The sequence below is a fragment of the Pedobacter sp. SG908 genome, assembly GCF_011759615.1.
Classification (GTDB): domain Bacteria; phylum Bacteroidota; class Bacteroidia; order Sphingobacteriales; family Sphingobacteriaceae; genus Pedobacter; species Pedobacter riviphilus.
Map to the genome: position 1 here is coordinate 230,686 of NZ_JAAOYY010000001.1, position 230,686 is coordinate 461,371.

General features: G+C 39.7%; 156 protein-coding genes, 1 tRNA gene, 1 other RNA gene and 1 riboswitch (2 of these 159 running past the window's edge). Of the genes, 106 read left to right on the forward strand and 52 right to left on the reverse strand.

Features of this window, described 5'->3' with window-relative positions; genetic code table 11:
* The 11 genes from FHT21_RS00930 to FHT21_RS00980 all read left to right on the forward strand — a co-directional run.
* Positions 1-396, forward strand: partial view of a TonB-dependent receptor gene (locus FHT21_RS00930; protein ID WP_167292930.1) — the 3' portion only. Its footprint begins 2,925 nt before the window's first position; 396 of the gene's 3,321 nt are visible here — the last part of the coding sequence; its start codon lies beyond the left edge, outside the window; it ends in the stop codon at positions 394-396.
* A gap of 21 nt (positions 397-417) precedes the next feature.
* On the forward strand, positions 418-2,061 hold the full coding sequence (locus FHT21_RS00935) for a RagB/SusD family nutrient uptake outer membrane protein (RefSeq protein ID WP_167292931.1): 1,644 nt from the start codon (positions 418-420) through the stop codon (positions 2,059-2,061).
* Between the two features lie 49 nt (positions 2,062-2,110).
* Complete coding sequence (locus FHT21_RS00940) at positions 2,111-3,748, forward strand: discoidin domain-containing protein (protein WP_167292932.1); 1,638 nt, start codon at positions 2,111-2,113, stop codon at positions 3,746-3,748.
* Positions 3,749-4,068: 320 nt separating this feature from the next.
* Positions 4,069-4,674, forward strand: coding sequence for a sigma-70 family RNA polymerase sigma factor (locus FHT21_RS00945; protein WP_167292933.1), 606 nt, complete (start codon positions 4,069-4,071; stop codon positions 4,672-4,674).
* 260 nt (positions 4,675-4,934) lie between these two features.
* Positions 4,935-7,082, forward strand: coding sequence for an alpha-N-acetylglucosaminidase (locus tag FHT21_RS00950; RefSeq protein WP_167292934.1), 2,148 nt, complete (start codon positions 4,935-4,937; stop codon positions 7,080-7,082).
* Between the two features lie 65 nt (positions 7,083-7,147).
* Complete coding sequence (locus FHT21_RS00955) at positions 7,148-9,010, forward strand: beta-galactosidase family protein (protein WP_167292935.1); 1,863 nt, start codon at positions 7,148-7,150, stop codon at positions 9,008-9,010.
* 498 nt (positions 9,011-9,508) lie between these two features.
* A riboswitch (SAM riboswitch) is annotated at positions 9,509-9,606 on the forward strand.
* 49 nt (positions 9,607-9,655) lie between these two features.
* Entirely contained in the window at positions 9,656-10,810 is a 1,155-nt protein-coding gene (locus FHT21_RS00960) for a cysteine desulfurase family protein (RefSeq protein ID WP_167292936.1), read from the forward strand.
* Between the two features lie 38 nt (positions 10,811-10,848).
* Positions 10,849-11,976, forward strand: coding sequence for a TlpA disulfide reductase family protein (locus tag FHT21_RS00965; RefSeq protein ID WP_167292937.1), 1,128 nt, complete (start codon positions 10,849-10,851; stop codon positions 11,974-11,976).
* 396 nt (positions 11,977-12,372) lie between these two features.
* Positions 12,373-15,363 (forward strand): TonB-dependent receptor, encoded by a 2,991-nt coding sequence (locus tag FHT21_RS00970; RefSeq protein ID WP_167292938.1) that lies wholly within the window; start codon positions 12,373-12,375, stop codon positions 15,361-15,363.
* 11 nt (positions 15,364-15,374) lie between these two features.
* Complete coding sequence (locus tag FHT21_RS00975) at positions 15,375-16,823, forward strand: RagB/SusD family nutrient uptake outer membrane protein (RefSeq protein ID WP_167292939.1); 1,449 nt, start codon at positions 15,375-15,377, stop codon at positions 16,821-16,823.
* Between the two features lie 14 nt (positions 16,824-16,837).
* A complete protein-coding gene (locus tag FHT21_RS00980) occupies positions 16,838-17,269 on the forward strand; it encodes a hypothetical protein (RefSeq protein ID WP_167292940.1) in 432 nt (143 codons plus the stop codon).
* Positions 17,270-17,358: 89 nt separating this feature from the next.
* Here FHT21_RS00980 and FHT21_RS00985 read toward each other — a convergent pair whose 3' ends face one another.
* A complete protein-coding gene (locus FHT21_RS00985; RefSeq protein WP_167292941.1) occupies positions 17,359-18,732 on the reverse strand; it encodes a glycoside hydrolase family 43 protein in 1,374 nt (457 codons plus the stop codon).
* Between the two features lie 9 nt (positions 18,733-18,741).
* Positions 18,742-19,599, reverse strand: a complete 858-nt coding sequence (locus FHT21_RS00990) for a sialate O-acetylesterase (RefSeq protein ID WP_167292942.1) — start codon at positions 19,597-19,599, stop codon at positions 18,742-18,744.
* 426 nt (positions 19,600-20,025) lie between these two features.
* Here FHT21_RS00990 and FHT21_RS00995 point away from each other — a divergent pair, with 426 nt between their 5' ends.
* Positions 20,026-21,126 (forward strand): glycoside hydrolase family 43 protein, encoded by a 1,101-nt coding sequence (locus FHT21_RS00995; RefSeq protein ID WP_167292943.1) that lies wholly within the window; start codon positions 20,026-20,028, stop codon positions 21,124-21,126.
* A 191-nt stretch (positions 21,127-21,317) separates the two neighbouring features.
* Here the strand turns inward: FHT21_RS00995 and FHT21_RS01000 are convergent, their stop codons facing one another.
* A complete protein-coding gene (locus tag FHT21_RS01000; RefSeq protein WP_167292944.1) occupies positions 21,318-22,982 on the reverse strand; it encodes a glycoside hydrolase family 43 protein in 1,665 nt (554 codons plus the stop codon).
* Between the two features lie 86 nt (positions 22,983-23,068).
* Positions 23,069-24,253, reverse strand: coding sequence for a mannonate dehydratase (uxuA, locus tag FHT21_RS01005; RefSeq protein WP_167292945.1), 1,185 nt, complete (start codon positions 24,251-24,253; stop codon positions 23,069-23,071).
* Between the two features lie 474 nt (positions 24,254-24,727).
* Here uxuA and FHT21_RS01010 point away from each other — a divergent pair, with 474 nt between their 5' ends.
* From FHT21_RS01010 to FHT21_RS01020, 3 genes are read left to right on the forward strand one after another with little or no spacing between them, the layout of a single operon-like run.
* The gene (locus tag FHT21_RS01010; RefSeq protein WP_167292946.1) at positions 24,728-25,603 is read left to right on the forward strand and encodes an alpha/beta hydrolase-fold protein; all 876 of its coding nucleotides are present in this window, start codon (positions 24,728-24,730) and stop codon (positions 25,601-25,603) included.
* A 19-nt stretch (positions 25,604-25,622) separates the two neighbouring features.
* Positions 25,623-28,085: a glycoside hydrolase family 95 protein gene (locus FHT21_RS01015; protein ID WP_167292947.1), complete on the forward strand. Its 2,463-nt coding sequence runs from the start codon at positions 25,623-25,625 to the stop codon at positions 28,083-28,085.
* Between the two features lie 42 nt (positions 28,086-28,127).
* Complete coding sequence (locus FHT21_RS01020; RefSeq protein ID WP_167292948.1) at positions 28,128-30,059, forward strand: glycoside hydrolase family 97 protein; 1,932 nt, start codon at positions 28,128-28,130, stop codon at positions 30,057-30,059.
* Between the two features lie 156 nt (positions 30,060-30,215).
* Here the strand turns inward: FHT21_RS01020 and FHT21_RS01025 are convergent, their stop codons facing one another.
* The 3 genes from FHT21_RS01025 to FHT21_RS01035 form a co-directional block, all read right to left on the reverse strand.
* Entirely contained in the window at positions 30,216-32,270 is a 2,055-nt protein-coding gene (locus FHT21_RS01025; RefSeq protein WP_167292949.1) for an alpha-glucuronidase, read from the reverse strand.
* Positions 32,271-32,371: 101 nt separating this feature from the next.
* Positions 32,372-33,751 carry a glycoside hydrolase family 43 protein gene (locus FHT21_RS01030; protein ID WP_167292950.1) on the reverse strand — a complete coding sequence of 460 codons (1,380 nt, stop codon included), beginning with the start codon at positions 33,749-33,751 and terminating at the stop codon, positions 32,372-32,374.
* Positions 33,752-33,882: 131 nt separating this feature from the next.
* Positions 33,883-34,971 (reverse strand): endo-1,4-beta-xylanase, encoded by a 1,089-nt coding sequence (locus FHT21_RS01035; protein ID WP_167292951.1) that lies wholly within the window; start codon positions 34,969-34,971, stop codon positions 33,883-33,885.
* A 296-nt stretch (positions 34,972-35,267) separates the two neighbouring features.
* On the opposite strand from FHT21_RS01035, the gene FHT21_RS01040 reads away from it, so the two are divergent.
* The 14 genes from FHT21_RS01040 to FHT21_RS01105 all read left to right on the forward strand — a co-directional run bounded on the left by FHT21_RS01040 (position 35,268) and on the right by FHT21_RS01105 (position 67,018).
* Positions 35,268-36,368 (forward strand): endo-1,4-beta-xylanase, encoded by a 1,101-nt coding sequence (locus tag FHT21_RS01040; RefSeq protein ID WP_167292952.1) that lies wholly within the window; start codon positions 35,268-35,270, stop codon positions 36,366-36,368.
* A gap of 207 nt (positions 36,369-36,575) precedes the next feature.
* A complete protein-coding gene (locus tag FHT21_RS01045; protein WP_167292953.1) occupies positions 36,576-40,751 on the forward strand; it encodes a hybrid sensor histidine kinase/response regulator transcription factor in 4,176 nt (1,391 codons plus the stop codon).
* Between the two features lie 537 nt (positions 40,752-41,288).
* Positions 41,289-41,459, forward strand: a complete 171-nt coding sequence (locus FHT21_RS01050) for a hypothetical protein (protein ID WP_167292954.1) — start codon at positions 41,289-41,291, stop codon at positions 41,457-41,459.
* A gap of 340 nt (positions 41,460-41,799) precedes the next feature.
* Complete coding sequence (locus tag FHT21_RS01055; protein WP_243853816.1) at positions 41,800-44,874, forward strand: TonB-dependent receptor; 3,075 nt, start codon at positions 41,800-41,802, stop codon at positions 44,872-44,874.
* Between the two features lie 10 nt (positions 44,875-44,884).
* Entirely contained in the window at positions 44,885-46,768 is a 1,884-nt protein-coding gene (locus tag FHT21_RS01060) for a RagB/SusD family nutrient uptake outer membrane protein (protein WP_167292956.1), read from the forward strand.
* 27 nt (positions 46,769-46,795) lie between these two features.
* A complete protein-coding gene (locus FHT21_RS01065; RefSeq protein ID WP_167292957.1) occupies positions 46,796-49,672 on the forward strand; it encodes a SusC/RagA family TonB-linked outer membrane protein in 2,877 nt (958 codons plus the stop codon).
* A gap of 22 nt (positions 49,673-49,694) precedes the next feature.
* Positions 49,695-51,455, forward strand: coding sequence for a RagB/SusD family nutrient uptake outer membrane protein (locus FHT21_RS01070; RefSeq protein ID WP_167292958.1), 1,761 nt, complete (start codon positions 49,695-49,697; stop codon positions 51,453-51,455).
* 41 nt (positions 51,456-51,496) lie between these two features.
* Complete coding sequence (locus FHT21_RS01075) at positions 51,497-52,465, forward strand: DUF5627 domain-containing protein (protein WP_167292959.1); 969 nt, start codon at positions 51,497-51,499, stop codon at positions 52,463-52,465.
* Positions 52,466-52,478: 13 nt separating this feature from the next.
* Complete coding sequence (locus tag FHT21_RS01080; protein ID WP_167292960.1) at positions 52,479-54,161, forward strand: endo-1,4-beta-xylanase; 1,683 nt, start codon at positions 52,479-52,481, stop codon at positions 54,159-54,161.
* 269 nt (positions 54,162-54,430) lie between these two features.
* Positions 54,431-55,987, forward strand: coding sequence for a glycoside hydrolase 43 family protein (locus tag FHT21_RS01085; RefSeq protein WP_167292961.1), 1,557 nt, complete (start codon positions 54,431-54,433; stop codon positions 55,985-55,987).
* 158 nt (positions 55,988-56,145) lie between these two features.
* A complete protein-coding gene (locus FHT21_RS01090; RefSeq protein WP_167292962.1) occupies positions 56,146-58,113 on the forward strand; it encodes a sialate O-acetylesterase in 1,968 nt (655 codons plus the stop codon).
* Positions 58,114-58,791: 678 nt separating this feature from the next.
* Positions 58,792-61,896, forward strand: coding sequence for a TonB-dependent receptor (locus FHT21_RS01095; RefSeq protein WP_167292963.1), 3,105 nt, complete (start codon positions 58,792-58,794; stop codon positions 61,894-61,896).
* A gap of 12 nt (positions 61,897-61,908) precedes the next feature.
* A complete protein-coding gene (locus FHT21_RS01100; RefSeq protein WP_167292964.1) occupies positions 61,909-63,843 on the forward strand; it encodes a RagB/SusD family nutrient uptake outer membrane protein in 1,935 nt (644 codons plus the stop codon).
* A 256-nt stretch (positions 63,844-64,099) separates the two neighbouring features.
* Positions 64,100-67,018: a glycosyl hydrolase 115 family protein gene (locus FHT21_RS01105; protein ID WP_167292965.1), complete on the forward strand. Its 2,919-nt coding sequence runs from the start codon at positions 64,100-64,102 to the stop codon at positions 67,016-67,018.
* A gap of 320 nt (positions 67,019-67,338) precedes the next feature.
* On the opposite strand, the gene FHT21_RS01110 is transcribed toward FHT21_RS01105, so the two are convergent.
* Together FHT21_RS01110 and FHT21_RS01115 are read right to left on the reverse strand one after the other, a co-directional pair.
* On the reverse strand, positions 67,339-68,454 hold the full coding sequence (locus tag FHT21_RS01110) for an alpha/beta hydrolase-fold protein (RefSeq protein ID WP_167292966.1): 1,116 nt from the start codon (positions 68,452-68,454) through the stop codon (positions 67,339-67,341).
* Between the two features lie 268 nt (positions 68,455-68,722).
* Positions 68,723-69,313, reverse strand: coding sequence for a DUF2807 domain-containing protein (locus FHT21_RS01115; RefSeq protein ID WP_167292967.1), 591 nt, complete (start codon positions 69,311-69,313; stop codon positions 68,723-68,725).
* Positions 69,314-69,761: 448 nt separating this feature from the next.
* On the opposite strand from FHT21_RS01115, the gene FHT21_RS01120 reads away from it, so the two are divergent.
* Both FHT21_RS01120 and FHT21_RS01125 read left to right on the forward strand, forming a co-directional pair.
* A complete protein-coding gene (locus FHT21_RS01120) occupies positions 69,762-70,652 on the forward strand; it encodes an ROK family protein (protein ID WP_167292968.1) in 891 nt (296 codons plus the stop codon).
* 131 nt (positions 70,653-70,783) lie between these two features.
* Complete coding sequence (locus tag FHT21_RS01125) at positions 70,784-71,992, forward strand: glycoside hydrolase family 88 protein (RefSeq protein WP_167292969.1); 1,209 nt, start codon at positions 70,784-70,786, stop codon at positions 71,990-71,992.
* Between the two features lie 139 nt (positions 71,993-72,131).
* Here the strand turns inward: FHT21_RS01125 and FHT21_RS01130 are convergent, their stop codons facing one another.
* Positions 72,132-72,293 (reverse strand): hypothetical protein, encoded by a 162-nt coding sequence (locus FHT21_RS01130; RefSeq protein ID WP_167292970.1) that lies wholly within the window; start codon positions 72,291-72,293, stop codon positions 72,132-72,134.
* 291 nt (positions 72,294-72,584) lie between these two features.
* Here FHT21_RS01130 and FHT21_RS01135 point away from each other — a divergent pair, with 291 nt between their 5' ends.
* The 17 genes from FHT21_RS01135 (at position 72,585) to ssrA (ending at position 101,117) form a co-directional block, all read left to right on the forward strand.
* Positions 72,585-75,746 carry a SusC/RagA family TonB-linked outer membrane protein gene (locus FHT21_RS01135; RefSeq protein WP_167292971.1) on the forward strand — a complete coding sequence of 1,054 codons (3,162 nt, stop codon included), beginning with the start codon at positions 72,585-72,587 and terminating at the stop codon, positions 75,744-75,746.
* 11 nt (positions 75,747-75,757) lie between these two features.
* The gene (locus FHT21_RS01140) at positions 75,758-77,509 is read left to right on the forward strand and encodes a RagB/SusD family nutrient uptake outer membrane protein (RefSeq protein WP_167292972.1); all 1,752 of its coding nucleotides are present in this window, start codon (positions 75,758-75,760) and stop codon (positions 77,507-77,509) included.
* A 22-nt stretch (positions 77,510-77,531) separates the two neighbouring features.
* Positions 77,532-80,615: a TonB-dependent receptor gene (locus tag FHT21_RS01145; RefSeq protein WP_167292973.1), complete on the forward strand. Its 3,084-nt coding sequence runs from the start codon at positions 77,532-77,534 to the stop codon at positions 80,613-80,615.
* 17 nt (positions 80,616-80,632) lie between these two features.
* The gene (locus FHT21_RS01150; RefSeq protein ID WP_167292974.1) at positions 80,633-82,486 is read left to right on the forward strand and encodes a RagB/SusD family nutrient uptake outer membrane protein; all 1,854 of its coding nucleotides are present in this window, start codon (positions 80,633-80,635) and stop codon (positions 82,484-82,486) included.
* A gap of 25 nt (positions 82,487-82,511) precedes the next feature.
* Entirely contained in the window at positions 82,512-83,009 is a 498-nt protein-coding gene (locus tag FHT21_RS01155; protein ID WP_167292975.1) for a CHRD domain-containing protein, read from the forward strand.
* A 267-nt stretch (positions 83,010-83,276) separates the two neighbouring features.
* A complete protein-coding gene (locus FHT21_RS01160) occupies positions 83,277-83,450 on the forward strand; it encodes a hypothetical protein (protein ID WP_167292976.1) in 174 nt (57 codons plus the stop codon).
* A gap of 119 nt (positions 83,451-83,569) precedes the next feature.
* A complete protein-coding gene (locus FHT21_RS01165; RefSeq protein ID WP_167292977.1) occupies positions 83,570-85,468 on the forward strand; it encodes a glycoside hydrolase family 97 protein in 1,899 nt (632 codons plus the stop codon).
* 28 nt (positions 85,469-85,496) lie between these two features.
* On the forward strand, positions 85,497-86,729 hold the full coding sequence (gene fucP, locus FHT21_RS01170; RefSeq protein ID WP_167292978.1) for an L-fucose:H+ symporter permease: 1,233 nt from the start codon (positions 85,497-85,499) through the stop codon (positions 86,727-86,729).
* 271 nt (positions 86,730-87,000) lie between these two features.
* The gene (locus tag FHT21_RS01175; RefSeq protein ID WP_167292979.1) at positions 87,001-91,152 is read left to right on the forward strand and encodes a two-component regulator propeller domain-containing protein; all 4,152 of its coding nucleotides are present in this window, start codon (positions 87,001-87,003) and stop codon (positions 91,150-91,152) included.
* A gap of 145 nt (positions 91,153-91,297) precedes the next feature.
* The gene (locus FHT21_RS01180) at positions 91,298-91,861 is read left to right on the forward strand and encodes a sigma-70 family RNA polymerase sigma factor (protein ID WP_167292980.1); all 564 of its coding nucleotides are present in this window, start codon (positions 91,298-91,300) and stop codon (positions 91,859-91,861) included.
* A gap of 181 nt (positions 91,862-92,042) precedes the next feature.
* Positions 92,043-93,086 (forward strand): family 43 glycosylhydrolase, encoded by a 1,044-nt coding sequence (locus tag FHT21_RS01185; RefSeq protein WP_208398848.1) that lies wholly within the window; start codon positions 92,043-92,045, stop codon positions 93,084-93,086.
* A gap of 339 nt (positions 93,087-93,425) precedes the next feature.
* A complete protein-coding gene (locus FHT21_RS01190) occupies positions 93,426-94,556 on the forward strand; it encodes an alginate lyase family protein (RefSeq protein WP_167292981.1) in 1,131 nt (376 codons plus the stop codon).
* Between the two features lie 335 nt (positions 94,557-94,891).
* The gene (locus FHT21_RS01195) at positions 94,892-96,661 is read left to right on the forward strand and encodes a right-handed parallel beta-helix repeat-containing protein (RefSeq protein WP_167292982.1); all 1,770 of its coding nucleotides are present in this window, start codon (positions 94,892-94,894) and stop codon (positions 96,659-96,661) included.
* 10 nt (positions 96,662-96,671) lie between these two features.
* Complete coding sequence (locus FHT21_RS01200; protein ID WP_167292983.1) at positions 96,672-97,874, forward strand: alginate lyase family protein; 1,203 nt, start codon at positions 96,672-96,674, stop codon at positions 97,872-97,874.
* A 68-nt stretch (positions 97,875-97,942) separates the two neighbouring features.
* Entirely contained in the window at positions 97,943-99,547 is a 1,605-nt protein-coding gene (locus FHT21_RS01205; RefSeq protein ID WP_167292984.1) for a hypothetical protein, read from the forward strand.
* Between the two features lie 26 nt (positions 99,548-99,573).
* Entirely contained in the window at positions 99,574-100,590 is a 1,017-nt protein-coding gene (locus FHT21_RS01210; protein WP_167292985.1) for a substrate-binding domain-containing protein, read from the forward strand.
* A gap of 160 nt (positions 100,591-100,750) precedes the next feature.
* Positions 100,751-101,117, forward strand: a transfer-messenger RNA (tmRNA) gene (gene ssrA / locus FHT21_RS01215).
* A gap of 90 nt (positions 101,118-101,207) precedes the next feature.
* Here ssrA and FHT21_RS01220 read toward each other — a convergent pair.
* From FHT21_RS01220 to FHT21_RS01230, 3 genes are read right to left on the reverse strand one after another with little or no spacing between them, the layout of a single operon-like run.
* Complete coding sequence (locus FHT21_RS01220; protein ID WP_167292986.1) at positions 101,208-101,744, reverse strand: hypothetical protein; 537 nt, start codon at positions 101,742-101,744, stop codon at positions 101,208-101,210.
* Between the two features lie 2 nt (positions 101,745-101,746).
* Positions 101,747-103,012: a DUF6161 domain-containing protein gene (locus tag FHT21_RS01225; protein ID WP_167292987.1), complete on the reverse strand. Its 1,266-nt coding sequence runs from the start codon at positions 103,010-103,012 to the stop codon at positions 101,747-101,749.
* 19 nt (positions 103,013-103,031) lie between these two features.
* Positions 103,032-103,829 (reverse strand): short-chain dehydrogenase, encoded by a 798-nt coding sequence (locus FHT21_RS01230; RefSeq protein WP_167292988.1) that lies wholly within the window; start codon positions 103,827-103,829, stop codon positions 103,032-103,034.
* Positions 103,830-104,185: 356 nt separating this feature from the next.
* Here FHT21_RS01230 and FHT21_RS01235 point away from each other — a divergent pair, with 356 nt between their 5' ends.
* Entirely contained in the window at positions 104,186-104,476 is a 291-nt protein-coding gene (locus FHT21_RS01235; protein ID WP_167292989.1) for a helix-turn-helix domain-containing protein, read from the forward strand.
* Complete coding sequence (locus FHT21_RS01240) at positions 104,469-105,419, forward strand: AAA family ATPase (RefSeq protein WP_167292990.1); 951 nt, start codon at positions 104,469-104,471, stop codon at positions 105,417-105,419. Before FHT21_RS01235 ends, FHT21_RS01240 begins: the two co-directional genes overlap by 8 nt.
* Before the next feature lie 217 nt (positions 105,420-105,636).
* On the opposite strand, the gene FHT21_RS01245 is transcribed toward FHT21_RS01240, so the two are convergent.
* The gene (locus FHT21_RS01245) at positions 105,637-105,978 is read right to left on the reverse strand and encodes a hypothetical protein (RefSeq protein ID WP_167292991.1); all 342 of its coding nucleotides are present in this window, start codon (positions 105,976-105,978) and stop codon (positions 105,637-105,639) included.
* A 418-nt stretch (positions 105,979-106,396) separates the two neighbouring features.
* Between FHT21_RS01245 and FHT21_RS01250 the strand changes: the two genes are divergently transcribed.
* Positions 106,397-106,540 carry a hypothetical protein gene (locus tag FHT21_RS01250; protein ID WP_167292992.1) on the forward strand — a complete coding sequence of 48 codons (144 nt, stop codon included), beginning with the start codon at positions 106,397-106,399 and terminating at the stop codon, positions 106,538-106,540.
* A 25-nt stretch (positions 106,541-106,565) separates the two neighbouring features.
* Here FHT21_RS01250 and FHT21_RS01255 read toward each other — a convergent pair whose 3' ends face one another.
* From FHT21_RS01255 to FHT21_RS01270, 4 genes are all read right to left on the reverse strand, one after another.
* Positions 106,566-107,435 carry a hypothetical protein gene (locus FHT21_RS01255; protein WP_167292993.1) on the reverse strand — a complete coding sequence of 290 codons (870 nt, stop codon included), beginning with the start codon at positions 107,433-107,435 and terminating at the stop codon, positions 106,566-106,568.
* A gap of 2 nt (positions 107,436-107,437) precedes the next feature.
* Positions 107,438-108,877, reverse strand: coding sequence for an AAA family ATPase (locus tag FHT21_RS01260; protein ID WP_167292994.1), 1,440 nt, complete (start codon positions 108,875-108,877; stop codon positions 107,438-107,440).
* 550 nt (positions 108,878-109,427) lie between these two features.
* On the reverse strand, positions 109,428-110,714 hold the full coding sequence (locus FHT21_RS01265) for a site-specific integrase (RefSeq protein WP_167292995.1): 1,287 nt from the start codon (positions 110,712-110,714) through the stop codon (positions 109,428-109,430).
* Between the two features lie 506 nt (positions 110,715-111,220).
* Positions 111,221-114,082: an NACHT domain-containing protein gene (locus FHT21_RS01270; protein WP_167292996.1), complete on the reverse strand. Its 2,862-nt coding sequence runs from the start codon at positions 114,080-114,082 to the stop codon at positions 111,221-111,223.
* A 415-nt stretch (positions 114,083-114,497) separates the two neighbouring features.
* Between FHT21_RS01270 and katG the strand changes: the two genes are divergently transcribed.
* From katG to FHT21_RS01335, 13 genes are all read left to right on the forward strand, one after another.
* Positions 114,498-116,774, forward strand: a complete 2,277-nt coding sequence (gene katG / locus FHT21_RS01275; RefSeq protein ID WP_167292997.1) for a catalase/peroxidase HPI — start codon at positions 114,498-114,500, stop codon at positions 116,772-116,774.
* 952 nt (positions 116,775-117,726) lie between these two features.
* Positions 117,727-120,927, forward strand: a complete 3,201-nt coding sequence (locus tag FHT21_RS01280; protein WP_208398849.1) for a TonB-dependent receptor — start codon at positions 117,727-117,729, stop codon at positions 120,925-120,927.
* 26 nt (positions 120,928-120,953) lie between these two features.
* A complete protein-coding gene (locus FHT21_RS01285; protein ID WP_167292998.1) occupies positions 120,954-122,510 on the forward strand; it encodes a RagB/SusD family nutrient uptake outer membrane protein in 1,557 nt (518 codons plus the stop codon).
* Positions 122,511-122,882: 372 nt separating this feature from the next.
* On the forward strand, positions 122,883-123,380 hold the full coding sequence (locus FHT21_RS01290) for a phosphoheptose isomerase (protein WP_167292999.1): 498 nt from the start codon (positions 122,883-122,885) through the stop codon (positions 123,378-123,380).
* 142 nt (positions 123,381-123,522) lie between these two features.
* Positions 123,523-124,251, forward strand: coding sequence for an acyl-CoA desaturase (locus tag FHT21_RS01295; protein ID WP_167293000.1), 729 nt, complete (start codon positions 123,523-123,525; stop codon positions 124,249-124,251).
* 419 nt (positions 124,252-124,670) lie between these two features.
* Positions 124,671-125,012 (forward strand): DUF1475 family protein, encoded by a 342-nt coding sequence (locus FHT21_RS01300; RefSeq protein ID WP_167293001.1) that lies wholly within the window; start codon positions 124,671-124,673, stop codon positions 125,010-125,012.
* 82 nt (positions 125,013-125,094) lie between these two features.
* Positions 125,095-125,895 (forward strand): DUF1295 domain-containing protein, encoded by an 801-nt coding sequence (locus tag FHT21_RS01305; RefSeq protein WP_167293002.1) that lies wholly within the window; start codon positions 125,095-125,097, stop codon positions 125,893-125,895.
* 146 nt (positions 125,896-126,041) lie between these two features.
* A complete protein-coding gene (locus tag FHT21_RS01310) occupies positions 126,042-127,070 on the forward strand; it encodes a class I SAM-dependent methyltransferase (RefSeq protein ID WP_167293003.1) in 1,029 nt (342 codons plus the stop codon).
* A 150-nt stretch (positions 127,071-127,220) separates the two neighbouring features.
* Positions 127,221-128,507, forward strand: coding sequence for an FAD-dependent oxidoreductase (locus FHT21_RS01315; RefSeq protein WP_167293004.1), 1,287 nt, complete (start codon positions 127,221-127,223; stop codon positions 128,505-128,507).
* Between the two features lie 122 nt (positions 128,508-128,629).
* Positions 128,630-128,803, forward strand: a complete 174-nt coding sequence (locus FHT21_RS01320) for a hypothetical protein (RefSeq protein ID WP_167293005.1) — start codon at positions 128,630-128,632, stop codon at positions 128,801-128,803.
* A 217-nt stretch (positions 128,804-129,020) separates the two neighbouring features.
* A complete protein-coding gene (locus FHT21_RS01325) occupies positions 129,021-129,854 on the forward strand; it encodes a DUF1365 domain-containing protein (RefSeq protein ID WP_167293006.1) in 834 nt (277 codons plus the stop codon).
* Positions 129,855-129,863: 9 nt separating this feature from the next.
* Entirely contained in the window at positions 129,864-131,102 is a 1,239-nt protein-coding gene (locus FHT21_RS01330) for a cyclopropane-fatty-acyl-phospholipid synthase family protein (RefSeq protein WP_167293007.1), read from the forward strand.
* Positions 131,103-131,271: 169 nt separating this feature from the next.
* Positions 131,272-133,731, forward strand: coding sequence for an outer membrane beta-barrel family protein (locus tag FHT21_RS01335; protein WP_167293008.1), 2,460 nt, complete (start codon positions 131,272-131,274; stop codon positions 133,729-133,731).
* Between the two features lie 389 nt (positions 133,732-134,120).
* On the opposite strand, the gene FHT21_RS01340 is transcribed toward FHT21_RS01335, so the two are convergent.
* A complete protein-coding gene (locus FHT21_RS01340) occupies positions 134,121-135,755 on the reverse strand; it encodes an ABC transporter substrate-binding protein (RefSeq protein ID WP_167293009.1) in 1,635 nt (544 codons plus the stop codon).
* 46 nt (positions 135,756-135,801) lie between these two features.
* Here FHT21_RS01340 and FHT21_RS01345 point away from each other — a divergent pair, with 46 nt between their 5' ends.
* Entirely contained in the window at positions 135,802-136,254 is a 453-nt protein-coding gene (locus FHT21_RS01345; protein ID WP_167293010.1) for a hypothetical protein, read from the forward strand.
* Positions 136,255-136,516: 262 nt separating this feature from the next.
* Here FHT21_RS01345 and FHT21_RS01350 read toward each other — a convergent pair whose 3' ends face one another.
* Positions 136,517-137,854 carry a sigma-54 dependent transcriptional regulator gene (locus tag FHT21_RS01350; protein WP_167293011.1) on the reverse strand — a complete coding sequence of 446 codons (1,338 nt, stop codon included), beginning with the start codon at positions 137,852-137,854 and terminating at the stop codon, positions 136,517-136,519.
* Positions 137,855-138,138: 284 nt separating this feature from the next.
* Here FHT21_RS01350 and FHT21_RS01355 point away from each other — a divergent pair, with 284 nt between their 5' ends.
* The 8 genes from FHT21_RS01355 to FHT21_RS01390 all read left to right on the forward strand — a co-directional run bounded on the left by FHT21_RS01355 (position 138,139) and on the right by FHT21_RS01390 (position 146,949).
* Positions 138,139-138,750 (forward strand): N-acetyltransferase, encoded by a 612-nt coding sequence (locus FHT21_RS01355; RefSeq protein ID WP_190327713.1) that lies wholly within the window; start codon positions 138,139-138,141, stop codon positions 138,748-138,750.
* A 9-nt stretch (positions 138,751-138,759) separates the two neighbouring features.
* Complete coding sequence (locus FHT21_RS01360; RefSeq protein WP_167293012.1) at positions 138,760-139,863, forward strand: M20/M25/M40 family metallo-hydrolase; 1,104 nt, start codon at positions 138,760-138,762, stop codon at positions 139,861-139,863.
* A gap of 93 nt (positions 139,864-139,956) precedes the next feature.
* Positions 139,957-142,425: a PIG-L family deacetylase gene (locus FHT21_RS01365; protein WP_167293013.1), complete on the forward strand. Its 2,469-nt coding sequence runs from the start codon at positions 139,957-139,959 to the stop codon at positions 142,423-142,425.
* Positions 142,426-142,525: 100 nt separating this feature from the next.
* Positions 142,526-144,220, forward strand: a complete 1,695-nt coding sequence (locus FHT21_RS01370) for a sodium:solute symporter (RefSeq protein ID WP_167293014.1) — start codon at positions 142,526-142,528, stop codon at positions 144,218-144,220.
* A gap of 91 nt (positions 144,221-144,311) precedes the next feature.
* On the forward strand, positions 144,312-144,935 hold the full coding sequence (locus FHT21_RS01375; RefSeq protein ID WP_167293015.1) for a class I SAM-dependent methyltransferase: 624 nt from the start codon (positions 144,312-144,314) through the stop codon (positions 144,933-144,935).
* A 146-nt stretch (positions 144,936-145,081) separates the two neighbouring features.
* On the forward strand, positions 145,082-145,600 hold the full coding sequence (locus tag FHT21_RS01380; RefSeq protein ID WP_167293016.1) for a DUF2911 domain-containing protein: 519 nt from the start codon (positions 145,082-145,084) through the stop codon (positions 145,598-145,600).
* 379 nt (positions 145,601-145,979) lie between these two features.
* Positions 145,980-146,171, forward strand: a complete 192-nt coding sequence (locus FHT21_RS01385; protein WP_167293017.1) for a hypothetical protein — start codon at positions 145,980-145,982, stop codon at positions 146,169-146,171.
* A 319-nt stretch (positions 146,172-146,490) separates the two neighbouring features.
* Positions 146,491-146,949 (forward strand): NUDIX domain-containing protein, encoded by a 459-nt coding sequence (locus FHT21_RS01390; protein ID WP_167293018.1) that lies wholly within the window; start codon positions 146,491-146,493, stop codon positions 146,947-146,949.
* On the opposite strand, the gene FHT21_RS01395 is transcribed toward FHT21_RS01390, so the two are convergent.
* Positions 146,938-148,041, reverse strand: a complete 1,104-nt coding sequence (locus tag FHT21_RS01395) for a DNA alkylation repair protein (RefSeq protein WP_167293019.1) — start codon at positions 148,039-148,041, stop codon at positions 146,938-146,940. The two genes, FHT21_RS01390 and FHT21_RS01395, sit on opposite strands and share 12 nt — an antisense overlap.
* Before the next feature lie 153 nt (positions 148,042-148,194).
* Here FHT21_RS01395 and FHT21_RS01400 point away from each other — a divergent pair, with 153 nt between their 5' ends.
* Positions 148,195-149,049: an NAD(P)-dependent oxidoreductase gene (locus FHT21_RS01400; protein ID WP_167293020.1), complete on the forward strand. Its 855-nt coding sequence runs from the start codon at positions 148,195-148,197 to the stop codon at positions 149,047-149,049.
* A gap of 117 nt (positions 149,050-149,166) precedes the next feature.
* On the opposite strand, the gene FHT21_RS01405 is transcribed toward FHT21_RS01400, so the two are convergent.
* The 5 genes from FHT21_RS01405 to FHT21_RS01420 all read right to left on the reverse strand — a co-directional run bounded on the left by FHT21_RS01405 (position 149,167) and on the right by FHT21_RS01420 (position 153,051).
* Positions 149,167-149,460: a DUF1634 domain-containing protein gene (locus FHT21_RS01405; protein WP_243853819.1), complete on the reverse strand. Its 294-nt coding sequence runs from the start codon at positions 149,458-149,460 to the stop codon at positions 149,167-149,169.
* 219 nt (positions 149,461-149,679) lie between these two features.
* Complete coding sequence (locus FHT21_RS01410) at positions 149,680-150,306, reverse strand: hypothetical protein (protein WP_167293021.1); 627 nt, start codon at positions 150,304-150,306, stop codon at positions 149,680-149,682.
* Between the two features lie 126 nt (positions 150,307-150,432).
* Entirely contained in the window at positions 150,433-150,555 is a 123-nt protein-coding gene (locus FHT21_RS25020) for a hypothetical protein (protein WP_279590016.1), read from the reverse strand.
* 208 nt (positions 150,556-150,763) lie between these two features.
* Positions 150,764-151,828 (reverse strand): response regulator, encoded by a 1,065-nt coding sequence (locus tag FHT21_RS01415; RefSeq protein WP_167293022.1) that lies wholly within the window; start codon positions 151,826-151,828, stop codon positions 150,764-150,766.
* 545 nt (positions 151,829-152,373) lie between these two features.
* Positions 152,374-153,051, reverse strand: coding sequence for a hypothetical protein (locus tag FHT21_RS01420; protein WP_167293023.1), 678 nt, complete (start codon positions 153,049-153,051; stop codon positions 152,374-152,376).
* 345 nt (positions 153,052-153,396) lie between these two features.
* Between FHT21_RS01420 and FHT21_RS01425 the strand changes: the two genes are divergently transcribed.
* From FHT21_RS01425 to FHT21_RS01435, 3 genes are read left to right on the forward strand one after another with little or no spacing between them, the layout of a single operon-like run.
* Positions 153,397-153,786 carry a BlaI/MecI/CopY family transcriptional regulator gene (locus FHT21_RS01425; RefSeq protein ID WP_167293024.1) on the forward strand — a complete coding sequence of 130 codons (390 nt, stop codon included), beginning with the start codon at positions 153,397-153,399 and terminating at the stop codon, positions 153,784-153,786.
* 29 nt (positions 153,787-153,815) lie between these two features.
* A complete protein-coding gene (locus FHT21_RS01430; RefSeq protein WP_167293025.1) occupies positions 153,816-155,720 on the forward strand; it encodes a M56 family metallopeptidase in 1,905 nt (634 codons plus the stop codon).
* Between the two features lie 29 nt (positions 155,721-155,749).
* Positions 155,750-158,197, forward strand: a complete 2,448-nt coding sequence (locus tag FHT21_RS01435) for an outer membrane beta-barrel family protein (RefSeq protein ID WP_167293026.1) — start codon at positions 155,750-155,752, stop codon at positions 158,195-158,197.
* Positions 158,198-158,699: 502 nt separating this feature from the next.
* On the opposite strand, the gene FHT21_RS01440 is transcribed toward FHT21_RS01435, so the two are convergent.
* The 4 genes from FHT21_RS01440 to FHT21_RS01455 all read right to left on the reverse strand — a co-directional run bounded on the left by FHT21_RS01440 (position 158,700) and on the right by FHT21_RS01455 (position 163,527).
* Entirely contained in the window at positions 158,700-159,989 is a 1,290-nt protein-coding gene (locus FHT21_RS01440; RefSeq protein ID WP_167293027.1) for a gluconate:H+ symporter, read from the reverse strand.
* A 21-nt stretch (positions 159,990-160,010) separates the two neighbouring features.
* Positions 160,011-160,193, reverse strand: coding sequence for a hypothetical protein (locus FHT21_RS01445; RefSeq protein ID WP_167293028.1), 183 nt, complete (start codon positions 160,191-160,193; stop codon positions 160,011-160,013).
* Positions 160,194-160,310: 117 nt separating this feature from the next.
* Positions 160,311-162,845, reverse strand: coding sequence for an FtsX-like permease family protein (locus FHT21_RS01450; protein ID WP_167293029.1), 2,535 nt, complete (start codon positions 162,843-162,845; stop codon positions 160,311-160,313).
* Positions 162,838-163,527 carry an ABC transporter ATP-binding protein gene (locus tag FHT21_RS01455; protein ID WP_167293030.1) on the reverse strand — a complete coding sequence of 230 codons (690 nt, stop codon included), beginning with the start codon at positions 163,525-163,527 and terminating at the stop codon, positions 162,838-162,840. The genes FHT21_RS01450 and FHT21_RS01455 overlap by 8 nt, the downstream gene beginning before the upstream one ends.
* A 105-nt stretch (positions 163,528-163,632) precedes the next feature.
* Between FHT21_RS01455 and FHT21_RS01460 the strand changes: the two genes are divergently transcribed.
* Complete coding sequence (locus FHT21_RS01460; protein ID WP_167293031.1) at positions 163,633-164,316, forward strand: arylesterase; 684 nt, start codon at positions 163,633-163,635, stop codon at positions 164,314-164,316.
* A gap of 111 nt (positions 164,317-164,427) precedes the next feature.
* Here the strand turns inward: FHT21_RS01460 and FHT21_RS01465 are convergent, their stop codons facing one another.
* Together FHT21_RS01465 and FHT21_RS01470 are read right to left on the reverse strand one after the other, a co-directional pair.
* Positions 164,428-166,221 carry a cytochrome c peroxidase gene (locus tag FHT21_RS01465; protein WP_167293032.1) on the reverse strand — a complete coding sequence of 598 codons (1,794 nt, stop codon included), beginning with the start codon at positions 166,219-166,221 and terminating at the stop codon, positions 164,428-164,430.
* A gap of 75 nt (positions 166,222-166,296) precedes the next feature.
* Positions 166,297-167,784, reverse strand: a complete 1,488-nt coding sequence (locus FHT21_RS01470; protein ID WP_208398850.1) for a hypothetical protein — start codon at positions 167,782-167,784, stop codon at positions 166,297-166,299.
* Between the two features lie 185 nt (positions 167,785-167,969).
* Here FHT21_RS01470 and FHT21_RS01475 point away from each other — a divergent pair, with 185 nt between their 5' ends.
* Entirely contained in the window at positions 167,970-168,212 is a 243-nt protein-coding gene (locus FHT21_RS01475; protein ID WP_167293033.1) for a hypothetical protein, read from the forward strand.
* 211 nt (positions 168,213-168,423) lie between these two features.
* On the opposite strand, the gene FHT21_RS01480 is transcribed toward FHT21_RS01475, so the two are convergent.
* The 7 genes from FHT21_RS01480 to FHT21_RS01510 all read right to left on the reverse strand — a co-directional run bounded on the left by FHT21_RS01480 (position 168,424) and on the right by FHT21_RS01510 (position 172,884).
* Positions 168,424-169,311 (reverse strand): hypothetical protein, encoded by an 888-nt coding sequence (locus FHT21_RS01480; protein ID WP_167293034.1) that lies wholly within the window; start codon positions 169,309-169,311, stop codon positions 168,424-168,426.
* Entirely contained in the window at positions 169,311-170,297 is a 987-nt protein-coding gene (locus tag FHT21_RS01485; protein WP_167293035.1) for a hypothetical protein, read from the reverse strand. Before FHT21_RS01485 ends, FHT21_RS01480 begins: the two co-directional genes overlap by 1 nt.
* 64 nt (positions 170,298-170,361) lie before the next feature.
* Positions 170,362-170,856 carry a hypothetical protein gene (locus FHT21_RS01490; RefSeq protein ID WP_167293036.1) on the reverse strand — a complete coding sequence of 165 codons (495 nt, stop codon included), beginning with the start codon at positions 170,854-170,856 and terminating at the stop codon, positions 170,362-170,364.
* Between the two features lie 91 nt (positions 170,857-170,947).
* Entirely contained in the window at positions 170,948-171,415 is a 468-nt protein-coding gene (locus FHT21_RS01495) for a hypothetical protein (protein ID WP_167293037.1), read from the reverse strand.
* Between the two features lie 170 nt (positions 171,416-171,585).
* A complete protein-coding gene (locus tag FHT21_RS01500) occupies positions 171,586-171,969 on the reverse strand; it encodes a hypothetical protein (RefSeq protein WP_167293038.1) in 384 nt (127 codons plus the stop codon).
* Between the two features lie 47 nt (positions 171,970-172,016).
* The gene (locus tag FHT21_RS01505; RefSeq protein ID WP_167293039.1) at positions 172,017-172,544 is read right to left on the reverse strand and encodes a hypothetical protein; all 528 of its coding nucleotides are present in this window, start codon (positions 172,542-172,544) and stop codon (positions 172,017-172,019) included.
* A 10-nt stretch (positions 172,545-172,554) separates the two neighbouring features.
* Positions 172,555-172,884 (reverse strand): DUF4870 domain-containing protein, encoded by a 330-nt coding sequence (locus tag FHT21_RS01510; RefSeq protein WP_167293040.1) that lies wholly within the window; start codon positions 172,882-172,884, stop codon positions 172,555-172,557.
* A 228-nt stretch (positions 172,885-173,112) separates the two neighbouring features.
* On the opposite strand from FHT21_RS01510, the gene FHT21_RS01515 reads away from it, so the two are divergent.
* Positions 173,113-174,957: a hypothetical protein gene (locus FHT21_RS01515; RefSeq protein WP_167293041.1), complete on the forward strand. Its 1,845-nt coding sequence runs from the start codon at positions 173,113-173,115 to the stop codon at positions 174,955-174,957.
* Positions 174,958-175,101: 144 nt separating this feature from the next.
* On the opposite strand, the gene FHT21_RS01520 is transcribed toward FHT21_RS01515, so the two are convergent.
* The 5 genes from FHT21_RS01520 to FHT21_RS01540 are packed head-to-tail and all read right to left on the reverse strand — an operon-like array spanning position 175,102 to position 181,077.
* Positions 175,102-176,073, reverse strand: a complete 972-nt coding sequence (locus tag FHT21_RS01520; RefSeq protein WP_208398851.1) for a sterol desaturase family protein — start codon at positions 176,071-176,073, stop codon at positions 175,102-175,104.
* Complete coding sequence (locus FHT21_RS01525) at positions 176,057-176,257, reverse strand: hypothetical protein (protein WP_167293042.1); 201 nt, start codon at positions 176,255-176,257, stop codon at positions 176,057-176,059. Before FHT21_RS01525 ends, FHT21_RS01520 begins: the two co-directional genes overlap by 17 nt.
* Before the next feature lie 10 nt (positions 176,258-176,267).
* Entirely contained in the window at positions 176,268-176,420 is a 153-nt protein-coding gene (locus FHT21_RS01530; protein WP_167293043.1) for a hypothetical protein, read from the reverse strand.
* 27 nt (positions 176,421-176,447) lie between these two features.
* Positions 176,448-177,929 (reverse strand): RagB/SusD family nutrient uptake outer membrane protein, encoded by a 1,482-nt coding sequence (locus FHT21_RS01535; protein WP_167293044.1) that lies wholly within the window; start codon positions 177,927-177,929, stop codon positions 176,448-176,450.
* A 13-nt stretch (positions 177,930-177,942) separates the two neighbouring features.
* A complete protein-coding gene (locus FHT21_RS01540; protein ID WP_167293045.1) occupies positions 177,943-181,077 on the reverse strand; it encodes a TonB-dependent receptor in 3,135 nt (1,044 codons plus the stop codon).
* A 1,539-nt stretch (positions 181,078-182,616) separates the two neighbouring features.
* Here FHT21_RS01540 and FHT21_RS01545 point away from each other — a divergent pair.
* The 3 genes from FHT21_RS01545 to FHT21_RS01555 are packed head-to-tail and all read left to right on the forward strand — an operon-like array spanning position 182,617 to position 188,900.
* Entirely contained in the window at positions 182,617-185,976 is a 3,360-nt protein-coding gene (locus tag FHT21_RS01545) for a TonB-dependent receptor (RefSeq protein WP_243853822.1), read from the forward strand.
* Between the two features lie 12 nt (positions 185,977-185,988).
* A complete protein-coding gene (locus tag FHT21_RS01550; protein WP_167293046.1) occupies positions 185,989-187,479 on the forward strand; it encodes a RagB/SusD family nutrient uptake outer membrane protein in 1,491 nt (496 codons plus the stop codon).
* A 38-nt stretch (positions 187,480-187,517) separates the two neighbouring features.
* Positions 187,518-188,900, forward strand: a complete 1,383-nt coding sequence (locus FHT21_RS01555; RefSeq protein WP_167293047.1) for an arylsulfatase — start codon at positions 187,518-187,520, stop codon at positions 188,898-188,900.
* A 14-nt stretch (positions 188,901-188,914) separates the two neighbouring features.
* Here the strand turns inward: FHT21_RS01555 and FHT21_RS01560 are convergent, their stop codons facing one another.
* Positions 188,915-190,150, reverse strand: coding sequence for an alpha/beta hydrolase-fold protein (locus tag FHT21_RS01560; RefSeq protein ID WP_167293048.1), 1,236 nt, complete (start codon positions 190,148-190,150; stop codon positions 188,915-188,917).
* Positions 190,151-190,481: 331 nt separating this feature from the next.
* Between FHT21_RS01560 and FHT21_RS01565 the strand changes: the two genes are divergently transcribed.
* From FHT21_RS01565 to FHT21_RS01590, 6 genes are all read left to right on the forward strand, one after another.
* Entirely contained in the window at positions 190,482-191,357 is an 876-nt protein-coding gene (locus FHT21_RS01565; protein ID WP_167293049.1) for a universal stress protein, read from the forward strand.
* A 69-nt stretch (positions 191,358-191,426) separates the two neighbouring features.
* Positions 191,427-192,446 carry an alcohol dehydrogenase AdhP gene (gene adhP, locus FHT21_RS01570; protein ID WP_243853824.1) on the forward strand — a complete coding sequence of 340 codons (1,020 nt, stop codon included), beginning with the start codon at positions 191,427-191,429 and terminating at the stop codon, positions 192,444-192,446.
* 34 nt (positions 192,447-192,480) lie between these two features.
* Positions 192,481-192,936 (forward strand): pyridoxamine 5'-phosphate oxidase family protein, encoded by a 456-nt coding sequence (locus tag FHT21_RS01575; RefSeq protein WP_167293051.1) that lies wholly within the window; start codon positions 192,481-192,483, stop codon positions 192,934-192,936.
* 182 nt (positions 192,937-193,118) lie between these two features.
* Positions 193,119-194,900, forward strand: a complete 1,782-nt coding sequence (locus tag FHT21_RS01580; protein ID WP_167293052.1) for a hypothetical protein — start codon at positions 193,119-193,121, stop codon at positions 194,898-194,900.
* A 56-nt stretch (positions 194,901-194,956) separates the two neighbouring features.
* Entirely contained in the window at positions 194,957-196,147 is a 1,191-nt protein-coding gene (locus tag FHT21_RS01585; protein WP_167293053.1) for a PAS domain-containing sensor histidine kinase, read from the forward strand.
* A gap of 24 nt (positions 196,148-196,171) precedes the next feature.
* Positions 196,172-197,203 carry a response regulator gene (locus tag FHT21_RS01590; protein WP_167293054.1) on the forward strand — a complete coding sequence of 344 codons (1,032 nt, stop codon included), beginning with the start codon at positions 196,172-196,174 and terminating at the stop codon, positions 197,201-197,203.
* Positions 197,204-197,359: 156 nt separating this feature from the next.
* On the opposite strand, the gene FHT21_RS01595 is transcribed toward FHT21_RS01590, so the two are convergent.
* Complete coding sequence (locus FHT21_RS01595) at positions 197,360-198,664, reverse strand: DUF5077 domain-containing protein (RefSeq protein WP_167293055.1); 1,305 nt, start codon at positions 198,662-198,664, stop codon at positions 197,360-197,362.
* Positions 198,665-199,380: 716 nt separating this feature from the next.
* Here FHT21_RS01595 and FHT21_RS01600 point away from each other — a divergent pair.
* From FHT21_RS01600 to FHT21_RS01650, 11 genes are all read left to right on the forward strand, one after another.
* Positions 199,381-199,809, forward strand: coding sequence for a lactate dehydrogenase (locus tag FHT21_RS01600; protein ID WP_167293056.1), 429 nt, complete (start codon positions 199,381-199,383; stop codon positions 199,807-199,809).
* Positions 199,809-201,155 carry an oxygen-independent coproporphyrinogen III oxidase gene (hemN, locus tag FHT21_RS01605; protein ID WP_167293057.1) on the forward strand — a complete coding sequence of 449 codons (1,347 nt, stop codon included), beginning with the start codon at positions 199,809-199,811 and terminating at the stop codon, positions 201,153-201,155. The genes FHT21_RS01600 and hemN overlap by 1 nt, the downstream gene beginning before the upstream one ends.
* Positions 201,156-201,168: 13 nt before the next feature.
* Complete coding sequence (locus tag FHT21_RS01610; protein ID WP_167293058.1) at positions 201,169-203,553, forward strand: heavy metal translocating P-type ATPase metal-binding domain-containing protein; 2,385 nt, start codon at positions 201,169-201,171, stop codon at positions 203,551-203,553.
* Positions 203,550-203,729, forward strand: coding sequence for a cbb3-type cytochrome oxidase assembly protein CcoS (gene ccoS / locus FHT21_RS01615; protein ID WP_167293059.1), 180 nt, complete (start codon positions 203,550-203,552; stop codon positions 203,727-203,729). Before FHT21_RS01610 ends, ccoS begins: the two co-directional genes overlap by 4 nt.
* 72 nt (positions 203,730-203,801) lie before the next feature.
* Positions 203,802-205,943 carry a cytochrome-c oxidase, cbb3-type subunit I gene (ccoN, locus tag FHT21_RS01620; protein WP_167293060.1) on the forward strand — a complete coding sequence of 714 codons (2,142 nt, stop codon included), beginning with the start codon at positions 203,802-203,804 and terminating at the stop codon, positions 205,941-205,943.
* Between the two features lie 3 nt (positions 205,944-205,946).
* Entirely contained in the window at positions 205,947-206,129 is a 183-nt protein-coding gene (locus FHT21_RS01625; protein WP_167293061.1) for a hypothetical protein, read from the forward strand.
* Positions 206,116-207,084, forward strand: a complete 969-nt coding sequence (locus tag FHT21_RS01630; protein WP_243853825.1) for a cbb3-type cytochrome c oxidase N-terminal domain-containing protein — start codon at positions 206,116-206,118, stop codon at positions 207,082-207,084. The genes FHT21_RS01625 and FHT21_RS01630 overlap by 14 nt, the downstream gene beginning before the upstream one ends.
* A complete protein-coding gene (ccoG, locus tag FHT21_RS01635; protein WP_167293062.1) occupies positions 207,068-208,459 on the forward strand; it encodes a cytochrome c oxidase accessory protein CcoG in 1,392 nt (463 codons plus the stop codon). Before FHT21_RS01630 ends, ccoG begins: the two co-directional genes overlap by 17 nt.
* 59 nt (positions 208,460-208,518) lie before the next feature.
* On the forward strand, positions 208,519-208,947 hold the full coding sequence (locus tag FHT21_RS01640; RefSeq protein ID WP_167293063.1) for a FixH family protein: 429 nt from the start codon (positions 208,519-208,521) through the stop codon (positions 208,945-208,947).
* Positions 208,944-209,645 (forward strand): sulfite exporter TauE/SafE family protein, encoded by a 702-nt coding sequence (locus FHT21_RS01645; protein WP_167293064.1) that lies wholly within the window; start codon positions 208,944-208,946, stop codon positions 209,643-209,645. Before FHT21_RS01640 ends, FHT21_RS01645 begins: the two co-directional genes overlap by 4 nt.
* Before the next feature lie 285 nt (positions 209,646-209,930).
* A complete protein-coding gene (locus FHT21_RS01650) occupies positions 209,931-211,406 on the forward strand; it encodes a L,D-transpeptidase family protein (protein ID WP_167293065.1) in 1,476 nt (491 codons plus the stop codon).
* Between the two features lie 1,061 nt (positions 211,407-212,467).
* Here FHT21_RS01650 and FHT21_RS01660 read toward each other — a convergent pair.
* Positions 212,468-213,907 (reverse strand): S41 family peptidase, encoded by a 1,440-nt coding sequence (locus FHT21_RS01660; protein WP_167293067.1) that lies wholly within the window; start codon positions 213,905-213,907, stop codon positions 212,468-212,470.
* A gap of 669 nt (positions 213,908-214,576) precedes the next feature.
* Here FHT21_RS01660 and FHT21_RS01670 point away from each other — a divergent pair.
* On the forward strand, positions 214,577-214,999 hold the full coding sequence (locus FHT21_RS01670) for a hypothetical protein (protein ID WP_167293068.1): 423 nt from the start codon (positions 214,577-214,579) through the stop codon (positions 214,997-214,999).
* A gap of 8 nt (positions 215,000-215,007) precedes the next feature.
* Here FHT21_RS01670 and FHT21_RS01675 read toward each other — a convergent pair whose 3' ends face one another.
* The 5 genes from FHT21_RS01675 to FHT21_RS01695 all read right to left on the reverse strand — a co-directional run bounded on the left by FHT21_RS01675 (position 215,008) and on the right by FHT21_RS01695 (position 221,368).
* Positions 215,008-216,324 carry an AAA family ATPase gene (locus FHT21_RS01675; protein ID WP_167293069.1) on the reverse strand — a complete coding sequence of 439 codons (1,317 nt, stop codon included), beginning with the start codon at positions 216,322-216,324 and terminating at the stop codon, positions 215,008-215,010.
* Positions 216,325-216,615: 291 nt separating this feature from the next.
* Positions 216,616-216,700: transfer RNA gene (locus tag FHT21_RS01680), tRNA-Ser, on the reverse strand.
* A gap of 172 nt (positions 216,701-216,872) precedes the next feature.
* A complete protein-coding gene (locus FHT21_RS01685) occupies positions 216,873-217,319 on the reverse strand; it encodes a DoxX family protein (protein WP_167293070.1) in 447 nt (148 codons plus the stop codon).
* Positions 217,320-217,388: 69 nt separating this feature from the next.
* On the reverse strand, positions 217,389-218,213 hold the full coding sequence (locus tag FHT21_RS01690) for a response regulator (protein WP_167293071.1): 825 nt from the start codon (positions 218,211-218,213) through the stop codon (positions 217,389-217,391).
* Positions 218,198-221,368, reverse strand: coding sequence for a sensor histidine kinase (locus FHT21_RS01695; protein WP_167293072.1), 3,171 nt, complete (start codon positions 221,366-221,368; stop codon positions 218,198-218,200). The genes FHT21_RS01690 and FHT21_RS01695 overlap by 16 nt, the downstream gene beginning before the upstream one ends.
* 1,142 nt (positions 221,369-222,510) lie before the next feature.
* On the opposite strand from FHT21_RS01695, the gene FHT21_RS01700 reads away from it, so the two are divergent.
* The 5 genes from FHT21_RS01700 to FHT21_RS01720 all read left to right on the forward strand — a co-directional run.
* Positions 222,511-225,714 (forward strand): TonB-dependent receptor, encoded by a 3,204-nt coding sequence (locus FHT21_RS01700; protein ID WP_243853827.1) that lies wholly within the window; start codon positions 222,511-222,513, stop codon positions 225,712-225,714.
* A gap of 19 nt (positions 225,715-225,733) precedes the next feature.
* Entirely contained in the window at positions 225,734-227,638 is a 1,905-nt protein-coding gene (locus FHT21_RS01705; RefSeq protein ID WP_167293073.1) for a RagB/SusD family nutrient uptake outer membrane protein, read from the forward strand.
* A 12-nt stretch (positions 227,639-227,650) separates the two neighbouring features.
* Positions 227,651-228,352, forward strand: coding sequence for a DUF3823 domain-containing protein (locus FHT21_RS01710; protein ID WP_167293074.1), 702 nt, complete (start codon positions 227,651-227,653; stop codon positions 228,350-228,352).
* 366 nt (positions 228,353-228,718) lie between these two features.
* Positions 228,719-229,690, forward strand: a complete 972-nt coding sequence (locus tag FHT21_RS01715) for a glycoside hydrolase family 43 protein (RefSeq protein WP_167293075.1) — start codon at positions 228,719-228,721, stop codon at positions 229,688-229,690.
* A 114-nt stretch (positions 229,691-229,804) separates the two neighbouring features.
* Positions 229,805-230,686, forward strand: partial view of a glycoside hydrolase family 43 protein gene (locus FHT21_RS01720; RefSeq protein ID WP_167293076.1) — the 5' portion only. The gene runs 159 nt beyond the window's last position; the window shows 882 of its 1,041 coding nt (coding positions 1-882); it begins with the start codon at positions 229,805-229,807; its stop codon lies beyond the right edge, outside the window.

Consider the following 230,686-nt stretch of genomic DNA (forward strand, 5'->3'; position numbering starts at 1 on the left):
CTGGTACAGGGAGCCCTAAGTGGTAAAACAAATGTACCTTACCTTGGCCCCGACAGGCTACAGGATGTTTGGACGCCTGCAACGGCAAGCACCGCAACCTATCCAAGTGTGCATTACAGTTCAGCTGGGGGGCAGAACAATGCTCAATTGAGTACTTTTTTTATCTACAGTTCGGACTACATCAAAATTAAAAATCTGGAGCTGGGCTATACATTCCCAGCGAGTACACTAGCTAAAGTGAAAATAAATTCGCTCAGGATATTTGCCAACGGGCTGAATCTGGCTACCTGGGATAAACTTCCTTACAAAGATTATGATCCTGAGCAAACAGCTAACGGAACTGCCCTTTACCCAACAATGAAAGTATATAATGTTGGTGTATCGATGAATTTTTAACAGACTTAAATTTTTAAAGTAATGAAAAAATATAGTTATGCTTTATTGGTTGTGTTATTGATCTCGGTCGTAACATCATGTAAAAAAAGCTTTTTAGATAGGGTGCCGAGTGATTATATCGGTGAAACAGAGGTGTTTGGCAATATAGATAATGCAGAAGGTTTTTTAAATAACATCTACTCCGCTATTCCATCCTGGAATTATGGTACTGGTAATTCTTATGTCACATCGGCCATGACAGATGAATCGAAACAGCGCTGGGCAAACGGGGCGGTTTTGTTTAACACCGGTGCCTGGAATCCAAGTAATTTTTCTCCATTAGGAGATGATTGGACAAATGCATACGCCAAAATCAGGGCTTGTAACCTTTTTCTCGCCAATTTTGAAAAGATTCCTGAAGATCCAAATGTTCCAAACAGAAAAGCCAGGTTAAGGGGCGAAGCTTTGATGCTCCGTGCTTTTTATCACTTTGTACTTTTCAGGGGCTGGGGTAAAATTCCAATTATGGACAAGCCGCTTTCGCCTGCAACAGATGGAGACGCCGTATTCCTAAAAAGGAGTGAATATGCCGAAGTGGTGGCTTTTATTGAAAGAGACTTAAACGTGGCCATGCAAAACCTGCCAGCTAAACACGATCCCGGTTTATGGGGCAGGGCTACCAAAACCATCTGTCAGGCAATAAAATCCAGATTAGACCTTTATTATGCCAGCACTTTTTTTAATCCAAACAGCGATGCTTCCAAATGGCAGAAGGCAGCGGCAGCTTCCAAGGAGGCCCTGGATGCAGCTTTGGCAGAGGGTTATAGTTTAGAGCCCAAATTTCCTGATGCCTTTCTAAAATATGCAAACACCGAATGTATATGGGGGCGCAATATTGGAACAGGTACAGTGTCAGGAATAGATCAGGTAATGCAGCCTTTAGGTTATAGCGGATGGAACAACTGTGGGCCGATCCAGGATTTTGTTGATGATTTTGAAATGAAAAATGGTATTCCTATTAAGTCTGCAGGCTCTGGTTGGGATCCCAAACATCCTTATAAAAACCGCGATCCAAGGTTTTACGCAACGGTGTTATACCCTGGTGCAACCTGGAAAAACCGGAAGATTAATATTTACGCCAATGATAAGGATAATGCGGAGCAACCAGGAACCAACTATTGGTGGAGGAAATACATGACCGAAGGCCTGAACTTATCTAACAATTCTGGAGGGGTAACCAAGTCTTTCGCAATCTTCAGGACTGCCGAGCTGATGCTGAACTATGCAGAGGCACAAAATGAAGTAGCCGGTGCAGATGCAAATGTATACAATGCTATCAACCCAATCCGCAGGAGAGCAGGGATGCCAGACATACCTGCAGGATTGACTAAAGAAGAGATGCGGGAGGTAATTAGGCACGAACGGAGGATTGAGCTGGCCTTTGAAGGACACCGCTTCTGGGACGTAAGGAGATGGAAGATTGCAGAGGTGGTTGATAACCGGCCTGTTTACGGGGTAAATTATACTATTTCGGCAAGCAATGCTACGGATACCACATTTACTTATTTCGAAGCCCAAAAACGTGTTTTTGATAAAACAAAGCATTATTTAATGCCTATTCCCCAATCGGAAATAGATAAGCTAAACGGCAAAAACCCAGACTTTAAACAGACTGAGGGCTGGTAACCAGCTCAAGAAGTAATTTTTTTATTCTTCAACTTAAAATATAAAATTTATGAAAACAATATTAATTTATGTTTCTCTAGCGATGTTTTTTTTTAGCTCTTGTAAAAAAAACGATGGTGAAGAGCCTGTTTTGAGGCCATCCACTACTCAATCCGTTATTCAACAGGATAGTCTTGTTACTTACACTTCTGATCGAAAATACAATCTAAATGTGATTTATTTTATACCGTCAGATGTTATTCCTCCGGCTAATTATCAAAAAAGACTGAGCGAATTGCTCTTATGGGGCCAAAACTGGTATAAAGAACAAATGGCGCTTAATGGCTATCCCAATAAGACTTTTGGTCTTTATACCAATGCGGCTAAAACTGATGTTAGGCTAATTGTGATTAATGGAACAAAAGGTAAAGCCAATTATCAGTATAATGGTGGAGCGGGTAACGTAATGAGTGAGATTAATAGCTATTTTTCAGCCAATCCATCACTTAAATCAGGTGATCACAACCTCATTATTATTCCTAGTTACTTTATGAAAGCCGATGGAACTCCGGGCGGAGGTAGTTTTGGCCCACCATTTTATGGCAATGGTAAAAGCTGTTTTGCCTTAGACTATCTGGATTTGGATATTAAACATCTCGGAAAATCAGATGTGCTGGGCAACGCATTCAGCGTCTGGTTTGGTGGCTTGATACATGAATTGGGACACGGGTTAAACTTAGCTCATAACTGTCAAAAGGTTTCGGAAAACAACGACCCTTTAAAAGGAATGTCACTCATGTATGCAGGGAATGGAACATTAGGGAAAAGCCCAACATTTTTGACCGCTGCAGACTGTGCCATTCTTAATGCAAATCAAATATTTAACACCGATACCAAGGTATACTATGGTAGCGTGAATACTACGCTGAGGAAAATTTATGCAAGATATGACGCAGCCAAACAAAGTATAATTGTTTCTGGTAAATTTAGTACAAACGGGAAAGTAACAAGTATCCTCTATTATAATGATCCAAATGTTGATAATGAAGGGACTGGAGTAAATAGAGATTATAACGCAACAACCTGGGAGTCTAAGGCAATCGGGGTTGATAGTTTTTACGTTGAGATGCCTATTGCCGAATTACAGTACAAAACAGATGGAATACCCTATGAATTAAAGATTAAATTCGTAAACGATAATGGAAATATAACGGAGAATGTCTTTTTATATACGTTCAACGCCGGTATCCCGGTGATTGAATTTGGACCTAAAGCCAGCCAGTATAACAACAGCACTTGGTCGGTAATAGGTTTCAGTTCTAACCAAACAAGCGGCGACGATGGTAAGGCAATCAATATTATCGACGATAACTTTCAAAGCTCATGGATTTCCAGATGGAGTGACCCCGTAGCAGTTCCTCCACATTTTGTTGCAATCGATATGAAATCGCCTCTACCGTTTACTGGGTTTACAATAGCGATGGAATCACAGTATGGTGCGAAATGCAAGGATATTGAAATACAGACTAGCATGGATGGATTGACCTGGCAGAGCGCGGGAAATTTTACATTGAAAGCAATGGCCGGTCTACAACATGTATATCTTTCGTCTCAAAAAACGGCAAGATATTTTAAGATTATTGTTCTTTCATCATACAATGGCGGAAATGCCGCAAATATTGCAGAAATAACAGCTTTTAATGAATAATAACATTTATGGAGGAGATTAAATGCCTGAAAATTTCATGCTAAATAGATCTCTGAGAAATTATGAATAGATCTAAGATTGCTGATTGATCAAAAGTTTTTTATAAATGAGCAATCTTGGTTAAGATTAGTTAGTTAGAAAAACCGGTTAGCTGGATAGCACCGGTTTTTTCATTAATCTTAAGTTGCCATTTCTTTGTTGAACTCATCCAAATTTAACCAGTACTTTTTAATCAATACTTTAAAAAAAGGGCAATAATATATTATATTTTAACTTATATTTATACGGGGTAAGTCCTAATCAACTATTCGAATAAATAAATGCCTGTCGGATCATCAAATAATGAAAAAGCGCTTTCGGATGCACTTAGGGAAGGTGATGTCAACGCTTTTAATCTGCTCTATTTGAAGTACGACAGGAAAATCTATTATAACCTTAAAAAACTCGTTCATCTGGAGGATGTAGCTCTCGAATTACATCAGGATGTATTTTTGAAGGTTTGGCTAAACCGCGATAAAATAAATTCAGATTTCCCTTTTGAATCATTTTTGGTTACAATAGCTAAAAATATCGCTATTGATTTTTATAGGAGGGTACTGCGCGAAAAAAAGCTAATGGACCGGCTGATAAACATGACAACCGAAATTTATGATCCTGTGACTGATTTCATGGAGAATAAAGCACTTGGCGAAATTATTGAAGAAAGCATTAATAAGTTACCGCCAAAACGACAGATCGTATTTCGTTTGATCAAGTTAGAAAATAAGAGTTACGAATTCGTTGCTAATGAGTTAGGCGTTTCTGTAGGCACAATTAAAGATCATATGGCGAAAGCCTCAGCATTCCTAAAAGCTGAAATAAGCAAATACGATTCAGAACTGTTGGTACTTTCTTTCATAAGCCTGATTCGGATTTTTCAAAAATAGCACAACATGATTAATCGTGTTTCAGATGAGCCCCTTTGGATGAAAGGATTTTCTAGGGCAATGAAAGACGGGGCATTAACAAAATCCCCTCCCTCCAAAAAAAACAATAAATAAGGTATAATACTATAGCTAGCATAGATTTTTTCCTTTATAAGCGTATAGTAATAAAAAGGTGCATAAAATGAGTCGAAAAAAGGCTTAATATTTAAATTTAATGGGCCTTCAATCAAATATAATCGCAATAACTTTTTGAAATCAGTATGAAACTTGTAAAACTAAATTTATCAATTTTATTTATTGTTATCTCTTTTTCTGTATACGGAGAGGCATATACCGCAGTCAGGGAAATTGCGCAGCGCCGGGTTCCATGGCTTGTTTCATCCCTATCTTTCAGTGTTATACCAACAGAAACAGGCGAAGATATTTTTGAACTGTCCTCAGTTGGAAATATGGTGAATATCGCTGCTTCGAATTCAAATAGTGCGGCCTATGGTTTGGGCTATTATCTCAAGTATTACTGTAACAGAAGCATGTCTCATTTAGGAGATAATCTATCTCCGCTTCTTAATATCCCAAAAATCAATAAAAAGGTTAGGATATCTTCGCCATTTCGCTTTAGGTATGCCTTAAATTATTGTACCATTAGCTATTCAATGGCGTATTACAAATGGGCTGAATGGGAACGTGAACTAGATTGGATGGCACTGAATGGGGTGAACCTGATGCTTGCACCTGTTGGAATGGAGGCGGTTTGGCAGAATACATTAAAAAAATTAGGCTATAATAACAAGGATATCGGCGATTTCATAGCTGATCCTGCTTTTAGTGCGTGGTGGTTAATGGGAAACCTGGAAGGCTGGGGAGGCCCGATTACTCAGAGTGTAATTAATCAACAGGCCAAATTAGAACAACAGATCATTAAGCGTATGAGAGACTTAAAGATTGAGCCCGTAATGCAAGGGTTTTATGGCATGGTTCCAACAAGCCTTAAAAACAAGATGAAAGCGGGCGTGATAGACCAGGGTAAGTGGGCTGGAGGTTTTACACGCCCTGATTTTCTAATTCCTACTGATACAGCCTTTAGTCAGGTAGCTGATATCTATTACACAGAAATGAAGAAGCTTTATGGAGCTGATCTTCACTTTTTTGGCGGAGATCCTTTTCATGAGGGTGGAAACTCCAAAGGGGTTGATGTGAGTACGGCAGCTACCATTATACAACGAAAAATGGATCAGCACTTCTCAGGCAGTAGCTGGGTACTGCAGGGGTGGCAATCGAATCCTTCTGAAGCGCTACTTAATGGTTTAGATAAAAAGAAAACGTTAGTGATTGAACTATTTGGAGAAAACACCAATAACTGGGAAAAAAGAAAAGGCTATAATGGAACTCCATTTGTTTGGAGTAACGTAAGTAATTTCGGGGAAAAGAATGGTTTATATGGTAAGCTTCAACGCTTTTCAGATGAAGTGAACAGAGCTAAAGGGAGCGAGTATGGACAGTATTTAGCGGGTATTGGTATTATTCCAGAGGGGATAAACAATAACCCGGTAGCTTTCGATTTTATGCTTGAGCTTGGCTGGCATCAAAATCCTGTATCAGTAAAGAGTTGGATTAAGACCTATCAGGACTACCGCTATGGAAAAAGCAGTTCAAAAATGGACCAGGCCTGGCAGTTATTGTTGCAAACAGCCTATAGCAGTCCAGAAATTTATCAGGAAGGGCCTTCGGAATCTATTTTTTGTGCAAGGCCTGGTGTTGCTATTAAAACGGTTTCAACATGGGGAACCCGCAAAAGAAATTATAATCCGGAACTTTTTTTGGAAGCGGTAAAACTTTTTGTAGCGGCTGGTGATGATTATGCAAATGTTGAAACATATCAAACAGATAAGATTGATCTCGTGAGGCAGGTATTGGCCAATAAAGGAGATAAAAGTTATCAGAATATGATTGAGGCCATACAGGCAAAAGATGCGGTTGCATTTAAAAAAGAAAGTGCTGTATTCCAGAAACTGATACTCCAGCAGGACTCATTGTTGAGCTCAAGCAGGTACTTTTCTTTAAACCGCTGGTTGGAACAGGCTATTAATTTTGCGAAAACACCAGCGGATAGAGAGAGGGCTTTAAGAAATGCAAAAATTCAGATAACCTATTGGGGACCCGAAAATAATCCAAAGACAGATCTACATGATTATGCGCATAAGGAATGGAGCGGTTTGCTAGGCTCTTTATATCTGTCCCGCTGGCAGCGCTTTATTAAGGAGCAATTAGCTAAGATGGAAGGTAAGGAAAGCAATAGCCCCGATTATTTTGCCATGGAAGTGGCCTGGACAAAGTCGGCTGATACCTATAGGCTAAAGCCTATAAATGTTTCTCAGCTAAATAAATTGATTGATAATATATTAAAATAACTGGTTTTTATTCCAAGTAGTTCGCATATAATTAACTAAGAACAACCATTACTGACGAAAAAAATATGAAAATTAAATTTTTACCATTGCTTATATTTATCTGTTTAATAAATAATCTGTTGGCGCAAACTAAATCACAAGATCCAAAACACACTTTCGCTATTGAGGGCGGTAATTTTCTGTTAGACGATAAGCCGATTCAAATTTATAGTGGAGAAATGCATTATGCACGCATTCCAAAACCTTATTGGCGCCACCGCTTGAGAATGATGAAAGCAATGGGTTTAAATGCTGTGGCTACTTATGTTTTTTGGAATTACCATGAAACTGCTCCCGGGGTTTGGGATTTTAAGACTGGTAATCGAGATATCGCCGAATACATCAAAACTGCTCAAGAAGAGGGTTTACTTGTGATCCTTAGACCAGGCCCATATGTTTGTGCCGAATGGGAATTTGGCGGCTATCCATGGTTTTTGCAAAAGGTGCCAGGCATGATTATTCGTGGCAATAATCCACAATATTTAGCTGCAACAAAAGCTTATTTTACTGCACTGTACGGACAGCTTAAAAATCTTTTAATAACCAATGGAGGTCCAATCATAATGGTGCAGGGCGAAAATGAATTTGGGTCTTATGTGGCTCAACGTAAGGATGTTCCATTAGAAGATCATAAAAGGTATAGCGCAGCTGTATTTCAACAGTTAAAAGATATTGGCTTTAATGTGCCATTTTTTACTTCAGACGGAAGCTGGCTTTTTGAGGGTGGCGCATTACCAGGAGCTTTACCAACTGCAAATGGTGAAGATGATGTAACCAAGCTTAAGGAATTGGTGAATAAATACAATGGTAGTAAAGGACCTTATATGGTAGCAGAATTTTATCCTGGCTGGTTAGCCCATTGGGCAGAGCCTTTTCCTAAAGTTTCTACGCAAGCAGTGGTTAAGCAAACGCAAAAATATTTAGATGGTGGCGTATCTTTTAATTATTATATGGTACATGGAGGTACAAATTTCGGTTTTACATCTGGCGCAAATTATGATAACAAACATGATATTCAGCCAGATTTAACCAGTTATGATTATGATGCGCCAATTAGTGAGGCTGGTTGGGCTACCGAAAAGTACAATGCTTTAAGAGATTTACTGAAAAAGCCAGAAACTCCAGCTGTTCCGGCAAAAATTCCTGTAATTGCTATTCCGGATATTATTTTAACAAAAGCAGTTGATTTGGAAGATATTAAAAGTAAAATTACACCAGTAAATGACGATAATCCTTTAACTTTTGAAGCTTTAAATCAAGGACATGGCTACGTTTGGTACAGCAAAAAATTTAATCAGCCTATTAGTGGTAAACTAGAGTTGGCTGGTTTGCGTGATTATGCCATTGTGTATGTCAACGGAACTAAGGTTGCTGAATTAAACAGCTATTATAAAAAATATGATTGTGATATTGACATTCCTTTTAATGCCGTTTTAGATATTGTAGTTGAAAATATGGGACGAATTAACTACGGGGCAAAAATCATTAACAGTACAAAAGGTATCATTTCTCCGGTAATTATTAATGGACAAACTATTAGCGGAAACTGGAATATGTATAAGTTGCCTATGGAGGTTGTGCCTAATTTAGCCTTGGCAAAAAATACGGCAACAGTTGGAAGACCAGCTTTTTACGAAGGAAGTTTTTCTCTAACAAAAACTGGTGATACTTTTCTTGATATGCGTGATTGGGGTAAAGGTATCGTGTTTATTAACGGAATAAATATAGGACGTTACTGGAGCGTTGGTCCCCAACAAACGCTGTACCTACCAGGTTGTTGGCTAAAAAAGGGCAAGAATGAAATTGTAATTTTCGAGCAGAATAATGACACGCTACACAAAGTAATTAAATCTGTAGAAGTACCTGTATTAGAATTACTGAAGCCTTAAAGTATTAACCTAGATGATCTTCGATCATTCCTTTAAGAAGTTATTCCATCGTTTTGGGTGATTTTTTATGAAGTTGGATTACACTGCCTTAATGGGAGGCAGTGTAGATCACTATGCGCTGTAACAATTATTTAGCTGTGGCTTAATAAATTATCGGGTATAAAACGAAACAATATCTAAATTCCGTTAAAAGGAAATAATGCAGTATTACATTACTCAGCTGACTTTTTTCTAGTAAATGTTTTTCGGTTCAGTCAAACTTTTTTACAGCTTAAAACAATGGTTAGATAAAATCTGGCAGTGTTTTAATGTGTTCGGTTCTAAGGTAATGTTTTTCATCAACTGTTTTGAAAAACAGTGATTGCAGAGTTCAAATCTTGTCTATTAATGTCACAACGCTGTAATTATATACATAATATTAGCTTGGCACAAAAAAATCAAATTAAAAACTATAAAATCTATAGAAATTATATACATTTGTGCCGTTAATATATTTTTGACTTATCCAGAAAGACGGAGGGAAAAGGCCCTATGATGTCTTAGCAACCTGTTGCCAAATAAGGTGCTAAATCCTTCCCGTAAGGGAAAGATAAGAATAACTTTCTCCGGAAATCTGAATAAGCAGTGATGATTTAAAATTGAAAGATGAGTATTTATTTAGATAATGCAGCGACCACCCCACTTGCCAGTGAGGTTTTTACAGCCATGAAGCCCTTTATTTTTGAATCATTTGCAAACCCGTCTTCGGCACACGCTTTAGGCAGGTATGCCAGAGAAGCCGTAGAGCGATCGAGGGAAATTATTGCGGATACTTTATATACAGAACCAGGAAATATTTTCTTTACTTCTGGCGGAACCGAAGGCGATAATACAGCTTTACTTTCAGCAGTTTATAACCATAATATCCGGGTTGTTATTACTTCCAGATTAGAGCATTATGCTGTTTTAAATACGCTTAAAGCTTTGGCAGACAGTGGAATAATCAGATTGGTATATCTTGAAAATGACAGTAAGGGAAAATTATCGCTCACTGAACTGGATACTTTGCTCAAAAATGAAGAACCTGCGCTGATATCCTTGATGCATGGTAACAATGAAATAGGAAATTTGAATCCCATTTTAGAAATTGCCGATCTTGCTGAGCATCATGGTGCCATATTCCATTCAGATACGGTGCAAACTATTGGCCATATCGATATTAATACCCGCCGGCTGGCGCCCGATTTTCTGGTGGGCTCGGCGCATAAGTTTCATGGGCCGAAAGGTGTTGGTTTTCTATATGCAAAAGAACCGGCTAATCTGCGTGCTTTTATTAAGGGAGGAGGGCAGGAATCGGGAAAGCGGGCAGGTACCGAGAACGTAGCAGGTATTGTAGGGATGGCAGCGGCACTTCAGCATGCCTATGATAACCAAAACCTTTACGAAACATATATCCATTCACTTAAAAAAAGATTGCTTAACGGGCTTACAAGCCTTTCTGAAATAAACTTTAACGGTTATTCAGATCATCCTGATAAAAGCTTATCTACGGTATTAAGTGTTTCATTACCCGCATTGCCCAATGGTGCAGATTTGTTACGAACTTTAGACAGGGCAGGCATATTTGTTTCGGGAGGAAGCGCCTGTTCTTCCAATCATTCATCGCATGTTATTGAAGCATTGGGAACTGGTAAAAATGAAGAAACAATCAGGTTTTCTTTCAGCAGGTTTAATACCGAGGCTGAAATCGATGAAGTGGTTGCGCAATTGAACAACCTTTACCACAATCGCCAGGAACGGCCAAATCTTCTTTACGCTTAAAAATAATTCCTAATCATACACCCATAAATTAAACTGAAATGAAAAAAACACTACTCGTTGCAGTTGCTGTACTACCACTAGCTGCACTGGCACAAAAACCATTCTCGTTAAACGGAACCCTAAAAAATGATAAGGGGAATGAGAAAATTTACTTGAGCTATTCGAAAGATGGTAAATCGTTTTTAGACTCCACTGAATTAAAAAACGGCACTTTTGCTTTTAAAGGTGAGATCGCCGATCCGCTAAGGGCTTCGGTATATAAAAAGCCCGCTGAAAAGAATGGAAAACGCGATTTCTTGTCCATTTACCTTGAACCTGCCAATATTCAGCTGGTATCTGCCGATTCTTTAAAAAATGCATCGATCAGCGGGTCGAAAGTAAATGCCGATAATGAAAAACTTAAGGCTTTAACCAAGCCGGTTCAGGATAAACTGGCTGCAATAAATGGCGAATTTGGCAAATTAACCGCCGAACAAAAGAAAGACAAAGCCTTAACTGAGGCCATTTATAAGCGCTACGAAGCTGCAAGTAAAGAACTGGAGCCCATTTATATCGATTTTGCCCGTTCAAATCCGCAGTCTTACGTAAGTTTAACAGCTATCTCCCAGATTGCAACCAGCGAATCTGCTCAACCTGAGGCAGAAAAGGTTTATGCTGCATTGGGTCAGAACCTTAAAGACAGCAAATCGGGCAAAGACATCTCAACCTATTTTAATGCGGTAAAAAACACCAAAATAGGCCTTCAGGCTATAGATTTTACACAAAATGATGTGAACGACAAGCCAGTAAAATTATCTGATTTTAAAGGTAAATATGTTCTGGTCGATTTCTGGGCATCGTGGTGCGGTCCTTGCAGACAAGAAAATCCGAACGTAGTAGCTGCCTATAATCAATATAAAGACAAAGGCTTTACCGTTTTAGGGGTTTCTTTAGATCAGCCTGGTAAAAAAGAGGCCTGGTTAAAAGCCATTGCTGATGATCAGTTAACCTGGACACACGTTTCTGATTTAAAATTCTGGGATAATGCCGTAGCCAAACAATATGGAATCCGTTCCATTCCGGCAAATTTCCTTATCGATCCAAACGGAAAAATAGTTGCTAAAGGACTTCGTGGCGAGGCTTTAAAAGAAAAATTAGCTTCGTTACTTGATGCTAAAACCAAATAATCACTTTTAATTAAAATTTATAAAAAACAGAACCGAAAATGATAAAACCTGCTTTTACGCAAAGTGTGTAAAAGTTTACCGGATAAAAAAACAGGGGCGATTGAGGCCGCCCCTGAATAAGTGATTTATCACGGTATGTGACAACTAATGCTGAATTAATATTTAATCACTTAAAATCGAATATAATGAAAATATCCTAACTGTTTAGTTGTTTCTGCAACTTATTAGCGAAAATATATTCTAAGCCATTAGAAATATACGCTATATACACGTTTACGCCAGCACATTTTTTTGACACTTTAATATTAAAGGTTTAACAGCCCGTGTTAAAATCGGCTCTGGCGAATAAATAAATGCCGTTTGGCATCACTAATTATTATTAATCTTCATAAAGAAATGAAACGAAAATTACTTTCGCTTATTATACTATGCCTTGTCGTAACCTTTCCTGTATTTTCACAAAGTAAGGTGATTACTGGACAAGTTATTGCAGCCGAAGATGGTCTTCCTATCCCGGCTGCATCTATCCGGATTCCGGGAACAAAAGCAGGCTCGCAAACTGATGCAAACGGTAAATATTCCATCGTCGTTCCGGCATCTGCCAAAACCATAGAATTCAGCTTTCTGGGTTTCGCTACTATCCGCGAAAATATCAATGCCAGAACGGTAATCAATATCTCTTTAAAGTCAGACGCAACTGGTTTGGATGAAGTGGTGGTAACTGGATTTGGGCAAACCATTAAAAAAAGAGATATTACCGGGGCCGTATCCAGTATTTCTTCTAAGGAAATAGAAAAAGTGCCCTTGGTAAGTTTCGATAGAGCTATGCAAGGTACATTGCCTGGCGTACGCGTAAATACCAACTCGGGCACACCCGGCTCGTCGGTAAGTGTTCTAATCCGTGGTACGGGTTCATTTAATGCAAGTACTGCTCCATTATACATTGTTGACGGTATCCAGGTCAACTCAGGCGATTTATCCCGAAGCTTATCAACATCCAACATCCTCAGTAACATTAATCCCGATGATATTGAAACCATAGATGTTTTAAAAGATGCTTCATCGGCTTCCATTTATGGTTCACAAGCTGCAAACGGTGTGGTAATTATTACTACCAAACGTGGTAAAGCCGGTAAAACCGAATTCGATTTCAGCAGCTATTTTGGTTATGCCGAAGAGGTAGATCGTTTAGATATACTTAATGGACCGCAATGGTTATCGACTTACACCGAAGAATATGTTAACCGCTATGGCGCCAACAGTTCGCAGGTTATTGGCCCATCAGGCGTTAAGACCATTTTTGGTGCAGATCCGGCTGCAGCCCCAACTTATAGCTGGTACGATGCTGCTTACCGTAAGGGACACACTCAAAATTATCAGCTTACTGCCAGGGGAGGTGATGCTAAAACCAAGTTTTATATCTCGGCGGGTTTATTTGACCAAAAAGGTCAGCAAATACAACAGGACTTTAAACGGGGCACATTTAAAAGTAACCTCGAGCATAATGTAAATAACAGGCTTTCGCTCGAAGCCAATATCAACTTAAGTACCTTTACCCAAAATGGTACGCTTAGCGGTTCTACATTTGCAAATCCTTCATTTGGTTCTAACTTCCTCATTCCCACACAAGCAGTGTATACTGCAAGTGGTGATTATAACGAACCGCTGCTGGGCGCTGTGGCCACCAATCCTATAAAATCGGCTAATTACGATATCAATAAAGGTACCACCAACCAGTTGCAAGGGATTTTTGCTTTAAATTATAAGATTATAGATGATCTTAAATTCAGGGTTACCGGATCGATTGATTATGGCGATATCAAAGAAGACCGCTTTCAGGATCCTAGAACCAGGGATGGGGCTTCTGTCAATGGCCGTTATACTTTCCTGGATACCGAGTTTAAAAATTATCAAACCAATGCCACGTTAAACTACAGCCATTTGTTCGGTACCAAACATAAAGTTTCCGGATTGGCAGGTTTCGAGTATCGCCATCAGGTTAACAATACCATTACTACTCAAAAAACCGGATTCCCGAACTATTTATTCAGAACCCTGAACGGGGGTACTGTTCTGGCATCTATATCATCAAGTTTTACCGAGTTTAAAAATCTGGGTTACTTTGCAAGAGGCGAATATGCCTTTGATGATAAGTATATTGTGAATGGAACCATCCGTTATGATGGAAACTCACGCTTTGGCGAAAATCAAAAATTCGGGCTCTTTGGTTCGGGCTCATTAACCTGGAGACTGTCTAGAGAAAATTTCCTTAAAGATGTGAGATGGCTTAGCGACTGGAAAATCAGAACCAGTTATGGAAAAGTAGGCAACTCGGGTATTGGTAATTTTGCTTCTCTTTCTACCTTTGGTTCTAACCCAGGTTATAACGGGGTAGGAGGTATTTCACCTGGTGGTTTACCTAATGTAGAGCTTACCTGGGAAGATAGCTATACGCTCAATTTAGGAACTGATGTTTCGTTATTTAACAATAGGTTGAGTTTTACGGCCGAATTCTATAACAAGCTGAATAAAAACCTGCTCTTAACCCGCACATTGCCTAGTACAAGCGGTTATAGTGGCGTAAGTGATAATGCCGGCAAAATGCAGAATCGGGGTTTCGAATTTCAGATCAACTCCGAAAATTTAACCGGAAAATTTAAATGGAATACCTCATTTAATATTTCGTACAATAAAAACAAAGTCCTTCAACTGATTACAGACGATCTCGATCCGAGGTTTCAATTGGTTGGCAATTCGGTAAGCAGGATTTTATCTTATCAGTATGCCGGGGTGAATCCGGCTGATGGAAGGCCGCTTTGGTTAGATGCCAATAACAACCTTACCTATAACCTTACTACCAACGACAGGAAGATTATCGGAGATAGCCAGCAAAAATATTTTGGTGGTTTTACCAATAACTTTTCTTATGATGGTATTGGCCTTGATATTTTCTTCCAGTATGCTACTGGTTTCTTATTATTCGATCAAAACAAAAACTTTCTCGATAGTTATGCCAATGCGTCAAACAGAAGTACAGATGTATTAAGAAGATGGACAGCACCCGGGCAGATTACAGATGTTCCGCTGGCTTATACAGGAGGTAATTATGTGAGCGGTGGTGTGGCTTCGAGCGCTTATAGTACATCATCAACACAGTGGTATAAACCTGGCGATTACCTCAGGTTAAAAGAGGTAAGATTATCTTATAAACTGCCTAAAGATTTAATTTCTAAAGTCAGGTTAAATAATGTATTACTATATGCGACAGGAACAAATCTGTTAACCTGGACCAAGTATACTGGTATTGATCCTGAAACTGTATTATCTGATAATGGAGGGGTGCCACAGGCAAGAACCTATACCCTTGGTTTTCAAATTGGACTGTAAAAAATATCAAAATGAAAAAATACACATATATATTTATCTTCTTAATACTTTTGGGGCTTTCGGGTTGTAAAAAAACACTCGAAACTAGCCCGAAAGATTCCATAGCCTCATCACAGGCACTAACCAATATAACTGGTGTAAGCAGTTTGCTTAATACTGTTTACAGTAACCTAAGGGGAACTGGTTATTATGGACAGTCGTTTAAGATTAATCCGGATATCATGGCCGATAACATTTATCCGATTCCGGGGCTTAATTCCAATCGCTTGATCACTAATTCTATTAATGCACCGGGTGCGCACATGAGTCTTTGGGGGTTATACACCTCGGGTATCAACCAGGCAAATTTGGTGATTCAGGCAGTGGGCAATGTCGCTGGAAGTCAGGCAGACAAGAATAAAATTTTAGGTCAGGCTTATGGTCTCCGGGCCTTGTTTTATTGGGATCTGGTAAAACTTTACGGTTATAACCCCCAATTTATTGTTAACGGATTTAACCAAGGGGTACCGTTGGTTTTAAAACCTACGGCAACACTGGCAGATGTAGTTTTTCCGGCCAGAAACACAGTTGAAGAAGTTTATAAACAGGTTGAAACCGATCTTCTGGCAGCAGAAAGCCTGCTCGATAACTCGGCAGGAAACCGTTATGTAACCAAAACTGTGGCTCAGGCCATTTTATCGAAAGTTTATTTGTATTGGGGTAAATATACCGAATCTGCAACTTATGCTGATAAGGCAATTGCCACGGCAGGCTCTACTTTTGTGACGGGGCCAGCTTATACTTCGAGCTTTTATGCCGACAATAATCCAGAAGCCATATTCAATATTGTAATCACTTCAGAGCAATCGAATGGTAATGAATCTTTGCAGTCGTACTATGCCCAGTTTCCGGCCGATTACGGTAAACGCCAGGACCAGACAGCTTTTGATAACAATAGCGAACCGAAAGTGGGTTACGGTGATTTTACGCCAACGCCAGAGTTGCTGGCTTTATACGAAACAAACGATGTAAGAAGGGGAACAATTACTACCGGCAAGAAAAGTAATGTAACCGTTAATTATGTTCGTAAGTGGGTACCCACCAATGGGGTTAATTTTTTACAAAACATTCCATTACTACGGGTTTCTGAGCTATACCTGATCAGGGCTGAAGCCAATTTCAGGGCAGGCACAGCTATAGGTGCAACTGCACAAAGCGATTTGGATAAAATCCGCATCAGGGCAGGCTTAACCAGTGTACCTGTTTCGATAGCTGCAATTTTAAAAGAACGCAGAATTGAACTTGCTTTTGAAGGCGACCGGTGGTTTGATTTGGTGCGCCTAGGTCTTGATGTGCCCAAATCGAGCGCATTGGGTTCTATTGCACCCATTGCCTACAATACCGATTATAGAATCCTTGCGCCTATACCGCAATCAGACTTGAGCGTAAATCCAAATCTTATTAAAAATCCAGGTTATTAAAAATGATTAACAATATGAAAAGAATACAATTTCCGGCCATTTTAATACTGCTGCTTTTTCTTTTTAGCTGCAAGAAATACCGGGTAGAATACGATCAACCTTCGCAGGTAGAATTTAAACCCATTACCGCCAACTTGGCAAAAGGAACTTCGGCTGCCCCAGGTAGTGTAACCATTCTGGTGCAGTTAGTTGGGCCACAAAGAGATGCCGATGTAAATGTAGAGTACGTAGTAGATCCGGCTAGTACTGCTGTTTCTGGTACACATTATACCATATTGGGTACGATAGGGAAAATTACCATACCAGCCCATAGCAGTTCGGCTCAAATTGTACTCACGGCAATTCCAGCTAACTTGGATGCGGCTAAAAAGTTAATATTAACACTTAAAAACGGCGCTTTGCCAGTGAGTTCAAATTATAAAACTTCTACCATAACGCTTCAGTAATATGCCGGCAGCTTAATTGCTGCCGGCTTTATATGCAATTCAAATTGCCTTTAATTGTTGATAAAGGAACCGTATTTAAACACCAACTATTATCGTATAAAACGCCAGGAATCAAAATTAAAGAGGTTGTTACCCTCACCTTTAAATACCAAATACAGGTCGTGTATGCCGGTGATCTGGTTTGTTTTACAAAGCTGGGCTTTCCAGTTTTGAGCATTTTTGGTTGATTTTACCTCTAAGATTCCCAGCAGCTTACCGTTTAAACTGTCTGCCCGAAGTTCTATATTTCCTTTTGAAGATAGTGAGGCAACAGTTGCTTCGAACTTAGTTGCGCCTTTGCCAAAATCTACGCTGCGGATTTTGATATAATCTCCATGATCAATATTGGATACAAAAATAGTCCCAGTTAAGCTATCCTGATCGGTTTTTACACCTTCTGACCATGCGATGGTTTCAGCTTCAACAGGGCTAAACGGATCTAAGTTTGACACACTTTTTAGCACACCTGATTGGGTATGGTTAATTCTGGGAATCGATCCATCAGGGTTAAAACTGAATGGTTCGATACAAACCGAACGTTTGAAGCCTCCGCCTCCTGGTAAACTTCCGTCGTGATAAAATAAATAAGACTGGCCTTTGAAATCGATGTAGCCAGGATGATTGGTGAACGCGCCGCGATCTTCGATCACTTTCATGATCGTATCCCCATATATCCAAGGCCCTGTTGGTCCATTGCTGGTAGAATAAGCTAAATGTTCAGGTACGCCGCCAGCCGGATATATCAGGTAATATTTACTTTTTCGTTTAAAGAACCATGGTCCTTCCTCATATTCTGATGGTCTTTTTTCCGGATCTTTTTTCCGCGCACTAAAGCCTTGCCTGGTTAACGGCACTTTCACAATACCTACTTTTTCATCATAAGAGATCATATCCTTATTAAGTTTTACATAATATAATTGGGGATTACCCCAATACAGGTAGGCATGTCCGTCATCATCAATAAAAACACTCGGATCAATGTAGCCAAAGCCTGAAAGCAATGGCTTGCCTATTGCATCTTTAAAGCCTGCTGTGGGGCTGTCAGATACGGCAACACCAATGGCGTTTCCGCCATTTTTTTGGTTTACAGGTAAGTAATAGTAGAATTTTCCATTTCTGAATATGCATTGGCCTGCCCATGCATCACCGCGCGACCAGTTAAAAGCTTTGTAAGATAAAATAGCTCCGTGATCCGTCCAGTTAACCATATCCTTTGAAGAATAACACCGCCAATCGTTCATGGTGAAAAAGTTTTTTACGGTAACATCTTCATCATGAGAGGTGTACAGATAAACGGTTCCATTGTGTACCATTGGCGCCGGATCAGCAGTATAATAGGTCTGAACGATCGGATTCTGGGCGAAACCTGCCAATACTGACAGTAGGCCGATGAAAAGTGATATTCCAAATATTTTTTTCTGCATTTTTCGATATTATTTTAATAGGGAAAGCATCGTTTTAGCATAACGCTCGCCAAGCATGCGATAGCCTTGTGCATTAAAATGTAAATGATCTGCCACAGCGGTACAGCCAGCTGATGATATGATGTGTGCGCTAGGAATTGTTGTTGGCAAGGTTGCAATAATTTTATTCATCGAAGCGCATATCCCGCCCTGATCTGCATTAACTACCTCGCCAGCAAGGAGCGGCGTAGATGCTGGATTTAAATTCAAATCCCTGATGAGCTGCCCATAAACTGCCTTCACTTTTTTGGGCCATTCCTGATCTCCGGTATTAGATTCGCCTTGGTGCATCAGAATACCTTTTATAATTCCAGATTGCTGGGCAATCTTGGCTAACTCTACCAAACGGCCGTACGGATTTCCGCCATATTCGTTTAAGGCCGACTTCATCCATTCTGGGGCAGTAGCCGTATAGGTTTGATAATTATCTTTATCAAATAATTCAATTTTGCAACCACCAATTGCTACATTAATAATTCCGATGCGCACATCTTTGGGAAGTGAATCCAGGAGGGTTCGTCCGAAATAGTCCATTGGAGTTAAGCCAGTTTTGCATCGGCACAAAGGTGGTTTAGCAGTATACCAATTTCCCTTTTTTCTGCCTAACTCCGGGCAGTCAACAGCCTGAAGAACGCTGAATCTATTGCTTACTGTTGTATCCTGAGGTTCGAATGGCGCATTTCCTTCCATGTTAGATTGACCGAAGCTCAGAAAAACATATAATTTAGGGTCCTGAGCATATGATTTTTCATTATTGCACAGCAGAGATGCAAGCAACAAGACAATTCCCAATAGTTTGCTGTAGGCTTTAGGTTTGATAAATTCCATAGCAGTGTTATTTAGATGAGTGCCTATCGTTTTTATCGAATATCGCACGCTGTTTATAATGTTTTGTTTCATATTAGTTTAACTTCTATCGTTTAGCCGGGAGCTAAAGTATTAAACACCTCAGATTTGAAGTAGCATTTTTCATCATAAAAAAGGCTCATATGAGTAAAATTTATAGGTCAGCCTGATGCCTTGCGATAAAGTGATTTAGCCAATTGAATAACGGATTATATTACGAAGCACTAAAAAAATTGGGTTCTAAATGGATTTTTTAAGTTTATAATCAACATTTCTGCTATCATATTATTCAAAGTTTCCATACTAAATTCTTCTTTTAATATAGTTTTATCTTTTGCCTAAACTATAGTTTTCGGATCCGTTTTATCCAAAAAAAAGCGGCAAAATTTTAACCAAAAATAAATAAAAATGAATCTAAAAATTAAGAGCCAATCTGCTTTGGCAATTGCCCTAATTGTTGCATTAGGAAGTTCTTGCCAGGAAAAAAACAAACGTTCAGCGGAGAATGAAACGGCGAAGGCCGGAGAAAAACACTACCTTTCTGAGCCATTGGTGAAGGAAATTTATACTGCAGACCCTTCTGCACATGTTTTCAATGGTAAAATTTACATCTACCCATCGCATGATATAGAATCGGGTGTAAAGGAAAATGATAATGGTGACCATTTTGATATGAAGGATTACCGGATTCTTAGCATGGACAGTATAGGTGGCAAAGTTACCATTCATGAGCCTGCTCTATCTGTAAGTGATATTCCATGGGCAGGCAGGCAGCTATGGGCACCAGATGCGGCTTATAAAAATGGCACGTATTATCTTTATTTTCCTGTGAAAGATAAAAATGATGTTTTCAGGATAGGGGTGGCAACAGCTAAAGATCCGGTTGGCCCATTTAAAGCAGCTAAAGCGCCAATTGATGGAAGTTTTAGTATTGATCCTGCGGTTTTTACCGATACTGACAGCAGTAGCTACATGTATTTTGGTGGGATCTGGGGCGGACAGCTTCAACGTTGGAAAGACGGAAAATATGATCCGAATGGTTCTAAAACCGATTCTGAAAAAGAAAATGAACCTGCATTAAGTGCAAAGGTTGTAAAACTAAGCAAGGATATGACAGCTTTTGATGGGAAAGTTAAAGATGTTGTGATTTTAGATCAGCAAGGCAAACCGCTTCTTACAAAAGATCATGATCGCAGGTTTTTTGAAGGCGCCTGGATGCACAAATATAATGGGAAGTATTATTTTACCTATTCAACCGGCGACACTCATTTTCTGGCCTCAGCAATATCGGATAGCCCTTGGGGACCTTTTAAATATCAGGGTACTTTCATGACCCCTGTTGAGGGCTGGACTACGCATCATTCAATTGTTGAAATCAAAGGTAAGTGGTACATCTTTTATCATGATACCCAACTCTCTGGAAAAACACATTTAAGAAACGTGAAAGTAACCGAACTTAATCACCTTAAGGATGGCACAATTGAGCTCATAAAACCCAATAAAAATTAGTTCATTACCAAATTACTAAGCCTTTACAATTGCGAGGAGGTTTTTTTAACCCGACGAAGCCTGCCTGCTGCGGGCAGGCAAGCTTTATAGTAGGACCACTATCATGAAAGATTGCTTCGTCGTTCCTCCTTGCAATGACGACTTTTCTACAGTAACCTGCAATGATAGGCGGCGCCAGAGATCATCATTCGTTATTTTGAGTTATAGATTTTATCCTTTCCACTATAATCAATCCATTTAAAGCTGGCTTTATTGTCGCTTTGTTGGCCAGATGATGTAGCATACAACGCGAAAAGAGAGCCGATAAATCCGCCTGCCGCCTGTGTGCTTAAATATTTGCCATCAACATCCTTTTTTAAAGTAAGCCAGTCACCATTTCCTTCGCGGTATTTAAAATCGTACAGACCGCCTTTAGCTTCAATCTCCAGCTGAAGATCGGCTGATGAGTTTAACAGAGGCAATTCAGTAAGTAATGCCATTTGGCTTGTAGCCTTATCGCCTTTAAAAAGCTGAATTACGTTTTTGTTTTCTTTAATGGATTTGCACATGAAGTAAAAATTAAACTCCCCCTGGAAAATCATTAACCCCGCTTTCTCATTTTCAGATTTCGGTAGGAAATGAAGTGCTGTACTGGCTGAACAGAACATGTGTTGCTGTCTTTTTCCCACAAAAGCCGGATTTGTTTTTTCCATGCAGGTTTCGGGTTTAAGTTTCATCGTTAATCCATTTTTCTTATCCAGATTATACCATGAACTGTCGTTTTTTCTTAAAAATAAAAGAGAGGGATCTAAGCCTTTATCAAATGTGGTGCGATAAGAAAAGTTGCCACTCTGTGGTCGGATCCCCTTTTGTTTAACTTCTTTAAAATTCGCCTGATATTCGTATTGTACTTCTTTGAAATCTGGATTGATTACTGGCCACCCATTTGCCCATTTTACTGGGGCGATAAAGGTTTCTCGTCCTGTATTGTAAAAATTACCCTCGTACGGGCGTACAGCGAGGAAAATGGCGTAAGTTTTTCCGTCAGGTCCCTCAACCAATTCTGCATGGCCGGTTGAGGTTATCGGATTCGCACGGTTCGGATCTAAATCGCGTTGCGTTAGAATTGGATTGTTTTCATAAGGAACATATGGGCCGGTAGCTGACCGACTTCTAAGGATAACCTGTGAATGATTTACACTCGTTCCACCTTCAGCAGCGCATATATAATACCAGTTTTCGCGTTTAAAAATGTGTGGTCCCTCAATCCATACTGGTTTTTTTGAAATATCCACCCCACCATTTACAAGCAAATGTTCAGTACCAACAACTTTAAGTGTAGTAGGGTCGAATTCATATGTGCGGATGGTACGATGGCCACTGTAAAGTGGCTTATTGTCTGGAGCATCACTATTGTAAACAATATAGGCTTTATCCTGATCAAAAAATAAAGATGGATCTATTCCTCGTACTTCGCGAAGCCATACCGGGTCGCTCCATGGGCCTGCAGGATTTTTAGCGGTCATAACAAAATTTCCGCCCTTATCTATATTGGTACAAGTCATATAAAAAGTTCCATTATGATAATTAATGGAGGGTGCAAACAAACCACGCGAGGTCCCATCGCCCAGAAAAGTCATTTGCGTATTTCGCTCAATTACATTTCCAATCTGTTTCCAGTTTTTTAAATCCTTGCTGTGAAAAACAGGGATGCCCGGAAAATAAGAAAAAGTAGAATTAACCAGGTAATAGTCAGAACCTACTTTAGTGATACTTGGATCTGGATAAAAACCAGCAAGAATTGGATTTGTAAATTTTATTTGTGCAAATGCTTGTGAGGTAAAGCATAACAAGAATAAATAAAAGATTTTTTTCATAATTGTATATTTGGTTATTGAAGAAATATGCTCGTTTTTTTGTCAATTTTTTTTTCGCTTTTATCTCAAAAAAAATTGATACATGTTTAATGGTATAAGTTATCTGTTTTTAAAGTTTCGCTGATGCCCAATTCGAGTCCACGTAGTTCGGCAAGTCCTTTCAGTCTTCCTATGGCAGAATAGCCAGGATAGGGGCTTTTGTCCAGATCATCAAGCATTTGGTGCCCATGATCAGGGCGCATAGGGATGGAACGGTTCTGGATACGCATGAGTTTTAGGATCGCCGTGACCAAAACGCTCATATCGGCATTTCCTTCCAAGTGATTGGCCTCATAAAAATTGCCGTTATCCTCTCGTTGAACGCTTCTTAGGTGTAAAAAATATATTTTGTCTCCCAAGCGCTCAATTATTCCCTTTAAATCATTATCTGGCCGGGCACCAAAAGAACCGCTACAAAAACAGATTCCATTGGACGGTGCAGGCACAGCTTGTAATATTTTATGTGCATGCTCTTCTGTACTCATAATTCTTGGTAAACCTAAAATCGGGTAGGGGGGATCATCTGGATGAATGGCTAACTGTAGCCCGTTTTGATCAGCCGTTGGGGTGATTTCCTGCAAAAAACTGATTAAATTATCGCTAAGTATTTCGGCAGAAATGTTTTTATATCCTTCCAGTAAAGTAAGAACCTGATCTTTCGTAAAATGATCTTTGCTTCCCGGCAGGCCCTGCAAACAGTTGCTCATTAAAGTGCTTTGCTCTTGCGCATTGAGTTGAATAAAGAAGCTTTTGGCATCTTCCAATTCCTGAGGCGTATAGTCAGCGGTTGCTCCAGGTCGGTTTAACAAATAAAGATCAAAAGCAATGAATGCCGTTTTCTCAAATCTTAAGGCTAGTGCGCCGGTGTTTGTTTTAAATTTTAAATCGGTCCGCATCCAGTCTAATACCGGCATGAAATTGTAGGTAATCACTTTAATCCCGCAGTTAGCTAGATTTTTCAGACTGGTTTTATAATTTTCAATCCATAGCTGGTATTCGCCCTGCCTCTTTTTTATATCTTCATGTACCGGCAAACTTTCTACTACTTCCCAAACCAGGCCAGAAGATTCAATGAGTGATTTACGAGCCAATATTTCTTTCTCTGGCCAGATTTCTCCAACCGCGATATGATGTAAAGCCGTTACCACTCCGGTACAGCCTGCCTGCAGAATATGGGCTAGTGTAACAATATCATCAGGGCCGTACCAGCGCATTGTTTGGATCATTTTCATAGCAGAGCGGTGTTGTTTTGAAGGAACTTTTGATCGCACATCATCACATTTATAATCTGCTTTTTAATTTGAACAGCAATATTTTCCAGCGCTTTAATGGTATGTTTCATATTTGGTTTTTAGTTTTGGTACTATAAAAATTATTTTACCTGCATCAATTTGGCTTTTATGCAATCGATTGCTAAAAAACGTTGCACAGCTTTAATTTTTTCTTAGCTTAGTGCTGTTTAAGGTAAATTATTTTTGAAATACCTTCTGGTTAGGTCCTTTTCCGAAAAGTATCTATTACCGAAGTTCATTAAAGATTTTTAAATAAATGATGATTTGTTCTGCTCAAAGGCATTTTTGAACATTTTTGTCCTCAAAATAATCAATGGTTCCATCATCGTGCGGTCCGATGCACTTAAGTTTGTAGTAATAATTTATTTCTGGCGGGTAATCAATTATTCCTGCCAATCACCTCTAACCAAAAAAATGAAACGATTAATCTCCATCTTAGCAACACTGATTTTTATTCAAATTGCAGTTTTCGCACAAAAGCAGATTCCTACTGCGCCTGCTGGTTTTGATGTTAACCAGGAAACCATCCCCCATGGAAAAATAGATACGATCCAGTATGCGTCAAAAACTGTTGGGGTAACCCGGAAAGCCACCATTTATTTTCCGCCGGGTTATTTAAAAACTAAGAAGTACCCGGTTTTATATCTGCTCCATGGCATTGGTGGAGATGAAAAGGAATGGCTTAATGGCGGGAAACCTCAGGTAATCTTCGACAACCTTTATGCTTCGGGAAAGCTTGAACCCATGTTGGTGGTGATGCCAAACGGCAGGGCGATGAAAGATGACCGTGCTACAGGAAATATAATGGCACCGGAAAAAGTGGCTGCCTTTGCGAACTTTGAAAAGGATTTGATCCAGGATCTGATTCCATATGTAGAAAAAAGCTATAATGTTTTTAAAGACAGGAATCATCGTGCCCTTGCCGGATTATCTATGGGCGGGGGGCAGTCTTTAAATTTTGGATTGGGTAATTTGGATACATTTACCTGGGTTGGTGGCTTTTCTTCTGCTCCAAATACCAAGCTACCTGCAGAATTATTGCCAGATCCGGCCAAAGGTAAAGCGATGCTTAAGTTGCTTTGGATTTCTTGCGGTGATAATGATAGATTGATTAATTTCTCTCAGCGTACCCACGAATATCTGGTAGAAAAAAATGTTCCACATATTTATTATGTCGAACCAGGTGTGCACGATTTTAAAGTATGGAAGAATGATCTGTACCTGTTTAGTCAGTTGCTATTTAAACCTGTTGATCAGACCTCCTTCCAAAAGTATAGTCTAAATCCTTAATGACTGATTATTCTTCTCCATGAAAAACTTTGTGATCCTGCTGCTATTCATTAATGTTGTTTTCTCAGGTGCTGCCCAGCAAAAACCAAAATTAAAACTATGGTATAATACTCCGTCTGGCCAAATTTGGGAGAACGCATTACCTGTTGGCAACGGGCGGCTTGGCGCAATGGTTTACGGAAATGTTGTTAATGAAATTATTCAGTTAAATGAGCATACGCTTTGGAGCGGAAGCCCCAACAGAAATGATAATCCTTTGGCATTAGATTCATTGGCCCGCATTAGAACGCTTATTTTTCAGGGTAAACAAAAGCAGGCAGAATTGCTCTCCAACAAAGTTATCATAAGCAAAAAGTCTCAAGGGCAGATTTTTCAACCCGTTGCAGATTTACACCTTGATTTTGCGGGGCATGAGGATTACACAAATTTTTATCGCGAGCTAGACATCAGCAATGCCGTAAGCACCACCAGTTATCAGGTAAAAGACGTTGTTTATACCAGGCGTGTTCTGGCCTCACTGGCCGATGGGGTAATTGCGATTGAGCTTCGCTCGAGTAAACCAGGTGCGTTAAGCTTTACGGCCTCATTATCTTCCCTGCAGCCCAGTGCGAAAATCAATACGCAAGTGCCAGGGCAAATTGAAATTACCGGAACCTCCACCGCGCATGAGGGCGTTCCGGGGCTTGTCCGTTTTAATGGGATCGCTGCATTTAAGAACATTGGTGGTAAAATCTCCAGCACTGACCGTACAATTGTTGTCGAAAATGCCAGCGCGGTAAGCATTTATTTATCTATTGCCACAAACTTTATCAATTACAAAGATATTAGCGGGAGTGAAAAATTAAAGGCTAGGGAAATGCTAAACCATGCATTCCCGAAGAAATTTGAGACGATTTTAAAAACACATCAATTACAATATCACAAATATTTTGATCGGGTAGATTTATCCTTGGGCGCTACAGATTTTGAACAGGTACCTACTGATATCAGGCTCAAGAATTTCAATTCAGTTAATGATCCGCAGTTTGCAGCCCTGTATTTTCAATACGGGCGCTACCTACTTATTTCCAGCTCTCAGCCTGGTGGCCAGCCTGCTAACCTGCAGGGCATCTGGAATAATAAATTATATCCACCATGGGATAGTAAGTATACCATTAATATTAACGCGGAGATGAACTACTGGCCTGCGGAGAAAACAAATCTGGCCGAATTGCATGAGCCTTTCTTGAAAATGGTACAGGAAATGGGAGAAACCGGAAAGCAGACCGCCCACGATATGTATGGTGCCAGGGGATGGATGGCGCATCACAATACTGACATCTGGAGAACTACTGGTGCTGTTGATGGTGCATTCTGGGGCGCATGGAGCCATGGCGGAGGTTGGGCCAGTCAGCATTTGTGGGAGCACTATCTTTACAGCGGAGATCGGGCATTTCTTAAATTGGCCTACCCTACTTTAAAAGGAGCGGCGATGTTTTATGTTGATTTTCTGGTTAAAGATCCTAAAAGAGGGTTTTTGGTCATTAATCCTGATATGTCTCCTGAAAATGCCCCTCCAGCGCATCAGGGCTCCTCGCTCGATGCCGGAACAACAATGAGTAATCAAATTGTATATGATGTTTTTAGCACTGTTATTCGTGCGGGAGAAATTCTTGGTGAAGATAAAGCCTTAATTGATACTTTGAAAAAGATGCGCAGCCAGCTCCCACCAATGCAAGTTGGGCAATATGGCCAGTTGCAGGAGTGGATTGATGATATCGACGATCCAAATGATAATCACCGGCATGTATCTCATTTATATGGTTTATTCCCATCTGCTCAAATATCGCCATACCAAACACCAGAGTTGTATTTAGCGGCCAAAAAGACACTCATCCAGCGCGGAGATATTTCTACAGGATGGAGTATGGGATGGAAAGTGAACTGGTGGGCAAGACTATTAGATGGAAACCATGCCTACAAACTTATTCAGAACCAGTTAACGCCCGTGGGTGGAAACCGAGCGGGTGGGGGCACTTACAATAATCTTTTTGATGCGCATCCGCCTTTCCAGATTGATGGCAATTTTGGATGCACTTCCGGTATTGCAGAAATGCTTATGCAATCAGATAATGGCGCTATTCAACTTCTGCCTGCACTTCCCGATGTATGGAAATCAAATGGACATGTTAATGGCTTAAGGGCAAAGGGTGGATTTGATATTGTTAAACTGGAATGGGTAGACGGTATGATCACTAAACTGGTGATTAAATCGCGTCTTGGCGGAAATTTACGGATTAGGGTGCCTAATGAATTAAATTTATCCAAACTTGAAGCCAAAAATGCTACTGGTGAGAATCAAAATCCTTTTTTCTTGATTGAAAAAACGCCAAAACCGAGTATTTCCAAACTGGCGCCTGGCGGATCTATCGATTTGCCTGAAACTCAATTGTATGATATTAAAACAGATGTAGGGAAAACCTACACCCTGTATAAAAAATAAAATAGTTTACCAATTACAATCATTCACTTATACAAGTAAACCATGAAAATATTAATTGGCCTCATTGGCCTGATGATGTGCTGTAAAATAGGCATAGCACAAACCAACAACTATAAACTGTTTAGCCCCAATAAAAACCTGGAGCTGGTGTGTAGCCCGAAAAAATTAAATTATACGGTTTCATATAAAGGCAAGCTGGTACTTGCCGATTCGAAACTTGGCCTTGTGCGCGAGGATGAGGATTTCTCAAATGGACTTGTATTAACCAAAGTATCTAAGCCCGCTACAGTCACCCAAAATTATACGATGGTAAATGCGAAAAAAAGTTCCATCACTTATAAAGCCATCGAAACAACGTTTGAATTTCGAACCAATAAAGGGAGCCGTATGAATCTTATTTTTAGGATGGCTGATGATGGAGTTGCCTTCAGATATGAATTTCCTGAACAAAATAAATCTGTAAAAAAGATTGTGAGCGAATCGACCAGTTTCCGGTTTTTAGCTGGAACAAGGGCCTGGCTGCAACCTAAAGCCGATGCACAGACAGGTTTTGAGCATACCAATCCCTCTTACGAAGCGCATTACAATATGGATATCCCGGTGGGAACGCCTTCGGGCAGCTCAAACGGTTGGGTTTATCCGGCTTTATTTAAATTAGATCAGGTTTGGATGCTCCTCACCGAAGCCGATCTGGGACGAGGTTACTGCGGAACATCTCTGGCCCAAAACTCGGTTGATAATGAATATAAGGTTAATTTCCCTCAGCCAGCCGAAGGAATTCCAGGAGCTGCTTTACTGCCTGAATCGGCTTTGCCCTGGAAAACGCCCTGGAGAATTATGGCCATTGGCGATTTAAAGACAATTTCTGAATCTACCCTGGGAACTGATCTTGCCCAGCCAGCAAAAGCAATGGATAAAGCATTTATTCAGCCTGGAAAGGCGGCATGGAGTTGGGTGCTGGAAAAAGACGCTGCAACGATCTATTCCGTACAGAAAAAATATGTTGATTATGCCGCCAAGATGAATTGGCAGTATAGTTTAATTGATGCTAACTGGGATAAAACCATAGGTTATGATTCTGTTGCCGTGCTCGCTAAATATGCAAAAGAAAAGCAAGTAGGCCTGCTGCTTTGGTACAATTCTGCCGGAAACTGGAATACGGTAAAATTTACGCCCAGAGATAAACTGTTGACCCATCAAAGTAGAATTGAGGAATTTAGCCGTTTAAAAGAAATGGGTATAAAGGGCATAAAAGTCGATTTTTTTGCTGGAGACGGACAGTCGATGATCAATTATTACCGAGATATTTTGGAAGACGCTGCTAATTATCAATTATTGGTCAATTTTCATGGTGCCACCCTGCCAAGGGGGTTGCAACGGACTTATCCTAATTTAATGACCGCTGAGGCAGTATTTGGATACGAAATGATTTCCTTCGACCAGAACGCTGCTAATAAAGCGCCTTCACATGCGGTGATGAGTGCGATGATACGTAATGCTTTTGATCCGATGGATTTTACGCCAATGGTATTGTATAAAATCCCCGGGATAAAACGGGTAACTACACCGGCTTTTGAACTGGCCACCGCTGTTATTTTTCTTTCAGGCATACAGCATTTTGCAGAAACACCTTCCGGTATGTCTCATGTTCCCGATTTTGTTAAAACCTTTCTCATGGAATTGCCAAAAAACTGGGATGATACCCGGTTTATTGACGGTTACCCGGGGCAATTTGATGTTGTTGCCAGAAAAAGCGGTAAAAAATGGTACATAGCTGGTATTAATGGCGAGAACAAACGTAGAGATTTAGCTCTTAATTTATCTTTTTTAGCCAATAAAAAGGCCCGGTTGATTTTTTCAGAAGGCACTGCTGAAGTTAACCTCAAATCGGAAGAAGTTAAAGTAGGGCCGAATGGCAAATTAGATTTAAGTATGAAAGGGTATGATGGTTTTGTACTGGTTTTCGAAGAGTAAGTGAAGCCTGAAAGCTGTTGAGCGACATGTAGAGCTATTTTTTACACTCCTCTTTTTTCTTTTTTAACCGTAAAGTACGCAAAGTCTTCCGCACAAAAAACACAAAGTCGGGTAAATTCAATAGATAAATTGGTTTATGGAAACAGCCTCTTTTTTCTACTGATAATCCCGGCTTTTAGTGAGTTCCTTCAGCGATTGAAGATCATGGACGGGGCGCTCAATTTCAAATGGAATTTCCCTTTTGCTAAACTGCTGGAAATAGAGTAAGCAAGCATCTTTCCAGATTTGAGCATCTCTGCATTGCGTTCGGAGTTTAGATTGCACTTCTGCGAAACGTTCGTTGTCTATTGATCCCTTCATTTTGTCCCAGTCTTTTTGAAAAGATCTGACCGTCTGAACGCCATGGTCGTAGCGAATGCATAGTTCTGTCCACAAATCATTTCCACTTTTCAGGCGGTAAGACCATGGCACATGGTGAAACCAGAGCAGATATATTTCCGGGCAGCTGGAGAGGCTATTGAAGGTTGAACTTAATGGCTCGTGATATTGGTCAACTGCATCGCTTCCGTTACGGGTTCTGTCAAAACCTATCCCCACAGTGTCTGCCTTGTGGTAATAAACAGAGGTCCAGTCTGGACGGATTTTATCATTAGAAAACCATGGTGCAGGGCCATAATGATGACCTTCGGCGAAAATATGGTGAAGTCCCAGTGGCATCATATAATCAACGGCCGCCCCCCTGCTTTCCAACATGATATTTTGAGTAGTTTTGACAAAATTAGCGTCGGTTGTTTTTTCTTTATGATCGAGAAAAGTCTGTTTTATCCATTCTGCAGCTATCACTTTGCTCTCTAGTTTGTTATTCCAGGCCAGACGCCCAAATGCATACCAATTTGCTTGGGCAAAAGTGTGTCCGGTCCAGTTTACATCATTACCAATGTTAGCCACTCCTGCAATGGCGGTAAAATCAGTTTTGCTTAATGAGCCATCGGTGCAGGCGGCAACGGTACTGCCTTTTCCAATTTTATAAGTGTCGCTATTTAAACATTCTTCCCATAAGGTAGAGAGGAAAACAAGTTGTTTGGAGGCGCCTAGGTACTCTTGGGTTATTTGAAATTCAGGCATCACCGGGGTTTTAGACATTGCTCCAAACAAAGGACTAAAGGGCTCTCTTGGCTGGAAATCAAGTGGGCCATTTTTTACCTGTAAAATTACATTTTTCCTGAAAGCGCCATCAAGTGGTAAAAATTCTTTGTAAGCTTGTTTGGTTCTGTCCTCAGGAGATGGGTTATAAACAAAGGCACGCCACATCACGATTCCATCGAAAGGAGCCAAGGCATCGGCTAACATATTTGCGCCATCCACGTGGGTTCTTCCGTAATCTTGCGGTCCGGGTTGTCCTTCACTGTTAGCTTTAACCAGAAATCCTCCAAAGTCAGGGATGAGTTTATAAATTTCCACTACTTTATCTTTCCACCATTGTTGAACCTGAGGATCTAAGGGGTCTGCCTTTTTTAATTTACCGATAAGAACAGGGGATGAAAAATTAACAGATAAATAGGTTTTTATTCCATAGGGACGCAGACTTTCTGCAATTGCCTTCACTTTTTCCAGGTAAGCCTGGGTAAGGACTTTTGCTGATGCATTTACATTGTTTAAAACCGCACCGTTAATACCAATTGATGCATTTGCTCTGGCGTAAGCTTTCCATTTTTCTCGGTCCTGATTAGTAATCTCCAATCCATTCGCGGTATTGCCCCAAAATATTGAACTTCCGGCATAACCTCTTTCAATGCTGCCATCCAGGTTATCCCAATGGTTGAGGATTCTTCTGGAGTAGGAAGGATTTGAAATAAAATTGCGCTGTGGGAGGTTAAGGTATTGACGCCTCAACAATTCGTAGGTGCCGTATAATAAACCCAGTTCTGTGCGGGCATTGATTGCTGATTCTTCCAATTGGAATCCATCGCCTTTGATAGTGGAATTTTTACTTAGATTAAGTTTTAAGACCATATTCTCCTTGCCCAACCAGCCTTTTTTGAGTTCATCTGTTGCAAGGTCTATAATAGGGGAGTGGACTGGACAGGAAATACTAACTTTTACTGCAGAATGGTTTCGGAGCCATAGTGCGTGGCCATCTTCGGCTTTCGATATTGTTGCGTGACTTAACATCAGTAATGCAACTGTAACCATCCTTTTAATATATGCCATTTTTCTTTCTATTTAATGCTTTAAAGTATTTTATCCAATGTTCCGGGTTTGCTCACTCCGAGCCTTTGCGTTATCGTATACGACTTAAAATGCCTGGATGTTTAACGTTGCTGAAAGCGCCACCAGTCTATATCAATTGCAGTAGAGGTATCACCGCCAGATATTAAAAGATACAAATCTTGTTTACCTTGGATAGGTTCGGCTTTTGCAGCGCGTATTTGTAAGTCGGCTGTCTTATCTCCAGTAGAAACTAATTTTGCAATTTGTTTTCCATCTAAACTACCTACGCGTACTTCAAGGCTGGTACCTGGTGAGAGACCGCTCACTTTTGCGCTAAAATTTTTTGGACCTTTTTTTCCAAAATCTACGCCTTGAATTTTGATCCAGTTGTTATTTTTCATACCCGAAATCTCCATTCCACCGTCGGCTGTGTTTTTGGTTATAATCCCGTTTTGATCCTGCATGCTTTCCGCTTCGTTTCGTTGATAAGGATTTACCGAGCCAACTTGTGTTACACCATTTGCCGTATAACTTATCTGAACAATCGAACCATCTGGCTTGTAAGTTAATTCTTCAATAGCCAGGTTTCTTTTGTAAACCGGAGGAATCCCCTTTTTTATAGCCACAAGCCTGTTGTGGTAGGCATGGTACCATTTTCCTTTAAATTCAAATATCCCGTGGTGATTATTGTTATTATTATTTGGTGGTTGCGCGCCTATAACGCCTTTATATACAAATCCAGTGGTTGGACTCTTACTCATCATATAGTCAATCCTCATTTCTGCCTTAGGGTTAGAGGAATACGAAAAATAGTAATTGCCGTTTCGCTTATGCATCCATGAGGCTTCAAAAAAGGCAGGTACATGAAAAGAACTTGCCTGACCATTTACGCTGATCATATCTTCATTCAGTTTAATTACCCGCATATTATCTTCACCATTGCCCCCAAAATATAAATATGCCTGTCCATCATCATCCAAAAAAGCCATTGGATCGAATAACCACATGTTTTTTGCAGGTTGTACGCCTGGGGTTTCATTATCAATTAGTTTTTTACCCAACGGATCTTTAAACGGTCCGATTGGAGAGGAGGATGTAACTACACCAATGCCTGACCCACCATTACCAAAATAAAGATAAATTTTGCCATTTCTGGCGATAACCGAAGGTGCCCAGGTTCTATTTGCCCAGGATACATCGCGGGGTGCCTCAAAAACGACACCGTGATCAGTCCAATTTTTCATATCACTACTGGAAATACAGACAATCGATTTCATTTTATAACCGCTATCCTTATCATCGGTGTTGTCATCATCGTTTGATGCATAAATGTAAACCCTTCCGTTATAGACCAATGTGGCAGGGTCTGCCAGATGCCTGTGAGCAGCAATATGGTCATCGGCTTGCACGTGTTGAGTTAAAATTAAGAATGAGGAAAATAGGATAAAGAGTTTAAAAGGTATTTTACTTAGTTTTTTCATTTTGAGTTGGCTTATAAAGTTTCATCTATCAACGGAATTTTTGCCTTGCTGCCGAAATTAGTGGCATTTGGGTAATGAACCGGATGATTTTGACAGCTAATTGGTTTAATTGATGGTTTTTTGCGTATTGGTTAAAATTTTGTGACCTCGAAATATGCCTTTTTTGGCTTAAGTTCCTGATCAAACAGTAACGGGTAGTTTTTCCGGCCACGGTTATCCAGCCAGCTGTATTGGTCTGATAGGTTCCAGAAGGTTACACCGGTAATATGATCCTTATGTTTCCGGAGAACATCGAAAATCATTTTATATTGTTGGAGCTGCTTTTCTTCCATTTCCGGCGTAAATGTTGCAACTGCTTTTTGCGTATTGCCCTTAATCAATTGCCCGCCCTGATGGCCATCATATACCGATACATCCAGCTCTGTAATCTGAATTTTAAGTCCCAGGGAAGAAAAAAGGGTAATAGATTTTTCCAGTTCCGAGCGGCTCGGATTATTTACAGACCAGTGTCCCTGAAGCCCGACTCCATGGATTGGAACACCCTTAGCCAGGAGGCCTTTAAGCATTCTGTAAATTTTTTCTCGCTTTAATGGCTGTTCCGTATTATAATCGTTGTAAAATAGCTGGGCATTTGGATCTGCCTGGTGCGCGTACCTAAAAGACATTTCTATAAAATCTTCGCCTGCGATTTGGTATAACGGCGATTTCCGGAAATAGGCAGAATCATCTGCAATAGCCTCGTTAACAACGTCCCATGCGTATATATCTTTTTTATACCTGCTTACAACAGTGTTAATGTGCTCTTGAATTCTTTTTAGCAAAGTTTCTTTTGAGGTTACACTTCCATCTTCATTTTTAAATAACCAGCGAGGGGTTTGGTTATGCCATACCAGGCAATGTCCGCGTAGTTTTAACCCATTTGCTCTTGCAAAGGAAGCTATAGAGTCTGCAACTTTCCAATTGTAGGTATTTTCCATGGGATGAATAGGACCCATTTTCATTGCATTTTCAGATGTGATGCTGTTAAACTGGCTAAGAATCAAATTTCGCTTATCTCCACTGAGGTCCCATGGTGTAACGGCCACCCCTATGGGAAAATACTTTTGGTAATAGTCTTTCAGTCCTTTGGCATTATCCCCCTTGTTTTTATATGCACTAAACACCATTCCGGTGATAAGGAGCAGGGTGGCCAGGTAAGGTGTGATATTCGGTTTTCTCATATTTGATTAGGTAAGGCTATAAGGTTGCAAAATCGTATGTTTTTTATGCTGGCCAAGCTTCTTATCGTCAATTTTAGGAAACAAATGTCATGTAATGAATTTATGACATGATGGCCTGGGTACTTATCTGGTTATTAATTCGGCTAATTTTTGGCTATTTGGCGCTTTTTTGAACATCTGTTGTTATTGTTTTGACAAATATGACTGCTGGTCTATATACTTAGGTCTAAATTTACTGGATTTTTTCCTGCAAGGTTAATAGGATGAAATCGACTTTGCTATTCAACCAAATATAAATGCGTACAACTAAATTTCACATTGCCATATTTACTATTGCTGTTTTCGCAGCCTTTTCCAGTTGCGGCAGTTACAATAGGGCTAAAAAAAGTAACCTCGGACTGAAAGATTATTATCAGTCTTATTTCAATATTGGAGTTGCGGTTTCGGCCCAAACCATTAAGGGAGAGCAGGGTGCACTGCTTTTAAAGGAATTTAATAGCATAACACCGGAGAACGCGATGAAAATGCAACCCATTCATCCCCGCGAGGATGTTTATAATTGGACCGAGGCCGATGCACTGGTTAATTTTGCGCTTAGTAACCGACTCAAAATAAGGGGGCATACTTTGTGCTGGCATGAGCAGGTACCGGCCTGGATTTTCAAGAACAGCTCAGGGGGAAGGGCTGATAAAGCACTTTTGCTTAAGCGGCTTAAAGATCACATCACAACCGTTGTGGGAAGGTACAGGGGAAAGGTGTATGCCTGGGATGTGGTTAATGAAGTGATCGGTGACGAAGATGACCAATATTTAAGGCCTTCTCTGTGGAAAGAAATCTGCGGAGAAGAGTTTATTGCCAAAGCTTTCGAATATGCACATGAGGCTGATCCTGATGCATTGCTTTTTTATAATGACTATAACTCAGAACGACCTGCTAAGAGAGCAAAAATCTATAAAATGCTGAAAAAACTGGTTGATGATAAGGTGCCTATTCATGGGGTGGGCCTGCAGGGGCACTGGTCCATTTTTGAGCCTAGCGACAGCGAGTTAAGGGAATCTTTAAAATTATATGCTTCTCTTGGCCTGCAGATTCAGATTACTGAACTGGATATGTCTATCTATAAATGGGAGAAAAATTTAAGAGCAAAGAAACCTGATGAGCAAGACAGCCTGACAGCGGCGCTCGAAAAAAAGCAAAGTGATCAATACGCCAGGGTTTTTTCTATTTTCAGAACCTTTAAAAAGCAGATCAGTAGTGTAACTTTCTGGAATCTTTCAGATCGCGCTACATGGCTTGATCAATATCCGGTACCTGGAAGAAAAAACTATCCGCTGCTCTTTGATAAAAACCTGCAAAGAAAAAAAGCTTATCGCGGTGTCGTCAACTTTAATGAATAATTCGTTTTTATCTAAAGAATGAAGAAAATATGCCGTTCGAGCTGTAATGTTGCGATGAACTAAATTAGTTTTTTTATCTTACCATCACCAAACCAAATAGATCATGTATCCAAACAATTTCGAATCTTCTTTAGATTTTAGGTCGCCATGTAATCTTTTAGCGCCTTTGGAATTGAAATTTTATTAATACAGCAAAATCACTAAATTATGCTCAAAGGGCCTGCATATCTATCATTAATTCTATTTATTTATGTGCTTTTTAGCGCTGGGGATACTGTAGCACAACCGAAACTGCAGCAGCCTGAATTGCGTTTTACCTCTCTCACCTCTAAAAACGGGTTGTCATCTAATAATGTAACTGTAATTTTTAAAGACAGATACGGTTTAATGTGGTTTGGTACCGAAGACGGATTAAATAAATTTGATGGCACTAACTTTACAACCTATAAACACCAGGTAAACGATTCTTCAAGTATTCAGGCTAATGAGGTTAAGGCCATTCACGAAGACCGGAAGGGAAATCTTTGGTTTGGTACCAGTGGAGGTTCGCTTGCACTTTTCAATAGAAGAAAAAATTCTTTCATCAACTATCATGCTTCAAATACCCCAACAGGATTCAGTCACAGCCTGATCAGGTATATCACCAGTGATTATTTGGGTAAAATATGGGTGGCAACCTTTACCGGGCTTGATGTTTTTGATCCAGACACTAAAAAGGTTTCCAAGTTTCCAATAGCAGCCGCCCAGTTTGGCAAACTTCCGCCAACAATGATAAATATCATGATGGAAGACAGCAAACACAGGATGTGGGTGGGAACAGACGATGGATTATTTCTTTATAACCGAAAAAAATCTTCTTTTACCAGAATTGGATCTGCAGCAGATAAACCAGTGCAGTTGGCGGGAACTATGGTAAAATCTTTAGCTGAAGATGATAATGGTAATATCTGGATCGGCACCACCTCTGGTCTGAGTATGCTTAAATCGGATGGTATGGGCTTCGAGAATTATCAACACATTCCGGGAGATCCCAACTCACTGAGCGATAATATTGTTCAAAGTATAGCTGTAGCGCCAAACGGTCAATTATGGCTCGGCACCGAAGATGGACTTAATGTTTTTGATCTCGGTACAAAAAAAGTAATGGTATATCGGCCAAACCCTCGAAACTCTTATAGCCTCCGGGGAACCAGTGTAAAATACGTGTATATAGATAAGCAGGGAATATATTGGCTAGGCTTATACCGCGAGGGGATTAATAAGTTTGACAGCAACCTCAACCTGTTTAACCTGATTAAAAGTAATGTTTTCGATGTATATGGTTTAAATGCACCTGTGGTAACTTCATTTGCACAAAAAAACAACAATAACATATATGTAGCTACAGAAGGGGGCGGATTGAGCATCTTTAATAGAAATACATCCTTGTTCCACAAAGTAGACCTGGAAAAACTGGGTTTACCCTCACGGATAACCCTCATGTCTCTATTTGTTAGTTCAGCTAAGAAAGTCTATCTGGGTACCTTCGGCTATGGCCTGATTGTTTTGGATTCAACTTTAACCAAAGCCACGTCCTTTAGAAAAACAAATAAAGATTTTGGCCTTAATTCAGACGATGTGTTTTGTATCACCCAGGATAAAAGCGGACTCATATGGGTAGGCACCAATGGCGGTGGGATCAATGTTATGGATTCAAACCACAAGGTCGTTTTTAGGTATATGAGTAAAGCTCAGGCGCCCATAGATCGCAATTTTCCGCTTAATAATTACATACGTTTTATCAAAGAAGACCGGTTCGCAAACATATGGATAGGTTCTCATGGCTCTGGAGCGGCCATGATTAGTGCTGATAAGACCATTATTAAACATTATAACGAGCTTAATTCAGGTCTTCAGGGTGATGTTGCGCAGGCTTTTCTTGAAGATTCCAAAGGACGGATCTGGATCGGAACTGCAGGAGGTGGCTTGAATTTACTTGATCAAAAATCAGGTAAATTTATAAATTTTGCTGAGCGCGATGGCCTGGCAAGTGCTGTTGTCGACGCGATCGTAGAAGATGACAATCATAATGTTTGGTTAAGTACCAACAAAGGGATTAGTCTTTTTGACCCTAAAACACAAAAATTTAGTAACTACGGAATATACAATGGGGTGCAGAACAATAACTTTATCAGGGGGGCTGTACTGAAATGTAAAGACGGTGAAATATTCTTTGGCGGAGCAGAAGGAATGAACTACTTCAATCCGGTCGGATTTAGAAAAAATAAAAATGTTCCCTCTGTGCTTTTTACCGAGCTAAAGATTTCCAATAATCTAATCGAGGCAAGCGAAGACGGACCGATAACCGACCATATATCTGTTGCAAAAAGGATTGACCTGGATTACAAGCAAAATTTTTCGCTGAGTTTTGTAAGTGTAAACTATACCGCACCAGAACAAAACCGTTATAGTTATAAGCTCGAAGGTTTTAATAAAGAATGGATTGATGCCGGTACAGCTAAAACCGTTTCCTACACCAATCTTGATCCCGGGGAATATATTTTTCATGTGCGGGCGAGTAACAATGATGGCGTTTGGAATACAACGGAGTCTTCGATAAAAATAATTGTCCATCCACCGCTCTGGAGAACAATATATGCTTATGCCTTTTACCTGCTCGCTATAGCCGGTACTTTACTTTACGTTCGTCATCGGGGTATTAAAAACCTGGAAAGAAAGTTTGCGCTGGTTCAGGAGAAAACAAAAATTGAGCAGCAAATTTTGCAGGATAGAAAAGAGGCAGAGCGGCTGCATGAACTGGATTCTCTAAAAATTAAATTTCTCACCAACCTCAGTCATGAGTTTCGTACGCCACTTTCACTCATCCTGGGGCCAGTTGAAAAACTCCTTTCACAACAGGGTGATGATGCTAAAAACGCTTCTCTTAAAATAGTGAAACGAAATGCCCGCCGTTTGCTTAACCTGGTAAACCAAATTCTTGATTTTCGTAAAATTGAAGAAAATGAGCTCAAGATAAATAATACGCCAGGTGAGCTGGTTTCCTTTATAGCTGATGTAATAGAATCTTTCAACGATTTAAGTGAACGTAAATCTATAAGCCTTTCTTTTCAAACCCAGTTCGATAGCTATCCAACTGAATTTGATCATGACAAATTGGAACGTATTTTATTTAACCTGCTTTCTAATGCATTTAAATTTACACCATCAGGTGGTACTATCACCGTTGATTTGAAAAGGACACAACGCGATGGGCAGAAAGAGGCCGTTTTGATAAGCGTTAGCGATACCGGCATTGGCATTAGCGAGGAAGAACAGCAGAAAGTATTTGAAAGGTTTTTCCAGGCAGATACCGAAGTTTCCATTCTCAATCAGGGAAGTGGGATCGGGCTCTCCATCATTAAAGAATTTGTCAAAATCCAGGGAGGTACTATCGATCTGCAAAGCGAAGTTGGAAAAGGTACCCGTTTCATTATTGCCCTACCTTTGCCGCTACTAGACCATATCGAAAAACTTAATCTGGATTTTTCTAGTCCTGAAACCCCATCACAAATTCAGGAAGAAGCCTCAGATAAAGCAGTAAGTGAAACAGACGCAGAAGTCCATACCATTCTTCTGGTAGAAGATAATCAGGACCTCAGGGAATATCTCCGAGATAATTTGAAGTCCAATTACCGCATTGTAGAAGCCGCTGATGGTAAGGAGGGTTGGCAAAAAACATTGGCAAACCATCCGGAACTTATTGTTAGCGATATTAGTATGCCAAATATGACGGGTATTGAGCTATGCAAAAAAATAAAAGAAGATAAAAGGACAAAACATATTCCGGTTATTCTACTAACTGCGCTCACTGGCGAACAAGAACAGTTGACGGGGTTGGAAATCGGGGCTAATGACTACCTTACCAAGCCATTTAATATTGATATCCTGAATATTAAAATCAAAAACCTTTTGGTTCTCAACTGGACCCTGAAAAATACTTATACCAAACAGATAAAAATGGAGGCAACAGAAATTTTAGTTGAATCCCACGGCGATAAGTTGCTCAAAAATATTCTAAAGTACATTGAGGATAATATCAATAATTCACAATTGTCTGTTGAGGATTTAAGTAAAAATGTGGGGATGAGCCGGGGCTCGCTCTACCACAAAGTGCTGGAATTAACAGGACTTTCACCTGTAGAGTATATACGTTCGGTAAAGCTCGATAAAGCTGCTGGTTTATTAGTTAAAAGTGATCTGAACATTTCTCAGATTGCTTACCTGGTAGGCTTTGCAACGCCAAATTATTTTGCGAAATCATTTAAGTTAAAATTCGGAATGCAACCTTCAGAATATTTAAACCTATACCGTAAGGCAGACAATTCTGCCAGCATAGAGAATTAGGTAGAATTGGTCGTTATGCAATCGATTGTTTCGGGCAACAAAAAACGTTTTACTGGATGTAATATTCTGATAATTAATGCGTTTATTCGTTTTTATTTTGTGTAACGTATTGTTTTTCAGTTGTTTATATTGATAGAACATTTGTAGCTGATTTATGAACAAATATTCTAACCTTCAGATTCGTTTTTGAGCTATGTTTGGATTTAACCAAATAAACTCTTAAACAATGACTAACCAACTAATCAACTTCTATGAGGAAGGCCGATGCAATCTTGCCCCCGCTAAATGGGATCAAACCTGCACCCGCTGTTCTATCCAGATCACCCCAGCACTCCGGTTTCTTTATTTTTCAAGTTTATGGAGCGAGGTATAACTAACCACTCTGTAATGGCTTGCTGTATAAAATAGAAAATTAGGCTTTTGGGTAAAACCCTCAACAGGTGAAGTATATGTCTATTTTTTAAACCCTTTCCATTTACCAGGAAGCATTGATGTATAACAGATCAATCTGAAATTCATTAACTCAAGAATTGTGCAATGCTTTGGTTAAAATTAGTTGGTGAGGGGATTAAATGGCGATGGACGTACACCGATAAAATAACAAACTATAGAAGTAAAATTACCTGGACCGGAAATGCTGATTATAAAAATATTGACCCTAAAATGCAATTGGATGAAACCACCAACATAATCGCATCATTTAATTGAAGGGTAACAGTTACCACATCGTGTAGCTAATCATTATTGAAGAAAAATCATTATCAGACTTTTCTTCCTATTTACAAAAAACACTAACCAAATAAATAATGCTAAGAGAATTACTTAAAATTCCATTTAGGAGAACTGCTTTCTTTCAAAACGTTTCAGCGGAAATGAAATGTTTCAGAAAACTATATCGAAACAGATGTCATCAATCTTACCCAACATTCTCAATAAATGATCTCGAAAAATGAAAAGAATTATACTATTGCATTTTGCTGGGGATAACCTGGTTTCGAAAAGGCAACTCTTTAAAAGATGTTGTTTAACAATGCTAACCTTGATGCTGATGATTGGAATAACATTTGCACAGCAGACAAAGGTAACCGGAACAATCTTTGATAATAAGCAAACCCCATTAATGGGTGCCACAGTTACGGTTAAGGGCACAAATATCCGTACCCAAACGGATATTGATGGCCGTTTTGTGATTAATGTACCTGATGATCGGTTAATTCTAGTAATTGGCTATGTGGGTATGGTAAGTAAAGAAGTTTCTACAAAAGGGAAAAATAACCTTAAAATTGTTCTTTCCGAAGATCAATCAAACCTTAACGATGTTGTAGTTATTGGTTACGGTACACAGAAAAAAGCCAGTGTGGTAGCCGCCATTGCACAAACTACGGGTAAGGTGCTGGAACGTGCCGGAGGTGTATCGAGCATAGGTGCTGCATTAACGGGTAATGTCCCGGGTGTGATAACTACTGCCAGTACCGGAATGCCCGGCGAGGAAGATCCTCAAATACTGATCCGCGGCCGCAGTACCTGGAACAATACCGGTCCGCTCATTTTAGTGGATGGAATTGAGCGCCAGATGAGCAGTGTAGATATCGGTTCAGTAGAAACTGTATCCGTATTGAAAGATGCTTCTGCAACTGCTGTATTTGGGGTAAGGGGAGCTAACGGCGTAATCCTGATCACCACCAAACGTGGCCGTGAGGGGCAGGCGTCTATCAGGGGGACCATCAATAATGTAATTAAATCTCCATCGCGCTTACCAGGAAAATATGATTCTTACGATGCCCTGACCATTAAGAACCAGGCTATTGAAAATGAACTTTCCCTAAAACCAGAAAGCTGGGCCGATTATCTGCCGCAGGCTACGATTAATAAATACCGTTACCCGGCAAATTTAGCGGAATCTGAACGCTATCCGAATGTAAACTGGGACCAGGTATTGTTTAAAGATTATGCCATGTCGAACAATGTAAACCTTAACATTTCAGGTGGAACCTCCAAAGTGAAATATTTTGCCAATGCCGATTACCTGTACGAAGGTGATTTGTTCCGCACCTTTAAAAACGATCGCGGTTACGAGCCGGGTTACGGTTTCAACAGATTAAATGTGAGGAGCAACCTCGATTTTCAGCTGAGCAAATCCACGCTGTTTAAAGTAAACCTATCGGGTTCGAGGGGAGTGAAGAAAAGTCCATGGGGCAATTCCAACAGCGATTATTCTTATTGGATATCCGCATATTCCACTGCTCCGGATGTATTTATGCCGCAATATTCAGATGGTACATGGGGCTATTATGCACCGAATGTGCAAAAAGGTTTAAACTCTGCTCGAAACCTGGCCATTAGTGGTGTGGGCTATACCACTACTAGTAGGATTACGACCGATTTTACGCTTGACCAGGATCTGGGATCTTTGGTAAAGGGTTTGAATTTTAAAGGTACCATAGCCTTGGATAATACTTTTATCGAAGGAAACAGGGGGATTAATGATTTATATAATGGTATGCAAAGCAAATGGATAGATCCGAAAACCGGATTGACCACTTATGAGCAGGCATTTGACGGAACCAATCGCTTCGATTTTCAGAATGGGATTAACTGGACCACGAGCGGTGGTGCTGTGCAGGATTGGTCAACCCAGCGCAGATTATTCTACCAGGGCCAACTCAATTATGCTGTAAAATTGGGTACCAACCACAACATTACGGCTATGGGACTTTTTAACCGGAATGAAGTAGCTACAGGAAGTGAGATTCCAAACTACCGTGAAGACTGGGTGTTCCGTACGACCTACAATTTTGCCAATAAATACATGATCGAGTATAACGGTGCATACAATGGTTCTGAAAAATTCAGTGCGAAAAATCGTTTTGCATTCTTTTCATCCGGAGGATTGGGCTGGATGCTGAGTGAAGAGAAATTTATGAAAGGCATCAAATTTTTAGATATGCTTAAGTTGCGTGCTTCATACGGAGCCATTGGCGATGATAATGTAAGTGGTCGCTGGCTATATCTTACACAGTGGGCTTATGGTAGTCAGACCAAACTCGGTGTAACCGGTGAGGGTTCTGAATTAAGTCCGTACACCTGGTATAAAATATCGGCGCTTGGCAATCCGGATGTGCACTGGGAAAAAGTAAAGAAAACCAATTTTGGTGTAGATTACAGTTTCCTTAAAGGTATGTTCACCGGAAAGGTTGACTTTTTCCGCGACCGCCGTACCGATATCCTGATTCTTGGCGGTAACCGGGCCATTCCTTCTTACTTTGGTGTTGATGCACCGGTAGCCAACCTGGGGATTGTACAAAACAAAGGTTATGAGCTTGAGCTGGCTTTCAACAAAAGATTAGGGCAGAACTGGAGACTTTGGGCCAACATAAACTATACCCATGCGAAGGATAAGGTGCTCGAAGCTGATGATGCAGAATTGTTACCCGAATACCAGAAAAGGGCTAACAAACAAATTAGCCAAAGTTATTCCTATGTGAGTGCAGGAAATTATAATACCTGGGATGAACTTTATGGCAGCACGATTCACGATAATAACGACGGACAAAAATTACCGGGCAATTATTATATCATAGATTATAACGGAGATGGTATTATCGATTCAAAAGATAATATTCCTTATGGCTTTCCATCAAACCCTCAAAATACCTACAATGCTACATTTGGTGTAGATTGGAAAGGTTTCAGTCTATTTGTTCAGCTTTATGGCGTAAACAATGTAACCCGGCAGGTGGTATTCAGCAGTTTAGCCGGCCAAAACCATCTGGTGTACAACGAAGGATCTTACTGGACCAAAGATAATCCTAATGCTGATGTACCATTACCCAGGTGGCTATCTACCGCCAGTGGCTATACTTCCGGTAACCGTTACATGTACGATGGATCTTACATCCGGTTAAAAAATGCAGAATTGGCTTATACCTTCGAAAAAAGCAAAAGCTTCATCAAACATATCGGTATGGAATCGCTGCGGGTATATGTAAACGGAAACAACCTGTATGTATGGACCAAAATGCCTGATGACCGGGAATCCAATTTTGCCGGAACCGGCTGGGCATCGCAAGGTGCCTATCCAACTGTAAAGCGATTTAATATTGGGGCCAACATTACTTTTTAATGCTACAATCATGAAAAAATATATCAAAACGTTAGTATGTTGTACCATTATCTGGTCAACAGTATCCCTTTCTTCGTGCGAAAAATACCTGGATAAAGCCGATGAAACCGTGATTTCGGAAAAAGAGGCTTTTAAGAATTTTGTTAATTTCCAGGGCTACACCGAAGAACTCTACAACTGTATTGTAAATTTTAGCACAAACTACTGGACCAACTCCTGGAACTGGGGAGAGGATGAGATTACTTCAACCGCCGGAAACTTTCATTTCATTCATAAAATAGACGATGGAAATTTCTGGGGCTGGCAATCTGAATTCGATGGCTGGGGATCTGGATGGATGAACCACAATAATTTTAGCACTAATAACGACCGTTTTAACAAGGATCTTTGGAAAGCGGCCTGGTATGGTATCAGTAAGGTAAATATGGGGCTGGCCAATATGGATAAGATGACAGACGCTACGGATGAGGAAAGAAACCTCATCAAAGGGCAACTGCTGTTTTTCCGCGGTTGGTTTCACCACAGGCTGATGGAATATTTTGGTGGGTTACCTTATATAGATACCGTTTTGCCTACCGATTCAAAGCTAAATCTTCCACGTTTAAGCTATAAAGCTTGTGCAGACAAAGCGGCTGCAGATTTTAGGGCCGCTGCCGATATTTTACCGGTTAACTGGGACAATACCACAGCTGGTAAACGTACGCTGGGTAAAAACCAATTAAGGATCAATAAAATCATGGCTTTAGGTTACCTCGGCAAAAATTACCTGTGGGCAGGAAGTCCGCTGATGAATTTTGAATCAACCGGTAGCAAGAGCTACAATTCGGAATACTGTAAAAAAGCAGCAGCTGCATTTGCTGAACTGCTTACCCTTACTGAAAGTGGCACCACGCAGTATGCACTTGTAGAATTCAAAAATTATTACCGCAATTTTTACACCAGCGGGCAAAACTGGGATTTACCCGGAAGTACAGAAGCCATATTCCGTGGTCCGTTTTTTAGTGCCAATAACTCTAACTGGGGAACCAGTAAGCAATACACACCAGTAGTCATTTCAGAAGGCGATCTAAAGTTTACGCCTACGGCTAATTATGTAGATTATTATGGCATGGCCAATGGCTTGCCGATCCCGGATATTACAAAGGCCGACAGTGATTCGGGTTACAATCCGGAATACCCCTGGAAAGGAAGGGATCCAAGGTTTTATAACGACATCGTTTTTGACGGAGTAAAATTTGTACAAGGTGCAATGGGTGCCAGCGATGAGAAAAACAGGTATGCCAATTTATACACAAGCGGAAGTTATAGGGATGTAAGTACCGGAAGTAGAACTGGTTACGTTTTACGTAAATTTATTCCTATCACTGCTAATAAATATGATAATGGCTATTCATATGGCAATAGCCTTCACATTTATGTTCCTTATATGCGTTTGGCCGATGTATACCTGATGTATGCTGAAGCTGCGCTGATGGGATACAATTCGCCCACAGGTAAAGACCCGGGTTTTTCTAAAACAGCTGTCGATGCCATCAACGTGATCCGCACCAGAGCCGGAGTAGCTAATGTAGCCAATAAATTCCTGACCTCGGTAGATGGATTTTTGGGTGAGGTAAGAAGAGAGCGTGCCGTAGAATTATCATTTGAGGGCCACCGCTTTAACGATCTACGTCGCTGGTTACTATTAATCGAGAAACCATACACTTTAAAAACATCACTTGAGTTTGACCGCAGCGGAACTTTCAGTACTACTGATCCTACCGCTAACCGGGTGGTCAACATTAAAGAAGTGGTTATTCTTGAGCGGAAGTTTAGTCAGAAACATTATTGGTTGCCACTCAAAAATGCCGACGTGAACATGTATGCAGATTTTAAACAAAATCCAGGCTGGTAAGGGTGTAAACTAATTCAAACGAATGAAATGAAACAGATCAAGATAATAACAGCCTTTTGCCTCGCCGTTGCCTTTTTACTGCCGGCAGCGGGATCAGCGCAAACCAATAGGCAGATCAGAAAAAACAATAAATCCGTTGTTAAAAACGAAAAACACCTGCCACAAGATACCGCATTTGTAATGCCTCAGATAGATTCTGTACAGGTTGCATTCCGGAAGGTGGCTAAACGAGACCTTTTAGGCGATGTTTCCGTATTGAACCTTTCTCAATTGATGGAAAAAAACTATTCAACCTCCAGCCTTGAAAACCTGGATGCCCTTTTGCCGGGTTTTAACGGTAACATTTGGGGAATGGGTGGCTATCTCGTGCTGGTAGATGGAATTCCGAGAGATATCAATAACATTATGCCAACAGAAATCGACCAGATTAGTGTACTCAAAGGTGTTAATGCTGTAGCGCTGTATGGTAGCCGTGCAGCCAAGGGCGTGCTGTACATTACCACTAAAAGAGGAGGTAATTATGAACAAAAGGTAAATGTAAGGGCCAATATCGGTTTGAATGTTCCTAAAAGCTATCCACAATTTCTGGGATCTGCTGAATATATGACCTTATATAATGAAGCGCGAAGGAATGACGGATTGCCAGACCTTTACAGTCAGCAAACCATATACAATTATGCCTCCGGAACAAATCCTTACCGTTACCCTAACGTAGATTACTATTCTTCAGATTATCTGAGAAACAGCTATGGACGAAACGACCTGACTGCAGAAATTTCAGGCGGAAACAACCGCACGCGTTATTACACCAACATCGGCTATTGGTCAGTAGGTTCGCTGCTGAATTTTGGTGAAGCTGTAAAAAACAGCGGTGCCAACCGTTTTAATGTGCGTGGAAATATCGATGTAAAACTGAATAAGATCATTTCCCTAAATGTTGATGCTACGGCCAGTTTCTATACTGGCAAAGGGGTAAATACCGATTATTGGGGCAGCGCAGCAATAGTTCGACCGTATCGTTTTGCACCACTTATTCCCATCAGTATGATCGAACCTGGTGATGCAGCATCGCTGGCACAAGCCAATAACAGCAACAACATCATTAATGGCAGCTACCTGTTGGGCGGAAGCCAGCTGGATCAGACGAATACCTTCGCCAGCATTTATGCAGGAGGCCACAACCGGAATGTATCCCGTCAGTTCCAGTTTAATACCGGGATAAATTTTGATCTCAACAGCTTGATGCAGGGATTGAGCTTTAAAACCATGCTTGCCGTTGATTATTCAAGCAGTTTTAATCAATCGTATAACAATACCTATTCGGTTTACGAAGCTGCATGGAACAATTATGCCGGCTTTGATCAGATTTCGGGTTTAACGAAGTATGGCATTGATGCCAGATCAGGCGTACAGAACGTCAGCGGAAGTGCTTACCGCCAAACTATTTCTTTTTCCGGCCAGTTTAATTATGCACGTACTTTTAAACAAAAGCATAACGTTACCGGATCATTGCTGGGTTATGGTTTTAACATTAGCGAATCTTCGGTTTATCATGCTACCAACAATGCCAATCTTGGCTTACAGCTGGGCTACAACTATGATCACCGTTACTATGCCGATTTCAGCGGTGCGTATGTGTATTCAGCAAAATTACCTTTGACAAACAGAGGTGCTTTCTCCCCAACACTATCTCTTGGATGGCGCATAAGTGAGGAGCCTTTCTTAAAAGGTTCTAATGTAATTGATAACCTAAAAATAACTGCATCAGCAGGGATATTAAATACCGATTTAGATATTAATAATTATAACCTATACCAAGGGTATTATACCTATAATGATGCCGCCTGGTATAGTTGGAGAGATGGTGGTTTGGTTCATACTTTTGATAAAAGGAGAGGTGATAATCCTGAATTGAAATTTCCACAGCGCAAAGAAATTAATTTAGGGATAGATGGGTCTCTTTATAAAAACCTGATCAACTTTACCGCTTCACTTTTCTTAGACCAAACGAAGGGCAATGTGGTACAGCCTGGTATACTTTATCCTTCTTATTTAACAACAGGTTTCCCGGTTTATTCTGATATCCCTTATGTAAATTATGATAACGATCAGCGCAGAGGATTCGATTTTGGTATCAGGATGAATAAAAAAATAGGCAGTATAGATTGGAGCCTTGGTTTAACCGGTACCTATTACGATACGAAAGCTACCAAACGCGCCGAATCTTACGAGTTTGCTTACCAGAGCAGAACAGGTAAACCATTAGATGCCATTTGGGGGCTGGAAAACTTGGGCTTTTTTAATAGTAATGCAGATATTGCTAATTCTCCAAGTCAATCTTTTGGGCAAGTTAAACCTGGAGATATTAAGTATAAAGATCAGAATGGCGATGGTATTATCGATACCCGGGATGAGATTTATCTTGGCAAAGGAGGATGGTTAGGTGCACCGTTTACTTTGGGGGTTAACTTAACAGCTAAATGGAAAAATTTGACGCTTTTTGTACTTGGTACCGGCAGATATGGTGCTAAAGCTATGAAGAACAGCAACTATTTCTGGGTGGATGGAGAAGATAAATACTCAGCAGTAGTAAGAGATCGCTGGACTCCGGAAACGCAGGCGAGTGCAACCTATCCAAGGCTAACTACGGCCACTAGCGATAACAATTTTCGGGCCTCTGATTTTTGGCTCTACAGTACAAATCAGTTCAACCTCTCTAAAATACAATTATCCTACCAGTTTCCTGTTAGTATGTTTCAAAAAGGTTTCATCAAAGAACTTGGCCTATATGCAAGCGGTATGAATTTATTAACGCTTGCTCCTGAACGAGAAATCCTTGAACTAAATGTGACTTCTTCCCCTCAAACCAGGTTTTATAACCTGGGGTTAAAGGCACAATTTTAATCATCCATAAAATTATCCTGAAATGAAAAGATTAAAACTTCTTTTGTGTGTAGTTACCCTGCTCTTTTGCATCAGTTGTAAAGACATGCTAGAGCCTGAAATAGAGAACAATCTTGATCTAGAAAGCACAACCAACAATGCATCTTATGCGCAAGGTCTGCTATTAAACGGCTATAACCGCATTCCAACTAACAGTTGGTCGTTTAATGATGTAAGCACCGATGACGCGGTAACCAATGATAAAAACAATGCCTACCTTAAAATTGCGACCGGGCAGTGGACAGCGATTAATAATCCGTTATCACAATGGACTAATTCTAGGGCTGCCATACAGTATCTTAACTTGTTTTTTTCGGTAACCGACCAGGTAAAATGGGCGGTAGACCAAAACATAAACAAAATGTTTAATGATAGGATGAAAGGAGAAGCGTTCGCGCTCCGGGCTTTGTTTAATTTTTATCTGTTGCAGGCACATGGTGGAAAAGGTGCCAACGGACAACTTTTAGGTATACCAATAGTGCTTCAGCCTGAAGGGCTTGATGCTGATTTCAATAAGCCAAGGGCAACGTTCGATGATTGTATGGCACAAATTTACCGTGATCTTGATATGGCCGAACAATTACTTCCGAATGATTTTGAGGATATTGCAACCGATGCCCAAGTACCAGCGAAATATGCAGGTGTGGGCAAGGATAATTACAATCGTGTTTTCGGATATTATTTTAGAGGACGTATAACTGCACGTATTGCCAAGGCTATCAAAGCCAAAGCATCACTGTTGGCTGCAAGTCCAGCCTTTAATCCTTCCGCAATTGCCAAATGGGAAAAAGCAGCAAATGATGCTGCTGCGGTAATTGATCTGAGAGGAGGATTAGTAAATCTTAATGTAAACGATATCAAGTGGTACGACAAAGATGCTGGTATTGATGGTTTAGCCTCTGGCGTAAACCCATCAGAAATTTTATGGCGTAGCGATGTAGGGAGTAGTAATGATTTAGAAAGAAGTAACTTTCCGCCAACGCTTTTTGGCAGCGGCAGAATAAACCCTACTCAAAATCTGGTAAATGCATTCCCTATGGCTAATGGCTATCCAATTTTGGAAAATAATAGTGATTTTGTAGCAGCTAGTCCTTACGATAACAGAGACCCCCGATTAAAGCTTTATATTCTTGTTAATGGTGGTACTTCCGGAACTTCAGGTAGTGTTATTAATACCTCGGCCAACGGAACAACTAACGATGCACTTAATAAAGTAGAAACTTCTACCCGAACAGGGTATTATATGCGTAAGCTACTTAGACAGGATGTTAATCTTAATCCCTCTTCAACAACAAGTCAAAAGCATTACAATCCTCGAATACGCTATACCGAAATTTATCTAGCCTATGCTGAGGCAGCCAACGAGGCCTGGGGGCCAATAAGTAATGGTACACACGCCTATTCAGCTTATGATGTAATTAAAGCCATACGCAAGCGGGCAGGTGTGGGCGCATCTAATAACGATGCTTATCTGGAGTCCATAAAATCAGATCAGGTAAAAATGAGGGCGTTAATCAGAAATGAGCGTAGATTGGAACTTTGTTTCGAAGGATTCAGATTTTGGGATTTGCGCAGATGGAATGCAAACCTGAACGAAGTGGCTCAGGGTATAAGCATAATAGCACCAGCATATAATCCAATAAATGTAGAGAACAGAGCCTACCAAAATTACATGGTTTATGGTCCGCTGCCTTATAGCGAAATTTTGAAGTACAACAATCTTATTCAAAATGCAGGGTGGTAGTTTTTACCACCAATGTAAATAATGAATTAAACTCAAAAAAGATGAAAAGAAGAATAATATTTTTATTAGCGATTTCCATACTCTTAGGCTCGTGTAAGAACCAAGACTGGGAATTCCCTGATTATGGAACCCAAACCGTATATTTTGCATACCAGAGTCCTGTTCGTACCATTACCCTTGGCGAGGATATATATGATACCTCACTAGACAACCTGCACCGTTGCGAAATCATGGCTACGACAGGTGGTGTATATGAAGTTAAAAATGATATTAGTATTGGTGTGGCGGTAGACAATGCCCTTGCCAGCAATCTTAGTTTTGGAGGTGCCGCAAATGTGGTAGCCATGCCGGCAAACTACTACAATCTACTGGGCAGCGCTATAACTATACCTAAAGGCAAAATAGCTGGAGGTGTACAGGTACAGCTAACCGATGCATTTTTTGCCGACCCTTTGGCACTGAAGAATACCTATGTAATTCCGCTCCGGATGACTTCGGTACAAAATGCCGATAAGATTCTGGAAACCAAGAACTATACGTTATATGCCATTAAATACATTAACCCCTGGCATGGCTATTACCTGCGCCGGGGTAAAGATATAATCACCGGTAAAAATGGCAATACAAGTTTGAATAAAACCGTTAGCAGGCACATGACCTATGTTGAAAGTGATGAGGTTAATCAGGTTGTTACTACCTCCTTAAAATCAAATACATTTGATGCGGTATTTAAAGATAAGGACAACCGCAATATCACCTGCAAATTGCTGCTTACTTTCGACAATTCAGGCAACTGTACGGTATCTGCTGCTGATAATACATTTACGGCTACCGGAAATGGCAAGTTTATCAAGCGGGGAGAAAAGAACAGTTGGGGAAATACCGATAGGGATGCCCTTTACCTGAATTACAACATCGACCTTACCGATATGTCTGTAAACACTACTGATACACTTGTAATGCGCAACCGTGGCGTAACAATGGAAACCTTTAATCCGGTTAAAAAATAAAATGTTAATCAAGATGAAAAATATTTATAAAATTGCCTTAATCATCGGTCTTCCGGTTTTATCGGTATCCTGCAAAAAGCAGGAAGCACTTGATTTTTCTGTTGAAAAACCTGCATCAGTTGCGGCACAGGAACAGATAGACGCTTACAAAGCATTGAAATCTTATTTCAACTGGTCGGCCAATCCTGATTTTAAACTGGGTGTAGCCACATCACTTACCGAATACAATAACAAAGGTGTGTTATATCGCCTGGCGAACAGTAATTTTAACCAGATTGTAATTGGTTATGAAATGAAACACGGTGCCATTGTTAAAGATGATGGCAGTATGGATTTTGATAATGTGAAGAAATTACTGGAAAATGCTAAAAATTCAGGAATGGAAGTGTACGGACATACCCTTTGCTGGCATGCCAATCAAAATGCCAAGTACCTTAATAGTTTAATCGCGCCTACTATCATTAAAGGAACGGGCGGACCGGCGCTTGAGGATAACCTCATTAGTAATAGTGATTTTGAATCGGGAAATATTTCGGGCTGGTTTGGCTGGGGAAACAGTTCTGTTAGGGAGGTTTCGGCAAAGGGTGATGGATATGGTGGTACAGGTTACGCGCTCAACATGTCTAATCCTAAAGTTGTTAATTCCTGGGAAGCCCAGACTGCCATGGATTTTACAACTCCATTTCAAAGCCCTTCAAAATATAAACTCAGCTTTTATGTTAAGGGAAGTGTAGCTGGATCTGCCTCGGTAGCGGCACAAGAAACCAAAAGTTATGGAGCAGATGACTTTGGTTCTTTTGATGTTTCAACCGATTGGAAACTTGTACAACTGGAAAAAACCATCACTGCCGGTGATAGAACACGTTTGGTTTTTAGCTTTGGAGCCTATGCCGGCAAAATTTCTATGGATAAAATCTCCATTAACAGGGTAAATCCAAATGGAGGTGATAAGATCATTGAAAAAACGGCCGATGAGAAAAAAGCTATCTTAACAGCTGCGCTTGATAAATGGATTGCCGGAATGCTTGCTGTTAGTAAAGCCAATGTAAAAGCATGGGATGTGGTAAATGAACCCATGTCTGACTGGCCAGATCCATCACAGTTGAAAACAGGTGTGGGTAAAACCAATATCGCTGCCGATGAATTTTATTGGCAGGACTATCTTGGCAAAGATTACGCCGTGGCTGCCTTTAAACTTGCACGCCAGTATGGCAATGCCTCTGATATTCATTTTATAAACGATTATGGTTTAGAAAGCAGCCTTGATAAATGCAGGGGACTGATTGATTATGTAAAATATATTGAAAGCAAAGGTGCCAAAGTGGATGGCATTGGTACGCAAATGCACATGGGTACCGAAAATGATAAAGCGAAAATAGTTGATATGTTCAAATTATTGGCGGCTACGGGCAAATTGATCAAGATTTCGGAACTAGATCTTGGTGTTTCGAATAAAAAGACAGCCGCCGTAACAGAAGCAGAATACAAAGCACAGGCAGATATGTACAAATATGTGATCGATAAATATTTTGAGATTATACCTCCTGCTCAACGCTATGGAATTACGATCTGGAGTCCGTTAGATAGCCCAGCCAGTTCTTTCTGGAGACCCGATGAACCAATTGGACTTTGGACAGGAGGCTTTGTGCGTAAACCTGCATATACTGGTGTTGCAGAAGCACTCAAGGGTAGGTAACCTGTTTTTTATTCGTCATTGCGAGAAGGCTTTTTCAGCCGACGAAGCAATCTTTATAGCAAGAGGATAGCTAACAGAAAAGATTGCTTCGTCGCTCCTCTTCGCAATGACGATGTTTTTAGGTATCCTGTCTTCGATAGCTTGCCGAAAGACTGATTTAGATATACTTTTATGTGTTTAAATACTTTATCAGGTTCTGCTCAACGAGACACTTTAGAGAAACTTGTTTTATGTTACAGCCTTTTTAATAAATCAAATTTGCCCCAATTATGAAAAACCTTGCATTTTATCTGTGTATTGTACTTTTAAATGGGCTGTTTCATTTTACAGCGCATAGCCAGCTCACTACAAATCCTATCATTGCTGCTGATGTGCCCGATCCATCGATCATTCGGGTAGGAAAAACCTACTACATGAGCAGTACAACCATGCATATGAGCCCTGGTCTTCCTATTATGAAATCAACCGATCTTGTAAACTGGAAGATTGTAACTTATGTTTATGATACCCTGGCAAATACTGATCAGCTAAATTTAAATAATGGCAAAAATGATTACGGGAAAGGATCATGGGCCAGTAGTTTGCGCTACCATGAAGGCCGGTTTTATGTAAGTACTTTTTCTGGTACAACCAATAAAACATACATATATTCTACTACAGACATTGAAAAAGGCCCATGGAAAAGGTCTGCCTTCAGCCCTGCACTTCATGATCACTCCCTGTTTTTTGAAAAAGGCAGGGTATTTATGGTTTATGGGGCAGGCAAAATTATGCTTGCTGAGTTAAATGTAGATTTTTCAGGGATAAAAACAGGTACAAGTCCTAAGGTATTGATAGAAAATGCTACCCAGATTGCTGGCAATAACCCCGGTTTGCCGGCTGAAGGTTCACAACTTTTTAAGATAAAAGGCAAATATTATCTTTTCAATATTACCTGGCCAAGAAACAGCATGCGTACGGTAATTATTCATAAAGCCGACAAGCTATTGGGCCCCTACACCGGAAGAATCGGTCTTCAGGATAAGGGGGTAGCCCAGGGTGGATTGATCAGTACACCAAAAGGTGAGTGGTTTTCCTACCTTTTCCGTGATTATGGAGCAGTTGGTCGAATTCCTTATCTCGTTCCCGTTAAATGGGAGCAGGGATGGCCTGTTCTTGGTGTAAATTCTAAAGTGCCAGACTCACTTCACCTCGCTAAAAACTTAAGCCCGATTCCAGGCATTGTAGATTCTGACAACTTCGATGGCACAGGCGAGGGGAGCGGTCTTAAAAAAGTTTGGCAATGGAATCATAATCCAGATCACGCTAACTGGTCGCTCTTCAGAAAAAAAGGCTATCTCGTGATACAAACCTCCAGGATTGATACCTCGGTGCTATGGGCCAGAAATACGCTTACCCAAAGAACGGTAGCGCCGGCAAGTTCAGCCGAAACCAGCATCGATCTGGAAAACATGAAAGTAGGGGATTGCGCCGGAATGTTATTGCTTCAGAAAAAATATGGCTGGATTGGTGTTAAATCTTTAAAAGAAGGACTATTCGTCGTGGTTACTACAATGAGCGATAATCAGCCGATAGAAAGCATCAACATTCCCCTAAAACAGCAAAAAATTTATTTAAAGTTGAGCTGTGATTTTAAAGATCGCCAGGATCTGGCTTCTTTCGCTTATAGCTTAGATGGTAAATCATGGAATACAGTTGGCGAAAAACTAAAAATGTCGTACACCATACCGCACTTTATGGGGTATCGGTTCGGTCTTTTCAATTATGCAACGCAGCAAATCGGTGGACATGCTGACTTTGATTATTTCAATATCAAAGTTAACTAGCCTGGGCACTTATAGAATATACAAATCTTCGCCTATAAGGAGCTGGAGCAGGATTTTACATATTAGTAAAATGAATTTTGAACATTAATTGCAGCATTATGCTCAAATGGCAAAAAAAAGTTCGATGCCGTTGGATAGTTTTGGAAATTGATAAGAATATGAAAATAAAATTAATTTTATGCTGCTTAGCTTGGCTGCTGGTTTTCAATTTTTCAGTCTCTGCCAAGATTACCTTACCACAGTTGGTATCCAGCCACATGGTGCTCCAGCGGGAAACTCCCCTGACCATATGGGGATGGGCAGCAGCAAAAGAAAAAATAACGATCAGTTTTAACGGAAAAACGTATAAGACCACCACCAATGCACAAGGCTCATGGTTTGTGAAAACGGGTAAGATGAAAGCAGGAGGCCCTTTTAAAATGATCGTTAAAGGTGAGAATACGATTACCCTTGATGATATTCTGTTGGGAGATGTATGGTTTTGCTCAGGGCAATCTAATATGGCCCTGCCAATGGAACGGTTAAAAGAGGCTTATCCGCAGGTGATTGAAAAAGATCATTTCCCTTTGATCAGGAACTTTTTCGTTCCAACTAAAGCTAATCTGTCTGGCGAATCAATCGATCTTCCTCCAGGGAAATGGGTTCCCGCCACTGGTACGGGTATTTTAAGTTTCGGGGGGACAAGTTATTTTTTTGCAAAAACGCTCTTCCAAAAATATAACATTCCGATAGGCATCATCAATTCGAGCGTTGGGGGCACTCCGATTGAGGCCTGGATGAGTCGCGATGCATTTTTGACGAATCCCGCGCAGATGAAAAAAATAGACAATTTCAGGGATTCGGTATTTATGGCCAATTACCAAAAAAATATTAAAGAGAAGAATCTGGCAAGGTCGGCAACATTAGTTCCGGTAGTTGATGAAGGACTTTCTGGCCCGGTAAAATGGATTGATCCGGATTTTAATGCCAGCAGCTGGCGAAAATTTTGGATGCCGGGCTACTGGGCTGATCAAGGGCTACGGAACTTCAACGGGATTTTTTATTTCAGAAAAGAATTGCAAATCCCCGCAGAAATGAGCGGACTGCAGGCTAAACTTTATCTGGGCCGCATTATAGATGCAGATTCTGTGTTCCTCAATGGTAAATTTATAGGCAATACGACCTATCAATATCCTCCCCGTAGGTATGTTATTCCTGCTGGGCTGTTGAAAAGCGGGAAAAACATTCTTATCGTTAAAGTCATTAGTAGCAACGGGAAAGGTGGCTTTGTACCAGATAAAAACTATTCTTTGCTCACTCCCGAAAAAAAAATAGACTTACGTGGCGAATGGAGTTTCGAAGTAGGTTATGCTCAACCTAAGCAAAACCAGGGTTTTAGCGGTGAGGCCGAAATGCCATTAGTGGCGCAGAATGAGCCAACCGGATTATTCAATACCATGGTTTCGCCAGCTGTAAGATTTGCAATAAAAGGTTTTCTCTGGTATCAGGGCGAAGCGAATACCGGAGATCCGAAAGCATATGGGCAATTGTTGCCAGCGCTTATAAAAGACTGGCGTAATAAATGGAAGCAGGGAGATCTGCCATTTATTTATGCCCAGTTGCCTAATTTTATGGAAGCCAGCTATTTACCCGAAGAAAGTAGTTGGGCACAATTTAGGCAAAGCCAGCTGCAAACACTTTCCGTACCAAATACAGGGATGGCTGTGGCTATTGATGCTGGTGAATGGAATGATATCCATCCGCTGGATAAAAAAGACGTTGGTGAGCGTTTGGCACTATGGGCCTCACATTTAGCCTATCAAGATCAGCAGATTACATATTCTGGACCTATTTATAAATCAAACCAGTTAAAGGGATCTGAATTGATTATAAATTTTGATCATAGCTCGCCTGGGTTGATGATTAAAGGATCTGATAAACTTAGCGGTTTCGCCCTTGCGGGTGAGGATAAGGTTTTCTATTGGGCCCAGGCCAGGATAGTGGGAGATACAGTTGTGCTCTCAAGTCCCATGGTCTTAAAGCCGGCATTTGTCCGTTATGCATGGGCAGATAATCCCGATCGTGCTAATTTATACAACAAGGCTAATTTACCGGCTTCTCCATTTGAAGCGGAAGTTAATAAATAAAGATAGCCGACGTGCACTTGAAAACTTCTGCATTGAACTGTGAATAAGATTAGCTTTGGTCATAAAAATGCTCTTTTTTTAGCCATGATAGAACAATAAAAATAGAAAAATCCTCATCACTTTTTGCTGAGTTGAGTCTTTAACCTGGGCAGCCTGAATTCAAAAAAATAAAAAAATCAACCGATTGCATAAAATGGATTTTCCGCCTTTTTTCGAATATTTATACCCTCTTATAAGCCAATTCTATACGTCTTGTTTTATCAAATCGGTTGGCAAATTTGTTGTTGAGGTAAATATATGATATCGGTTTTTCTATTAAAAATATGCCTTAAATCGTGTATTTAAGCGGTTTTTGGTTTGCGTTTTAGATTTTTAAACCCACTGGTTTTTATTTTAATCGCATCGTCTGTCGTACCAGCGGCTTGTTTTTTTAGCTGATTTTTTTGTCTCCCCAAGGGCAATAGCTCATTTTCGATTTGAACATTTATTCTATTAATATGCACAATCAAATCATGAGCGGATGAGCAATCTAAATATCTTTATCACAGAATAAATCTGAATTGAACCAGCAAGCGATTATTATTAATTTTTGGTGTGTGATTTAAACATGCACCTGCTGATTTTCCAATTAATACAGCTGGTCTTTTCTTATTCTTTAACCATTATAAACCATTTATTATGAGAAGTGAAGTTTTACAATTTTCTGTAACATCACGTTGGAAATTTTTCAGGTATCTCCCCAAAGTGATGTTATTGGCGACACTGATATTTTCAGCTTTTATTGCACAGGCACAAACTGTGGTAAAAGGTAAAGTTGTTGATGAACAAGGTAAGCCATTGCCAGGTGTGGGTATCGTTTTAAAAGGAACCGGTACAAGTACATCATCCCAGGATAACGGAAATTTTTCTATTACCACAACGGGTGCTAATCCGGTTTTGGTATTCTCCTATGTTGGCTATAACAACAAAGAAGTCCCGGTGAAAAATCAAACTTTACTAAATGTCGCCCTTCAACCAAGCGCTGCAGAACTTGGTCAGGTTGTGGTTGTAGGTTACGGTACCCAGCGCAAAGAAGCTGTTACAGGTTCTGTAGCCTCTATTGCGGGAGAAAAAATCCGTGAAGTGCCTGCGCCTAATATTGCTCAGGCCATCCAAGGACGTTTAGCAGGTGTCAATATTTCTCAGACTTCAACCAAACCAGGTGCCACCATGCAGATCCTGATCCGTGGTCAGCGTTCGCTTTCGGCAAGTAACGATCCGCTCGTGGTATTGGATGGAATTCCATTCCCTGGCTCCATTGGTGACATTAATCCCAACGATATTAAAAGTATCGATATCTTGAAGGATGCATCTGCAACTGCTATTTACGGCTCAAGAGGTGCCAATGGGGTAATTCTGTTAACCACCAACAGGGGACAGGCAGGAGTGCCAGCTAAAATCTCTTACAATACATATACGGGTTTACAAACCTTATTTGCAAAGTATCCGATGATGAATGGACCTGAATTTACTGCATTGAGGAAAGCGTCAGGGTTATTTACAACACTTGGCGTTGATGAATCAAATGATGTAAATACAGATTGGCAGGATTTATTTTATAATAAGAATGCTATCGTAACCAGTCATGATCTGGGCGTAACAGGTGGTTCTGCAACCAGCAACTATAGTTTTGGCGGGGGATATTATAAAAACCAAAGTTTAATTCCTACACAGCAGTATACCAGGTATTCGATGAAAGCGTCGCTGGATCAGCAAATTGGTAAACTTTTTCGTGTTGGGTTTACTACCAATAATAATTACAATATAAGTGAGGGTAACCAGGTTGGTATTTATGGCAACTTGAGTAATACGCCTATTTCAAACCCATACAATGCTGATGGAAGTTTAAAGCGTACCATCAGAATGCCACAGGATGAGGCTTTTATTTACACCAATGGCATTGTAAAGAATTTGCATGACCAGTGGTTGAACGAAACCCGTGGCTTTGCAACTTATAATTCATTTTATGGCGAGGTTAAAATTCCGGGGGTTGAAGGCTTGAAATACCGTGCAAACCTTGGTTTGGATTTTATCCAGAGCAATAACGGTAACTTCACCGGTGTTGGGGTAGGCAGTACTACAGCAACTACAGTTTCCACAGCTGGGGTAAGTAACTCGCAGACCTATCACTGGACATTGGAGAATTTAATCACCTACGACCGCAGTTTCGGAAAACATAGTTTCAATGCCGTTGCTTTATATTCAGCAGAACAAAATAAATTCAATTCTTCTTCCATGACAGCCAGAGATATCCCTTCTGATGCTTTCCAGTTTTATAATCTTGGGCAGGCAAATGGTGAGATCACAATTGGCAGCGGTACTCCTCAAAATCCGCTCTATACCCTAAGTGGGCTGGTTTCTTACATGGGAAGGATTATGTACGCGTATGATAATAGGTTTTTACTGAGTGCCACACTCCGGTCTGATGCATCATCACGTTTGGCGCCAGGCCACAAGTGGCATACCTATCCAGCAGTGTCTGTGGGGTGGAATATGATGAATGAGTCTTTTATGAAAGGCATTACTGCAATTGATAAATTAAAAATACGTGTAGGTTACGGTCAGACGTCTAATCAAGCTGTTGCCCCATATCAAACACTGGGTGTGCTTAGTACCCGCCCATATAATTTTGGCGATAATACTTATGCAACTGGTTATTATGTATCTCAGCTTCCAAGTCCGGGCTTAGGATGGGAATATTCTGAAACCTGGAATTATGGTTTAGATTTTTCAATCTTAAAAAACCGCATCTCAGGTACTTTTGAATACTATGACACCAAAACCAAAGATATATTACTTAGTGTGGCACTACCTTCTACAGCAGGGGTGGGTAGTTATACAGCAAATATAGGCCAAACTCAGAATAAAGGCTGGGAGTTGAGTCTTAATGGTGTGATTCTTGAAAATCAGGGTGGATGGACCTGGGATTTAGGGTTCAACATTTCTGCAAATAGAAACAAGCTAACTGCCCTGGCTTCCGGACAGACCCGCGATGAAGGAAATGCATGGTTTGTAGGCCATAATATCAATGCAATTTATGACTATGAAAAAATCGGATTATGGCAGGCAGGAGACCCTTATTTAAATGTGCTTGAACCAGGTGGGAATGTGGGTATGATCAAAGTTAAATATACTGGAGATTACAATGCAAGTGGCGTACCAACAAGAGCCATAGGTGCTGCAGACAGGCAGATTATGGACATTGATCCAAAGTTTACAGGAGGATTTAATACCAGGGTTGCCTACAAGGGATTTGATCTGAACGTGGTAGGGCTTTTCAAAAGTGGCGGAACATTGGTAAGTACGCTATATGGTTCGGCAGGATATCTGAACTTATTAACAGGCCGTAGAAATAATGTTAAGGTAGATTATTGGACCCCTGAAAATACAGATGCAAAATATCCTAAACCAGGTGGCATTGCCAGTGGCGATAACCCTAAATATGGAAGCACGCTTGGCTATTTCGATGCTTCATTCTTAAAAATCAGGACCATTTCTCTTGGTTATGATTTTAACAGAGATCTGATCAAAAAATCCAATGTAAAGCTGCGCATGTATCTAACGGTACAAAATCCTTTCGTCATGTTCTCTCCTTATCACAGGGAGTCTGGTATGGATCCGGAAACTAACTCTTTTGGTGATGAAAATCAGGCTGTTAACTCTTATCAGCGAAGAATTTTGACTATTGGTACCAATACACCTTCAACCAGGAATTACGTTGCAGGTCTTAATTTAACATTTTAGAATAAATAGGATATGAAAAATATACAATTAAAAACCGCGGCAGGTATTTGGTTACTGATGGTAATCTTTTCAGGTTGTTCCAAAATTCTGGAAGAAGAACCGCGCAGCATTTTTACGCCCGACTATTTTAAAACTGTTACCGGCGTAAATGGTGGGTTAACTTCTATGTATGCGCACTTGCGAAACATGTATGGTCAGTCGTATTTCTATAATTCTTTGATAACCGGTACTGATGAGGCTACCTGGGGCAAAGATGCTGACGGAAACTTTAAAGATATGGACTGCTCTGGAGTGGGATCTATTTTATCAACAAGTTATCCGAGCAGTGTATTGTGGAGTGAGGCATTTCCAAACATTAACAATGCCAGTGGAATAATCGAAAACGCCAGTGCTGCAGGTATATCAAGTGCACTTGTGGCCGAGGCTAGGTTTTTCCGTGCTTTCGATTATTTTCTTTTGGTGCAAACTTTCGGTGGGGTTCCGCTCGATTTAGGCGCCGGAGAATTAAAATTTAATACCAATCCGTCAAGAACTTCTGTGAGAAATACCGTACCTGTGGTTTATACCAAAGCTGTATTTCCTGATCTTATAAAAGCCGTGGCAGATCTGCCTACAACGGGAAGGGTTACAGGTGGTGTAACTAAGGTTGCTGCACAGCTATTTTTATCAAAAGCATATCTAACCTATGCCTGGTGGCTTCAAAATCCCAATAATATTCCAACCTATCCTGAAGCTGCAAGAACTGACCCCGACGGACATGATGCTAATTACTATTTCCAGCAAGCGTATGATATTGCTACTGCTGCAATCGAAAACCCAGGCACATTTGGGCTGATGGATACCTATTATGATGTGAACTGGGCCGTGAATGACCGCAACAAAGAAACATTATTGTATGCAGATCATACCCAAACGAGTGAGAAATTTAATGGCGGAAGTTTAACCTTTGGAAGCGGCGGTGCGCCAGATAATTTTGCAGGCTGGATGATGACCTGGAACTATCCGAATATCCGTAGTGGAGGCATCAGTTCAGTTCAGCGTGAAGCCGAGCAGCATTTAGGCCGCCCATGGAACCGTATGGCGCCAACAATTGAGGTATTGATGAATACCTTTGCCGATAAAACACTGGATTCGAGATATGATGGTACTTTCACCACCGTTTACAGAGGTAACTGGCCTAAAGGCTACAATCCACCATCAAGTGCGCCTGCATCATTGGTTAACGCAAATGGATTATCGGTAGTTCCTGGAGATGCAGTACTTACTTTTTTAAATACAGATAACCCTGCTATCGTTTACCCAACGGGTGCAGGCATTAGTAATGTAGGAGCGGGTATTCTGCCTGGAAGAGCTGATTATGTGGTGGCTCCGAGTGGAATCAGCAGAATCGTTTATCCGGGGCTTTGGAAACTGGGACCTTATCGCACCGATAACGGCACAGGACTAGGGCAGCCAAACGCGGGGAGTACACGTCCTTTTCCGGTAGCTAAATTTTCAGAACTTTACTTTGTTGCAGCAGAAGCCGCGGTAAAAGGAGCAACAACTAAAGCAGGCAAAAGTGCCCGCGAACTCATTAATGTGATTCGTGCAAGAGCTGGTAAATGGCGTTTTGATAATAATGGGAACGTGGCTAAAGTTGCAGACAATAGTGCTGCGATGATGGCAGCTACTCCGGCTACGATAGATATTAATTATATTTTGGCAGAACGCTCAAGAGAATATTATGCTGAAGGCTATCGTAGGTACGACCTGATCCGTACCCAAAAATGGGCTGAACTTTCTGCTACGTATACCATTGCTGGAATTGCCTATGGCGATCACACGCCACAGACAGTAACCCGCACAATTACACCAGCATTATATTTACGGCCTATACCTCAGGCACAAATAGACGGAATGCAGATGAGTGCAGATGAAAAAAAGGCTTACCAGAATCCTGGTTATTAAAAAAACACTTTGGTTTAGTTTGGTGGGCGGCGTCAATTGATGTCGCTCATTCGTTTTTATAAAGGAGCTTGCTTTTCTTTTGGCCAGAAGATTTTGGGTAAATAAAATCCTGAAAATTTGATTTTCAAACTTAATTGGTCTTTCTGTTAAGTGTTTAGGCCATTGGTTTGCGCTATCCTGAAATAAAAAATACCGACTGCTAAAAGGTTGCTCCCATATCTAACATAATAAATCAAGAACCTAATTTATGCTCCTAATGCAAGTAAATTCTTTAAAAAAAAGCCAGATTTTCTTTGCGCTTCTTATCCTTTTCACTTTTTGGATTGACTACACGAAGGCCCAGACAAGTTTGGGCTTGGAAAAACAATTTATTCATGAAACCAGAAGTAATAAAGAAGATTTTGCATTGATAGAAAAAGGAAGAGCGGCGAATATTTTTTATGATGTAAATGATTATAAGGGCGTTATAAGAGCAATTGGCGATTTAGGTCAGGATTTTTTTAGCGTATCAGGCGTAAAGCCAGAATTGAAAAGCATTAAGCCTTTGGAAAAGGCTATTATTCTGATCGGAACCCTGGGCAAAAACAAACTTATCGATCAGCTGATCAGCTCCGGAAAGCTCAACAAATCAAGTATTTATGGCAAGTGGGAGAGCTTCTTAATATCGACCGTTAAAAAACCATTTCCTGGAGTTGACCAGGCATTGGTTATTGCAGGAAGTGACAAAAGGGGAACAATATACGGCGTATACGAACTATCGGAGCAGTTAGGGGTGTCGCCGTGGTACTGGTGGGCTGATGTTCCACCCAAAACCCGGAAAAGTGCATTTGCTGTTTCCGGAAATTACAGTTCAGGAGAACCGGAAGTGAAATACCGTGGAATATTCATTAATGATGAAGCCCCCGCAATGACTGGATGGGCTAAGGAAAAGTTTGGCGGGATGAATAGTAAAATGTATACACATATGTTTGAGCTGCTGCTTCGCCTGCGGGGCAATTACCTTTGGCCAGCCATGTGGGGCAATGCATTTAATGAAGATGATACCGAAAATCCACGTCTCGCCGATGAATATGGCATTGTAATGGGCACCTCGCATCATGAACCGATGATCCGTGCGCAACAGGAATGGAAAAAACACGGAGTAGGTGCCTGGAATTACGCAACAAACCCCCAGAGACTAAATGCTTTCTGGCAGGAGGGAATTAAAAGAAACAAAAACTACGAAAGCCTGGTAACCATGGGCATGCGGGGAGATGGAGATGAACCCATGGTTGAAGGTGGAGATATGGCATCGAATGTGAGGCTGCTGGAAAATATTATCGCTAATCAGCGTAAAATTCTTTCCGAAAATATGGAAAAGCCTGTAGAAAAGATACCGCAGCTCTGGGCTTTATACAAAGAGGTAAAAGATTATTACGATTTCGGAATGAAAGTTCCTGATGACATTACCCTGCTGTGGGCAGATGATAACTGGGGCAACTTACGGCATTTGCCCACCACCCAGGAACGCAATCGGGGCGGAGGATCTGGGATATATTATCATTTTGATTATGTTGGCGCACCAAGAAATTATAAATGGCTAAATACCACTTCGCTGCCAAAAGTTTGGGAACAGATGAATTTGGCCTATAATTATGGAGCCGACCGTATTTGGGTGGTGAATGTTGGTGATCTGAAACCAATGGAAATTCCAATAGAGTTTTTTTTACGGATGGCATGGAATCCTAAAGCGATGGACCGGGAAAAGCTGGCTGGTTTTCTCCTGCAGTGGGCAACACGTGAATTTGGATCTGGCCAGGCGAAAGAAATTGCAGATTTGGTACGCTTGTACTCAAAATATACCACCAGGCGCAAACCCGAACTGCTGGGGCCAGAAACTTTTAGCTTGATAAACTTCAGTGAAGCACAACACGTAGCCATGGAGTGGAGCACACTAAGTAACAGGGCAGCGCAGGTGAATAACAAGTTGCCACAGCAGTACAAAGATGCGTTCTATCAATTGGTGCGCTATCCAATCCAGGCGATGAAAACAGTGACGGATTTATATATTGCTGTTGGTAAAAACAGGCTGTATTTTAAACAGGGAAGGGCTGCTACCAATCTTCAGCATAACCTTGCTCTTGATCTTTTTAAACAGGATCAGCAGCTTAGTGATGAATATAACCTTAAAATGGCAGGCGGTAAGTGGAATCATATGATGGACCAGGTAAGGATTGGTTACACAAGCTGGAATGATCCAAAGAAAAATATCATGCCCAAAACAGATGAAATTCAGGTGCCTTCAAAATCAGGCTTTGGAGTAGCAGTTGATGGTTCATCCGCTAGCTGGCCATCAACATCGAATGTTCCGGCGCCTACGCTTCCGAAATTTGAATCTTTAAATAAATTTCAGTCTTACTTTGAAGTTTTTGCAAAGGGATCCGCTCCCATCAATTTCAAACTGAAATCTGATAACTGGATTCGTTTGAAAAAAGAAAGTGTTCCCGGAACAAATGATTATAAGGTATTTGTGGATATTGACTGGACTAAACTCAGCAGTGGAAAACATCAGGGTAAAATCCAGATATCTGATGACTCGACCCTGGTAGTGATAAAAGTTGAAGCCAACAAGGCAACAGCTAAGCAGTTGGCAGCAGCAAAAGGAACCTTCGCAAGTTTAGGTGCGCCAATTTCATTTGAGGCTTTCCAGGCAAGTAAGCAGGTAAGCAGGAATGGTGTAAGCTGGGAAGCTATACCAGGTTATGGAAGAGGAAGTTCGGGTATGTCGATTTTTCCTGTCACTTCAACTTCGCTTAATAAGCCTGGTACGCCAACATTAGCATATCCTGTTTTCTTTGCTGAAAACGGTGAAGTTAAAATTGATCTGGTGGTGGGGCCGACTGTAAATTTTTCCCCGGAAGGTTTAAGGGTTGGAATCTCTGTAGATGGCGTGGCCCCTCAAATCCTGACCATTATAGCCAAGCCCAGTGCCTCAGGATCTGATGCAAGCTGGGCAAACGCAGTTAAGGATAATGCAAGAACGCTTACTTCTTCACATTTCCTTAAAGTATCTGGAAGGCATACCATAAAAATATGGATGGTTGATCCGGCAGTAGTGTTAGAGAAAATAATAATATACAAAGGAGAACTTCCAACTAGTTACCTCGGGCCAATTGAAAATGAAATTATCAGATAGTTATTCAAGATAACTTAACCTGGATTTTGGGCCTTAACTTCGTCATGGCGAACTGAAGAAGGGAGCTTTGCGCTGGAGTAAAGCCATTTTTTTGATAAACTGAGTTCGATTAATAATCTGTTCTGAAGATGTTTTATTGAAAATTTTTATTTTCTGGTCATCACCCTGACTTGTAGCGCAGCGGAAAGCTACGGCGTTAATTCATCAGGAAAGATGCTGACCACGAAGTAGCTACAAGGCAATTGAAAACATTTTTGTATTTGAAAAATAATCGAACTCAAGTTTATAGCAATCAGCCTGATTGCTAGGATTACCTACATCTATTTAAATAATAGCGGAGCAAGTTCACGCAGGCTCCGGCGCCAGGTCTGAAATTCGTGCCCAGTATTTTCCGAAACATAAGAAACTGCATTGTAGCCCGCTTCTTTTAATGCGGTAACAGCACTTTTTACGCCTTCAGGACGTTCTTTGCTTCCACAGCTAATAAAGATTAATCGCGGTTTTGCTTTGTCTTTCAGCTCGGAGGGGGTGAAGGTACCGCCACTCAGTAGCGCATAATAGCCAAAGAGTTCCGGTTTGTTAAGCGTAATGGTATGCGTTTCCATACCGCCCATCGACAGTCCTGCCATAGCACGACCGTTTGCGGTTGTTATAGTTGAAAAGTTAGCGTCAATATACGGGATGAGTTCTTCGGTTAATAAGGTTTGAAAACCATCGATCTTAAAATCTTTCATGTGTCCCCATTTGGTTTCATTCGTCATTCCGTAGGTCATAACGATGATAAATGGCTTACTTTTCCCTTCTGCAATCAGGTTGTCCATAATCAGGTTCGCCCGGCCCTGATTACTCCAGGCAGTTTCGTCTTCGCCCCATCCATGTTGTAGATACAATACCGGAAAACGTTGTTTATCTTTGCCATAGCCTGGCGGAGTGTAAACGTATGCCCTGCGCGAAGAATTGGTACTCTTTGAAGGAAAAAGTATTTGCTGCACATTTCCATGAGCTACATTTTTATTGGCATAAAAATCTTCATCCTTAGCTGGGATTTCAATACCGCTTTCCCATCTCGATGAGCCAAAATAGTTCATAGCACCGGGGTCATTAAATATTCCACCATCAATGGTTAGATGATAATAATGGAAGCCCTCATCCATTGCACCGGCAGTGGTACCGATAAAAAATCCGTCAGCCGCTTTGGTAAGCTTGGTTCCTCCTTGTCCCCCAAGACCGAGGCTTACCCTGATACTGTCTGACTGAGGTGCTTTGATGCGGAATCGGGCGTAGCCTTGCGAATTAACCTGAGGAAATTGTTGGCCGGGCTGATTCGTTGCAGAAGGTTTAAAGTCTTCTTTAATTGTCTCCAGGTTGTTTTGAGCTTGGCATACGCCATAGCTAAGGCTTGCTCCTAAAGCAATTATAATAAATTTGAATTTCATAATATTTGGTTAATTAAGTCGTTTAGTACTCCTTTTCTTCTACTATATGAAGTGTTAAGCGGATTTTCCTAAAGATAATTGATGTATCCATTGAGGATTGCTCAGATTGTTTAGTTTTATAGCAGAAATGTTTAAGCATGCGTATGACTATTTAGCAAACCTTTTGCAAGGACAAATACTTCTTAATTATGCCAAATGTTTGGCTTTCGTGGCAAACAAAAAAGGCGGCCCGTAAACAGACCGCCTGAACCAAAAATATAATTCTTTTTTATTTACTAAGAGAGGCTAGCGCATTTTCAGTATTTAAGCTGGTTTTTGTATTAGCGGCAACAAATTTGTCCATAGTTAGCTTTTGCTCTTTGCCCATTACCAGCATATGGTCGCCAGTTGAGCCGCTTAAGGTTAAATCAGCGTGATCTTCAATCACAGTATACAATCCTTCAGTTTGTGAATTTAAGTCTAACGATGCATTTCCGCTTAGAAAAACCTGCAGGTATTGCGTATTGATTTTACCCTGTGTTTTCACTTTCGCATTATCCATTGCATGGATGCGGTAAATATCATTTACATAAACGGTAAGTTTCGCAGTGCTATTATCTAAAGCTGTAATTTCTAAACCATCTCCGTTCTGCATTACCTTTACTTTGCCAGTGTTTTCATCTGCATAACTGATGCCTGTACGTTTTCCCTGTATAATGGTCAACTCTACATTTCCATTTACTTTGATGCGTTTGAAGTGTAATGCTTTTGAAGCGTGAACAGGTTTGGTGGTTTCAGCCGCATGAGCTGATAATACTGATGAAGTAGATAATACCAATGCCAAAGATGATGCGAATAATGTTTTGAATAAAGTTTTCATATGCTTAAGTTTTAATTTTTATAATATTTTATTGATTTTCTGATATTAAGACGTGCAATTGCAGGAAACGTTTCAGCGCAAATCGCAGCTTTATACCAGTCCCGAAAGCTGATCGACGAACGCCAGGAATTTAGAGACAAAAAGATGGTGGTCTTTAGAAATTTTTTATGTTTTCTTTCCAGAATGGATGAAGTAGATTCTTTTTTACCTTGAGGATAAGTCTTATAGTTGTCTGTGTGTCGGTACTTTTCCGGTTTCAACAACAATCCAATCTATAAAAGTACGCCAGCTTTTACCAATTTTTAGGTGCAATTGCCAATGCTGAATTAATGATTTAGGGTTAAGAAATAAAATCTGGAAGAGTATAGAACAGCGGTTTTTATGTCTTTATTTATATGGTAGATATGCCAATAGGGCATGGATAGTGTTATAAAAAATACTTCAACTAATGAATAGAAAAACAAAGCCGCTTATGATAGGTGTTGATATCGGTGGCTCACACATTACAGCTGCAATTATTGATTTTCAGTCAAATTCAGTCTTAAACCACTCCCGTGTACGCAGTCATGTGAATACGCATGGCACAAAAGAAGATATATTGGCCACATGGATCAGCTTGCTTAAAAATATTATCGGAAACCATTCCACAGACGAGATTCTACTTGGGATTGCCATGCCAGGCCCCTTCGATTACGCAAATGGGATATCGCTGATCAAGAACATGAACAAATACGAATCGCTGTACCTTGTGGATATAAAGGGCGTTTTAATTGAGCAGCTGGGGCTGCTACCCGAGAATATTATTTTTAGAAATGATGCAGAAGCTTTTCTGCATGGAGAAGTTAACGGGGGTAATGCTTTAGGATTCGATAGGGCTATAGGCATCACATTGGGTACCGGACTGGGGTCTGCCGTAAGCATTGCTGGGAAAACCACAGATGCAAACCTCGGGGTGAGTTTATTTAAGAACGGGATAGCGGAAGACTATATTTCTACCAGATGGTTCGTGAAACGCTATGAAGAACTCTCCGGTAAGCAAGTAAAGGATACAAAATCTCTTGTCGATTTATATGATGATGATCCTATAATACCTGTACTATTTAACGATTTTGCCAGAAGCCTTGCAGATTTTCTTTTCTCATTTATTGTAACGCACAATGCAGAAGTGGTCATTATTGGAGGAAATATTGCCAAAGCGCATGCTTTGTTTCTGAACAAGACCCAGAATGCACTCCGTCAGCAGGGAATTCAGGCTGAATTGAGAATAACTGGATTATGGGAAGACGCTGCAATGCTTGGCGCTGCTTACTCGCATGCAGCAGTAACTTTGGCTTCATAACATACTGTTTACATTTTTTACTTCATCTCATTTAAGAGGTTGAGGTACTTTCGGCATCATACCGGAAAATCTTTTACAGCTAGTTTAAATTTAATGAGTATGTTTTTCTTTTTTTGTTGTCTAGGTAATATATGCACAATCCGAAATATTTAGCTTTTGCTATCATTACTTTACTGTTTTTTTCAGGCAAAGTTGCTTTTGCTCAGCTTAATGCGGCAAGAGAGCTGGCTTACTGTGCTGAACAGGTAAAAAAGACTTTAAAAGTTATTCCTCAGCAGGGCAATAATATTCCAAGGAGTATTGTTCCAGGTTCATCCAAATGGAAATTTGTAGGGTATAAAGACTGGTGCAGTGGTTTTTGGCCAGGCATATTGTGGTATAGTTACGAGGCGACCCGATCAAACGTCTTTTTGTCGAAAGCAAAGGCTTTTTCCTCAGAACTTATACCGCTTTCTCAGCAGCCGGCTTTCGATCATGACCTGGGTTTCCAGATCTTTAATAGTTATGGGAACGGTTACAGGCTCACCAAAAATCCTGAATATAAAAAGATTATACTCAAAACAGCCGATACGTTGGCTACCTTGTTTAACCCGAAGGTGGGTACTATCCTTTCATGGCCGAGGGAAGTTCCCGGGATGCAATGGCCACAGCACAATACCATTATTGATAATATGATCAATCTGGAAATGCTTTTTTGGGCAGCTAAGAATGGGGGAGGGAAAAGATTATATGATATTGCTTTTTCTCACGCCAACATTACTATGAAAAATCATTTCAGACCTGATTATTCTGCATACCATGCAGTAATCTATGACCGTGAAACTGGGAAAAAAATTAAAGGGGTAACCCACCAGGGATATGCTGACGACTCCATGTGGGCACGTGGCCAATCGTGGGCTATTTATGGATATACCATGTGTTTCCGCGAGACGGGTAATCGTGCATTTCTTGAATTTGCCCAAAAAGTAAGCGATGTTTATCTGGCCAAATTGCCAACAGGTGGAATTCCTTATTGGGATTTTAATGATCCTTCTATTCCTAATGCGCCAAAAGATGCATCTGCAGCAGCAGTAGTCGCTTCAGGTCTTTTAGAGCTTTCTACATTTGTTAATAACAAGGCAAAATCGCAAAAATACAGGAAGGCTGCCGAGCTTATGCTCACCTCGCTTTCTTCAGTAGCATACCAAAGTAGGAATAAAAATACAGCCATTTTACTGCATTCAACAGGTCATAAGCCTAATGGATCAGAAATAGATACCTCAATTATATACGCCGATTACTATTACATGGAGGCGCTGCTGAGATTGAAAAAACTTCAAAAAGGAAATAGGCTAAAGTAATCTTTAGTGTAATAATAACTGGTATAACGCACTCAACGGAATATTGCTGGGCGGGACGTCTGATTTAATTTCTGACTGTCTCTTTTTCATATTTAGTTTTAGTCGATTTATGTGTCTGGAACTGTCAGAATACCGAGACTTAATTCAACAGTCCCACCCACAATATTTTTATAAAAATTATCCAGGTTCCGTTATTGCCATAAACAGGATGGGTTATTTCTTCAATAAAATAATGATCTGAAATGAAAAAGGCAGAATATTCTTTAATTCTCGAAGCCCCTATAAAGATATAAATCTGCATATCAGATTTTATATTTGGTTAATGAGGTACGTTCTGGATAGAATGTACCTTATATGTTTTAAACTTACCATGGGTTTATTCAATTTTCTTCCCTATAAATGAGTATCAAATAAAGCCAACCGTGTCTATAAACTGTTGTACCCTATATCTGACCAAAATAAAAAAAATGAGATTAAACGCTGTTTCTATGCGGCGCATTTTTTGAATCCCCATCATTTAGGTACAACTATTACAAGTAAGAAGACCTAGTCGTCTACACTACTTTTATGCTAACCAATTAAGATATCATTTATGATAAACGATTACATTTTAGATAAGAAAAGCCTAGTATTAGGTTTTGTTTTTCTATTGCTTAGTGCCTATAGTTTCGCGGCAAACCGACTTTCCCAGAACCATAAAGCTACTGAAAAGATTTTTTTGGATTCACTGAAAGGGACCGTAGTTGATAATAATGGAAAACCTTTAAAAGATGTAAAAATTTCAAATACCATTAGCGGTGTTACCGTATTTTCCAGTCTCAATGGGTATTTTGCTTTGCCAGGAACAGTTGGTGATAAGCTAAAATTTGAACACCCCGATTTTTATACCCTTGAAAAGATCTATAAAGGTGGGAAAAGCTCATTGTGGATTCAGCTTGCCGGACGTTACCTTCCTTCAAAAGATGTTATCGGGATAGACCCAAAGGATTCTTTGGCAGTTGACAGGGCTTCGGTTGAGGTGCTGCACGGACGTCAGTTAAAAGAAAACCAGCTTCAGTCTGTGGTTACTGTTAATACCAACCAATTAACAACAACTCCAGCCTCGCAATTTCTTCAGGCGCTGCCCGGAAGGATTGCTGGTCTGAACATCGGTTTTACCAGCGGTGGCCCAGGCCTCGATGGAAATGGCTTGAACTATAATGTGCGTTCTGCTCTTGGTAATAACATTGTGCTAATTGATGGTGTGCAGCGACCTTATATTTCTATAGACCCTGATCAGATCGAATCGGTTTCAGTTTACAAAGATGCACTGGCTACAGTAATGTTCGGCATGCGCTCCTCAAATGGGATTATAGCGATTACGACTAAAAAGGGAGATAAAGGAGCACCGCGTATTTCGTTCTCTGCGCAGGGTGGTATTGAAAGACCAATTACCCTTCCAAAGTCGCTTGATGCAGCAACTTATGCGATGCTTTATAATGAAGCCAAACAGAACGACGCTCCAGCTGGCGTAACGTTAACACCTTCTTATTCTGCTGGAGATATTGCACTCTACCAAAACCAGACTGATCCTTTCCGTCATCCCAACGTGGATTGGTATAATACTGTGCTGCGGAAGCAATCGTATATCAACAGATACAATTTCAATGTACAGGGTAGCGGTAAGGGGTTTCGTTATTTTGTAGATCTGGATAATTTAAAGGAGACAGGTTTATTTAATACCAACGATTCATTAAACACTTACAATACCAATGCACAGCTTGATAGGTATATTGTAAGGAGCAACCTGGGGGTAGACCTAACCAAAACCACAGTAATGCAGCTCAATCTTTTCGGAAGGATTGCCAAAAATAATCAGCCTGGGGGCACAACTGCCACGGTTTTTTCGAGCCTTGCTGCTACTCCAAACAATGCTTATCCTGTATTTAACCCAAATGGTACGCTTGGTGGTACCAGTACTTATAACCAAAATCAAAATCTTTACGGACAGATTTTGCAACGTGGGTATCAGTTTCAGGATTCGAGGGATGTTTCAGTCGATCTCCAGCTAACCCAACGCCTTGATGTGTTCTTGCCGGGACTATATGCTAAAATCCAGGGTTCGTACAATAATTCGACACTTTATAAAACCGATCGGTCAAAGAACTTTGCATCTTTTCAACTTAATCCAGACAATTCTTATACCGCTGTAGGTACTATTACAGAGCAAGGTACAACAGGAACACCAGGTGTACGCAGCAGGGTTATTTATACCGAAGCCGATCTGGGGTACGAGCATAGTTTTGAAAAGCACAACCTATCGGCCCTTGTTTTGAGAAACGAACAGAGCACCATGCAGTTCGATACGGGTACACTTCCGGAAATTTATACCGATTATGCAGCCAGGTTCCAATACAATTATGATCAGAAGTATCTTTTTGAAGCGGCAGGTAGCTATGCCGGTTACAACTGGTTTGCGCCTGCCAATCGCTGGGCACCTTACTGGGCTTTGGGAATGGGTTGGAATATCCACAATGAAGAATTTGTAAAAAACAATTTAAAATGGGTAAGCAATCTTAAAATCCGTGGTACCTATGGGCAAACCGGACAGGCAAATGCTGGCTATTACACCTATATCCAAACGTATTGGACACCGGCTACCAACACCAATAATGGAGATGGGTATTATTTTGGAAATACTGGTGTGGGTGTTACCCGCAGTACCGGAGAAAATAGCCTTGCCAATCCCGATCTTGCAGCTGAAAAGGCAAAAAAGACCAATATCGCACTCGATCTGGGTTTTTGGAATAATAAATTAACCATTAGCGCCGAATATTTTAACAACAGGTTTTATGATTTAGTAGGTGCTCCGGGCATAAAAACCAACATACTCGGCGCGGCCTACCCCAATAAAAACTTATACATCTACAATTATAAAGGAACTGATATTTCCCTCACTTATCAGGATAACATCAGCAATTTTAACTTTTTTGTTTCAGGTAATTTCTCGCTTGTTCAATCGAAAGTTATTTACATGGATGAAATTACCCGGAATTACGACTACCAGCGCCAAACAGGTCAGCAGGTGGGTATCATTTATGGTTATACCGCAATGGGCCTTTTCCAGAGCCTTGCTGAAATTAACGATCCGGCAACGGCTGTACTTGCGGCAACTCCAAAATCTTCGTTAAGGCCTGGCGATATCCGTTATCTGGACAGGAATGGCGATGGAATAATCAATGATTTAGACAAGGGGCCTATTGGCAGCGGAAAACCGACCGTTTACTACGGTGCCACAATTGGTTTTAATTTTAAAGGCTTCGATTTTAATGCACTGTTACAGGGCGTAATGAATCGCCAAACCGCATTGGGAGGGCCAACAGCACAATATGGCGATTTCTATAATGGTTTTGGCAATGGCGGTGCGGCAAATGCTTTTGAGTTTAATCTGGGGCGTTGGACACCCGGAACAGCAGCTACTGCTAATCAGCCGCGTTTATGGTTAGGTGCAAATGCCAATAATCAGGAGGTATCTAGCTATTGGCTTCAGAATACCAGTTTTGTTCGGCTTAAAAATGTCGAAATCGGGTACACTATCCCGGCATATCTCTCCAAAAAGATTGGTGTTCCTTCGATCAGGTTCTTTAGCAACGGGCTAAACCTATTAACGTGGTCGCCGCTATCTAAATTCAGGAATGACGTTGATCCTGAGTCACTAAACCCAACCTATCCAATGTTAAAGGTTTTCAATTTTGGAATCAACGCTAAGTTTTAATTAAAAACGATATGAAAAAATTAGTTATCAATCTTTCGCTTGCCTTTTTCATGGTTTTATCTATATCATGTAAAAAAGTTCTTGAAGATCATCCGCTGAATATAAATAAAGAAAGCGACATATGGGACCAGTATGATGCAACAGGAACCAATGCGCAAGCTTGGGTAATTAAAATATACTCGCAGCTACCCAATGGTTTTATACGTTTGAATGGAATGGAACTGGATTGTGCTGCGGGAGATGGGGTGCCGAGTAACAGGGCCAACGCTGTTTGGAACGTAATTAACGGTGGATACAATTCGATTAATACTTTCGATGATAACTGGGCAAACTGTTATAGCGCAATACGCAGGGCCAACATTTTCCTGAATAACTATAAACGTGTGCCCTGGAGCGACCCGACATTACCCAAGTGGCTTGTGGCTGAGGTACGCACTTTAAGGGCGTATTTCTATTATGAAATGATCAGGCGTTATGGCGGTGTTCCGTTGCTGGGTGAAAAAGTTTACAACCCTGATGATCCTGCCTTACTACAGTTAAAACGCAGCAGTTTTGCCGCCTGTGTAGATTACATTGTATCAGAGTTAGATGCCGTAAAGGATCAATTAAGGCCCGATGCCTCATTGGCAAACCGCGGCAGCGGCAATGGGGTAGCAGAGGGTACTGATAACGATGCCGGTCGTATGCGCCCAACTATCGCTATGGCCATCAAAGCTAAGGTATTGTTGCTTGCTGCAAGTCCACTTTTTAATCCTTCAGCTACGCCCGCGCTTGATTTTACCGGATACCCAAGTTTCGATGCCAACAGATGGAAAGCAGCGGCAGATGCCATGAAAGCGATCATGGACCTCAATATGTTTGCATTAGAGCCTAACCGCTACGTTCTGAATACGACCCATGTAAACAAAGAATTTGTTTTTATGCGTTACGCAGCAAGCTACCAGATTACTTGGGGCAACCAGGCCTCACCTGTTGGTTATACCGTGGGTAATGTGGTAAGTGGTGGAATTGTGAGCCCAACACAAGAACTGGTAGATGCTTTTCCGATGGCAAATGGCAAGGCTATAGCCGATCCAACTTCAGGTTATAATCTGGCCAATCCGTATGCAAACCGCGATCCAAGGCTTTCTCAAACCGTATTCTACAACGGAGCCACCTGGCTCAGAAGACCTGTACAAACTTATGAGGGTGGTTTAGACAAACCGAATAATACCAATATTGCTGGCGGTGTACAAACGCAAACCGGTTATTACCAAAAGAAATTTCTGGCACAGGATGATAACAATACAGCCTTTACACCAACCATGTATCACCCATCCGGCCTATCAACTTTTTGCCTCATCAGATATGCTGATATTTTGCTAAACTATGCCGAAGCACAAAACGAATTTGCAGGGCCTGATGCAACTGTTTATGCAGCCGTTAACGCGGTAAGACAACGCGCCGGTTTAAATCCTTTTGCAGCCCCTACAGGGTTGAGTAAAGAGCAGATGAGAGGCCTGATTCAGAATGAATGCCGTTTGGAGTTTGCTTTTGAAGAAAGGCGCTTTTACGATATCCGCAGATGGAAGATTGCCAAAGAAGTATATGGAACGGGTTCGCTGCATGGTGTTAGCATCGTTAAGAATGCAGATGGTTCTTTAACCTACACGCCAATTACGGTGGCTACTCCTTTCTTCAATGCCAATAACATGTACCTTTTGCCAATTGCAAATAACGAGATATTGGCTAATCCAAATATTGCTCAAAACCCCAACTACTAATCGATAACAACAAATATTAGTTATGAAATTTATAAAGATAATTTGTTTGTTCCTACTTGCTTTTACTTCCACAAGGGTATATGCTCAGGTAAGGACAATAAGAGGGCATATTGTGGATGAAAAAAATATAGCTTTGCCTGGCGTTACCGTTTCAGAAGAGGGAAATCTGCGTAACGGAGCAATTAGCGATGAAAACGGAGATTTTGTAATTACCTTAAAATCAGTTAATAATACGATCCGTTTTACCATGGTAAGTTACATCACCCTTACCCTGCAAGCCGATGCAGAGAAAAAAATGGCCGTAAAAATGAAGCCTGATACCAAAGGGCTTGATGATGTGGTAGTTGTAGGTTACAGTACACAGAAAAGAATTACCAATCCAGGTGCAGTGAGCTCAATCAAAGCAGCCGAGATCGAAAACATCCCTACTTCGAGCATTCAGAATACACTGGCGGGCCGTTTGCCTGGTTTTACGGCTATTCAGCGTAGCGGGCAACCAGGATCAGATGCAGCCGAATTTTTTATCCGTGGGGTAAATTCAATGAACAATGATAACCAGCCACTCATTATTGTTGATGACATTCAATATACTTATGCACAGGTTGCCCAGCTTGATCCCAATGAGATTGAAACCATTACGATCCTGAAAGATGCATCCACTACAGCAATATATGGTGTAAGGGGGGCAAATGGTGCCATGGTAATTACAACCAAACGGGGCATGATTTCTAAACCTTCCATTAACGTTTCCACACAATTTGGTGTAAACCAGGTAATTCAGTATCCCAACTATTTGGATGCTTATGCAACTGCAGTTTTGCAAAACGAAGCTTACATTAACGACAGTTATAAACTAGCCTCACCGCTTACGCTGCCATGGACTGCTGCCGATTTGAAAATGTTTAAAGATGGATCGGATCCTTACGGACATCCCAACGTGAACTGGCAAAACGAATTGTTAAAAAACAGCTCAACGCAGAGCAACTACAATGTCGATATCCGCGGCGGAAACAGCAAAGTGAAATATTTTACATCCTTTGGTTACTTTAAGCAGAACGGGTTATTACGCGATTTTACACCTACAAATCCTGATGATGACGGTGTTGAACCCAATTATTTCTATAACCGGATAAATTTTAGATCCAATTTAGATATCACACCAACCAAAACCCTCAATATCAGGTTTGATTTAAACGGGCGTTTTGAAACTATTAATAATCCTAATGGACCGATTGATGCGGCTGGCTTATTTAAGGAATTAATTTCTTTCCGAAACCTTTCGGCATTTAGTATGCCCATCGTTAATCCTAACGGAACCTATGGCTATGCAAACCAAAGCTGGGGAAATGGATATGTTAACCCCATAAGCCGGCTCGCCAACAGCGGATATAAACGGAATTACAATAACAATTTTAATATTGTAGCTGGTGCCAACCAAAAACTCGATTTCATTGCCCAGGGCCTGGAAGCAAAATTAAATGTATCTTATGCCAGCAACATTAACGAACACCGCAATCTTCAGCGCGATCCGGCAACGCTCCCCGCTTTTTATTATAACTCAGCAAATAACACCTATAGCAGCAAAGGCAATAACCGATTTCCGGTTTTCTCGCAGGGCATTGGAAACGATGTGTTTAATAATTCTGTAAACAGTCAGTTATCACTAAATTACGACCACAATTTTGGTATCCATAGGGTTTATGCGCTGGCATTGGTAAATGATATCAGCACCATTAACGGTGGAAATGTTCCGGTAAACTTCAGGGGGATCTCTGGTAGGTTAGGCTACAATTTTAGGCAGACCTATGGTATTGAATTTGATGTTGCACGAAATGGTAACGATTTGTTTAGAAAAGAACAACGTTATGGCTTTTTCCCATCAATTTCTGGCTTCTGGAATTTGGGTGAGGAAAAATTCTTTAAAAAACTGTTCCCTTTTATTGATCTTTTTAAGTTCAGAGGATCTTATGGGCTTACCGGAAGCGACTTTGGTTACCCTACAGTACTTACTTCAATAGCCTATACACTGCCCGGTTCAGGAACGATTTTTGGAAACGGCGCAACCGAAGGTGCATTGGTAAATGCTGATGTAACCTGGGAAAAATCGAGAAAAACAGATGTCGGAGTCGATATCAATATGTTCGCCGGGAAACTCACCATGTCTGCAGATTATTTTTATGAATATCGGTACGATCAGCTAATTAACCAAGGGGCAATATCTGCAATAATTGGTCAGGCCGTGCCAAGGAGAAATGTTGGAATATCTGATAACAAAGGATTTGAGGTAGAACTGAACTACCGCGACAAGATCGGGGCAGTTTCCTATTCAATTGGTGGTAACCTTTCGCACTTTAAAAATAAGATCATTTATATCAGTGAGGCGCCCGATTATCCTTATTTGGCACAAACCGGAAGACAGATTGGTTTAACTAAAGGTTACCGGTTTATTGGCTTTTATCAAGCTTCAGATTTTGATGCAAACGGATCGGTTAGATCTGGGGTGGCTTACCCTTTATGGAGTACCATCCAGCCGGGTGATATGAAATATGCCGACCTAAATGGCGACGGCTTTATCACCGCTGCCGACCAGACTTTCCTGTCGCAGCCTAATATTCCAACCTATACTTATGGAATAAACCTGGGGTTAAACTATAAGAATTTCTCACTGCGTGCCCTGGTACAGGGAGCATGGGGTTATGCCATTAACGTTTTTGCCGAAGGGACTGATATTTTTAATGGTGTGCCGCAGCCGCTGCATCTCCAAAGTTGGAGCCCAAATAATCCTGATAACGCTATTTTTCCTAGAATTGGTTTTAATAACAATATTAATAACAGGACCTGGCAAACCATATCCGATTTTAGTCTTACTCCCGGAAGTTATGTCCGTCTGAAATCGCTCGAACTAGGATTTCAGCTACCTAAAAAATGGATAGATAAAACGCATTTTATTCAGAATTGCAGAATCTACACGGCAGGTTATAATCTCTTTACCATCAGAGATACCGGTAAGTTTCAGGTTGATCCGGAAATTGCCCAGGGCAGTAACGCCGGCACGGCATACCCAATTACAACGAACTATACTTTTGGACTGCAGGTAGGTTTTTAATTTTAAAGGAGAGAAAAATGAAAAAGACAATTTTAGTGTATAAAAAAATAAGTGCGGGTTGTTTAAGCCTAATGATTGTATCTGGATCTAGGTTAATGTTTACAGCTATGCTTATTGCTGGTTTGAGCGCATGCAGGAAATCAGGCTTTCTCGACCAAAAAAAATTGAGTCAGATAGATGAAAATACCGTTTTTACGGATAGTTTGAACAGTTGGAATTATGTAAACAGCAGGTATAGCAATCTAAGTTATTCATGGGAGCCAAATAGGTGGGGAAGAGGAGGCGTTGATGCTGCAAGTGATGAAGTACAGTCGGCAAATGCCCCAACCGAACAGGAAACTTATTGGGCCGGTGGGGCAGTAAATCCAAGCAACGTAACTGCCGAGATCTGGACAATTACCTGGCAACAGGTGCGGGCGGTTAATATTTTTCTTAAAAACCAATCGCGTATCCCCATGACCGCCAATACCAAAAAACTTCTGGAGGGGCAAATGCGGTTTTTAAGGGCGTGGTATTATGCAACTATGCTGAAAACTTATGGAGGCTTCCCATTAATAGGTAACACCATTTTTAGCGATGGAGATGCGATTGATTTGCCACGTAATACTTACGAGGAGTGTTTGAACTACATTATATCAGAGTGTGATGCTGCTGCAAGCCTGCTGCCTGTTGATTTTGTGGCGGCTACAGGTAATCCGGCCGACTATGGCAGGGCTACCAAGGGAGCCGCTCTGGCACTAAAGGCCCGCTTACTTTTATATGCAGCAAGTCCTTTGATAAATGTATCAAGGGGCGACGATCCTGCACGGCTGGTTTCATTGGGGAATACCGATCCTAACCGTTGGAAACTTGCCGCCGATGCAGCACAAGCGGTAATTAACCTGGGGCAATATACTTTATTTCGTAGGGTTACGCCATTTTTCTATAATCAGTTTCTCAATGGGCTTACCGCTGCTACACCAAATTCTGAGGCTGTTTTTTCTTTTTTACCCGCAACCACCACTCAAAATAATATGATCAGGGAAACGCTGGCCAATCCGGCAACAAGGGGTACAAGATATCAGAGTACGCCTAGTTGTTTTCCCTTACAGGAACTTGTAGATGCTTTTGGAATGGCTAATGGAAAAGCAATTGACGATCCTGCCTCAGGATATCCGGGTACTGGAAATAATATGTATCTCAACCGCGATCCCCGTTTTTATGCCACCATTACTTATAATGGAGGGCTGCGCTTTTTGAATGGTAAAGCAACAGATCAGCCGGTATGGACTTACACCGGAGATATACCCTCTTCACCTACGAATGATGCATCCATCTCTGGCGCAAGAACTGATGGGATTTATACCGCAACAGGTACAAGTACAGGTTACTTTGCCTATAAAATGCTCGCCAATAATGTGGCTAACGGCGGCGTAGAATTAAACCGGCCAAGAATTCTGATTCGCTATGCCGAAGTGTTATTGAACGCCGCTGAAGCCAATAACGAATTTAGCGGGCCATCTTCACAAATTTACACCTGGCTAAAGGATATAAGAGACCGTGCAGGTATCGCAGCAGGTACCGATGGAATGTATGGAATGAAAGTCAGCATGACACAGGCAGAAATGAGAACATTTTTACAACGCGAGCGTCAGGTAGAACTTGCCCTTGAAGAACACCGTTTCTGGGATGTGCGAAGATGGAAAACCGCACCTCAGGTACTCAACCAGGATCTTCATGGGATGGAAATTACCAGGGCAAGTAACGGAAGTTACAGCTACCGTACAATTGTAGTGAGGAAAAATGTTTTCAGGGATAACATGTATTTCTTTCCAATCCCACAGGCAGAATTAACTAAAGCACCTTCGATGAAACAAAACCCAGGATATTAACCTAATAATCACTAAGAATATAAAAATGATGAAAAACAACATATTTAAAATTCTGGTTTTATGTGCAGTCGTCATATTTACAGGCTGTACAAAAGGAAAAGAACTGAAATCCTTAACCGGGGCAACTTATACTGTTACCGGCGCTGCAGATGGAACGCAAATGGTACCCGCTACAGGTGTTAATGCTACAGGAAGTTTTAATGGCTGGTACGATGAACAAGCAAATGTGCTAACCTTTACCCTAACCTGGAGCAATATTTTTACGGGCACTCCTGCTGATGTAATCACTTCGGTAAAATTTTATGGGCCCGCAGCAACAGGAACTAACGGCACCCTGATCAAAACAGTAACTTTTTCCAACAGTAATGCATCAGGCTCGGTTAACCTTGGGCTTGGCGGATATGCCGAGCTAAGCCCAACAGAAATACCTGTATTACTTAACGGAAGCTGTTATTATGTGCTTTGTACCCAAAAATACCCAACAGGCATAATCAGGGGGCAACTTAAATCGATCAAAAACTGATCCTCATCGGCAAGAATAATAAGTATAGTGGAAGAGGGTGTATCATAAAGACAATTTTACCTCTGATGCTGTCGTGTTGAGCTCGGCCTATACTGAGTTTTACGAAGTATCGAAACACATTAAGACTATTAATATGGGGCATTCAACAGGTTCTCCGTAGGAGTCCTTCGACAGGATGAAAATTCTCTTTGTTTTGGATACTTTTTTAAATTATTCGGTTTTATAGATTAATAGAGTATTAAAAACACTACGCTGTGTCATAACAATATGAAAAACGAAAATCTGCCAGAAAAAACTGATAAAGAGCATCTGCCTTTCAACTTTAAGCGGAAGTTAGTTTCAGATGAAGATATCCGAAAACATTGGAATCGCATTGCGACAAGAATTTTTAGAGATGGAGAAGCTGAACATCCCCTGGAGCCAAAGGATAACAATATTTAATTTGATTTAGCGGATAACGAAGTTTTCCAGTACTATATTTTTTACCCGTTTATTAGGGTTGTCTTGTTGATAACCGCATCTGATTTTTAAAATAAATGCCCCAATACGCCTAACATTTTATGAAATTTTACCAATATACTTTTCTTACACTATTTTTCTTTCTTATATTTTTTAGGGCATCAGCGCAAAATATCAATCCTGGTTCAGAACAGATACTTTATTCTCCTGACAGGTCTCTTATGATCCGTTTTTACCAAAAAGAATCAGCAGATCATAAAAAAGCATTTTTTTATCAATTGTCTTATAAAGGAAAAAATGTTATTCTAGAGTCGAAACTTGATCTGGAGCTTGATAACCACCTGTCAGAAAGTGCAATGGCACTTCCAGTAGATATCCATCAAAACTGGTTTGAGAATCTCGAGATAAAGAATTCAGTGCGCACGCAAAAAGATACCACCTGGTCTCCTGTTTATGGAGAAAGGAAATTTATCCGTGATCATTACAACAGTTTGGTGATTAAAACGGTGAAGGATGATAATCCGATATACGAAATGAATATCGAATTCAGGGCCTATAACCAGGGTGTTGCATTCCGCTTTTTCTTCCCGGAAAATGTTAAAGGAACCTATTACCGGATCATGTCGGAAAATACTGAATTTAAGTTTGAAGAAGGTACATCGGCCTGGAAGGCAAACTGGGCACAGGCACCATATAATAAGGTGGCACTGGAAAATTGGGATGCAGAAGCCGAACGACCACTGACACTTGAACTGAAAAATGGTCTGTTTGTATCTTTGTTAGAGGCCCAGATGGTAGATTATTCCAGAACAAAATTTAAACTGAAGGAAAAAAATACAGTAGTTACCTCTATGTTTACCCCTGTAGATCTGATTTCTCCAGTAGCAAGCCCCTGGAGATCGATAATGGTTGCCGAAAGTGCAGCAGGCATCGCTGAAGGGACAGATCTGATCTTAAACCTCAATGAATCATCTAAAATAAAAGATCAAAGCTGGATAAAACCGGGTAAGATTATGCGCGTGATGACGCAAACTACAAAAGATGCACTAGAGAATATCGATTTTGCAAAAAAACGCAACCTGCAGTATATCCTGTTCGACTGGAAATGGTATGGCCCCGCTTTCAGTTTCAGTTCAGATGCATCAAAAGTGGCCATCAGCGATTTCGACCTACCTGCAATTATTAAATACGGAAAAGAAAACGGAATAGGGGTGTGGTTATATGTTAACCAACAGGCGCTCTTGATGCAGAGTGATAGTCTTTTTTCAATCTACAAAAAATGGGGTGTTGCAGGGGTTAAGTTTGGCTTTGTGCAATCTGGCTCACACCGTTGGACAACATGGGTAGAAAAAGCCATACAACAGGCAGCACAGAACCAGATAATGGTTAACATTCACGATGATTGGCGCCCAACGGGCGAGCAACGCACCTGGCCCAATTTAATGACAGCAGAAGGAATAAGGGGAAATGAAGAAATGCCCGATGCCACCAGTAATACCGTAATGCCGTTTACCAGGTATATTGCAGGAGCTGCAGATTATACCATCTGTTATTTTAATAATCGGATTAAGACTACTCACGCACATCAGCTTGCTTTGGCTGCCATTTATTTCAGCCCCATCCAAACTTTATATTGGTATGATAAACCAGCCCTTTATAAAGGCGAACCCGAGCTTGAATTCTGGGACAAGATTCCTGTTACCTGGGATGAAACAAAGGTTTTGTCGGGAAACCCTGGTGAGTACGTTACAACAGCAAGGCGCAGTGGCGAGGAATGGTTTTTAGGTAGTATTACCAATAACGAGGCCCGTAAGGTAGAATTAAAGTTCGATTTTCTTCCGAAGGGACAAAAATTTGTTGCCCGGATTTATAACGATGACAACACTGTTGCCACTGCCACTAAAGTGGGGATAAAAGACATAACAGTTGATTCAAAATCTATCCTGAAACTGGATCTCCAGGCTTCAGGAGGTGCCGCAATCTGGCTCCATAAAAAATAATGATATAAAGGATTACAACCACATCAAAATGAACAACAAACCTGCTTTTACAGAAAAGAAATTCCTTTTAACTTTTATCCTGGTTACTTCCCTATTTATGTTATGGGGAGTGGCACACTCCATGAGCGATGTGCTCAATAAACATTTTCAGAATGTACTTAACGTATCAAAAGCACAGTCTGGACTAATCCAATTTTCCGTATTTGGTGCCTATTTTATCATGAGCATTCCTGCTGGGATATTTCTGAAGCGCTTTGGTTATAAAGCCGGTGTAATATTGGGGCTCGGGCTTTTTGCGCTGGGTACTTTTCTTTTTGTACCAGCTGCAAATGCAGAAAGTTTTGGTTTTTTTAGGATAGCATTATTTATTCTTGGCTGCGGAATGGCAACATTGGAGACTGTTGCACATCCTTTTGCGGCCTCACTGGGCGATCAGCGTACCAGTGATAGAAGAGTAAACTTCTCTCAGTCTTTCAACGCAATAGGTGCAATAATTGGCCCGGCGATAGGAACATTCTTTTTACTTCGAGTAACTTCCGGAGGACACGAAAATTCCCTCGATTCGGTAAAATTGCTTTACGCAGGACTCGGAGGATTTATTTTGATCGTTGCGGTGGCTTTTTTCTTTATCCGCATTCCCGATCTGATCGATCCGCACCACATTTCTGATGAACCCATAGCGGCACAGAATATCGATATTGCTCCTGGAAAAAGCCTTTTTCAGCACAGGCACTTTGTTTGGGCAGTAGCGGCTCAGTTTTTTAATGTAGCTGCACAGGCGGGTACCTGGAGTTATTTTATAAATTACGGACATGAGAAGATGGGCTTTTCTGATGAGAAGGCCGGAAACTTTATGGTATTGTTTATGGTAATGATGGCGCTCGGAAGATTCGTTGGGACTTACCTGATGAAATTTATTGCCCCGAATAAGATCCTTGCAGCATTCGCCATTTGTAGTATTGTTGCCTGTCTTATTGTAGCCCAAAGCTGGGGCTGGACATCGTATTGCGCATTGCTAAGTATCAATTTTTTCTTTAGTATTATGTTCCCTACCATTTTTAGTCTCGGCCTGAAAAATCTTGGTTCACATACGCAACAAGCTTCCTCGTACATTTCTATGGGGGTGGTTGGCGGAGCGGTAATGCCTTATTTTATGGGTAAGATAGCCAATGCAGATGTTGCCCATGCTTATTATCTGCCCATTATCTGTTATGTAGTGATCTTTCTTTTTGCTGCCAGATTTTTTAGGGTAATCAGGTAAACAATTTTCAGCATCCCATCTTAACACAGAGTTGGCCTTAAACCCAGTGCTAATCTAAAGTCCCGGATGATAATTTTTTAGTTTTAGTTCTATATTAACCTGGTTACCCAATGGTGGCTGGGTTTTTATTCTTTAAAACTTTTGAGAAAACTGGGTTTTATCAATGGGTTAAACAGCGTTTGAGAGGAGAAATCGACAGAGTATGAATTAAGCTTAAATATGTCCTACTATTATAATGTTTCATTATTTTAGTAGCCAATAACCCAAAACTGTGCGAAGAATACTGCTGATCTTTCTTTTACTATATGCCGATATGAGTGTGGCCTCAGAGCGAGACTCGCTCAGCGTACGTCATCTGGAAATAGAAGATGGGCTATCCAATAATTATATCCGCTGTGTTTACCAGGATAGAAAAGGATTTTTCTGGTTTGGAAGCAGAGATGGTCTTAACCGTTATGATGGATACGGGTTCAAAGTATTCCGAAATGAGATTGGCAATAAAACTTCTCTGATCCATAATATTATACATGCAATTAACAGTGATGCAGACAATAATATATGGATAGGTACGAGGAAGGGGTTAAGTATTTACGACGATAAAAAAGGCATTTTTACAGAAGGCTCATGGCATGAATCTGTAAAAGGAACAGATTTACTCATTACAAATGTAATCAGAGATCTTGTTCCCGGTACAAACCACACCATGCTTGTAGCTACCGAAGGAATTGGACTGCTACGGTTTAAGAGAGGTAAAACCGTGGGTGAGCAAATCCCACTTCTTATAAATGGAAAGCGCACTTTTTCTTATGGTGTGCAATCGGTGAGGCTTGATGATAAGGGAAGAGAATGGGCATTTGTACAAAACCTTGGCCTTTATTATGTTGATCCCAAAGTTGGTGCACTGGTGCTGGCTAATGCAGATATTGTGCTTGCGCTTTCTTTGGGTGTAAGTAGCGGACAGGTGTATATTGGTACTAACAATGGTTTATACCACTATGATCCGGTAAAAAGGGAAAATACAGCTGTTCCAGGCAGTGGAATTAAACTACCGGGCAAAGCAATTTCAAGCATTACAACAGATAAGCATAATATGCTCTATCTGGGAACATATGGAGAAGGAGTATTCTGTTATGATCCGGCAAGTGGAAGGGTGCAGGTGCTGGATAATGAAATTAATAACAGCTTGAGCGGTGAGCAGATCTACGCCATATTTATCGATAAAAACGATAGAAAATGGATTGGGACATATTCTGGCGGAGTAACCATTCTCGATCCTGTAAAAAAAATATTCCATACCTGGGCGCATAATCCGCAGGGAAATTCTATCCCCGGAAACTCCATATCATCATTTTTAGCGACAAAAGATGGAAAACTTTATATCGGCACGGATGGTACGGGACTTAGTATCTGGGACAGGAAGTTAAACCAATTTACCAATTATAAACACACTTCAGACCCTAATACTATATCCAGTAATTTTATTTCATCAATGGTCTCTGACAATGATGGAAACATCTGGATCGGGACTTTTACAGAAGGAGCTAACCGTTTCGATCCGAATACAAAGAAATTTACTAGGTATAAGATCGTAGATCCGCAGACAGGAGTGGAAAGTAAGGTTGCTTTTACGGTATTTGAAGATAGAGACCATGATATCTGGGCAGGAACCCTCAGGCGTGGAAGCCTTCTTGGCGGACTTTATCGCTTTAATCCCAGTTTGGATAAGTTTGAACTTTTCGACAAAAAACTGGGTGACCTGTTTACCATGATGCAGACCCGGGATGGACACATTTGGGCCGGCAATCTCGATCAGCTGATCGAAGTTGATAAAAAAGGGAAGAACCACAGGTTTTATGATCTTGGTTATACCGTTAGGGTGATATTTGAAGACAAAAAGGGATTGCTCTGGATAGGAACAGAAGGTGGTGGGCTCATTGTTTTTAATCCTTTTAAAAGAAAAATAGTTTCAAGGTTAACTACTGCTAACGGCCTTTGTAATAATTCGGTACTGAGCCTCATTCCCGATAATCAGGGAAATCTATGGATGAGCACCTATTTCGGAGTATCATGTTATAACCTTGCTAAAGGTACTTTCAGGAGTTTTTACCAGAGTGACGGGCTGCAGAGCAATCAGTTCCAGATCAATGCCGGCATCAAACTCAGTACCGGGGAAATCGCTTTTGGGGGCATAAAAGGATTTAGTCTTTTCGATCCACAGGAAATTATGCCACACAGCCAGATGCCAAGCCTGTTTCTTACCGGAATAACCGTTAACAATATGCCGCTGGAAGAGAACCTGAAACTGATTGTTGATGAAGATAATATTACCATTAAGGAAATAGAGGTCCCCTATGATCAGGCCGTATTTTCCTTTTCTTTTACCGCACTCGAATTTTCATCCCCAGAAAAGATTTCCTATAAATATTTTATGGATGGCTGGGACAGGGGCTGGACAAATTCGGGGAAAGACAGAAAAGCAACTTATACGCATATTTCCGAAGGTAACTATACATTTAGGGTTAGAAGTACCAATGCGGAAGGGGTATGGGGACACAATGAAATTATCCTGAAAATTAAGGTTCTTCCGCCATGGTACAGAACATGGTGGGCTTACCTGAGCTACATAGCTATTATCTCATCACTTATCTATGTATATCTTCGATATAGGTCTGCGCAGACCCGTTTAAAGTATGAAGTTCAGATTGCGAACCTCGAATCCCAAAGGAAGAAAGCAGAATATGATACGGAGGTAGCCCAGCATAATATGGAGCGTTTAGCGCATGAAAAGGAGCGACTGATTAATGAACAGGAAAAGGCACTTGCAGACAAGCGCATGTCATTCTTTACCAATATTTCTCATGAATTCCGTTCCCCTCTTTCTCTGATCATTAATCCAATTAATGACCTGATCAAAAGCGGAAACATGGAAGGTAATGGAAATGCAGCGCTCAGCATGATCCAGCGTAATGCCAAAAGGATGCTGTCACTGGTAGATCAGTTGCTGCTTTTTAGAAAAGCAGAAGAAGGTTTTGAGAACATCACAGCGGCTAAACTTGATCTTGAAAAATTATCCAGGGAGGTTTTTTATTGCTTCGTTCAACAGGCCTCAGCCAAGCTCATCGATTATAGGTTTGAAAATTCTGCAGTAAATAAGGAAGTATATGCCGATAGGATAAAGATCGAAATTGTGCTGTTTAACCTGATTTCTAATGCATTGAAATATACGCCAAATGGTGGTGAAATAGTGGTAAGGTTAACCGAAGAGGATCAAAGTCTTTTGATTACTGTCCAGGATTCAGGGCCAGGGATTCCCCTCACAGCAGGAGAAAAGATTTTTGATCGCTTTTATCAGGCGGAACGGACAGACGGGAACCATAAATCTGGATTTGGGATCGGGCTCTACCTGGCTAAACAGTTTATGGAAGCACATTCTGGGAGCATTTCTTATAAAAACAGGGCCGAAGGCGGAAGTATATTCAATGTCTGTTTCTTGAAGGGAAAAGCGCATCTTGTTGGCCATGTTATGGAAGAAGAACAGGAAAGTTCTGAAGCCCTTTTTAATGAAATGTATACCAGCGCATTGCCCGAGTCCGCAGAACAAAATAATATCAGTCTGGATGTAAACCTGGTTAGCGATCGGCAGTCTATTCTGGTTGTTGATGATGAAAGAGATATCCGGGAATACATTTCTGGTCTTTTCTCCAATCTGTACACTGTTTATCAGGCCGAGAATGGCGAACAAGGGCTTCAGTTCGCAGCAGAAAAACTTCCAGACCTGATTATTACAGATTTTAAGATGCAAGGGATAGATGGGATAGAATTCTGTCAGATGATCAAATCCAATCCTACGCTTTCTTATATCCCTGTTATTCTGTTAACCGCAAGCTCATCTCAGGAAGTGAAGCTGAAAAGTGTTCACGGTGGTGCTGATGATTATATCAACAAACCCTTTGAACGCGAATACCTGATTGCCAGGGTGGCCAATCTGCTTCGAAACCGGAATAATCTTCAAAATTACTTTTATAACGAAATCACGCTGCAGAGCAATGCTGTGGTCGTATCCGAAGAGTATAAGAAATTTTTGGATACCTGTATCTTAGTTGTTGAAAACCACCTTACAGATTCTGACTTCGGCATCAAGGCGCTTGCCGATGAGATAGGGATGAGCCACTCTAATTTATATAAGCGTGTGAAAAGTATTTCCGGCCAATCGGTGAATTCCTTCATCCGCTTTATCCGTTTGAGGAAAGCTGCAGAGCTGATGATCAACTCTGACCATAATGTAACCGAGGTGGCTTTCCGTTCGGGATTTAATGACGCCAAATATTTTGGCAAACAGTTCTCAAAACTTTTTGGAACCACCCCTTCAGCGTTTATCCGGAAACACCGCAAGACTTTCAATAAAAGGTATAAAATGAAATAGACTGTTTAACTGATTTAGGAACATAAAATGGCTTTTTTGGCCTTGCTAAAGCGGTTTGGCGAAAATACACTCCTATTTTACGAATTTATACCCATCATTTTTTCTAGCGCGTACCATCTTCGTATCAACCAAATATTGATATGTTATGATGACTGAGAAATTAATTGCATTATGGGAAGGTACACTTGTGGGGAATGAGCGAGATTACGAGCAATTGCATGCAAAACTTTATCCAAAACTTTTCGTTTTTACCTCCAGGATGTTAGATGATGATGATCTGGTAAACGATCTTTTACAGGATCTTTTTATTAAATTTTGGGAGAACAAAGAAAAAATCGGGGCAATCAGAAACGTGGAAGCTTACTTTTACAGGTCTGCCAGGTCGATCGTACTTAACCATATCCGTTTAACCAAACACCGCGAAACTAAGTTAACCTTAATGCCCGCTCCAAGCTTAGTATTTTCAGCAGAGGATATTATGGTATCTAATGAATCAGATTCGCTGATGAAACAGCAAATGGTAGTGGCGCTTAATACGCTCCCTGCTAAACAGCGTGAAATACTTACCATGCGTTTTTATGATGATCTTAGCTATCCACAGATTGCCGATATCCTTAAAATACGTTATCAATCCGTTATAAATCATGTTTACCGTGCAGTACAAGCGCTTAGGCAGGTCTCAGACCTTTCATCCGTTTATGCAGCTTAACCAAGCATAGCCTAATGTTATTAAGTTAAGGAGAAAACAGGCAAGATCTTCGACAGGCTCATACTGACAACACATATCTTAACTTAACGATATTGACCAATAGTATACTTCTGGGACATCTGTATTTCGGGACAGTTACGAAGTATTATGTTAGAAAGTTATGCACCGTTCTGTTAAAAGAATGAAACCACATAAAATGAAAATAAACCATGCAGGCAGATGTCTGCTCAGATTTGTCTTTGCCCTGTTTGCATTGTTATACACGGCAACAGGTATGGCACAGCAGCGAAAAGCAATCTTTCCGGGCGAACTTTGGCCAGATGATAAGGGAAACCATATCCAGGCGCACGGTGGAGGGATTACTAAGGTAAAGGATACCTATTACTGGTATGGAGAAGAGCGTCGCCAGGGGTTGGATTCCAATTACAGGTACGTAAGCTGTTATTCTTCAAAAGATCTGATGAATTGGAAATTCAGGGGAGATGTATTTAAAATGACCGATCCCGATAGCCTTGGAAAAAAATGGGTACTGGAACGCCCAAAAGTTTACCATAACCTCAAAACTGGAAAATACATTATGTATATGCATATAGATGGGCAGGTTAAGGGCGAAGTAGGTAATTACAAGTATGCGCGGGTAGGTGTAGCTATTGGCAATTCTCCGACTGGGCCATATAGGTTTATCCGCACATTCCGTCCCTTAGGTCAGGTAAGCCGTGACATTGGCCAATTTATAGATGATGACGGATCTGCATATCTTATTTTTGAAGACAGGCCGGTTAAAGGTTTCCACATTGCAAAACTTTCTGAAGATTATCTGGATGTTGAAAAAGATATCTGTATCATTAAGGCACCCTTGGAAGGTGGAGCCGTGGTAAAATATAATGGGCTTTATTATGCAATTGGATCGGCACTCACCAGTTGGAATCCAAACCCCAATAAGTATGCAACTGCTAAATCCCTGGAAGGCCCATGGTCTGACTTCGAAGATATTGCTCCACCTGAAACCAATACTTATGGCTCACAATCTACCTTTATGCTTAAGGTTGTGGGTACAAAATCAACCGCAGTAATCTTTGTGGCCGACAAATGGAAACCCCGTACCCAATGGGATTCCCGCTACCTTTGGATGCCTCTGGAGATTGGCGATGGTAAACTCAAACTCCCTGAACCTAAACCATGGCGTATCAACGTAAAAACTGGAGAAACAGTGCTCTTTAAATAAGGAGACCAGCATAGAAAAATAGCATCCATTTTACTTTCGTCTTTCCCGGATAAGTATATCGTGTGGACATATATCTATCTATGATTGCTTTTTTTTCTTTGTTTAAGGCGATCTTCATGCTCAATTTATTTTAATATACGACTAAGATTTGTTTTTGTTCCCATCTGCTACAAATGGACTAAGCCCATTTGTAGCAGATGGGTGACTTATTGACAAAAGGAAAAGTAGGCGATACTCTACAGCGTATATATTTATATCTTAGGTGTTACAGTGTGAGTATGGTCTTATATTTTTCGTGTCGTATAACGTATATTTCAAAATCTCCATTAATTCATAACAATGAAAAAATTGCAGTCTCTTTATTTAATTGTCTATTTCCTGTTTTTTTTAAGTTCCGTTTCATTTGCACAGAAGAAATTTATACATCCTGGTATTTTGTTTTCAAGCTCAGACCTACTAAGAATACACGATACCGCTCAGGATAAAAACTCGGCCGGTTACGCATCATTTCAACTATTAAAGGATAATCCACTGGCCAGTTCAGATTATAAGATGAAAGGGCCATTTAAGGTAATATCTAGAGATGGAGAATTTGGGAACACCAAGAGCCGTATGGAAGCAGACTTTAGTGCGGCTTATCTTAATAGCCTTATGTGGGTAGCTACCCACGATCAGAAACATGCCGAAAGAGCCATTGCCATTTTGCTGAGCTATGCAGATTCCCTGCAGCGAATTCCGGCTACCAATGATGCTCCATTGTTGGTGGGTTTGGAAGGAATCAAGATTGTCAATGTTCTGGAAATCCTGAAATACGATTTTAAAACTGTTGATCCAAAAAAGCTTGAACAGATAGCCCGCATGGTAACTGGAATCTTTTTACCGGTGTGTGAGCAATTTTATGCAAGCCCTGCCTATACCAATGGAAACTGGGGCCCAATTGTAACCAAATTTTACCTCTCGGCTGCAATCTATCTTGATAATCAGAAAATGTATGATAAGGCGGTACGTTTTTACCTTCATGCTAACGATAACGGAACTATAGCCAACTACGTAGATGGGAAAAGCGGACAGATACAGGAAAGTGGTAGAGATCAGAGCCATTCCCAGTTAGGTATCGGGGCAATGGCCACTGTTTGCGAAATTGCATGGAAACAGGGCAATGACCTTTATGGTGCGCTTGATAACCGACTATTAAAAGGATTTGAATATACCGCCAGCTATAACCTTGGCAACGAGGTTCCTTTTAAAACCTGGAAGGATATTACCGGAAAATATAGCGAATGGACGCAAATTTCTACTGCCGGAAGAGGCAGGTTTATCCCTATCTACCAAATGGTTTATAACCATTATGTACGCAGAAAGGGGCTTTCAATGCCGTTTACCCAGCAGGTAATCGCAAAAACGGGTGCTGAAGGTTATGATCGGGACCAACCGGGCTTTGGCGACCTACTTTACCTTGGCAGCAAATAAGTTTACAGTACAAATATTTTGTTTTTCTCGACCAGGCTAAGATTGATAGATATCTATAGAGAGGTCGTCCTTGCGAGGCACGAAGCAATCTTACAACGATCGCTAATAGCGTGCGCATTAAGATCGAAAAAGAAGTTCATTTTGCTAAACCGGTTTTGTTTAATTAAGTTTGACTAGCCAGATAAGCAATTCATACAACCGGGAAATTCTCCGACAAACAATTTTCGGATATCTAGAGTATCCCATGAGCAACCAGGTGTCATTATTCTGTGGAATCCAAAATCTTTTATCCTGTCGGATATTTCATTAACATAAAAGAAGCCTTATAAACATTGATGAGTAAAATTTTCTTATTTCTGATTTTTCCCTTACTGATGCAATTTACGGACAACATTATTGAATATGTCCCGGCTCCAGTTCCCCTTAAAAGTATTTATGTTTCCGTATCAGGCAGCGATAAGGCAGAAGGTTCGGCAGCTAAACCTTTCAGAACGATCAGTTATGCTGTTTCAAAGGCCATGCCTGGAGACAAAATACTCGTTTCAGCAGGCGTTTACCGTGAATCGGTGGTGTTTGAGCGCGGTGGAAGTTCAACAGGTAAAAGGATTACACTGCAAGCATTGAACCGCGCAAAAGTGATGATCAAAGGATCCGATCGGAAAACAGGATGGGTAAAGGGTAAAAACAAACTTTGGAAATGTGTGCTGGATACTCCCCAGACCAGGATGATGCTCTTTTTTAACAGTAAGAAACTGGTGAATGTAACTACCCTTCAGGAATGCAGTAAGGCACTACGCTGGACTAAAACCCTTGAAGACGGGAAAGCGGTAATTTGGGCCAATTTCGGTGCATTAGATCCCAATGTAGGGCTAACGGAGCTTTCGGTCAGGAATATCGGAATTAGTGCCGGGCCCGGTGTAGATTATATTAACATCGAGGGAATTGCCATCAGCCAGATAGCCAATGGTTATGCCTCTATTTATGCAGAACAGCCTGGCGCAATAGATACCAAAAATGGAAAATACTGGAACATAATAGATTGTTCTATCAGTGAATGCCACGCTGTGGGCATTTCTATAGGCACACCAGGGCATGTTTATACAGATGTGAACGCGGGCAGGCCAGAATTTAACGATTATACGGATCTGGCGTCTGTTGGACATCACAAGATTAGCAAAAACCATATTTTTAATTGTGGGCAAGCAGGTGTTTTTGGATTAATTGGGGGTACATCGAGCATTATAGAAGATAATCTGATAGAGAACATCAACCAGGATGGTGGTTATACAGGTGATGAATCTGCAGGTATCCGGTTGGCCATGGCGGTTGATGCGACCCTTACGCATAACCTGATCCGCAGGGTTTATGGAAAAAATGGCTATGGTGTATTTTTAGGCCCGATTTTTCAGGGCGCCCGTTTATCAAGGAATATTATTTCAGACAGTAACGCCGGACTGTTATACCTGTTTAAAAACCATGGACCCACTCTATTCGACAACAATATACTTGCAATGACAGATACCGCAGATAAAAAGGTTGATGGCGTAAGAATGGAGGCCTCTGAGGCAAATGTTTTTGTTCAGAACCTGTTCTATAACTGTAGTTTCCTCAATGGCCGACAACCTGGTATGCCAGTATCAACATCCAATTTCTTGCCGCATAGCCTGGTCATCAAACAGACAATCCCTGCGCTAAATATAGACCACAGATGGTATGGGAATCTTTTTATTGGCAAAGGGGCAGGCATAGCTAAGTCAACAGGGTGTGAGGCAGATTTTAATCTTTATGCAGACGGAGCGCTGCGGCTAAGCTGGGCCGATGTGAATAGCACAAAAGCCAAAAATAGTTTATCCTTCCGCCTGGAACATCATCAGAAAGGTGTAGCATTATTATGGAAAAAAGAAGCATTAAGGCCAATAAAGATTCCCGCATTAACAGCTAACTTTTTAGGTTTTTTTGCACTGAGCAAGCAATACATAGAATATCCTGATGGAAAAAAGATAACGATTAATAGGGATTTCCTGAATATGGCGGGCACTTCAGTAAGGCCTCCGGGGCCTTTTTATCCAGGGCAGGACCTTAAACAAAAAATAAAATTATTTTAAAATATTGAGCATGCATAGTTTAAATGTTTGTAGTAGGTTAATCCGTCACACTAATTGGATGTTAACCCTTATCGTCTTTTTTCTCTTTATAGTAGATACGTATGGGCAAGTACTGAAACTGGGGGTACCAGCTGCATACCATCCAAAACCTTTTACCCATCCTGGCCTGTTGCATTCAATTAGTGATCTTCAGCGGATGAAAGATATGGTGGCCATAGGCAGGGAACCGTGGAAGAGTGCTTTTGAGAAATTCAAATCGCACCCGTGGTCAAGCGCTTCCTGCGAACCTCATGCCGTTCAGCATGTAGAGCGTAGTTTGCTGATTGGTGCCGGTAAAAATATAGGAAACCTAGAAAAAGATGTTTGTGCCGCTTATCAAAATGCAATAATGTGGAATATTACTGGCGATGAAGCCCATGCTAAAACCGCCATAAAAATAATAAATGCCTGGTCTGATACTTTTAAAGTTTTTGATGGAACAGATGTAGAGTTAGGGGCAGGACTGAATGTTTTTAAGATGGCCAGTGCCGCAGAGATTATGCGGGCTACCTACCCTAAATGGAAACAGGACGACATCGAAAAATGTAAAGTGATGTTCAGAGATGTGTTTTATCCTCCCATCCAGTATTTTGCGCTTTGGGCCCACGGTAACTGGGATCTGGCCTGTATGAAGGGGATGATGGCTATTGCCGTTTTTAATGATGACCATGAAATGTTCGACCGTGCAGTTGATTTCTACTATAAAGGCCCAGGAAATGGTAGCCTGCTGCATTATGTCGTAAATGAAGATGGCCAGTGTCAGGAGAGTGGGCGTGATCAGCCACACTGTATGCTTGGAATCGGCCATCTGGCAGAAATGTGCGAAATTGGGTGGAACCAAGGGATGGACATGTACAGTTTTGCGCAGAACAGGTTGCTCAAAGGGTTTGAGTATACAGCCCGGTATAATCTTGGAGAAGATGTGCCTTTTCAGCCTTATAACGATATCAGTGGCAGGTTTCCTGCCGATAAGATATCCATCAATGGAAGAGGAAAGCTGCGCTCGATCTTTGAACAGGTATACAACCATTATGCTTTCCGCGTAAAGGGTATACCTGCAGATCAATACCGATATACAAAACGGGCAGCAGATGAATTGAGACCCGAAGGGGCAGGATTTAATGCCGACAATGCAGGCTTCGGGACACTTTTCTTTTCCCTGCCCCACCTGTAGTAGTCTGGATAGCAAATTAATAACTTAAAATAACGTTCGAACCTGATAATACACTGATCTAAAGTGATATGTACAGAATAATTTTTATCTGCTTTACTTTTTTATTGCTATGCCAAAACATTTTTGCTGCAGAATGGCAATGGTCTGTTTCCGTGCAGGGTAATATTTCTTCCGAAACAGGAGAAAAGCCGACGGCATTTTTATGGATACCGCCCGATTGTAAACAAGTAAGAGGGGTGGTTATTGGCCAGCACAATATGCTTGAAGAAGGAATATTGGAGCATAGTGCTTTTAGAAAAAATCTTTCTGCGCTTGGTCTTGCCGAAATCTGGATGACGCCGTCGGTTGATATGGTTTTTAACCTCAGCTCCTCGGCAGTTTTTTTCGGAACAATGAAAAACCTTGCAGACCTATCTGGTTACGAGGAACTCGCATTTGCTCCCGTTATCCCCATTGGGCACTCTGCCGCGGCAAGCTATCCCTGGAATTTCGCTGCTTTTAATCCCGATCGTACAATTGCCGTGTTATCTATTCACGGCGATGCACCATTAACCAATATGACCGGGAGCGGTAAACCCAATCCTGATTGGGGCGAAAGAAATTTAAACGGTATCCCCGGGCTTTTTGTGATGGGGGAAGATGAATGGATTGAAGGGCGGATTAGCCCGGCAATGAAATATAGAAAAGATAACCCCAATACACCCATTGCATTACTTTGTGATGCAGGTCATGGTCACTTTGATTATTCTGATGAACTAATTAACTACCTTAATCTGTTTATCTCTAAAGCAGTAAAAACCCGGCTTCCCCAAAAAACACCTTTACATACTTTTCCGATACTTTCTGCTGTTAAGCCTCAAAAAGGATGGCTGGTGGATAGATGGAGGAGAAACGAATTGCCAAATGCCGTTTCAGCACCCTATAATGATTATAAAGGAAACAAAGCGGAGGCCGGATGGGTATTTGATGCACAGATGGCAAAGGTAACCGAGGATCTGTATCGAGCTGCGCGGGCAAAAATAAAACGCTCAATTGGATTCACTCAACAGGGTAAACTCTTGCCTCCTGCAGGATCTGCTGGTTTCAGGCCGCTTTTTCATCCTCTTGCAGATGGGATTACCTTTCATGTTTCGGCAATAAATACCGATACGACAACCCATCAGATTGATGTGCGCTATCGTCCCGAAGAGAAAATTGTGATTTCCAGGATCTGCGGGCCGGTCAAGAAAATCAATGACTCCACATTTCAGTTGTCCTTTTACCGAATGGGATTTAATAACACCAAGCGGAGCAATGATATCTGGCTAATGGCCAGTCAGAAAGGCGATGCTAAATATCGCTCATCAGTACAACAGGCAAATATGAAGATTCCCCTTACCAATCTGAAAGGGATGCCACAGCAAATTATTTTCCCAGAAATCCCCGATCAGAAAAAATCTGTGAAATCCTTGAAACTGATTGCCCATTCTGACGCTGGATTGCCCTTACAGTATTTTGTAAAGGAAGGGCCTGCAGAAATTGTAGATGGTATACTTTATTTTACAGGTATCCCGCCCAGAAGTAAGTTGCCGTTAAAAGTTACGCTGGTCGCATGGCAATATGGATATAATACTCCCGCGAAGCAGGTCCAATCGGCTGTCCCGGTTCAAAGGACATTTTCGATAATTAACTGATCGGTCACTTTATCTAATTTTCGGTAATGGCAAAAAAGATTTCTATAGGCGATGTAGCAACTGCCCTTAATATTTCAAAGTCTACAATTTCCTTCATTATCAATGGCAAGGCTAAAGAGAAACGGATCAGTTTGGCTTTGACCGAAAAGGTACTTCAGTACATCGATGAGAACGGATATAAACCAAGCCGCCTGGCTCAGAGCCTGAGCACTGGTAAAACCATGATTATTGGCCTGATGGTGGAAAAAATATCCGATTATTTTTTTGCACAGATGGCCTATCATATAGAGGAAATTGCCTACCAGAGCGGGTATAAGATTTTCTATTGTAGCACTGATAACGATCCGGATAAAACCAGGGAGCTCATCCAGCTTTTCAGAGACCGCAATGTAGATGGTTACATCATAACGCCTCCGCCCGGGATGGAAAAAGAAATACAGGCGCTTATTGACGAAGGATCTCCGGTTGTACTGTTCGATAGGTATTATCTTGATGTTGAATCGAGTTATGTAATCCTCGATAATTTTAAAGCCAGCTATAATGCTTCCAAATACCTGGCAGAAAACGCTTTTGCCCATATTGCATTTATTACACTGGATAGTAACCAGAGCCAGATGGAAGAAAGGAAACTGGGCTATACCAAGGCAATGGCCGAACACGGGTTGGAGGTTATTATAGAAAAAGTACCTTATGGAAATGATCCTGCCCAAACAGTTAAACAGCTCGTTAAGTTCCTCAAGCAGAATAAAAGGGTCGATGCTGTTTACTTTGCTACCAATTATCTTACTTTTAGTGGCATAAAGGCGATTAATCAGCTTGGATATCATATCCCTGGTAAAATGGGTATTATTGCATTTGATGACCATCAGGTTTTCGATTTTTACGAGCCCACCATAACCGCAGTCGCCCAGCCTATATCTGAACTTGCGCGGCAATCCATCGGGGTGCTGCTCAGCTTGCTCAACAAGCCTTTAGAGGAGAGGGCTGTCCAAAAAGTAACCGTCCCGGCACATTTCATTATTAGGGGGTCAACCACCAGATGATTATAAAATGCCATAAATATCGTCTGGTAAATTAGAATTATGATATGCCGGTCTTGGTCTGCTACATTCCCTTTTTATGGGCAAATGAGGTAAAATTGTTATTTAACACAGTTTTTCGTATATTTGTGGTCTGGTATTTTTTGCCAGGATCACTTTCTCTGGGGCCGTTCTTGGATTTGACGGGGTGGCGAAAGTTATGTTAGCATGCAGTGCGTTGTTCGGAGAGCACTTAAAGTGAACGATCACATTTTAGTTGGCGAAAATACTTACGCCTTAGCTGCCTAGTTTAGAACTAGCTTAGCTTTTGTCCCTCTAACTGCTGCATTGTTGGGTTAGAATCTGGGGCATCGAAACAACAAAGCTGGCTTTAAGGAGATACGACTTAAAGTGAGATAAAGTATCTAAGGATTTAAATAAGGTCGGTTTTCAGCCCGTTTATTTCCCGAAAATCAACTGAAAAATAAGCATGTAGAAGGTATAATTTATCTCACAACTGGACAAGGGTTCGACTCCCTTCGGCTCCACAAAGTAACTTAAAAATCAACTAGTTACAAGATCAACACCCAATATTACACCCATAAAAGTGTAGTTGGGTGTTTTTTTTAGCCATATATATATTAAATTTTACCAAGGAACATCGCTGTCTGAGGATAAACTCCGGTCAGTGATTTATAAACTATTACCTGTGAATATTTATTATCATAAGAATCTGTAAAAAGAAAAGTGATGTACCCAATAAGCGGCTTACCTGCGATACTCGATTCGAAGTGATCACTAAATAAATATTTACAGCTGAATTTCAAAATAAATCCTACAGAAACATCAAGTTCTTTTTCGTGGAACCAGGGCTCGAATTTGATCTTATCGCTACCAGAGTATAACATCTCAATTTCTTTTATTGCATTTTCCGTTACTTCTATTGAAATTACGTCTTCTCTTTCAGCACCTTGAATATAAGTTGCGTGATTTACTATAAGTTTTGGAAAAAACTTCAATCTAAAATCAGTTTGTTGTATTCTTAAGATTTCATTTTGATCTGCCATTGCTTTTGCCTGCAACATGAAGGTTTGATATACAAGAAACCCACCAACTAATGTTGTTATTAAGGTTAGTACCGAACACCAAGCTTGTATTGAATTGATATCTGTAGGCATCTCTATTTGTTTTTTAACACGCTTTGTACAATATCAGTTGGCATTGTTGGCGAACCATCATCTTTTAGTAATCCTGACTCTGCTCTACTAAATAAGGACTGAATTATAAGTTGTTGTTGTTCTGGTGCCACTGCACTATTTTTAAGTAATGACAAATAGAAATAAGTCAACGTATATCTTTCTTGACAATCTCTTGCTAAATGATAAGAACTAAACATGACTTTTGATAATTGCTTAACTGTGAAAGCGATAAAAGAAAGAATAGTTATATAAATAATAGACCATCTAATAGCAGCGCTTTTATCACCACTAAAGAAACTCGAATATAAATCTGTTGGCGTTTTAAAAAGAATGGAAGCTAGGGATGCTACACTTATTAAAACTAAAATTAATGTGATCCCAAGCATCCAATGACCTTGTTTTTTCAAATCATTTCCGCGCTCTTTCCAATACAAAGCAGGTTCTTCTAATTTAAGTTTTTGATTGTAAGTCTCTTCTAATTCAGATATTTTACTTTCAGAATAAGTGTTGAAACTCTCGAAATCTCCCTTTGTATTGATAAACCAATCCGCAAATAACTTTTCTTTGTCAGTCTTATAGGCCTCAACTTCATTAAAATACCCTTTAACAGATGCTTCTGTTTTAATAAGATGTTCGTTTAAGTCATATTCTGATTGTGGTATTGCCTTAGCAAATTCATTCTTAAGGTTACTGATGGTTTTTCGCTCCTTTGCTATTAAATCCTTTATTGTTCGATGATCTCGCATCCTTAACTCATAAGCAAGCAAATAACCATTTAAAACGTCGAAAGAGCTGAAATTACTATCATTAGATTTAGTTAAATATCTAAAAGCACCCATTGCTGTATTTGTGTTAAACGCTTCCAAACTTAGTATAAATTCAGTTTCAACACTATCAGCAGGAAAAATCAATTTATTCCCATTTTGTTGAAAATTGCCACTAACTTGTAACCAGTAAGCATCTAAGGTGCTTGAATCCTCGATAATTGTCTTATCTCTTAAAAAACCTTCTGTTACTGCAATAGCTGATTCAAAAAAACGATGTGACTTTTTTAGATTACTGTTTTCAGGTATTTCTAATTTTTGATACTTTTCTAGTTGTCCATATAGGTAATTCGCAAAACTAGGTAGTCCGGTAAAAGTATTTTTAAAATCTACACTAGGAAATGAAAGTTCAATCTCCTGATTATTAAACCAATCTGGGTTTTGGGTTTCTATTATTGCTTTCCTAAATTCTTTTATTGTCATGAGCATTAATTTAAATATTTTATCCCTCCCCTTTATTATTGATTGACTTAGAGGCTAGTAAGATTTTTGCTTTGGCGTCAGCTTTCTTTTTTTCCTTATTGTATTTTTCAAGTTTTTCATCCAAAATTAGCTCTATACCAACCTTAACTGTATCAAAGTAAGCTAAACATTCCTCTTCTTCGAGCTCATGGATGCCTTTACTTAATATACCGTATAACTCACTATGCTCAACTAAAAATTCAGGTAAAAAGTCTTTTAAAAAAACTATTTTTTCAGCCATGCGCTTTTTATTAAAGTCACTTTCCTCTAATGTAAATTCCCTTTTATAGTCTAAAAGTGCTTCGTAAATAAGGTTTTCGAATATCCTCCTCAAATAAACGAAACTACCGATACCAACACCATTAGCAGCCAACCCAATTGCTTTTGTAAATTCCTTTAAACTTTCCTTATTTAGCAGTTTATTGTATTGTTTTACGTCAGCTATGTGAAAATCCGCCACTGAAGGATATTGCCCTATTTTCATTATGTACCGTTCTTCTTGATTCCAAAATAAATAGAAGTTGAATTCAGCACGAGTTCTTTTACAGGTTAATAATATTTCCGGTTTCACATTATAGTTAGTCCCATCAGTTATTATTTCTTTATAGTTTGAAGCAGTTGCAAATGTTGTTTCAATTTTATTAATAGGATTGTATCCTTCAATATCAGGAATTCTATACTTGTATATATAATCATTAAGCTCCACTTTTTTTTCATAGAACAATTTTGTATAAAGCGGAGTATTCAAATAAAAATCAGCAGGCGAAATTTTAAGCATAGAATGTTAATTTAATTATCAAACCTAATAAATAGAATTAACTTTAGAAACGTACAAATAGAAATTAAAAATAACAACAGTCATCTATAAGTAATCAAATAACAATAATTTTTCTTTTGAATGTCGTTGTATTATATTTACGCTACGTTGTAAGGTAAACAACGTGATTGTAATTTCATCGGGGTAAGCTCGCTCTAGAGCTAAAGGATTTAAATAAATCCATCACCAGTTACGCCTTTTTGGCGAGATTAAAATCTTAAACAATCTTATTTATTTATAATTCGTACACATGTATTGGCTCAATCAAACTGAACCGAAGTAACATTTGTGCATTTACAATTAAAAAGATGAATCAAATGATGATTACAAGTCTAAATTGGGAGGACTTTAAAATCCTAATCAAACAAAGTGTTAGAGAAGCGATTGAAGAGCTTACAATAAACACGAAACAAATTCCACAGAATACGAGCAAACCCCTCTCAAGAAAAGAAGCCGCAAGTTTTCTACAAATCTCTCTTCCTACGCTTCACTCCTACACCCAACGAGGCTTAATAAAAGCTACAAAAATTGGAAAATCAATCAGATATAGAATTGAGGATATCGAAGCCTCACTACTAACAAAAAAAGCGGGAGGCAAGAATGGCTAGTGAAATTTTAACAACAATGCCTCTTAATGATTGGGTTGATGAAGCTTCATCAAGAGAAACCCCTAAAATGTTATTCAGTGAGTTTTGGTTTGAAGGTGAAATCAGTATTCTATTTGCTGACACTAACCTAGGTAAATCTATTTTAGCATTTCAGATAGCAGATAGCATTAGTAAAGGGAAAGCTATAACAGGATTTAAATTGGAAGCAAAAAAACAAAAGGTTATTTACTGTGATTTTGAGCTCTCTTCAAAGCAAGTTCAAAATAGGTACTCAGATAACTATAAAAATGATTTCAAATTTAATGACAATTTTCTGAGATGCTCCTTTAACGACAATATCATTGCTGATCAAAACGACATCTTATCCGAGATAGAAATTCAAGTGGTAAATAATGAATCAAAGATTTTGATTATTGATAATATTACATTTTTAAATCAGGAAACCGAGAAAGCAAAGTATGCATTAGATTTAATGCAAAGATTAAAAACAATGAAAAATAAATATAACTTATCTATTTTAATTTTAGCTCATACACCCAAAAGAAACTTCGATAGGCCAATTACAAATATTGACTTAGGAGGGAGTAAAATGCTCTCAAATTTCTGTGATAGCGCATTCGCAATTGGTCAAAGCTACCACGATACGTCATTAAGGTACATTAAGCAAATAAAGCAAAGGAACTGCGAACAGATATATCATCAAGGAAATATCATAACCTGTAAAATAGACAAAGGAGAAAATAATAATTTTTTACAATTTAGGTTTTTAGGCTTCGACAATGAATTTGAGCATTTGAACACTAATTCAAATCATAAAGAAGCTCAAGACGCCAAAATTGCAGAGCTAAAGAAAGAAGGAAAAACAAATAAAGAAATAGGCGAAATATTTGGATTAACCGAAGGTGCAATTAGAAAGAGAGTTAAAAAATTAGCGAGAGAGTAAACATTGATTCTAAATCGTACTGATCGTACCAAAAAAAATGTACGATTGGTACGTTTTTATTCAAACTTAATTAAAATCAAACGTACCAGATAAAAATCTGAATATTTAGCCTATCGATAGAATATCCACAACATCTTTTTAAATCAAAAAAAGCTCAGTACGTATGATTGATTTTAAATGATTAGACTAAATATCAAAGCCCTTAATTCTTCTTAAGTTAGAAAAAAGTGCTATAACTTCCAGAAGATATTGAAGTCTCATCTTTCACTAAATTCCCATCTCTGTAGGCTTTGACCTTCCAAGGAAAATTATTTCCACTAGATAAATTCACAGAAAGCTTTTCATTAAATTTTGTTTCAAACTTAAAAGTTTTAGCACCTAAGTTATTTTTTTCATTTATGTATGTTGAGGAGCCGTCTTCAGTACGTATCACTACATTATAACTCTGCGTGGTAGAACCTGTAATCGTTACTTCTACTTTAGAACTTGAATTGGGAGCTTTTTTACAGGCTGTAAAAATTACCAACAACAGCACAAGAGACATTAGTTTTTTCATCATAATTTTAAGTTCCTTCGCCCCCTAAAAGAAATTAAATAAATGAAAATAGCGTGGGGCTTCATTTGCTACCACGCCCGACCAAGAGCGCATACACGAACAAAGGCACCCACGCCATGGCGTAGGCAAACTCTTTCTCGTGCATAGACTTCTAATTTTGGTCGGTTCGGTAGCTATACGAGTCGCTAAAAAATAATTGTGGTAAATCTAAGCGATTTTTTTATATTTTTAATTTTAAAGCCAATTTACTTTTTATATATAGGGCATAAAACAACATACTTGTAAGACTTAAACTTTTTTATCACTCTTTTGTTAACTATATAAACATTGTAAAATACATGAGAGTATTTTTTGTTTGGAGTTATTAATTTATACATTTGTATAAATAATCAAACATTGATTAAATTAAACCAATTTACACATGAATAAGATCAGCAGTAATTTAACAGGCTTTTCTATCGTTGACGAGGTTGAGGCCAAAAATTCAGAAAATCAATTCCCAAAAGGTGTTTGTTATGATTTGACAAATTCTGATGAAATTTCAGTTCCTTCAGATAATGAATAAGTAACATTTTCACGGGAAAGCACGGTTAGATGTGCTTTCTCGTGAATTTAGAGACTTTACCTCTCAATTTGTTAGCAATTTTTGAACAGTGGGTAAAATCTATTTTCCAAGTTGTTCTATCAACTTCGATATTCCAAAAATCTTCATCCGTTTCAAGAATGAAGTTATCACAAATTAATTTTCTTTCATGTATTTCATTAGTATCACCACAGAAAATGAAAACAGATTTAAAATTATCCTTGAATTTCTTTTCGTTACCGTATATTTTACCATGCGCCGTGTAATAATGAGTTTTAGTTACCTTCTGAAAATGACTAAAAAAATCATGATCTAGATTACACTGCCTATCTAAAACGTAATAAATTGAATTGGCTTTGGCCATACTGAAGAAACCGGATATTACCTCAAATATTTGTTCATTGTTATCAAAGTCAAAGTAATGCATTACTAATGGCTTAGGATGGTAACAGCAAGTTTGAAAAATCGCCCAAATCTTCTTTGATTGACTAATTGAAGTTAAATCAATAGATTGTTTGATTGGAAGATTCTTTCTATAAGAAATTGCAGTGTAAACTTCGTCTTTTGTCTTAGATGTACTTGCTTCATACTTTCTGCAAATATTGTCCAATATATCATCTTCATTTTTTGCACCATCACTTTCAACATTAAATACCTGATCATCTATCAAATTTGTAAAAAAAGGCTGGATAAATGCTATTAGTGGGTTTCCTTTTAATTTATCATTTATATAGCTTACTGTATCATTTGACAGTACAAATCTATTATTGTTGTTTTGCAATAATGAAACTAAGTCAGTTTCAAAAGTATCTTTTTTGGGTTTGGATATTGCGGTGAAGTATCTTTCAAATAGAGAAGGCGTTAAAATAATATCCATTGCTACAATAATTGTTTAGATAGTTGAAAAGAATTATCGAAAAAGCCTGTTGGCAGAGATTTTGATAAATAACCAGTTTCCATAATAGGATGTTCAGTTACTTCAGAATGTTTATTTTTTCTCACTAAATAATGAATTGTGACTTGATTTGGTAGTAACTCATGAGATTTTTCTTTAACCATTACTTGGAGCTTTCGAATGATATGCTCGCTATGAGTTTCAATGAAATAGACAGTGTTTTTTGACAGTGAAACAAGAACTTCGATCAATGCTGAATGAAGTTTAGGGTGAAGGTGAACTTCGGGTTGCTCTATCAAGATAATCTTATAACCATCCGATAATCTATCAGCAAGTAGTGCCTTAAGTATAACAGGAATTTGTAATGAAACGCCATATCCTACATCACTAATATTACTCAAAAGATCTTTTACTTTAACACGTAATTCCATAACTGGTAGCCGTTCATCTTCCATTATCTCAACATGATCTGTAACGCCAAGTTTTTTCAATATCTTGATAAAGTCTTTTAATACTTTTAGCTTGTAATCATCAGGGGCACTGAAAAATGCCATCACATCATCTAAATTATTAATTGTGCTAAATTTCTTTTGGTCTTTTTTAATGTAAAATCTAGATGGATGGGTGTTTATAGGATTGATATATTCGATATTTTCAAGATTATATCTTACAAAATTTTGTACAACAAGCAATAAGGCAATTCTGTTAAATAATCTATTGATTTGTTTTATAACAGTTGCGGGTTTTCGTTCGTCATCTTCGTTTGTAAAAACTTTTCCACACGATTGACGTAAATCGCCCGGGTCGATTATTGTTAAGAAACCATCCTTTGAATAACCAATATTATCTAGGACATATTTTTTATTAGCTTGTATGTCAGAATATATAATTCGACATTTAGGATTATCGACCAATGGATTTTTAGAAGATTTTTTATCAATTGGCATTGGGTCTATATAAAGATTCCCAACCTCGCTATTACTTATTCGTGTTTTTATTGAATCATGAGAATTTAGTTCTTTAGTGAGCTCAAAACTTATTTGCGAAATTGAATTTGGTAAATTTTCATTAAAATAATCATCTAAAGACTGTTTAATTTTTTTTGTAGATGCATCTTCTCCAAGCATAAAATGCAAGAAAAATGGAATATAAGATTCAGCGAAAACAAAATCAAAAATCAGAGGGAGTTCATCCTGATGATAGTATATTGATTCCTTATAACTCCCTAGATCAACAAATTCGCCACTGAATAGAAAATTGATTTCTCTGTTATGTGGAGTTTCTAAAGTTTGTTTTGCTGCTAATAGAAATTTAAATAGGCTACTTTTACCAGAACTATTCTCACCGATTAGGATGTTAAACTTATCAAAGTGAAAAGTTTGCTTTTTGAAGCTACGGAAATTCTTAAGATTAATCGAAAACATAATTTAGTTTGTTTATGTACTTTTATCGACCAAATTAAACAAAATAGATAGGTTTGCAAATACCATACTATATATTAAGGTGTGTTCTTTGCTAAGATTATACACCATCTAATGCTCAAGATACTAATTATGGGTTTTTGTTTCGCTTATCCCTTGGGGGCTTAAGAATTTTAATGCTCTAAAATTTAATAATAAATTAGTCTGTTTCCCAGATAATGGTAAACACGTGGTAGCAATAGTGATTATTCCACATTTTCAAAAATTTTATTTCATAGATGGGTATTTCCTTTTTCTTCACAAATTTTCGTAAAAATTACCGATAGAGCAATACCATCAGTCTTTTTTAAATACTTAATCAAACAAACGCACAAAAACCTACATATCAATACCTTACGAATAAGCAAATCGACATACAGATATAAAAAAGACATATTTTAATTAGCTACTTAACTTATCAAGGAAAAACATAGCAAATTCATTAGCTTGATTATTTCAAAAAACATATTTACAAAAGTGCAGTAGCTGAAAACTTGTTTGGCAATCCAAAGAATTAGGCATTAAACCTAGCCATTTCCGAACTCTTTGTACCTTCTAGCACTTTCAAGTAAGGTGACATAGAGTTGTAATCCTTGTGGCCTGTAAATTTAATTAAGATTTCAACAGGCATTCCCAATGCTATTGCATTAGAAATAAAGGAACGTCTTGCGGTATGTGTGGCTATTAATTCATACTTTGGTTTTACCTCTTCTATCCTTTTACTCCCTTTGAAATAAACAATTCTTTGAGGTTCATTCAATCCTGCGTCTCTACACAATTCCTTCAAATATTTGTTCATTTTCTGATTACTGATAACAGGCAAAGCTTTATCTTCATCAAAGGGAGTTTCTGAATATTTTTGCAGAATTGCTGAAGAGTATTGATTTAATTGTATTGTCAGCTTATCTGTTGTCTTTAATGTTGTAACAGAAATATATCCGTCTTTTACATCCGATCTTTTTAATTTAAATACATCAGAAAATCTTAATCCTGTAAAACAGCAAAACAGGAATACATCTTTAACTCTATTCAAATAATCCTTTTTTGCATCGAAACTAAAAAGCTTCTTACATTCATCTAGCGTTAAAAATATGATATTTTCATGTGATTCTGTCACTCCAATTAATTTAGGCCTAAAATCAATAAATTCCGAATTGGTTGTGTATTTTTTTCTTAATGCCCACCTTAAGAACCATTTAACGTTCTTGAGTTGTTTAGCAATTGTAGTATTCCTATAACCTTTTTTAACCCTTAAAAACTCTAAATAAGATTGTATTTCCGTTGCTCCAAATGTTTCGAACGTCAGTTTACTATCAAATTCTTTTAAAGTATTATAAACTGTTTTATGCTTAATAATTGTTGAAGCACTCCAAGTATTTTCCCTTGATTGATCAGTTATGAAGTTTTCAAATGCATCAAAAAAAGAATTTTTCTGTTGTCCCCCAGCTTTTCCTTGTGATTCTCTAAAAATAGTTTTAATCTCATCTAAAGAAGGTGTAATTCTCCTTAACTTAAATGTATCAAATGCATTTACTATAGTGGTTTCTAACTTTGCTAGGTGGTTATTGATATCACTCCACGTCTCTTTTTTTGCATTACTGGCACCTTTCTTTACTCGCTGAAATCTATCATCCCATTTATTAGCATCAATCTTATACCCAGCTAAAAGTTTAAGCCTTTGACTATTAAATGTTATAACCATCTGAATAGGAACATTCAAAACAATCAACTCACCATTTAATCTTCTTTTTTCTAATTGAAAGCTTATGTTATAGTTTAATTTAAATGCCTCGTTAGCCATAATGGGTGTATTTTTTTTTAAACAACACCCAAAAATACACCCTTTTTTGTTTTTATCAAATTTATCTTACTTTTATAAAAATTAATTAATATTCTATATACCAGATAATTATACAAAATAAAACAAACAAATTTTATCTAATTTAATCATAATTTATTATAGGTTCCACTCCCTTCGGCTCCACAAATTTTCATTAAAAGCTGCGGATTTCCGTAGCTTTTTTATATACAAATTCATACAATTCTTTTCACATATGAGAATTTGGATACATAATAAAAATTATGGAGTACAAAGGCTTTTGCTAAAGAGTTGAAGAATCTCAGAAGTTCATACAAAAATAACTTTCTTACGAGGCTAACTTACCAGTTCGCAAATTAGAAGAATTAAAAGAGGAGAAGTTAATGTAACTATAAGTACGATACATGCACTATCAAAAGCATTAAAATCTCCTATAAATTCAATTGTGTCGAAATTCGATAGGTAAAACTTACCAAAAGTCGCTCTTATTAATTTAAATAATCCACTTGAACTCCGGATATTTTATCAATTCTTTCAAAAATTTCTAGAAAATTCTGAAATTTTTCCGGTTCCTGAATCTTAATTACCTCCTTTGCAAAGGATTGTTTGCTTCCTCTAATTTCAAAAATTCCTTTAATCGGAGTTTCTTTTAATTTATTATGAGAACTTAAAAGTTCGTCAGAAAAATAGTGTTCAATTTCTAGAAAATTAAAATCTTGTTTTGATTGGATATAATTTTCCCTACTGCTGATTGCAGGTAAAAGTATTGCGTAGATTTCACACTTCGGGTGTTTTTTTACAGTGTGGTTTTCGAGAGATTCAAATCCTTTAAGACTATTAAATTCTTGAATGCCAGCAGAGTCTCGATCAAATATTCCAATTATCTTTTGATCTTTTTCTATTATAGGCATTAGAGATTGTAGAGTTTTCGACAACTCCTTTACCCCACCTGATTCAACACCTGCTGGTTTTATTCGCCAATACGGCAAATTACCATTAGTTAATACCATATAGGCATGTTCAAGTATCTGCGTATCAGTTATTCCCTCCGTAATAATTGTGATTTTCTTGTTTGATTGAATGCTATCATAATTACTAAATCGGAGTCTGTTTGCTGGGATTTCAGCTAATTTTTTTAACGGCTCAGCAAGTTTGTGAAAGTCCTTTTTTATTTCTTTTTTTATTTCTTTGTAATTTTTTGTTTTATCCATATCCACTGCAATGTTTGTTAATATTAGTAGGTTCGGATCATGTATTAATTTACTCTCGAAAATTAGTTTCTCTAAGGGTTCAACATCATTAATTCTCTTAGAGTTTAGTGTAAGTGCTGTTTTAAGACTTTTATATCCATCATTAGTATTTGAAGAATTAAGATAAGAGGTATAAAAATCATTGAAAGATAACTTTAACGGTTCTTTTAATGTAATTGAATTAAAATTTTCATAAAAATAGAAAGCGTTCATTAATAGAAGTATTGGTAACTTGTAATTTTTATATAAAAACTCATGTTCTCCACTAATTTTTAGTATTGTTTCATGGGCTTGTATATTCAAATTAATTGCAGAATCAACTCCAAGTTTTCTCAATTTATTGTCTGTTTGGTATAATGCTTGCATAAGATAACCTAGACCCATTACACCAATAAAAAAATCACTCAATTTTGAAGCTTTGTTGGTTCTTTCGATTATTTTCTCCAAAAAACCACTCATATCTTTTGATTTTCCAGCATAGAAAAAAGCGGTGTTCTGCCAGTGAATTTCAAGGAAGCTATCTATCATTAAACTTTCTTTCTCCCTTTGATGTTTGAATATTTCTATAGCGGCATAGTATTCCATGAAAGAATCGTGGCTAAATTGGATATATTTGCCATCCTTCAAAAATAAAATCCCAGTGTTATTTAGAAGATACTCCAATACATCCTTTATGCCACCTTTTCTAATTGGTATTGTTTTATTTTCATAGTACTTAACAAAGAAATCAAAGAACTCTTCCTTGTCCATAGGAGCATGTTCCTTTCTTTCTAGCAAAGCAAGACCATAAAGAGATAATATCCTTTCTCTAAATGAACTGTCAATAAACTCAAGTCTTGAAGAAACAACAGCCTTACCTAAGAGAACTGAGTTAAAATTATCGTATATATCTGTTATAGTAGCAGGGATTTCTAAATTATTTTCTTCGTATAAAATTGATATTAAAGAAAGTGTTAATGGTGTAATAGGTAATTTCTCGAGTATTCTATTATCTTTTAAAGCATCTAAAAGTGATTCAGCTCTATTATGTTCATTTTGAAAAAATGAAGAAATAAACCGCTTTATTTGTTCGTCATTAAATTTTTCAATTGAATAATTTGAAACACCTTTTATTATCGGATTAGAAAAAAGCTTTTCAGAATTTCTGCTAGCAATTATAAAATTTACGTTTTTGTTCTTTTGTAATTTCATCAACTGTTCCAAAACTGTATTTTGGTTTGATTCTTCTAATTCATCAATAGAATCAATTAACAACGTAATTTGATATTGACCATAAATATCATCACCATCGGCAAAATATGGCTTTAGTTTATCTTTTATTAATTTTTCAATCTTATAATCAAAATCAAAAAGTTCTGTGATTCCTAGAAAAAGTGGTAAATTTTTCTTGGCTTTGCTATTTTTATTGAGTGAAATTAAATTCTCACCAATTCTTTTCAATGAAGTTGTCTTTCCTGTTCCTGCATTCCCAGATAAAATGATTGGTTTAGTACTTTCAGTGAGTTGCTCCATACTAACCTTTTTTCTCACTGGTGTCCCAGTTGCCTTATCTTCGTGAAAATGATAATAATTCGGTTCAATAAAAATTTGAAGAAGTCTTTCATATTTTTCATTAAATATTTGAAGTTTTTTTAAATCATTTTCGCCATAAATAGCATCACAGTAAAATTTTTCATAGGAAAGCAGCTTTGCATCATCGTGTCTCCAAAAGTCTATCAAATGTTTATCGATTAAGACAATTAAATCATCTCTACCGATAAAATCAAGAGTTAAATTTTGGATTTTCGATTTTAGCCCACTCTGAAAACCTTTCGTAATTGTATTGTTTGAAAAGACAAAAAATGTTCCTATTTCATATTTTTGTGCATCACCTTTAATCACTTTCTCATACTGATTTATCTCTTTCGATGAATTTAGCTTTTCATCTAAATAGATAAAGCCATGGTTGTGTTGAGATAACGGCCCCGAATAATTACCTATAATTAAATCACCTTCTTGTCTAATATTATTATATCCCAACTTGCCAATAATATTAATTATTAAATCAAAAAGCTTCTGTTTTTCAATATGTTTTAGGGTATCTATTTTGAAAGCACTCATTATTTGGGGTTAGTTATAAATCACTAAATAGGAAATCTCACCAATTAGAACACTAATATACAAGTTAAATAGGTTAAGTAGAATCTTTCATTTTTTATTTAAGCTCAGTTAAACTTTAACTCATTTTCTTTCCAGTATCAGGCTGTTTGAAAAAGCGCTCATGATATTTTATAATGCCTTCAAAAATTTAATCAATTTACAGGAGGATTTTATTTTAAGATTAACATCAGGTTAAATTTTTGCGGCCACATAGGCTGCCATCCACCTAAATCGCTGATACAGCGTAGTAATAGATTCTAACTATTCCATTATAGAATTAAATGATTGTGATTAGTTATTTCAATTCTCTAAATTTATGATAATCTGATTAACCCATAATAACGGATCAGATTTTTACTAACAAATATTATACATAATGGAAAAAGAATCGAATGATATCAGCAAATGCCCGTTTCATAATGGCAGCATGAAGAGTAATGTAGCTGGTGGTGGTACCAGAAATGGCGATTGGTGGCCAAAGCAGTTAAAGTTGAGTATTTTGCGTCAGCATTCTAACTTATCTAACCCAATGGATGGTGAATTCAGTTATGCTGAAGCTTTTAAAAGTTTAGATTTGGCAGCGCTAAAAGCAGACCTTCATGCACTGATGACCGATTCGCAAGATTGGTGGCCTGCAGATTTTGGTCACTACGGAGGCTTATTTATCCGAATGGCATGGCACAGCGCCGGAACCTATAGGGTAGGCGATGGCCGTGGTGGTGCTGGTGCCGGATTACAACGTTTTGCACCCCTTAATAGCTGGCCAGACAACGTGAGCCTCGATAAAGCCCGCAGATTACTTTGGCCGATTAAACAAAAATACGGACGCAAAATTTCGTGGGCAGATTTAATGATCCTAACAGGTAATATTGCCTTAGAATCGATGGGTTTTAAAACCTTTGGTTTTGCCGGTGGACGTGAAGATGTTTGGGAAGCTGACGAATCGGTATATTGGGGTTCGGAAACGACCTGGTTGGGTGGCGATCTTCGTTATGGACACGGCTCTGAAGGAGCAGAAAAAGCACATGGAGTGGTGGTTACAGACGATGATGCAGATGGAGACGTACATTCACGTAATTTAGAAAAACCACTTGCAGCAGTGCAGATGGGATTAATATATGTAAACCCAGAGGGACCAGATGGAAACCCAGACCCAATTCTTGCCGCAAAAGATATCCGCGATACTTTTGGTCGCATGGCGATGGATGATGAAGAAACGGTAGCATTAATTGCCGGTGGACATACCTTTGGCAAAACCCACGGTGCTGCTTCAGCAGACCATGTAGGCAAAGAGCCTGAAGCTGCTGGTATAGAAAGCCAAGGTTTAGGATGGAACAACAGTTATGGTTCTGGTAAAGGTGCTGATGCGATTACCAGTGGATTAGAAGTAATCTGGACCACCACACCGACGCAATGGAGCAATAATTTTTTCGAAAACCTTTTTGGATTTGAATGGGAATTATCGAAAAGTCCTGCCGGCGCACATCAGTGGAAAGCAGTCAATGCAGAAGCTATTATTCCTGATGCATTTGATGGATCAAAAAAACACCTGCCAACCATGCTTACCACCGATCTTTCTTTAAGATTCGATCCCGAGTATGAAAAAATATCAAGACGTTTCTTAGAAAATCCTGATCAGTTTGCTGATGCGTTTGCAAGAGCATGGTTTAAACTAACCCATCGCGATATGGGACCTGTAGCGCGTTACCTGGGACCAGATGTGCCACAGGAAGAATTACTTTGGCAAGATCCGATACCCGCGGTTAATCATGTATTAATCAACGAAAGTGATGTTGCCGCATTAAAGGCAAAAGTATTGGCTTCAGGATTGAGTGTATCAGAACTGGTTTCTACCGCTTGGGCTTCCGCCTCTACTTTCCGTGGTTCCGATAAGCGTGGGGGTGCCAATGGTGCACGGATCCGTTTGGCTCCGCAAAAAGACTGGGCGGTTAACAATCCTCCACAATTGCAAAAAGTATTGGGCGTATTAGAAGGAATCCAAAAAGAATTTAATGGTGCACAAGCTGAAGGCAAAAAAGTTTCACTGGCCGATTTAATTGTATTGGCAGGTGCTGCTGCGGTAGAAAAAGCTGCTGCTGCTGCTGGCCATTCAGTTACAGTGCCTTTTGCACCAGGTCGGATGGATGCCTCACAAGAGCAAACCGATGTAGAATCTTTTGGTTATTTAGAGCCGCTTGCAGACGGCTTCCGTAATTACCGTAAATCTAAATCTACAGTTCCTACAGAAGAATTCCTGATTGATAAAGCCCAGTTGCTTACTTTAACTGCTCCCGAATTAACGGTGCTGGTAGGTGGTTTGCGTGCACTGGATACCAATTTCGACGGTTCTAAAAACGGGATCTTGACTACAAAACCGGGTCAGCTTACCAATGATTTTTTCATTAATTTATTAGATATGGAAACTGCATGGAAAGCCGTTGCTGAAGATAAAGAACTATATATTGGAAGCAGCCGCTCAACTGGTCAGCCAAAATGGACAGCAACCCGTGCCGATCTTGTTTTCGGTTCCAATTCAGAATTAAGGGCAATTGCAGAGGTGTACGCAAGTTCTGATGCGCAAGGTAAATTTGTAAAAGACTTTGTGGCCGCCTGGAATAAAATAATGAATGCAGATCGTTTTGATTTAAATTAATCAGAAATAGAACACAACATTTAAAGGCACCGGAAATTTCGGTGCCTTTTTGTTACCGATGTTTTCGTCATGGTATGATACAGGTTTCGCTTTACAGTTTTTGTAAGGGTAATTCAGTACAAGACACTGTATTCTTTTTAGAAAATGGCCCGTTTTTTACCTTGAGCGCGATAGAGAATGGTAGTTTAAGTTGCATTTATTTTTTCTGAAATAACCTAAATAATAAAAAAATGAAAGATTTTTTTATTTGTTAAAACAATTCTCAAACTTGTTTGTCTTTTAGTTTCATTAGTTTGTTTGGTTTGGTCTTATTGGTGGATGCGAATAAGACAAAATAATTGGCCTCATAGAAATATGGGGCTTTCTCGTTTTTATAGGCAATAGCCCGCTATGCAACATTGATATATCTGTGCTGATTAATGTTATCTATAGGGAAACCTGATGAGCTTTTTTTCAAAAAAAAACTAAAATTTTTTATCTAATTATTAAAAATAGACTTAAATAGGTGAGGCATAATGAATTTGAGGCAAGCCATTTCCTGATTTACATAGAACATTTATTCAAAAAAATTAGCGCCTGTAAAAGTAATCATACTGTAATTGGATTTATACGATAACGTGTTTCTAATTATCAAAATAATATTCTTGATTTTGTGATAAAATATTTAATATTGAATTGATAAATCGATTTATCAACAACCGAATATGATGATGAGCTTAGGTGTATTTATGTCCTATGGGATAATGTATGTCTGTGTAGTTTATTTGTGTGTAGTTTTTAACCCGTTTAAAAATGCGATCTCCCAGCACACAATTGCTTTTAACTCGAAGCCCTTCTGATTAAAAATGATTATTTGCCTTCAATTGTTTTTTATTGAACAATTGATAAAACGTTTTAGCTGTTAGCGGCTGAATTATATATTATTAACTAACCATTTCTAAACCTAAAACCGATGAAAATCAATCTATTAAAGATTTCAGGGCTTTCTGTGCTTTTTTTGCTCAACAGCCCTGCTTTTTCGATGAATCTGGTTGCTGAAAAATCCGAGGGGTTTTCCGAGCTAAATATGCCTTTAGCGCATATTCAAAACCGAAAAGTAATTACAGGAACCGTATTAGACGAAAAAAACATGCCAATTCCAGGCGTTGGCATCAAAAACATTTCTTCAGGTAAAACTGCTGTAACTGATGAAACTGGTAAGTTCAGTATCGAGGCGAACCCGAATGATGTGATCCGCTTTTCGTATGTGGGCTATCAAAATAAAGATATTACAGTAGGCAACGAAGTTAACGTAAGCGTTAAAATGATACCTGCCGAAGCCAATAAGTTAGACGAAGTAGTGGTAATTGGTTATGGATCAGTGAAAAAGACAGATCTTACCGGCTCCGTTGGTGTGGTAAAAGCCAGCGAACTTCAGGAACGTCCGTCTTCATCGCTAAATCAGGCATTAGCTGGCCGTATCTCTGGTGTACAGGTAAATACCAACTCGGGTAGGCCTGGTGGGCAGACAAACATCAAAATCAGGGGTTTTAGTTCCATCAACACGAGTAACAATCCACTTTATGTGGTAGATGGGGTGGCTTTGCCAGTAGGATCTCAAACACAGAACAGTAACGCTATCGATTACATTAATCCAAGCGATATCGCTTCGGTAGAAGTATTAAAGGATGCATCTTCTACAGCCATATATGGTGCAAGAGGTGCAAATGGTGTAATTTTAATCACTACTAAAAAAGGAACAGCAAATGCTCAACGCATCACTTATGACGCAGATTTTGGTGTAAATACGCTGGCCGCCCATCATGTTAAGATGCTTGATGCTTTTGAGTATGTTAAAGTGCAGGATCTGGCTTACGATAACATCAAGGTGTACGATCCGGTAGGTTGGGCCGCAGGTAACTATGCATCAACCCCTGTTCCTAAAGCAGCAAGGATCGCTTTACCTCAATTTTTCGATAGCAATGGAAACCCATTATATAACACCGATTGGTTGAAAGAATCTACACAGAACAAACTTTCGCAAAATCACCAGCTGGGTTTTACAGGTGGAAACGAAAATAGCACTTATGGTGTTTTTGCGGGTTATCGCGACGACGAGGGTCTTTTGCTAAACTCTTATCTAAAACGTTATTCGGGCAGATTTAATTTCGACAGCAAAATTAAACCATGGTTAAAGGTAGGCGGTAATTTGAGTTATAATAACCAGAACGAAAACATTGTTGATCAGGGAACAGGCGGCTTAAATTCAGTCCGTATGATTACCGAAGCATTCCCTTTTCTGCCCATTAAACTGGCAGATGGCAAGTGGGGCGACAATAAACTGATTCCATGGGCAGAAGGAGGCTCCAATCCGGTGCATATCTTAACTGATCAAAAATATGGAATGGTTACCCAAACGGCTTTAGGAAGTATTTATTCTACCATTAGCTTTAGTAAAGATTTAGAATTCCGCACCCAGTTAGGGGCCAATATTGTGAGCCGCAACATTAACGAGTACAACGCCAAACAATTGTACGGTATTTCTGACGGGCAGAATGGAACAGCCAATGTAACCAATGATAGGGAAACCTTTTGGTCATTAGAAAACTATTTAACCTATAACAAACGTTTTGCAGAATCGCATGCCATTAATGCTTTATTGGGTATCTCTTGGCAGGCCACCAATTTCTTTAGCAATACCAGCCATGCCGAGAATTTTGTAACCGATTTTTACGGAAACAATAATATGGGCTCCGGAAGTAAATCGATTACGGTGGGCTCTAGTCGCAACAGATCAGCTTTTAACTCTTATTTTGGAAGGTTAAACTATGCCTTTAAAGATAAATACCTGGTTACTTTTACAGGTAGGGTAGACGGATCATCCAAATTCGGTGAGAACCATAAATTTGCATTTTTCCCTTCGGCAGCACTGGCCTGGAAAGCCTCAGATGAAGATTTCCTTAAAGGCAACAAAACCATCTCTAACTTAAAACTAAGAACCAGTTATGGTTTAAGTGGTAATTCAGAACTTCCTGCCTATCAGTCGTTAGCTACATTGGTTAATAACTCAGCTATTATCAATGATAGTAAGGTAACCGGTATTGGTATCGGCCGTTTGGCCAATCCAGATCTGGTTTGGGAAAAAACAGCACAGGTTGATGCGGGTTTAGAATTGGGTTTATTTAACAACCGAATTAATTTAGAGGCCGACCTTTATTATCGAAAAACAACCGATATGTTACTGGATGCCCCGGTGCCACGTACCACAGGATATGCGGTGATCAGAAAAAATATAGGGTCTATGCAGAACAAAGGTTTAGATTTAGGCATCAATACGGTGAACGTACAAACCGACGATTTTACTTGGAAAACCAGCTTTAATATCTCTCTTAACCGAAATAAGGTGCTTTCTTTGGCAACGCCTGATGATATTTTTGGTGTGGGTAATCCAAATTTCACCAATCAAACAGGTATTATCAGAGTTGGTGAGCCTGTAGGGTCATTCTGGGGCCTGGTGCGTTTAGGTACCTGGAGCGAGGCCGAAAGAGCAGAAGCAGCTAAATATGTAAGTTATCGCGGTGGTAAAACTTTGCTTCCGGGCGATATCAAATATTTAGATGTAAACGGCGACCACGCCATTACAGATGCCGACCGCCAGATTATTGGTAACGGAACACCGAAAGGTTGGGGATCGTTTGGTAACTCATTCCGATATAAAAACTTAGAGCTGATTGTAGAACTTCAATATTCTTATGGTAACGATGTATTGAATATGACCCATCACTCGGGAGAAGACAGACAGGTACAGGCCAATAGTTTCGCCAGTGTATTAAATGCCTGGACTCCCCAGAACCAAAATACGCCGATTGCTGCAATCAGGGATCAGTCTGCCGGTTATGTAACCAACGTAGATACCCACTGGTTAGAAGACGGTTCTTTCATCCGTGGAAAAAACCTTTTACTGGGCTATACTTTTGATAAAACACTTGTCGAAAAATTGCGCTTGAGCAAACTCCGTGTTTATGCATCTGTTCAGAATTTCTTCCTGGCCACCAAGTATACCGGTAACGACCCTGAGGTAACTACTTATGGAAATGCATTTGCACAGGGGCAAACATTTTTCGATTATCCAAAGCCTACTACTTTCATGGTGGGTTTAAACATTGGATTATAAACATTAACTAAAGAAAGGATATCAAAATGAAAATAAACATAAAAAATATCGCTGCTTTGTTGTTGCTAAGCGGTGCTATAATCGGGAATTCGGGATGTAAGAAGTTTTTAGATGAAACAGATCCCACCAATCTTTCACCCAATAGTTTTTATACTTTACCAGAGCATGCAGAAGCAGGTATTGCTGCTGTTTATGCAGAGATCAGGTTTATTGGAAACGGTGCTGGTATTTATTCCAACAACTGGCAGATGTTTGATGCCCCAACTGGGATACAATCTACCGAAACAGCACAAAATTCCGATCTGAACAATTTGTATGCACTAATTTATGATGGAACAAACCTTCATGTTAACCAAACCTGGAACGGATTTTATAAAGTAATTGCGCAAACCAACCTGGTATTGGATAAAGTTCCAGGCATTAACCCGATGGACAATGCACAGAAAAAAAGAATTTTAGGAGAGGCTGCTTTCATTAGGGCCTGGGCCTATTTTTACCTGGTACGTTTGTGGGGCGATGTACCTTTGATTACAAAACCGATTACCAGCCCAAATGATCCCAATTTTTCTCCTTCCCGTACACCACAAGAACAGGTTTACAAACAGATTGTTGACGATCTGGTTGCTGCAGAAGCAGCGGGTTTGCCTTTTATGGATGCAAGCGGACGTATTTCTACAGCGGCAATTAAAACTGAACTGGCAAAAGTATATTTAACCATGGCCGGACAACCCCTTAACAAAGGAGCAGCTTATTATAAACTAGCTGCAGATAAGGCCAAAGAGGTAATCGATTATTCAACCGGGAATCCTGCATCGCTTGGCTTATTTTCAAGTTACGGCGCCCTGCACGATGCAAAGAACGATAATAAAATGGAGCATTTATTCGGAATCCAGTACAATGATGCTGCCGGATCTGGTAACCCTTTGCAGTCATCGTACCTGCCATTGCACCAGCCTTTGGTTTCTAAAATTGATGGAATTGGAACTTCTATCCCAACTGCAAGTTTTTATGGTTCTTACGAAGCAGGAGATTTAAGAGCTAAAAACAGAGAAGGTTATTTCTTTACAGACTATTATACTGATGGATTTAAAATGCCGTTGATTAACCGTGGCAAGCCTTATGTTTTCAAACACTTCGATGTGGTTGCCAATGGAACGTTAGGGGTAGAAGGTACCAGCAGGAGTGATCTGAATATCCCACAGATCCGTTATGTAGAAACCTTATTAATTTATGCCGAAGCACAGAACAGGGCCGATGGAAGCCCGAATATTGCTGCCTATGCTGCGGTAAATGCAGTGCGAAAAAGGGCTCAATTGGCTGATCTTGCAGGCCTAAGCCAAACACAGTTTGAAGAAGCCGTATGGAGGGAACGCTGGCATGAGCTGTGTTACGAGGGCATTATCTGGTTCGATATGGTGAGGTTGCGTAAAGTGTACAACGAAAGTACCAATGGTTTTGATAATTTTGTTGGCCATATTAATAAAAGTGTAAACCAGCCTTTGCAAACCAAACATTTATTGTTCCCCATTCCTACTTCAGAAATCAAAAATAACCCTAATCTGACTCCAAATCCAGGTTATTAACAACAACATTTCTAGTGGTTGGTATCACACCAACCATAAAAAAACGGATGCCCGATATGAGGTATCCGTTTTTTATCATCGTTTCGGCTGAAGCACAACCGAATAGAGATCCTTCGATGTCGCTCGGGAGCATACTAATGCAAAACGACGTGTCGGGCTTGCTAAAATAGGTTTATTGGCAATTTTATAGCCTTTAACTATTGCATAGGCAGATTTTACGGTAACTCGTAAATTGAGTTTAAAAAAATAAAAAGCACAAAATGGCTTTTTTAATTTATTAGGCTTATTTTTGCAGTAAATTATAGAACCATACAGGAGATTAATTAAAGCCTGTGAACCTCGATAATCATTAGAAGAACTCATATTTTATCAATGACAAACGACAAAAAAGAAATATTCGAAAGCGTAGCACAACGTTTAAAAATTGAAGGTTTTAATGTAGTAAACCGCGATGAAACCCGCCCTTGGGGTGGTTTCTTTGTAATAGATGAGTCGCAGGCGCAACAATTTGCCGATACTTATTTTGATGGATTAAATGTTGAAGACCTTAAAATTGGCGGTAAATTAAGCCCGAAAATTTTAATCGTTGCGCCCAATACACGTCTTTCGTGGCAATATCACCACCGCAGAGCTGAAATCTGGCAAGTGGTTACTGGTACCGTTGGTATCAAAACCAGCCAAACTGATGAAGAAGGAGAAGTAAAAAAATACGCGCCGAAAGATCAGATCAAATTGCAACAAGGCGAACGCCACCGTTTAATTGGTTTAGAAGACTGGGGCGTTGTAGCGGAAATATGGCAACATACCGATGCTTCAAACCCATCAGATGAAAGCGATATCGTACGTGTTCAAGACGATTTCGGTAGATAATAAAATAATTGAAAAATGGAATCCTGTTCTATACATTGGAACAGGATTCTTTTTATCTGAACGTTTAAGCCAGAGTAGTTTTTGTACACCTTAAAACTAAACGCTTTCAAAATACGTTTATATATAGCATACACCCCCATACATGATCATCCTCATTTTTTTTCTTTGCCATTGGTTTTTATCCTTGTTTAGCCAAACCTTTTTCCTTCACCGTTACTCTTCACACAAGATGTTTAAAATGGAGCTTTTTTGGGAGCGGTTTTTCTATCTGATATTGCTGATCTCGCAAGGTTCATCATTTTTAAACCCGAGAGCTTATGCCATTTTGCACCGGATGCACCATGCTTATAGCGACACAGAGAAAGATCCGCACTCACCACATTTTTTTAAGGATGTTTTTGGGATGATGATTGCAACAAAGAACATGTACATGAATTATCTGCAATTTAAAATACAGCCAGAACCAGCTTTTCAGGGGAATTACCCCGAATGGCCGATTGTTGATAAGATTGGAAATTCATGGACTTGGAGAATTGCATGCGGGCTGTTTTATATTGGCTTTTATGTTGCTTTTGCCAACCACTGGTGGATGTTTTTATTGTTACCAATTCACTTTTTAATGGGCCCATTACATGGTGCAATTGTAAACTGGTGTGGTCATAAATATGGCTATTCTAACCATGATAATGATGATCATAGCAAAAACTCATTGCCTTGGGATTTCTTGTTGATGGGCGAGCTTTTTCAGAACAACCACCATAAAAAACCAAACAGTCCTAACTTTGCTACCAAATGGTGGGAATTTGATCCAACTTACCTGGTAATGAAGGTATTGCACTGGATGCGTATTATCAAAATCAGAAAGGTTTAGCCATTTCTAATTCGTAATTCAATTCCATTCCATTCCATGGTCTGTGTCCCCACAGACCATTACTTATAATTCCCTTTCTTGCTCTGCTGTTTGTTAACCAAACCTGACAGCAGTGAAAATCCTTTTTGTTTGCAATAAAATAATATAAACTGTCAAGCTGAGGAACGAAGCATCTGCAGCCTATATAACAGATACCTGCGTTTCAGCACCACAGCACCACAAAAAGATTGGAGCGAATGGCAGGACCATCGTAACCGAAACGAACAGAACCTTGCTTTCCAAAAACTCATCAATATTTAGCTAATGGTGCATAAAAAATACCTTTGCACTTTATAACCCTAAGCGACAGGTTTTTACAATCAAATCTCTTTTGCTTATCTTAACGTATATATTCCTACTGTTTAAAATAAAATCTCCTGATGATCAATCTCCTCAAAATTATTTTCTCTGCACTGTTGATTTTTATGTGTTATAAAGTAATTAGCACTTCATTAGAAAGTAACCTTTTCGAACAATGGGATTTTCTGGGCAGCATACCTTGGATGCGTGCTACATTGTGGGATTTTTACGCTAACATCTTCATTATCACCCTGTGGATGTTTTATAAAGAAAAAAACATTATTCTTAAAATCTCTATTGCTGTCTTGTTCGTATGTTTAGGTAGCATTGCAACCCTAGCTTATGTTTTAGTACATTTATTCAAACTAAAAAATAGCGAAGGTGTTAAAGAATTACTTTTAAGGCGTGAGGATAGAGTTTAAGGTGATAAGGGGCTTAAGAGAAGTTTATTTATAGCAAAGCTGATTTTGGCTTTTGGGCCTTAAACCTTTTACCTTAAACCTTATGCCGCTCCAAACAGGACATCTACTATTCATCGGACTCATTTCGCTAATGGCATGCTGTTTTATTATGGCCATGGTTTGGCTTTGGGCAAAGAAAATTAAAAACGCAGGTGTGGTTGATGTTTTCTGGGCACTTAATTTCCCTGTGATTACAATCATCACATTTTTTTTGTCTGATGGTTATGAACCACGTAAAATTTTAATTTGCGGTATGTTTTTATTGGCGGAGTTACGCTTGGGGATTCACCTATGGCAACGTGTTATCGGCCATTTAGATGAAGAGGAGGGTAGATATGAGCAATTGCGTAAAGAATGGGGCAACAAAGCCGACCGCAATTTTTTTGTGTTTTTTCAATTTCAGGCCATATCCAATGTAATTCTGGCCATTCCGTTTTTTATTATCACTGCAAATCAATCGCAGGGCATTTCTATTTTGGAGTTTGCAGGTGCACTGGTTTGGGTAATTGCTTTTTTTGGAGAAATGATTGCGGACAGACAGCTTGCAGCCTTTAAAAAAGACCGCAATAACAAGGGGAAAGTATGCGATACTGGTTTATGGTATTACAGCCGTCACCCTAACTATTTTTTTGAGTGGCTAACCTGGATGGGCTATTTCATTTTTGCGCTGGCATCGCCATGGGGCATTTTGGCCATGATCAGTCCGGTGGTTATTCTGTACTTATTAACTAGGGTTACTGGTGTGCCAAACAACGAAGAGCAAAACCTGCGGAGCAAACCTATAACTTATAAAAGATACCAGGAAACAACGAGTGCGTTTTTTCCGTGGTGGAAAAAGAGTTAAAATGGAAAATGTAATACGGATGACGGGCCACGCAACCTACAAATCCATCAACCGTTTCACATCGTACATTAACCTAAACTTTACATAATATATTTCTATTACACGTAAAACTTCAACCTTACAACCTTTAACCTTCCAACCTCAAAATGTGGTACGATAAACTTTTAGAAAACGACAAACTCCCAGATACCGCTTTGCGGATCGGCATTAGAAAATTATGTAAACAGCGCTTAGATGATGAAACGCTGGGTGATGAAGAATTACAGCAGGAAAAATTTATGGACCTGGTTGCAGAGCTGAAGCAATCTCCAATTGCGGTCAATACAGCTGATGCCAATGAGCAGCATTACGAACTGCCAACCGAATTTTTTCAGTACTGTTTGGGCAAAAATTTAAAATACAGTAGTGGTTATTGGAAACCCGGAGTTAAAGATATCAATACATCGGAAGAAGATATGTTGGCTTTAACCTGTAAAAGGGCCGATTTACAAAATGGACAGAATGTTTTAGAACTGGGTTGTGGCTGGGGATCGCTTTCATTGTATATGTCGGCCAAATTTCCAGAAAGCACATTTACTGTTGTATCTAACTCTGCTACCCAAAAAATCTTTATCGATGAAACCGCCAAGCAGCGGGGAATCCAGAACCTGACGGTTTTAACAGCCGATATGAATACGTTTACTATTGCCGATACGTTTGATCGCGTGGTTTCAGTAGAGATGTTCGAACATATGCGAAACTATAAATTTCTGTTAAACAAGGTTGCTTCCTTTATGAAGCCAGATGGAAAGCTGTTCGTACATATATTTACGCACAAAACCCTGGCATACAAGTTTGAAGTGATTGATGAAACAGATTGGATGAGCAAATACTTTTTTACCGGTGGGATTATGCCATCTAACCACTTGTTTTTTTACTTTAACGATGACCTCAAAATCGATAAACATTGGGTGGTAAATGGAACCAATTACGGAAAAACGTCTGAAGCCTGGCTTAGCAATATGGATAAGCATAAAAAAGAAATCATGCCTATTTTAGAAACTACCTACGGAAAAGATCAGGCGGTGAAATGGTGGGTGTATTGGAGATTATTTTACATGTCGTGCGCCGAACTGTTCAATTACAATAAAGGGAACGAATGGATGGTATGCCATTACTTATTTGAAAAGGTTTAACCCGTTACGTCACCCTGAACTTGATTCAGGGTCTTTTTAACAAGATGCTGACTGCGCAGCAGCTACAAGACAATTGAAAATACCATTTCTACTTGTAAGATAAATCCGATAGCTAGCGGATCAGCATAACGATTAATCAAATCCATCACAATGAAAACACTCGCCATTATCGGCTCGGGAATAGCAGGCATGGGTTGTGCCCATAAACTGCAACATCAATATGACATAACGCTTTTCGAAGAAGCTGATTATATAGGCGGTCATACCAATACCATTACGCTCGAAGAGGATGGCAAAACCATTTATTTGGATAGTGGTTTTATGGTTTTTAACTATCAAACTTATCCAAACCTGACAGAAATGTTTGCGGAGATAGATGCGCCGGTAATTAAAACAGATATGTCTTTCAGTGTTCAGTTTTTGCCCAAAAAGTTAGAATATAGTGGGTCGAGCTTGAACCATCTTTTCGCACAGCGGAAAAACCTGTTTAATATTCCCTATTTAAAAATGTTGATGCAGATAAACCGTTTTAACAAACAAAGTGTCGAAATTTTAGATAAGCCAGAATATCAGGATTATTCAATCGGCAAATTCTTTAAAGCGTTTGGCTACAGTGACGATATGCTTTGGCAATACCTCATCCCAATGAGTGCTGCGGTTTGGAGCGCGCCGATGGAACAGATTCTGGATTTCCCCGCGGTTACCTTGATCCGTTTTTTTAAAAATCACGGTTTTTTAGGATTGGATACCCAGCATCAATGGTATACACTGCAAAACGGAAGTCAGGCTTACCGTGAAAAGCTGATAGCACCTTTTCGGAACAGGATTAAGATCAACAATAAAATTGTTTCCGTAAAACGATTAGAGAACGGTAAAGTTGAAGTGAAAAATCAAATGGGTGAGAAATATGAATTCGATAAAGTGATCATGGCCAGTCATGCCGACCAGACTTTCGAAATCGTAAAAGACAAAACAGTACTGGAAACCGAACTGCTTTCTAAATTTAAATACCAGCTAAATAAAGCTGTTGTACATACCGATGAAAAGCAGATGCCAGAAACCAAGCTGGCCTGGAGCAGTTGGAATTACCGGGTTGAAAAACAGGGCGATAAATTATTGCCCAGCACCATTTATTGGATGAATAGCTTGCAGGGCGTTTCTAAAAAGCAAAATTACTTTGTTTCCATTAACCCTACCGAAACATTAAATCCTGAAAAAGTTATTAAAGAAATAGATTACCATCACCCTTTGTTTGATGTTCCTGCCATGCAGGCACAGGAGCAATTGCACAGGTTAAACGAAACCGGGCCTATATACTATTGCGGAAGTTATTTCAAATATGGTTTTCATGAAGATGCTTACAAGAGCGCGGTGGATTTGTGCTCCATGATGGAAAATGGAAGAGGTAGGATGGATGATGTGTCTTATATAATATAGAAGAGGTAAAATGAATGATTTGAAATATCTCATAACTATTTGCTTCATTTTTACATCTTCCACTTTTTTATTAGCTTTAGGTAAATCATGCTTAGAAATTTTACTATTTTAAACTTTTTAAGATGAATGAAAAAACAACCCACTTATTAGAAAAAACATTTCGTTTCGGCGTTGATGTTTTAAAATTTTTAGGCACGCTACCTCACAAGTTTATCTATAAGTTACCGATGTTGCAGCTAAGTAGATGTTCCTGGATTGGTGCAAATTACGAAGAAGCACAAGTAAAGAGACTTTAGTCACAAAATAGGAATTTCGTATAGAGAAGCTAGAGAAAACGGATTGGTTGCGCACCCTTAATGAGCGATATCAGGATGAAAATATCAGGCAAATTTCGAGCGACTTAAGCTGAAGCGGTAGAATTAAAAAAATATTTACCTCGATCAAATCTCTTACAGTAAGTAATTAGTACGCAATAAACAAGTAAAAGTCACTCCATCATATTTAGCATTGTACATGAGTATTCCATCATCCATATTCCATCTTACATCGTGCTCCTACACCGCAAAAGTGATGCACCATCGCCTGGCGCCCAAAAAACATTCTTTTTGGTACAGCGTGTATATGTTTTACATCGATCTTGATGAGTTGGATCTGCTTGCAAAGAAACTGCGCTGGTTCGGCTGGAATAAGTTTAACCTCTTTTCTTTTCGCGACGCCGAACACCTTCAGCTGCCGAAAGAAAATCCCGATAAAACTAAAAATACACGTCAGCATTTAGAAGCTTATTTAAAAGAAAATGGCGTTGATGGCAGCAGGCTTAAAATAAAATTGCTTACCAACCTTAATGTATTGGGTTATAATTTTAATCCAGTTTCCTTTTATTATTGTTTTAACGAGGAGGGCAATCCGGTATGTTGTGTGGCCGAAATCAGCAATACCTACCGGGAAATGAAACTTTTCTTCTTCGGGAAAAACGAATGGTGTGGCGATACCTTTAAAAAGGTCAACACCAAATATTTTTATGTTTCGCCATTTATTGATCACGACAATTCTTTCGATTTTCAGTTAAAAGTACCGACTGATAAACTTGATATTAAAATTGATGATATTGATAAGGATGGTAACCGATTTTTTATCAGCACATTAAAGGGAGAAAAAAAGCCATTGAGCAATGCTGCTTTGTTGCGATATTTTTTTTCTATGCCCTTAATTCCGTTACAGATAATGGGCATGATTCACTGGCAGGCCTTTAAACTTTGGATAAAAAAAATACCTTTTCACCCAAAGGCCGAAAACCCTGAGCTGCAACGCAACGTATATAAGCCTTATAAACCACAAATAAAGTAGATCAAAATTATGAATACGCTTACCGCTGACAGAACATCAAGGGGTTTTTTCGAAAGAGTGGTGCTGAATGCACTTTCTAGAATGACATTGGGCAAATTGGAACTTTCATTGCCAAATGGCGAAACATTGGTTTTTGGGAACGGTGAACATAATATCGAAGCACATATACAGGTTAACCATCCCGATTTCTTTAAATCAATTGCACTTTACGGCGATATCGGTTTTGGTGAAGGCTACACTGCGGGTGTGTGGGATACCACGAATATTACCAACGTAATTAAATGGGTAATCCTGAATATTGAAAATGCACCATCGGTTACCGGGAGCAAGGTAAATTCCATTGCGCTGAATATTTTTAAATGGGTGAACAAAATCTACCATGTGCGCAGGGCAAATACTTTGGCCGGATCGCAAAAAAACATTTCGGAACACTATGATTTAAACAATGATTTCTTCGCGACTTTTCTGGATAAAACCATGACTTATTCGAGCGGTTATTTCAACCTTGAGGATTTAAGTTTAGAAGATGCTCAATACGCCAAATACGATCGCTTGGCGAGACAGTTAAAAATTAAGGCTACAGACCATGTGCTGGAGATTGGAAGTGGTTGGGGTGGTAATGCCATTTTCTTGGCCAAAAATTATGGCTGTAAAGTTACTTCAGTTACCATTTCTAAAGAACAGCAGAAATTGGCGATGGAGCGCGTGTATGAAGAAGGACTGGAGGATAAAGTTTCAATAATTATTCAGGATTACCGCAAAATTGAAGGTGTTTTTGATAAAATCGTATCTATCGAAATGCTCGAGGCCGTAGGGCACCAATATTTGGAAACCTATTTCGAAAAATGCCAGCAATTATTAAAACCTGATGGTATTTTTGCTTTTCAGGTAATTACTTCTCCCGATTGTAGGTATGATAAATTGAGAAACGGTGTAGATTGGATTCAAAAGCACATTTTTCCAGGCTCACTTTTACCTTCAGTAGCAGCCATAAACAAAGCAGTAAACGAAACTGGGGATTTAACTATGGTTGATTTAAAAGATATGGGTTTGGATTATGCCCGTACACTGCATTTATGGTTTATTGAATTCAATAAAAACCTCAATAAAGTAAAAGCTCTGGGCTTTGATGAAACCTTTATCCGCAAGTGGAATTATTACCTAAACTATTGCGAAGCCGCTTTTGTCATGCGGAATATTAATGTAATGCAAATGGTTTATTCCCGACCGAACAATACTTCGAGGTAAATAGGATGTGAGATGGAGGATGTTGAAATCCCATCTTACATTTTTCCATTTTTACCGATGAAAGCGTAGTGTTTGCCGACTAATTAGAAGAGTTGGTGTAAAAAGTATAGCGTATTATTGTAACAAAATGCAATTTGCGTAGACTAATTACAAAAGACTAACTCTTAACATGAAAAAACTTTTATTATTAACTTTAATTCTTGGAATATTTTTTACCGCACATGCCCAGTTTCCGAGTGGTGGCTTTGGTGGAGGGCCAAAAAAAACTACTGTTACCGGACGTATTACTGCCACTATACTCGATTCATTAACTAAAAAACCTATTGATTATGCCACTGTATCGTTGATTAACGCAAAAGATAATAAATCTGTAAATGGTGGTGTAACTGACGAAAAAGGAAAATTAACCTTACAAAATGTATCGCCCGATTCATATAAGCTAATGATCGGTTTTATGGGCTACAAAACAAAATCTGTTTTGGTTACCACCACACCGTCAAAACCCGATAATAATATAGGTACAATTTATATTTCATCAACTGAAAATACTTTAGCTGATGTTCAGGTTCAGGGAACAAAGGCAATTATTGAAAACAAGGTAGACCGCATGGTTTATAATGCTGAGGCAGATGGAACCAATGCAGGTGGCGATGCAACTGACGTAATGCGCAAAGTGCCGATGTTATCAGTTGATGCAAATGGCGATGTTCAGCTCCGCGGTGCAGCTGTAAGGGTTTTAATTAATGGTAAGCCTTCAGGTACTATGGCTGCCAGTGTTTCTGATGCACTAAAAATGATTCCTGCAGAGCAGATTAAAAGCGTTGAGGTAATCACCAGCCCATCTGCCAAGTATGATGCCGAAGGTTCAGGTGGTATTATTAATATCATCACCAAAAAATCAAATGCACAAGGGGTGAGTGGTAGCGTTAATGCTTCAGCTGGTACCAGGCAAAATAATGGTGCATTTAATTTAACTGCAAAAACAGGTCGCTTAAGTGTCAATACCAGTCTGGGATCTAATTTTGCCTATGCTCAAGATTCGAGAGTGGTAATTGTGAATAATACGCAGTTAAATGCAGGTGGTGTTAATAATATATCTCAGGACGGAATCTCAAAATGGAGCCGCAACGGACTTAATGGAAGCTTAGGTTTGGATTATGATTTTAACGCTTATAATAACATTAGTACAAATGTTAAAATTAACCGTTTCTCTAACGGCGGCCCAGGTTCAGCTACCTATGTCATAAACAACTTGCCGGCTACTAATATCAGCAACATGGATATGACGCGGAGCAATATGGATTGGAACGTAGATTATAAGAAAACCAGTAAAAAAGAAGGGGAGGAATTCTCCGTTTCCGGACAGCTTTCTACCGGTCGTACGCCTACAAGCTTTAGTAATTTACTTACCTCTGCATTGTATCCAAATGGTAATTTAACGGAAACCAATAATACCGCAAAGAATAATGAATATACCGGTCAAACCGATTATACTTATCCTTTCACTAAATCAACCATTTTGGAAGTTGGGGCTAAAGGAATCTTTCGTAATGTAAAAAGCCAGTACGGAGATTCGAATCAGGATTTTAACTATAACCAGGATGTAGCTGCGGCTTATGGTGTAATCAGTTTCGATCTGACCAAGAAAATAAAATTTAAAGGTGGCGTGAGGGCCGAGTATACCAAGATAGATTTTAACACAGAGGCCAGGGGGATAGAAAAAAACGATTACTTCAATTTATTCCCAAGTTTGATTATTTCTCAAACTTTGAAAAAAGGAGGAACACTGAAGCTAAGTTATAACCGCAGGGTGCAAAGGCCAAGTGAATCATATTTAAACCCGTTCAGAAACACAAGCGATCAATTTAATATTCAAACTGGAAATCCACAATTGAGTCCTGAGTTAAGTCAGAACTTTGAATTCGGTTATTCAACCTTTATTAAAGGTTCTATTATTAATGCTTCTGTTTTTTACCGTCGTACTAATGGTGTGATCGAGAGTTCACTTTCAACCACAAAAGAATTCGATCCGGTAAGGAATACAGAAGTAACCAAGTCATTAACATCCTTTATTAACGTAGGTACTGCGCAGACTTATGGTATCAATATTTTTGGATCGTATAATCCAATGCCAAAATGGACTTTGATGAGTAATTTTTCTGCTAATACATACGAGGTAACAAATACTGCAACTAATGTGAGTACTGGAACTTTTTTAAATTATAGTTTATTTGGCCGCTCTGCATATGGTTTTGGCAAAGGGTATAATTTCGAATTGTTTGGTGTAGCTACTTCAGCACGTAGAACCTACCAAGGTAAAACTGATCCATTTTACTTCTACGGTGCATCTCTTAAAAAAGACATCCTGAAGAAAAAAGGCAGTATCGGTATTAATACCTTAAATCCATTTACCAAAAACCTGCATATTAAAACCGAAAATAATTCAGTTAGCGGGTTAGGTACTGTTTATCAAAGCAGTAACATCTATTATCCGTTGCGTTCTTTTGGGGTTAACTTTAGTTACTCTTTCGGTAAGCTTAAGTTTACGGAGAAGAAAAAGATTAAAAATGATGATGTGAAACAAGATCAGCAGCAAGGTGGTATGGGTGGAGTACAACAACAACAATAAAACTAATATAATTAAGTAATTCAGGCCTCTCGATCAAAATTGGGAGGCTTTTTTGTTTAGGTATCGTTATATCGAGTACTTTAATTGGAGGTCTGTTGTTTTTTTAGTTAGCTAAAGACAACCAGTTTTTAAAATTGCTATTTTTAGGAAAGCAATGCCTTTGCTGCTTCGGTTACAGCAGTCCCGCCTTTTGCTTAATTCCGAGAAAAGAATTTATAAATAAAACCATTCTTAAATCGGGATAACGCTGTCAGTCGGGTTTGTTTTACCACAAATAGTAGTACTATTTAAGCGGCTAAACCTGATCTCAAAGTGGGATGTCAATTTTTCAATTGGCAAGTAGCAGGATTGAAGTGCTGTTATACAACAGCAGTGGAAAAAATTTAAATTCAAATTTTCTTTATCCGCTTTAAAATCATCAGGCTCAACGGATTGAAGGAATATCCGCTAATATTATTCTGTAGCATCACTACAGACTGATCGTAGAACAGCGGAACAACCGGGGCATAATCCATTACCATCTGATCCATTTTTCGGTACAACTCAAAGCGTTTTTCGTTATCGGTTTCATAATAGCTTTTTTCGAACAGCTGATCAAACTCCTTGTTGTAAAAAGCAGTATAATTTGGTCCGTAAGGGACTTTATTTTTGGAGTAAAACATGGAAAGGAAATTCTCTCCATCGCCATAATCGGCCAGCCAGGAACCACGGAAAAAGTTTACATTGTTTTTCGACATTAAATCCCTAAGGCTAGCACTTGGACTTACATCAATTTTAGTTTTAATACCTACAGCAGTAAGCTCACCCTGAATAAATTCGATCAGATCTTTATAAGTTGTGGTTGTATTTAAGGTTACCTCTCCCATACCTTTTCCTTCTGGGAAACCAGCTTCCGCTAAAAGCTTGGCAGCAAGTTTTGGGTTGTAGGCATATCCCCGAACAGCCAAACTATCAAAACCAGGCATACCTTTAGGAATGAAACCAGATGTTGCAGCTACGCCAATACCATTCCTTAAGTATTTAATTAATCGGTCACGGTCTATAGCATAATTAATGGCTTGCCTGATTTTTTTTAAGCGCAATGGCGATTTCTTCACAATCGAAAGATTGGTATCAACCAATATACCTACATACTCCGTACACAGGTATGGGCTTTTGGTTAATGTAAATTTTCCTTTGTATTTTGAGGTCATTTTTCCGCTTTTGGTTAGAATATCATCACGGTAACTACCGTCAACATTATAATAGAAATCCAGATCCTTTTTCAGGAAACTCATAAAGCCACTCTGTTTATCGGTGATGAAGCTGGCTTTTACGGCATCAAGGTAGGGTAGGGCCATCCCTTTGGCATCTTTTTCAAAATAATGCTCGTTTTTTAAAAGCACTAATATTTCACCTTCTTTCCAGTATTTAAATCTAAACGGGCCAGTTCCAATGGGGTGGCTCCTAAAATCCTTACCGTAATGTTCTACTACTTCTTTGGGTACAACAGAACAATATTGGGTAGTGAGCAAACTCATAAACGGCGGAAAAGGACGTACCAGTTTGATCTGGAAAGTAGAATCATTTAATGCGATAAAATTATGCTTATCCTTCACTTTATCACTAAAAATCCACCCGCCTGAGGAGGCTACTTTTGGATCGATTAAACGATAAAAACTATATGCAAAATCGCTTGCAATTACTTTTCTGCCCTTTCCGTTTTTAAAAATCGGATCATCATGAAAATAAACATCATTACGCAGGTTAAAAGTATACGTAAGTGCATCTTTCGAAACCTGCCAGCTTTTGGCAATGCAGGGGATGGTTTTCAAGGATGAATCGATCTGTACCAAACCATTAAAAATCTGGTTGGTCATCCAGATCGCATTCTGATTGCGCGCAAAGGCCGGATCAATAGAGGTTAAACCCTGATCGAGGTTGATATTGAAGACTTTTTTGTCCTGATGATCAGCATTCTCCTTACATGAAAAGAATAAGCTTACACAAAAAAACCAAAATATATACTTAAATGAGCCTCTCATGCGATCAGGAATGTTATTTTTGCACAAATTAATAAATTTAATGCAGATGTCTTTTTTAAACGATTTATTTATTGGCCTCAATGCGGCTAAACAGGAAGAATTACAGGAACGTTTAGATTTAGTAGAGCACAAAATTAAATTTATGGATAAAATGCCTGTGGCTTGCTTAGATACCGGTAATTATCCAGGTTATCATTTATCAGAAGAAATCGCATTGGCAGGCGGCATGTTGGAAACAGATACTTTAAATGCTGTTTTCATCATTTATTATCAGCCAGGTAAAACGCTTACTGATTTGATGCGTGAAGTACCTTCGGTATTGGATGCCGACTGGCCAGCCGTAAAAAACAACCGTATTATTTTATTGAACGACGACGTAGAACGCGAGAGAACTGCCGAAAATGCCGTTTCCCTAATCGAAGATATTGCTGAGATGTTACACCCAGGCTCATTTATTTTTGGGCATGAGGGCGATAAGTGGATTAGGTTTGAAGTTTAAAAGGTTAGGTACGAGATCTGAGATTTGAGACGGATGAAAAAAGTAATCCTGATATGTTCTTTGATTCAGAGACCTTTAAACGTTGCAGAACGCTAAACTTAAACATTGTACTTTGCTATATGGTCACATCTGCCAGTACGCTAAAGGCCGCCCAGACTTTTTTTACCACCTAAGGAATCTAAGAGTATTTAAAGGGGAATATCATATTCGACGCCTGGTCGTTCAACTTTAGACTCCTGATGTCCGACTCGTACCCCGTTCTTTAAACCTCCCTAATCTGATACTCCTCTATCTTCCGGTAAAGTGTGGTCAAACCGATTCCCAATAACCTCGAAGTTTCAGTTTTGTTCCCTTTGGTATGAATAAGTACCTTTTGTATGTGCTGTTTTTCTATTTGTTGCAGGTTATAATCGTTTTCTATTGGTGTAAACTCAAAGAATTCGGGTGGGAGGGCAGTTGCACTTAGCGCATCGCCATCTGCTAAAATAACCAAACGCTCGATTACGTTTTTTAACTCACGGATATTTCCTTTCCAACTGTGACTGCTCAATATGGATAAGATTTTATCATCCATTTTTGGTGTTGATCGATTTACCTTATCGGCAAATTCTTTCAGGTAGTATTTAGCCAGTGCAGGGATGTCGGCTTTACGTTCACGGAGCGGAGGTAAGGTGATGGTAAAAACCGACAGCCGGTAATAGAGATCGGATCGGAATTTTCCGGATGAGGCATCGGCTTTTAAATCTTTATTGGTAGCGGCTAAAATCCGAACGTTTACTTGTTGCGTTTGGGTATCACCTACTTTGATAAATGTCTGGCTTTCGAGCACACGTAATAATTTTGCCTGCAAATCGAGGTTCATCTCACCGATTTCATCCAATAATAATGTGCCACCGTTGGCTTCTTCCAATAATCCTTTTTTGTCTTTATTGGCACCCGTAAAAGCTCCAGCTTTGTATCCAAATAATTCGCTTTCTAATAAATCTGGACTAAAACCGCTGCAATTTAAGGCAACAAAAGGCTTTGCAGCCCTCGGGCTTTCGTAATGGATAGATTGAGCGAAAACTTCCTTTCCGGTTCCTGTTTCGCCCAGTAACAAAACGGTAGTGTCTGTTGCGCTCACTTTTTTAGCTAGATCGATCGCTTCCATCAACGATTTTGATTGACCAATAATGGTTTCGAAGCTATGTTTTTTAGCGATTTTGTTTTCCAGGTCGGAAACCCTGCGCTGCAGATTTGATTTATCCATCGCCTTGTACAAAAGCGGAATAATCTTCTCGTTATCATCGCCTTTTACAAGATAATCGAATGCCCCATTCTTAATAGCCAAAACGCCATCAGAAATGGTACCGTAAGCAGTAAGGTTTATAATTTCTATATAAGATTTTATCGCTTTAATATCTTTAACCAGCGCAACGCCATTTACATCAGGCAATTTTACATCACTGATAACAATACTCACATCATTGTTTCTAATTAATTTAAGGCCTTCTTTCCCAGTACCTGCCTGTAAGGTTTTAAAACCTTCGAGTTCTATAATTCTGGAAAGTAAACTGCTGATTTTCTTTTCATCATCGATGATGAGGACCATCCCATTCATAGGTAAAATTTATGCTGCAATATTAACAATAAATATACCGAATAATTAACGATTGTGATAATTCAGGCCTTCCGGCTTTGGCTTGAAACCCAACCAATCAAACAGGAGATAAAAATAGCTTTTCAATATGGAAAGAAGCCTTTCAAAACGGTACGATTTTGTTTATGCTTACCATGATGTTATCTGTTGTTTTTAAGTTTTTGTGCTGATAATCAGTATTTTATTGTTTTTTTTACTACATGGGTATTGCTTTTGATGACTGGCAGTTATGAAATTTTATTAAAATGAACAATTCAATAATTTTTGTCAGGGTAGCAACCAACGCAGATGCAAAGTATGCAGATGAAATTGTAGCAGAAACACAAAGTTCCGCATTGTTAAGGGGTTCGGGAATTGCGAAAAGAACGCCGACTTCAATTGTCGAGAAAATGAATGCCGGGAAAGCCGTTATCGCAGTAACTGCGGCTGGCGAATGGGTTGGTTTTTCTTATTTCGAAAGCTGGCAGGAGAACACCTTTATTTCCAATTCAGGATTAATTGTTGCGCCTAAATTTAGAAATTCCGGCGTTGCCAAAAGCATTAAAAACCGGATTTTCAGTCTCTCCCGTCGCTTGTACCCCGAAGCCAAAATATTCAGCATTACCTCTGGCGCAGCCATTATGAAAATGAATAGTCAACTGGGGTTCGAGCCCGTAACCTTTGCACAAATTACCCAGGATAATGCCTTTTGGGAAGGTTGCAAAAGCTGTGTTAACTATGCTATCCTCGAAAGTAAAAATAAAAGTAACTGTTTATGCACAGCCATGTTGTTCAGTCCCGAACATATCGATCAAATTATCGCCAGTGCAGAAAATACCCTACAATTGAAACAAAACCTAAACCTTAAAAGCATTTAATAAACCGTTATGAATACTGTAGAAAAACAACTAGTCAGTCATCCTGATTTAAACCACTTATACAATGAAGCGATAGAACTTTTGTCTGCTTTAATTGCCATACCATCTTTTAGTGGTTCAGAACAGGGCACTGCAAATAAAATAGAATTGCATTTGGCTAAACATGGCATTACTACCATTCGCAAAAACAATAATGTATGGTGCTACAATAAGTATTTCGACCATGCAAAACTGACTATTCTGCTTAACTCGCACCACGATACTGTAAAACCGAATGAGCAGTATACATTAGATCCTTTCCATGCCATAATTTATGATGAAAAAATACATGGCTTGGGCAGTAACGATGCAGGTGCTTCGCTGGTATCGCTAATCTCTACCTTTATTTATTTTTACGAATCGACTGATCTCGCTTTCAATTTATGTTTGGCAGCCACTGGCGAAGAAGAAAATTCGGGTTTAAACGGCATCAGAAGTATTCTGGACGACCTTAAACCCATTTCTTTTGCAATAGTAGGCGAGCCAACAGGTATGCAAATGGCTATAGCCGAAAAAGGTTCGATGGTAATTGATTGTGTAGCCAAAGGCCGATCAGGACATGCCGCACGTGAAGAAGGTGACAATGCCATTTACAAAGCCATTAAGGATATTGATTGGTTTTCACATTTTCAGTTTCCGATTGAAGACGATTTACCTGCTCCGGTAAAAATGACCGTTACAGAAATAAATGCAGGTTTGCAACACAATATTGTACCGGGCGAATGCCATTTTACGGTCGATATCCGTTTCGATCACAATTATACCCCGCGCGAGATCCTAAATGTCATCATCAACCATACTTTAAGCAGTTTTAACGTTCGCCCTAATGTGCTTCATCCTTCCAATATCGATGTGTTACATCCGCTGGTAGTGGCCGGAATAGCGCTTGGCAGAAAAACCTATGTTTCCCCTACCAGTTCCGATCAGGGTTGGCTGACAATGCCTTCTGTAAAAATGGGACCTGGAGAATCAGCCAGGTCGCATACTGCAGATGAGTTTGTACTGATTGAAGAAATTGAAGAAGGCATAACGCTTTACATCCATTTGCTCGAATCTGTTTTTAAGATATTGTAAATCGGAGAAACGCCATTTTTTGTACCTTTTTCGTTTCGGAGGCACTAAAGTAAAAGCTTTTTGAGCATATTTGAATTTCGCAAAACAAATAGTATGTTTAAAAGATTAACTGCCATATTCACGCTATGTTTACCGGTAATGTTCTGTTCGGCGCAACAAGTTCGCCCTGCAAAATCTTCGGAGATTTATAGAGAACTTAAAACATTGAAACACCTGCCTAAGGTTTTATATTTGGCGGCCCATCCCGATGATGAAAATACTGGTTTACTTTCTTGGTTAATTAACGATCAGAATGTAGAAACAGCTTATTTATCGCTTACCAGGGGAGATGGCGGGCAAAACCTTTTGGGTACCGAACAAGGTGCAGCATTGGGCTTGATCAGGACACACGAACTCCTGGAAGCCCGTAGATTAGATGGCGCACAACAATTTTTTACCAGGGCGATTGATTTCGGCTTTTCTAAGAATACCAGCGATACTTTTAAACAGTGGGATGCTGATAGTATTACAGCCGATGTGGTTTGGGTGATCAGAAAATTCAGACCTGATGTGATTATCTGCCGTTTTCCGCCAACTGCTGCTGCGGGGCATGGGCAACATGCGGCTTCTGCAGTTGTTGCCGAGAAGGCCTTTAAGGCTGCTGCCGATAAAAATATGTTTCCTAATCAGCTTAAGTACGTTTCTGTTTGGCAGCCAAAAAGATTGTTATGGAACACCTTTAGGTTTGGTGCTGTTAATACAACAGCCGAAAATCAATTAAAGGTTACCGTTGGACAGTATGATGCCCAGTTGGGAATGGGGTATGGCGAGTTAGCCGGATTAAGCAGGAGCTTGCATAAAAGTCAGGGGGCAGGAACACAATCAGTAGCCGGTGTACGTTCCGAATATTTTACCAATGTTTTGGGCGATCCTGCCAAAAGAACTCTTTTTGACGGATTAAGTGTCAACTGGTCGGATAAAGGTATAGGCGATATTGATGAACTGATTGATATTATATTGTTATCATTTAATTACAATCAACCCGATAAAAGCCTGCACGGGCTGTTGATGTTAAGGAAGAAAATTGCAGAATTGCAGGATGTAGCGTTGAGGAAAGATAAACTTGCCGCAATCGATAACATCATTTTAAGCTGTATAGGTTTTATGGGCGAGGTGGTTACCAATCAACCTGAAGCGATTGCAGGCAGCAGTTATAATTTTCGTTTAAACTTAATTTCAAGATCGGCTACTCCTGTAACGGTAGAAAGTGTGAATTGGTTAAACCAAACAGATAATTTAAATAGAAAGCTTACCAACGATTCGCTGATAACCCTTGAACGTAAAATCCAAATTCCTGCAGATGCTGCACCTACTGAGCCTTACTGGTTAGCCAAGCCTGCAAAAGATGCGGCTACATTCAGTGTAGCTAACGATACTTTAATCGGGCTTCCAGAAATGCAATCGCCCGTTAATGTGCTATTATCATTAAAAATCGAATCGGAAAAATTTGAGATCAAATTGCCTTTATCGTATAAAAAATTAGATCCTGTTAAAGGTGATGTTGTAGAAACATTGAGGATTATTCCCCCGCTTGATTTAAGTTTTAGTGAACCTGTTTATTTCGCTAAAGAAAAAGAAGCTTTAAATGTTAGCCTTCGCTTAAAGGCCAATAAGAACATTAATTACGGTAAAGTGAGTTTCAAGATCGGTAACCAGGTAATTAAAACTTTTCAGGGAATTAACCTTGCCGAGAATACCATTACCACTAAAGATTTTCTGATTCCGGTTGAAGATCTTGCCAAAATAAAAAGCAGCCAGAATAAACTCGAAGCAGTTTTTTCTTCAGAAGCGAATGAATATTCAAAAGGACAGGTATTAATTCAGTACCCTCATTTGCCAACCCTGCAGTATTTTGTTCCCGCCGCAACGTGGTTGATTAAGGGAGATGTAAAAGTATTGGCGAAAAAAGTTGGGTATATTGAAGGAGCCGGAGATCTAATTCCCGAGTTTTTAAGGCAGGCAGGTTTACAAGTTGATGTACTCACAGAAGCGGATATCTTAAACCCGGCAAAACTGGCAAGTTACGATGCTGTGGTAACCGGAGTAAGGGTAATCAATACTGAGAAAAGAATTAAAAACTGGCAAACTGCTTTGCGTAGTTATGTAGAAAACGGTGGAAACATTGTAATGCAGTACAATACCACACAGGATATGGCACTTCAGGATTTCGGTATTTATCCCTTTAGCATCAGTGGTAAAAGGGTAACCGAAGAAAATGCCGAGGTTAAGTTTTTGAAACCTGAACATAAGCTGTTAAACTATCCAAATAAAATTACCACGGAGGATTTTAAAGGCTGGGTACAGGAGCGTGGCGCTTATTTTCCAGATAAATGGGATGCCAAATACGAACCGCTTTTCGAAATGCACGATACAGATGAAGAGCCGCTTCAAGGATCAACGCTTTATGCTAAATATGGCAAAGGGAACTTCATTTACACCCCTTTGGCATTTTTCAGGCAACTGCCTGCCGGAAACGTTGGTGCAGCCAGGTTGTTCTTTAACTTTTTATCAGCTGGAAAGTGATGAAAAATCGATTCAAAAACTGGAATACCTGGTATATTTTGCTCGCTTTGGCGCTACTGTTCCAGATTGTATTTTATTATCTGTTTACTAAATTCTGGTCATGAGTAATATCGATTGGGCAGTATTGATATTCACCTTGCTTGCTGTTGTAGCTTACGGCGTTTTTATTGGTCGCGGGCAAAAAAGCAATGCTTCCTATTTAAAGGCCGATAATAAAATGCCCTGGTACATTGTGTTATTGGGTATTATGGCTACACAGGCCAGTGCCATAACTTTTTTGTCAGCACCAGGCCAGGCTTATACAGATGGCATGCGCTTCGTGCAGTATTATTTTGGTTTGCCGCTGGCAATGATTGTTATTTGCATTACTTTCATACCGATTTTTCAAAAGTTGAATGTATATACGGCCTACGAATACTTAGAGAACCGTTTCGATAAAAAAACAAGGGTTTTAACTTCATTGTTATTTCTGTTCTCGCGGGGATTATCAACCGGCATTAGCATTTATGCCCCAAGTATTATCCTCTCAAGCGTTTTAAACTGGAATATTTATTTAACCAATATCCTTACAGGAGGAATCTTATTGATTTATACTTATGTTGGTGGTGCAAAAGCAATTGCGCATACACAAAAACTGCAGTTTTTGATCATTTTAGGAACAATGGCCTTTGCCGGATATCTTTTGGTGCAGCATATGCCTAATGGAATCGGATTTAAAGATGCACTTTACCTGGCCGGGAAATCGGGTAAATTAAATGTAATTACCACCGGATTCGATTGGAAAGATAAATATAATATCTGGAGTGGTTTAATTGGAGGCTTTTTCCTTGCACTTTCGTACTTCGGGACGGATCAGAGCCAGGTGGGAAGATACATTACCGCGAAAGACAATACCAATGCTAAAATGGGATTACTGTTGAATGGACTGGTTAAGATCCCGATGCAGTTCGCCATCCTGTTGATCGGTGCATTGTTGTTTGCTTTCTTCTCATTAAAGCCGGCGCCGATTTATTTCAATGAACGCTCCTATCAATATTTAAAAGAAACTCAGCCTCAACAAGCGGCAGCTTTCGAAAAAGAACACGATGCTTTAGCGCAGAAATTTAACCAGCAATCAAAACGTATTCTGGTAGAAAAGGAAAAGCAATTACCATCTTTAAATTCTTCGATAGAAAACTTTAAATCGACCCAAAAGCAGGTGAAAGAACTGCACGGCAGGGTAGAAGAGGCCATCAACAAATCGAATTACAATGCGGAGAAAACCGATACCAATTATATCTTTTTATACTTCGTAAAGAATACCCTTCCGGTTGGGATGATCGGCCTGCTTTTCGCCGTCATCTTTTTGGCCAGCTGGGGTTCTATTTCTGCAGCGCTGAATTCGCTGGCTGCATGTTCGTTAAAAGATGTGCACCTCATTTTTGGTAAAAAAGAAGTAGACGATGAAACCGAACTAAAATACAGCCGTTTACACACTTTGGCCTGGGGCATTTTTTCGATAGCTGTTGCCATGTTTGCTACACAGATGGGTTCGTTAATTGAAGCTGTTAATGTACTGGGCTCGCTTTTTTATGGTCCAATCCTAGGTATTTTCCTGGTGGCATTTTATTTTAAAAAGATAAACGGACCTATCGTATTTATTGCGGCTATCTTATCCGAAATTGCCGTTGTCGCTGTATATGAGTTCGATATTGTTTCATTCCTTTGGCTCAATGTAATCGGCGCAGCAGCAGTAATTATGTTCTCGGTAATGGGCCTGTTGTTTTCTAACCCAAAAATCGCAGTCGACAGCTAAACTTAATTTTTACTTGCAGCAGATATTTGCTCTCCGAGTGCAAGCCTAAAATTTAATACCTTTATTTTCGACAAAATAGATAACGCTAAATATGAACGAAGCCTGGGTTGATAGGTGGAATGACCGATACAGTACCGATGAGTTTGCTTATGGCGAACAGCCGAATAACTATTTAAAAGAGCAGTTGATACAGCTCGAGACCGGAACAATACTTTTTCCGGCAGAAGGAGAAGGCCGAAATGCTGTTTTTGCCGCTAAACTCGGTTGGAAGGTTTCGGCCTTTGATATCAGTATTGAAGGAAAAAACAAAGCACTTCAACTCGCAGAAAACAATAACGTTAGTATTGATTACCAGGTGGGCGAGCTCCAGGAGCTGGATTATAAAACTGAACAGTTTGATGCCATTGCCTTAATTTATGCACACTTCCCATCGGCAATTAAATCAACTTACCACAAAACACTGAGCAATTATTTACGCAAGGGCGGTTTGCTTATTTTCGAAGCTTTTAGTAAGAAACATCTTGATTATCTTGCCAAAAACGAAAAAGTTGGAGGACCAAAAGAAATCGATATGTTATTCTCAATCGAAGAAATAAGAGCTGATTTCGAAAATTATGAGATTCTGGTGCTGGAAGAAAGGGAAATTGAACTGAAAGAAGGTTTGTTTCATAATGGACAGGGCTCGGTAATCAGATTCGTTGGAAGGAGGAAATAAAGTGGTTTGGCCTATAGGTGAGAAATGAATTCAAAAAAACAGTGAAGTTTTGCACATTTTTTTAGATACTAGAATTATAGTTTTTATCAACCGAAAGCTATAAATTCGTAAAATTAAAAACAACAAAAACAGATAAATATAATACTATGAAAACGATGATTAAATCTATTACATTGCTATTTACGGCGATTACCATTTCTGTAAGTGCAATGGCACAAGATGCGCAGCCTAAGCCAAGTCCTGCGGCCACAACAACAGGAAAAGTTAAGGGTGCAACCATTACCATCAACTACAGCAGTCCTGCAGTAAAAGGGCGTAAAATCTGGGGCGGTTTAGAAGCTTTTGATAAAGTGTGGCGTGCAGGTGCAAACGAGGCTACTACTTTCGAAACCGATAAAGATATTGTAGTTGAAGGAAAAGCTTTGGCAGCTGGAAAATACAGCTTCTTTTTAATCCCTAAAGAAAGCGGAATCTGGACAGCTATCTTTAACAAAGAACCAAAACAATGGGGTGCTTACAAATACGAAGAAGCTAAAGATGCTTTGCGTGTTGATGTTAAAACCAAAGCGTTAAAAGCTACACAAGAACGTTTGGTTTACAAAATTACCAAAAGTGGCTTTGCTTTAGAATGGGATAAAATTTCTGTTCCAGTTAATATTAAATAATTAGATAGAATTATTCAGAGCCGCCCCAGCTTAACATTTGGGGCGGCTTTTTTATGCATTGTTTTTTGAAAGTGACTGTGCTGTAATTTTTGGCAGCTTGTAGTTCCGCTTTACTGCGTTGCACTCCGTGTTTGCTGCAATCGGGTTTAAGAACAAGGGTTTGCGCTCTCTGTAATGGAGCCTTACAAAAAGAACTATAAGCTCACACAAGAGGAAGTTAATGGCGGAGAGGTGTTGAAAATCGTTGCTTCGGCCGTACCGGTTAAAATTTTGGCTACCGAAAACTGGATTTCGAGTCTTGGAAAATAATTTAAAAAATTACAAAAAACGGCAAACTTATTCCAGATAATCCTGTTGTTCTAGTATAAATTTCAAGATCATGGCACCTTTAAAATTAAGCGAAGAACAGCATGCTACATTAAGCAATAAAAGCACATTAGAACAAGTTAACGAACAGCCTTTAGAACTTCATCCGGAAGCCTATAAGGTAAAAGGCCCATCTCCTGATAAGATGAAAACGGTATCATCTTCATTAAGGAACTACGCTCACGGTTTGTACGGATTGTTGTAAAAACGCCTCCAACAAAAACTCCTCATACCAGATGATATAAAGCAGCCAGGACTTAAAAAAAACTGGCTGCTTTTTTATCGCAACAAACTGTAGATCTATTTTACATATCATCATTCTAAACAGTTTTGTGTTAGTGAACTTAATCAAGAGCTCGTGTTGCAAAACAGATGCTGAAACAAGTTCGGCATGACGTAACGCGAGATCAGACATGGTAAATTCAAATAGACTATCGTCATCCTGAACTTGTTTCAGGATCTTTGCCGAAAGATGTTAAGACAAACTCAATTCCTTTTCAATTCCAAATGCATACCTTACCCTTATGAAACAAAGTGCCGGAATATTGCTTTTCCGAAGAAAAGATCAGCAGGTGGAATTTTTTCTTGTTCATCCGGGCGGGCCGTTCTTTGCCAAGAAAGATCTTGGCTTTTGGACAGTGCCAAAAGGAGAATTGAACGAAGGTGAAGAAGCTTTAACGGCTGCCATCCGCGAATTTAAAGAAGAGACCGGCGAAAGCTTAACCGGAAATTTCATTGAATTAACGCCTGTTGTACAAAAAGGAGAAAAAAAAGTACTGTGTTGGGCTGTGGAAGGAGATCTTGATCCTTCAGCAGTTGTTAGTAATACTTTCGAAATGGAATGGCCACCCCGCTCGGGTAAAAAGCAAAGTTTTGCAGAGATAGATAAAGCTGATTGGTTTACTTACAGCGATGCCATTACATACATTAACGAAAAGCAGATCGCCTTACTCGATGAATTAAAATCTAAACTAAGCCATTAATTCAAACTGTGAAATGTCTTTTTCGGCACCGTTAATAATTATCGAAATCTGATGGTTGCCTAGATGAAATTTACGTGTAGTAATCAGTACGAATTTTTGTTTTCGGAGAATGTTTATCGTTGCACCTGCAGGATAAATTCGCTCAGAAATCTTATACACCTTTTTAGTATTCTGTTCATTTTGCTTTTTATAGTAAATAGCATATTCCAATCTCACTTTTTGTTCGAAAGGATTTTCATTAAGGATAGAAAACGAAAACTCCAGACTTTCACCAATTTTGATCTGAGGATTTAAGATTTTGAAATCTTTTAATAAAATTCCTGCATCGTCTAATCCATAATGTTTAAGGATATCGGCATGGCCTTGTTTAAGTAGCGTACGGCAACCATGTTTAATAATAGCATCTGTTTCGGCCCCCAAGCCCGACCAGTTTTTAGCTATATTTAAAACAACATGGGGATGATCTTTAGCAATATCGTTTAAGCTATTGGCAACGCTCCGCCTTACATATTCAGACGGATCTGTTTTAAGGTTTTCCAGTATCGGTAAAATGGATGTCGGGTCTTTTTTCAGAAATGGAATACCCATGGCCCAAGGTAATCGCGGACGGCTGCCTTCGCTGGCGAGCCTTCTCACTTTATGGTTTTCGTGCAGCGACCATTTTTGCATCTTTAAAATCATCTCATTTCCGTATTTTAAAATAAAAGGACGAACGGCAAATTCGCAGCTTACAAATCGTGTAACAAATTCGAGTGCTTCAACTGAACCTTCTAAATCATCAATACCATAGGTTTCGATATAATCAGGTAAAAACATATAAGCTAGCCCATCTTCCCCAATACCCTGAATCCTTAATTGTGCAATTGTTTTTTTAATGAGCACAATCGTTTGAGGATAATCTTCAGGTAAAAAATCGTGTAATACCTTCGAGGTGTGCTTCATCCGTTCTTTTAGCTCTTTCGATCCAAATTCGGGCGTGAAAATCTTTTTGATAAATATCTCTTTTTCGAAACCTGGTATGGTAACAGTTAACGCATGCGTTAATCTATCATAAAAAGCAGGTGAATATAAATCTTTAAGCAGGCTGGCCATATGGTTTGGTAATTAATATAGTGCTAATTTACTAAAAAAATTAGTATTTTTAAGTAGCTCACTCAGATAATTATTTCATCGTATCATTTTTACGTAGCGTTTAAGAATTTCAGCTTTTTCTTTGGCACATTTGTTTATCATAAAAACGACGAAATGAATACAACAAAAATAGGCTGGATCGGGTTAGGGAATATGGGAATCCCGATGGCAGAACAATTGATAAAAGGAGGTTATGCGGTTACGGTTTACAACAGGAGCAAGGATAAAGAAGTTTCGCTGAAAGAAATGGGCGCATCAATTGCTAAAGCACCTAAAGAGCTGATTGTAACTACTGATGTAGTAATCATTATGGTATCTGATGATGCCGCAATTGATCAGATTTTTAAAGGAGAAGAAGGGCTTTTTAGTGAAGAAACTTCGGGCAAGATTATCGTGAATATGAGCACGGTTTCTCCTTCAATTTCAAAAGAAATGGCCATGTTGTGCAAAGCAAAAGGAAATTTTTATTTAGATGCACCAGTTTCAGGGAGTGTGAAGCAAGCAGAAACCGGTCAGTTGGTGATTATGGTCGGAGGTGAAGAATCTGCTTTTAACCAGGTAAAACCTATCCTCGAAAAAATGGGAAAACTGGCCAAACTTGTTGGTGCAAATGGTGCGGGTAACAGTGCAAAACTGGCTATCAATTCACTTTTGGCCTTGTATGCACAGGGCTTGGCCGAAACTGTTCTGTTTGCTAATGAACAAGGGATTAGAACCGAAGATTTATTAGAATTGATTAATAATGCAGCCATTGGCAATATTTTTACCAAAATTAAAGGTGATGCTATTATTGCGGATAATTACAAAGCTGCTTTCGCCCTTAAACATATTGTAAAAGATTTGAACCTAGCAAAAGAAGAAGGTATTTCATCGCCATTGGCTAAAACAGCACGGGATACTTTCGAAGCGGCAGCCTCAAAATATGGAGAAGAGGATATTATTGCAGTAGTTAAACAGCTTAAAGGATAAAGCGATCTTTTTTAATACTAAAGTTGATAACCATAGGAGATTTTGGCTTTTCCTATGGTTATTTATTTATGGGATATTACAAAGTTTTATGTATACCGTATGAAATGAGGTAAGTTGCTATATTTTTAAGCCGCCAAAAGTGCTGCCTAGAATAATTGCTAGCACAATTAAGGTAATTATTACATAAAGTTTATCCTTTTCGAGCATAAAAGCAAACAGTGAAAATATAATGCGCATAATCAGGGTGATGATCAAAAGCAATACTCCAAACTGGATAATGGCCATTGGCTTGAGGGTAAAAAGCCCCATAAAAATGTCATCGAAAGTGGAAGTCATTTTCTTTGCCTTTAAGATATGATAATCAGGTCGGCCTTGTATTCCACTTTGTACCAAGAAAAGTATTCCGTCCAATAAAATACCCAGGGTTAATCTGGTACTACTCCCTGGTCAAGTTTCAGATCGATAAAGACAAGAGATAGGTTGAAAATACCATCTGGAGATATTATGCTTAATGAATGATGATATTTTTAATTAGGCGCACTGTTGAATAGATGCGGTTTATATCCTGCAGTATTCAACAGCATTTTTGTGATTGCCCAACAGAGAAATTACTTTTTTTAATCTTTGATCTTAAAAATTAGTCTCTATATCTATGCTATATACATTATTTATTTGCAAGTTTTGCTTAGGTGTTAAGCTTAAATCAATATCAAGATAAGAGAGAAGCAGGTCAGTGGGGATCTGGTCAAATAGTCCAGGATAAATACGTTTAAATAGCGATATTCTGTTTTCAGTATTCTGCAGTCTAAATAAGATGTTTCTATTGTTTACATCAGATATGGCAGTTTGGAGAAGATAATCATTAAATAATGAATCAAGAACAGGGTACCATGCACAGCCTTCCTCCAGCTCAGTTTGGTCTATCAAAAAAACAATAGTATCCTGTATGGCAAAAAGATTGAAGTTACCATCTGTTTGTTTAAAACCATTCGGGATATATACGCTACCTTTCGCGCCCAACCATATATTGGTCTGCTCGGCCTCTTCATTCACTAAATAGCCATTAACCAGGCCATCTGCTACAATTATAATGTTACCGTTAGCAGATGAGCTGTTTGGCTTAAAAAGCGTTTTTCCTTTGCGAATGCTGAGAAAAGCTGTATGTCTGTACATAAAGCGAATAGCTGCTCTATCTTTCTTCCGATCTAACAATGGAAGAAATATCTTTAAAAAATATTTGATGTAGCCTACTTCCATATTGATTTAATTAAGTTTTGTGGTTAACATATTGATGTTTTTTATTGGGTAAATCGCATCTACAAACCGATCATGCTCAAAGGCTCAAATCCTCACCCGAATTAAAAGGGTATAATTTCTTGTCAGTTACCAATCATCGGCTCTTTCTCCTTCATAGGTTTTAACGGCACTGCAAGGTGCTATGGGGTAAGACCAGTTGAAAACTAATTCATCTACCCCAAGCATCAGCTTTGGAACATCTTCGCACATAAATAAATCGATTTAGTTTTTTTGTGCGACGATCGTTTTTGGTATTGGGCTAATCTTACTTAAGATCGGCTACAACTAAATTCTGTATTAAAAATTAATTTTCCTCTGATTTTGATCAAGACGTATCTTGATCTTACTCATCGCCAAAACTAGGCGGTGATGTGGGCAAAACGATAAGTTTCCAAGTGGATATTCCAGATAAAGTATGCTAATTTTTCATTGTTTTCAAAGCGTTCATATCCAGTATAATAATGTTATTTCCGTCTTTTTCAATTAAGCCTTCTCTTGTGAAATCTCCAAGCACCCTACTCAGTGTTTCTGTTGCAATGCCTATCAAGCATGCCAAATCGTATCTGGGAAGTATAAATCTATTATTCTCTGCAGACTCGTGGTTTAGTTTAGTCAGTTCAATAATTGCCTTTGCTATCCTCTTCCTTACAGAGTAATAGGCGATATTCAGTAGCTTTTCATCACGGTTATTCAGGCTATGAACAAGAGCTTTAGCAAAAAAGCTGAATATGTCTGGGTAGTCTGTAATTAAATTCTGGAAATCGGTGTAAGGGATGGTCAGTATTTCAACAGTATCGATGGCTTCTGCAATTTCCTTATTTTCAGAGCCTAATAGTGCGCCCTGAAGGCCGAAATATTCGTGCGGGCCATAAATGCCGGTGATAAATATGTTGCCGGCTGAATCAGCGACATAGGTTTTTATCTTTCCTGATAAAATGTAATGTAATCCGAGCGATCTCCTTTCTCCCCTATAATAAAGAACCTGGTTTTTTTTAAAAGATCTTGGCAAACAACCTTCAAACCTTGATCTTAACCAGGATAATTCATCTCCACTTTTATGGATATTTTTTAATTGAGTATGCCGGTTTAAAAATAATTCATGTTGAAGCCTTTTTTTTCTGAGCTTTACCTCAACATGATTAAGCAGCTCGCCATCATCAAAAGGAGCCATGAGGTAGCCATCTGCGCCCAATTCCATCACTCTGCGGGCAAGGTCGTAATCCTGATTGTTCAATATCATAATAAAACTGATACCCGCAGTTTCCATAAATTTATTAACAACACGCAATACCCCAATTCCGTCCATTTCAGCTACATTTACCTCCGAAATAATTACATCTACCGGACTTTTTCTGATAATGTCGATTGCTTGCTTACCGCTATTTGTTAATTTTACATTGTATTTCCCGATTGTTAGTATTTCGGTGATTTTTATCCTTAGATCGAAATCCTCAAGTATAATCAAGATTTTAGATCCCTCCATTTAAATTTTATGTTTAATCCTGAAGGCAATAGTTTCCTTTAGATTGGCAAAACAGGTGTTAAACCTGATTTCTGGACCTTTTTGTTACGTTATTTAAAGCTTTTCGATAGACTAAATTAAGGTCTGCGAGAAAGAAGATAGACAATTGGAAATAATAGAGATAGCAAAAAACTTCAGTCGGTGGGTGGAAAAATTATCTTGACAGAAGTGTAGATAATGCTACAGGCTTTGTTAAAAAAATGATACAGTTTTTTAACAAGCATTTTTAAAAAAGGCATTTATTAAAGGTTTTTATAGGGATTAATAGACAAATATCCAATAAAAATGAGCATAAATACGCATAACTAGATTGATAATTGTCAAATTGATTGTTGATTGTGGTCAATAATGGAACATTTAGTGTTTTTTTAGGGGCTATTTAGGTAAAGCGATTTAGTATTATTATTTATATGGAATGTGTACAGCTGCATATGTATCATATGTAATTATTTAAATTTAATCTATTTAAATATAAAGTTAAATAACTTGATTGTTTAAAACGATTCTTAATTATTTTTTGGTACAATGATGCTTCTGTGCTGTGTAGGTGAGTAGTAAAGATTAAAGGACGAGGTACTGCCTACAAAAATAACCGGACTGTTTATGGTAACCGAATCTAATTTTTCGAAAGTGCTATCTTTTTTTGTGTTGTTTAAACAATGCTGAATATCAACATCGATCCGGTTAATTGAAGTGAATATGGTTAAAAGACAGCAGCTTGCGAATAAATGGAAAGATAGGTAACTAAACTGGAACATCCTGATGTGAAAAAGAACAATCCAAAGGCAAAGCAAAAGCGTAAGTGAGATGCAGATTAATAAAATAGACATTTTCATTTCTTGGAAATTGATCAGCGCAGGTAAAAATGCGAATGGCAATAGACCGATGACAAAAGCGGCGTTTCTTGTACGACTTATGGTAGAAGTATCGCAGATCCAGGAGTGCACAATAAAGGATATTGTGATAATTAAAGGCAAAAGGACTAAAAGAGCTGATTTTTCCAAATAGCTTAATCCTCTCTGTGAGGAGGCCAGGTCGCCAAAATCGTAAAGGGTAAAGATTTCAATATTAAAACTAGCAAAAAAATAATCTTCTCCAAAGCCGATCAATAGCACAAGGAAAACGGTTGTTAATATCAGGTAGGTAATAAACAAGGTTGAAATATTGTTCGTTTTATCTGCCATCTTAATTATAAATAGATTGCGTAAGGTAAGAGCAAACGGAAATATGCGACATAGGATAGATTTTGATTCTCAAATTTGCTTAAGCATTCCCTTATTTTCATTGATAAGAATTAAAGCGATTAATGATTGTTGTCAAAGCCATATCCCATTCGAAAGTTGCTTATACTTGTTAGATCTGGTTGGATTAATAAAATTGCTTGATTCTAAAGATTCAATGTCTGCCTGTCTAGGCTTTAAATAATAAATAATTTTTAATTAATTAAAAATCAGCACTTTAGTTGTTTTTGTAAAAAAAATAATGAACATAATATTTGCATCGTACGAAAATCATCGTACCTTTAGAATATGAAAAGTAATCAAACTGAAAATAATCTACCTGAACCTACTAAAGCTGAATTAGAAATTCTTCAGGTGTTATGGGAGTTTGGTCCATCTACAGTTCGGTTTGTAAACGATAAATTGAACGAGCAGCGCGAGGTGAATTATACCTCAACTTTAAAGCAGATGCAGATCTTAGCCGAGAAAGGAATATTAAAACGTGATGAAAGCCAAATGAAACACATTTATATTCCTGTTGAAGCTGAAGAGAAAACCAAAGTCCAGTTGTTAGATCGTTTTGTAAATACCCTATATAAAGGATCTGCTTCGCAGTTAATGATGCAGCTTTTGGGTAATGAGAAAACCTCTAAACAGGAGATAGAAGAGATAAAGCGGCTATTGGATAGCATGGAATAATTAATAATAACAGATTCTAAAGAACCACAATGATGGAATTTAAGTTAATTAACCTTTTACCCGAAAATTGGCTTCATGCCCTCGGTGCTACTTTATTCCACTCGTTATGGCTTGGGGTAATATTAGCCTTGCTTGCTGGTTTGGTTATGTTTACTACCCGAAAAGCAAGCGCTTCAACACGCTATAATCTACTCACCATTTGTTTGATGTTGTTCGTTGTGGCTATATTCTTCACTTTTTACACAGAACTGCAAAAACCTATAGGCGCCGAGGCTGATCAGGTTGTAATCAATCTCTCTAGTGGGGTTACCAATCAGCCCGTAATTACAAATGTGCAACACGATATGTATTCGGGATTGAACAAAATTCTTTCTTTATGGAATGCGTATGCTTATCAGATTGTACTGATCTGGTTTTTAATTATATGTGGAAAGAGCATTCAGTTAATGGTAGGTTTAAATGGTGTATATCATTTACGTAAGCATAAAACCTATGCTGCGGGTAAAAAATGGGATGAAAAGTTAGCTATGCTGGCTGAAAAATTAGGTTTAAGTCAACCAGTTAAAATGGTGCAGTCGGGTATTGCGCAGGCGCCAATGGTTGTGGGTCATTTTAAACCCTTAATTCTGGTTCCATTAGGTTTGCTTAGCGGCCTGTCAGATGCCGAGGTTGAGGCGATTCTTTCTCACGAACTGGCCCACATTAAGCGTAAAGATTACCTGGTGAACCTATTACAAAGTTTTATCGAAATCGTTTTCTTCTTTAACCCAGCGGTACTTTGGGTATCACAATTAATAAAAACAGAACGCGAACATTGCTGCGATGATTTGGCCATTGCCTGTGTAAGCGATCGCAAAAACTACGTTCAGGCCCTCATTGTGTGCCAGGAATTTAAGCAGCGTGCACCTGCTTATGCTATGGCCATAACGGGTAAGAAGGGTAGCCTGCTGCATAGAGCAAGCAGGATGTTATTCAACACCAATTCAACTTTAAACAAAATGGAAAAGACTATATTAACCATCGCCCTGGTATCGGTAGTGGTTTGCAGTGCTGCTTTTAAAAGCGTTGGCCGTGCAAAAACAGTTACCAGAAAAGAAATATCCACCTCAATACAAGTTTTACAGGATACAGCAAAAAAAACTAAACCTGTTGAAGGGAAACCTGGCGATCAATTGGAAAGAGAAATCAATTCGAAAATGGACCGTCAATTGAAACAGTTGGCAGAAAATGAGAAAATTAAACGCAATGAAACAGCAGATGATGTAAAAGCGAGAATTGCTGATCAGCAAGCCAGAAAAGACGATGCTAGAAAGGCAGTGGCAGACGAGCGCATGCGGAAAGAAGATGCTAAAGCCAGAATTGCTGACGAAAAACTTAGGATAGCAGACGAGAAACTTGCAAAAGAGGATGCTAAATTGGCCGAGGAAGACGCCAAATGGGCAAAAGAAGATGCCAAGTGGACAAAGGACGCTGATAAATGGGCACAGGATGATAAAGAGGGTAGAGGAAACCGTGTACCAAGAGCACCACGTCCGCCACGCCCACCTAGAGCGCCAAGGGCATCAGTTGCGGTTCCTGCGGTCCCTGCCATGCCGGCAATTCCAGCAGTTCCAGCAGTACCACCAACTCCGCCTATGCCCCCTGTATACAACCAAAGGACAAGTACCCGAACAGGTGTACAGCGTACCGTTACTTCGAAAACCGTAACCAATGGAGACGGACATGATTATACCAACGAAATTAATCAGGAGTTGATGAAAGACGGTATCATTAGCAGTACCAATAAACTATCGTACAAGCTCAATAAAGATGAGCTGATTGTAAACGGTCTAAAACAAAATGCAGATGTTCAGAAAAAGTACAAACAACGGTTTTTGAAAAACGATAAGCATTCGCTGATGTATAACTTCCTGATTGAAAACAACAAAAACTAAGTTCTAAAAGCGCTAATCCAATTCACATCATGAAATTTAAGATCATGGCTTTTTTAGCCGTATGGATAAATATTGCCCTTACTTTTGCTCAAGCCCAAACCCCACAATCCAGAATTTATGGTCGTGTATTGGATGCCGAAGGAAAAAATATAGAATTTGCAACCGTTGCACTCCTTAAAGATTTGGCATTGGTTAAAACAAGCTTTACTGAAAATGATGGAATGTTCAGTTTTGATAAGCTCGGTTATGGAAAATATTTGATTAAAATATCGGTGGTCGGATCGCCAATATACCAAACCGATACTTTGGTGCTAACTGCCAGCCATGCCGTTATCGCATTGCCAGATATCAAGATTAAAGCTGGAGCAACCAATTTAAAGGAAGTGAATATTTTGGGGCAGAAAGCTTTTGTAGAGCGGAAAATAGACCGTACTGTTGTCAATGTTGATGCTTTGATTTCGAATGCAGGTACAACCGCACTGGATGTGCTGAGTAAATCGCCTGGGGTGAACGTAGATCAGAACGGGGCAATTTCACTGAAAGGCAAAAATGGGGTGACTATCTTTATTGATGATAAACCAACTTATTTATCGGGGGGCGATCTGGAAAATTACCTGCGTTCGTTGCCTTCCTCTTCGCTTGATCAGATTGAACTGATGACCAATCCGCCTGCTAAATACGATGCTGCAGGAAACGGAGGCGTAATTAACATCAAAACCAAGAAAACCAAAACCGCTGGGTTTAATGGTGGGATTAATCTGAGTTTAAACCAGGGCGAATTAAGTCGCTCGAACAATAGTTTCAACTTTAATTACCGAAAGGATAAGATCAACATTTTTGGAAACCTGAGTTATAACCTCAATAATAGTTTTACCGATCTCGATCTGAACCGTAAATATAAAAATGATGATGGTAGTGCCAAATCCTACTTTAATCAGAATTCTTATTTCCGTAGACATGGCAACACTTTTAATTTAGAAACAGGGCTTGATTATTATGCATCTGACCGCACAACCTGGGGCGTAGTGCTTACCGGAATGAACCGGATTTCTAAACAGGTAAACAACAATACCAGTAATTTGTCTAATGCGTCAATGCAGTTAGATTCGGTTATCAGGGCTGAAAATATCGATCAGATTAAATATCAGAATGCGGGCGTAAATTTAAATTACAGGCACAAATTTAAGCAGGCAGGACGAGAATTGACCTTCGATGCTGATTACCTGCTTTACCGGAATCAAACCGATCAAACTTATTACAACTTTAGTTATCTTCCTAGCGGAACATTAAAATACCAAGATATTTTAACAGGCAACTTGCCTTCAAATATTGATATTTACACCGCCAAAATGGATTATTCGCATCCACTTGAAAATAAGTGGAAGCTGGATGCAGGCGTTAAAACCGCTTATACCAAAACCGATAACATTGCCGATTACTTTAATACGGCAAATGGAAAAACGAGTGCTGATTATGAAAAGAGCAATCACTTTTTATATGAGGAGAATATCAATGCGGTTTACCTGAATATGAGCCGGGAAGGAAAGCGGTTTTCGCTTCAGGCTGGTTTGAGGTATGAAAACACGGTTTCTAATGGGCATCAGTTGGGCAATCTGATCAAACCCGATTCGAGTTTTAAAAGAACCTATAACAGTTTGTTCCCAACGCTTTATTTTTCTTATAAGCTGGATACCGCTGGGAACAACCAACTGGGACTAAATTACGGAAGAAGAATCGACCGGCCATATTATCAGGACCTTAATCCGTTCTTTTCTCCGTTGGATAAGTTTACCTATTATGTCGGTAATCCTTTTTTAAAGCCTTCTTTTACACAGAGTATAGAACTATCGCATATTTTTAAAAATAAGATTACCACCACATTTAGCTACAGCTGGGTGAGGGACGAAGTGAACGAAACCATCGAAATTTTAAATGGCACCTATTACAGTAGACCTGCAAATGTGGGCAAAACAAGGGTAGCCAATGTTTCGGTAAATGCGGAGATCGATCTTACAAAATGGGCAAAATTAAATGCCTATATGGAGTTTGGTAAAATAGTTTCAAAAACAGATTTTTATACTGGTTTTTTGGTTACCAATGGCAGTTATTTTAGAACAAACCCCAATGTGCAGTTTAAAATCAGTCCGACATGGAATGCAGAAATAAACATGAGTTACCAGAGTAAACTTTCTAATGTTCAGTTTTTACTGGGTTCGGTGCATGAGTTTGGCGCAGCTGTACAGAAAAAACTCTCTGCAAAAAGTACTTTGAAATTAACGGCAAATGATATTTTCAGAAACCGGATATTTAATGGCGTAATTAATAATCTCGCAGCTACCGAAGCCAGCTGGACAAACAAGCAAGATTCGAGGAACTTTGTTTTGAGCTATAGCTATCGTTTTGGGAAGGCATTTTCTTCGCCAGCAAAACATGAATCTTCTGGTGCGGATGCAGAAAAGAACAGGGTGAAAAATTAACGGAACAATTCGTTCATCCTGGCTGGAGCATAGCGAAATGGAGGGATATAGCGTTGACCATTTTTTTTGGAAAGCAGTGCCTGTGGTGCTTCTGGTCATCCAGTCCCGCCCTTTGCTTAATCCTGTGAAGGACAGGATAACGCTGTCGGTCGGGTTTATTTTACCCTGGATAGTAGAACTGTTTAAGATCACTAAACCCGATCGGAGCGGGATGCCAATTCCTTCTAATTGGCAGAATCGGGAGCGGGGCTGTTTTAACCTAAAAGCTTCTGCAATTGCTTTCCAAAAAAAAATCTTATCAATTGGTCTTCATTCTAACTGGGGCTGAATATATTTTTTCTATTTCTATTGGTTGGTGTCTCACCGACCAATAAGATAACTATTATTCTACTATTATTTTGTGTATGCTGATTGGGTTTCGGTCGGTGAGACACCGACCGATAGGTGAAAGCGTTGTCAACTTCCTAGCGACTTGGCTATTAAAAGTTGGCAACTCATTTTCCTATACAAACTGGTTAAGCAGCAGCACTCCAACAAGCCCTAAAACAGAAACCAAACTTTCCATCATGGTCCAGGTGCTAAAAGTTTCTTTCAGGCTAAGGTTAAAGTATTCTTTAAACATCCAAAAACCTGTATCGTTTACGTGCGAAAACATTAAACTTCCGGCGCCGACTGATAATACCATTAACTCTGCGGGTGCTCCGGCCCCAATTAAAGGGAGTACCATACCCGAAGCGGTTAGTGCGGCCACCGTTGCCGATCCCAGGGTTACCCTAAGTGATGCGGTAATTAACCAGGCGAGTAATAATGGCGATAAATTTAGACCGCCAGTAAGCTGTTTCACCGTTTCGCCCATACCACTATCAATCAAAATCTGTTTAAAGGCACCACCAGCTGCAATAATAAGGATAATCATGGCGATGCTTTTAACCCCTTCGGCACACGATTCCATCGCTTTTGTAATGGAAGTTTTTTGAAGTGCCAGCGCAATAATAACCGAAATTAATAAGGCAGCAGTAGGATCGGCTAAAAATATAAACAGCGGTTTACCAATGTAATCTATTTTAAAACTGCTTCCTATCGTTCCAGCGATGATTAAGAATACGGGCAACAATGCGGTAATAAAACTTCTTGAAGCAGAAGGAAGGTTCTCTTCTTCGTTGATACTGAAGTGCTGAACCGTTACCGATTGATCACGTTTGAGAATCAATCGTGGGAAATAGATTCCGGCAATAACCGCAATAGGTATGCTTAAAGTTAAGCCGTAAATTAATGTTTTACCAATATCGGCATGGAAAATACCAGCGAGTGCAACAGGACCGGGGTGAGGGGGTAAAAAACCATGTGTTACCGAAAGGGCTGTGGCCATCGGGATGCCGATGTATAATTTTGATAATCCTGTTGTGGCAGAAATGGCAAAAACCAAAGGGATTAAAACCACAAAACCAGCATTGTAAAATAAAGGAATCCCCACCAATAAACCAGTTAACAGCACAGCCCATTGGATGTTCTTTTTACCAAAAGCGCCAATCAATATGAAAACGATCTTTTTTGCCGATCCGCTATCCTCAATCAATTTGCCCATCATCGCGCCAAGCGCCAAAACCATTACCATACTGCCCAGCGTGCTGCCTATCCCATTGCTGATGGAAGTCATCACTTTAGTAGCGGGCATGCCTAATAAAAGACCTGTAATAATTGCCACAGCAATCAGGGCAATCATTGGGTTAATCTTTTTCAAGATCAGCACGAAAAGCAACAGGATACCGAAAAGTAGGATCAATAATGACATTTGGTTAGGGGTTAGGGTAATTTACTTTTTAACGGTAATGGTCCTTCCGGTAACGAGATTAAATTCGTAAACCCGGTACAGGCCGTCATCACTAATCTCTATATTTTCTACCAGGCCTGTTTTGCTGAAGGTATCGGTTACCATATCGCCAATTTTCACCTCCTGAAGAACGTCGCTTGGGGTATCGTTGTTTAATCTGATCATGATGTAAAAGTATTATAATTTGCCAAAAGCTGTATAAACAGTTTTCAGTTGGCGGTTAATAGTTTTCAGTTATGTGCAAATTGCCAATTGAACGCTGAAACTGTCAGCTGGACTCGCTTAACTTTCAGTCCTTAAAATCTTCAGCGGTGGTTGGTTCAAAATACTTCTCGTACTTAACACACCGGTAATTACCACAAGCGCTACAATTGAACCAAACAACAATAAGGTTGGTACAAATGGAGGCACAAAGGCCGCATCGAAAGTGAATTTAGCCAATGCCCAGCTTCCGCTTATGGCTAAAATTAATCCGGCACCAGCTGCAAAGGCGCCTAAAAAGAAATATTCAATCGCATTTATTGCTAAAATCTGCTTTCTACTGGCACCCATAGTCCGCAATAGAATACTTTCTTTTATCCGCTGGTTTTTACTGGTTAATACCGAAGATATTAAAACAATCCATCCGGTTACCATACTAAAGCCAGCCATAAACTGAATCACAAAACCGATTTTGCTTAACAGCTCATCTAAGAGTTTTAATACCAAATCTAAATCGATGACCGATACATTTGGAAATTTTTGCACCACTTCTCCCTGGAAACGAGCTGAAACTTCGCCCGATGGTATCCTGGTCATCAGTACATGAAATTGTGGTGCTTCTTCTAATACCCCTGCCGGAAAAACTACCCTGAAATTGGTCTGCATCCTGCTCCAGTTTACTTCCCTCAAACTTCCAACAACCGTGGGGATCATCATACCCTGAACATTAAAAAGGATTTTATCATTCAGCTCAACATGAATCTGCTGGGCATAACGCTGGTCTAGTGAAATATAAACCGTTTCGTTGGGTTTTATTTTTCCGATCCATTTACCTGACGTAATTTTCTCTGCCGCGGTTAAGGTATCCTGATAAGTAGCCCTGATCTCATTGCGATAGGCCCTTCTGTTACTGGTATCTGCACTGGCTTTCTTTCCGTTAATTTCTTCAATGCGCATGGTAACTACAGGCACCTGGTTCATTAATGGCAATTTGAAAGCTTTAGTTAAACTGTCCAATCCTTCTTTTTGTGTATTCTGGATATCGAACATCACCATATTGGGCTGATTGGCGCCTGATGAAAGTGTAACGCGACTCATTAATATCCCCTGAACAAAAAACAGGGTGCAGATAAATGCAGTTGATAAGCCTATAGAAACGGTAAGCATTAAGGTTTGGTTATTCGGTCGGTAAAGGTTGGCAAATCCCTGTCGCCATAAATAACTGGATGAATTGGGTAAGAGTTTTCTTACCAGGAACATCAACAGTTTAGACAGTATGATCAACAGCACAAAAGCGATGGCAATACTTGCGGTAAAAGCCAGCGTTTGAATCCATGTTTTCATCTGCAAGTGCGTAAAAGCTGTAATAAAGACTGCCATAAGCAGATACACCAGCCAGGTTAGCGGATCTCTTTTTCCTGCTGCTTTTTCGAAAGATATCCGGATGGCATTTAATGGCGAAATCCTTCTAACAGATAGAAGTGATGGAAGGGCAAAGAGGACCGAGATGATCAAACCCAATAAAATACCCTGGCCAACGGCGGGCCACGAAACCTGCATGGTAATCTCAATTGGTAGAAAATCTTTCAATACCAATGGAAGTAAAAATTGTATACCTGTGCCTAAAGCTGCCCCTAAAACAGCAGCGATTAAGCCAATAAAAAAGACCTGGATAAGGTAGATTAAAAAGGCATGACGGGATTTTAATCCTAAACACCTTAGCGTGGCAATCGCACTTAATTTCTCCTGGATGTACACATGGATAGCGCTACCAACACCAACACAACCTAATAGCAAAGCAATAAAGCCAGATAAAGCCAGAAAACGATTTACATCTTTAAACGATCTTCCGGTCTGCTCTTTTCTCGATTCAACTGTATCGGCATCAAAACCTTCTTTTTCTAATTTGCTGTCCTGCTTTTTTACCCATTCATCTATTTTGGATGGATTGTTATACCTGAAATAAAATTTGTTATTAATCCGGCTTCCGGTTTTAATCAGATTGGTTTTATCGAGGGTTTGTAGTGGAATATAAACCGTAGGGGCAATACTTGCACCAATACCCGTTTGGCCTGGAGCTTTTGTTAAAGTGCCCAATATGTTAAAATTGAGATCGCCTATTTTTACCGAATCACCAACTTTTGCATTAAACTGCAGCATCAGGGTTTGATCTACCAAGGCATTTCTTCCCGATTGAAAGTGTTTTGCTGCGGTTAGCGGAATGGTTTCTATCGTACCGTAATATGGATAATTTCCCTCTAATGCTTTCATTTGTACCAAACGGCTGCCTCCACCTTTCTGGAAATAGATCATCGAAGCAAAGGTTTTCTCCTGCGATCGTTCATCGCCAAGTGTATCGAGCATTTTTTGCATCGCTTTGCTTACACCTTTCCGGCTATCTAAAACCAGATCGGCTCCTGTAAGCTCTTTTGCCTGTGAATCAATATCCTTTTGCAGGTTATCTTTAAACGAGTAAACTGCAACAAGAGCCGCTATACCCAAAACAATAGCCGAAATAAAGAGCAATAAACGTGCACGGTTTTTCCTGCTATCGCGCCAGGCCATTTTAAACAGCCATGAAAACTTAATAGATTGTTTTGGGAGGCTTTTAGGCATAAGTAGGGTTTTCGTCTGAAATGATTACGCCGCCTTTAATTTTAATGCTCCTAGCTGTTCTGGCAGCCAATTCAAGATCGTGTGTTACGATAATCAATGTGGTTCCGGCATCTTTGTTTAAATCAAAAAGCAATTTGATCACTTTTTCGCTGGTTTCTGCATCAAGGTTTCCGGTAGGTTCATCTGCAAAAAGAATTGCCGGTTGATTCGAAAATGCCCTTGCCAGCGAAACGCGCTGCTGTTCGCCACCTGATAGTTGTACGGGATAGTGATGCGAACGGTCGGCAAGCCCAACTTTATCCAGCAGCTCTAATGCATGGGCACGGATGTTTTTTGCTCCCCTTAATTCTAAAGGTACCATTACATTTTCGAGTGCCGTTAAAGTGGGCAACAGTTGAAAGTTCTGAAAAATGAAACCCACATATTGATTTCTGATTGCTGCCCTTTCATCTTCATTCAATTTCTCTAAGGCAATACCATTCAGTTCAACCGTTCCGCTGCTGGCCCTGTCCAATCCGGCACATAAACCAAGTAAGGTTGTTTTTCCGCTTCCCGAAGGACCTGTTATGGCCACAGTTGAGCCAGCTCCTATCGAAAAATTAATGTTATCCAAAACGGTGAGTTCCCGTCCGGCACTTTGGTAAATTTTGCTTACATTTCGGATGTTCAATATGCTTTCCAATAGCTGAATTTTTAGGGTTTGCGTATAGATTGTGGCCAAACATAACCAGGCACTGCCTGTTAAGATAATGGTTTAAACAATAAATTAGATATAGATTAATTAGATATGTTACGAAAACGATTAATGGGGCTATTTGTTTTGAGCCTTGTACTGCTAAGCTGCGGAAACCGCGAAAATAAAAGCAATAGCGATAAAACTTTAGATTCGACTGACCAAAAAACGGCTACCGTACCTACTGAGCAAAAGAATATCCTCTTTTTTGGTACTAGTTTAACCGCAGGTTACGGGCTCGATCCAACGGAAGCTTACCCAGCATTGATCCAAAATCGGATCGATTCTTTACAAATGCCTTACAAAGTAATTAATGGTGGTTTAAGCGGCGAAACTTCTGCTGGCGGAAAAGGGCGGATTGATTGGCTGCTTAAACAGCGCGTGGATATTTTTGTACTTGAACTTGGTGCTAATGATGGATTGCGTGGGTTGCCTGTATCGCAAACGGTTAAAAACCTTCAGGCGATTATTGATCGGGTAAAGGCTAAATACCCTGATGCTAAAATGGTATTGGCTGGCATGCAGGTTCCGCCCAATATGGGCGCAAAATATGCTGCCGATTTTAAAAATATGTTTCCTGATCTGGCAAAGAAAAACCGAATGGCCCTGATCCCTTTTTTATTGGATAAGGTTGGTGGTGTTCCCAGGTTGAACCAAGCCGATGGTATACACCCAACTGCCGAAGGAGATAAGATCCTGGCTGAAAACGTTTGGGTTGTGCTGAAGGATTTGTTGTAAGGCGTAATATCTGTCTGACAATAAAACCCTGAGATGAACTACCATTGAAGTATTCTAAAAGAAAAGTCGTCATTGCTGACGATTTCCCTCCTCGATGCAAAGAGGACTATTTTAGGGACGATCTTCCAGTGTGCCTAAAAATGCAATAATCTGTTTGATCTCCAGTTTGCTTAAGTTCAGCTTATCAGCAGATAAAGTCTGGTTTTCAATATTGATCCCCATGCCAGCGCCACCTCCTTGGTTATAAAAATCCATCACTTGTTCTAAGGTTTTATAAACACCATTGTGCATGTATGGACCTGTTTTAGTGATATTTCTTACGGTTGAAGTTTTAAATGCATGTTTATACTGTGGGTAAGCATAAAGGGCATATCGGCCTAGATCGGGATCTATTTTTGGTTTTAAGGTATCTGTAGTAGCAGGTACACCTAAAACTTCTGCTTCACTTTTAATAAAGAGAGGTGCCTGGGTACCATTAAATAAGGGCGCAAAATGACAGCTTCCACACTTGGCTTTTCCCATAAAAAGATTAAAACCTTCTTTTTCTTCTTGATTTAACTGTTTTTTATCTCCCTGCATGTAGCGGTCAAATCGGGAGTTAAAAGGAGATAACGAACGGATATAAGATGCCAATGCATGCTGGATTTTCCATGGATCAGCTTTCGTGGTTTTATCCTGATAAGCTTTTTGAAATAAGGTTAGGTAATTTTTTGATGAATTGATTCTCGTTGCAGCCTGTGTTAATGAACCGTTCATTTCCTGTTTATGATGAACCACATCAAGCGCCTGATCTTCCAGGGTTCCGGCTTTTAAATCATAAAAGAATCCGCGCTGCAAACCAGCATAAGTTAAAGTTGGTGTATTCCTGAGTAGCGATTGTCCTTTTGAAATTCCTGCTGCTTTGCTTAAGCCATCGGTAAAGGCGAGTGATTGCTGATGGCAGCTGGCGCAGCTGCGGTTATTTCCATTAGAAAGTACCGCATCATTGAACAAGATTTTTCCAAGTGCAATTTTATCATCGTTGATAAATAAAGTACTGTTGCCTACAAATTTGTTTACGTTAAAAGCGTTTACTTGGAACATACTTGTTGCATCGTCACGAAGTGCGCTGCCGCTGGTGGCAGTTGGTATTTTTTTTTCTAAACGAAGTAAATTGATGTGCTTGCTGATCGGATCAAGATATTCAGTTATAAAAGTCAAACGATCGAAATGATCAAAATCGGCATTTTTATCCAGGTAGCTTATCGCTGAAGGTACTAGTTTATCTGACGCATTGTTTTCATACTTTGCCAGTACGTTTGCTATTCCCTGTAATGCCGAAGCCGTTTCGGGTATTGATTGTAAGGCGTTTGGGGTATCAAAACCAGTAATGCCTAAACTGGTAATCCTGAAAATTTCTAAACGGATAGCGTCAAATAATTGTGCATCGGTAATCTGGTACTGTTCATTAAAACGGCTAACACGTTGCAGGTTGAGCCGCATTTTTTTTATCTCATTTCCTAATTCTTTTCGGTTTTCTGTCGTTGGGTCTTCATAGATAATTTCTTCCATTACCTGAAAGCCTGTTGGATTTTCAATGAGATTTTCGCCCAGTTCAATTTCATCAATTGGTGCACCATTAAGCAGTACAGAAGTTGAAGGGAAAAAATATTCGATATAATACTCCAGCTGTTTGTATTTTATTCTCGCCTGTAGAAAAGATTGTTTAATTGCTTTTTCATCCCTGTTTTGAACGGCCATCGATAATTTTTGGTCAATAATGTTCTGAAATTCAACAAGCTGTCGGTCAAAATCGGCTTTTACCAGTTCTGCATTTGATCTGTTTTCCGTTTTACAGAAAATGGATAACAGAGTAGTAAGGGTAATCAGTACAATGAAAAAGACAATTTTTTTAAGGCTAGGCATGCTTGGGTAGGAGTTGAAATAAAACAGAAAAATCCCTTCCAGCGTTTGCCGAAAGGGATAAAGAAATAAAATAGGTTATTTAGAAACGCCGCGAACGATTACGACTTGTCCACCTTCGTTATTATTTACCAATCTTGTTGTACCACCATCAGCATTTTTGTATTTATCGCTTGTCCAGGTGTGTGGGTGTAAATTAACTATGAATGTATCAGGGATACCAGTCAGTGCAGAGATATCGTACATCGCGCCATATTCCCAGCTACTTAATTGTACACTGTTTGATGGGTTGTATTTAGCGTTAAAAGTGGCATCTGTTCTGCGGTGGTTCATTTGTAACATCGGTTTTAACGATTTTGAAGCCATTGCAAATTGCCAGATGGTTCCATCATGGTCGTTGTTTTTGTAGAACGAATCTCCATCTTCCTGGATGTACACATAGTTTTCGGTTACACAAAGGTTATCTGGATTTACAATACTTTTTCCAGGGTTGTCATTTCCGTCAACGGCAACTTCTAATTTACCTTTTAATGGATTGCTTGCATCCAATACCAGTTTATATACACGGCCCCACATGGTTTTTCCACTTACTGGCGTAAGTTTATCGCCCTGGCTAACACCAGTTGCAGTAAAATATACTTCCCGTCCGTTTGCTGCACTGCCTTTTCTGTAATCGATATCTTCTACGCGGGCTAGCATTAAAGCTTTTTTATCAATTGTTTGTTGCTGTAACTGTGCACCTGTACTGCTTTTTACATTGTCAAGCTCCACAAATTCCACATCATAGCTTTGTCCTTTTTCCATGTTGGTTTCAATCGGATCGTTATTGCTGCGTTTCATCACATATAACTTGCCGTTTTCCAGGTCACCTTGAGTGTTAGATACGTACATGGCCAATTGTCCATCGGTTTCATCCTCACCAATCATGATAACGGTTTTGCCAGCATATGATGCTTTAGGGAGTGGCACTGCATTTTCAGCGCTCCATCTGCCTAATGCACTAACAGTTCTCTGTTTGTTCTTTTTATCTGCCGCCGCAAGGGGATCGATGGCGTGGATCATTGATTCTGCACCACTTTCTCCGGCAGTTAAGAAAACTGGTTTAGAAAAGCCATGTTCTTCTGGTGTTGCCATTGTAGCAGAACATAAACGGGTCATGCCGCCATCAGAATCTACAATATATTCTCCTTTTACAGGTTTGAAATTTTTATCTAAGTATACTCTTGATACTGATTGAAGAATCTCATGGTTATTAATCATAATAAAACCTTCGCCAGCTGGATTTTTGATAATTCCTGCTCCGTCAGGTTGTGCACCAAATATAAAATTTGGTGATTCTGCCAGTACATCGTCTGAGCTGATTAGTGTGGTAATATTCAGGCTTTCGAAACCAGGCATGGTTTTTACCAATGAAGGGTTTACCGAGTAATCTTTAAGTGTAATGGGACTGGTCTCTGGGTTTTCTGCCTCATTATTCTTTTTACAGGCACTGATCACAACTGCCGAAGTAACGAATGCGGCAACAGCAAGGGCTAATGCCTTTTGCTTTAATAATGTTTTGTTCATAATTTTTGTTTTCCGTTTGAGGCAAAATTACATGGGCTATGTTTCCGGAAATTAAAGTATATGTTAAGCTAAGCTGCGTCTGCTATTTAGAATTGTTCTTTAGATCAACAAATTAGGTAGGACTCGATAAAAATTTCAGTTCCTATTTAACTTCAGGTATATTTCAGTTAAATAATCATCCTGCAATGAAAACGCATCTTGTAAAAATCTTTGTTTCCTTTCTAATGGCCTTTGCCTTCGGTTGTGGAGGTAGCACTTCAAATAAAAAAAGTAGTATAGTTACTGAAACCCCTGGCAAAAACATGCTTAGCGTAAAAAGTATGCATGATGATCTGTCCGTTTTGTGGTCAGTGATTAAGGAACTGCACCCGATTTTAAAGTGGATTACAGTCCAGAAGATGTGGTACGCAATAACGATCTGGATTTAAAAAAAGCACTGAGTCTGATTAAATAGAATCGAGATTTAGTTATGCTGAACTTGTTTTATTAGTTGTTTTCTATTGTTTTTTAAGGTCAAATAGCTACTGCGTGGTCAGCATCTTTATAATAGCTACATCTGATCTTGATTTGGAAATCGTGAAAACGTAACGATCAATTATCCGGGATAGAAAAGAAATAAGATCGTTCTATCTATATTTTTCACTCCTGTCTAAAATTTTTAAGCGTTCCATCATTGTTAAACTGAAGATCGTAACGTTCGCGACTGCCGTTAATGCTTGATGGAAACCAGCGCATACCATTGTCCCAAATAGAAATGTAGGCCGTGGTGGTAGGCTTTGCACCTTCAATCTCAGCTGCCTTTTCGTTATAGATTTGTATCACTTTTTGTGCAGCTGCGAAATTTATTTTACTCAATGGAAATGTTCTGCGTTCGATGTTTCGGGCCAGTACTGGCTTTGGCTCAGACCAGGCACCATTTTTGTACTGGTAGGCATCTACATATTTAGGGTTTTCGGGATGCTGTAATGACAGGTTAATGGAGCCATCTTCATAAAAATGGATAGACTCATAAACTACAATTTCTTTGTTGCGGTACTGTGGCAGTCTTCTTAGTTTTTCCTCTGCGCTTTCCAGCTCAGCAGCACTTAGTATTCCTTTTCTGGCTTTTATTGCTGGTTTTTCTGCATCAATATCTTTTATGCCGGCTTGCGGTAGCTTCATATCTTTTAAGAATTGGTTTACCCTTTTTTGGATTTCTTTACTATTTGCCGGACCCTGCTTCTGCTTTAATAATTCGATGTCGTGAAACATCTCTTTTGCTTTTGACTCCATTTCGGGTGTATTAACTGTATCGCCATTTATAACTATAGTTTTTTCCTGCTGTTGCTGTAAGGTTGTCGTAGTAGATGTTTTTGTATCGCCTTTATACCCTCCATTTTCTCGAAGGCCTTTTTCCTGATCATATTTTTTAACTAAAGAATCGTTTGGATGAAAGGTTTCATCTACACTTTTGGTAATCTGTTTACAACCAAGGCAAAGGAAGAAGCACATCATCACCAGACAGAAAATATTGTTTAAGTTCTTCATCAGAATTCTCCTTTAAGTTCGTTCAGGTCTTTTTCAAAAGCAATTTTTTGCGGATCTTCTTTGAGGTAAAAAATAGAATAGTATTCCTGCCTAACGCTGTCCAGATCAAGTAGATCTACTACCTTTTTAATGTTTGCCCGGTGCTTGTGATTAAAATCATCGGTAAATTCGAGTTCAAAATTGATCATTGGCTGCTCGTTGATATAAGTTCCGCTTTGGCTGACTTTGAGCACCCGGGCAGTAGTATGCGTACCTTTAAATTTGATCAGGTACAATTGACTGGGTTTGCTGGTAAACTTATGAGCGATAAAAGTGCCGAAAACACGGTAAACAAGCAGCATAAAGGCGCAAGTTAATAAAGGATGGCTAATACCCATAAAACGCCAGCCCATGCCTCTGCTTTCTAAATGATAAGAATAAACATAATACCCAACAACAATGGAGGTAAAGATTAGCCAGGCCAGGTTGGTAAGAAATATGATCATTTTTTTTATGCTTACTTCTGTAGTGGCAAAAATAAAATAAGGAACTTTGTTTACCTCTTTATCTAACAGAATGCCAACTGTTTTACCTGTTTCGTAACGGCGTTCATAAGGTTTTGCATCATTTACAGTGGTTTTATGCATAATTGTACTTCCCCTCAGGTTTTTAAACCGTAAGATAAGTTCGTAGGTATCGTAAGCCGCGCCTCTTTTATATATTTTTGATGACTCCAGTATTTTAGCCTCCCGGGGTTCGCCGGTAATTTTAAGTTTTTCTATATTACGTTTAATCGAAAAGGTGCGGATCACCCATTTCTGGTAATAACCGATTAATAATATGGCCCAAAGGAGTACGGATATAGCAAGCATGGAGAGCGGATACCAGGGATTCTCGCCCATCAGGTTGGATACGCTGTCGTCTTTAGTGTTGTAATAGATCAACATGGGGAACGGAATAGCGAAAAACAACATGTAAATGATCCAGAATATCGAAAATCCTCTCATGTTTTTTAGGTTAGGTCGTGAATCTTTTTATCTTTTATTTAATTGTATGTTTGAGATTTCTAATTTATTGTACGCTGAGATGTATCATTCTTTCAATTTCCTTTAACACTTCTGTTTCAAATACTTCTTGTCTGATCTGGCTTTTGCGATTGGTACCAAATGGTTGACTAATGGCGAAGCTTTTACCATATTTATTCTGTTTGTGCGATAAAGCGTAATGCAACAGGCCATCTTCTTGTACATGAAGGATATGTACATCTTCGAAAGCCATAATTTTGCGGGTAAATAAACCAGGGATTTTTTTGTATACCTGCCTAGTGTATTGATCGAAAATATAGGTAGCGTTAAAATGAAAGATAAAATCGTAAACCGCCGTAAGTGCCGATACAAAACCTATGGCCATTATGCCCCAATACGTATTATAGTTGAGATCGAACATGGGCGTAACTACAAATATTCCTGCTGCCAGGAGTGCAAAAAATAAAATCTTGCCTTTGTAATCACGCTCGGGCTGAAAGCTGAGTCTGCCGTTTTCTATTTTTAAATGATATGCTGCCATGTTTTATAATTTCTCCTGTTTTTTAGTATTTAGGGTTGGCCTACAGCCAGGTGAAGGGAGCAGGCCTGTTAAATGCCATAGCTGTATATTTTTAAGTTTGTGGCAAGCCCATTATCGTACTTATTTCTTCGCTAAGTTTTTGAAGGGGTTTTGATGTAAATAAAGTTTGTGCCAGTAAAATATGTCTGGTTTTATCGCCCTTTCTCATTACCATAATGGCTTGGATACTCACGGTAATAAAATAACTTTTTTGTTTCGAGATGAGAAAATGGTCAAAATCATCAAAGCTATAGCTTACAGGAGCACTAAAGAAAAAACGTTTACGCTGTATTTCACGGCTTTGGTTATCAAAAGCAATAATACCTGTGGTACGCAAGATACCCAGTACACCTACAAAGGCAAAGAAAGCAACGTATAAAAATGTTGCCTTGCTGGTGCTATACATCAATATGGCTATGATGGCAGCAATACAGCCCAAAGTAATGGTGTAAAATAGGCCTTTTTGCACCTTTAATTTATAGGTATTACCTTCTTGTTCGAAATATTTAAATGTTTGCATGTTGTTTTAATTATTTGAAAATGAATTCGATATGTTTTAATATCGATACTTCTTTTAGCCTCATTAAAGTACTGTCCAAACCATTTATCGAAGTTCTCTTTGTGTTTCTCCCGGGTAATTTGAATCAGAGTGTTTGATTACCTAAATGAAACAACTACCTGATGATGGAGTTAGCGCATACGTTCAATGATTATATTTTCATTTCCTTCATCATCGGCTTCCAGGTATAAATTCCAGTTTAATTTTTCGGCTATCGCTAAAAAAGTTTTAAGGTATAACTGCTGATCTATATTTTTTTCTTTGCTACAAACAATATCAATCAAGTTAATAAAGTCTGTTTGCCTTTTTGATGAAGAAAAACTTCCTTCTTTTGCTTCAACCAATGTGATGCTCGTCCATGGGAAATGATCGGCATTACATAGGCTTTGATGATCTTGCTTCACAAAATTTCCGGTCTGTAACAGCACATCCATTACGCTTCCGGTTTCTGCCTTCTTTTTGTGCTGCAGGTCGCTTTTAATGCTGTAATAGTTGTATCTGTCACTCCACATCATTTTTCTTTTTTAAAGTACAGTTAACGGTAGGGTGAATGATGGATCTACTAAAAAGGCATTTTTTTTACTTCAATTTTATTATCCTTGGCATATGTTTCTGCAAGTTTCCAAAGCGTACTGTACTTCTCTATAAATACATCGTACTGGCTGGTATCCAGTTCTGTTAAGGCCTTGTTAATTTCCTGCTCCGGCTCATGATTATCGATCATTTTAGCTATTTTAAGGTGCTCGGCTTTATAGCTCGTTAAAACATATTTGTACAATGTTATTGATGCATCAAGCATGGGTTTTGTTTCTGGAGTTGGCTGTAGTTTTTTTACCTTCTCCAAGTTCTTTTCAGCTCTGGCAATCGAATTTTTCAGGTATTCTTCGCAGCTAGTAACTTTACCTGGACCAGATACGTTTTTAAGATATTTCTGGTAACCTTCGAAATAGTATGTGCCGAAGCGCGATATGTCATTCGTGTTTAGGGCTGCCTGGTCGAAATATTCGTCAGGGGTATTTACCATAAAGTTGCATGCGGTGATGGTAAAAACCATCACCATTAACATGACATTTTTGATGTTGAGGCGCATAAACTTCTTTTTAGTATTTACCAACAAATGAAGACTTGTCTTCAAACATTTTACCGATCAGCGGAATAGGTTTTAATGCACCATTAGCCGCATTGATGATGCCTATAATCCAAAGAATGATAAATGCATAACCCACAAATCCTAAAAAGGATAAACTAGGTACTATACTGGCAATGATGGTAAAGGCTATATTGAAAATAATACTTACAATGGCAAGACCTAGTGATTGCCTTAAATGATATTTAAGCAAAGCATCGGCTTTATCTTTTCCAGTAAAATAGGCTACTAACCAACCAATAAGGGTGATGTAAGAAATGATTGAAAGTGTTTTGTTGTCCATGATTTCTGTTTTTTAGATTGAAAATTATTTGAGTCAAATTTGGAGTTAATCATCATTATCTAAAAGAATTGGCCACCTACAGAGCATCTACAATGTTTTAATAAAACGTCTACAATACATCTACAGGTATTTTTAATGTATTGATTATTAGTGTTTTGTGTGTTTTGTTGTTTTTTGTTTTCGTCTACAATATTGTCGCGACTTCAATCTTTATGCTAATTTTACGGTATGAAGCATCAACATTTTAAAAAGATATTTCTCTTAATCGGCATTTGCATCTGTTGTTTTATAACCTATGCGCAAACTTTATTGGATAGTACTGCACTTGAAAAGTTAAGCGATAAAGATAAACCGGCATTACTAACGCAGCTTGCGGAGCGAAGTAGAATTAATGGCGATTATAAAGCAGCGATACGAAAGGCTCAACTGAGCGCAGCTTTAGCTTTAAAATTTAAAAATTTAACAGAGGCTGTAAAAGCCAGGACAATACAGACAAGTGTATATGCCACGACCAAAGAGTTTGTTTTATCAAAAAAAGCTAGCGATACCACGCTACTCCTTGCGCAGCAATCGCGACAGCCCGTTGCAATGGCCTATGCTTATTATGCGCAGGCATTATTTTATAATGCGATTGATAATTCGGAGCAGATTACCAAATATTGTCGGCTTGCACTGAAGTCGTTGGAAAAAGTATCCGACCCTTATCTCAGCGCCAAAATATATTACCAACTCTATATGATCAACTCACGTTGGGATGATGTTAAAAATGTGAACAAGTATGCCTGGGCAGCTACCCAAAATGCTTTAAAAACCACTGATTATAACCTGTTGAGCAATTGTTATATCGCTTTATCTGTTGCTGCCGATTATAATTATGCCGGTACTAAAAAAGAAGTGTTCCGCGATAGCATCATCTATTATTTGAACAAGGCCCAAAACCTTTACATCCAGCATCCGAAATATGTTGCGCGAAAAACTTATGGTATTGCCTGTATCAACAGTGCCGATTATTACCTGAGGTATTTCGCGGATACCGATCAGGAAGCAAAAAACAATGCTATCCGTTACGCCAGTATGGCCAACGAAGTGATGAAAGGTGCAATAAACGGCGAAGAAATAAGGGCGAGTAGTTTGGGGATTCTGAGCGAATACGCCAGGAGAGATAAAAATCTAGTAATGGCGGAAGGTTACCTGCAAGAAGCCTATAATGTAATGATAGGTAAGAAAGTACCTTATTATTATACCTTGATTAATGTGGTAACTGCACTTTCTAATTTTTATGAGCAGAATGGAAATTATGTAAAAGCACTTGAATTTCAGAAAAAAGCAACGGAATATGGCAACAAACTTTTTGATGAAAAACGGACATTAAATGCTCAAAAACTGGAGGTTCAGTATGAAGCTGAAAAAAAAAACAGTGAGGTTAAGTTATTAAAACAAAGCGAAAAATACGCACAGCAACAAAAATATCTATATTTCGGTATTGCAATTGCCTCCATTTTGGGGCTTATATTTATGTTCCGCTCTTACCACTTCAGGCTAAGGTACTCCTTGCAGCGCGAGAAGCAATTGCATTTAGAAAAACAGGATGCCGAACTGCAGATGAAATTCGAAAAAGAGGAGCAGGCCAGGTTAAAGGCCGAGCAGCTGCTGTTGGAAAGCCAGCAGCAACAATTGCAGAAAGAAGTAATGGCCAGTCAGTTACAGCTCGAGCATAAAAAAGAAATGCTGTTCCAGATTAAGGAAAAGCTTAGTGATAACCACCAGTTCAACATCAATAAAATCTGGAATGAAGAATTGCTATTGGATAATGATTTCGAAGAAGCCAAATTTCAGATCCAACAGGTACATCCAGAGTTTTTCTCTCTGTTAAATCAACGGGCACAACAAAAACTTACGGCACTCGATCTGAAGCTCTGCGCTTACCTCCATTTGAAGATGGATACTAAAAAAATTGCCCAGCTGATGCATATCGAAGCCAAAAGTGTGCGTATGAGCCGTTATCGGATTAAACAAAAGCTGGGTTTGGGAAAAGAAGACGATTTAAACTTGTTTTTGCAAAATATAGGTTAAAATATAATCTAAAATTAAAAGGCTGTATCATAATGTATAATTTCGTTCTATTTTGTCACGTTGAGCCTGTCGAAACGCCTTTAAAAAGGTCCTTCGACAGGCTCAGGATGACAATTTTAGACTTATGATACAACCTCTTTGGTATTAATTTTTAGCTAGTGTTGGGCTTGGCTGGTAATAAAACTCCTCTTCTTCAAAATCTTCGTTTGATTTATTCTGAATGGGAGATGCAGGAGTTGGTTCATCTAACCTCACAACCGGGCCATCTTTTGCCAGTTCGCTACCAGCCACTTTCGATTTGAATATTGGCCACAATAGCTGTGCATACCATTGGTCGCCTTCATAATGTGAAATGCCATAAGCCTTAGGGTATTTTCTGCTAATTAAAGCTGTCCCAAAAATAATATCCCATAAGAAAAACATATTGCCAAAGTTACCCTTGTAATAACCCACGCCATCATCTGTTGTCGCTGCATGATGCGCATGGTGGGTAGCAGGTGTAGAAATTGTTCTTTCCAATACCCAGGCCAGTGGATGTAGTATTTTGTATTTGTAAAAAGGTTTATCCCACGGAATGCTCGAGTGCGCCAGGGTGGTAATGGTACCTTTAATTCCCCTTACCACGATGGCAGGTATGCCTAGTCCTAAATACACCAACGCTGTGGTAAGGTAAGTTTGCGAAAAAAACAGGGTATAAATGGCATTCTGTCTGCTGGCCATGGCCATGCCCATATACGGTGCTGAGTGGTGCGTACGGTGAAAACGCCATAACCAGGGAATTTCGTGGTGCAGCCTATGGTACCAATACTGCGTAAGGTCATCGGCAATGGCTATAATAATACAGCCCCAAAAGAAAGGTACCCACTCAAAGGTATTTTTTAAACCCGGCAGTACGGCCGGTAAAAACTTTAAACCGTAATAGGCCACAACAGGTCTGATGACCAATCTTGGCAGGGTAAAGCAGGCAATATCAACAAAACGTTCGTTTTTCGGCCACTTGCCTTTATACAATCCAAAAGAGAATTCGAGTACGCCAAGAAAGAATACTAAAAAGGGGAAACCGAAGCCATTCAGGTTTTCGATTACGCTTTTGATAAAATTAATCACTGGTTCCATTGTTTGATGAATTTTTAGGGTTTACAGATTTGGTTTTTTCAGCTTTATGCTGTTGGTTTAGCCAGGGCCTCTCGCCGGTAATGTAAAAGGTGGCAAACATTAAGACAATGGGCAACACATAGATAAAGAGGCTCAATACCGCATTTCTAATGATTTTTTGCCGGGTTTTTTCTTCGATTTTCATGGTTCATGATTTAGTTTTTGTGAATGATCTGGGTTGCTGGCTCATCGCCCAATAAACGCTGGGTAAGGTAAAGACCACCAACAATGATGATAAAGGGGATCAGCGTTACAATGATGCCCACCAATATCTTTTTGCCTAAGATGTTAAAGTCTGATGCTGTCATTTTTTCTTTAGTTTTATAAATGAATAATTAATTATATCCCGGATTTTGGGTAAGCAGCGTATTGAGTTCTCTTTCGGTCTGTGGAATAGGGAACAAGATATTTTTTAAGGACACAGCCGATTTTTCTGGAATTTTTTTGAGTGCATCTACATAAATATTTCCGCCCTGCCGTACCAGATCGAACCACCTATGCCCCTCCTGGATAAATTCTTTTCTGCGCTCTAGGAAAACCGAGTCTCTAAATGCATCTGTAGATAAACCAGGTGTTAAATCTGCAATTTTTGCCCTTGTCCTTACTTTGTTAATGGCATTGTAAGCTTCAGCAGTTGGCCCGCTGATATTGTTTACTACTTCGGCATAAAGCAACAATATATCTGCATACCTGATTACTGGATAGTTTATCCCGCTCTGGGCCTGGGTATTTAAGGGTGTCAGCGTGTAATCAACAAATTTGTTAAAATAGGGTGTATAGGCATTTTTAAAAACCACATACTTGCCAGTTGCTGCGTTATAAACCGAATCGTAGAAGGTGGTTTCGCGCCTGGTATCGGCCGCAGAAAAAAGCGCGTAAACACTTTTATTGGCGGGCACATCAATAGGGAAGGTTCCGGTATTAAATGAGGTAAAACTCTGACTAAGGTTTTGTACCACATTTTTCGCCCCAAGATTGCTTTCGAATTGTACAGAAAATATATGTTCGATGCCGTTTTTTGTGGCTTTTTGAAAAACATCCTTATAATTGGCGAATAAGGCATAACCATAACCACCATTAATTACGGTGTTGAGCTGGGCAAGTGCATTTGGCCATAGTTTTTGCGTAACATATACCTTTGCCAGCAGCGAATGCGCTGCGCCTGATGTGGCCCTGCCTAAATCTGCACTGCCATAACTTTTTGGTAAGTTGGTGGCGTCAGTCAGGTCGGCAATAATCTGCTGGTATACTGTTGTGGTAGCAGTTCTCTTAACCAATAGATCTTCAATGTTTACACTTTTAGGCTCGTGCAATATCAATGGTACATCGCCGTATAACCTCACCAGGTTAAAGTAAAGCAGACCCCTTACAAATTTGGCCTCGCGTACCAGCCTGTTTTTTAAAAGGGTATCGGTTGCAACATTAGGAATATTATCAATTGCGATATTCGCCTTATTGATGCCATAATACAGCTGTTGCCAAACTTTTTGTATCCTGCTGTTAGAAGGGATGTAGGTTGATACGCCAAGTGCCCTTACATCGGGGTTGGTGTTGCTCGGGCTAAAAATCTGGTTATCGCTTGCATTTTCGACCAATAGATTGAGCTGGCGGCCATACAAGGGGAAATCGCCGTTTGGATCACTGTTCAAAGAACTATAAACTGCATTAACTGAGGATATGGCATCAGATTGTGTTTTGAAAAACTGCGAACTTACAATAACCGAACTTGGGTTTTCTTCGAGTTTTTTGCAGGCAGCTGATGTAATTATTATGATTGCTAATAACCAGATTATGGGTTTAGTGATTATTCTTTTCATTTGTACATTATAATTATAGGGTGATGGATAAACCTGCCAAAAAGGTTCTTGTGGCCGGGTAAGTCCCAAAGTCTATTCCCTGTTTCGTATTATCGTTATCGTAAAAATTCACTTCAGGATCGAGACCGGTATATTTTGTAATGGTGAACAGATTTTGGGCAGAGATATAAAACCTTAAATTTTTTAACTTGATCTTATTTGCCCATTCAGTTTTAAAGGTGTAGCCTAGTGAGACGTTTTTAAGCTTTAGGTACGAGGCATCTTCTATCAGGCGGTCGGTTACCTGGGGTACAGGCGAATTGGTTACACGGGGAACAACAGCACCTTGATTTTGGGGTGTCCAACGGTCTAAAAGCGTGGCCGATGCATTTTGGGTAAGCGTTGGTCGCTCTAAGCTCTGCTGTAATAAATTGAATACTCTGTTGCCGTAAGAACCTTGAAAAAATATCGACAGGTCTAAACCCTTAAAATTAAAAGTGTTGCTTAAACTACCGGTAAACTTTGGCTGCGCACTGCCAAGGCTATGTTTGTCGGTTGTGGTTATAACCCCGTCCTGGTTGGTATCTACATATTTCGTATCGCCAGCCTGTTGCGGTACACCGCCCAATAACGGGGTGCCATTGCTAAGATCGGCACTGGTTAAAAGCCCGTTGGTATTATAACCCCAAAATGTGCCCACAGGTAAACCCACCTGAACAATTACAGGCGATACCTGTCCGGTTGGAGCCACCGGGAAGAAACTTTTTACATTTTCGCCCAGGCTTAACACCTTATTACGATTGGCACTAAAAATTAATGTGCTTTTCCAATTAAAACCAGGTGTTTTTATATTCTCGGTATTTATAGAAAACTCAATACCACGGTTAGATACACTTCCGATGTTTTTTAAAGCACTGGCATAACCCGTATATAAAGGCAATGGCACATTAAGTAATAAATCGGTGGTTTTTTTACTGTAAACATCGAAAGTAACAGAAATGCGGTTGTTTAAAAATCCCAAATCCAGGCCAGCATTATATTGGGTGGTGGTTTCCCATTTTAGGTCGGGGTTCGCAATCTGTATGGGCGATATTCCGGTAACCAATTTGCCGCCCAGATAATAATTACTCGGTGATAATGAAGAAAGTGAACTGTAGGGCGGGATTTCCGAATTTCCTGTTTGCCCTGCACTTAAGCGAATTTTAAAGTTGTTCACTACATTTTGCAATGACTTGAAAAATTCCTCGTCGTTTACATTCCACGAAACGCCGACAGAAGAAAAGAATCCCCATTTGTTTTCTTTACCCAGTTTGGAAGAACCATCGGCTCTTTCAGATAGAGTAATATTGTAACGGTGAAGATATGAATAATTAACACGTGCCAAAACAGAATTCAGGCTCGAGCTATGTGCAGCAGAGCTGGGCAGGTTGGCAATGCCCGCATATGATAAATTATCAAAGGTGGTTAAATCGTTCGGAAACTGTTGTGCAGATGTGGTAAAGGATTTACCATTTTCATATTGTGTACTATAACCTACAAGCGCATTAAGGAAATGTTTATCATCGAAAGTATGGTTATACGTCAGGGTATTTTCATTCAGCCAGCTCAGTGCATTGCCCGAACCGAGTGCAGCATAACCTTTGGTAGCGTAGCCGGTTGATGCCCCAGCTGGCGAAGCGGTGAAGGAGGGGGCGTAGTATTGCTGATTCGTATTCAGGATATCTACTCCGGCAGTTACTTTTAACGTCAGTTCTTTTAAAATTTTATATTCTGCAGCGGCATTACCCAATATGCGGTTTAGGGTATTTTGGTTTGTAGTGGCTGCTATATCTTGCAACGGATTGGTTGGTGTAGCATTTAAAGGGTTGCTGGTATTATAACTGCCATCGGCATTTTTAATCTGAGCGATAGGAGCAGTAAGAATTAAATTCGCATAAGCATTGCTAAAGTTAATGCTGTTGTAGGCGCTTCCTGCTAGCTTATTTTCTATTGATCTGCTCCCGAAAAAATTAGCGGTAACCTTAAATTTTTCAGAAATGTCTTTCTCATAATTTATTCTGGCCGAATACCTTTCATAACCCGAATTGATGATTACACCATCCTGCTTAAAATAATTGCCGGAAATTAAATACCTCGATTTTTCATCTCCACCGGAAACGGAAAGTTCTTGATTAAGAATTGGTGCGTTACTTAATGCCGAGCCTTGCCAGTCTGAGCCTATGCCAAACGCAGCGATCTGCGCATCGGTGTATGTTTTTTGAACACCATCACTCGTGTTAATGTCGTTTATTAATGCCGCCCACTGGCTGCCATTTAATAAATTCAGCTTTCTGGCTACCCGCTGCGTGCCATAATAACCGTTATAATTTACATTGTTTACACCTTTCTTTCCTTTTTTTGTTGTGATGATAATTACACCATTGGCTCCTCTCGATCCGTAAATGGCGGTTGCAGAGGCATCTTTTAATACTTCTACTGATTCAATATCGCTTGGATTGATAGTAGATAGGGCATTTGAGCTGGTGCCAATGGAACCAACGTTAACATTGTCGTTATTGTTGTATACAATAAAACCATCTATTACGTAGAGTGGTGCATTTCCAAAGGAGATGGAATTCCCACCTCTGATTCTCACTGTTGCTGTGCCACCTGGTTGCCCGGAGTTTTGTGTTACGCCGATACCGGAAACACCGCCCTGAAGCATATTATCAAAACTTGCTGCGGGCTGTGCCAGTAAATTTTTAGAAACAGAGGCTACCGATCCGGTAACGTCGCTTTTTTTCTGGCTGCCATAGCCCATTACCACAACATCATTCAGGCTACTTGCTTTTTCTGCCAATAAAATGGTAATCGGACTTCCATCCACCAAAATCTCTTTGGTTTGGTAACCGATAAAACTTACAATAAGGGTATAAGGGAATTTTTGCCCCGTACGAAATGAAAAGCTTCCATCAGGTGCGCTGGTTACGGCATGCGTAGTTCCTTTTATGGCTAAAACCACATTGCCTATGGGCTGTTTAGTTATCGAATCTTTTACTGATCCGATTAAGGTAGAGTTAATAATCGGGGTGTTTTCCTGCTGCGCCCTCGCATTTTTAGTAAGCATAGCAATGGCAAGAAATGTCATCAGCCTGACGGCAATTTTTTTTCTATGGATAGATTTTTCCATATATTTATACAGTTTTATTTAATGATTTGAATTGTTAGTAAAACTTGGTAACCAGAAGTGATTGGCGTTACGCTGGTTATCAAATAATATCCGGCAGGGCTTCCCTGTCGGTTTTGTTTTTTATGATAGACGCTATTTCATTTTGTAAGTTGTTTAAAAAAGGCTACACTTCTACTGTTAGCCTTAGGCCAGTATTGTTTTATAGAAAAGAGGTGATGAGCGCTGCCGTATTAGCAACAACAGGAAGGATACACGCGCATAGAAAAAATAAATAGATCTGGCATCATATTTTTAGTAAGCTTTAATATTACTCAACATGTTTGGACAAATATAAAAACTTTTCTTAAAAAGACTATAATAACTATAGAATTTATAGATTTTTTTTTCAAAATCCATTTTACGCTCAAATAAAATTTAAGATTTTCTTTGGATTAAGAATGGTAAGGGGTATTTATTCTAAGTTTTTAAAACGTGGTGCTGAGGAGGATATTCTCACCTCTTTACGCTCTTTGGGAGAGGAGAACTTATAAAATAGCAGCCAGTAAGTGATGGCCATAATCAACATACCTAAGAGCGCACTGATTATATCATTCCTTTTCATACACACTTTGTAACAAAAAAGATGCCGACTCGGGTACGAAGTTATTAATAGTTGTAAGCTATTTTGTTTTTTGCCAATTTCTAACTTTCTTGATCGGGGATCGGAAGCCTGAATTTTAGAAAAGTGTACAATGTGAATCACTTTCCACACAGAGAAAATAGAAATAATAAAATTTACTGTTGCTAAAAACCAACAGTTTTCAATGCAATATCGGTCACGAGGTCTAGTTCTATTTTAAGAAAAATGACGCTGCATTATATTTGTATTTCAGATCTAATTTGTCACGCTGCACTCAATCTGTACTGATCTTAGAAATATCAGAATGCTTTTAAGACATTTAAAAGAGGTCCTTCGACAAGCTCAGGATGACAATATTTACATTTGTTAAAACAACGGACATTTCAAATTTGATATTCAATAAAGCAAATTGTTTTATGAATTGGATAATTTTTGTTCCAATAAATTATTATGCCATCGTTGCCGGAAGTCAAAAAATTATGAAAACCGTAATTTTTGTTAAAAATTTGTGGGACATGCCAAGATAATATAATTTTGACTACTAATACTATAGATTATATATTCTTTATGCTTGTTAAAACCTTCATTCCTCTTCTTAACTCCTATCTCAATATCCCAGATACAGTCCTATCTAAATTGCAGACAAACTCTTATTCAATATTAACATGTAAATAAAATGAGATAAAAAATTCTATTAAGAAAGGAGCATACAAAACAGAAGATACTTGCTGAATATAATAAGGGGAAATGCATTTCTGCATCCTCCCCAGATTTCGACCATTTAACCGGAGATCAATTGGCGTTGCATCCGGTCAATTTATTTAATGATCATGTTAAATTTATGAATTCTACACGGAATTTTTCATAATAAGTGGAAATAACCCATTGTAATTTCATGATTGACATAAACCAATATAATTATGAAAATAAGCGGAAAGTCCTGGAAGGATTCTCGTATCGCAGCTTTATCGAAAACATTTTTGCTCACAGGCTTAACCGGAATCTTTCTGATTTCCTCCATTTTAGAAGTCTCTGCAAAAAATAAAGACAAACACCACCACCTCAATCATCATACTCTTTCTGGCGTAGCCATAATGGCGGAACCGAAAATACTTAATGCTGTCCCTACAAGATTAACCACGGTAAAAGGAAGGGTAACAGATGAAAAAAATCTTCCCCTGCCCGGCGTAAGTGTCAGGCTTAAAGGAACAGCCCAGGTAGTATCTACAAACCCTGATGGCGAATTTCAGATCGTTACCGAACAGAGTCAGCCCACTTTAATTTTTACCTATGTGGGATATAAAACACAAGAAATACTTTACAAAGGAGAGGTACTTTCTATAAAACTTGATCCCGACCAAAGTAAGCTGGAAGAAGTACTTGTGGTAGGTTACGGAACACAAAAGAAAAGTGATGTATTGGGTTCTGTGGCTACATTTAATGCCAAGGCTGTTGATGAAAAACCGATTTCGAGGGTTGAACAGGCATTAATTGGACAAATGGCCGGTGTGCAGGTGAGGCAACAAAGTGGTATGCCCGGAGCAGGATTGAGTATTCAGGTACGAGGAGCAGGATCAATCACTGCTGGCAACGAACCGCTTTATGTTTTAGATGGCTTCCCTTTGGATATTGCCGGTCAAAATGCTGCAGGAGGCATCTCAAACAGCCCCCTCGATAACCTTAATCCTAATGATATTGAAAGTGTACAGGTATTAAAAGATGCAGCCGCAGGAGCTATTTACGGTTCGCGCGCTGCTAATGGCGTTGTGATTATTACTACAAAAAAGGGTGTTTCAGGAAGGCCCAAAATTAGTGCAAATGCAAAAGCAGGAATCAGTTCCGTATCACGAAAGGTTGATATGCTGAGTGCTGATGAATGGGTTGCACAGGCAACAGAACTTGCCAACTCAGCCTGGGTAGCTTCGGGTACGGGCAGAACCGCCAGCCAGACCAATGCTGAAAGGGCTGCGGTGCTTGGACTTGCTGCCGGAACGATCAATACCTCATATATGACTGATCCAAGATGGGCGATGGCCGGACATCCCGGACTTGATTATGTAGACTGGCAGGACGCCGTTTTTACACAAGCACCTTATCAAAATTATGAAGCCTCAGCAAGTGGAGGTACCGAAAATGTCACTTATTTTATCTCAGGTAATTACCTGAATCAAAATGGAACACTGCTCAATTCTAATTTTAAAAACTACGGATTGAGGGCAAATGTTGAGGCCAATGCGAGTAAAAAGTTAAAGTTCGGCATTAATCTCGCTCCATCATATTCAATTAATAATGCACCACCTGCTGAAGGAAAGGATAACCAGCTGATGAATGCACTACAGATGGTGCCTGTTGTAGAAAGTTCGGCCGGACTCAATACAGGTGCGTATGGAAACAGTACCTATACCTGGGCAAGTCCAAGACTCATCAGTCCATACGCATATCTGGAAACTGCCATAAATAATGTTAAAACTTCGCGGTTGCTGGCTTCAGTGTATGCAGATTACCAGATTATTAAGGGACTCTCATTAAGATCGAGTGTAAACTATGATAATGTAGATAGAAATACATCACAGTATACATCAGATCAGGTAACCGTGGGGGCTGCATCGGCCTTGTTAACCAATCCCGGACTTTATTCAACAGGCGCTTACATTGTAAACAAGAAACAAAATTTTTTAAATGAGAATACTTTGAGTTACTCGACTACAATTGCTGGTGTTCATAAAATTTCGGCTATTGCAGGGGTATCTTATAATATTGTACATGCTGAAGGCGTAAGGCTTGCTACAGCCGGCGGTTTTGCCAACGATATTATCAAAACATTAAGTAATGCAATTGCCAATTCGGCAGGGGTAACAACTACCGGAACTTCTACCGCAGCTAACAATACACTGTTTTCTTATTATAGCAGGCTCCAGTATGCTTTTAAAGATAGATATCTATTGTCTGGTACCATTAGAAGAGATGCCTCTTCTAAATTTGGTGCTGAGAACCGCTGGGGAACTTTTCCTTCGGTATCTGCAGGGTGGAAAATTTCAGAAGAGTCTTTCTTAAAGGATGTAAAAGCAATTAGTGAGCTAAAACTTAGACTCAGCTGGGGTAAATCTGGTAATAATAACATTGGCGATTACAATGCAATCAGTACACTCGTAAATTCGAATTATGTTTTCGGCGGTAATACGCCTACAACCGCCACTGGTCAGGTAGTTTCTGGGCTGGCCAATAAAGCACTAAAATGGGAAACTTCAAGTACTTATGATCTTGGCTTGGATTTGAGTTTGCTCGCTAACCGGATCAATTTCACTTTTGATGCTTATCATAAAAAAAACAGTGATCTTTTACTTAATCTGCCCGTGTTATCTGCAAGCGGTTTCAGTACAAGTTTGCAAAACATTGGAGCAGTAGTAAACAAAGGCCTCGAATTTGGCGTGAATACCGTAAATCTAAAGACAGCACGTTTTACCTGGGCAATGAGCGCCAATATCGCATTTAACAAAAATACGGTTACAGACCTGGGGCCAACGCATGCAGATATTGAGATTGCTTCTGCTTACAGTGGCAGCAATGCACCTTATCTGTTGCGGGAAGGGCTTCCTGCATTCAGTTATTATATTACCAAAACGGATGGTATTCTGACAGCTGCTGATATTGCCAATCCCAATGTAGCAAAAGTATCTGGGCAAAAAGCCGGCGATGCTAAATATGTTGATAATAATGGAGATGGAAAAATCAGTGCGGCCGATAGGGTAGTGGGTGGGCAACCTGCTCCTAAGTATACCTGGGGTTGGACCAATACATTTAAATATGAGGACTTTGACCTTGCAATACAGCTGTATGGCCAACATGGAGGTTCTATACTGTCGTATCTCGGTCGGGCAATCGACTTTTCGGGCAGCACCACAGCTAACGTTCTGGGAGTTTGGAGAGATCACTGGTCAGCTTCCAATCCTGATCCAAATGCACCAAGGGGTAAACTAGGCGCGGGTTATACCTACCCAAATGTAACCTCCGACTGGGTGTATTCTACCGATTTTCTGCGGGTACAGAACATCACGCTGGGTTATAACCTTAAAAAATTATTTAAAACCCCAGCAATTTCTTCGGCAAGGATATTTGTGTCGCTGGAAAATTATTTTTCTCATGATAAATATAAAGGAGGAGCAAATCCAGAGGCACAGAACACAAACGTAAGCGGCGATGCCAGTTATGCAATTTCTGGTGACTACGGCTCGATGCCGCTGAGTAAAACAGCTTCAATAGGTATAAATATTGGCTTTTAGTAACAATATAAGATGAAAACGAAAATATACTTAATACTGTTCTCGCTATTGCTGTTATTGGGCAGTTGCGAAAAACAGTTAAATCAAACTCCAGTGTCAAGTTTGGCAACTGATAACTTTTTCACCAATAATAACGACTTTCTTCAGGCTGTAAATGGGGTCTACTCGCAATTAAACAATTACCCGAGTCAGGCGTTGTTCCTTAGTGAAATGCGCAGTGATAATATAAATGCAACCTCCGATGGTAACCGTGATTGGGATGGGATCAACAACTTCACTCCAAGTATTACCACCACAGGATTTATTTCTACCGCCTGGAAAGCCAACTTCAATGGAATTTATAATGCCAATACGGTTTTGGCTGCACTGGAAACCAAAGGAAGTGTATTAACTAGTGCAAATGCGACACGGTACACCGCAGAAGTACGTTTCTTAAGGGCCTTCTATTATTTCTCATTAGTAAGAACTTTTGGGCAGGTTCCATTAATCTCGTCGGTGAAGAGTGCCGCTGAAGTAGCAAGCATTCCGCGTAGTCCTGTGGCTGATGTTTATGCATTGATCGAGTCCGATCTGCAGTATGCAGCTGCTAATTTACCTGCTACTTTTACTGGACCTGATTTGGGAAGACCTACTTCTTATGCTGCAAAGGGACTTTTGGGCTTGGTTTATCTAACCAAATCCGGACCAACCTATGGTATTAATGGGCCTGGCATTAATAGTAATGAATATGATAAGGCTGCGGCATTGTTTGAAGCTATAATTACCGGAAGCCCATATAGTTTTATATCAGATTATGCATCGATTTTTTCGTATGCAAAAGAAAACAATAGTGAAGTGGTATTTGATATCCAGTTTGCTTCCAGTTTAAACGGCGCAGGTTTCCCATCGCACCTGGTGCCAGTAGCCTACTGGACCAGTAATGGTATTTCCAATAGCTTTGGAAATGGTTATGGAGCAAGCACGTTTCCTGTATCGAAAAGCTTAGTGACCTCCTACACTACAAATACGGTAAGTGGAACAGATATCCGCTATCCTTTCAATGTGGCTACCACTTATACCGCTGGCCCTTTCATCAAAAAATATATCGATGTGACCAAAAAGGGTTTGTCAGGGAAAGATTGGCCAATTAATTTCATTGTATTGCGTTATACCGATATCTTGCTGATGAAGGCCGAATGTATTCTACATGGTGCACCCGGCACTCAGGCAGATGTTGATGCGATCGTTAATAAGGTGAGGGCCAGGGCCGGGGTTGGTGCACTATCTAATGTAACCATCCCAATACTTATGCAGGAACGGCAGCGAGAATTTTTAGGTGAAGGGCTCCGTTGGAACGATCTGGTAAGGGAAGGTTTGGCCGTTTCGCAGATGAATGCCTGGAGAACTGCCGATGCAATAACAAAAATTAACGAAATTGTACCAAACTATGTAATTTACCCGGTTCCGGCAGCAGAAATTCAGACCGCACCAGGTCTTTATGTTCAAAATCCTGGCTACAATTAGGGGATATTTATTGAGATTAAAAATCAAAAGAATAAGCAATGAGAAGGAAGTTATTAATAATTGGTTTTTTGCTAGCCTGTAACGCAGCAATTTTTGCACAACGGGCGCCAGGACAAAAGCCTAATATAGTTTTTATTTTGGCTGATGATTTGGGTTATGGAGATGTTGGTGTTTATGGACAACAAAAAATCCTAACACCCAACATTGATAAACTTGCAAAGGAAGGGACACAATTTACCGATTTTTATGCAGGGGCTCCGGTTTGTTCGCCATCCCGGGGCTCGATCCTGACAGGGCTCAATACCGGGCATGCCACCATTAGGGGCAATGCCACCGAACAGGGTGGTATTGCTGGAAAAAAAGGTAAAAATATTGTGTACAGGGCTAACCTGACCAAAGATGATTATACCATTGGAAACTTATTACAGGATGCCGGATATAATACTTCACTGGTAGGGAAATGGCACGTTGATGGATACGATTCTTTAGCTACGCCTTTACAGCGGGGCTTCGACAAGTTTTCGGGTTGGCTGATTAATATTCCTTCTACTTACACAAATACCTACTGGCCCGATCACCGTTATATAAACGGAAAACTCGTAACTGTAGCACCAAATACCAATGAGAAAAGAGGTTACTATGAAACCAATATGTGTACTGATGAGGCGCTAGCTTATCTTGAAACTCAAAAGGATGGTAAGAAACCTTTTTTCCTGATGCTGAATTTCAATAATCCACATTCTCCGCTTGATGTACCAGACCAGGCCATTTACAAGCACATGAACTGGCCCGAGGATATGAAAACCTATGCCGCCATGGTTTATTATATGGATCAGGCCGTAGGTAAGGTTAAAGATTATTTGATTAAAAGTGGCTTATCAAAAAATACGATTGTTTTTTTCGCCTCTGACAATGGACCCAGGTCTGAACCCACAAGCCAACTCAAGGCTGTTTCAGAGTTTTTTGATTCAAACGGGAAATTAAAGGGATATAAACGAGATATGTATGAGGGGGGAATCAGGATCCCGTTTATTGCATGGGCTCCATTTCTCAAAAATGCCCCCAAAATAAGTAATGTACCTGGCTATTTTGCCGATATTATGCCAACTTTTGCGGATATTGCCGGCAAAACCACGGGATTCAAAACTGATGGGCTGAGTATTTATCCGGCTATTAAAGGTGAAAAACCTAAAAAAAACCGTTTCTTATATTGGGAATTTTTTGAACTGGGTTTTGAACAAGGGATACGTTACGGGCGATGGAAAGGAGTGAAAAGACACCACAAATTGGAACTCTATGATCTGAAGACCGATATCGGCGAAACAAATGATGTAGCAGCAAGCCATCCTGATATTGTTAAGCAGATTGAGGATTATCTTTTGACTGCAAGAACGGACTCTCCCTATTGGACTGTGAAGTAGTTTAATAAGGAGGGCTACTGTTTTTCTGAAATTCCTGTTAATTTAGCTTTTATTTTTTGTGAACCAGGGTTTAATGCAAGTGCCTTTTTGTAGCAAGTAGATGCTTTTGAACGATCGCCCTTTTTTAGGTAAGCATCGCCTAATTGGCTAAAAGCAGTAGGCGATGCCGGATAGTTTTGAGTATTCATTTCAAGTAAATCTATTGCATTATCAAGTGCTCCGGGCTGGGTTATTAAATACATTGCAGTGTTGTTAATATTTACTTCTGTTGGTATAACAGCATACCCATACCGTTGAGATAGTTGCTGGTAATGTTGCTTTACAGCAGTGGCGTTCAATAATTTTGGATCCATCTGTGGCAGATCCCATTGCTTGTAAATAAATCGTAAAGCATCATAATAGGCTTTTATCGGCTCCGTCATATGTATCTCTTCAGGATAATAAACATATTTATGGTCTAAACCTGTTATCTTCTTTTGGGTTATTATAGAATCGAATTTTAAAAGATCTCTATGAAAGGTTGATTTATCTGAGCCCCCTTCGTTCGCATCACTATAAAAGACCATTTTATTTATAATCTGATTGTTTTTTAGCTTTTTATCTGCGAGCTTAAGTAAATATTCCTTATCCCACCAAAATGAAGGGCTTATGGCTACATAAGCACCAAACATATCTGGTTGCGTTAGTAAGCAATTTATTGTGGCGATGCCACCGAATGAGTGTCCTGCAAAAATTTTAAAAGCTTCTGTATTGTAGTGAGCATCAACATAAGGGATCAATTCACTACCAATAAACTGTAAAAAATTATTGCCGCCACCACTTGGCTTAAACCTGGAATTTGAACTGGTATCAGGCTTTCCATCATAATCAAAAATACTATGAGTTGGGGTAAGATCCCTTGTGCGGTTTGTATTAGGGATGCCAACTATAATCATCTCGGGCATTACATTTACGTCCAAACGACTAAGGTAACGGCAATATTCTGCAAGCATGCTAAAATGATTATCCCCATCAAGTACATATAATACAGGGTAACGCTTAGCGGGCCGTAAAGTATCCACAGGCGGTACATAAATATAAATTTTCCGGTCTTCACCCAATACTTTAGACGGAAGTTTGATGATATCTGCCGATATGGGTTTAAATACCGGATCGGTTTGAGCAACTAAGCTTTTGGGAATTAACAGTATGAAAAATATATATACGATGTTATTTCTAAAATAATGCCTTAAGTAGTTGCTGTAAATCATATCGTTGAGTTTATAGACCTGCGATTGAAATTACTATATTTTTAGGAATAAAGAATTATTAGAATGCAATATTTTACTGTAGAAAAAAGTAATGAATCTTTTGGAATGCTTTATAATAAAACAAACTGAATCATTGATTTAGGGAGCTAATGAGCATTTGAAATATATCCATAACGGCAAGATAATTAATGATTTAATTTTTCTCTTCTTTAAGTAAAAGAATAAGCTTTTAGGTGAAGACGTTGGGAGAAAATCATTTTAATAACTGACGCTACTCATATTTTTAACATGGGCTTTTTACAAACTTTATACCTATCAAAAAAGACCCATTATGAAAAAGATCCTGGTCCCTGTTGATTTCTCTGCAACGGCAGAGAACGCAGCCAATTATGCAACTGATCTGGCCCATGGTATTGGTGCCAGGGTAGAATTGTTAAATGTTTTTCAGGTTCCTGAATTTTCTCCGGCTGCCGCATCTTTGGTATGGCCGCTTGATGAATATAAGCTTATAGAAGATGATGCTAAAAAAGCCTTGGGCAAACTGGTTGAAAAAGTTGAAGAAAAATATAAAAAAGCCCATCATGAGCTTGGTTTTAAAGCAGAAGTGTTTGGGCGATTGGTTTGTGGCGAGGTTGAAAAAGAGGTTGGTAAATATTTTACTGAATGTAAAATGAACCTCGTTGTGGCCGGACTAAACCGTGCAGATAAGTTAACCAAAACGCTTATGGGCAGTGTGGCCAGAAAAATTATCGAGCAGGAAATACCTGTTTTGCTTATACCTGCGGGATATAGCTTTAAGAAACCTAAAAAAATCGCTTTTGCCACAGATTTTAGCCATAGTGATGTCTCCGTTTTATGTACACTTGCCGAATTTGCAAAACCTTTTAATGCCGATATACTCATTACACATACCGGTAATTCAAAATCAGAACCAGAAGGCTATAAGCATACAACCGAAGATTTTTTAAACCGGGTTGCCGATCGGGTTAACTATAGAAATATTTACTATAGACATATAAACAGTGAACGGATTAAGGACGGTTTAGATTGGATCGTAGAAAACGGACAGATCGATATTCTGACCATGGTGCATCGAAAACATAGTTTTTTTCATCAGCTGCTTAAAGGTAGTTATACCCTAAACATGTCAGATCATATTCAGATCCCGCTTTTGGTTTTACCGCCATCACACAACGTTCCGATGTAGTAGCGCATCACTAGATAAAATTCAATTATTATAATCTATTGTAAAACAAAATATATGTATCCTAAAACAATGAAAGCTGCGGTTATCCACGAATATGGAGGACCGCTGGCCATAGAAGAACTTCCGGTTAGACCGCTCCATCAATATGAGATTTTAGTTAAGGTAATTTCATGTGGGGTATGCCACACCGATTTGCATGCCTGTAATGGAGATTGGCCGGTAAAATCAAAAATGCCGTTGGTGCCAGGCCACGAAGCCATTGGGTTGGTCGCTGCAATGGGACATGATGTTAAAAGTGTTAAAGAAGGAGATGTGGTTGGCGTACCATGGTTATACAGCGCCTGTGGCTGTTGCGAATTTTGCTTAACAGGCTGGGAAACGTTGTGTTATGAGCAGCAGAATGGAGGCTATAGTGTTGATGGAGGTTTTGCAGAGTACGTAATTGCCGATTCGAGATGCGTTGCCCATTTCCCTTCGCATGTAAATTTTACAGAAATGGCACCTATTATCTGTGCCGGGGTTACCGTATACAAAGGTTTAAAAGAAACTGATGCAAAAGCAGGTGAGTGGGTAGCCATATCAGGTATTGGCGGGCTCGGCCATCTTGGGGTTCAGTATGCAAAGGCCATGGGCTTTCAGGTTGCCGCGATTGATATTTCAAACGATAAACTGGAAATGGCCAGAAAACTGGGGGCAGACATTGTTGTTAATGCGCTAGAACGTGACCCGGGTGAATTTCTTAAAAAACAAACCGGTGGTATGCATGGTGTATTGGTTACGGCAGTAACACCTGTTGCTTTTAGTCAAGGGCTTTCGGCATTACGCAGAAAAGGTACTTTATCTCTAAACGGACTACCTCCGGGCAGTTTTGACCTGCCCATATTTGATACAGTACTTAACAGGATAACCATTAGAGGCTCTATTGTAGGCACAAGAAAGGATATGCAGGAAGCCATCGAATTTGCGGTAGATGGAAAGGTAAGGGCACAGGTTAAAAAAGCAAAACTGGAAGACATCAATAATGTGTTCGATCAAATGAAAAAGGGTGAGATTGAGGGGCGGATTGTTTTGGATATTTCAGGTACTTAATTAATTATAAATATTCAACATTAATTCTTGTAAGATGTTAGGAAAACTAGAAGATGAGGAGATAGAAAAGCTCCTTAAAGAACAATACATTGGTCGTTTGGCCTGCCATGCCCATGGGGTAAGTTACATTGTGCCTATCAATTATGTGTACAATAGCAGCACGGTTTATGCTCATTCTGCTCCGGGGCAAAAAATCAGGATGATGAAAAGTAACCCTGAGGTATGCTTTCAAACCGATCAGATCCGCGATACCTTTAACTGGAAGAGTGTGGTGTGTTGGGGCAAATTTGAAGAAATAACCGATGCTACAGAAAAACAAAGAGCGCTTCAGGGGATTATCCACCGGATGATGCCTTTAACCAATACCCCTTCGGAGCAACCATCGCATGGAACAGGCAAAACAGATGTTTATGATGAAGATGTTATTGTGTTCAAAATTATCTTTCACCTTAAAACAGGTAGATTCGAGATAAACGATCGTGCTGAATAAGTGGTTTTAGCAATATAAATAAATCATACTTTCCAAGTTTGGTATTATAAATTGTTGGAAAGTGATCTCCCTCACTTTTCGTTTTGACTGGCATCATGGTCTGACTGGCTCAACTGCAATAGTTTTGCTGTCGAAACCATTTGGCTTTTGTATAAAAAGCCAGATTTACATAACGAAATACAATGCCACATTCATTCCATATCCCCGTGTTGGGCCTCGGCTATTCCATTGATACGCCACTAAAAGTTGCCAGGTACGGTATTTCATCCGTGTTATCCGTTGTTGATGACGAACTCATCGAACGCATGCGTGCCTATCACTCGCAGAAACGCTCCATTTCCTTTCATGCCATACCTAAAGGGGAGGCCGATAGCCGCAGTAAACGCATCACAGCTTACCTGGATTTTTTGCAGGAAACCATAACCTCAGATTTTAAAACCCTGAAACAACAGGATTTTGCCACTGGTAATGATATTTGCCGTTATTTTGAACTATTGCCCAATACTGCTAAATTAAAGCATGGTTATGACCTGATGTTGCAATATCCTGAAGGTGAAACCAAGCAGGGTTTCCAGGCGCTTTTAAAAAATGCGATGCAGATGGGCGCTATTGATGTGAATATCATGGCCAAGGTAGATAAAATGAATTACCTTGATGGCGAATATTCGGGTGATACCAATACCGATGCATTAGCTGCACTCCGTGGTTTTGCCGAAAGTAAACTAAACGCCTCTGTTGTACTCTCTGCCGGTATGAACCCGAAATTGTACAGCTATATGGAAAATTTTGAAGACTTTTTTCCTGATGAAAATAGCAAGCTGAAAAAGAAAATCATCCTAAAAGTAAGCGATTTCAGGTCGGCACTGATCCAGGCTAAATTTTTGGCAAAAAAGGGTTTATGGGTTTCAGAATTCAGGATTGAGTCGGGCTTAAACTGTGGTGGCCATGCATTTGCAACAGAAGGATATTTACTGGGGCCGATTTTGGAAGAATTTAAGCTCAAAAAAAACGATATGCTTGCTGAGCTTTTTAAAATGTACCAATCTGCAGTGGCGCAAAAGGGAATCCAAATAGAAAAACGGCCCAAACAGAGAATCAGTGTTCAGGGTGGGATTGGTACCGCCGCGGAACACGATTTCCTCCTTCAACATTATAATCTCGATGCCACAGGCTGGGGAAGCCCATTTCTATTGGTACCAGAAGTAACTAATGTTGATGCCGAAACATTGGCGCAATTGGCCAGCTCAGCAGAAAGCGATTTTTATCTAAGCGGGGCTTCTCCGCTGGGTATTCAGTTTAATAATTTTAAAAACAGCAGTATAGAAAAGCAACGGGTTGAAAGAATTGAAAAGGGCAGGCCAGGAAGCCCGTGTACCAAAAAATACCTTTGCAACAATACCGAGTTTACTGAGCAAGCCATCTGTACAGCATCCCGTGAATATCAGCACTTAAAAATCAAAAGCCTTAAAACTGCTGGCCTATCAGCAGATGAATACCAAAAACAGTTTAATCTGGTTACTGAAAAAGTTTGCCTTTGTGAAGGCTTATGTGCCGCTACCTATCTGAAATATGACATGGCTAAACCAAAAGAAAATACCGCAGTAGCCATTTGCCCAGGGCCAAACCTGGCCTATTTTTCTGATGTATATTCTTTCGATGAAATGGTTGGCCATATTTATGGAAAAATTAACCTGCTGGCGCAAGTGGAAAGGCCACATGTTTTTATCAAAGAACTTAACCTCTATATCGATTATCTGCAGAATGATATTAAACAGCAGTTTCAACATTTTAGCGAAAAAAAAATAAAACAGTTAAACGGATTCAAACTACAGTTGGCCGAAGGGATTAACTATTACAAAAAACTATTCAGTGAAGTTGCCGATCAGGCATCGGGCGAGTTAAAGGGATTATATGAACAGTTGGCAAAGTCGGAAGATAAACTGGACGGATTGATTGTTGAATAAGAGAAAAAGATCGGGAATAACTTTTCTATATTTACAAGGATATACTGATGTGTTACATGGATAGGTCGAAATTTTTAGATGCAATTATTGAAAATGCCATTGATGGGATTATTACCATTGATGATAAGGGACTCATAGAACATTTAAACCCCGCTGCACTTGAGCTTTTTGGTTATGAAAGGGATGAACTGGTAGGCAAAAATGTATCGATTTTGATGCCAGAGCCTGATCATTCTCGCCATGATGGCTACTTATCCAGATATGAACATACCGGGCAGAAACACATTATCGGAACCGGGAGAGAAGTTTCCGGTAAACGTAAGGATGGCTCGGTTTTTCCCTTTAGGCTGGGGGTAAGCGAAATAAAATTTAGCGACCGTAAAATTTATACTGGTTTTATCCACGATCTGAGTAAAGAAAAGGCCAATGAAGAGCAGATCAAAAGCTACACCGAAAAATTAGAGGTAAAGATTAAGGAACGTACACACGATCTGGTAAAGCTGGTGTCTGAGCTCGAAATGGCCAAAGAAAATATGCAGGCGCTTTTTCAGAAAGAGAAGGAACTCAATCAGCTCAAAACAAGGTTTGTGTCTATGGCCTCGCATGAATTTAGAACACCACTCAGTTCGATACAATTATCGGCTTCTTTGATCGATAAATATACCTCCAAACATGATGTGGCCAGCGTAGAAAAACATACGCTGAAAATCAAAAATTCGATTAATAACCTTACCACAATATTAAACGATTTCCTCTCGCTCGAAAAACTCGAGGCCGGAAAAGTAGAAGCGTCCGCTCAGTCTTTCAATATCATCAGCTTTGCTGAAGAAATAGCTGAAGAAATGCAGATGATGACCAAACAGAACCAGCATATTATTTACGAACATACAGGTACAACTGCCGAAGTTTACCTCGATCCGAACCTGTTGAAAAACTGTGTGATCAATCTGATTTCCAATTCGATAAAATACTCCGGTGCAGACACTTTGATCCAGTTCAATTCCATTTTAAAAAATGATGAGCTTATTTTAGAGGTGAAAGATAATGGTATTGGCATTCCAAAAGTCGACCAGCACAATCTGTTCGAACCATTTTTCAGGGCGCATAATACGGGCGATATCCCTGGCACAGGTTTAGGCCTGAACATTGTAAAAAGATATGTGGGGCTGATGAATGGTACAGTAGCCTGTCAGAGCGAACAAAATTCAGGTACAGTTTTTACGCTCAGCTTTGCACTTGGTAAATAATTTACAATTAAACACGCAATCTCCATGAACAAGAAAGTTTTGATTATTGAGGATAATGACGACATCAGGGAAAGTACAGCTGAGGTGCTGGATCTGGCCGGTTATGAAACTTTTACCGCGAAACATGGTAAGTTAGGGGTAGAAATGGCTTTGAACCATTTGCCTGATGTGATCCTCTGTGATATCATGATGCCAGAACTGGATGGTTACGGGGTTTTGTACCTACTGAACAAAAACCAGAAAACGGCAAATATTCCTTTTATTTTCATTACCGCAAAAACCGAGCGGGCAGACATGCGAAAAGGTATGGAAATGGGTGCCGATGATTACCTCACCAAACCGTTTGATGATATAGAACTCTTTAAGGCCATTGAAAGCAGGTTTAAAAAGAAGCAACAATCAGCTGGCTTTAATGCCGCATCGGGCAATAGCGAAACGGTAATGGACGAGCTCCGTAAAAAGGGCAAATTAAGGCCAATTGCCAACAAGCAGATTATTTATGTGGAAGGGGATGAACCTACCCATCTTTATTATGTAGTTAAGGGTCAGGTAAAAACGTACAAACGTTTTAAGGATGGTAGGGAACTTTCGTCGAGCTTGTATCATGACGGCGATTTTTTTGGATATGAGAGTTTGTGTAATGGCGAAGTATACACAGACAATGCAGCAACCTTAACCGAATCAGACATTATACAGATCCCCAAAGCCGATTTTATGGAGTACCTGCTCAACCACCAGGCCGTATCCAAAACATTTATCACTTTGCTATCAGGAAATGTGCGCGATAAAGGAAAGCAAATGCTTCAATTGGCCTATTCATCGGTACGAAAACGTGTAGCAGAAGCATTGCTACAAGTAGCTGTTAAATTTGGTGATAGTGTTGAAGATAGCTGTACCATCCGGATTTCTCGCGATGATCTTGCTGCATTGGTAGGTACAGCTAGCGAAACCGTAAGCCGAATGCTTGCTGATTTTAAAGATGAAAAACTGATTGATAAAACAGGCAATGCCATAAATATCCGCTCAATCGAAAAACTCAAAAACATTAAACAGTAAGGCAATCATTAGTTCACTTGGCCATTGCGGGGCTGGGCTTGAAGGAGTTGCAGCAAGTTATCTCGATCAGCAATGTGCTTAATCGATTCCGCACTGTCAACTTCAAACTAAACTTATCCCGGGTAATACTTTATATTTCCCGGGATAAGTTTTTTTTTATGGTAAAGTGCTTAAATTAACGCTTGGGGCTATGCCAGTAGCGCTTCTGTTCAAAGCTGTTCCGTAAGCCGTATAAGTGGCAAAAAAACCTCCATTTTTCAGATAAAAGTTATTACCTGTAACACCACCCTGGTAATCCATACGTTGCTCAGCTGATGCGGTGGCATCGTAGCTAAAACTGGCATTGGTAACCTCTGTCCAATTGCCACTACTTGTTTTATACCATTGATTACCGTAGTTACAACTTCTTTGCAGGTAGCCCTGGTCTGGGTTAAAGTTCTCGATAAACGAATACATTCCTGTTAAATATGCCGTTGTATTTGGACGTTTCCATTGTGCTATGATCTTCCATGTACCATTTTCGGGTGCGTAAAACCAGGCCGTATAATCCGATCCGCCCGCACCATCGGGTTTGCCCCGCAATAAGAATTTATAGGTAGTGCCTGCTACCCAGTTAAATAAGAGATAAGATTGTCCGCCCGTGCCTTCCCCACCGAACCCATTAGAGGTGATATCACTTCCCTTCCTTACCAAAGTAGTGCTGCCGGTTGATGGATCCCATACCGAAAATAAAACCCTTCTTTCTGTAGCTGAGTTAACTTGCATGCCAAAGTAACCCCCGCTAAAACCATCGGCCATAAAATAAGAACCGATTTTGTCTTCTCCGCTGGGCACATTCAGCTCACTGTAAAACCATTCTGTACCCGATGGTACGGTGTAATTTAAATGGCACGATGGGCCTCTTCTCGACCAATAATAATCGGCTACGGTATTGGCATATTGCACATTGGAAGCCACAGCAGGCCCGCTAATCACCAGGTCGGAAATGTCGCCATAGTAACTGCCTGTTTTACTCACGCCCTGTATATCTACCCGTACATAGCCAGCAGCTGTAATATTTACGGTACCAATGGTAGTTGTGGTGGCAGTGGTACCGGTAATGGTTTTATTAAATACGGTACCATTAATAGTTACCTTGATGTTACTGCTTCCTGAAGGTACGGTGCCTTTTACTGCTACCGTTAAACTTCCTGTAAGTCCTAAACGGAACCATACACTGGTAATCGTGCTGGCTGATGTCCAATTATGTAAACCAGTATCATTAATTAAACCACCCGTGCCAGCGGTATAGGCATTGCCACCTAAACCGACGTTTAGGGACGAACCGCCCAAACTTTCGGTAACTGCAATGGCGTTTTTAATTTTTGATGCCTCTGTTTCCGTGAGGTTTTCTGTTTTTTTACACGAATACAAGCTTAGCAATAATAGCAGGCCTGTGGCAAGTGAACTTGTTTTTTTCATTTTGGTTAGTATATGGTTGTTTATAATTAAGTTTCACCCCATTTTACCAATCTGTAATGCAGATGTTTTTTTGCTTAACCCAGCCTCATTTTCAACTGTCGGTTTTATAATTATCACAAATGGTTGCCAATCGAACCCAAACACATTAATGCAATAAAAAACAAGGAATATTTTGCACTAACTAGAATTGAAGTTAACGACTAACAATTGATAAAAAATTAAGATTCTCAGCGCAAACGTTTGCTTAATACAGCTATATTTCCAAGGGAAAAGCGCATCATTTTATTGGGTAATACAGCTTTTGTAAAGCTTGTAGTTGTAAGTAGTCTTAATATGGGTTTAATAAATCATTTTTGTTGAATACTGTTTTAAACTATTTGATTTTAGTGTTTTATAGCTTTGTTTTTGAGCCTTTTTTGAATAAACGCAAACGGTTGTGTGAAGAAATGTAATTAATTTATTGATCATTGGCTCGCTGGTAATTAGCCAATGGTTCATCGTCATATTCTTCATTGTGGGCTTGGAAGCGTGCGCCAGCCTGTGGCGATTTATCGGTAAAGCAATCTCATTAGGTGATTTACTTGTTCGTTGTTTAAATCGCTTAATTGCCGCTAAACGCCAAATTAAGAAATGTAATAAAAATCATTTTTTTCTCTAAGCATCCTCACCTGTAGCACCTGCCCAGGACCATAGTTTTGTATATATAAATTCTGTATATGAAAGCTATAGCTTACAACATCAAACCCGATGAAAAGGAATGGTTGGTACTGGCCAATTATAAAAAACACGACATTACCATAATTGCCAATAGTTTAACTATTGATACGCTTTCATTCGCAACCGGAAAGGAAGCGTTGCTGGTTTTTAACAACGATGAACTAAACGAGGCGATGATTCTGGGACTAAAAGCCCTGGGTATAAAATACATCGCAACCTCATCATTCCAAACAGATCATCTTGATTTAAAAGCTGCAGGTTCTGCAGGGATCAAAGTGGCAAACGTTCCTTTGGCATCCGGCGGCGCCGACGCTAAACAGCGGATGGAACAGGTGATCAAAAACCTCGATCAATGGGCTGCGGGTAAATGTGTAGGTAGCGCGTGCTGCTGTCAAAATGAGTGTTCTAAAGTAAAAGTGATGAAATAATGGAGGCATCTGCACTACTTAAAAAGTACAATGTCCCCACACCCAGATATACCAGCTATCCGACTGTGCCTTACTGGGACATCGAAAAATTCAATGCAAATGGCTGGTTGGCCAATGTTGCAAATATCTACGAAAGCCGTAAGGATGAGGGGATCAGTCTTTATATCCACCTTCCATTTTGCGAGAGCCTGTGTACTTACTGTGCCTGCAATACCCGTATTACCAAAAACCATGGTGTAGAGATACCATATATCAAGGCCGTGCTTGCCGAATGGAAAATGTATGTGGAAGTTCTCAGGGAGAAACCCAAACTAAAAGAACTGCACCTGGGTGGCGGAACACCAACTTTTTTCAGCGCGGAGAACCTGGGCTTACTGATCAATGGCATTCTGCAAAATTCAAGTTTGGCTCCTGATGCAGAATTTTCATTTGAGGCGCATCCAGCCAATACTACCAGTGCACACTTAACCACTCTGTACAGCCTTGGTTTCAAAAGATTAAGCCTGGGAATCCAGGATTTCGATCCTGAAGTGCAGTTCCTGATCAATCGTTTTCAAACGCCTCAACAGGTAGCTGCGATCACCACAAAAGCAAGAGAAATCGGTTATACCTCTGTTAATTTTGATTTGATCTACGGCCTTCCGGGACAAACAATTCCGGGCTTAGCTGATACCATAAGAGCGGTAATCGATATGAAGCCAAACCGCATTGCTTTTTACAGTTATGCACATGTGCCCTGGCTAAAACCGGGCCAAAGACATTATACAGAAAAAGATCTTCCCCTGGGCGACGAAAAATTTGCGCTTTACCAATTGGGTAGACAATTGCTTGATGCCGCAGGATATAAAGATGTGGGAATGGACCATTTTGCACTGAACAGCGATTCTTTGTTCCAGGCAATGACTGAACAGAAGCTGCACCGCAATTTTATGGGCTACACCAATAAACATACCCATTTACTTATCGGCCTTGGCGTATCTTCTATCAGCGATAGCTGGACAGCTTTTGCACAAAATCCGAAAACGGTAGAAGATTATATCGATAAAATCGAACGTGGTTTACTACCTGTGGAAAAAGGCCATTTCCTTACAGGTGAAGACATCGGGGTAAGGAAACATATTCTTAACCTCATGTGCAGAGAAAATACAATGTACAACGAAGGTATTCCAGAACAAGTATATGGTAGGCTGTTACCCTTATTACGCGATAAGCTGATCTGGGTAACCGAAAAAGAAATCAGGATTACCACGAAAGGGAAATCTTTTTTGAGAAACGTGTGCATGGCTTTCGATGAGAAACTATGGCTTAAGCAGCCCAAAACCCAAATGTTCAGTTCATCAATTTAAGTATAGGTTAAAAATGGAAGATCAAAATAAAACCGCAACACAGGTCCTTTGCTATCATTGTGGAGAAGATCTGCCCGCGATAAAATACCAGGCAGGAGATAAAGATTTTTGCTGCGCAGGCTGCATGGCTGTTTTCAAGATCCTCTCAGAGAATAACCTTTGCAATTACTATGTGTACAACAATAATCCGGGCCAACAGTTTAAAAATGAGCTTCATTTAGAATATCTGGACGAGCCTAAAATTATTGATCAATTGCTCGATTACAAACATGAAAGCTCGAGCATCATTACATTTTACATTCCGGCCATTCACTGCAGTTCATGTATCTGGTTGCTAGAACACCTCTATAAAATCAACCCCGCTATATTCAGCTCACGGATTGATTTCCTTAAAAAACAGGTTACCATAAGTTTCAATCACGACGAAATTTCGTTAAGGCAGTTGGTGGAAACTTTAGGCCAGATCGGTTATGAACCTTTGATCAGCCTGCAGGATGTAGTACAGGAACACAGCAGTTCGGTAGATAAAGCTTTGGTGTTAAAAATAGCCGTTGCCGGATTTTTAATGGGCAATGTTATGCTCTTTAGCTTTCCGGAATATTTTGGTTTATCGGGTTTCGAGAAACAATTTCAATCGCTTTTTGGCTGGCTAAACCTTACGTTCGCTATTCCTGCAGCTTTTTATTGTGGCCGCGACTATTTTACCTCAGCAATAACAAGCCTTAAACATAGGCACATTAACCTCGATACCCCTTTAGCATTAATTATTGCGGTACTTTTCTTGCGCACTGCTTTCGAAATTCTTTTCAGTACAGGCCCGGGTTTTGCCGATACCTTAACAGGATTGGTGTTTTTGCTTTTAATGGGCAAATGGCTTAAACAGCGCACCTACCATCACATTTCTTTTGATCGCGATTATCGGTCCTATTTCCCGATTGCGGTAACTACCCTGCAAAACGGTAAAGAAAAGCCTGTATCCATAAACGAAATCAAGATCGGCGACCGGCTGTGGATCAGGAATGGTGAGCTGGTTCCTGCAGATGCAATTTTAATGAAAGGTGAGGCCTGGATGGATATGAGTTTTGTTACCGGCGAATCAGACCCTGTGCATAAAGTTCTGGGCGAAATTATTTATGCAGGTGGCAGGCAAACCAGTGAAGCGATAGAACTTGAAGTGATCAAGCCTGTTTCACAAAGTTATTTAACCGGTTTATGGAACAACGATAATTATAAAAACAATACCGAAAAACAGAACTTTAATGATACTGTAGCCAAATACTTTAGTCTGGGTGTTTTCCTGATTGCATTTGCCGCTACTGGGTATTGGTTGCTTCAGAACGATAGCCACAAAGCATGGGCGGCATTTACCGCCGTAATTATTGTGGCCTGTCCCTGCGTACTGGCTTTAAGTACCCCATTTACACTATCTGCAATTTTATCAGTTTTTGATAAGAAAGGATTTTATGTAAAAAATACTGATGCCGTTGAAGAACTTGCCAAATGCGATACCCTGATTTTCGATAAAACAGGTACCCTAACCAGCAATGAACATGCAGAGATCGGTTTTAGTGGAACGATATCAGGCGAGGAAAAGATTATTGTTGGTTCCCTCTTGCGAAATTCTATCCATCCTTTGAGCAGGCATATCTTAAAAGTATTAAATGTTGATCGGTTTTATTCACTCAGCGATTATAAAGAGGTGGTAGGAAAAGGTTTGACCGCTAAAATAAATAACCACAGTATTTATGCCGGACATCTTTCTATGCTGCCTATGGCAGTAAAGTCTGCTAGCGAAAGCGGCGTGCATATTGTGATCGACCATGTTTATAAAGGATGTTTTGATATCAAACAGCAGTGGCGCTCAGGATTAGCGCAGTTGATCTTAAAACTTTCGAAATTCAAGCTGCTGGTTTTATCAGGCGATACCGATAAAGACCGTTGGATGTTGGATACAATATTTACCGAAAAAACAACCATCAGGTTTCGCCAAAGCCCTCACCAAAAGCTCGATGCAGTTTTAAAGCTTCAGCAGGCTGGGAATAAAGTAATGATGCTGGGCGATGGGTTAAACGATGCCGGAGCCCTAAAACAAAGTGATTTTGGAATCGCATTAACGGATAACATTAATAATTTTACGCCCGGCTGTGATGCCATTCTCAAAGGCAGCGCCTTAAATTATCTGCCAGATTTTATCCAGTTAAGTAAGGATGGGTTGAAGATCATTAAAACAAGTTTCGCTATAGCCATCGCGTATAACTGTATTGGTATTTATTTTGCCGTTCAGGGTACACTTTATCCTTTGGTGGCCGCAGTACTGATGCCGATTAGTACGGTTACCATTATCTCCTTTACTACAATGGCAACCAGATGGTTTGCCCGTAAAAATAAACTGATATGAACATTCTTTACTTTTTGGTTGGCTGCAGCGTTTTAATGGCACTCATTTTTTTGGCGGCGTTTTTCTGGGCCTATAAAACCGGTCAGAATGATGATGTACATACTCCAGGTATCCGTATGCTCTTCGATGATGAGACTGTTGCCGAAAAAAGTGAAGAAGATCACTTTTCTAGTTAACCGTTATCACCCTTTATCCGCCCACTGCCAGATACCTTTGGCATATAAAACATACAAAATTCTGTTTCTATTATGCAGTTAGAAAAATTTACTTACGATAACAAGATTGTCAGGAACTTTGGTATTGCCACCCTGGTTTGGGGAATAATCGGGATGACTGTTGGTTTGCTTGTAGCTATGCAGCTCTTCAAACCCGCATTGAACATGGGCAGTCAGTACACTACATTTGGCCGCATCAGGCCGCTGCACACCAATGCCGTAATTTTCGCCTTTGTGGGCAATGCCATTTTTATGGGTGTTTATTATTCCCTTCAGCGTTTGTTAAAAGCACGGATGTTTAGCGATGTGCTGAGCAAAATCCATTTTTGGGGCTGGCAGCTGATCATTTTATCGGCAGTGATCACGCTGCCGCTTGGCTTTACCACTTCGCACGAATATGCCGAACTCGAATGGCCAATAGATATCGCCATCACCATCATATGGGTGGTTTTTGGCGTAAACATGTTCGGTACCATTTTCAAAAGAAGAGAACGTCATTTATATGTGGCCATCTGGTTTTACATTGCCACATTTGTTACCATAGCGGTATTACACATTGTAAACTCTTTCGAACTGCCCATTTCTTTTATGAAAAGCTATTACGTATATGCCGGTGTACAGGATGCATTGGTACAATGGTGGTACGGGCATAACGCGGTGGCATTTTTTCTAACCACACCTTATCTGGGCATGATGTATTATTTCCTGCCAAAGATGGCCGGAAGACCCGTTTACTCTTATAAATTAAGTATCCTGCATTTTTGGTCGCTCATTTTTATTTACATCTGGGCAGGACCTCACCATTTACTCTATACTTCACTACCGGGTTGGGCACAATCACTAGGTGTTGCATTTTCGATTATGCTGATTGCACCAAGCTGGGGCGGTATGATTAATGGCTTATTAACTTTGCGCGGCGCCTGGGATAAAGTAAGGGAAGATGTGACGCTTAAATTTATGGTGGTTGCCCTTACGGCTTATGGTATGGCCACCTTCGAAGGTCCGTTATTATCATTAAAACAGATTAACGGTGTTGCCCATTTTACCGATTGGATTGTGGCTCACGTGCATGTTGGCGCTTTAGGCTGGAATGGATTTTTAACCTTTGGTGTGTTGTACTGGCTAATCCCCCGTATTTACAAAACAGAATTATACTCTAAAAAGCTAGCCGGTTTCCATTTTTGGATAGGTACGTTAGGCATCCTTTTTTATGCCGTGCCGATGTATTGGGCAGGTTTTACGCAGGGGCTGATGTGGAAAGAATTTACCCCCGAAGGTTTACTGAAATACCCTAATTTTTTAGCGACAACGCTACAGATAATCCCGATGCATATTTTACGTTCGATCGGTGGCACATTGTATTTAACAGGGGTAATTGTAATGACGTATAACCTGGCTAAAACCATGTTAGGGGCTAAATTGCTTGCCAATGAACCTGCAGAGGCCATGCCATTAAGCAAAGTTGTTATCGAAACTTCTTCGGCGGATAAAGCCTGGCATAGGGTTCTGGAACGTAAGCCAATGAAATTTATGGTGTTATCGCTCATCATCATCCTAATTGGGGGCATGGTAGAAATGATGCCCACTTTTACCATTCAATCTAACGTGCCAACCATTGCCAGTGTAAAACCATACTCGGCACTCGAACTTCAGGGCAGGGATTTATACATCAGAGAAGGCTGTGTAAACTGCCATTCGCAAACGGTGCGGCCTTTCCGTTCAGAAACTGAACGATATGGAGAGTATAGTAAAGCCGGAGAGTTTGTTTACGATCACCCGTTTTTATGGGGGAGTAAACGAACAGGGCCCGATCTTCATCGCGTAGGCGGGAAATATTCTGATGCCTGGCATTACAATCACCTGGTAGATCCGACTTCGATGTCGCCGGGAAGCATTATGCCGCCATATCCGTGGCTGATTGAGCAGAAACTGGATATTACCACCACAGCCAGTAAGATCAAAGCCATGCAGACACTGGGGGTACCTTATCCCGAAGGTTATGATAAACGTGCTAACGATGATTTAAAAGTTCAGGCCGAAAAGATTGCACTCGACCTAAAACAGAATAACATCAAGGTTAAAAGTGACAGGGAAATAGTAGCCATTATTGCTTACCTGCAACGTTTGGGTACCGATATCAAAGCAAATAAAGAAACCATTCCTTCAAATCAATAAAATATGTTTAACCAGATAAAAGATTTAGCCGGTGGCGAATTATACCTCATCACCTCACTGCTCATGTTCATGGTGTTTTTTGTAATCGTGGGTATTTACCTGCTCAAACTAAATAAAAAACATATCGAAGTAATGAGCCAGCTTCCTATTCAAGACAATCAACCTATTGCATATGAAGAAGATTAAACTATTGTTATTATGCCTGTTCATCTCAATTACAGCCTTTGCTGCGAATGAGAAAGCCGCAGAAACCTTAACACCTGCTCAGGCAGGCTTGGGGCTAAACCAGTCTGAAATACTGATTATAATCCTCCTGGTTTTTGCAGTTGTGCTTCTTTTTGTTTCAGTAACCCTGTTAAATGCATTCAAGGTAATGTATAATGAACAGTTAAACCCTACGCCGTACGCCAAACCGGTAAAAGAGCCGGTTTTGGATTACGATACCTGGTTAAAACAAAAACCGGTTAAACCCTCAATCTGGACAAAACTTTTAAGCTTAAGGCCCATTGAAGAAGAAAAAGACCTGGTCATCGATCATGCTTACGATGGCATTAAAGAACTGAACAACCCTGTGCCAGCCTGGTTTAACTTCCTCTTTTTCGGAACCATGATTTTCGCGGCAGCCTATCTTTTTTATTACCACATTGGTGGTTATGGAGATCTGCAGGATACAGAATATGAAAAAGAAATGGCCAAAGCGAAGATAGAAAAAGCAGCCTACCTCGAAAAATCGGCCAATACCATTGATGAGAATTCGGTTAAGGTTGATAATACGCCAACGGTACTGGCTGAGGGCAAAACTGTTTTTACAACTAACTGCGTGGTTTGCCATGGCGATAAAGGCCAGGGCATTATTGGCCCAAATTTAACCGACGAGTATTGGTTGCATGGTGGAGGCATAAACAATGTTTTCAAAACTATAAAATATGGGGTACCCGAAAAAGGTATGATCAGTTGGGAGAAAAATTTAAATCCAAAACAGATCAGTGCTGTTGCCAATTTTATCTTATCGCTAAAAGGAAGTAATCCTGCAGGAGCCAAAGCACCACAGGGTGAGAAATACGAAGCTAAAGATTTAAAAGACAGTGAGATGAAAACACCAACCGACAGTGTGAACCAAGCCAATGTTACCAAAAAATAAAAAGGAAAATAAAGGCTGGGGCAGAAATTTTATCTATCCTAAAGAGCCATCTGGTAGGCTGTATACCTACCGGAAATGGGTAAGTTATGTGCTGCTATTATTTTTGTTTTCCAGTCCATTTTTAAAACTTAAGGGCGAACAGCTGGTACTCCTTAATTTTATAGAAAGAAAATTTGTATTCTTCGGATTGATTTTTACCCCGCAGGATTTTTACCTTTTCGCGCTCGCGATGCTTATTTTTATCATGTTCATCGTATGTTTTACAGTAATTTTGGGTAGGCTATGGTGCGGATGGGCTTGCCCGCAAACAATCTTTATGGAAATGGTTTTCCGTAGAATCGAATATTGGATTGAAGGCGATGCCAATAAACAAAAGAAACTAGACGAAGCAGGCTGGACCGCCGGCAAAATATTCAAAAAAGTAAGCAAACATTTTATTTTTCTGGTGATTTCTTTTGCCATTGCAAATACCTTTTTGGCTTATATGATTGGGTCGGCAGTATTGTATAAAATTATTACTGAACCAATTGCTGGTCATGTATCGGGCTTTGTATCCATCTGGCTATTTACATTTATATTCTATGGGGTATTTACCTATGTACGCGAAGTGGTGTGTACGGTAATCTGTCCGTATGGCAGGCTGCAAGGCGTGCTGTTGGATAATCAAAGCCTGGTGGTCGCCTACGATTTTACCAGGGGCGAGCCGCGGGGCCATCTTCAAAAACAGGATGCAGCTTTAAAAACGGGAGATTGTATTGATTGTGGGCTTTGCGTACAGGTTTGCCCAACAGGTATTGATATCCGCCAAGGTACACAGCTCGAGTGTGTAAACTGTACCGCCTGCATCGATTCATGCAACGAGGTAATGCTTAAAATAAACAGGCCCAAAAACCTGATCGGTTTCTTCAATCAGGATTTTATTAACGAACGTAAACCCTATAAAATTGGCTTAAAATCTTACGGTTATGCTGCGGTACTGTTTGTGATAATGGTAGTTTTTTCTTCACTGATTTATAAAAGAGAAGATATCCAGACCACCGTACTAAGAGCAAGCGGTACTTTATACCAGAGTAGGGGGGCAGATAAAACGAGCAATCTTTATAATGCAGAGCTGATCAACAAAACCAATAAAGCAGTAAAGTTCAGGTTTAGGTCGCAAAATGACAGTGATGAAATTGATTTTATCCAAAAAGCTGATGTTTTGCCAAAAGAAGGTTCGGTGCACCTTACTTTCTTTCTGATCAGGAAAAATAATGCCATTAAAAAATATAAAACCGATGCCGTTTTCGAAATTATTGCCAACGGCAAAGTTTTAAGCACAGCAACTACAAGTTTTTTCGCGCAGCCGGAAGGAATTGAATTAGAGCATGATTGAGTGATTGAATTAGGGAATGGTTGAAGGGTCGACTCATTCAAAACTAAAAAATAAGAGATATGAACTGGGGCACAAAAATAGTATTGGGAATGATTGCATTCATGATGTTTATTGTGGGGATGGTCGTTTATATGTTCCATTTACATGGGCGAGATGCGTTGATCGAAGAAAATTATTACGAAAAGGGAATCAATTACAATGCAGAATACAATGCCAAACAGAATGTACTCAATGATCACGCTAAACCCAAAATTACCATTACAAAAACTCAGATTATCATTCAGGTAAAAGATAGTGCGAAATACAATCTTGTTTTAATGCGGCCTGCCAATAGCGATGACGATATTAAGCTAAAAGGAAATACCTCAGGAACAGCGAATCTTATTCTGGTTGATAAAACTAAAATGCCCAGGGGAATGTGGTTTTTAAACCTCCAGTGGCACTCCTCAGGAAAAGATTATCTGTTTAAAAATAACATCACCCTATGATGTATTTTTTGCCACTGGCATTTTTGATGGGGCTTTTCGGAAGCCTTCATTGCGCCATAATGTGCGGACCGATCATGCTGGGTATGCCATTCAGAAAGCAGGATTTCTTTCAAAGCGGATTACAGCTTTTGTTGTACCAATTTGGCAGAATTGCCGTGTACACTGTATTAGGCTTGTTGGTGGGTGCTTTAGGGAGTAGTATCCGCATTTTTAGCGATCAGAAAATGCTGAGCATCTTAATCGGTTCTATACTGATTTTATTTACAGCACTGCAGTTTAATACTGCCTATAGAAATAGGTTTTCCAAGTTCCAGTCATGGATGCTTAATCCGCTAAGCAGATTAATGGGAAAAGTATTTAATTTGCCATTGTGGGGATTGTTTGCCGGAATGCTGAATGGTATCATCCCCTGCGGCATGGTTTATCTGGCACTCGCAACTGCTTTAAATACGGGTAGTATTAAATCTGGTGCTACTTTTATGCTTCTTTTTGGATTGGGTACCACCCCACTGATGCTCATGATTTCGTTAGGGGGGATCTTCCTCAAGAAATACATCCGTTTTAATACCAATAGGCTTATTCCCTGGTTTATGTTTTTTATGGGTACCTTACTTATCTTGCGATCGGCCGATTTGGGCATTCCCTTTATATCCCCAAAGACTACCAGTACCTATGGCCATGCAATAGACTGCCGATAAAATAGCGTTAATAAAACCTGAAAGGCAGCCTGCTACTGCTAACTAACTAAACTTTGTAATTAAGCATCAGGATAAACGGAATTTATGCATCATACCTGTAATTTTTTTTAATACCAGTTTTTTCCACTTCAACATAGTATTATAAGTTCTTTTCTCTTCGAGTTGGGGCAATAGATGCTGTTGATAGCGGTTGGACAACCTATTAAATCAGATCGAATTTCTGATCGATGTCATTAGCTAGAGTGACCACGATCATCACGGTTCTAGTTTTTATAACCCAATTTTATGATGTTTAATATTCCGGTCATGAAAACAAATCAGAAATCTTTTTTACAAAAAAATCTATTTATTTCCTGGGTATGTATGGTCCTTGCGTTTCTGCTGTCAGCCTCCATTAAGGGATATCCATTGGTACATGAGCGTGCGGCTCAAAGGATAGATTCTATGCTGATCAAAAAGCAACTTTTAGCGCTCGGGTCCCGTTTGAACTATCCCGAAACCGTGGCCAGATTTTATAAGAGAATGAATTTTCAACGGGTGTGGGTTTATCCCGATACAGTCCGTACCCCGGTGTACCACGCCATGCTCCTTTTGGACTGTGTACTGCAGTTCGGACTTAATCGCCAGGATTTTCACCCCAATGAACTGACCTATAACAGACTTAAACCACTGGTGTCCAGCACGGGGATGAGCTACAGCATGGACAGGGAGGATTTCGATATCTATATGACCGATGCGATGCTCACCCTGGTCAACCACCTCCATTATGGGAAGTTCAATCCGGTAAGGACAAAGTACGCCTTAAACAGCCCAACAGAAGATTATGCCCAGAATTTGTTGTTCGCTTCCCTTAGCGCACGCGATTTTATGGTCAGTATAGGTACGGCACAGCCTGAGCTAAAAAGTTACAAGGATCTGCAAAGCTACCTCCACCTTGTAAAGGGGCAGTATATCGACGATTGTTACGAGTTCCCAGAGGGAGAAGCCAGGAAAATAGCAGCCAATATGGAGAGGATGCGATGGGTAGACACCGGTAGCATTTATTATCTGCAGATCAATATTCCTTCCTTTCTGTTAACACTGCACAATGGCGATTCTGCTACAATTTTTAAGGTAGTCGTAGGGAAACCCACCAGTCCTTCCCCTCAACTCGAAAGTAAGGTGCAATACCTTACTACGGCCCCTGAATGGAAAGTGCCGGTAAAGATCTTTATAAGGGAACTTTTGCCCAAAGGATTAAAGAATCCCACTTTTTTGGAGGATAACCATTATGCCATCTATGATCAAAAAGGAAATTATGTTATTGGTAGCCCAGCGAATTTAAAATTGATTAAAACAAACCCAGCCGGCTACTCCATGAGGCAGTCTCCCGGGTGCGATAACGCGATGGGGAAAGTTGTCTTTCGTTTTCCTAACCGTTTCGATATCTATCTGCACGATACCCCTGAGCAAAAACTCTTCAATAAGGAGGAACGGGCTTTCAGCCATGGATGCATCAGGGTAGAGGGAGCGGAAAAACTTGCGTCGATGCTATTGGTCCATGATGGTCGTTCCAGCAGATCTGCTGAGATGAAAAAATCAGTGCGAAAATTGGAAAAAAAAGATTTTTTCCTACGGAATCCTATTCCCATCAAGATAACCTACTTTACTGCAGAAATTATTGACGGCATGTTGAAGGTATACCCTGATATCTATAACCTTGATCCCGGGCTTGAAAGGCAGATGTTTCCACAAGAGTCTGTGTTGGTAAAAGACCGCTGATCAGTGTTACGTCTAAATTCTGCTGAGGCAGATAGGTAAAATATTATGGTCTCAAAGAAATATTAAAGTTAACCGCGATTTTCATAGCGGACTTTTTACACCTGCTTTTTTCTGTTTCTTTAGTTCGATATTTCTTGTAAAAGCCATGTATAGGTTTTTCGTCATTGTGTTGGCACTAAGAATGAACGGAGATTTTTCTTAAATTTTAAATTTAAGAATATGAACTATGAAATACATTATTAGAGAAGTTAGTAGAAAAATGTAAAGGCAAGGTCGTATATGTGGATTTTTGGGCGCCCTGGTGTGGGCCATGCATGAGCCAAATGCCATCCAGCTATGAACTAAAGAAGGAACTTGATGGAATGGATGTGGTATTCCTTTACCTCGGAGTAAACTGTACAGAAGAATCATGTAACCCCTCTATTTCAGGCCAAGCTGGCCGCCAATTTAGTTGCCGGATGTAGCATATAATGTTAATTCCCTCTAAACAAATATAAACATCGGTACCAAACTCGCTTTTCTCTATCGCATACCCCCGCCTGGTCTAACTCAAGACCGATTTTCTTCAAAACCGGACATTTATATGTCTCAAGTTAGAAGCGACACCTCAAATTCCAAAAAAAGCGGCATAGATTGACTCAAATCAATAGCCAGGCCACAAGAGAGTTACCTCCCATAGAGATGCTACGCTAGAGCCTCTTATTTTACGCCAATTTGAAAAGTTATTGAGGAAGAATATATTGAAAAACTTTGATCAGAAGATCAAAACGGCCAGCTTGCCCTGAAATGGGGTGATCAGCTTAAAATGAAACAGGGTGTCAGCATAAATCCGAAACGCGCGGCCATTTTTTCTGAAATACCCAGTAAAGGTGCCTAAACGAAAAATGAATGGTTCGGATAAGGAGACAACACACTCTGCACACAAAAGTGGCAGTTCGTATGAATTTGAGATTTCACTGAAAGTGGTTCTTTCCCTATTGGGTGGATTTTCATGAATAAATCTGGCTGTGATTCGTTAAGAAATAATGGCCATAAGGAGGCTTTCCCCGACTGCCTGATCCCTACTGCCGGATGTTTGTTTTTAAATCCTGTTTGACATAATTCAGCCATTCCGCTGCCGGCAGACTGATCTTTACGTCCGGGCTAAACCCTGTCTGATCAATAGGATGAGTATCCGCCCAGCTCATTTTTGATACAGGAATCATCAAAACCAGCTGTTCGCAGGGAAGCATCGTCCGGCTTGTCGGTCCTTCGTAATCCATCATTCCCACCGTGTTGCCGCCATATCTTTTCGTTTTTCCACTCTGCTTCATCAAATTAAAGAAGAATTCGGTTGAGCTTCCGCAGAGTCCATCAGTGATCAATGCAACCCTTTCCGGCTTACGCAACACCGAATCCAATGGGATGCGAACGCCTGGGATCTCAATGAAAGTGGCCTTGGTATGAGCCAATTCCTCATAAATACTTTTTAGTTTACTCACATAACTGTCAGGGAAGTACTTCTGCATCTCTTTCGGCATGGGATTTTTAACAAGAGGTTCGAGTTCCGCGCGTTTTAGTTTAATGTTGTCTGCAGAGATCCTCAATTTCGGGCTGTCCTGGTCGATTGGACCCGTCATTACATAAGGCAATAAGAAGCTCCAGCCAGAATTGCCTCCTCCGTTGCCACGCAGGTCGATGATCAGGTACCTGCTGGCCCTGATGGTTTTGTCATTGGCGGCCACCAGCTTTTCAATCCGGCTGTCATTATTAAAAAAAGTGGGGATTTTGATATAGCTTGTTTCCTGGTCCAGCTGCCGAAAATCCAGCCCGTTGTTGTTGTTTTTCCAGGTATCCAGTTCTTTTCGCTCATCCGGAGTCATGCCCGTACCTGAAATTTTTCCGAAGAGTGCAAAACCCCACAATTGCAGCAAGCCGCCCCTTCGTTGTGCATACATATCTGTGCTGCCAAATACATTATATTGCTCGAGCAGAAAACCTTTGTGATGCGGCTTTAAAGAAAAATATACCTGACCTTTGACGTTTCCGGAATCTTTCGACTGGATCACAATGGCCTTATACTGAAGGTTTGGAAACTTTTTAATGACAAGTCGAAGCGAGCTGTCGGAATTGATCCAGATGCCCTCAAGAGGATCTCCATTTCCGGCTTGAACCGTGTTCAGGATCCTGTCTACGTCCATGAGTTCCCGTTTAGTTTCCTCTTTCGGATAGTAACTCAGGGAAAAGTGTTTGTCTTTGAAAAACCTGACGTATTGTTTAATCAGGTAGAAACAATCCTCCGTATTTTGTTGCTGGCTGGATTTGATCTTGAGTGCGTGTACCAAAAGGGAATAGGCCTTTTTGGTTTTTGAATTTACTTTAGCAGGAAAGCCTGCATAATTAAGCTCCGTTTTCCGGATGGTTTCGTTGAGGTTAGCAGAACAGTCACAGGATGTACGCTGAGCGGAAACTGGACGAGTTAAGCAGATAAGAAGCAATAGCGTTAATATTCTACGAGTCATAAATAAATATAGCACTTTTCAATAACTGTACCTTAATAAGTTTCGATTCCGTGTAGTAATCGAGCAGGCTTGAAGCTGTTTTGGGTATGGCCCTTTATATATCTTCTTAAAACATGTTTTTTTAAGAATGATTACCATAAACTCAATCCATTATTCAAATCGGAATTTTAGTTTTTGGTAATTTGGCCATGATCGTTTTAGCCGGAACTTACCCGAGGCTCTCCAAAAGATCGAATCACTTGAGAAGCGGTACGGATTAAAGGTTATAGCTACAAGTGAACCATTGGATATCGATACGCAGGATCCTTCAGTTTTCTTATTGAGGGCCTTTAAATACTTAATTGCTAACCAGGAATTGCTGACTATCCGAAAACGGGCAAAAGTAAGTTCCCGTCATGCACAGGAATCCGGACGATACATTAATCTAGCTCCTTACAGCTATATCAATCATAAGGAGCAGGGAGGCAAAATGATCATAAAGATTGATCCAGTCAAACAACCTATTATAGAAAAAATCTACAGAGATTTTCTCTCGGGAGTTCCAAAATTTCTGATCTCCAAAGAAGTTAGAGAACTAGGATTTCCGCATAGTGGAAATTCGGCCGTTCGCCGCATTCTAATCAATCCATTGTACGCGGGATTAGTTCGGCATCAGTCCCTGGTGTGAATATGCCGGAGAAACTGGTAAAAGGCATTCACGAAGGCATCGTCAGTGAAGCACAATATTACGGGGTGCAGGAAATGCTTGGACTGAGCAAACGCCGAATGCACACTAAGCCGAAGGAAGAGTTTCTGCTTAATATGCCTAAAATTTTTCAAGATTCCAGTTTGGGACAGAAACACGCTATTTTTAGTCAGGTGTTCAAACAAGGATTCACCTTTAAGGAAGGTAGTTTTAGAGCACCTTCGATCAACTTAGAGTTTGCTCGTAAGTTGCTGATAATCAAAGAAAAATGGCTGCTCTTTTTGGAGCAACCCTCTGGTGTTTTTGAAGGAGTCCCTTCATGCGGGGAAGGAGGGAGTCCATTTGAACACTTGCGGGAACTTTTACGGATAATAAGAGATATCTATGGAAATAAGGGTCGGTTATAAATTGACGGCTAATTAAGTGTAAGTAATTTCTCTGTGTAGTCGACCAAAAACAAGGGGATATTAACTAACCCATCATCTTTCTTCAGATTCTTTAGCGAATATCTTATTCGCACTGGCGGTTCATAAAGGCCATTATATATCGAAAGACTTTTACTACGTACATTCTCATCAGATTTCACCTCAACGGGGATAATTTCATTTTTCATCTGAATAATAAAGTCAACTTCAGCCTGGTTTCCAGAAGTCCAGTATCGAGGTTGCACTTCAAAATTTTTGATTAAGTGCTGTAAGATATAGTTTTCGGTCAGTGCGCCCTTAAATTCTGTAAATAAACGATTCCCTTCTCTAACAGCTATAGGGTCTAGTAGTGAAAGTCTACGTAACAAACCGACATCAATCAAGTAAAGTTTAAATGCCGAAAGATCATCATAGGCAGAAATAGGTAATCCTGGCTTGCTTATTTTAAAAACCCTATGCACCAGACCGGCATGCGAAAGCCAAAGTAAGGCATCTTCATATTCTCTTGAACGTGCACCTGTTCTTACACTCTGGTAAAGAAATTTTTTATTATCCCTTGCCAGTTGTGAAGGTATTGAAGCCCAAAGATGATTAATTTTAGGTACATCCTTACTTTCTGCATATTTCGAAAAATCAAGTGCGTATGCATTTACAATATTTTGCAGTACCTGCTGTGTTTTTTCTACATCATGTTGTTCCAATAGTGTAACTACCGCTTCGGGCATTCCCCCACAAATAAAAAATTTCTTTAATTTATCCACCAATGGGTTAAAAAAAATGTCAGGTATAGGCTCCAGTCTATCTATACTCTCTATATAAGCAAAAAGCTGAGGATCATCAGCAGACAGAAATTCAGAAAAACTGATCGGGTTGACCTGTAAAAAATCAACTTTCCCGACCGGAAATGAATTGCCTTTTGACATCGCAACCCCAAGTAGTGAACCTGCACTAGCCACCACATATTCAGGCGCGTTCTCATAGAAATACTTTAAAGTATTCAGTGCTTCATTGCATTCTTGTATCTCGTCAAATATAATTAGTGTTTTCTGCGGTAGTATTGGCAAACCATGGACTAGGGATAGATTTTGTACAATGCGCTGTATGTCCTTGGTGTTTTCAAAAAATTGCTTTAGATCAGGCTGTTCCTCAAAATTAAAATACGCAACATTCTCAAATTCGGCGGCACCAAAATGTTTCAATAGCCATGTTTTACCAACTTGCCTTGCCCCTTGAAGTACCAGTGGTTTACGGTTTGGATCTGTTTTCCAGGATGATAATTTTTTCTGTACACTTCTTTTGATTTGCATAATTCACAACTTAAGTGCCAATTATGTGATTTTAATCACATAATTGGCATTAAACTATGTAAATCTATGCAAACTTTCTTGACCCGGCAACAATTTTAATATCTTTTTTGGTTATACTATAATTATTTCAATTGTACGATGAGTATGACGGGTGTACGCATTGTTAATCATTGGTGCCATTTCTTTTTAGGAAAACGTTTATAGCATGAGGGGAGATTTAGAATACCTAAAGTTCATGCAAAATCTTTATAAATAGTAAAGCCCAACAATGTTGGGCTTTAAATTGCTCTGCGGAGAGCGAGGGATTCGAACCCCCGGACCTGTTACAGTCAACAGTTTTCAAGACTGCCGCATTCGACCACTCTGCCAGCTCTCCGCTGCAAAAGTACGAACTTGGCGCAAATCTGCAAATGATTTCCATTCAAATATTTGCATAAATATTTTAAGCGTTGCTAATCATTTAGTTAGCACGCGTAAAAACTTTCAAAAAAATAAATAAATGGCCAGAAACAGCCATTTTGGCTACGATCTTGGCTTTCAGGTTTACACTAAAGGGCCTCTCCAGGGTAAATTTTTTCGCGATCTACCGATAAAATTCCATTTCCTTCGATTGCGAAACAAACGAGCCCGATGAGTACAGAGACCGAAAACCAAAATTCTGAATAGGGTTTAAAAATACCACCAGAAATATTTACAAAGAATACCGCCCCAATCAGTATCGGTAAATTAATAAGGCAGAACAAGCGGGTATATGTGCCCAAAGCAATGGCCATACCGCCGATAATGTGCATTAAGATAATTAAATGTGCCAGTAAACTGATGCTGATGGCAGTACCTAAAAAGGCACCCCGCATGAGGTTGCTAAATGCCTGCATGTTGATATAAAAATCAATGCCCTTCCAAATTAAAATGAGGCCTAATAAGATTCTAAAATAGTCTAACCATTTTGGGTGATGGTGATCGCCCCAGTTTTGGATTTTCTTAAGCATGTTCATAACTTCTATATTTTTGGTTAGAACAATTTACAAAATAAATAAGAGAATAACAAAGTTAACTGTTTGATTTTAAGGCTTTTTTTTATCCGTATTTTTACTATTTACATAGTCGGTTGGCGACATGCCGAACTGCTTGGCAAAGTTTCTTCCAAAGTGCGATTGAGAGCTATAACCAACCATTTCTGAGATTTCATAGATCTTTAATGCCCCTTCATTTAAAAGTTCAGCAGCTTTTTTTAGTCTCGTTAAATTAATCAGTTCATTCGGACTCAGGTTCGAAATAGATTTGATTTTCCGGTATAAGGTTGGCCGGCTCATATTCATCTTTTCTGCCAGGTGTTCTACATCCAGGGCTTGATCGCTGATATTTTTATTAATGGTATCCTGCAATTTTTCTAAAAACAGTTCGTCTGCCTTTGAATAAGCAATACTTTTAAGGTGAAGGAGGGGCGAACTGGAGAAATATTCCTTAATCTTGTTCCTGTTTTTAATCAGACTGGAAATCTGTACCTGGAGAAATTCTGGCGAAAAGGGTTTTTCTACATAGGCATCGGCACCCAGCTCTAAACCCTCAATTTTAGATTGCAACGAATTTTTTGCAGTAAGCAGGATAACGGGGATGTGGCTAAACTCCAGGGTCGATTTAACTTTCGCACAAAATTCGAAACCGTCCATTTCGGGCATCATTACATCGCTAATAATGAGCTGAACAATTTCACGCTGTAATATTTCTAAGGCTTCTATGCCGTTCCGGGCCTGTAGAACATGGTATTTTTCTTCCAGATCATCTGAAATGAAATCAAGGATATCTTCATTATCATCAACCAATAACACCACAGATCTTTCCATATCCTCAGTATCTTTTATGGTAAACGTGCCTACAATTTCTTCCATTTTCCGTTCAGGTTAAATTCTATAAGTTGATGGATAGGCAGTTCTAATACAAATATATTAAAATCACCATCATTAAAATCTAAATAAAGCTCCCCGCTATGCAGTTGCGCAAGCGATTTTGAAATCGATAAACCTATTCCGGTTCCTGCCTTTATTTCTGTTTCTTTGCCCCTAAAAAAAGGTTCAAATATCTTGTCCTTAATTTCTACAGGGATTCTGTTCCCATCATTTTTTACCATCACGGCAAACTTATCGCCCTGCTGTAGTAATAAGCTGATTTGTACGGTGCTTTTTCCGTATTTAATGGCATTGTCTACCAAATTGCTGATCATTTTGTAAAAAGCCTCTACGTCAATATAAGCATGGAGTTTTTTTTCAGGTAAATGGAGGTTATAGGTAATGTCTTGCTGTTCTGCAGCAGGTTGGAACTGAAGAAATACATCTTTTAATATTTCAGAAATATCGGCCTTTACAAAGTTTAACGAAAATTCGCTGGTTTCGGTTTTTCTGAAATCCAATAATTGGTTGGTTAATTTGAGCAATCTATCGGTGTTTCGGCCCATAATCCGTAAATTCTTTTCTATTGCCGGTACCGCATCGGCCTGTTTAATCAGTTTCTCCATCGGTCCGATAATCAAGGTGAGTGGTGTTCTGATTTCGTGGGCAACATTGGTGAAAAACTCGATTTTTGCCTGATAAATTTCTTTTTGTTTTTCATGCTCAAAAACTTCCATCCTCCTGCTGTTTTTTAGCGCAATTTTTCGGTGGTACCTGCGTACCAGAAAGAAAACAATTCCGCCTGCAGCAATTAAATAAAGCAGATAAGCCAATGGACTGAGGTAAAAAGGGGGATGTATTTTGATCAGCAGTTTAACGTTTTTGGTGCTCCAGGTACTACTTCCTTCAACCAATGCTTTCACTTCAAAAATATAATTGCCGGGGGCAAGTTTGGTAAAATAAACCTTCCTGTTGGTTTTTAAATATTCCCAGTTTTTATAAAGCCCGGTCATTTTATAAGCATACTCCGTCATTTCGGGCGATAGATAACTTAATGCCGCAAAATCGATACTAAAAGAAGATTGATTGTAGTTCAGTTCGATGGTATCGGCATAAACGATAGATTTGTCAGAAATAGAATCTGCCCCATTTGCACCGATTTCTGAGCTGTTGATCTGAAACCCGGTTAAAAATACAGGGGTTTGGTAAGATGTTGCTTTTAAATTAACCGGATTGAAGCTGACCAGCCCTTTTACGCTCCCAAAATACGTTCGGCCATTCTCATCCTGGTAGGCAGAACTGTAATTAAACTGATCGGTAAGTAATCCGTTGGCTTTAGAATAGGTTTTGCTTAAACCTGTAGTGGGATCGAAATGGATAAGACCCCTGGTGCTGCTAATCCAGAATTTATTGGCCGCATCTTCTTCTATACGGAACAGGTAATTGCTGGGGAAACCATTTTTTATACCGTAACGCTTAAACTGATGTGTTTTCTGATCAAAGCTGCAAAGCCCACCACCATCTGTGGTTACCCAAATGTGCTGTTTACTATCTTCAAAAACACTATTTACCGTGTTATGGCTTAAACTTTTCGCATCTGTCGGAATATTTCGGTAGTTCACATAACCTGGTTTGGATAAGTTAAACTGAAATAAACCATCGTTAAAGCTCCCTGCCCAGATATTGCCCTTACTATCTTCCATAACCGAATCGTAAAAAATAAAAGGCAGACCCGCAATCGGGTCGAAATCATCTTTTTTGCGGTTATAACGGTAAATCCCATTAATCGTCCCTACTAAAATTTCACCCGATCTTGTTTTACAAAAAGTAACAATAAAGTTGGTGCGTAAAGCATTTCCAACACCTGCCTGGTAATGTTTAATTACCTTTTCTGTTTTCAGGTCTAAAACGTCCAATCCATGTTCGAAAGTGCCAATCCAGAGTTTGTTGCCATCAACCAATAAACCGTGGATATTGGAATAGGCAATACTTCCGGGCTTCCCGTCGGGTAAAAAGTGTTTAAACACACCTGTTTTTACGTCGAGTTTGTTCAGTCCCGCATCTTCCGTACCGATCCATAAATTTCCCTTACCATCTCTGGTAATTTCCCTTACATCGCTTCCACTAATCGAATTTGTACCTTTTTGCGGAAAGTATTTGGTAAACAGCGAAGTATGGCTCGAATAGTAATTTACACCTCCGAAATAGGTGCCCGTCCAAACCCCGCCTTCACGGTCAAGGCAGATGGTATAAACGGCATTGTCGCTCAAAGAATAATCATTGTTATATTGTTTTTTGAGGTGGATAATTGCTTCATTTTTATCATTATAGATGTAAATGCCCGATTCGGTGGCAATCCAAAATTCATGAGGACCTGTTTTTTTGATATCTCGAACAAAAATTGGCGTTTGGTCGTCGTTTAACCGGAGTATATTTTTTGATGTTAAAGTAACCGGATTAAAGAGTTTAACGCCCTGATTGGTAGTACCGGCCAGTAAATTCCCGTTTTCGGTTTCTGCAATTCTCGATACCCAGCCATATTCGGTTTTGGCATTTTTGCCGTTAATATTAAATTGCTCAAAATTATTTGCTTTGGGATTGTATTTTTCCAGTGTTCCCTTTCCGGTACTGATCCATACACTACCATCTTTTAAAACCGTTACCAACGAGGCATCGAAAGGTGCATTATGGGTAAAGGCCTGCATTTTCTTGGTTCGCTTTTGATATAAATATATTTTGAATGAAGATAAGATCCATAAATTTCCGCGCTGATCGCTGGCCAGGTCGATAATCCGCATCCCTTTGGTTTCTTTAATAATGGCAAAGCTTTCTTTTGCAGGGTTATATTGGTATACACCGCTGTTGGTACCTACCCAAAGTGTTTGTTCCTGATCGTGGTGGAGCGCATAAATTAAATCGTTGCCTAAACTGCCCGCCTGGTCTGGGTCGTGGCGATAGGTTTTAAAAGCATAACCATCAAAGCGGTTTAAGCCATCTTTTGTGCCAAACCACATAAAGCCGTTTCCATCCTGCACACTACAAAATGCTGTATTGTTGGAAAGTCCGTTTTCTACCTGATAATGCCTGAAATAATAAGGCTGCGCCCAAAGCTGGCGGACCGAAAACAACAGGCATAAAAGGATGAAGAGTTTTTTCAAGATATTTTGGTCAGTTACATCAAATATATTAAAGAAATGCTTTGCTTTCGGGTTAATTTAAATTTGAGAGGATAAGTAGAAAGATTGAGACAGATTTCAGTTTTATTTGAGAAAGCCCTAAAGATTTAAGAAACCCAGTTTTTATAGGCCTGAAAACTGTCAATTGCCAATTGCAAGCTAATCTAAGTGTTACTCTTTTTTATAGAACTGGAAACTGCCAACTGCCAATTGCAAGCTAATCTAAGTGTTACTCTTTTTTATAGAACTGGAAACTGCCAACTGCCAATTGCAGACTAATCTAAGTGTTACTCTTTTTTATAGAACTGGAAACTGCCAACTGTCAATTGCAGACTAATCTAAGTGTTACTCTTTTTTATAGAACTGGAAACTGCCAACTGCCAATTGCAGACTAATCTGGGCGTTCCCTAAGCTGCGCAAAGGTCGGGCTTTGCAGGGCTGCGCTTCGCTCCGGTACCGATGAAGGATCGGTACTGAACCCTTACAATCCCTAACGCGAAGCTACTGCATTAAGACTTTGCGCGTAATTGCTTGCGCTCGTTTCCTAACGAGTGCTTAAATAGATAAACGATTTTATCGTTTGCGTTTGTAAACGACAAACTATTCAACGCTCGTTAGAAACGAGCGTTAGCCAGAAACTCAGTTTTTATAGGCCTGAAAACTGTCAATTGCCAATTGCAAGCTAATCTAAGTGTTACTCTTTTTTATAGAACTGGAAACTGCCAACTGCCAATTGCAGACTAATCTGGGCGTTACCTAAGCTGCGCAAAGGTCGGGCTTTGCAGGGCTGCGCTTCGCTCCGGTACCGATGAAGGATCGGTACTGAACCCTTACAATCCCTAACGCAAAGCTACTGCATTAAGACTTTGCGCGTAATTGCTTGGGCTCGTTTCCTAACGAGTGCTTAAATAGATAAACGATTTTATCGTTTGTAAACGACAAACTATTCAACGTTTCTGAGCCGCTGTGGTTAAACAGACTCCTCCAATACAAATCGAGACAAAATGAAGAAAGATTGATACAAATGCGTATCCCTCTGAAAAGCTAAAAACCGAATCTTTGGATAAGAATTAAATAGAACTAAATCCATTTACCTCTTTAACTAACCAAATCCCTAACCTAATATGAAAAGAAGTTTATTCTCTTATGGTGGCTTTGTCTGCCTGGATTGGTGCCCGCTTCAAAAAATGTTTTTGAAACGCAAAGTCCTCTCCGTTATTTTTACTTCCATCACCCTAATCTTACTTTCCTTTCAGCTTAGTGCCCAGGAACAAACGGCTGTTACCGGAACAGTAACCGACGAAAAAGGAGAAACAGTTGTTGGCGCCAGTGTTAAAGTTAAAGGTACTAACACCGGAGTAACAACAGATGGCGACGGAAAATTCAGAATTCAGGTAAGCGATAAAAATGCTACGCTGATTTTTATTTATGTAGGCTATATCAACCAGGAAGTTGCATTGGCCGGCCGTACGCAAATTAATGTTAAACTCAAGCCATCTGATAACGATTTATCAGAAGTTGTTGTAGTGGGGTACAATACGCAGAAAAAGGAGGCCATAACAGGGGCCATTTCATCAATTAGCAGCAAAGACCTTGAAAAAGTGCATGGCGGTTCTACCGTAAGTACTGGTTTAGCCGGAAAGTTACCTGGTGTATCTTTCAGGATGCCTGATGGAAGACCAGGCTCCAGTGCCAATATCCAGATCCGTAACATGGGTAACCCGCTTTATGTGATCGATGGTATTCAACAAGATGCCGGGCAGTTTAATAATATCTCACCTAACGATATCGAAAGTATCAGCGTGCTTAAAGATGCATCGGCTGCTATTTATGGCAGCAGGGCATCAAACGGTGTAATTTTGGTGACCACCAAAAGGGGTAAAAACAGTACGCGTAATACCTTTAGCGTTGATGCTTATACCGGCTGGCAAAATTGGGTACGGTTTCCCGAAACAACTGATGCCTATCAATGGATGTTAGGTAAAGCCACAGCAGAAATGAACCAGAATGGAAGAACAGATATTACACAGGCCGAGTTGGATAAATGGAAAGCGGGTACAGAATATGGTTATCAGAGCCAGAACTGGAAAGACATTATCATTGCGCCAAACGCCCCACAAACTTCTGTGAATTTAAGTGCCTCGGGAGGAAGCGACCGGGTAAACTATTACTTTTCTGCTACCCGTTTAGATCAGAAAGGCGTATACGGCACAGCAAGGGAATTCGATTTCAACCGGACCAATATCCAAAGTAATATCGAAGCTAAAATAACCGATCGTTTTAAGGTAGGTATGCTGATTAATGGTCGTATCGAAAGTCGCGATCAGCCAGGCGTACCAGGTGGAGATGATTACTGGGCTGCCCGTTTTGCCCTATTGAGAAACAGGCCAACTGAACAGGCTTATGCCAATGGCAATCCAAATTACCCGAACGATATTGGGCACAATACCGAGCAGTTTGCCGTACAGAGTAAAGCTTTAACCGGATACTGGAAATCAGACTGGAGGGTTTTGCAAACCAATTTATCAGCCTCTTACGAAACGCCCATAAAAGGCTTGGAAATAAAAGGTTTATATTCTTATTACATTGCCGATAACGTAATCAATGGGCATGAGTATACCTATAATGTATATACCTATCACCCGGAAACTGGTGTTTATGAAGAAAAAGTAGGCAGTTCAAATCCTTACAGAGAGCGTAGAAACGAAAAAGTATACACCAATACCTATCAGCTCCAGGCTAATTATAACCGCACTTTTGGTAAACATACCGTTGGCGGGGTATTGGTGGCCGAGCGTTTAGACCGTTTTAGAACCTATACCTTTCAGCATGCTGTACCACAGACTAATATTTTGCCCGTGCTGCAGTTTGCCGATATGGACGGACAGGATTTTGCTGATATACAGGAAGAACAGGCCCGTATTGGCTATGTGGGAAGGCTAAATTACAACTACGACAATAAATATTACCTGGAGCTTTCCGGTCGTAGAGATGCTTCTTGGAAATTTGCGCCAGACAGGCGTGTAGGTTATTTCCCTTCAGCATCAATTGGGTGGAGAATTACGCAAGAGAAATTTATGAAATCGCTTTTGGGCGAAAGCAATATCTTAAACGATCTGAAACTTCGTGCTTCTTATGGGGTATTAGGGGATGATGATGTGGGTATCGATCCTTTTGCCTATATCCCGGGTTATAACTACAATCAGGGCACTGTGATATTGGATGGAAAGAATATTACCACTTCGAGGGATAAAGGCCCCATTATCAATAACCTGAGCTGGTTTAAAAGCAAAATTACCGACATCGGCCTTGATTTTACAATGTTCGGCAATAAACTTTCCGGAACGGCAGATTATTTTTATAGAAAACGTTCTGGTTTACCGGCCATTAAAAACGATGTAATTGTACCTATCGAACTGGGTTATCCTTTAAATGTTGAAAACCTGGAGAGCGACGCGCAATTTGGAGGTGAATTCTCTTTAAACTATAGGGATAAAATTGGCGAGTTTAATTACAATGTGGGCGGAAACATTTCCATTAGCAGAAAGAAACTTTTAGAAAGATATAAGCCACGTTTTGGCAACTCATGGGAGAATTACAGAAGTAATGGTGCCGACAGATATGCCGACATTTTTTGGGGTTATGAAGTAACCGGTCAGTTTCAGAGTATCGATGAGATCAATAACTACAAAGTGAATATTGATGGGAAAGGGAACCGTTCTTTATTGCCTGGCGATTTAATTTACAAAGATCAGAATGGCGATGGGATTATTGATGGTTTAGATGAAAGACCGATAGGTTATACCACAACAGGGCAACCAAATGTAGGTTTTGGATTTACTATTGGTGGTTCTTATAAAAACTTCGATTTTACAGCCGATTTTTCTGGCGGAGCGATGTATTCATGGAACCAGAACTGGGAACAGCGCTGGGCATTCCAGAACGGAGGAGCCTTATTGCAGAATTTTGCTGATGACAGCTGGCATCGTACCGATCCTTTTAACCTGAACAGCCCCTGGGTGGCGGGTAAATATCCCGCAATCCGTTTTAACGACCGCGATCATAGTAACAATACCAGAAATTCGACTTTTTGGTTACACAACGTGAGGTACCTCAGGGCACGTACACTTGAGATTGGCTATACCTTGCCAAAAAGATGGGCAGAAAAAATTAAGATCCAGAATGCAAGGGTATATGTAAACGGATACAATCTGTTCTCGATAGATAACCTGAAAGACTACGGTGTAGATCCTGAAATTGCCGACGATAATGGCTTACAATATCCGCAGAACAAGTTTTTTAACATCGGTCTTAAATTATCGCTTTAACATGAAAAAGACTAATCAAATGAAAAAATATATATACGCATTCGCTGCCATTGCATGTTTAAGTTTTGCGCAGTCGTGTAAAAAAGACTCCGAATTTTTGGATAAGCAACCAACCAGTACCCTGCCGATTGATGCTGTGTGGAAAGACCCTAATCTGGTGCTTACCGTGGTTGGCGATCTGTACGATCGTTTCCCTGATTTTCAACGCATCGAATCGTGGTGGTTATTTGCCGATTTTGATGAAGGTTTTGCCTCAGCAAGTGGAGATTATTTTCGCCACCAGAATTTAGAATATGGATACGATGCATGGAGATACTGGGATATAGGCGTTTACAGGCTGGTAAACGACCTGAACCTGTTTATTAAGCGTGGACAGGAAGCGACCGCTTTAAAAGCCGAAGACCGCAACCGTTTTTTAGCTGAGGCACGTTTTATCAGAGCTGGTGTATACTTCGAAATGGTAAAAAGAATGGGCGGTGTTCCTTTGATTACTGTTCCACTGGCTTATGATTATAGCGGGGATCCAAGTTATTTGCAATACCCAAGGGCAAAAGAATCTGAAATTTACGATTTTGTGATTGCCGAATTGGAAGCCATTAAAACGGTGCTTCCGGATAATGCAACCATACAGAGCAGAGCTACAAAAGCTGCTGCCCTGGCTATGGAATCGAGAGCTGCACTTTATGCAGGTTCTATTGCAAAATATAGCAATGCCCAATTAACCCTTCCGGGCGGAGAGGTTGGCATCCCTGCTGCAATGGCTAACGGTTATTTTACCAAAGCGCTAAATGCCGCAAAAGAAATTATCGATGGCGGTAAATATTCGCTTTACAAAAAGAACCCAAATCTATCTGATAATTTTGCAGCCCTTTTTACCGATAAAGGCAGCAATCCGGAGGTAATATTTGCCAAAGATTTTAAATTGAAAACCAATAAAGTACATGGTTTTACAATCGATAACCAACCGCGCTCTTCTGCCGAAGAAGCACAGGGAGGCAGGTTAAACCCTTCATTAAATCTGGTGCAGTCTTTCGAAAAGTTAGATAATACCTATGCCTCTTTAGCTGCTGTTGATGGCAACGGAAACCCGGTTTATTATACCAATATTACCGATATTTTTGCCGATCGCGATGCGCGTTTAGCCGGCACGGTAATTCTCCCTGGAACACAGTTTAAAGGTAAAACGGTTGACATCTGGGCGGGTTATCAACTAGCCAATGGTACAATTGTAACGGGCGACAATTTTGCGCAGAGTAAAAGCAATGTACTTCCCGGTAACCCAGGTTCGGTGCAGGTAGTGGGCGGTGATGGTCCTGTTGATGGTCTAGAGTTTAGTGCACAATCAGGTTTTTATGTGCGTAAATATTTAGATCCGGCTACAGGCTCAGGCCAGATTGGTACCCGTAGCGAGGTATGGTGGATCCGTTACCGTTATGCCGAGGTTCTGTTAAATGCTGCCGAAGCCGCTTTTGAATTAGGAGATGCCGCTACAGCAGCCAATTATATCAAACCGGTAAGAGACCGCGCGGGATTAACCACTGCATTAAGTCCGGCCAATATTACTTTCGACCGCATTGTACACGAACGAAAAGTAGAATTTGCTTTCGAAGGTCATCAACTTTGGGATATGAAACGCTGGAGACTGGCCGATAAAGTATGGAATGGCAATAACATGTCAGCCGCCGATTTTACCAATGCCAGCAATATTGGAAGCGCAACACGCACCAGTACACAGGTGTTTGGTTTGTGGCCATATAAATACTACAACCCGGGTAATGCCAATCACCTGAAGTATATTTTTAAAGTGATTAAACCCAGTCGTGTTACTGCCGCACATCGTTTCCGTATTGGCAATTATTACTCTTCAATCGGGCAGGATGTACTTAACGGCAACCCGAAAATTATCAGAAACCCTAATCAATAATCAGTTATAGACATGAAAAATAGATTTTATTTCATCATATGGGCAATTATAGCCGTATTATGCTCCTCTTGTAAAAAGGATAATTACGAAGCACCTGCGGCCGATTTTACAGGAAGGATTGTGTATAAGGGCGAAGCAATCAATGTGCAGTACGGCCAGGTAAATTTCGAACTTTGGCAATCGGGCTTTGGTAACTATGCCGCGCTAAAGGTAAATGTAAGTCAGGATGGTCGTTATTCGGCCAAGTTATTTGATGGGAATTATAAATTGGTTTTCTCGCCAAACCAAGGACCATTTTTATGGAAAAAGAATGCCACCGGTAAACAAGATAGCATAGCCGTAAATATTAGTGGTAGCAAGGCAATGGATATAGAAGTAGTACCTTATTATATGATCCGCAACGCTAGTTTAACGGCTGCTTCAGGAAAAGTGAATGGATCCTGCAAACTGGAAAAAATCATCACAGATGCCAATGCAAAGGATATAGAAAGCGTATCACTGTATATCAATAAAACTCAGTTTGTAGATGGGGGTAATAATATTGCGGTACAACAGCTTACCGGGGCAGCTATTGCCGACCTCAATAACTTAAGTATGAGCGTAAATATCCCTGCAATTGTACCAGTGCAAAATTATGTTTTTGCCCGGATAGGGGTTAAAATTGCAGGAGTAGACGACCTGATTTTCACGCCTGTAACCAAAATAAGTTTTTAAAATAGGTAGGTCTAATAGAATTTGTCATGTTGTCCAAAGGACTCCTACGGAGAGCTTATCGAAACGCTTTAATCATATATTTAAGCAACTCCTTCATCAAGCCACCATTGACAGATTCTAATATAAGGGTCGTCATTGCAAGGAGGAACGACGAAGCAATCTTTCATGTGCTAGTGATTCTACTATAAAGATTGCTTCGTCGGCTGAAAAAGCCTTCTCGCAATGACGATACCTCGAGGTTATTCATTCTCTTAAAACCATGTCAATTATATTGATTTTATGCAATAAACTATCCTTCAGTATGACATTCAAATACTTATTAACATGCTAGATTATCAGTATCTTACCCTTATCAATCATTATTAAATGAAACATCTTGTTGCCTTTTTTTTAAGCTTCCTCGTATTTTCTATTGGTAACGTGTTTGCGAAGCAATTAAACGATACCCTTTATTTAGCCGATCCCACGATTTTCTTAGATAAAGGCGTTTACTATTTATACGGTACCGGCAGCGATCAGGGTTTTTTGGTTTATTCGTCAAGCGACCTTAAAACCTGGAACAAAAAATCAGAAAATAAGGGCTTTGCATTAAAAAAAGGCGATGCCTTTGGGAGCAAGGGCTTTTGGGCGCCGCAGGTATTTAAAAGCGGCAAAACCTATTTTATGGCCTATACCGCTGATGAGCAGATCGCCATTGCCCATAGTAATAGCCCAACGGGCCCTTTCGTTCAGAAAGAATTAAAAGCAATATCTGGTACTGGGAAACAGATTGACCCCTTTGTATTTACCGATACCGATGGAAAAAACTACCTCTACCATATAAAACTCGATCATGGCAACCGGATTTTTGTAGCAGAACTGAAAGATGATTTTTCGGATGTAATCCCCGGAACAACAAAGTTTTGTTTAGCAGGAACTGAGTCTTGGGAAAATACGGCAAAAACAGATTGGCCGGTAACCGAAGGGCCAACGGTAATTAAAAAAGAAAAACTGTACTATCTTTTTTATTCGGCAAATGATTTTAGAAATCCTGATTACGCGGTTGGTTATGCTACTTCAGCCTCGCCTACGGGACCATGGTTAAAATATGCAGGCAATCCGGTTATCAGTAAAAAGTTATTGCAGATAAACGGCACCGGGCACGGCGATTTCTTTATGGATAAAAACGGAGCATTACAATATGTTTTTCATACCCATCATTCCAATCACAAAGTATCGCCAAGGGCTACGGCTATAATCAAAGCGGCCTTTATAAAAGACAAAAATGGGCATTTTCGTATGCAGATCGACCCCGAAAGTTTTAGGTTTTTAATACAAAGTGCAGCAAAGATTAATTGATTGCATTTGTAGAAATATTGAGATAAAATTGAGCGGATTTAAGAGAAGAAATTTCTTTTTTTAAACATTAACGAATACCGCTTATTGAAGAATATAAAATACAAGATTTTAAAAATGATTACTTTGAAAATAAAATATCTGCTTGCCGTTTTGTGCCTGTTACAGGTAGCAGGCTTATATGCACAAACATTTACCAATCCTTTATTACCATCGGGTGCCGATCCTTATAGTTATTATAAAGACGGTTATTACTATTATACCCACACCACCGGAAACCGGGTAGATCTTTGGAAAACCAAAACTTTAGACGGCTTAAAAGACGCGGAGCGCAAAACCATTTGGCGTGCGCCTGCAGGCACCCTGTACAGTAAAGAAATCTGGGCACCAGAAGTGATGTTTTTAAGGGGTAAATGGTACGCCTACTTTGCCGCCGATGATGGAAAAAACGAAAACCACCGCATGTATGTTTTGGAAAATGCTTCTGCCGATCCGATGAAAGGCGAGTGGGTATTTAAAGGCAAAATTGCTGATCCGACTGATAAATGGGCCATTGATGGCGATGTGATCGATTTTAAAGGCCAATTGTATATGATCTGGTCTGGATGGGAGGGAGATGAAAACGGAAAGCAGGAAATTTTCATCGCCAAACTTAAAAACCCCTGGACAGTAGCGGGCAAACGGGTGAAGATTTCTACACCCAAATTTAGCTGGGAAAAAATCGGAGACCTTGGTGGAGGAGCGCATGTTGATGTAAACGAAGGACCTCAGTTTTTGCTGCATGGCGATAAAATAATGGTCATTTATTCAGCCAGTGGCTGCTGGACAGATTTTTACGCTTTGGGCATGCTTTCCGCTTCGGCTAAAAGCAATCTGCTCGACCCTGCTTCCTGGACAAAATCAGATCAACCTGTTTTTCAGCAATCGCCAAAAGACGGGGTTTATGCGCCGGGCCACAACTCATTTTTTAAATCGCCGGATGGCAAAGAAGACTGGATC

Excerpts from the sequence above, each read along its gene's own strand:
- FHT21_RS01125 (WP_167292969.1), top strand. The coding sequence starts at position 70,784 with ATGCACAATCCGAAATATTTAGCTTTTGCTATCATTACTTTACTGTTT.
- FHT21_RS01435 (WP_167293026.1), top strand. The coding sequence starts at position 155,750 with ATGAAATTTAAGATCATGGCTTTTTTAGCCGTATGGATAAATATTGCC.
- FHT21_RS00990 (WP_167292942.1), bottom strand. The coding sequence starts at position 19,599 with ATGGAATTTATCAAACCTAAAGCCTACAGCAAACTATTGGGAATTGTC.
- FHT21_RS01520 (WP_208398851.1), bottom strand. The coding sequence starts at position 176,073 with ATGGAACCAGTGATTAATTTTATCAAAAGCGTAATCGAAAACCTGAAT.
- FHT21_RS01625 (WP_167293061.1), top strand. The coding sequence starts at position 205,947 with ATGTTTAACCAGATAAAAGATTTAGCCGGTGGCGAATTATACCTCATC.
- FHT21_RS01130 (WP_167292970.1), bottom strand. The coding sequence starts at position 72,293 with ATGCAGATTTATATCTTTATAGGGGCTTCGAGAATTAAAGAATATTCT.
- FHT21_RS01060 (WP_167292956.1), top strand. The coding sequence starts at position 44,885 with ATGAAAAAATATATCAAAACGTTAGTATGTTGTACCATTATCTGGTCA.
- FHT21_RS01135 (WP_167292971.1), top strand. The coding sequence starts at position 72,585 with ATGATAAACGATTACATTTTAGATAAGAAAAGCCTAGTATTAGGTTTT.
- FHT21_RS01095 (WP_167292963.1), top strand. The coding sequence starts at position 58,792 with ATGAGAAGTGAAGTTTTACAATTTTCTGTAACATCACGTTGGAAATTT.
- FHT21_RS01240 (WP_167292990.1), top strand. The coding sequence starts at position 104,469 with ATGGCTAGTGAAATTTTAACAACAATGCCTCTTAATGATTGGGTTGAT.
- FHT21_RS01140 (WP_167292972.1), top strand. The coding sequence starts at position 75,758 with ATGAAAAAATTAGTTATCAATCTTTCGCTTGCCTTTTTCATGGTTTTA.
- FHT21_RS01400 (WP_167293020.1), top strand. The coding sequence starts at position 148,195 with ATGAATACAACAAAAATAGGCTGGATCGGGTTAGGGAATATGGGAATC.
- FHT21_RS00980 (WP_167292940.1), top strand. The coding sequence starts at position 16,838 with ATGAAAAGAATACAATTTCCGGCCATTTTAATACTGCTGCTTTTTCTT.
- FHT21_RS01070 (WP_167292958.1), top strand. The coding sequence starts at position 49,695 with ATGAAAAGATTAAAACTTCTTTTGTGTGTAGTTACCCTGCTCTTTTGC.
- FHT21_RS01260 (WP_167292994.1), bottom strand. The coding sequence starts at position 108,877 with ATGTTTTCGATTAATCTTAAGAATTTCCGTAGCTTCAAAAAGCAAACT.
- ccoG (WP_167293062.1), top strand. The coding sequence starts at position 207,068 with ATGTTACCAAAAAATAAAAAGGAAAATAAAGGCTGGGGCAGAAATTTT.
- FHT21_RS01575 (WP_167293051.1), top strand. The coding sequence starts at position 192,481 with ATGTTAGGAAAACTAGAAGATGAGGAGATAGAAAAGCTCCTTAAAGAA.
- FHT21_RS01290 (WP_167292999.1), top strand. The coding sequence starts at position 122,883 with ATGACAAACGACAAAAAAGAAATATTCGAAAGCGTAGCACAACGTTTA.
- ccoN (WP_167293060.1), top strand. The coding sequence starts at position 203,802 with ATGCAGTTAGAAAAATTTACTTACGATAACAAGATTGTCAGGAACTTT.
- FHT21_RS01420 (WP_167293023.1), bottom strand. The coding sequence starts at position 153,051 with ATGGCAGATAAAACGAACAATATTTCAACCTTGTTTATTACCTACCTG.
- FHT21_RS01510 (WP_167293040.1), bottom strand. The coding sequence starts at position 172,884 with ATGGACAACAAAACACTTTCAATCATTTCTTACATCACCCTTATTGGT.
- FHT21_RS01650 (WP_167293065.1), top strand. The coding sequence starts at position 209,931 with ATGATGTTTAATATTCCGGTCATGAAAACAAATCAGAAATCTTTTTTA.
- FHT21_RS01685 (WP_167293070.1), bottom strand. The coding sequence starts at position 217,319 with ATGAACATGCTTAAGAAAATCCAAAACTGGGGCGATCACCATCACCCA.
- FHT21_RS00985 (WP_167292941.1), bottom strand. The coding sequence starts at position 18,732 with ATGCAGAAAAAAATATTTGGAATATCACTTTTCATCGGCCTACTGTCA.
- FHT21_RS01430 (WP_167293025.1), top strand. The coding sequence starts at position 153,816 with ATGATGGAATTTAAGTTAATTAACCTTTTACCCGAAAATTGGCTTCAT.
- FHT21_RS01565 (WP_167293049.1), top strand. The coding sequence starts at position 190,482 with ATGAAAAAGATCCTGGTCCCTGTTGATTTCTCTGCAACGGCAGAGAAC.
- FHT21_RS01585 (WP_167293053.1), top strand. The coding sequence starts at position 194,957 with ATGGATAGGTCGAAATTTTTAGATGCAATTATTGAAAATGCCATTGAT.
- FHT21_RS01145 (WP_167292973.1), top strand. The coding sequence starts at position 77,532 with ATGAAATTTATAAAGATAATTTGTTTGTTCCTACTTGCTTTTACTTCC.
- uxuA (WP_167292945.1), bottom strand. The coding sequence starts at position 24,253 with ATGAAAATGATCCAAACAATGCGCTGGTACGGCCCTGATGATATTGTT.
- FHT21_RS01105 (WP_167292965.1), top strand. The coding sequence starts at position 64,100 with ATGCAAGTAAATTCTTTAAAAAAAAGCCAGATTTTCTTTGCGCTTCTT.
- fucP (WP_167292978.1), top strand. The coding sequence starts at position 85,497 with ATGAACAACAAACCTGCTTTTACAGAAAAGAAATTCCTTTTAACTTTT.
- FHT21_RS01525 (WP_167293042.1), bottom strand. The coding sequence starts at position 176,257 with ATGAAAATCGAAGAAAAAACCCGGCAAAAAATCATTAGAAATGCGGTA.
- FHT21_RS01555 (WP_167293047.1), top strand. The coding sequence starts at position 187,518 with ATGAGAAGGAAGTTATTAATAATTGGTTTTTTGCTAGCCTGTAACGCA.
- FHT21_RS00995 (WP_167292943.1), top strand. The coding sequence starts at position 20,026 with ATGAATCTAAAAATTAAGAGCCAATCTGCTTTGGCAATTGCCCTAATT.
- FHT21_RS01660 (WP_167293067.1), bottom strand. The coding sequence starts at position 213,907 with ATGACTCGTAGAATATTAACGCTATTGCTTCTTATCTGCTTAACTCGT.
- FHT21_RS00940 (WP_167292932.1), top strand. The coding sequence starts at position 2,111 with ATGAAAACAATATTAATTTATGTTTCTCTAGCGATGTTTTTTTTTAGC.
- FHT21_RS01220 (WP_167292986.1), bottom strand. The coding sequence starts at position 101,744 with ATGCCTACAGATATCAATTCAATACAAGCTTGGTGTTCGGTACTAACC.
- FHT21_RS01495 (WP_167293037.1), bottom strand. The coding sequence starts at position 171,415 with ATGCAAACATTTAAATATTTCGAACAAGAAGGTAATACCTATAAATTA.
- FHT21_RS01545 (WP_243853822.1), top strand. The coding sequence starts at position 182,617 with ATGAAAATAAGCGGAAAGTCCTGGAAGGATTCTCGTATCGCAGCTTTA.
- FHT21_RS25020 (WP_279590016.1), bottom strand. The coding sequence starts at position 150,555 with ATGTGCGAAGATGTTCCAAAGCTGATGCTTGGGGTAGATGAATTAGTT.
- FHT21_RS01160 (WP_167292976.1), top strand. The coding sequence starts at position 83,277 with ATGAAAAACGAAAATCTGCCAGAAAAAACTGATAAAGAGCATCTGCCT.
- FHT21_RS01390 (WP_167293018.1), top strand. The coding sequence starts at position 146,491 with ATGAAACAAAGTGCCGGAATATTGCTTTTCCGAAGAAAAGATCAGCAG.
- FHT21_RS01700 (WP_243853827.1), top strand. The coding sequence starts at position 222,511 with ATGAAAAGAAGTTTATTCTCTTATGGTGGCTTTGTCTGCCTGGATTGG.
- FHT21_RS01270 (WP_167292996.1), bottom strand. The coding sequence starts at position 114,082 with ATGAGTGCTTTCAAAATAGATACCCTAAAACATATTGAAAAACAGAAG.
- FHT21_RS01250 (WP_167292992.1), top strand. The coding sequence starts at position 106,397 with ATGAATAAGATCAGCAGTAATTTAACAGGCTTTTCTATCGTTGACGAG.
- FHT21_RS01505 (WP_167293039.1), bottom strand. The coding sequence starts at position 172,544 with ATGCGCCTCAACATCAAAAATGTCATGTTAATGGTGATGGTTTTTACC.
- FHT21_RS01360 (WP_167293012.1), top strand. The coding sequence starts at position 138,760 with ATGAATACTGTAGAAAAACAACTAGTCAGTCATCCTGATTTAAACCAC.
- FHT21_RS01610 (WP_167293058.1), top strand. The coding sequence starts at position 201,169 with ATGGAAGATCAAAATAAAACCGCAACACAGGTCCTTTGCTATCATTGT.
- FHT21_RS01040 (WP_167292952.1), top strand. The coding sequence starts at position 35,268 with ATGCGTACAACTAAATTTCACATTGCCATATTTACTATTGCTGTTTTC.
- FHT21_RS01200 (WP_167292983.1), top strand. The coding sequence starts at position 96,672 with ATGCATAGTTTAAATGTTTGTAGTAGGTTAATCCGTCACACTAATTGG.
- FHT21_RS01225 (WP_167292987.1), bottom strand. The coding sequence starts at position 103,012 with ATGACAATAAAAGAATTTAGGAAAGCAATAATAGAAACCCAAAACCCA.
- FHT21_RS01380 (WP_167293016.1), top strand. The coding sequence starts at position 145,082 with ATGAAAACGATGATTAAATCTATTACATTGCTATTTACGGCGATTACC.
- FHT21_RS00945 (WP_167292933.1), top strand. The coding sequence starts at position 4,069 with ATGCCTGTCGGATCATCAAATAATGAAAAAGCGCTTTCGGATGCACTT.
- FHT21_RS01470 (WP_208398850.1), bottom strand. The coding sequence starts at position 167,784 with ATGAACAAAACATTATTAAAGCAAAAGGCATTAGCCCTTGCTGTTGCC.
- FHT21_RS01705 (WP_167293073.1), top strand. The coding sequence starts at position 225,734 with ATGAAAAAATATATATACGCATTCGCTGCCATTGCATGTTTAAGTTTT.
- FHT21_RS01425 (WP_167293024.1), top strand. The coding sequence starts at position 153,397 with ATGAAAAGTAATCAAACTGAAAATAATCTACCTGAACCTACTAAAGCT.
- FHT21_RS01385 (WP_167293017.1), top strand. The coding sequence starts at position 145,980 with ATGGCACCTTTAAAATTAAGCGAAGAACAGCATGCTACATTAAGCAAT.
- FHT21_RS01045 (WP_167292953.1), top strand. The coding sequence starts at position 36,576 with ATGCTCAAAGGGCCTGCATATCTATCATTAATTCTATTTATTTATGTG.
- FHT21_RS01020 (WP_167292948.1), top strand. The coding sequence starts at position 28,128 with ATGAAAATATTAATTGGCCTCATTGGCCTGATGATGTGCTGTAAAATA.
- FHT21_RS01315 (WP_167293004.1), top strand. The coding sequence starts at position 127,221 with ATGAAAACACTCGCCATTATCGGCTCGGGAATAGCAGGCATGGGTTGT.
- FHT21_RS01675 (WP_167293069.1), bottom strand. The coding sequence starts at position 216,324 with ATGCAAATCAAAAGAAGTGTACAGAAAAAATTATCATCCTGGAAAACA.
- FHT21_RS01645 (WP_167293064.1), top strand. The coding sequence starts at position 208,944 with ATGATGTATTTTTTGCCACTGGCATTTTTGATGGGGCTTTTCGGAAGC.
- FHT21_RS01285 (WP_167292998.1), top strand. The coding sequence starts at position 120,954 with ATGAAAATAAACATAAAAAATATCGCTGCTTTGTTGTTGCTAAGCGGT.
- FHT21_RS01085 (WP_167292961.1), top strand. The coding sequence starts at position 54,431 with ATGAAAAACCTTGCATTTTATCTGTGTATTGTACTTTTAAATGGGCTG.
- FHT21_RS01010 (WP_167292946.1), top strand. The coding sequence starts at position 24,728 with ATGAAACGATTAATCTCCATCTTAGCAACACTGATTTTTATTCAAATT.
- FHT21_RS01310 (WP_167293003.1), top strand. The coding sequence starts at position 126,042 with ATGTGGTACGATAAACTTTTAGAAAACGACAAACTCCCAGATACCGCT.
- FHT21_RS01535 (WP_167293044.1), bottom strand. The coding sequence starts at position 177,929 with ATGAAAAGAATAATCACTAAACCCATAATCTGGTTATTAGCAATCATA.
- FHT21_RS01345 (WP_167293010.1), top strand. The coding sequence starts at position 135,802 with ATGTCTTTTTTAAACGATTTATTTATTGGCCTCAATGCGGCTAAACAG.
- FHT21_RS00970 (WP_167292938.1), top strand. The coding sequence starts at position 12,373 with ATGAAACGAAAATTACTTTCGCTTATTATACTATGCCTTGTCGTAACC.
- FHT21_RS01300 (WP_167293001.1), top strand. The coding sequence starts at position 124,671 with ATGATCAATCTCCTCAAAATTATTTTCTCTGCACTGTTGATTTTTATG.
- FHT21_RS01030 (WP_167292950.1), bottom strand. The coding sequence starts at position 33,751 with ATGAAAAAACTAAGTAAAATACCTTTTAAACTCTTTATCCTATTTTCC.
- FHT21_RS01235 (WP_167292989.1), top strand. The coding sequence starts at position 104,186 with ATGATGATTACAAGTCTAAATTGGGAGGACTTTAAAATCCTAATCAAA.
- FHT21_RS01065 (WP_167292957.1), top strand. The coding sequence starts at position 46,796 with ATGAAACAGATCAAGATAATAACAGCCTTTTGCCTCGCCGTTGCCTTT.
- FHT21_RS01485 (WP_167293035.1), bottom strand. The coding sequence starts at position 170,297 with ATGAGAGGATTTTCGATATTCTGGATCATTTACATGTTGTTTTTCGCT.
- FHT21_RS01115 (WP_167292967.1), bottom strand. The coding sequence starts at position 69,313 with ATGAAAACTTTATTCAAAACATTATTCGCATCATCTTTGGCATTGGTA.
- FHT21_RS01025 (WP_167292949.1), bottom strand. The coding sequence starts at position 32,270 with ATGGCATATATTAAAAGGATGGTTACAGTTGCATTACTGATGTTAAGT.
- FHT21_RS01465 (WP_167293032.1), bottom strand. The coding sequence starts at position 166,221 with ATGCCTAGCCTTAAAAAAATTGTCTTTTTCATTGTACTGATTACCCTT.
- FHT21_RS00975 (WP_167292939.1), top strand. The coding sequence starts at position 15,375 with ATGAAAAAATACACATATATATTTATCTTCTTAATACTTTTGGGGCTT.
- FHT21_RS01560 (WP_167293048.1), bottom strand. The coding sequence starts at position 190,150 with ATGATTTACAGCAACTACTTAAGGCATTATTTTAGAAATAACATCGTA.
- FHT21_RS01035 (WP_167292951.1), bottom strand. The coding sequence starts at position 34,971 with ATGAGAAAACCGAATATCACACCTTACCTGGCCACCCTGCTCCTTATC.
- FHT21_RS01690 (WP_167293071.1), bottom strand. The coding sequence starts at position 218,213 with ATGGAAGAAATTGTAGGCACGTTTACCATAAAAGATACTGAGGATATG.
- FHT21_RS01550 (WP_167293046.1), top strand. The coding sequence starts at position 185,989 with ATGAAAACGAAAATATACTTAATACTGTTCTCGCTATTGCTGTTATTG.
- FHT21_RS01165 (WP_167292977.1), top strand. The coding sequence starts at position 83,570 with ATGAAATTTTACCAATATACTTTTCTTACACTATTTTTCTTTCTTATA.
- FHT21_RS01305 (WP_167293002.1), top strand. The coding sequence starts at position 125,095 with ATGCCGCTCCAAACAGGACATCTACTATTCATCGGACTCATTTCGCTA.
- FHT21_RS01365 (WP_167293013.1), top strand. The coding sequence starts at position 139,957 with ATGTTTAAAAGATTAACTGCCATATTCACGCTATGTTTACCGGTAATG.
- FHT21_RS01110 (WP_167292966.1), bottom strand. The coding sequence starts at position 68,454 with ATGAAATTCAAATTTATTATAATTGCTTTAGGAGCAAGCCTTAGCTAT.
- FHT21_RS01090 (WP_167292962.1), top strand. The coding sequence starts at position 56,146 with ATGAAAATAAAATTAATTTTATGCTGCTTAGCTTGGCTGCTGGTTTTC.
- FHT21_RS01500 (WP_167293038.1), bottom strand. The coding sequence starts at position 171,969 with ATGATGTGGAGTGACAGATACAACTATTACAGCATTAAAAGCGACCTG.
- FHT21_RS01350 (WP_167293011.1), bottom strand. The coding sequence starts at position 137,854 with ATGAATGGGATGGTCCTCATCATCGATGATGAAAAGAAAATCAGCAGT.
- FHT21_RS01670 (WP_167293068.1), top strand. The coding sequence starts at position 214,577 with ATGCCGGAGAAACTGGTAAAAGGCATTCACGAAGGCATCGTCAGTGAA.
- FHT21_RS01210 (WP_167292985.1), top strand. The coding sequence starts at position 99,574 with ATGGCAAAAAAGATTTCTATAGGCGATGTAGCAACTGCCCTTAATATT.
- FHT21_RS01255 (WP_167292993.1), bottom strand. The coding sequence starts at position 107,435 with ATGGATATTATTTTAACGCCTTCTCTATTTGAAAGATACTTCACCGCA.
- FHT21_RS01600 (WP_167293056.1), top strand. The coding sequence starts at position 199,381 with ATGAAAGCTATAGCTTACAACATCAAACCCGATGAAAAGGAATGGTTG.
- FHT21_RS01630 (WP_243853825.1), top strand. The coding sequence starts at position 206,116 with ATGAAGAAGATTAAACTATTGTTATTATGCCTGTTCATCTCAATTACA.
- FHT21_RS01075 (WP_167292959.1), top strand. The coding sequence starts at position 51,497 with ATGAAAAGAAGAATAATATTTTTATTAGCGATTTCCATACTCTTAGGC.
- ccoS (WP_167293059.1), top strand. The coding sequence starts at position 203,550 with ATGAACATTCTTTACTTTTTGGTTGGCTGCAGCGTTTTAATGGCACTC.
- FHT21_RS01440 (WP_167293027.1), bottom strand. The coding sequence starts at position 159,989 with ATGTCATTATTGATCCTACTTTTCGGTATCCTGTTGCTTTTCGTGCTG.
- FHT21_RS01295 (WP_167293000.1), top strand. The coding sequence starts at position 123,523 with ATGATCATCCTCATTTTTTTTCTTTGCCATTGGTTTTTATCCTTGTTT.
- FHT21_RS01475 (WP_167293033.1), top strand. The coding sequence starts at position 167,970 with ATGAAAACGCATCTTGTAAAAATCTTTGTTTCCTTTCTAATGGCCTTT.
- FHT21_RS01265 (WP_167292995.1), bottom strand. The coding sequence starts at position 110,714 with ATGGCTAACGAGGCATTTAAATTAAACTATAACATAAGCTTTCAATTA.
- FHT21_RS01280 (WP_208398849.1), top strand. The coding sequence starts at position 117,727 with ATGAAAATCAATCTATTAAAGATTTCAGGGCTTTCTGTGCTTTTTTTG.
- FHT21_RS01325 (WP_167293006.1), top strand. The coding sequence starts at position 129,021 with ATGAGTATTCCATCATCCATATTCCATCTTACATCGTGCTCCTACACC.
- FHT21_RS01195 (WP_167292982.1), top strand. The coding sequence starts at position 94,892 with ATGAGTAAAATTTTCTTATTTCTGATTTTTCCCTTACTGATGCAATTT.
- FHT21_RS01480 (WP_167293034.1), bottom strand. The coding sequence starts at position 169,311 with ATGAAGAACTTAAACAATATTTTCTGTCTGGTGATGATGTGCTTCTTC.
- FHT21_RS01410 (WP_167293021.1), bottom strand. The coding sequence starts at position 150,306 with ATGGAAGTAGGCTACATCAAATATTTTTTAAAGATATTTCTTCCATTG.
- FHT21_RS01540 (WP_167293045.1), bottom strand. The coding sequence starts at position 181,077 with ATGGAAAAATCTATCCATAGAAAAAAAATTGCCGTCAGGCTGATGACA.
- FHT21_RS01415 (WP_167293022.1), bottom strand. The coding sequence starts at position 151,828 with ATGGAGGGATCTAAAATCTTGATTATACTTGAGGATTTCGATCTAAGG.
- FHT21_RS00950 (WP_167292934.1), top strand. The coding sequence starts at position 4,935 with ATGAAACTTGTAAAACTAAATTTATCAATTTTATTTATTGTTATCTCT.
- FHT21_RS01180 (WP_167292980.1), top strand. The coding sequence starts at position 91,298 with ATGATGACTGAGAAATTAATTGCATTATGGGAAGGTACACTTGTGGGG.
- FHT21_RS01580 (WP_167293052.1), top strand. The coding sequence starts at position 193,119 with ATGCCACATTCATTCCATATCCCCGTGTTGGGCCTCGGCTATTCCATT.
- hemN (WP_167293057.1), top strand. The coding sequence starts at position 199,809 with ATGGAGGCATCTGCACTACTTAAAAAGTACAATGTCCCCACACCCAGA.
- FHT21_RS01460 (WP_167293031.1), top strand. The coding sequence starts at position 163,633 with ATGTTACGAAAACGATTAATGGGGCTATTTGTTTTGAGCCTTGTACTG.
- katG (WP_167292997.1), top strand. The coding sequence starts at position 114,498 with ATGGAAAAAGAATCGAATGATATCAGCAAATGCCCGTTTCATAATGGC.
- FHT21_RS01715 (WP_167293075.1), top strand. The coding sequence starts at position 228,719 with ATGAAACATCTTGTTGCCTTTTTTTTAAGCTTCCTCGTATTTTCTATT.
- FHT21_RS01340 (WP_167293009.1), bottom strand. The coding sequence starts at position 135,755 with ATGAGAGGCTCATTTAAGTATATATTTTGGTTTTTTTGTGTAAGCTTA.
- FHT21_RS00965 (WP_167292937.1), top strand. The coding sequence starts at position 10,849 with ATGAAAAAAACACTACTCGTTGCAGTTGCTGTACTACCACTAGCTGCA.
- FHT21_RS01245 (WP_167292991.1), bottom strand. The coding sequence starts at position 105,978 with ATGATGAAAAAACTAATGTCTCTTGTGCTGTTGTTGGTAATTTTTACA.
- FHT21_RS01100 (WP_167292964.1), top strand. The coding sequence starts at position 61,909 with ATGAAAAATATACAATTAAAAACCGCGGCAGGTATTTGGTTACTGATG.
- FHT21_RS01590 (WP_167293054.1), top strand. The coding sequence starts at position 196,172 with ATGAACAAGAAAGTTTTGATTATTGAGGATAATGACGACATCAGGGAA.
- FHT21_RS01370 (WP_167293014.1), top strand. The coding sequence starts at position 142,526 with ATGAGTAATATCGATTGGGCAGTATTGATATTCACCTTGCTTGCTGTT.
- FHT21_RS01155 (WP_167292975.1), top strand. The coding sequence starts at position 82,512 with ATGATGAAAAACAACATATTTAAAATTCTGGTTTTATGTGCAGTCGTC.
- adhP (WP_243853824.1), top strand. The coding sequence starts at position 191,427 with ATGAAAGCTGCGGTTATCCACGAATATGGAGGACCGCTGGCCATAGAA.
- FHT21_RS01205 (WP_167292984.1), top strand. The coding sequence starts at position 97,943 with ATGTACAGAATAATTTTTATCTGCTTTACTTTTTTATTGCTATGCCAA.
- FHT21_RS01185 (WP_208398848.1), top strand. The coding sequence starts at position 92,043 with ATGAAACCACATAAAATGAAAATAAACCATGCAGGCAGATGTCTGCTC.
- FHT21_RS01055 (WP_243853816.1), top strand. The coding sequence starts at position 41,800 with ATGATTGGAATAACATTTGCACAGCAGACAAAGGTAACCGGAACAATC.
- FHT21_RS01595 (WP_167293055.1), bottom strand. The coding sequence starts at position 198,664 with ATGAAAAAAACAAGTTCACTTGCCACAGGCCTGCTATTATTGCTAAGC.
- FHT21_RS01710 (WP_167293074.1), top strand. The coding sequence starts at position 227,651 with ATGAAAAATAGATTTTATTTCATCATATGGGCAATTATAGCCGTATTA.
- FHT21_RS01640 (WP_167293063.1), top strand. The coding sequence starts at position 208,519 with ATGAACTGGGGCACAAAAATAGTATTGGGAATGATTGCATTCATGATG.
- FHT21_RS01330 (WP_167293007.1), top strand. The coding sequence starts at position 129,864 with ATGAATACGCTTACCGCTGACAGAACATCAAGGGGTTTTTTCGAAAGA.
- FHT21_RS00960 (WP_167292936.1), top strand. The coding sequence starts at position 9,656 with ATGAGTATTTATTTAGATAATGCAGCGACCACCCCACTTGCCAGTGAG.
- FHT21_RS01120 (WP_167292968.1), top strand. The coding sequence starts at position 69,762 with ATGAATAGAAAAACAAAGCCGCTTATGATAGGTGTTGATATCGGTGGC.
- FHT21_RS01355 (WP_190327713.1), top strand. The coding sequence starts at position 138,139 with ATGAACAATTCAATAATTTTTGTCAGGGTAGCAACCAACGCAGATGCA.
- FHT21_RS01375 (WP_167293015.1), top strand. The coding sequence starts at position 144,312 with ATGAACGAAGCCTGGGTTGATAGGTGGAATGACCGATACAGTACCGAT.
- FHT21_RS01320 (WP_167293005.1), top strand. The coding sequence starts at position 128,630 with ATGAATGAAAAAACAACCCACTTATTAGAAAAAACATTTCGTTTCGGC.
- FHT21_RS01450 (WP_167293029.1), bottom strand. The coding sequence starts at position 162,845 with ATGCCTAAAAGCCTCCCAAAACAATCTATTAAGTTTTCATGGCTGTTT.
- FHT21_RS01150 (WP_167292974.1), top strand. The coding sequence starts at position 80,633 with ATGAAAAAGACAATTTTAGTGTATAAAAAAATAAGTGCGGGTTGTTTA.
- FHT21_RS01190 (WP_167292981.1), top strand. The coding sequence starts at position 93,426 with ATGAAAAAATTGCAGTCTCTTTATTTAATTGTCTATTTCCTGTTTTTT.
- FHT21_RS01015 (WP_167292947.1), top strand. The coding sequence starts at position 25,623 with ATGAAAAACTTTGTGATCCTGCTGCTATTCATTAATGTTGTTTTCTCA.
- FHT21_RS01050 (WP_167292954.1), top strand. The coding sequence starts at position 41,289 with ATGCTTTGGTTAAAATTAGTTGGTGAGGGGATTAAATGGCGATGGACG.
- FHT21_RS00935 (WP_167292931.1), top strand. The coding sequence starts at position 418 with ATGAAAAAATATAGTTATGCTTTATTGGTTGTGTTATTGATCTCGGTC.
- FHT21_RS01530 (WP_167293043.1), bottom strand. The coding sequence starts at position 176,420 with ATGACAGCATCAGACTTTAACATCTTAGGCAAAAAGATATTGGTGGGC.
- FHT21_RS01080 (WP_167292960.1), top strand. The coding sequence starts at position 52,479 with ATGAAAAATATTTATAAAATTGCCTTAATCATCGGTCTTCCGGTTTTA.
- FHT21_RS01445 (WP_167293028.1), bottom strand. The coding sequence starts at position 160,193 with ATGATCAGATTAAACAACGATACCCCAAGCGACGTTCTTCAGGAGGTG.
- FHT21_RS01515 (WP_167293041.1), top strand. The coding sequence starts at position 173,113 with ATGAAGCATCAACATTTTAAAAAGATATTTCTCTTAATCGGCATTTGC.
- FHT21_RS01000 (WP_167292944.1), bottom strand. The coding sequence starts at position 22,982 with ATGAAAAAAATCTTTTATTTATTCTTGTTATGCTTTACCTCACAAGCA.
- FHT21_RS01490 (WP_167293036.1), bottom strand. The coding sequence starts at position 170,856 with ATGGCAGCATATCATTTAAAAATAGAAAACGGCAGACTCAGCTTTCAG.
- FHT21_RS01395 (WP_167293019.1), bottom strand. The coding sequence starts at position 148,041 with ATGGCCAGCCTGCTTAAAGATTTATATTCACCTGCTTTTTATGATAGA.
- FHT21_RS01335 (WP_167293008.1), top strand. The coding sequence starts at position 131,272 with ATGAAAAAACTTTTATTATTAACTTTAATTCTTGGAATATTTTTTACC.
- FHT21_RS00955 (WP_167292935.1), top strand. The coding sequence starts at position 7,148 with ATGAAAATTAAATTTTTACCATTGCTTATATTTATCTGTTTAATAAAT.
- FHT21_RS01230 (WP_167292988.1), bottom strand. The coding sequence starts at position 103,829 with ATGCTTAAAATTTCGCCTGCTGATTTTTATTTGAATACTCCGCTTTAT.